169 protein-coding genes (2 of these 169 cut by a window edge) are annotated in these 230,686 nt (G+C 45.1%); 74 read left to right on the top strand and 95 right to left on the bottom strand.

The window, feature by feature from the left end; translation table 11 throughout:
* A protein-coding gene (locus OCU74_RS19615; RefSeq protein WP_087482124.1) for a hypothetical protein crosses the window boundary here: on the top strand, window positions 1-503 show its 3' portion. Its footprint begins 184 nt before the window's first position; only the last 503 of its 687 coding nucleotides appear in the window; the start codon falls outside the window, past its left edge; its stop codon occupies window positions 501-503.
* 279 nt (window positions 504-782) lie between these two features.
* Window positions 783-1,112, top strand: a complete 330-nt coding sequence (locus OCU74_RS19620) for a hypothetical protein (protein ID WP_234993616.1) — start codon at window positions 783-785, stop codon at window positions 1,110-1,112.
* Window positions 1,113-1,298: 186 nt separating this feature from the next.
* Here OCU74_RS19620 and OCU74_RS19625 read toward each other — a convergent pair whose 3' ends face one another.
* Both OCU74_RS19625 and cra read right to left on the bottom strand, forming a co-directional pair.
* Complete coding sequence (locus OCU74_RS19625; RefSeq protein ID WP_087482125.1) at window positions 1,299-3,263, bottom strand: methyl-accepting chemotaxis protein; 1,965 nt, start codon at window positions 3,261-3,263, stop codon at window positions 1,299-1,301.
* A 304-nt stretch (window positions 3,264-3,567) separates the two neighbouring features.
* On the bottom strand, window positions 3,568-4,563 hold the full coding sequence (cra, locus tag OCU74_RS19630; RefSeq protein ID WP_087482126.1) for a catabolite repressor/activator: 996 nt from the start codon (window positions 4,561-4,563) through the stop codon (window positions 3,568-3,570).
* A gap of 347 nt (window positions 4,564-4,910) precedes the next feature.
* Here cra and fruB point away from each other — a divergent pair, with 347 nt between their 5' ends.
* The 3 genes from fruB to fruA are packed head-to-tail and all read left to right on the top strand — an operon-like array spanning window position 4,911 to window position 8,787.
* Window positions 4,911-6,050, top strand: a complete 1,140-nt coding sequence (gene fruB / locus OCU74_RS19635; RefSeq protein ID WP_087482127.1) for a fused PTS fructose transporter subunit IIA/HPr protein — start codon at window positions 4,911-4,913, stop codon at window positions 6,048-6,050.
* A gap of 24 nt (window positions 6,051-6,074) precedes the next feature.
* Window positions 6,075-7,028 carry a 1-phosphofructokinase gene (gene pfkB / locus OCU74_RS19640; RefSeq protein ID WP_087482128.1) on the top strand — a complete coding sequence of 318 codons (954 nt, stop codon included), beginning with the start codon at window positions 6,075-6,077 and terminating at the stop codon, window positions 7,026-7,028.
* Window positions 7,029-7,050: 22 nt separating this feature from the next.
* Window positions 7,051-8,787: a PTS fructose transporter subunit IIBC gene (gene fruA / locus OCU74_RS19645; protein WP_087482129.1), complete on the top strand. Its 1,737-nt coding sequence runs from the start codon at window positions 7,051-7,053 to the stop codon at window positions 8,785-8,787.
* A 228-nt stretch (window positions 8,788-9,015) separates the two neighbouring features.
* Here fruA and OCU74_RS19650 read toward each other — a convergent pair whose 3' ends face one another.
* The 4 genes from OCU74_RS19650 to OCU74_RS19665 all read right to left on the bottom strand — a co-directional run bounded on the left by OCU74_RS19650 (window position 9,016) and on the right by OCU74_RS19665 (window position 19,288).
* Window positions 9,016-10,821 carry an endo-1,4-beta-xylanase gene (locus OCU74_RS19650; RefSeq protein WP_087482130.1) on the bottom strand — a complete coding sequence of 602 codons (1,806 nt, stop codon included), beginning with the start codon at window positions 10,819-10,821 and terminating at the stop codon, window positions 9,016-9,018.
* Window positions 10,822-11,164: 343 nt separating this feature from the next.
* Window positions 11,165-12,118, bottom strand: coding sequence for a putative ATP-dependent zinc protease (locus OCU74_RS19655; protein ID WP_087482131.1), 954 nt, complete (start codon window positions 12,116-12,118; stop codon window positions 11,165-11,167).
* Between the two features lie 201 nt (window positions 12,119-12,319).
* A complete protein-coding gene (gene pbpC / locus OCU74_RS19660; RefSeq protein WP_087482132.1) occupies window positions 12,320-14,476 on the bottom strand; it encodes a penicillin-binding protein 1C in 2,157 nt (718 codons plus the stop codon).
* A 3-nt stretch (window positions 14,477-14,479) separates the two neighbouring features.
* Entirely contained in the window at window positions 14,480-19,288 is a 4,809-nt protein-coding gene (locus tag OCU74_RS19665) for an alpha-2-macroglobulin family protein (RefSeq protein ID WP_087482133.1), read from the bottom strand.
* Window positions 19,289-19,787: 499 nt separating this feature from the next.
* Between OCU74_RS19665 and cspE the strand changes: the two genes are divergently transcribed.
* A complete protein-coding gene (gene cspE / locus OCU74_RS19670; RefSeq protein ID WP_087482231.1) occupies window positions 19,788-20,000 on the top strand; it encodes a transcription antiterminator/RNA stability regulator CspE in 213 nt (70 codons plus the stop codon).
* A 62-nt stretch (window positions 20,001-20,062) separates the two neighbouring features.
* Window positions 20,063-20,266: a hypothetical protein gene (locus tag OCU74_RS19675; RefSeq protein ID WP_087482134.1), complete on the top strand. Its 204-nt coding sequence runs from the start codon at window positions 20,063-20,065 to the stop codon at window positions 20,264-20,266.
* A gap of 175 nt (window positions 20,267-20,441) precedes the next feature.
* Here the strand turns inward: OCU74_RS19675 and OCU74_RS19680 are convergent, their stop codons facing one another.
* Window positions 20,442-20,636 carry a hypothetical protein gene (locus tag OCU74_RS19680; RefSeq protein ID WP_087482135.1) on the bottom strand — a complete coding sequence of 65 codons (195 nt, stop codon included), beginning with the start codon at window positions 20,634-20,636 and terminating at the stop codon, window positions 20,442-20,444.
* A gap of 356 nt (window positions 20,637-20,992) precedes the next feature.
* On the opposite strand from OCU74_RS19680, the gene OCU74_RS19685 reads away from it, so the two are divergent.
* The 3 genes from OCU74_RS19685 to OCU74_RS19695 all read left to right on the top strand — a co-directional run bounded on the left by OCU74_RS19685 (window position 20,993) and on the right by OCU74_RS19695 (window position 23,537).
* A complete protein-coding gene (locus tag OCU74_RS19685; protein ID WP_087482136.1) occupies window positions 20,993-21,457 on the top strand; it encodes an acyltransferase in 465 nt (154 codons plus the stop codon).
* A gap of 87 nt (window positions 21,458-21,544) precedes the next feature.
* Window positions 21,545-22,408, top strand: coding sequence for an MBL fold metallo-hydrolase (locus OCU74_RS19690; protein ID WP_200807769.1), 864 nt, complete (start codon window positions 21,545-21,547; stop codon window positions 22,406-22,408).
* A 289-nt stretch (window positions 22,409-22,697) separates the two neighbouring features.
* On the top strand, window positions 22,698-23,537 hold the full coding sequence (locus OCU74_RS19695; protein ID WP_087482137.1) for a class I SAM-dependent methyltransferase: 840 nt from the start codon (window positions 22,698-22,700) through the stop codon (window positions 23,535-23,537).
* A gap of 48 nt (window positions 23,538-23,585) precedes the next feature.
* On the opposite strand, the gene OCU74_RS19700 is transcribed toward OCU74_RS19695, so the two are convergent.
* Together OCU74_RS19700 and OCU74_RS19705 are read right to left on the bottom strand one after the other, a co-directional pair.
* A complete protein-coding gene (locus OCU74_RS19700) occupies window positions 23,586-24,095 on the bottom strand; it encodes a DUF2301 domain-containing membrane protein (RefSeq protein WP_087482138.1) in 510 nt (169 codons plus the stop codon).
* A gap of 190 nt (window positions 24,096-24,285) precedes the next feature.
* Window positions 24,286-25,194 carry a LysR family transcriptional regulator gene (locus OCU74_RS19705; RefSeq protein WP_087482139.1) on the bottom strand — a complete coding sequence of 303 codons (909 nt, stop codon included), beginning with the start codon at window positions 25,192-25,194 and terminating at the stop codon, window positions 24,286-24,288.
* Between the two features lie 121 nt (window positions 25,195-25,315).
* Between OCU74_RS19705 and OCU74_RS19710 the strand changes: the two genes are divergently transcribed.
* Window positions 25,316-26,071: an SDR family NAD(P)-dependent oxidoreductase gene (locus OCU74_RS19710; RefSeq protein ID WP_087482140.1), complete on the top strand. Its 756-nt coding sequence runs from the start codon at window positions 25,316-25,318 to the stop codon at window positions 26,069-26,071.
* A gap of 478 nt (window positions 26,072-26,549) precedes the next feature.
* Here the strand turns inward: OCU74_RS19710 and OCU74_RS19715 are convergent, their stop codons facing one another.
* From OCU74_RS19715 to OCU74_RS19730, 4 genes are all read right to left on the bottom strand, one after another.
* Window positions 26,550-27,356, bottom strand: coding sequence for a hypothetical protein (locus tag OCU74_RS19715; RefSeq protein WP_087482141.1), 807 nt, complete (start codon window positions 27,354-27,356; stop codon window positions 26,550-26,552).
* Window positions 27,328-28,551 carry a HEPN domain-containing protein gene (locus OCU74_RS19720; protein WP_087482142.1) on the bottom strand — a complete coding sequence of 408 codons (1,224 nt, stop codon included), beginning with the start codon at window positions 28,549-28,551 and terminating at the stop codon, window positions 27,328-27,330. The genes OCU74_RS19715 and OCU74_RS19720 overlap by 29 nt, the downstream gene beginning before the upstream one ends.
* 201 nt (window positions 28,552-28,752) lie before the next feature.
* Window positions 28,753-29,508, bottom strand: a complete 756-nt coding sequence (locus OCU74_RS19725) for a DUF3307 domain-containing protein (RefSeq protein WP_087482143.1) — start codon at window positions 29,506-29,508, stop codon at window positions 28,753-28,755.
* The gene (locus OCU74_RS19730; protein ID WP_087482144.1) at window positions 29,501-30,151 is read right to left on the bottom strand and encodes a helix-turn-helix transcriptional regulator; all 651 of its coding nucleotides are present in this window, start codon (window positions 30,149-30,151) and stop codon (window positions 29,501-29,503) included. The genes OCU74_RS19725 and OCU74_RS19730 overlap by 8 nt, the downstream gene beginning before the upstream one ends.
* Window positions 30,152-30,408: 257 nt before the next feature.
* Between OCU74_RS19730 and OCU74_RS19735 the strand changes: the two genes are divergently transcribed.
* Complete coding sequence (locus OCU74_RS19735; protein WP_087482145.1) at window positions 30,409-31,638, top strand: pentapeptide repeat-containing protein; 1,230 nt, start codon at window positions 30,409-30,411, stop codon at window positions 31,636-31,638.
* Here OCU74_RS19735 and OCU74_RS19740 read toward each other — a convergent pair.
* Window positions 31,629-32,786, bottom strand: a complete 1,158-nt coding sequence (locus OCU74_RS19740) for a glycerate kinase (protein WP_087482146.1) — start codon at window positions 32,784-32,786, stop codon at window positions 31,629-31,631. The two genes, OCU74_RS19735 and OCU74_RS19740, sit on opposite strands and share 10 nt — an antisense overlap.
* A 386-nt stretch (window positions 32,787-33,172) precedes the next feature.
* Between OCU74_RS19740 and OCU74_RS19745 the strand changes: the two genes are divergently transcribed.
* The 3 genes from OCU74_RS19745 (at window position 33,173) to OCU74_RS19755 (ending at window position 35,635) form a co-directional block, all read left to right on the top strand.
* Window positions 33,173-33,370 carry a hypothetical protein gene (locus tag OCU74_RS19745; protein ID WP_087482147.1) on the top strand — a complete coding sequence of 66 codons (198 nt, stop codon included), beginning with the start codon at window positions 33,173-33,175 and terminating at the stop codon, window positions 33,368-33,370.
* 1,025 nt (window positions 33,371-34,395) lie between these two features.
* Window positions 34,396-34,821 (top strand): hypothetical protein, encoded by a 426-nt coding sequence (locus OCU74_RS19750; protein ID WP_087482149.1) that lies wholly within the window; start codon window positions 34,396-34,398, stop codon window positions 34,819-34,821.
* Window positions 34,822-34,906: 85 nt separating this feature from the next.
* On the top strand, window positions 34,907-35,635 hold the full coding sequence (locus OCU74_RS19755; protein ID WP_087482150.1) for a carbon-nitrogen hydrolase family protein: 729 nt from the start codon (window positions 34,907-34,909) through the stop codon (window positions 35,633-35,635).
* 106 nt (window positions 35,636-35,741) lie between these two features.
* On the opposite strand, the gene OCU74_RS19760 is transcribed toward OCU74_RS19755, so the two are convergent.
* Window positions 35,742-36,449: a TetR/AcrR family transcriptional regulator gene (locus OCU74_RS19760; protein ID WP_200807770.1), complete on the bottom strand. Its 708-nt coding sequence runs from the start codon at window positions 36,447-36,449 to the stop codon at window positions 35,742-35,744.
* On the opposite strand from OCU74_RS19760, the gene OCU74_RS19765 reads away from it, so the two are divergent.
* From OCU74_RS19765 to OCU74_RS19775, 3 genes are all read left to right on the top strand, one after another.
* Window positions 36,440-38,470: an NADPH-dependent 2,4-dienoyl-CoA reductase gene (locus OCU74_RS19765; RefSeq protein WP_087482151.1), complete on the top strand. Its 2,031-nt coding sequence runs from the start codon at window positions 36,440-36,442 to the stop codon at window positions 38,468-38,470. The two genes, OCU74_RS19760 and OCU74_RS19765, sit on opposite strands and share 10 nt — an antisense overlap.
* 135 nt (window positions 38,471-38,605) lie before the next feature.
* On the top strand, window positions 38,606-39,577 hold the full coding sequence (locus OCU74_RS19770) for a M91 family zinc metallopeptidase (protein WP_087482152.1): 972 nt from the start codon (window positions 38,606-38,608) through the stop codon (window positions 39,575-39,577).
* Between the two features lie 75 nt (window positions 39,578-39,652).
* A complete protein-coding gene (locus OCU74_RS19775) occupies window positions 39,653-40,177 on the top strand; it encodes a CesT family type III secretion system chaperone (RefSeq protein WP_087482153.1) in 525 nt (174 codons plus the stop codon).
* Between the two features lie 30 nt (window positions 40,178-40,207).
* On the opposite strand, the gene OCU74_RS19780 is transcribed toward OCU74_RS19775, so the two are convergent.
* The 5 genes from OCU74_RS19780 to OCU74_RS19800 form a co-directional block, all read right to left on the bottom strand.
* Entirely contained in the window at window positions 40,208-41,848 is a 1,641-nt protein-coding gene (locus OCU74_RS19780) for a right-handed parallel beta-helix repeat-containing protein (protein WP_087482154.1), read from the bottom strand.
* Window positions 41,849-42,150: 302 nt separating this feature from the next.
* Window positions 42,151-42,480, bottom strand: coding sequence for a hypothetical protein (locus OCU74_RS19785; RefSeq protein WP_087482155.1), 330 nt, complete (start codon window positions 42,478-42,480; stop codon window positions 42,151-42,153).
* A gap of 61 nt (window positions 42,481-42,541) precedes the next feature.
* Window positions 42,542-43,522, bottom strand: coding sequence for a hypothetical protein (locus OCU74_RS19790; protein ID WP_087482156.1), 981 nt, complete (start codon window positions 43,520-43,522; stop codon window positions 42,542-42,544).
* A gap of 32 nt (window positions 43,523-43,554) precedes the next feature.
* A complete protein-coding gene (locus OCU74_RS19795; RefSeq protein ID WP_087482157.1) occupies window positions 43,555-44,652 on the bottom strand; it encodes a DUF6765 family protein in 1,098 nt (365 codons plus the stop codon).
* A gap of 365 nt (window positions 44,653-45,017) precedes the next feature.
* Window positions 45,018-45,980, bottom strand: a complete 963-nt coding sequence (locus tag OCU74_RS19800) for an alpha/beta hydrolase family protein (RefSeq protein WP_087482158.1) — start codon at window positions 45,978-45,980, stop codon at window positions 45,018-45,020.
* Window positions 45,981-46,507: 527 nt separating this feature from the next.
* Between OCU74_RS19800 and OCU74_RS19805 the strand changes: the two genes are divergently transcribed.
* From OCU74_RS19805 to OCU74_RS19815, 3 genes are all read left to right on the top strand, one after another.
* The gene (locus OCU74_RS19805; RefSeq protein WP_087482159.1) at window positions 46,508-46,954 is read left to right on the top strand and encodes a DUF1353 domain-containing protein; all 447 of its coding nucleotides are present in this window, start codon (window positions 46,508-46,510) and stop codon (window positions 46,952-46,954) included.
* 513 nt (window positions 46,955-47,467) lie between these two features.
* Window positions 47,468-48,751 carry a cellulase family glycosylhydrolase gene (locus OCU74_RS19810; protein ID WP_087482160.1) on the top strand — a complete coding sequence of 428 codons (1,284 nt, stop codon included), beginning with the start codon at window positions 47,468-47,470 and terminating at the stop codon, window positions 48,749-48,751.
* Window positions 48,752-49,071: 320 nt separating this feature from the next.
* On the top strand, window positions 49,072-50,463 hold the full coding sequence (locus OCU74_RS19815) for a peptide MFS transporter (protein ID WP_087482161.1): 1,392 nt from the start codon (window positions 49,072-49,074) through the stop codon (window positions 50,461-50,463).
* 139 nt (window positions 50,464-50,602) lie between these two features.
* Here OCU74_RS19815 and xylB read toward each other — a convergent pair whose 3' ends face one another.
* Window positions 50,603-52,114 carry a xylulokinase gene (gene xylB, locus OCU74_RS19820; RefSeq protein WP_087482162.1) on the bottom strand — a complete coding sequence of 504 codons (1,512 nt, stop codon included), beginning with the start codon at window positions 52,112-52,114 and terminating at the stop codon, window positions 50,603-50,605.
* Between the two features lie 247 nt (window positions 52,115-52,361).
* Between xylB and OCU74_RS19825 the strand changes: the two genes are divergently transcribed.
* Window positions 52,362-53,630, top strand: a complete 1,269-nt coding sequence (locus OCU74_RS19825) for a XylR family transcriptional regulator (RefSeq protein ID WP_234993617.1) — start codon at window positions 52,362-52,364, stop codon at window positions 53,628-53,630.
* Between the two features lie 141 nt (window positions 53,631-53,771).
* Here the strand turns inward: OCU74_RS19825 and OCU74_RS19830 are convergent, their stop codons facing one another.
* The 3 genes from OCU74_RS19830 to OCU74_RS19840 form a co-directional block, all read right to left on the bottom strand.
* A complete protein-coding gene (locus tag OCU74_RS19830) occupies window positions 53,772-55,772 on the bottom strand; it encodes a carbamoyltransferase family protein (protein ID WP_087482163.1) in 2,001 nt (666 codons plus the stop codon).
* Window positions 55,773-55,929: 157 nt separating this feature from the next.
* Window positions 55,930-56,913 carry a phosphotransferase enzyme family protein gene (locus OCU74_RS19835; RefSeq protein ID WP_087482164.1) on the bottom strand — a complete coding sequence of 328 codons (984 nt, stop codon included), beginning with the start codon at window positions 56,911-56,913 and terminating at the stop codon, window positions 55,930-55,932.
* Between the two features lie 66 nt (window positions 56,914-56,979).
* On the bottom strand, window positions 56,980-58,173 hold the full coding sequence (locus OCU74_RS19840) for a CehA/McbA family metallohydrolase domain-containing protein (RefSeq protein WP_143693277.1): 1,194 nt from the start codon (window positions 58,171-58,173) through the stop codon (window positions 56,980-56,982).
* A gap of 172 nt (window positions 58,174-58,345) precedes the next feature.
* Between OCU74_RS19840 and OCU74_RS19845 the strand changes: the two genes are divergently transcribed.
* Together OCU74_RS19845 and OCU74_RS19850 are read left to right on the top strand one after the other, a co-directional pair.
* The gene (locus OCU74_RS19845; RefSeq protein ID WP_087482166.1) at window positions 58,346-59,512 is read left to right on the top strand and encodes an AAA family ATPase; all 1,167 of its coding nucleotides are present in this window, start codon (window positions 58,346-58,348) and stop codon (window positions 59,510-59,512) included.
* 125 nt (window positions 59,513-59,637) lie between these two features.
* The gene (locus OCU74_RS19850; RefSeq protein WP_087482167.1) at window positions 59,638-60,873 is read left to right on the top strand and encodes a MupA/Atu3671 family FMN-dependent luciferase-like monooxygenase; all 1,236 of its coding nucleotides are present in this window, start codon (window positions 59,638-59,640) and stop codon (window positions 60,871-60,873) included.
* A 37-nt stretch (window positions 60,874-60,910) separates the two neighbouring features.
* Here the strand turns inward: OCU74_RS19850 and OCU74_RS19855 are convergent, their stop codons facing one another.
* The 8 genes from OCU74_RS19855 to OCU74_RS19890 form a co-directional block, all read right to left on the bottom strand.
* The gene (locus OCU74_RS19855) at window positions 60,911-62,521 is read right to left on the bottom strand and encodes an MBL fold metallo-hydrolase (RefSeq protein WP_087482168.1); all 1,611 of its coding nucleotides are present in this window, start codon (window positions 62,519-62,521) and stop codon (window positions 60,911-60,913) included.
* 47 nt (window positions 62,522-62,568) lie between these two features.
* The gene (locus OCU74_RS19860) at window positions 62,569-70,326 is read right to left on the bottom strand and encodes a non-ribosomal peptide synthetase (protein ID WP_143693279.1); all 7,758 of its coding nucleotides are present in this window, start codon (window positions 70,324-70,326) and stop codon (window positions 62,569-62,571) included.
* An 83-nt stretch (window positions 70,327-70,409) separates the two neighbouring features.
* Window positions 70,410-71,366 (bottom strand): hypothetical protein, encoded by a 957-nt coding sequence (locus OCU74_RS19865; protein WP_087482170.1) that lies wholly within the window; start codon window positions 71,364-71,366, stop codon window positions 70,410-70,412.
* A 1-nt stretch (window position 71,367) separates the two neighbouring features.
* Window positions 71,368-75,942: a beta-ketoacyl synthase N-terminal-like domain-containing protein gene (locus OCU74_RS19870; RefSeq protein ID WP_087482171.1), complete on the bottom strand. Its 4,575-nt coding sequence runs from the start codon at window positions 75,940-75,942 to the stop codon at window positions 71,368-71,370.
* A gap of 56 nt (window positions 75,943-75,998) precedes the next feature.
* Entirely contained in the window at window positions 75,999-84,176 is an 8,178-nt protein-coding gene (locus OCU74_RS19875; protein WP_087482172.1) for a non-ribosomal peptide synthetase, read from the bottom strand.
* A 2-nt stretch (window positions 84,177-84,178) separates the two neighbouring features.
* Window positions 84,179-89,923, bottom strand: a complete 5,745-nt coding sequence (locus OCU74_RS19880; RefSeq protein ID WP_087482173.1) for an HAD-IIIC family phosphatase — start codon at window positions 89,921-89,923, stop codon at window positions 84,179-84,181.
* An 84-nt stretch (window positions 89,924-90,007) separates the two neighbouring features.
* Window positions 90,008-91,624, bottom strand: coding sequence for a B12-binding domain-containing radical SAM protein (locus OCU74_RS19885; protein WP_087482174.1), 1,617 nt, complete (start codon window positions 91,622-91,624; stop codon window positions 90,008-90,010).
* 79 nt (window positions 91,625-91,703) lie between these two features.
* On the bottom strand, window positions 91,704-93,164 hold the full coding sequence (locus OCU74_RS19890; protein ID WP_087482175.1) for a condensation domain-containing protein: 1,461 nt from the start codon (window positions 93,162-93,164) through the stop codon (window positions 91,704-91,706).
* A gap of 298 nt (window positions 93,165-93,462) precedes the next feature.
* Here OCU74_RS19890 and OCU74_RS19895 point away from each other — a divergent pair, with 298 nt between their 5' ends.
* Complete coding sequence (locus OCU74_RS19895; protein WP_087482176.1) at window positions 93,463-93,975, top strand: SET domain-containing protein-lysine N-methyltransferase; 513 nt, start codon at window positions 93,463-93,465, stop codon at window positions 93,973-93,975.
* 50 nt (window positions 93,976-94,025) lie between these two features.
* On the opposite strand, the gene OCU74_RS19900 is transcribed toward OCU74_RS19895, so the two are convergent.
* The 3 genes from OCU74_RS19900 to xylE form a co-directional block, all read right to left on the bottom strand.
* Window positions 94,026-95,747 (bottom strand): cyclic peptide export ABC transporter, encoded by a 1,722-nt coding sequence (locus tag OCU74_RS19900; RefSeq protein ID WP_159457459.1) that lies wholly within the window; start codon window positions 95,745-95,747, stop codon window positions 94,026-94,028.
* Window position 95,748: 1 nt separating this feature from the next.
* Window positions 95,749-98,112: a penicillin acylase family protein gene (locus tag OCU74_RS19905; RefSeq protein WP_159457460.1), complete on the bottom strand. Its 2,364-nt coding sequence runs from the start codon at window positions 98,110-98,112 to the stop codon at window positions 95,749-95,751.
* Between the two features lie 357 nt (window positions 98,113-98,469).
* Window positions 98,470-99,873 carry a D-xylose transporter XylE gene (gene xylE / locus OCU74_RS19910; RefSeq protein WP_087482179.1) on the bottom strand — a complete coding sequence of 468 codons (1,404 nt, stop codon included), beginning with the start codon at window positions 99,871-99,873 and terminating at the stop codon, window positions 98,470-98,472.
* Between the two features lie 321 nt (window positions 99,874-100,194).
* Here xylE and xylA point away from each other — a divergent pair, with 321 nt between their 5' ends.
* Window positions 100,195-101,514, top strand: coding sequence for a xylose isomerase (xylA, locus tag OCU74_RS19915; protein WP_087482180.1), 1,320 nt, complete (start codon window positions 100,195-100,197; stop codon window positions 101,512-101,514).
* Between the two features lie 92 nt (window positions 101,515-101,606).
* On the opposite strand, the gene OCU74_RS19920 is transcribed toward xylA, so the two are convergent.
* From OCU74_RS19920 to OCU74_RS19940, 5 genes are read right to left on the bottom strand one after another with little or no spacing between them, the layout of a single operon-like run.
* The gene (locus OCU74_RS19920; RefSeq protein WP_087482181.1) at window positions 101,607-102,389 is read right to left on the bottom strand and encodes a slipin family protein; all 783 of its coding nucleotides are present in this window, start codon (window positions 102,387-102,389) and stop codon (window positions 101,607-101,609) included.
* Window positions 102,386-103,828 carry an NfeD family protein gene (locus OCU74_RS19925; RefSeq protein ID WP_087482182.1) on the bottom strand — a complete coding sequence of 481 codons (1,443 nt, stop codon included), beginning with the start codon at window positions 103,826-103,828 and terminating at the stop codon, window positions 102,386-102,388. The genes OCU74_RS19920 and OCU74_RS19925 overlap by 4 nt, the downstream gene beginning before the upstream one ends.
* A gap of 58 nt (window positions 103,829-103,886) precedes the next feature.
* On the bottom strand, window positions 103,887-104,861 hold the full coding sequence (zntB, locus tag OCU74_RS19930) for a zinc transporter ZntB (protein WP_087482183.1): 975 nt from the start codon (window positions 104,859-104,861) through the stop codon (window positions 103,887-103,889).
* A gap of 30 nt (window positions 104,862-104,891) precedes the next feature.
* On the bottom strand, window positions 104,892-105,245 hold the full coding sequence (locus tag OCU74_RS19935; protein ID WP_087482184.1) for a hypothetical protein: 354 nt from the start codon (window positions 105,243-105,245) through the stop codon (window positions 104,892-104,894).
* 53 nt (window positions 105,246-105,298) lie between these two features.
* On the bottom strand, window positions 105,299-105,517 hold the full coding sequence (locus OCU74_RS19940) for a DUF6500 family protein (RefSeq protein WP_087482185.1): 219 nt from the start codon (window positions 105,515-105,517) through the stop codon (window positions 105,299-105,301).
* 125 nt (window positions 105,518-105,642) lie between these two features.
* Here OCU74_RS19940 and OCU74_RS19945 point away from each other — a divergent pair, with 125 nt between their 5' ends.
* Window positions 105,643-106,701, top strand: a complete 1,059-nt coding sequence (locus tag OCU74_RS19945) for a hypothetical protein (RefSeq protein ID WP_143693281.1) — start codon at window positions 105,643-105,645, stop codon at window positions 106,699-106,701.
* Window positions 106,702-106,859: 158 nt separating this feature from the next.
* Here the strand turns inward: OCU74_RS19945 and OCU74_RS19950 are convergent, their stop codons facing one another.
* From OCU74_RS19950 to OCU74_RS20000, 11 genes are all read right to left on the bottom strand, one after another.
* Complete coding sequence (locus OCU74_RS19950) at window positions 106,860-108,125, bottom strand: allantoate amidohydrolase (RefSeq protein WP_234993618.1); 1,266 nt, start codon at window positions 108,123-108,125, stop codon at window positions 106,860-106,862.
* A 21-nt stretch (window positions 108,126-108,146) separates the two neighbouring features.
* Window positions 108,147-109,379, bottom strand: coding sequence for a pyridoxal-phosphate-dependent aminotransferase family protein (locus tag OCU74_RS19955; protein WP_087482188.1), 1,233 nt, complete (start codon window positions 109,377-109,379; stop codon window positions 108,147-108,149).
* Window positions 109,380-109,415: 36 nt separating this feature from the next.
* Window positions 109,416-110,984 carry a gamma-glutamyltransferase family protein gene (locus OCU74_RS19960; RefSeq protein WP_087482189.1) on the bottom strand — a complete coding sequence of 523 codons (1,569 nt, stop codon included), beginning with the start codon at window positions 110,982-110,984 and terminating at the stop codon, window positions 109,416-109,418.
* Window positions 110,981-112,186, bottom strand: coding sequence for an amidase (locus OCU74_RS19965; RefSeq protein WP_087482190.1), 1,206 nt, complete (start codon window positions 112,184-112,186; stop codon window positions 110,981-110,983). The genes OCU74_RS19960 and OCU74_RS19965 overlap by 4 nt, the downstream gene beginning before the upstream one ends.
* A gap of 14 nt (window positions 112,187-112,200) precedes the next feature.
* Entirely contained in the window at window positions 112,201-113,205 is a 1,005-nt protein-coding gene (locus OCU74_RS19970; RefSeq protein WP_087482191.1) for a bile acid:sodium symporter family protein, read from the bottom strand.
* Between the two features lie 54 nt (window positions 113,206-113,259).
* Complete coding sequence (locus OCU74_RS19975; RefSeq protein ID WP_087482192.1) at window positions 113,260-114,135, bottom strand: MurR/RpiR family transcriptional regulator; 876 nt, start codon at window positions 114,133-114,135, stop codon at window positions 113,260-113,262.
* A gap of 44 nt (window positions 114,136-114,179) precedes the next feature.
* On the bottom strand, window positions 114,180-114,908 hold the full coding sequence (locus OCU74_RS19980) for an amino acid ABC transporter ATP-binding protein (RefSeq protein WP_087482193.1): 729 nt from the start codon (window positions 114,906-114,908) through the stop codon (window positions 114,180-114,182).
* A gap of 42 nt (window positions 114,909-114,950) precedes the next feature.
* Window positions 114,951-115,607 (bottom strand): amino acid ABC transporter permease, encoded by a 657-nt coding sequence (locus tag OCU74_RS19985; protein ID WP_087482194.1) that lies wholly within the window; start codon window positions 115,605-115,607, stop codon window positions 114,951-114,953.
* A 12-nt stretch (window positions 115,608-115,619) separates the two neighbouring features.
* Window positions 115,620-116,288: an amino acid ABC transporter permease gene (locus OCU74_RS19990; protein ID WP_087482195.1), complete on the bottom strand. Its 669-nt coding sequence runs from the start codon at window positions 116,286-116,288 to the stop codon at window positions 115,620-115,622.
* A gap of 16 nt (window positions 116,289-116,304) precedes the next feature.
* Window positions 116,305-117,096, bottom strand: a complete 792-nt coding sequence (locus tag OCU74_RS19995) for a transporter substrate-binding domain-containing protein (RefSeq protein ID WP_087482196.1) — start codon at window positions 117,094-117,096, stop codon at window positions 116,305-116,307.
* A gap of 296 nt (window positions 117,097-117,392) precedes the next feature.
* Complete coding sequence (locus OCU74_RS20000) at window positions 117,393-117,629, bottom strand: hypothetical protein (RefSeq protein WP_087482197.1); 237 nt, start codon at window positions 117,627-117,629, stop codon at window positions 117,393-117,395.
* Window positions 117,630-117,913: 284 nt separating this feature from the next.
* Between OCU74_RS20000 and OCU74_RS20005 the strand changes: the two genes are divergently transcribed.
* Window positions 117,914-118,972 (top strand): phosphodiester glycosidase family protein, encoded by a 1,059-nt coding sequence (locus OCU74_RS20005; RefSeq protein WP_087482198.1) that lies wholly within the window; start codon window positions 117,914-117,916, stop codon window positions 118,970-118,972.
* Between the two features lie 69 nt (window positions 118,973-119,041).
* Here OCU74_RS20005 and OCU74_RS20010 read toward each other — a convergent pair whose 3' ends face one another.
* Complete coding sequence (locus tag OCU74_RS20010; RefSeq protein WP_234993619.1) at window positions 119,042-120,487, bottom strand: NCS1 family nucleobase:cation symporter-1; 1,446 nt, start codon at window positions 120,485-120,487, stop codon at window positions 119,042-119,044.
* A 336-nt stretch (window positions 120,488-120,823) separates the two neighbouring features.
* On the opposite strand from OCU74_RS20010, the gene OCU74_RS20015 reads away from it, so the two are divergent.
* The 4 genes from OCU74_RS20015 to OCU74_RS20030 all read left to right on the top strand — a co-directional run bounded on the left by OCU74_RS20015 (window position 120,824) and on the right by OCU74_RS20030 (window position 125,443).
* Window positions 120,824-121,498 (top strand): GntR family transcriptional regulator, encoded by a 675-nt coding sequence (locus OCU74_RS20015; protein ID WP_087482199.1) that lies wholly within the window; start codon window positions 120,824-120,826, stop codon window positions 121,496-121,498.
* A 25-nt stretch (window positions 121,499-121,523) separates the two neighbouring features.
* Window positions 121,524-122,441 carry an allantoinase PuuE gene (gene puuE, locus OCU74_RS20020; protein ID WP_087482200.1) on the top strand — a complete coding sequence of 306 codons (918 nt, stop codon included), beginning with the start codon at window positions 121,524-121,526 and terminating at the stop codon, window positions 122,439-122,441.
* Between the two features lie 322 nt (window positions 122,442-122,763).
* Entirely contained in the window at window positions 122,764-123,648 is an 885-nt protein-coding gene (locus OCU74_RS20025) for a LysR family transcriptional regulator (protein WP_087482201.1), read from the top strand.
* Window positions 123,649-123,790: 142 nt separating this feature from the next.
* On the top strand, window positions 123,791-125,443 hold the full coding sequence (locus OCU74_RS20030; protein WP_087482202.1) for a tannase/feruloyl esterase family alpha/beta hydrolase: 1,653 nt from the start codon (window positions 123,791-123,793) through the stop codon (window positions 125,441-125,443).
* Between the two features lie 125 nt (window positions 125,444-125,568).
* Here the strand turns inward: OCU74_RS20030 and OCU74_RS20035 are convergent, their stop codons facing one another.
* The 3 genes from OCU74_RS20035 to OCU74_RS20045 form a co-directional block, all read right to left on the bottom strand.
* Window positions 125,569-125,916, bottom strand: coding sequence for a hypothetical protein (locus OCU74_RS20035; protein ID WP_234993620.1), 348 nt, complete (start codon window positions 125,914-125,916; stop codon window positions 125,569-125,571).
* A gap of 231 nt (window positions 125,917-126,147) precedes the next feature.
* Window positions 126,148-127,833 carry an alkaline phosphatase D family protein gene (locus OCU74_RS20040; protein ID WP_159457461.1) on the bottom strand — a complete coding sequence of 562 codons (1,686 nt, stop codon included), beginning with the start codon at window positions 127,831-127,833 and terminating at the stop codon, window positions 126,148-126,150.
* A gap of 230 nt (window positions 127,834-128,063) precedes the next feature.
* A complete protein-coding gene (locus tag OCU74_RS20045) occupies window positions 128,064-128,816 on the bottom strand; it encodes an SDR family NAD(P)-dependent oxidoreductase (protein WP_087482204.1) in 753 nt (250 codons plus the stop codon).
* A 338-nt stretch (window positions 128,817-129,154) separates the two neighbouring features.
* Between OCU74_RS20045 and OCU74_RS20050 the strand changes: the two genes are divergently transcribed.
* Complete coding sequence (locus tag OCU74_RS20050; protein ID WP_087482205.1) at window positions 129,155-130,150, top strand: LLM class flavin-dependent oxidoreductase; 996 nt, start codon at window positions 129,155-129,157, stop codon at window positions 130,148-130,150.
* Window positions 130,151-130,246: 96 nt separating this feature from the next.
* Here the strand turns inward: OCU74_RS20050 and OCU74_RS20055 are convergent, their stop codons facing one another.
* Both OCU74_RS20055 and OCU74_RS20060 read right to left on the bottom strand, forming a co-directional pair.
* Window positions 130,247-130,570, bottom strand: a complete 324-nt coding sequence (locus tag OCU74_RS20055) for a hypothetical protein (protein ID WP_087482206.1) — start codon at window positions 130,568-130,570, stop codon at window positions 130,247-130,249.
* Window positions 130,571-130,638: 68 nt separating this feature from the next.
* Entirely contained in the window at window positions 130,639-131,121 is a 483-nt protein-coding gene (locus OCU74_RS20060) for a cupin domain-containing protein (RefSeq protein WP_087482207.1), read from the bottom strand.
* A 183-nt stretch (window positions 131,122-131,304) separates the two neighbouring features.
* Here OCU74_RS20060 and OCU74_RS20065 point away from each other — a divergent pair, with 183 nt between their 5' ends.
* Window positions 131,305-131,760, top strand: coding sequence for a DUF3069 domain-containing protein (locus OCU74_RS20065; RefSeq protein WP_087482208.1), 456 nt, complete (start codon window positions 131,305-131,307; stop codon window positions 131,758-131,760).
* 90 nt (window positions 131,761-131,850) lie between these two features.
* Here the strand turns inward: OCU74_RS20065 and OCU74_RS20070 are convergent, their stop codons facing one another.
* On the bottom strand, window positions 131,851-132,615 hold the full coding sequence (locus OCU74_RS20070; protein ID WP_087482209.1) for an EAL domain-containing protein: 765 nt from the start codon (window positions 132,613-132,615) through the stop codon (window positions 131,851-131,853).
* A 468-nt stretch (window positions 132,616-133,083) separates the two neighbouring features.
* Between OCU74_RS20070 and OCU74_RS20075 the strand changes: the two genes are divergently transcribed.
* Entirely contained in the window at window positions 133,084-134,334 is a 1,251-nt protein-coding gene (locus OCU74_RS20075; protein WP_087482210.1) for a dicarboxylate/amino acid:cation symporter, read from the top strand.
* Window positions 134,335-134,645: 311 nt separating this feature from the next.
* The gene (locus OCU74_RS22060) at window positions 134,646-135,950 is read left to right on the top strand and encodes a methyl-accepting chemotaxis protein (protein WP_087482211.1); all 1,305 of its coding nucleotides are present in this window, start codon (window positions 134,646-134,648) and stop codon (window positions 135,948-135,950) included.
* A gap of 76 nt (window positions 135,951-136,026) precedes the next feature.
* Here OCU74_RS22060 and OCU74_RS20090 read toward each other — a convergent pair whose 3' ends face one another.
* Window positions 136,027-136,653, bottom strand: coding sequence for a response regulator (locus OCU74_RS20090; RefSeq protein ID WP_087482212.1), 627 nt, complete (start codon window positions 136,651-136,653; stop codon window positions 136,027-136,029).
* A gap of 3 nt (window positions 136,654-136,656) precedes the next feature.
* Entirely contained in the window at window positions 136,657-138,402 is a 1,746-nt protein-coding gene (gene narQ, locus OCU74_RS20095) for a nitrate/nitrite two-component system sensor histidine kinase NarQ (protein WP_261856172.1), read from the bottom strand.
* A 365-nt stretch (window positions 138,403-138,767) separates the two neighbouring features.
* Between narQ and napF the strand changes: the two genes are divergently transcribed.
* The 9 genes from napF to OCU74_RS20140 all read left to right on the top strand — a co-directional run bounded on the left by napF (window position 138,768) and on the right by OCU74_RS20140 (window position 147,791).
* Window positions 138,768-139,274 carry a ferredoxin-type protein NapF gene (gene napF, locus OCU74_RS20100; protein ID WP_087482213.1) on the top strand — a complete coding sequence of 169 codons (507 nt, stop codon included), beginning with the start codon at window positions 138,768-138,770 and terminating at the stop codon, window positions 139,272-139,274.
* On the top strand, window positions 139,264-139,566 hold the full coding sequence (locus OCU74_RS20105; protein WP_087482214.1) for a chaperone NapD: 303 nt from the start codon (window positions 139,264-139,266) through the stop codon (window positions 139,564-139,566). The genes napF and OCU74_RS20105 overlap by 11 nt, the downstream gene beginning before the upstream one ends.
* The gene (gene napA / locus OCU74_RS20110) at window positions 139,563-142,052 is read left to right on the top strand and encodes a periplasmic nitrate reductase subunit alpha (RefSeq protein ID WP_087482215.1); all 2,490 of its coding nucleotides are present in this window, start codon (window positions 139,563-139,565) and stop codon (window positions 142,050-142,052) included. Before OCU74_RS20105 ends, napA begins: the two co-directional genes overlap by 4 nt.
* A gap of 53 nt (window positions 142,053-142,105) precedes the next feature.
* Window positions 142,106-142,561 (top strand): nitrate reductase cytochrome c-type subunit, encoded by a 456-nt coding sequence (locus tag OCU74_RS20115; protein WP_087482216.1) that lies wholly within the window; start codon window positions 142,106-142,108, stop codon window positions 142,559-142,561.
* A gap of 26 nt (window positions 142,562-142,587) precedes the next feature.
* Window positions 142,588-143,163, top strand: coding sequence for a NapC/NirT family cytochrome c (locus OCU74_RS20120; protein WP_087482217.1), 576 nt, complete (start codon window positions 142,588-142,590; stop codon window positions 143,161-143,163).
* Window positions 143,164-143,182: 19 nt separating this feature from the next.
* Complete coding sequence (locus OCU74_RS20125; RefSeq protein WP_087482218.1) at window positions 143,183-143,314, top strand: TIGR02808 family protein; 132 nt, start codon at window positions 143,183-143,185, stop codon at window positions 143,312-143,314.
* 293 nt (window positions 143,315-143,607) lie between these two features.
* Complete coding sequence (locus tag OCU74_RS20130) at window positions 143,608-145,461, top strand: beta-glucoside-specific PTS transporter subunit IIABC (protein WP_087482219.1); 1,854 nt, start codon at window positions 143,608-143,610, stop codon at window positions 145,459-145,461.
* Window positions 145,451-146,908: a glycoside hydrolase family 1 protein gene (locus tag OCU74_RS20135; protein WP_087482220.1), complete on the top strand. Its 1,458-nt coding sequence runs from the start codon at window positions 145,451-145,453 to the stop codon at window positions 146,906-146,908. The genes OCU74_RS20130 and OCU74_RS20135 overlap by 11 nt, the downstream gene beginning before the upstream one ends.
* A 43-nt stretch (window positions 146,909-146,951) precedes the next feature.
* Window positions 146,952-147,791 (top strand): PRD domain-containing protein, encoded by an 840-nt coding sequence (locus OCU74_RS20140; protein WP_200807771.1) that lies wholly within the window; start codon window positions 146,952-146,954, stop codon window positions 147,789-147,791.
* 24 nt (window positions 147,792-147,815) lie between these two features.
* Here OCU74_RS20140 and OCU74_RS20145 read toward each other — a convergent pair whose 3' ends face one another.
* The gene (locus tag OCU74_RS20145) at window positions 147,816-148,232 is read right to left on the bottom strand and encodes a hypothetical protein (protein ID WP_087482221.1); all 417 of its coding nucleotides are present in this window, start codon (window positions 148,230-148,232) and stop codon (window positions 147,816-147,818) included.
* Window positions 148,233-148,567: 335 nt separating this feature from the next.
* Here OCU74_RS20145 and OCU74_RS20150 point away from each other — a divergent pair, with 335 nt between their 5' ends.
* On the top strand, window positions 148,568-149,155 hold the full coding sequence (locus OCU74_RS20150) for an FMN-dependent NADH-azoreductase (protein ID WP_087482222.1): 588 nt from the start codon (window positions 148,568-148,570) through the stop codon (window positions 149,153-149,155).
* 87 nt (window positions 149,156-149,242) lie between these two features.
* Here OCU74_RS20150 and OCU74_RS20155 read toward each other — a convergent pair whose 3' ends face one another.
* From OCU74_RS20155 to OCU74_RS20195, 9 genes are all read right to left on the bottom strand, one after another.
* Window positions 149,243-150,142 (bottom strand): ankyrin repeat domain-containing protein, encoded by a 900-nt coding sequence (locus OCU74_RS20155; RefSeq protein WP_087482223.1) that lies wholly within the window; start codon window positions 150,140-150,142, stop codon window positions 149,243-149,245.
* A 234-nt stretch (window positions 150,143-150,376) separates the two neighbouring features.
* Window positions 150,377-151,378 carry a Gfo/Idh/MocA family protein gene (locus tag OCU74_RS20160; RefSeq protein WP_087482224.1) on the bottom strand — a complete coding sequence of 334 codons (1,002 nt, stop codon included), beginning with the start codon at window positions 151,376-151,378 and terminating at the stop codon, window positions 150,377-150,379.
* Window positions 151,379-151,389: 11 nt separating this feature from the next.
* A complete protein-coding gene (locus OCU74_RS20165; protein ID WP_087482225.1) occupies window positions 151,390-151,812 on the bottom strand; it encodes an NUDIX hydrolase in 423 nt (140 codons plus the stop codon).
* A gap of 167 nt (window positions 151,813-151,979) precedes the next feature.
* Window positions 151,980-153,386 carry a ricin-type beta-trefoil lectin domain protein gene (locus tag OCU74_RS20170; protein WP_200807772.1) on the bottom strand — a complete coding sequence of 469 codons (1,407 nt, stop codon included), beginning with the start codon at window positions 153,384-153,386 and terminating at the stop codon, window positions 151,980-151,982.
* A gap of 457 nt (window positions 153,387-153,843) precedes the next feature.
* On the bottom strand, window positions 153,844-155,430 hold the full coding sequence (locus OCU74_RS20175) for a phospholipase D-like domain-containing protein (RefSeq protein WP_261856173.1): 1,587 nt from the start codon (window positions 155,428-155,430) through the stop codon (window positions 153,844-153,846).
* A 511-nt stretch (window positions 155,431-155,941) separates the two neighbouring features.
* A protein-coding gene (locus OCU74_RS20180; protein WP_087483081.1) for an IS3 family transposase occupies window positions 155,942-157,092 on the bottom strand; the annotation gives its coding sequence in 2 pieces (ribosomal slippage) (window positions 155,942-156,855 and window positions 156,855-157,092; 1,152 coding nt in all).
* 135 nt (window positions 157,093-157,227) lie between these two features.
* Window positions 157,228-160,980 carry a hypothetical protein gene (locus OCU74_RS20185; RefSeq protein ID WP_087483050.1) on the bottom strand — a complete coding sequence of 1,251 codons (3,753 nt, stop codon included), beginning with the start codon at window positions 160,978-160,980 and terminating at the stop codon, window positions 157,228-157,230.
* Between the two features lie 476 nt (window positions 160,981-161,456).
* Window positions 161,457-162,488 carry an L-threonine 3-dehydrogenase gene (gene tdh / locus OCU74_RS20190; RefSeq protein ID WP_087483049.1) on the bottom strand — a complete coding sequence of 344 codons (1,032 nt, stop codon included), beginning with the start codon at window positions 162,486-162,488 and terminating at the stop codon, window positions 161,457-161,459.
* 119 nt (window positions 162,489-162,607) lie between these two features.
* Window positions 162,608-163,807: a glycine C-acetyltransferase gene (locus OCU74_RS20195; RefSeq protein ID WP_087483048.1), complete on the bottom strand. Its 1,200-nt coding sequence runs from the start codon at window positions 163,805-163,807 to the stop codon at window positions 162,608-162,610.
* Window positions 163,808-164,247: 440 nt separating this feature from the next.
* On the opposite strand from OCU74_RS20195, the gene OCU74_RS20200 reads away from it, so the two are divergent.
* The 3 genes from OCU74_RS20200 (at window position 164,248) to OCU74_RS20210 (ending at window position 168,925) form a co-directional block, all read left to right on the top strand.
* Window positions 164,248-165,690 carry a 6-phospho-beta-glucosidase gene (locus OCU74_RS20200; RefSeq protein WP_087483047.1) on the top strand — a complete coding sequence of 481 codons (1,443 nt, stop codon included), beginning with the start codon at window positions 164,248-164,250 and terminating at the stop codon, window positions 165,688-165,690.
* 257 nt (window positions 165,691-165,947) lie between these two features.
* Window positions 165,948-166,709, top strand: coding sequence for an alpha/beta fold hydrolase (locus OCU74_RS20205; protein ID WP_087483046.1), 762 nt, complete (start codon window positions 165,948-165,950; stop codon window positions 166,707-166,709).
* Between the two features lie 674 nt (window positions 166,710-167,383).
* A complete protein-coding gene (locus OCU74_RS20210; protein WP_087483045.1) occupies window positions 167,384-168,925 on the top strand; it encodes a methyl-accepting chemotaxis protein in 1,542 nt (513 codons plus the stop codon).
* 97 nt (window positions 168,926-169,022) lie between these two features.
* Here OCU74_RS20210 and OCU74_RS20215 read toward each other — a convergent pair whose 3' ends face one another.
* The 3 genes from OCU74_RS20215 to OCU74_RS20225 form a co-directional block, all read right to left on the bottom strand.
* Window positions 169,023-169,772 (bottom strand): copper homeostasis protein CutC, encoded by a 750-nt coding sequence (locus OCU74_RS20215; RefSeq protein WP_200807803.1) that lies wholly within the window; start codon window positions 169,770-169,772, stop codon window positions 169,023-169,025.
* Window positions 169,773-170,058: 286 nt separating this feature from the next.
* Window positions 170,059-170,421, bottom strand: coding sequence for a cytochrome b562 (locus OCU74_RS20220; protein ID WP_087483044.1), 363 nt, complete (start codon window positions 170,419-170,421; stop codon window positions 170,059-170,061).
* A 124-nt stretch (window positions 170,422-170,545) separates the two neighbouring features.
* Window positions 170,546-171,289, bottom strand: a complete 744-nt coding sequence (locus OCU74_RS20225) for a phosphatase (RefSeq protein ID WP_087483043.1) — start codon at window positions 171,287-171,289, stop codon at window positions 170,546-170,548.
* 261 nt (window positions 171,290-171,550) lie between these two features.
* Here OCU74_RS20225 and OCU74_RS20230 point away from each other — a divergent pair, with 261 nt between their 5' ends.
* The 5 genes from OCU74_RS20230 (at window position 171,551) to OCU74_RS20250 (ending at window position 178,664) form a co-directional block, all read left to right on the top strand.
* Window positions 171,551-174,436 (top strand): HD domain-containing phosphohydrolase, encoded by a 2,886-nt coding sequence (locus OCU74_RS20230; protein WP_087483042.1) that lies wholly within the window; start codon window positions 171,551-171,553, stop codon window positions 174,434-174,436.
* 249 nt (window positions 174,437-174,685) lie between these two features.
* Complete coding sequence (gene zwf, locus OCU74_RS20235) at window positions 174,686-176,188, top strand: glucose-6-phosphate dehydrogenase (RefSeq protein ID WP_200807804.1); 1,503 nt, start codon at window positions 174,686-174,688, stop codon at window positions 176,186-176,188.
* Window positions 176,185-176,901 (top strand): 6-phosphogluconolactonase, encoded by a 717-nt coding sequence (pgl, locus tag OCU74_RS20240; RefSeq protein ID WP_087483040.1) that lies wholly within the window; start codon window positions 176,185-176,187, stop codon window positions 176,899-176,901. Before zwf ends, pgl begins: the two co-directional genes overlap by 4 nt.
* A 13-nt stretch (window positions 176,902-176,914) precedes the next feature.
* Window positions 176,915-178,363, top strand: coding sequence for a decarboxylating NADP(+)-dependent phosphogluconate dehydrogenase (gene gnd / locus OCU74_RS20245; RefSeq protein WP_087483039.1), 1,449 nt, complete (start codon window positions 176,915-176,917; stop codon window positions 178,361-178,363).
* 133 nt (window positions 178,364-178,496) lie between these two features.
* Window positions 178,497-178,664 carry a hypothetical protein gene (locus OCU74_RS20250; RefSeq protein ID WP_159457485.1) on the top strand — a complete coding sequence of 56 codons (168 nt, stop codon included), beginning with the start codon at window positions 178,497-178,499 and terminating at the stop codon, window positions 178,662-178,664.
* A gap of 52 nt (window positions 178,665-178,716) precedes the next feature.
* Here the strand turns inward: OCU74_RS20250 and OCU74_RS20255 are convergent, their stop codons facing one another.
* Together OCU74_RS20255 and OCU74_RS20260 are read right to left on the bottom strand one after the other, a co-directional pair.
* Entirely contained in the window at window positions 178,717-179,217 is a 501-nt protein-coding gene (locus OCU74_RS20255; RefSeq protein WP_087483052.1) for a GNAT family N-acetyltransferase, read from the bottom strand.
* A 108-nt stretch (window positions 179,218-179,325) separates the two neighbouring features.
* Entirely contained in the window at window positions 179,326-180,444 is a 1,119-nt protein-coding gene (locus OCU74_RS20260) for a GNAT family N-acetyltransferase/peptidase C39 family protein (RefSeq protein WP_087483038.1), read from the bottom strand.
* A 98-nt stretch (window positions 180,445-180,542) separates the two neighbouring features.
* On the opposite strand from OCU74_RS20260, the gene OCU74_RS20265 reads away from it, so the two are divergent.
* The 6 genes from OCU74_RS20265 to OCU74_RS20290 all read left to right on the top strand — a co-directional run bounded on the left by OCU74_RS20265 (window position 180,543) and on the right by OCU74_RS20290 (window position 192,252).
* Window positions 180,543-181,994 (top strand): RimK family protein, encoded by a 1,452-nt coding sequence (locus OCU74_RS20265; RefSeq protein ID WP_087483037.1) that lies wholly within the window; start codon window positions 180,543-180,545, stop codon window positions 181,992-181,994.
* Window positions 181,995-182,189: 195 nt separating this feature from the next.
* Window positions 182,190-184,712 carry a bifunctional diguanylate cyclase/phosphodiesterase gene (locus OCU74_RS20270; RefSeq protein WP_087483036.1) on the top strand — a complete coding sequence of 841 codons (2,523 nt, stop codon included), beginning with the start codon at window positions 182,190-182,192 and terminating at the stop codon, window positions 184,710-184,712.
* Window positions 184,713-184,877: 165 nt separating this feature from the next.
* Window positions 184,878-186,074 carry an extracellular solute-binding protein gene (locus tag OCU74_RS20275; RefSeq protein WP_200807802.1) on the top strand — a complete coding sequence of 399 codons (1,197 nt, stop codon included), beginning with the start codon at window positions 184,878-184,880 and terminating at the stop codon, window positions 186,072-186,074.
* A 333-nt stretch (window positions 186,075-186,407) separates the two neighbouring features.
* Window positions 186,408-188,996 (top strand): ExeM/NucH family extracellular endonuclease, encoded by a 2,589-nt coding sequence (locus OCU74_RS20280; RefSeq protein ID WP_087483035.1) that lies wholly within the window; start codon window positions 186,408-186,410, stop codon window positions 188,994-188,996.
* Window positions 188,997-189,288: 292 nt separating this feature from the next.
* Window positions 189,289-190,509 (top strand): aldose 1-epimerase family protein, encoded by a 1,221-nt coding sequence (locus OCU74_RS20285; RefSeq protein ID WP_087483034.1) that lies wholly within the window; start codon window positions 189,289-189,291, stop codon window positions 190,507-190,509.
* 592 nt (window positions 190,510-191,101) lie between these two features.
* Window positions 191,102-192,252 (top strand): IS3 family transposase gene (locus tag OCU74_RS20290; protein ID WP_087483081.1). Its coding sequence is split into 2 segments (ribosomal slippage): window positions 191,102-191,339 and window positions 191,339-192,252, totalling 1,152 coding nucleotides; the frame shifts between segments, so codons are not numbered across the junction.
* Here the strand turns inward: OCU74_RS20290 and OCU74_RS20295 are convergent.
* The 3 genes from OCU74_RS20295 to OCU74_RS20305 form a co-directional block, all read right to left on the bottom strand.
* Window positions 192,239-194,899, bottom strand: a complete 2,661-nt coding sequence (locus OCU74_RS20295) for a DEAD/DEAH box helicase (RefSeq protein ID WP_087482943.1) — start codon at window positions 194,897-194,899, stop codon at window positions 192,239-192,241. The two genes, OCU74_RS20290 and OCU74_RS20295, sit on opposite strands and share 14 nt — an antisense overlap.
* A gap of 264 nt (window positions 194,900-195,163) precedes the next feature.
* Window positions 195,164-195,553 (bottom strand): hypothetical protein, encoded by a 390-nt coding sequence (locus tag OCU74_RS20300; RefSeq protein WP_087482942.1) that lies wholly within the window; start codon window positions 195,551-195,553, stop codon window positions 195,164-195,166.
* A 159-nt stretch (window positions 195,554-195,712) separates the two neighbouring features.
* The gene (locus OCU74_RS20305; protein WP_087482941.1) at window positions 195,713-195,916 is read right to left on the bottom strand and encodes a cold-shock protein; all 204 of its coding nucleotides are present in this window, start codon (window positions 195,914-195,916) and stop codon (window positions 195,713-195,715) included.
* Between the two features lie 486 nt (window positions 195,917-196,402).
* Here OCU74_RS20305 and OCU74_RS20310 point away from each other — a divergent pair, with 486 nt between their 5' ends.
* The gene (locus tag OCU74_RS20310; RefSeq protein ID WP_087482940.1) at window positions 196,403-197,365 is read left to right on the top strand and encodes a transposase; all 963 of its coding nucleotides are present in this window, start codon (window positions 196,403-196,405) and stop codon (window positions 197,363-197,365) included.
* Window positions 197,366-197,706: 341 nt separating this feature from the next.
* Here OCU74_RS20310 and OCU74_RS20315 read toward each other — a convergent pair whose 3' ends face one another.
* The 3 genes from OCU74_RS20315 to OCU74_RS20325 are packed head-to-tail and all read right to left on the bottom strand — an operon-like array spanning window position 197,707 to window position 200,506.
* Window positions 197,707-199,005 (bottom strand): TRAP transporter large permease, encoded by a 1,299-nt coding sequence (locus OCU74_RS20315; RefSeq protein WP_087482939.1) that lies wholly within the window; start codon window positions 199,003-199,005, stop codon window positions 197,707-197,709.
* 1 nt (window position 199,006) lies between these two features.
* Window positions 199,007-199,510, bottom strand: coding sequence for a TRAP transporter small permease subunit (locus tag OCU74_RS20320; RefSeq protein WP_087482938.1), 504 nt, complete (start codon window positions 199,508-199,510; stop codon window positions 199,007-199,009).
* A gap of 9 nt (window positions 199,511-199,519) precedes the next feature.
* Complete coding sequence (locus OCU74_RS20325) at window positions 199,520-200,506, bottom strand: TRAP transporter substrate-binding protein (RefSeq protein WP_087482937.1); 987 nt, start codon at window positions 200,504-200,506, stop codon at window positions 199,520-199,522.
* A 455-nt stretch (window positions 200,507-200,961) separates the two neighbouring features.
* On the opposite strand from OCU74_RS20325, the gene OCU74_RS20330 reads away from it, so the two are divergent.
* The 3 genes from OCU74_RS20330 to OCU74_RS20340 all read left to right on the top strand — a co-directional run bounded on the left by OCU74_RS20330 (window position 200,962) and on the right by OCU74_RS20340 (window position 201,847).
* Window positions 200,962-201,138, top strand: a complete 177-nt coding sequence (locus OCU74_RS20330) for a hypothetical protein (RefSeq protein WP_159457482.1) — start codon at window positions 200,962-200,964, stop codon at window positions 201,136-201,138.
* Between the two features lie 183 nt (window positions 201,139-201,321).
* Window positions 201,322-201,570 (top strand): type II toxin-antitoxin system Phd/YefM family antitoxin, encoded by a 249-nt coding sequence (locus tag OCU74_RS20335; RefSeq protein ID WP_087482936.1) that lies wholly within the window; start codon window positions 201,322-201,324, stop codon window positions 201,568-201,570.
* Window positions 201,560-201,847, top strand: a complete 288-nt coding sequence (locus tag OCU74_RS20340) for a type II toxin-antitoxin system RelE family toxin (RefSeq protein WP_087482935.1) — start codon at window positions 201,560-201,562, stop codon at window positions 201,845-201,847. Before OCU74_RS20335 ends, OCU74_RS20340 begins: the two co-directional genes overlap by 11 nt.
* A gap of 54 nt (window positions 201,848-201,901) precedes the next feature.
* Here OCU74_RS20340 and OCU74_RS20345 read toward each other — a convergent pair whose 3' ends face one another.
* From OCU74_RS20345 to OCU74_RS20365, 5 genes are all read right to left on the bottom strand, one after another.
* Complete coding sequence (locus tag OCU74_RS20345; RefSeq protein ID WP_200807797.1) at window positions 201,902-202,636, bottom strand: Fic family protein; 735 nt, start codon at window positions 202,634-202,636, stop codon at window positions 201,902-201,904.
* Between the two features lie 177 nt (window positions 202,637-202,813).
* On the bottom strand, window positions 202,814-203,227 hold the full coding sequence (locus OCU74_RS20350) for a GNAT family N-acetyltransferase (RefSeq protein WP_087482934.1): 414 nt from the start codon (window positions 203,225-203,227) through the stop codon (window positions 202,814-202,816).
* Between the two features lie 101 nt (window positions 203,228-203,328).
* Complete coding sequence (locus OCU74_RS20355; protein WP_087482933.1) at window positions 203,329-204,081, bottom strand: EAL domain-containing protein; 753 nt, start codon at window positions 204,079-204,081, stop codon at window positions 203,329-203,331.
* 173 nt (window positions 204,082-204,254) lie between these two features.
* On the bottom strand, window positions 204,255-205,736 hold the full coding sequence (locus OCU74_RS20360) for a methyl-accepting chemotaxis protein (RefSeq protein WP_087482932.1): 1,482 nt from the start codon (window positions 205,734-205,736) through the stop codon (window positions 204,255-204,257).
* Between the two features lie 9 nt (window positions 205,737-205,745).
* Window positions 205,746-206,273, bottom strand: coding sequence for a PAS domain-containing protein (locus OCU74_RS20365; protein ID WP_087482931.1), 528 nt, complete (start codon window positions 206,271-206,273; stop codon window positions 205,746-205,748).
* A gap of 256 nt (window positions 206,274-206,529) precedes the next feature.
* Here OCU74_RS20365 and OCU74_RS20370 point away from each other — a divergent pair, with 256 nt between their 5' ends.
* From OCU74_RS20370 to OCU74_RS20380, 3 genes are all read left to right on the top strand, one after another.
* Window positions 206,530-207,441, top strand: coding sequence for a homocysteine S-methyltransferase family protein (locus OCU74_RS20370; protein ID WP_200807796.1), 912 nt, complete (start codon window positions 206,530-206,532; stop codon window positions 207,439-207,441).
* Window positions 207,442-207,450: 9 nt separating this feature from the next.
* Window positions 207,451-208,779 carry a basic amino acid/polyamine antiporter gene (locus tag OCU74_RS20375; protein WP_087482930.1) on the top strand — a complete coding sequence of 443 codons (1,329 nt, stop codon included), beginning with the start codon at window positions 207,451-207,453 and terminating at the stop codon, window positions 208,777-208,779.
* A gap of 296 nt (window positions 208,780-209,075) precedes the next feature.
* The gene (locus OCU74_RS20380) at window positions 209,076-211,109 is read left to right on the top strand and encodes a methyl-accepting chemotaxis protein (protein WP_087482929.1); all 2,034 of its coding nucleotides are present in this window, start codon (window positions 209,076-209,078) and stop codon (window positions 211,107-211,109) included.
* 74 nt (window positions 211,110-211,183) lie between these two features.
* Here OCU74_RS20380 and OCU74_RS20385 read toward each other — a convergent pair whose 3' ends face one another.
* Window positions 211,184-211,672, bottom strand: coding sequence for a TetR/AcrR family transcriptional regulator (locus OCU74_RS20385; protein WP_087482928.1), 489 nt, complete (start codon window positions 211,670-211,672; stop codon window positions 211,184-211,186).
* Between the two features lie 687 nt (window positions 211,673-212,359).
* Here OCU74_RS20385 and OCU74_RS20390 point away from each other — a divergent pair.
* Together OCU74_RS20390 and OCU74_RS20395 are read left to right on the top strand one after the other, a co-directional pair.
* Window positions 212,360-212,665 carry a YfcZ/YiiS family protein gene (locus OCU74_RS20390; RefSeq protein WP_087482927.1) on the top strand — a complete coding sequence of 102 codons (306 nt, stop codon included), beginning with the start codon at window positions 212,360-212,362 and terminating at the stop codon, window positions 212,663-212,665.
* A gap of 244 nt (window positions 212,666-212,909) precedes the next feature.
* On the top strand, window positions 212,910-213,515 hold the full coding sequence (locus OCU74_RS20395) for a hypothetical protein (protein WP_234993649.1): 606 nt from the start codon (window positions 212,910-212,912) through the stop codon (window positions 213,513-213,515).
* Between the two features lie 34 nt (window positions 213,516-213,549).
* Here the strand turns inward: OCU74_RS20395 and OCU74_RS20400 are convergent, their stop codons facing one another.
* Window positions 213,550-214,656: a 1-acyl-sn-glycerol-3-phosphate acyltransferase gene (locus tag OCU74_RS20400; protein ID WP_087482926.1), complete on the bottom strand. Its 1,107-nt coding sequence runs from the start codon at window positions 214,654-214,656 to the stop codon at window positions 213,550-213,552.
* A gap of 263 nt (window positions 214,657-214,919) precedes the next feature.
* Between OCU74_RS20400 and OCU74_RS20405 the strand changes: the two genes are divergently transcribed.
* The gene (locus tag OCU74_RS20405) at window positions 214,920-215,537 is read left to right on the top strand and encodes a hypothetical protein (RefSeq protein ID WP_087482925.1); all 618 of its coding nucleotides are present in this window, start codon (window positions 214,920-214,922) and stop codon (window positions 215,535-215,537) included.
* Between the two features lie 48 nt (window positions 215,538-215,585).
* Here the strand turns inward: OCU74_RS20405 and OCU74_RS20410 are convergent, their stop codons facing one another.
* Window positions 215,586-217,406, bottom strand: a complete 1,821-nt coding sequence (locus OCU74_RS20410) for a hybrid-cluster NAD(P)-dependent oxidoreductase (RefSeq protein ID WP_087482924.1) — start codon at window positions 217,404-217,406, stop codon at window positions 215,586-215,588.
* Between the two features lie 220 nt (window positions 217,407-217,626).
* On the opposite strand from OCU74_RS20410, the gene pyrC reads away from it, so the two are divergent.
* The gene (pyrC, locus tag OCU74_RS20415) at window positions 217,627-218,664 is read left to right on the top strand and encodes a dihydroorotase (protein WP_087482923.1); all 1,038 of its coding nucleotides are present in this window, start codon (window positions 217,627-217,629) and stop codon (window positions 218,662-218,664) included.
* A gap of 42 nt (window positions 218,665-218,706) precedes the next feature.
* Here pyrC and OCU74_RS20420 read toward each other — a convergent pair whose 3' ends face one another.
* Window positions 218,707-220,716 (bottom strand): ATP-binding protein, encoded by a 2,010-nt coding sequence (locus tag OCU74_RS20420; RefSeq protein ID WP_087482922.1) that lies wholly within the window; start codon window positions 220,714-220,716, stop codon window positions 218,707-218,709.
* A 9-nt stretch (window positions 220,717-220,725) separates the two neighbouring features.
* Window positions 220,726-222,951 (bottom strand): PAS domain S-box protein, encoded by a 2,226-nt coding sequence (locus OCU74_RS20425; RefSeq protein ID WP_087482921.1) that lies wholly within the window; start codon window positions 222,949-222,951, stop codon window positions 220,726-220,728.
* Between the two features lie 362 nt (window positions 222,952-223,313).
* Here OCU74_RS20425 and OCU74_RS20430 point away from each other — a divergent pair, with 362 nt between their 5' ends.
* Window positions 223,314-224,225 (top strand): GGDEF domain-containing response regulator, encoded by a 912-nt coding sequence (locus OCU74_RS20430; RefSeq protein WP_087482920.1) that lies wholly within the window; start codon window positions 223,314-223,316, stop codon window positions 224,223-224,225.
* Window positions 224,226-224,261: 36 nt separating this feature from the next.
* Here the strand turns inward: OCU74_RS20430 and OCU74_RS20435 are convergent, their stop codons facing one another.
* Window positions 224,262-225,185 carry a DUF808 domain-containing protein gene (locus OCU74_RS20435; RefSeq protein WP_087482919.1) on the bottom strand — a complete coding sequence of 308 codons (924 nt, stop codon included), beginning with the start codon at window positions 225,183-225,185 and terminating at the stop codon, window positions 224,262-224,264.
* A 216-nt stretch (window positions 225,186-225,401) separates the two neighbouring features.
* On the opposite strand from OCU74_RS20435, the gene OCU74_RS20440 reads away from it, so the two are divergent.
* Window positions 225,402-226,376: a M14 family metallopeptidase gene (locus tag OCU74_RS20440; RefSeq protein WP_087482918.1), complete on the top strand. Its 975-nt coding sequence runs from the start codon at window positions 225,402-225,404 to the stop codon at window positions 226,374-226,376.
* Here OCU74_RS20440 and OCU74_RS20445 read toward each other — a convergent pair.
* Together OCU74_RS20445 and OCU74_RS20450 are read right to left on the bottom strand one after the other, a co-directional pair.
* Window positions 226,309-227,118: an AraC family transcriptional regulator gene (locus tag OCU74_RS20445; protein WP_087482917.1), complete on the bottom strand. Its 810-nt coding sequence runs from the start codon at window positions 227,116-227,118 to the stop codon at window positions 226,309-226,311. The genes OCU74_RS20440 and OCU74_RS20445 overlap by 68 nt on opposite strands.
* Window positions 227,119-227,191: 73 nt before the next feature.
* Window positions 227,192-227,614, bottom strand: coding sequence for an OsmC family protein (locus OCU74_RS20450; RefSeq protein WP_087482949.1), 423 nt, complete (start codon window positions 227,612-227,614; stop codon window positions 227,192-227,194).
* A gap of 590 nt (window positions 227,615-228,204) precedes the next feature.
* On the opposite strand from OCU74_RS20450, the gene OCU74_RS20455 reads away from it, so the two are divergent.
* Window positions 228,205-228,672, top strand: a complete 468-nt coding sequence (locus OCU74_RS20455) for a dCMP deaminase family protein (protein WP_087482916.1) — start codon at window positions 228,205-228,207, stop codon at window positions 228,670-228,672.
* A 25-nt stretch (window positions 228,673-228,697) separates the two neighbouring features.
* Here OCU74_RS20455 and OCU74_RS20460 read toward each other — a convergent pair whose 3' ends face one another.
* On the bottom strand, window positions 228,698-230,686 hold the 3' portion of the coding sequence (locus OCU74_RS20460; protein ID WP_087482915.1) for a hybrid sensor histidine kinase/response regulator. The gene runs 666 nt beyond the window's last position; only the last 1,989 of its 2,655 coding nucleotides appear in the window; the start codon falls outside the window, past its right edge; it ends in the stop codon at window positions 228,698-228,700.

The raw sequence follows: 230,686 nt of genomic DNA on the forward strand, positions 1-230,686 counted from the left end.
GCTTCAAACCGTATATCACATCACTCCCGGCAGAGACATTCACAAAAATTGATGCAAATGTACTGTCTCTGGGAATGTTTGATTACTATTTCACGGTGTTTTTCGCACCGATCGTGCTGTTCATCAGCGCTATTTTTGCTTCAATTGTCGGCTTTTTATTGCTCAAAACAGCCGGGGCAGCCAATAGAGAAGTTATTCCTAAGCAAGATTACGATTTAATCAGTCAAATGCTGATTCATAAGAATGACAGAGGCATCGATAATTATGTCCGTCTGAGTAGTCTATCTGGTTTAACCGGTATATTTACTAAAATTGGTTTAACTGGCCTCCCACTAGCCACAATATTTCTCACGCTGTTCTTTACCGTACTTTCTATATGGGGAAGTCAATTTTTTGATTTAGCCAAATTAACACTTGGTGCATTTATTGGCTCATATGTGCAAAAACAGGCTACAGTGACAGAATCAAAACCGCCACCGCCGAGTGGACAGAATAGTGAATAAAGCAGTTTATAAGCTCTGCCAATGTTTTTTATCGGCCACATGATCCAATACTCCGGCTATCGCTGGAGTATTGCCCAACCGATCATTTCATCATTCTTTGATGAATTTGTTTTTTATATCACATAGGTGATTATCCTTTTTATTTTGCAATTTAGACGGGATAAACCATAATTAAATCCGTCCTTGTGTGATATGAACTAAAATTGTGGTTAATTTTTATTACATGAGAAAATAACGTAGTACAGATTATTAATTATCAAACTAATATATAAGGTTTTTATGAAAAAAATTATTTTTATCTTGAGCCTAATGCTTGTAAATATTAATTCATCATATGCTAATTATAATGATAATGTTACAGGAGAAGTAACATATGTTATGACATACACTAGTGGTCTGATATTGTTTCGTATAAATAATCAACCAACTTCTCATCCAACCTGTAAGAGTGACTATTTTGCAATTGCAACCGATGTGAAAGATGTCGCCGCAAGCAGAATGCTGTCCAGGTTGTTAGTCGCACATACAACCAGAGCTCCTGTGACCATTGGTTTTGATAATTCAGGAGGCTGTGGAAATGGTTATATACGTGTTTACCGGGTCGGTTAATCTTAGCCGCAAAAATTATGTAGATAGCATCAAAAAGCTCAATATATTAATAATAAAGTCTACATAAATATTAATATTATTTTCTTACTCCAAAAACACCGGGCACTGACATCAATGGTACTGAAATACTCAGTCCATTGATACCAGCGCCCGTTCTATTTGATTTCAGACAGTTGGAGACAAATACTAACTCTGACTCAGCTCATACAGCCGTTTTGCCTGCTCGATGGCAGACTGGCTGACGGTACGGAACTCTCTGGCATCGGTCGCATTCTGGTTAGAAATTTCCCGGATACGTTCAGCCAACTGTCCGACGTTTCCGGTCACGTTGGCCTGCTCTTCCGTGGCAACGGCAATATTGGCAGCCCGTTCCTTAATATCATGGAACGCTGTTACGATGTTTTCATATTGTGCCCGGGTGGTTTCAGAACGTTCGCTCACCACTTGTGAATATTCCCGGCACTGGGCAATGACACCAACGCCCTGCTCGGCAGCATTCTGCAACTGACTGATCATATTCTCAATCTCACCGGCAGACTGTTGAGTCCGGTGTGCCAGTGTTCTGACTTCATCGGCGACCACAGCAAACCCCCGGCCGGACTCTCCGGCACGGGCAGCTTCAATCGCAGCATTCAGAGCCAGTAAGTTGGTTTGCTCAGAAATATTCATAATCACATCAAGCACTTGCCCCACTTCCTGCGAATCCTGAGATAACTGATGCATTGCAGCAGAAGACTCGGTCAGTTTATCAAAGAGCTGACCGATCGAGGCCGCGTTTTCTTCGATAATCCGGAATCCGGAAGAAACCAAATCTGCCGAACTTTCGGTGATACTTGCCACAGTAACAACATCTTCAGAAACTGAAGCTGCCGTTGAGGACATTTCACTGATTGCCGTCGCCAGCGTATTGTTCTCTTCCATCAGCTCATTAGCTCTGCCGGTAGTATCACGACTGAGGTGATCCATCATTTCGGCGCTTTGCTTGATATGTTCGGCTTCCGCACGAACCTGAGCAAGAATCTGTACCAGATGGTCACCATAATCATTAACCGCAACACACATCTGACTCATTTCATCATCACCATCGACTTCCAGTTTGGTATCTGTCTTACCCTGAATCAGAGCACGGATTTGTGCCGTGGTTTTCTGAATCTGGTGAACCAGACGATTCCCGGAGAAGAGCAATGTAGCGATGAAAACCAGAATCAACGTCACCAGAGAAGCATATAAATAGAAGGTCAGCTTATCGACGGATTTGGATGCAATCTCTTCCGGCAGAATCACACCGGCGCGCCAGCCCTGTTTCGGTAGGGTAAAAGTAACCAGTACCGAAGCATCTCCGGGTACAACGCCCTCATCAAGTTCGGCAACCGACTCCCGGTTTTGCAGCGCTTTCACCAGCGGAGCCAGAGAATCATCTTTCTGAGCAAGTTCATCAACCGGCATCAATGTGAATGTTTTCTGACGTAAAGCAGGTAAAGAGATCAACTGATCGGTCTGATCGACGACGAAACTATAAATACCACTGTTGCGATATTGCTCCGTCAGTAACGTTTCAATATATGAGAGTTCGACATCAATGGTTGCTACTCCCCAGAAATGGCCGGCTCTCTGGATACCGACCGAGCAGGTGACCATCGGTACATTCGACACTGGATCGACATAAACTTCAGACCAGACACAACTACCGTGTGGAGCGCCTTTAACACTGGTGTACCAGCTTTCCTGCTGATACGGAGAACTATCCGGCTGGTTATAATCGTCTAACAGATCAAACTTCCCTTGCGGATTTTTGGCCCAGAACAGTGATGCTTTGTCCTGCCCGGAAACCAGTTGACCGGGTTCTGGCCAGATGCCACCACCGGCAATTCCGATACCGCTCTTGACCAGCGGTTCAATATGCTGAATAAAAGCCTGTTTGTCCTGTGGCAGATCTTCAGCCATCGCGGCAAGACTGCGGGTCAGAATGGCATTTTCAGCCAGCTTGCCGGACAAAACTTCACCGATCAGATTGGCTTGTAACTGGGCAAACTTAGTGGATTCCTGACGGATAACGGGGGCAACGACAAACTGAATAATTAAGAAAAGGACTAAAAGTGAAGTCACCAGCAGGACAACACTTCCTGCATACAACTTGCGTCTGATTAACATGGCACATCTCCCTTGCCAACAACAATAATAACTTCTATACCCAAATGACCTCAAGATGCAGTTTCAGTGAACTCGCCCTTCAGGAGCGCTTCAATCGCCGTCTTTCTGCGTCTTGAGGTTACTTGGGTATATTACTTTCCTTGAATCATCTGTGCAGATCAACAATTTTTATATATTGAACAAGGATTTGGTGCATCACGAGTGGGAGCGTGAACGGCTTAAAACAAGCCGAATCGTCTGAATATCAGTCATGATTGGCGCAATACTGTCCAGTTTCGCGCCAGAAGCGGAGATGATTATTTTTTTATGACTTTCCCGGATTCCGGCGCACCCGTAGTTTTCTCGGCACCAGCTCAATACCAGGCTGATATCGTTTTGCAGTGGCGTTCAGGGCCACGGCCAGAGCACTGTCGGCAATCAGTTCAAACTGCTGAGGCAGTGAATTGATTTTAAAGGGTAAAAAGTCCAGTAGCCGGTTATCACCAAAGGTTGCCAGCCGAAGATTTCCCATCAGATCCGGATGTTCCAGCAATACATCCAGAACACCTTCCAATAAAGTATATGAGGTTGAAACGATGGCATCCGGTACAGTACCTTTATTCACCCACCCACTGAAAATTTTCTTGCCTTCATCCCGGTTAAAGTGACCGCCATAGCCTTCCAGAATCTGAATCCCTTTATCCTTTACCGCAGTCTCAAAACCCAACTGACGATCTTTAGAAATACTCAGTTCCGGCAATGCACCAATCAATCCGATAGACTGAATCCCCTCATCCAGAACGGAACGAGTCAAATCCAGCGCAGCACTGTAATCTTCACTGACGACACAAGCGAAAAATTCATCATCCAATGGACGGTCAATTGCAATCACCGGCGTTCCGGCCTGCTGTAGTCCCTGATAAAACTCACTGGCATTCGGAATAGCGCTGGCAACGAACAAAGCATCGATCCGACGGGCGACTAACGTGTTGGCAACCGAAATTTCAGTGTCAGGATTATCATCAGAACAGGCGATCAGAATTTGATATCCGGCCTGTCGGGAGTTCTGTTCCAGCAATTTAGATAAGCGGGCATAACTGGTGTTTTCCAGATCGGGAATAATCAGACCGAATGACCGACTGTTCCCGGCTCGCAATGCTGAAGCCGTATGATCGGGGCGGTAATTATGAGCGTTAACCACTTCCATCACTTTCAGCTGTGTCTTTTCACTGATGCGATACTTTTGTGCCTTTCCGTTGATCACATAACTTGCCGTGGTTTTAGACACGCCGGCCAACTTTGCAATTTCATCTAGTGTCATATCGCTACTCTTGTTAGTGTGCGTCGGATCATATAAATAAAAATTAAGATCCTCAATCTCATTGCATTATATGCTGAATCGATTCACTATAAAAGCTGAAAGGATTCAGCAAAACTTAAAAATGATAGCGAAATCTAGTTTTTTGGACTATTCATTATATATCTTCAACACTATGAAAAATATGAAGTGATTTTTGCTGACTTTTTTTAACTGAATACTGAACCGATTCAGCTTACATTATTGATAGAACGATTGTGCAGACATCTACAACTGCTAAAACTCCATAGAGAGAAGATCAGGCAAGTCTGACACAGAAGCGCCGAATGACGGCAATAAAGGGGCCAAACATGCTGCAACTCACTCCTAATGACATCCATCTGGGACAATCTCAATCGAATAAACAAGATGCCATTCGCGCTATTGCTGCTCATCTGAGTGAAAAAGGACTCGTTGATGCCGGTTACGTTGAGGGAATGCTCAACCGGGAAGCACAGAATTCAACTTTCCTGGGTAACGGGATTGCGATTCCACACGGAACAACCGATACCCGTTCACTGGTCAAACAAACCGGTGTTGCCGTTCACCACTTCCCTCAAGGAGTTGACTGGGGTGACGGAAATACAGTTTATGTGGCGATCGGTATCGCTGCCAAATCCGATGAACACCTTGGCATTCTTAAACAGTTAACCAAAGTGCTGTCAGCAGACGGTGTAGAACAAAGACTGCAACAATCGACTCAGGCGCAGGAAATCATTGCCCTGCTCAATGGTGATGTTCAGTTTGAAGCTGATTTCGACGACACACTGATCCAGCTTCAGTTCCCGGCCAGCGACATGACTCAGCTTTCTGCGGTTGCCAGTGGTCTGCTTAAGAACAAAGGTTGCGTTGATGGTGAGTTTGTTGCCGATGTTATCGCAAAAGATGCAACGCCACTGGGGAATGGGCTATGGCTGACCAGTAGTCGTCAGGGCGTTTCCCGTACCGGTCTGGCATTGATTACTGCCAATGATGCTTTTGACTTGCAAGGACAGTCAGTGAAAGGACTGATTGTGGTTGCAGCCTGCAACGGTTCACATCAGCCGTTGATGCAAAAAGTCTCTGAAATTGTCTTCCAGAAAAATCAGCAAGCGCTGTTTGCAACAGATAAACAAGCAGTTCTGGCGGCATTTGGTTTAGCTGAATCAGCTCCGGCAGCCGGTGCAGACAGCAGCGCCAACACAGCAATCTTCCAGGTGAAAAATCCACATGGTCTGCATGCCCGTCCGGGAGCGATGCTGGTTGCTGAAGCGAAGAAATTTGAAGCCAGCATCAAAGTTGCCAACCTTGATGGTGACGGCAAAGCAGTGAATGCCAAGAGCCTGATGAAAGTCATTGCGCTGGGTGTGAAATGCGGACACAAACTTGAGTTTACCGCAGACGGCCCGGATGCAGGTCAGGCGCTTGAAGCACTGGGTGCTGCAATTGATGCAGGTTTAGGCGAACAGTAAGGGACCGTTATGACAGATTCAGTTATGACAAATAAAGTGGTCACGATTACGCTCAACCCGGCACTGGATCTGACCGGAAGCCTTGAGACCTTACAGGTCGGTTCGGTCAGCCTGGTCAGTCAGGGATCGCTTCATGCAGCCGGAAAAGGCGTCAACGTTGCTCAGGTACTCAGTGATCTCGGTGCTGAAGTCACGGTCACCGGTTTTCTGGGTAAAGATAATCAAGAGATGTTCTGTCAGTCATTCGACGCGATGGGTGCAACCGATGAGTTCATCCGCGTCGATGGCGCAACACGGATCAATGTCAAACTGGTTGAATCTTCCGGTGAAGTCAGCGATATCAACTTCCCCGGTGTGGAAGTTTCCCAACAGGCAATTGAAGACTTCGAGAAAACCTTGTTCCGTCTGGCAGCAAGTCACGAATACTTTGTGCTGGCAGGCAGTCTGCCGAAAGGTATTTCTCCCCAGCTTTGTGCTTCCTGGATCGAAAAACTGCATGAACTTGGCAAGAAAGTGCTGTTTGACAGCAGCCGTGATGCACTTGCCGCTGGTCTGGACGCACATCCCTGGTTGATTAAACCGAATGATGAAGAACTGTCACACTTCGTCGGCAGACCACTCAAGTCAGCTGCCGAATGTCAGCAAGCGGCCGGCGAGCTGGCAGCCAAACAGATTGAAAATATCGTCGTCTCTATGGGTGCAGATGGTGTGATGTGGCTGAACAATGATGAATGGCTACATGCAAAACCACCCCGGATGAATGTCGTCAGTACTGTTGGTGCCGGTGACACACTTGTTGCCGGACTCTGCTGGGGACACATGCAATCCATGAACAAGGAGGAACTGCTTACCTTTGCAACGGCTCTATCCGCGTTAGCAGTGAGTCAGGTGGGTGTCGGTGTTGCCGATATCCATGAGTTAAACACCCTACAACAGCAAATCCAATTACAACCGTATAGCCCTGAGGCTAGTAATTAAGGACAACAATAAGGTCGTAACTATGAAAATTGCCATTATTACCGCGTGCCCAAGTGGCGTCGCAAATAGCATCCTCGCGGCAGGATTATTAGAGCAGGCTGCAAAATCTCTGGACTGGTCAGCAACCGTTGAATGCCATTCTTCCGTTGTTGAAGGCTATACACTAACCAGTGCCGATATTGCCGAAGCAGAACTTGTTGTCATTGCTGCCAATACTCCTGTTGATACTACCCGTTTCGTTGGCAAGAAAGTTTATCAAAGCGATATTGCCGAATGTACTGCCGATCCGGTAGCTTATCTGAAAGTTGCTGCTGAAAAAGCACAGACACTTGAAAATGCCCGGCCAGTTGCAGCAGCACCGGCAGCATCTGCAAGTGCAGCGAAGAAAATTGTTGCAATTACAGCCTGCCCGACAGGTGTTGCACACACATTCATGGCAGCTGAAGCTCTGGAAAATACCGCGAAAACGATGGGACACGAAATCAAAGTGGAAACCCGTGGTTCTGTTGGTGCGAAAAACCAGCTGACGACAGAAGAAATCGCTGCGGCTGATCTGGTCATCATTGCTGCTGATATCGATGTTCCACTGGATCGTTTCAATGGAAAAATGCTCTACCGGACCAAAACCGGCCCGGCACTGAAGAAAACGAAAGAAGAGATTGAAAAAGCATTTGTTCAGGCAACTGTGTATCAGGGTTCTGGTTCAGGTTCTGCCGATACAGCTTCAGAAGAGAAGAAAGGTGTTTATAAACATCTGATGACAGGTGTATCACACATGCTGCCAGTGGTGGTTGCCGGTGGTTTGATCATCGCCCTGTCATTCGTATTCGGGATTGAAGCCTTTAAAGAAGAAGGCACTCTGGCCGCAGCACTGATGAAAATCGGTGGTGGTTCGGCATTTGCACTGATGATTCCGGTACTGGCGGGTTATATTGCATTCTCGATTGCAGACCGTCCGGGACTTGCACCCGGTTTAGTCGGCGGTATGCTGGCAAGCTCTATCGGCTCTGGTTTCCTTGGTGGTATTGTCGCCGGTTTCATCGCCGGTTATACAGCCAAACTGATTGCAGATAAAGTTCAGTTGCCTCAATCAATGGAAGCACTGAAACCGATTCTGATCATTCCATTCCTGGCGACACTGGTGACTGGTCTGATCATGATCTACGTGGTTGGTACTCCGGTTGCAAACATCATGGCTGGTATGACTTCATTCCTGGAAAATATGGGTTCAGGAAATGCAATTCTGCTGGGTATCATTCTGGGTGCAATGATGTGCTTTGACCTCGGTGGTCCGGTCAACAAAGCAGCGTACACATTTGGTGTTGGTCTGCTGGCTTCTCAGCAATATCTGCCAATGGCTGCCATCATGGCTGCCGGTATGGTTCCTGCGCTGGGTATGGGTCTTGCAACCTTTATCGCTAAAAACAAATTCGATGCAAGTGAACATGAAGCAGGTAAAGCCTCGTTTGTTCTGGGTCTGTGCTTCATTTCTGAAGGTGCAATTCCATTTGCTGCCAAAGATCCAATGCGCGTGATTCCATCATGTATGGCTGGTGGTGCTGTCACAGGTGCTCTGTCTATGCTGTTCGGTGCAAAACTGATGGCACCTCACGGTGGTCTGTTCGTACTGCTTATTCCAAACGCTATTTCACCAGTCGTGATGTACCTGGTTGCAATTGCTGTCGGTACTGCGATAACAGGTGTCGGTTATGCAATGATTAAAACCCGTACAGAAGCAATTGAAGAAACTGTAGAATAAGTAAACCTCAATCATAATGGAGCATGATACGCTCCGCTTCTTAGCCATTTGCCAGTGAGGCTTCCTCACTGGCTTTTTTTATTCTCTTCCCGGAAGCCAGCACAGGCTTAATCGGGTATAAAAAATACCCTCAAACATAATGCCTGAGGGTATTCAGAATCAGTGGCGGTTCACCGGATTGTTCCCTAACCTCACTGATAGTTGGTCAACAAACTACAACTCAACCGGTTAGCGGCCTAAGTAATTCATCAGCCACTGCATTGCCGGACGCTGCGTACCATCGTCGTAAATCAGTCCGGTACCGTCTCTCCAGGTTTTGCCGTCAACATATCCCCACAGGGTTATACCGGCAACTGCGTCAGAATTATAGAACAGCGGGAACTGAGCTTTCATCACATCCAGCTGAGCCTGATCATCGGTTTTCGCAACATCGTACTCTGAGATATAAATCGGTAATCCCAATGCAATGACTTTATCCAGATTTGCTTTCAGTCTGGATGTTGAGAAGTTTTCCAGACCGTGCGCCTGAAGACCAATTGCATCAACCACACCTGCTTGCACAGCCGGTTTCGCCATAGCAATGAATTCGTCCGTATTCCAGCTCAGCACGTTGTAATCATTCAGAACCAGCGTTGCATTCGGGCAGTATTTACGTGCCAGTCTGAACGATTGGGTTACCCAGTCATCCCCGAACGCATTTTTGGCAAACGCTGCCGGTGCATGGCCCGGTGTTGCTTCGTTCACTACATCGATAATATCGACATCCGGATAACGGGAACAGAAGTCATGAATCCACTCTTCGATTTCAGCGGCTTGTTCAGATGCACTGAGAGAAGTGATCCAGTTCGGATACTGACTGCCCCAGACAAAGGTATGCTGTTTAAACGGAATATTGTGCTGTTTGGCATAATTATAGGCCGCATCAACACCGCTCCAGTTATAGACATCCCGTGTTCTTTCGACAGAACCCCATTTTCCTTCATTTTCCGGTGTAATCTGATTCCAGTATTTGGAGAAGTCAGATCTCACCTGACCAGAGGTTGTAATATTACCGACGAATTTCTTACCACCGCTGGAAGAACCGCCATCAGAAGAACCACCGCCTGAATTATCAGCATCACCGGCTTCTTCCAGAGTGAAGTCATCGGCATAGTAGCTGACACTGCTGCTGTCAGATTCAATAATAAAGTGCTGGAACGGTGTACCTGTCTGGCTATATGAGCCTTTCAGTTCTGTCCACTGATAATCGGTCGCTTTGACAGTCGCAATCCGGACATATTCGTTGGTTGTTGAAGTATCAGCGTCGTCTGTCCGCTTTCCGGTCAGGATGATCGTTGTGTCAGACGTTCCCGGTGCCAGTTTGACCCATACGGATGCGTTATATTTTTTACCGTTGCTCAATGGATCAGGCTTAAAGGTAATCCCGTGCCAGGATGCGGTACGGTTGGAAATGAGCACACTGGCAGCGCCATTATGGCTATCCTGTGTTGTGCGGACAACATCACCCGAAGTAGATGACCAGTTGGTTAATCCATTCTCAACATCACCATTTTTTGCCAGACCAGCGGATGAACCGCCATCAGAAGGATCAGAACCTGATGAACCATCATCACCACCTGACGAACCATCATCACCGCCGTCAGCGGAGCGATTGGCACAGAAACCGATTTGTGAAGTGCTTTGCCCGGCCTGCAATGTTGTATACTGACCACTGCCGGAAACATGTGCGATATTGCCATCCTGTGTCCAGGCAGCATTCCAGAGTGACGTTACCGTTCCGCCGATGTTCACATCGACTTCCCAGTTGTTCACGGCAGAACCATTGTTATTTGTCACCGTCAGATTGGCACAATAGCCAACGCCCCAGTCACTGGCGATATCCACCTGATGACTGACACCCGCAGTCCCGGCAACTGCACTCATAAATGGTATGCTAAAGACAGCAAAAGCGGTTAAAACCGATCCGGAAGTCCGGCACTGAAGCGCACGCTTCGTTTTTAAGCCCAGCCACTGTCGTTGCGTTTTTTTCTTCATATTATCTCCTTTGAGTAAAACGCTGATATTTCTGTTGATCAGCTTCCCCTCATTCACGAAGGAACGATGAAAAGCAGACTAAGTATTGACTTGCATATAAATCAAGACGCATACCGAGAGTATCAGCTAAATGCCGAATTTAGGAGATATCAATCCGGCTTTTGCTATTCCGGTTCATATATTTCTGAAACAGAATTTCATTCCTGCGATCCTGTTCTTGAATTGACGATCTGAATACACACCAGGCATGACATTTTAAGATAACCCTACCCTATAAAAATGACCTCAGAATACGAGGATATTCTGAGGTCATTCAGGGGATTTCTCTTTAGAAACATGGCTGTCAGCGACCGATAAGTTGCTCCACATCGATCGGCCCCATGTCACGAAAGAAAGTCTGTCCGAGTAAAACCGGAGAACTCCGTTGTGGAGTATCGGTCAGCATAAATTCTGTCCGCTCTTTGATCTCCCGGCCAAATTCCACCCAGGTAATCACCACAGCATGTTGCACATTGGCAGACGGAACTTTCATCCAGCGCATCACCGGTAAACTGACGGAAGCACTCTTTTTCGCACCGGACAGGATACTGAACTGAACCCACTCTTTGCCATTGCGCCGGAAATAACTCATATCCGTGGTGTGTAGCTGTGAGATTGTTGCATCATGGTCAAACTGAACCGGAAATTTCTCATCGATTCCCGGCAGATATGCCCAATCTTTCTGATCGGATTCTTTTTGTTCAGGTGCTTTCTGTTCAGATACATTTAGCTCAGGTACTTTCTGTTCAGGTACTTTCTGTTCAGGCATCTTTTGTTCCGCTACGGATGTCTGAGGCGTTTTAATGACATTCGCCACCGCTTGTTTATTTGCTGAGGCTTTTGCATCTGCAACAGCAGCCTCCGGTAACTCAGGAGACACCGATGGCGAAGTGACGGGCGTTGTTACCGGTTCAGCCACTTCGGCCGTCTCTGCTTCAGCCTCTTTTGCCCCGGTCACTGCCACTGCACTAGCCTTCACATCTGTAGATTTGGCCTCAGCAGCCGGTTGCTCAGGCGGTACTCCGGCGTCATGGCCGGTACTCAGATTTGCTGCAACACCAACTGATGTTGAATCTGTACCAGGGTCAAATTCATACCCATAGGATTGATCGATCTGCTGCATGACATCTTTTGTGTCAGGATGTACTACATCATGCTGCATTGCCGAAGTTTCGACACCGACAGAGATTGTACTGCTACACCCAACCAATCCACCGAATAGCATTAATGTTATCCATGACTTCCATGGTCGTTTCATCCTATTCACCTATTTTTATTCTGCGACCTGAGATCGCATACTGGGTAATATCCGTTTTATTACTTATCAAATTGTGGCGCTTTATAGGTAATTTTCAAGATGTTAGGTGATATTTTGTCCTGCAAAGCACAAATTTCAGATCTTGCTCCACTGAGAAAAGCATCAGAACGAACAAAAATCAACCAATAGTAAAACAAAGATTTAGTGCGAAGCGATCCAAATTTCAATACTGTCACACTGAACGCTGCATGCCGTGAGACGGTGATGACCGTCGGAAAGGCCATCCAGTTCGAGAGCTGCGCGGGTAAGCGGCCGTTCATCCAGATACCACTCAGCCTGCACTTTGCTGGCAACCAGCGCAAGTGTCTGTCCCCGGTAAGGAAAAAGCTGTGCTCCCGAAGGCGGAGAAAGGATTTTGATCCCGGCCAAAGGTGCCTGTGCTGGTAAAGATTGCCCCGTCTTACGGAACCAGTCCTGAATCACCTGAGGCCATTGGTGCAAATGGGTGAAATCATGACTTTGCCTCAATGTCGGCGGCGTATGATGATCAATGGTGAATGCCTGATGGCGTAGCAGGCAGTCTGAAGTTCTGACCAACGCTGCGTCAATACCGCCCGGCCAGCAAATCACAGCTTCGGCCACCTGTGACGGACGAGGTCGCTGTAACCGATCTTTGGGCAGTAAATCAAATACATCAAACATCAGTGGCGCTGCCTGATTGGCACCGGTCTGTCCTACGAACGGTGCACCATCCGGCCTGCCGACCCAGACGCCGACCGTATAATCGTCACTGGTGCCAACGGCCCAGGCATCCCGGAATCCGTAACTGGTTCCGGTTTTCCAGGCAACCCGTCGTCCATGAGCAGGTTTCACCCGGTCCGGCGGCGCAATGTCCTGCAAAATATGGGTAATAATCCAACTCCCGGCAGGAGAAAGTAATCCGTGTGTCCGCACCGGTTCCTCAACGGATAAACGAGGGAAGATCAGCTCACCTTCACGGCTCAGTGCAGAAAACAGAGCAACCATATCCGTCAGGCGAACCCCAAGTCCGCCCAGTGCAATCGCCAGATTTGCATCAGCAACCCGGAGCTGAACACCACTGTTTTGCAGCCAGTGCAGAAAATTGCCAGGACCAACCTGACTGAGCACCTGAACTGCCGGAATATTTCTTGAGTGCTGAAGGGCGGTATCCAGCCGGATTGCACCTTCATAATGGTGGTCAAAATTCTGCGGACGGTAATCACCAAAAGCACGCGGTACATCTGTCAGCAGGCTGGCCGAGTGAACCAGTCGGCGTTCCAGTGCCAGACCATAAATAAACGGTTTCAACGCCGAGCCCGGAGAACGCCAGGCCTGAACCATGTCCACATAACCATAACGCCGTGCATCATATATGTCTGCCGAACCTTTATAGGCCAACACTTTCCCGCTGCGGTTTTCCATCACCATCACGGCTGCTGACAATGGCGTTGCCCATCCGGCGGTATGCTGCCGGAGCATGTTCTCAACACCATGCTGCAACGTGAAATTGATAAAGGTCTGAATGTCAGACTGCTGCGGAAACTGTTTCTGCAAATGACGGGCCAGTAACGGGGAGAACATCGGTGCAGGATGATGAGCTGCCCGCAGCGGAGACTGCTGCATCCGTAGCAACTCATCAGTTGACCATGAGAACACACCAGCGACCCGGCGCAACACTTTATTCCGCGCCTGCAATGCCGCCAGAGGAAAACGATCCGGACGGTAGAGACTCGGCCGTTGCGGCACGACCACCAGCATCGCCGCTTCGGTCGGAGACAATTCACTGGCGTGCTTACCGAAGTAACGCTGGCTGGCAGCTTCAACCCCTTCGATATTTCCGCCCATCGGTGCATAAGTCAGATACAGCGCCAGAATATCGGATTTACTGTAACGGAGTTCCAGTTGCAGGGCGCGAAATATCTGTTCAAGTTTACCCAAATAACTGCGTGGATGCGGATAGAACAGCCGGGCAACCTGCATGGTCAGTGTCGAACCGCCGGAGATAACCCGCCCGTAATAGAGCTGTTGCCCGAACGCCCGCAGCAGAGATAAAGGATTCACTCCCGGATGCGAGTAAAAGTGTCTGTCCTCATAAGCCAGCAATGCCCGCAGATACCAGGGAGAAACCTGCCCGGGAGAAACCGGAATGCGGTAGATACCGTTTTCATTAGCAAACTGACGCAACACATCCCCCTCAGCCGCGTAAACCGTAACCACATTGCGTCCCCGTCCTTCGGTTTCGAACGGATACAACTGATTCAGAACCGTAAATGTCACCGCAGCCAGCAGCAAAACCCCGCCAGTCGTCAGTCCGGCCAGACGCAGCCATTTCAGCACAGCTTACTTCGCCTCCCGAATCGTAAACTTCTTCAACGACGCCGGAGCATAAATAAAAGATTCCGGATGATACATATCTTCCAGATACAGATACGGCACAACCGACTGTCCCGGCGTCTCCGCCCGGATCACATAGCTGAGTGAATAACTCTGGTCAGGTTCAAGCTGCAGAGCTGCCATCAACCGGTCATTGCGGTATTCAATTGTTTCTGTCCGATCACTGCTATCCGGCAGTTTTGCCGCCCGGATCAGATCCTGACTGTTGGTTCTGTCGGGATGCTCCAGTACAAAACCGGTCGGCAGGTATTCGACCAGCATGGCATGCGTGACTGGCTCATCAGCGCTGTAGCTCACTGTCACCAGTAGTTTGTCGCCAATATCCAGCGGATCGCCCTGATAAGGCTGACCGTCAGGATAACGGTACTCTCTGGTAGCAACTTTGTAAGGTAATGTGGATTGAATTGTATCCGGCTCGGCAAGACCGGACGCCATGACCTGAACAAACAGCTCATGATCATTCGGATTGAACAGTTTATCTCCCGGCACAACCGACGCATAACCGATCCCGGTCGCACTCAGCTTACGCTGCTGATCACCGTGACCAACCACCAGATCTACCGGTTCCTGATTGATTTGATGTAAGGCAACTCCGGCTTTGACCAGAGCAATCTGTTCCTGAGTACTCAGATAGCGACGCTGTCTTGCCATATGAACGACTTCTTCCGCCAGCCGGTTCCGGAGTGACAGCATGTCATCGCTCAGCTTGATCACTTTATCCAGCGTTGTCAGAACCACAATCGTTCCGGCATAGTCACGCAAAGATGAACCGTAATCATAATCTTCACTATCTGAGTGGCGCTGAATCGATTCGATTTGTCTGAAATAAGCTTCCCCGTCACGCTGAGCGCCATGCAACAGTAACGCTCCGCCCAGATAAGCCGCAGAAAGCGGTGAGGTCATTTTTTCCGGTGGCGTTGTCTGTTTCAGCGCCCAGACCGAAGTATAGTCAACCCGGTTCGCTTTACTGCCAACCCAGGCAGCATAATAACGAGTGGCTGAGAGTTTTTTCTTCTGTGGATACTGAGACATATGCGTCAATGCTTTTTCCAGCATATCCTGCGGCACCAGTCCCGGATAGCGCTGCGCCGTATTCCAGAGAAACTCTGTTACATAAACACTCACCCAGGGTTCTTCAGTGCCGTACTTATTCCACAATGCAAAACTGCCGTTACCTTTTTGCATCGTAGCCAGCCGGAGCACCGCAGCCTTGAGAATATCGGTTTCACTTTTCTCTTCAGCGGCACTTTGCTTAAGAGATGTCAAAGCCGGATCATCCAGTAACCACGGTGCAGCTTTGCTGGTGGTCTGTTCCGCACAACCGTACGGATACCCGAATAAACCTCCGGCATATTCCAGCACCCCAATCTGCGGCGTCCGGGAATAGGTAATTTCGGCCGCCCCCCAACTGCTGGTCCGGATATCCTGCCAGAAGCGGGACAACAGAGTCACCGATGGCATGTAGGCTTCAGTTTTGCCGGTATTTCCCGGCAGGGTCACAATACTTTTCTGATGAATTACCGGTTCAGTGAGCCGGACCGGAACGGTCCAGCTCCGGTGTTGTTCATAGCGGGTGCGATCTGAACCGCTCGCCCGGATGTCGATATTCAGAGTCGCACTCTCCAGCCGGGAACGAATGTCTGCAATATCAAAAGATACCGCACCGGTGTCTCTTTCTCCCGGTTTCAGGTTGAATGAAAAGTGCGATTTCCCCTGCAACAGCAGATGATTCGACGCGGTCACCGTTGCCGTTACTTGCTGCACCACATCAGTCTGGTTAAAGACTTCAAGTAGTGTCTGACTGCTGTCACCCGGAGTAAGAAAACGGGGCACCGCCAGCTCGGCGACAATCGGAGCAGCAATATCCACCCGGCTGACAGCCTGACCATACTGGTCTTGATTAAACACCATCGCGACAACCTGCGCCTGCCCGTTGTAGTCCGGGATATCGACATGAATCGTCGCTTTTCCCTGAGCATTCAGACGCACCGGCCCGGACATGATGGTGATTGTTTTACTTTCAACTGTCTCGTCCAGATGAGCATTGGTACTCAATGCCATATCACCACCGTAACGGTGCTTCAGAAAAGAGTCCGGGCGCTGCTGGTAAATCCGCGAATAGAGATCAATCACATCACCGCTGTAGCGCCGTTGATCAAAAAACCAAGCAAACATCCCCGGCACCTGATAGCGCGAAAGATTAATAATTCCCTGATCTACAAGTGACAACGTCACCCAAGTTGGTTGCGTTACCGGCTTCTTCAACTGCACCACAATCTCAGCCTGTTCCAGCGGCAGTAGTTTTTTCGCATGTCGGATCTGTACATCCAACTGGCGGGATTCACGCTCAAACTTCACCGGCTCAATTGCAAACAGACGCCGGGGTTTACCCTGTTCGGTACTGATTAAGGTTGCGGTAAGATACAAGTCGTGGCGCTTCAGTTTATTCAGCGGCACAATTATCTGATGCTGACCTGCAATGATCTGATGTTCGATATGCCACTCAACCCGATCAGATTCCAGAGCCAGGTGCAGGCGACCGGCAACACCGGTACTGATCGTTGCCACCACTTCATCATCATCCAGGTAACGTTCCTTATTCAGGCTCATGGTCAGTTGATCCGGCTTCACCGGTTTCTGCCCGGAGGAATCGCCCCATCCGGCCCAGAACTGATATTGCGTGACCTGTTTTTGCGGTGTCAGCAGAGTCAGGCGGTAGCTGCCCCATTCCACATCCACATTCAAAGGAACGGCCTGACCTACTGTGGTCTGAATAACATCCGACTGCACCGGCTGCCACTGATTATCATGCCGGAGATCCCAGCCATCCGATTCGGTATAAACCCAGTAATAACCGCCCCGGTTTCGCTCCAGCAAATACTGAACTCGCCCCGATTCGAGCTGATTGCCCTGCCCGTTGAGCAAACCGACCTCAAACCGGGCCGTACTGTAAGAATCAACTTCTTCGGTCAGCGGACGAATTCCGGCCAGTGCGTTGCCAGTCCAGAGCATCACCTGTTTATTGCGCTGAATACTGGCTCCGCCGGTTTCGAGCAGTGCAAAATTAAACCGCGCGACCACCGGAGATTTGAGCAACTGCTGTTGAACCAAAGGCAGTTTCAGCTCATAAGTCCCCTGCTCATTCAGCGCAAACGGCTGCACATCCGGGACATCTTTCCAACTGCGGATCGTAAAGGGTTGCCCGACGTAAAACTCTGACAACTCGCCCTCGAAATGGTGGGTCGGCTGATAAAAAGCCGAGACTTTCACCTGATTTCCGGCAGCAGGAGCGCCGAACAGGTATTTCCCTTCCAGCCGGACAGGCAATGATTCAACCCCAGTTTGTAATCCCCTGGCGATATCGATATTCATATCCATGCGTTCGGGAACAAATTCACTGACATTGAAAGAGAACTGATTCAGCGGGCGTTCAGCATCCTGATGACTCTTCACGTATACCGTCCACCGTCCCAGTGGTGCGCTGGCCGGGATACTGAACTGATCCTGATAGAAACCGGGCACCTGCTTCTCAGCATCAAGCCAGCGATAACCAACCACATTGCCATCCGGTTTGCGGTATTCCACATACAGCCGTTGCTTCTCGGTCATCCGGCCATCCTGATCGCGCAACACGATATTCAGTGGCAAAGTTTCACCCGGTTTAAACAGATCCCGGTTGGAGTACACAAAAGCCTCAACCGGCTGCCATTCTCTGCCGCTAACCTGAAAATCAGACAGATCCAGCGGGACTTCTTTCAGCGGCAGAACGCTCATCTGTTTACCATAACGCACCGCCAGTACATCGCCTTCCTGAACCTGATAGTCAAAGCTCTGTTGCAGTCCGCTGATTTTGCCCAGCGGAATTGTCTGATTGTTCCGGTAGATAAAAACCCGGGCACGGTCGAAAGTATTTACCCGGCCGGAAAGGGAACTAACCAGCACATCCAGCTGATGACGGAACACCTTAGCCTGAATGCCGATGTCGGTCAGCAGGACATGGGCGATCACCGAACGACTGCTGTCATAATCCCCGGTCACTTTAATCAGTAACACATACCAGCCTTGCGCCAGTGATTTCGGCAGCCGGATCGCCGTACGAACATCCTGATTGACGGCCGCTTTCGGTACATCGAAACTCAGTGTCGTCACGGCACGATAACTTTTACGCAGCCGCCCCAGCGCCCAGGGGCTGGCATCTTCATCATAGTAAAGCCGGTTTAACAGCGTTGCCGGTTCATCAACCTGCAATACTTCCACTGTCAACTGTCCGGCATTGACGATACTTAATGGAATGGTGCGCTCACCATAAGACGGAACAACCGGCCCTTTCCCGATCAACCGGACCTGCGGCATCCGTTCATAGATCGTCACTTCCTGAGACTGTCCGACTTCACTGGCAATTTCAGGCAACAGCGTGACCCGATAACGCTGATTCACTTTAACCTGATCATAAATCACCGCGGTCCGGGCTGCATTCAACTGCCATGTTCCTTTCAGTAAAGTGGCCAGATCTTTTTTAGCAGTGGAATCGCCTTCGGCTCGTGTCAGTGCAAACACCTGCGCAACCTTTCTGGTCCGAACCGGGCTGTCAAACTGAATGATTAAGGCAGGTTTTCCGGCATGACTGTATGCACCGATAAAAGTCACTTTCGGCTGCGCCGTATTCACACCAGAAACCGCAGAATCCGGGTAAAAACCCAGTGACAGAAACACAATCAGAACAACATACCAGGCACCATATCGTTTGCGCATCATGACCTCAGTTCTCAACGTTGAAAAAGCCCGTGGCTAAAAACAGTTTCAAACTATGAGCATAGCATCAACAACGCCATGAAACCTATGGCACGAACGACATTTAGGCAAGGTCAGAAATGTTCATTTTCCTGCGCTCTCAACCTTACTCATCAGCTTTAGCCTTACATTGAAGATCCCTGCTGGTGGATTGCTGGACTCGTTTTCGTTCCCACAGGAAAGAGTTATGTATTCATCGTTCTGAACAACATAGCCCGTCCATAAGTTAACATTTAACCGATTGATTAAATTGATAAAAAAAATAAAAGAAGAAATATATATCTATTGTGTGTACATCGTGTATAGTGGCTCCGGCTCTAACGGTGAGCTATTGATAAAATATTTAGTTCAGGATTTTCTCAGTTTTTCGATTTCATTCGTCATATCTACTCTGCGATACCTTTTTCTTCATTCCTTATTTAGTAGCTCCCTTTTTAACTTCACCAAATCTATTGGGATATATATGTCAAATAAAACAACTGGCTTAGTAAAATGGTTTAACGAATTGAAAGGCTTCGGATTTATCACACCAGATAATGGTAGTGCGGATCTGTTTGTTCACTTCAGATCAATCGCCAGCGACGGCTTCAAAACATTAGCCGAAGGTCAAAAAGTCTCCTTTGACGTAGAGCAAAGTAGCAAAGGCCCGCAAGCAGCCAACGTTACAGTATTGTAAGTTCTTCTGTCAGAACAGAATGCGGGCAGAAAAACGATGGGATCTATAAAATTGAGGGCAATATGCGAAAACCGGTAAAAAAAGCGGGTAAGAAAATGCGAAAAAGCGACTTTGAAGAGCGATTCGCTCTTATGGTCGGAGAATACCATAAAGCTAAAGAAGTTCTTGATTCTATGACGGAAGATACTCCGGATTATATCAAGCAGAAAAAAAAGTGTGAGAGTCTGTTTGCCACTGCAGAACGCTTTATCAATGCAAATCAATAGAAACTGCTAAAGCTATCTATACTGGCTTTTCTTTCACACAGAAAAGCCTACCCTCATTTTACAAAAACCGCCCGCAAACAACTCAATGTCTTTTGATCTCTATCGATATCAATGACTCAGTCAATACATATTCAGTCATGCTCCGGTTGGATTTTCTACTGGTGATGATGAAAACCTAGACATCGGCTTCAAACGGCATTGCTGGAACCCCTGACTGATTATAAAGATTGACCTGATAGTAAGGTGTACAGGCAAACCGGATATTTAATTTTTGCTCAAAGGCACCATTTAAAATAAGTGTGTCATCACTGATTGATGACCAAATCAAATGGTACTGCATCACCATTTTCCCCGGTAATACACAGTACATTACAGTTTCAACAAACACTCGCAGACTTTACCGTAGCTGACTTACTCATGTTTAAGCAGAATGTTTAACCACAATCACATCTGCCTGCTGACACTTGTAATATGGATGGCAATAGCGTGACCAAATAAAGCGGTTGCTTGAAATAGCACGTTAAAGTCTCCTATTCTATTCCTTAGATGAATCATCAACTCACCTCATTAACGTTTCAATTCAACATTGCTATTCTAATGTGTTAACTTGTTTTGGTCAGTCGGACATTACTTATGAGCACACTGTACAGCGTATGTGTTCAAAAAATAGTGATAGACTTGCCTCCTTTACCCTGAGCATTTTTACAATTATAAAAAGGACTGAACATGGCAGAACCGAAAGTTATAAAAACAAAAATCGTGGATGTGAGTTGTGGTGAAAATGTCGTCATTATCGAGCCATCAAATATTTACGGTTGCAAACTTCACGATGGAGTCTTCGTTGGACCATTTGTTGAAATACAAAAGAACACGGTTGTCGGAGCCAGAACAAAAATTCAGTCGCATACTTTTATTTGTGAATATGTAAACATTGGTGAGGATTGTTTCATTGGTCATGGCGTGATGTTTGCCAATGATCTTTTCAAAAGTGGCAAGCCTGATCCAGATCCTCAGAGTTGGGGAAAAACCCGGATAGCTGATCACGTAACGATTGGTTCAAACGCTACGATACTTTCTGTAAGTATCTGCTCTGATGTTGTAATTGGTGCAGGTAGTGTTGTAACTAAAGATATTACTGAAAAAGGAATTTACGCAGGCAACCCAGCCCGAAAGCTAAGAGATTTACCCTAAAGATGCTGTAGAAACAGATAAGTAAAATAATACCGGGAAGAAGTAACCATAATAAAAACTGTTGAATGCAAAGTAAAAGGAACGCCAGTGGTAGCCACAAAAGGAATAATAAGAAATTGTTTATGGGTTTTGATTTTCATTTCATTGAGTTCATTTGCAACTGAGGTTGACGAGTTTATTCCAGAAAAAACAACTAAAAACGGCTACGTTGAGCCATTTCAGATGTTTGATGATGTATTCTACGTCGGAGATAAGTGGGTATCGTCGTATCTCATCAAAACCTCTGCCGGACTTGTTTTGGTCGATACGCTGGAAAGTCCCTATGGACGTTGGATTCCGGACAACATCAGAAGTCTTGGCTTAGATCCTAATGAGATTAAATACATTTTTATAACCCATGGGCATTCAGACCATGTTGGCAATGCTGAATACCTGCAAAGCAAATACGGCAGTAAAATAGTAATTTCCTATGAAGACTATCTTCTGGCAAAGGAGTTGTCGGCAAAAAGCAGCGGTCAGGCTTTGTTCAAAGTTCCTCATGTTGAAAGTTTTACGAAGGACGGAGATGAGATTGTTGTTGGGAATACTGCTTTTAAATTCTATCTGACTCCCGGTCATACGAAGGGTTGTCTTTCAATTGATTTCTTTGTAACAGAAAATGGTATCAGGCACAGAGCATTTATTGTGGGTGGAAATGGCACCAATTTTAGTGGGTCAGAGTTAGCTCATCGCTATGTAGAGAGTGTTGCGAGAATAAAAGCTATTTCACAGAGTGAGCCGGTTGTTGAGGTGAATTTAGCAAATCATCCGAGAATGAATCAGCTATTTGAAAGAAAGAACAGAGCTGTAAAAGGTGTTAACCCATTTATTGACTCAAAGGGCTTTCAGGATTTTGTCGCTACCCTTGAAGCACGGGGTGCTAAAAAGTTACAGGAAGAGCAAGCGCAATAATGCTAACAAGCGGTTCTGGGCAAACACTGTTCTGCTCTGAAGCTAGTTAGCAACTCAAATCGGGCACTCGCTTGATTAACGGCTCATTATTTATGTTTTAAGAGGTTGAAGATCATACTGTCCACTGTTAGAGTGCACATGCTTTTCAACCCATCACCAAGGAGGCTATTGCAATGACTATTTCTCAACAAGCGATTTGTTTTCAGCGTCCTTACTGCATTTCAGGGTAATTATTCCCCTGAGTCTTATGTAAGGACGACAAATTTAACCTATTGTCGGAATTACTAAAATGTTCAAAAAACTGACTAAAGCGACAGCAAAGCCTGCTGTGTGGTCTGCATATACGGCTGAAGTAATGTGGGCAGACAGCCACATTGCCAGACAGATGCTCGATTTCCATCTAAACCCTGACATTAATGTTGCGTCCAGAACGGCTGTGTTCATCAATGAATCAGTTGACTGGCTGACTTCAGAACTTCATCTTAATGAGGCTTCAAAAACCATCGATTTTGGTTGTGGCCCAGGTCTTTATACTCAACGCCTGAAAGCAAAGGGAATAGGAACAGTTGTCGGCTTAGATTTTTCTGAGAACTCACTTAACTACGCGGCTGAGCAGGCGACCCGGTTAAACCTTGCCATTGAGTATCATCCGGGAAATTATCTGAATTACACCGACTCTCGCCAGTTTGACCTCATCACATTAATAATGTGTGATTTGTGTGCTCTTAGTCCGTCTCAACGCTCATTGTTACTGGGTAAGTTTAAATCAATGCTGTCCCCGAATGGGGTAATTGCACTTGATGTTTATACGGCAACGCGTTTTGCTAAACAAAGTGAATCCGTGAGCCTGACTAAAAATGCGATGAATGGCTTTTGGAGTGCAGAAGATTATTGGTGCATTCAGTCTTCATTCAAATATGAAGACAATTCTGTAACGCTGGATAAGTATGTTATCAGCGAAGCAGGGAGAGAATGGATTGTGTATAACTGGCTGCAACATTTCACTATTGAAATACTCAGTCGTGAACTTGAAGCCCATGATTTAGAAATCAGAACGACTTATAGCGATCTACGAGGTACACCATATGCTGACGGTGATGAAATGGCAGTCGTTATTCGCCACAAATAACAAGATGTAATAATTAAAGGAGCGGTATTTATAACCCGGACACTTTCGTCAGACGTCATATTTCGTTTTATCACCGATGTCGAAGTGTCTTGGCATTCTCCATTTGTAAATACTGGTAATCAGAAAAAGAACAGCGGATATCGCGGCAAGTACCTTTGCTGCGATATCGGCATCAAACACCATACAAAACCATAGCGCCGCCAGAAGCAGTGGCTGTAATCGCAATCCCGGGACTTTGAAGCAGAAATACTCTTTGAAGCACAATCCGCCCAGAGTAATAAAAGCACCACCCATGCCTATTTCTGGTAGACCAAACACAAAGCATAACAGACCACCCCATGTGGCAAACTGTAGTAATAAGCGGAATGATTTCATATAGATATGCAGTGATGACGCACACATGACAGCACATAAAAACACCAGATTCTCCACCGGAAAACCGAGCTGCCAGGGAAGAAGAGCAATAACCGGGCATGCAAGGGTAAATCCCAAGCGGTATGTGATGACCATCAGATGGTCATATCGGTCCATTGGCGATTCGATATGTGGGTCAGCCATTGTGATTCCTTGTCTGGATTTATCGTTATAGGAACGTCCACGGTAATTTTAGCAAACAGTCTGAAATAGCAGAAAAGCCTTTGTCCGATAATGTGTCACCACAACCTCAGCAAACACGGTTTGGGACATAACAGTGATCATCGAGCTCCTTCTGACACATCACTGGGCATAGACGACTTAAGTGTATAATTTACTTTGCATTGTTATTTATCTGTTTGAATAAAACGACCAACCAGTTGATAAACTCACTCAGTCTTCTCGGCTGTTGGCTCCGCGACTCATAAAGAACGGATAAAGACATTGGCGCACAGGTAAATTCCGTTAATACTTCGATAAGCTCGCCTCTGGCTAACTGCTGTTTAACACCAGTTTTAGGGAGTTGAATAATTCCTAACCCGTTTAAACATGCTGATAGATAAGCATCGGTAGTTGCGACGGAAATAAGACTTGGTACAGGTACAAAGCAAGTCTGATTATTCCGATGATATTCAAAACCATTCTGCAACTGAGTATGAGCGGGGGAATAATCAACAACGTAATGATTTTTGAGATCGTCTAATGACACTGGTATACCGTAATGTTCCGCATAGCCGGGACTAATGCAATTGACCATATCCACGGCACCTAAAGATCGTCTTACTAAATTACTGTTTTCAAGCTCACCACCCCGAATTACGCAATCTACCCGCTCTTTGATCGGATCAATACGGTAATCAGCACCAAGCAGTTTAATCTGAGTTTTAGGATATTGTTGAAACCACTCCGGTAAATGAGGAGCAACAATGGCAGAAAAAAAACGACCGGGCATATCAACCTTAATGACACCATGGAGCTCCTGGCTTTCCCGTTGAAACTGGTTTTCTAATCCTTCCAGCTCATCAAGCAATCGTAAGCACTGAATATAATAACGTTCACCCGCTTCAGACAACGAAACTTGTCTGGTACTGCGGTAAAGCAAACGAGTTTGCAGATGTTCTTCCAGCTTAGAGATCGAAGTAGAAATCGCTGATTTAGGTACGTTTAACTGTTCTGAAGCACGAGTAAAGCTGCCGGTTTGAGCAACAGAAATAAAACGTTTCATCGCCTCAATTTTATCCATACAAACTCACATTGTTTGTTATCTATGAACAGTCTTATCTTATTATGCGTATTTTTCAAGATAATTCATTGCTGTAATTTATCCTCGATACCGTTAACCACCAAACACAAGAGGTAAGCACATGAACAAGGTAGCATTAATCACCGGAGGCAGTCGTGGAATAGGCCGGGATGCAGCACTGAAGCTGGCTGAACGTAATATCGACATCATTCTGACTTATCATCGCAATGAGAAAGCAGCTCTGGATGTGGTTGAAAAAATCAGGCAGAAAGGTCAGAAAGCATTTGCTTTGCAGTGTGATATTCGAAATATCTCTATGTTTGAGCACTTGGCAAAAACAGTTCATTCAGTGTTAAAAGAACAATTTGGTCGAGAGACATTTGATTACTTATTGAATAATGCCGGAACGGGTTTGCACATGAATATTGAAGAAACAAGTATCGATGATTTCGACGATATGCTGAACATTCATGTTAAAGGGCCGTTTTTCTTCACTCAAAAATTACTGCCACTGATTGGGCACGGTGGTCATATCGTCAATATATCGTCCGGTCTGACACGTTTCTCCTTCCCTGGTTCGGCTGCGTATGCAATGGCAAAAGGAGCAGTAGAAGTCATGACCCGTTACATGGCAAAAGAATTTTCTCCCCAAAGGATTCGTGTCAATACTCTCGCGCCCGGAGCTATCGCGACAGATTTTCGGGGCGGTGCAATACGCGACAATGAACAGGCTCGGGCGATGATCTCTTCTATCACCGCTCTGGGCCGGGTTGGCGAAGCTGAAGATATCGGCAAAGCGATAGCAGCGATTTTTAGCGAAGGGTTAGATTGGATAACAGGCCAGAGAATCGAAGCTTCCGGGGGAATGATGTTATAGGCTGCCAATATACAAATCCGCATCATTAATTTTCAGTAAGTAAATTGCCGGTGCGGATTTGTATTCGAGAGACTAACCATATTGAAAAGCAACTGCGTATACTGAAGTTAATGAAATTACTAGTGTTAATAATGATGTTTTTTTCACAATAAACCCTTTTTAAACGTTTTAACGCTATGTTAGGACATTGTTGTGGTCAATAAAATCCGGATACATTTTTAGCTAATTTTTCTGCTTTCGCAGGTGGCATTTCAGACTGTGATTTAATAAAAGTGTAAGTAACAATGGGGAATGGAATCATAGTCAGTAATTAAATTTCACTGTTCTTGCCATAAGGTTCTAATTTAGTTCCATTGATTTAATCAATAAAGCCATTAAAAACGACGTCTAAATTAGTGAATATTATATAGCTCTATCTAAGTCAACAGATAAATAATATTAAGCTACTATTTTTGTTCGACTAGTAAGTGGTTTGTAACTAAAAACCTTGTCTTTTTCTCACATATTCTGTTAGCTCATCTTTTACTTCAGCGCCCAAGTTTAACATCGCAATAGCTGCATCAAAATGATGAGCCTTGGGTTCTATTAATAAACTATCTGCTTCACCTCGAGCAAAGTCAAAAGCAATATCAACCAAGACTCTAATCTTAATTAATTGGTAAAGACAAGAGCGTTTATATTCAGTTCCCCCAGTACGAGTTTGACTAATTTGTCTCATACGAACATATTGTACTTGTAAGCTACTCAAAATATCAGCTAAGTAATTTGCATCATTTGGTTCTGCTGTTTTTATACATTCTTGAAACACTGGAATATGAGACTGGATTCTATCGGGCAATTTTGTTGTTAAAGCTCGATCGCTTGTTCTTGTATTTTTAGAGTTTTGATAAGCTTCTACTAATAATACTGCACATTCCTCAGTATAATGACATAGATCACTTAATGCTTGAGGCAACATAGCCTTAGCAGCAATAAATTCTCTTTCTCGCTGCCTACGTACATGATACCGAGATATATTAAAAGCGATAATACTAGATCCAAACGCTAACATCCCAACATTAAAAGCTTGCCATGAATACCAGACACCATGAACATATAACCAGCTAAAATCACCATCAAAGAACGGTTGTATGACCATTGAATATATATATATTAAAAATATAAAAATGACTAAGTAATTTACAGTTCCAATAATAAAGTCCCAATCTTTTAGTTTCAAAACCTTATTAACATACATTCTATATATAGCATTAAAATTACGAAAAAAACAATTCTTCATAGTCATCTTTAGTTAATCCTTTTTTTTCAATAATTTTTACTAAACAATCCCTCAAAATTGGGAAAGTTTCATCCATAATAATACTAGGTCTTAATTTCCCTCGACCGTTAACTTTGTAAGTATCTTTAAGAATCCCATCATGAACGGCAGAGGAACGTATACTGTATGCTGCATTTAATAAAGAAGATATTTCCTTCCGCTTGCTAAGTTCAGAAGAAGCCAGCTTTGAACCAATAATTTTTATTTGAAGAGTTAGCTCTCCATTAGTATCAGGTTTTGTTAATATCGACTCAAGAGCAATACCTAAGTCAATTGCTTTATTTACATCATTCCAGGTGTTCATAGCTTGACTACGACGCGCCAATGAAATATCTAAAGGCAATCTAAGATTCTCATTCATAGAAAAGTATTTTTCACATAAATGAGTAATTTGATTAGCGTCAATACCATTCCATGAATCATAATGTTTAGGCTTAATAACATCTAAGTACTGAGTTGAATGTGTGTCTATTATGCCAGAAAGAGGTGTGGCGTCTTCTAAAATACACCAACGTAATTCAATGCAAGGAGCGTGGTTCGAAGCAAATAAAGATAGAAAATTAGTAATTAAAAATTCGTTATTTACGTAACCTCTAATGGTATTGATATTGGCATTACTAAGATCATTCGAAAATAGTTTGCTTTCCATGGGTTGACATAGAAATGTGTAGGGCCGATGAATTCCACTACTAGATGAATAACTTGAAGATAATTCCATTAATTTGTTATTTACATTTTTCTTGATTGTATTAGGTAAATTTTCAAAATCACAAAAATAAATACCATCTATTAATTCTGCTTTCCCTTTAAAATCAACCCCACTAATCAGTGACAGATTATAAATCACAACATCTGATGAAGATTCAAGTTCGAGTAAATACGAATAAGCAAGTTCTGCCCCAACCGTAGAAGCCTCTAAAACTAACCATTTCGCCAAATACAATGCATTAATTTTTTCACCATGTCCGCCAGCACGAAATGTTGAAGAAGATAAACTAGGATGTTCCTCTTCAATAAGATTCGCTAATTTTATTGAATTACGTGACGCACCGAATGCCTTCGCATAATTACGCCAATCATCTTGGGCTATCCATAGAGTAAGTTGATGTATGTTTCCTTCTGCAACTGACGTATTTATCGCTTTAATTATTCGTTGATTCATACAATTACTATCCCTAGTGTCTTATTATTACTAGCGGATTTTAATTGTACACTCAACGACTTTAATTCCAATAACCACTTAGGCCTTATGTGATCGTTGAAAGTACCTCCGCAGTACATCAAGGGGCAAAAACAAGTCAGCGAAATCGGCTGCGAACCGTTGGATTGGTTTAATCCACAAAACAGCTAATTGCCCCACTGCTCACTTCATTTTTACACCTAAACCAAGCGAGACTAGAGTCCCGACCAGTATCGCGATCACCACCGATACCAGTGAACCAATCAGTACATACTCGGTCATGCTCCGGTCGTCTGATTTATTCAGTTCACCAAATCTGAATATGGACTTGGCGGTTAAGACAAAACCCACGGCAGCATAGCTTCCCACCAGCGTAAAAGTCAGGATTAATACCCGTTCTAAGTAGCCAATTAACTCACCACCGGCGACAAGGCCGTGGCTGCTATCTCGGTCTGAGCCGGATATCGGATACTTCCTTAAAACGTGACCAATCACCATCGAAGTCGGCTTAAGTACTAACAGATAAGCAAACACTACCATAACAGCATCCGGGAATTTCTTATGCTGGAGAATGGTATCGATCGTAACACCGTCAGCAATGTGAAAAGCAATTGCCGCCAGTACCAGTACATGTAATGTCTGGTCAATCGCAAAACAGGAAAATTGATCGCCCTTGCGTGTGCTTGCTTTCCATAGGTCGATAACAAAATGACTGACCGTGACAAGAGCAGCCAGACAAACAGTTGAGCTCCAGCCAATCCCTAATGCGATTGCAGGAATGCATAACACCATGCCATGCAACAGCGAGTGAAAGTACAGTTCGGGCGAACGATAAGTGCGCTCTTTCTTGGCTTCAATCCATCGCTTGGGCTGGAGGTAGAAGTCACAGATGATGTGCACCAGCAAAAACAGAGTCAGAACACCAAAAAAATCAGACATGTGTGAATCTCGCTACTTGATTGATAAACCGCTGGTTTAACTCACTGATGAGTGACCAGCCTGAAGCTTTCAGTGATTTACTGGCGGTGGCAATCGCAACCCCGAACTTTTCTGCCAGCTCACTAATCGACAAACCTTCGTTGGTGCGCAGCATCGGCAGGATCATTTCACATTGACGTGAGGTTAATTCGGTCAGTTGCCTGTCGAGATACTTCAGGAGCAAGTCAAAAGACTCTGTGAGTTCGGCGCAGTCAGAATCAAAAAACAACCTTTCCCCTTTCATGGCCTTTAATCCACGGCCGGACAGTACAAATGCCTGCCCCATCGATTCAGAAACCAGCTCACGCAAATCGGCATTTGAGGCAATGGCAAAGCTAATCCGACTGTCAAACGCCTTGCCGAGCGCTTTAATCCCAATCCGGTAAATCATGGTGTATCTCAGCGCGTTTTCAATATCATGCACAACAGTCTGAAACTCATCCCCACGTTCAATACTGTGCGTGTTTGCTGAATCACCTTCGGAGATCCATTGCTGAATCTCTTTGATTCGTTTCAGTAGTTGTTCGTACTGATCAGAGCTTAGTTTCGTCGAGTTCACGACATCACCGCTGATCACTGCGATAGGTTTACAGCCCTGCTCCACATTTAGACTCCTTTTTGCATCTTGGTATAAATTTAGCTATTTATGGCTAATAATGCAAATTTAGCTATTTATGGCTAATAATGTAAATTTAGCTAATTTAGGCTAATGGCTAATGGCTAATGGCTAATATTTAAAACCGCTGTAGTGAAGTCACCCACGCCGTCTTATCACAAGTCAGCGAAGCCGTACTGACTTTATAAAAGGCTTGTGCGATATTATGCACATAACTCAGCGTAAGATGGAATAAACTGCGAGATATGGATCGAAATAACATCCCGTACTTTCGCCGGAAGCAACAGGCTCAGGATGCAGCCTTATCCGGTGAGCTGAAAGATATCCGTTCTGAGAGTCCTCCGGCGACAACACTTTCCCGGCGCGTGTCTGTCTACCCTACTCTGAAAAAGTATCTCGTCACGACCATCCGGCTGTTAACCTGGCTATTGGTGTGTATCGGCGCATTAGCGTTTATCTACGACCGGACTGACAATGTTCATGCCCGGACCATGCAGGCTTTGCAGGTTTTATCTTCAACAACCAATTATGGCCCGGCAGAAGCGGAAGCACTCAAGTATCTGATCCGCAGTGATTGCCTGGGGTTCGAACAGTTTGACTGGTTTAACCCGCAGATGATCGGCAGAGACGATTCATGGCAGCAACATGTGCGTTCAGGTCTGAGAAAGTTACTTTGTGTCCGCACCAGACAACGGCTGTATGACCTGCATATCGGCAATCAGGATTTCACGACCCTTTTCGATTATGATACGTGGCTGTATCCATGGTTCGAACGATCATCATTTATCAATCCCATATTTTCCCGGATGGAAGTGCGTTATGGCTACTTTTACCATTCCAGTTTCAAGAATGCTAACTTTGAGTTTGTGAATTTCTTTGATACGAATCTGGCAAATACCAGCTTTGAAGAAGCCACACTTGTTGGGATCGACTTTATCTCTGATGTGCCGGTATTAAAGCAGTTTCGGGAGGAAAAGAAAGATACGAACGCCGAAAACATCCATTACGAACTCGATATGCTGCGGCTGAACAACACTGCTTTTACTCAAAGTCATCTGTCTTCGGTCAGATTTAAAAATGCCTATCTTGAGAGAAGTCGCTTCGCTGATTCTCAGCTCTGGGATGTTTCCTTTACTGACAGTGAGTTAACCAGCAGTCATTTCGATCATTCAGAACTCAATAATGTCCGCTTTCAAGACAGCAATCTCAGTTGGGCCTCTTTCCGGCAGAGTAAAATCACGGTCACCAACCGCAACGCAACCAAAATATTCGCCGGTACTGATCTGACCCATACCGATTTCACCCAAACAGACTGGGCTGCTGAGTTCTACCAATCAGATAAAGATTTGTATCTTTACGACACGATTCGTGAACACAATCAGGAAGCAATTGACTTAATTTGTCTGGCACTCAGACAGGGAAAGAACTGGCAGCAGTCTTTAAGAAATCAGATGTTCACCTGCTCTCAGCCCTGATCGCCAGAGAACAGTCTTGCGCCGGTTTGCAGCAGCCCGGCAACCTGAAGGGTTGTCTGGTGAAGATTGTTCCGGGCCTGACTGAGCGCATCTTCCAGCGTCACGATGGACTGAACCGTACCGAAAGCTGCATCAATACCGGCATCGTTGAGTTGTTGTCGGGTTGCTTTGACACTGCCGGCAATAGCAATCACCGGCTTGCCATACCGTTTTGCCACACGAGCAATGCCGACCGGAACTTTGCCATTCAGGCTTTGTGTATCAAGGCATCCTTCGCCGGTAATGACCAAATCACAGCAGGCAATTTCCTCTTCCAGCGCGACCGCTTCCATCACCAGCTCGATTCCCGGACATAACCGGGCATGAAGAAAAGCGATAAGCGCAGCACCAACGCCACCAGCCGCCCCGGCTCCGGGCTGTTCATCAACCGCTTTCCCCGACTGTGCCTGAATGACGTCGGCATAATGTGCCAATGCCAAATCCAGCGCTTGCACCATCGCCGGGGTTGCTCCTTTCTGCGGGCCGTACACCGCAGCAGCACCCGATGGTCCGGTTAGCGGATTGGTGACATCACAGGCCACTTCGATGCGACATGACTGCAAACGCGGATCCAGACCGGACAGATCAATCGCATCCAGCCGGGATAACGCTTCGCCACCGGCAGGCAGCTCACGTCCTGCGGCATCGAGAAATGAAGCGCCCAGCGCCTGCATCATACCCACGCCACCATCATTAGTCGCACTGCCGCCAATGCCCAGCACTAAATGACGAATGCCATCATCCAGTGCCGCTTTGATCAACTGTCCGGTGCCAAAACTGGTCGTCAGTAACGGATTGCGCTGCGCCGGAGCGATCAATGCCAGTCCACTGGCAGCGGCCATTTCAATAAACGCCATTTGGCGGTCAGCACTCATGCCCCACCCGGCATCGATTTCCTCTCCGAGCGGATTTTTCACCCTTGCCGTAACTTTCTGCCCCTGACGGGCAGTCACCAGCGCATCGACAAACCCTTCCCCGCCATCGGCGACCGGCTTCTGCACACAAGATGCTTCAGGGAAAACCTGCTTCCAGCTCTTTGCAATGATGTCAGCCACATCTACCGCACTCAGACTCTCTTTAAAGGAATCGGGGGCAATCACAATCTTCATCAGTTTTTCTCCGCAGGAAAGGCTGGCATCTCAAAGTATTCTACACAGACCAATGGCTTGCGGCAGAGGATTCTTTATGACCGATGCCCGAAATCTCATACTTTTTTCATACTTTTGCTTTTCTGCAATCTGATAACTTTCCTTTTGTACCGGCAAAATCCGGTACCGGGCGTAGGAACCCGTCGTATCTCACAGCATATATCATTGCCAACACTATGTTGGTTTCTTATTATGTACGGCCTCAGTGCATCTGAATTATGGTGGACTGGACAAGGCAGCCTTGGCTGGCCGTATCGTGAGTGCGGTATTCCTACACCTTGTTCTAGTTCACCACCCAGAGCGTAGGAACTTTGTGTGGTGATTTAAAATAACTCACGGAGTCTACTATGTTTGAAACCATCCACTATGATCACGAATTTGCGCAGAAAGCCCGCGAATACCTCCGCCAACTGGAAGAAATGTTTGAAGCCGAACAGCGGCAGAACAGTCAGGAGTTGCGGAATGTATTGCTGTATCTCAATAACCTGATCACTACGCATTATGTGCAGTATTACGATGTGACTGATGAGGAAAGCCTGATGTAAGTTTTTGATCGGTTTGTTTTCCGGGCTGCGGCTGTGTACCGCACAATAAAAAAAGCCAGTCACAAGAAGTGTGACTGGCTGTCAATATGAACAAAATTTGGTTCACTAACAACGTCAGTTGGCTAGGTGACCCTCGGCTTAATAAGGGTCATTGTATATAGAGCAGTATCCGTGCCAACTTTTTATAAAAAAATAACTCTTTGTTATATATGAATAAAATAATCACTCACGCCTAAACGATCCTAACATGCTTGCAATAAAGCCCATATTCAATTTGTAATATGAGAAGTTATTTTCATTTTGCAATGATGCATATTGCGAAGTGCAACTTCATGTTGTGATAAGTTATGATACTTTGTCGTAGCGAATTTCGTACTTTTCTTTGTCAGTAGCTCTGCAGAATAGTGACTTAAAGACTCTGTTTTATATTCCATTAAATACATAATTTCTGTAAAATCACACCCGGTGAAATTAAACAGAACTATGATGTCGCAGATTTTAGCGGTTAATCCAATCTTAAACATATTTCGGAACATTCGTTGATTACAATTAAACCAAACCGAATCATACAAATACTACTGATTACTAGTCCATTGATTGGTTTCATTCTTATATCAAGTCTTCTAGTTCAGACAGTTATTGATGCATTTCACCAGTTGGTCACTATTTTTCTGTTCATTAGCTGGGGTATCACCGGTCTGTTTTTCCGTTGCATTTTATTCCATGTATGGAACGCAAAAATAATATCCAGTTCACAAGGTGTAAAATTTGGTTATCAAAAATTAATACCTTGGCCTGAAATATCAAGAATTGAACCTACAGTAGGCTCTGGCCGTTATGCCGGTATCAGAGTGTATTTTAACCGAAACATATATCGTGAACTTCCATTTTGGAGAAGGCCGTTGGTTTCAAAGGAACAATACCACATAGACTATAACACAGGAATGCTTTTCTATAAGTCATCACATGATATCGTTAACGAAATAATCAAAGGTAAACAATAAATACTACAGCAAGGTACTCATATGAAATTACTGACATTATTATTTAGTCTTATTTTACTCTCACCATCAGTATTATCAAAGTCAACACCACAACGCCTGGTCGTTGATAAAGAGCATATACAAATGGGACAGCAGGGCCAAGTATATATAATTCAACCGAGTGATGAATTAATCATTGATGCAAGTAGATATGATTACACGTCATTTAGCTCAATGTTATCTGATACTCCCAATACAGCAAAAGTCATTATAGATGGAACTGAATTTTCATTTTATTGGGAAAAAGAGAAAAACGAATATTTATTAAACAAAGATAGTCTAGTTTCTCACAAAGATATATTTAAAGGATTCGAATCTGGAAAAGAAATCATGTTTGCACTCGGAAAATCAGAAAAAGGAATTGGTGCATTTTATGTATATTGGGTCGGTAAAGCCTTAGTTAAATAAATTGTACAATACTGATTATGCATTGCCATGAAGTTGTAGTAGGCTACAGCATAACCTATCCCTTCCAGAGCAAGCAGAGGTGCACATGAAAGTAGCAGCAGTCCAGTTTAAGCCAGTGATTGGTGATCTCGAGAACAATATTAATCGGCATGTGGCGCTGATTGAACTGGCCGTTCAGGAAGGTGCTGATTTAGTCTATTTCCCTGAGTTGTCTGTCACCGGGTATGAAGCACAGCTGGCAAAGTCATTTGCTCTGGAGTTAAAGGATAACGACTTCGGTATCTTTCAAAATCTCAGTGATACACACGGTGTCACGATTGGTGTCGGTGTTCCGCTTTTATCCGGAGATCAGGTACAGATCGGCATGATTTGGTTTGCAGCAGACAAACCTCAGGCGAGCTATAAAAAGCAGTTACTCCACTCGACTGAACTCTCCTTTTTTGTTCCCGGCACAGAACAGCTTATATTACACAACGGAAATGATCGGCTGGCACCGGCTATTTGCTACGAATCGCTGCGACCCGAGCATGCTGACAATGCCGCCAGTATGGGAACGAACGTGTATCTTGCCAGTGTTGCCGAATCTTCAACGGGCCTCGAAGGCGCAATGAAGCATTATTCAAAGATAGCGAAGCAACATCACATGTATGTTGTGCTGGCAAACTGCCTCGGCTCTTGTGGCAATTTTATGGGTACCGGACATTCTGCCTCATGGGATGCCAACGGTCACTTGCTGGCACAAATGGACGGTGAGTCTGAAGGGATCTTACTGGTTGATACCGAAAACCGTGACACGGATATTATCAGAATATAGTTCCACTGGCCGGCTCTCAGAAGCGAACCACTCTCATTCTTTTCAATTTTCATCTCAACCTTCGCCCGGTTTAACCGGGCAATATCGCAATGATTTACAGTCACTATTATTCCTCTTGTGCTGGCTGAACCAGCATCCGGATCGCGCAGTCACACATATCCTCGATATGCTGACTGTCGGCATAGACACCATCAATCACCAGCCGGGCTAAGCCGTGCATCGTACTCCAGATAACCTGAGCCAGCCGCAGGGTCGCTTCCTGTGAAGAGAAAAGCCCCTGCTGTTGCCAGCGGGCGGTAATATCGACCTGATACTGAAAACAGAGATAAGCAATTTCCTTGAGCGCCGGAGTCGCCTGCGCCTGTTTCCAGATCGCCCGGCCGAACATCAGATCATAAGTTTCCGGCGCTGCGGTTGCATCGTGAATATACTGGTAGAAAAAGCGGCGGAATGTCTCACGCTGATCAGCCTCAGCACATTCGATTAACTGGCTGGTGGACTGATACCAGTGATGAAACCCCTGCTCTGCCAGAGCGCAGAGTAACGCATTCTTATCCTGAAAATGGTGATACAACGCCGTGCGTGAAACCCCGACTTTATCAGCCAGTTTACGCAGTGACAGCGCTTCAATACCGGCTTCTCTCAGCATCGTACCGGCAGCCTGCAACAGGCTCCGGCGTAAATCACCATGATGGTAGTTTGATTTTTCGCTATTCATGATAGGTAAATTAGCACGAATCTTGACAGTGTCAAAATCATAGACAATATTGACACTGTCAAGATAAAAACGTGAGGACTTCATCCATGACTGCATCACCGGCTCATCCACACTATCCGCATCTTTTTCAGCCACTGGACTTAGGATTTACCACTCTGAAAAACCGGGTGCTGATGGGCTCAATGCATACCGGGCTTGAAGAAATTCCTTACGGCGAAAAACGCCTTGCGGCCTATTATGCCGAGCGGGCCAGAGGTGGTGTTGGCCTGATTGTCACCGGCGGCATCGGTCCCAATCCGGAAGGCGCGACACATATTCATAGTCCCGGTTTAGTGACGGCAGAACATATTCAGGCCCACCGGACTATCACTCAGGCGGTTCATGCCGAAGGCGGGAAAATCTGTCTGCAAATTCTGCATACCGGACGATACGCTTATAATCCAAATCTGGTGGCACCTTCCGCGATTCAGGCTCCGATCAATACCTTTAAACCTCATGCTCTCGATGATGAGGGCATTGAAAAACAGCTCGGCGATTTTGTGCATACAGCCCTCAATGCGCAGCAGGCAGGCTATGATGGAGTGGAAATTATGGGCTCTGAAGGTTACCTGCTCAATCAGTTTATTGCCGGACGTACCAATCAGCGTCACGACCAATGGGGCGGTAGCTATCACAACCGGATGCGCTTTCCGCTGGAAGTAGTACGCCGGGTCAGGGAAGCGGTCGGCGAACACTTTATTCTCATCTATCGCCTGTCGATGCTGGATCTGGTGGAAGGCGGCTCCAGTGCGGAGGAAATTATTGAACTCGGTCAGGCGATTGAAGCGGCCGGAGCGACGCTGATCAATACCGGCATCGGCTGGCATGAAGCCAGAATCCCCACGATTGCGACCTGTGTTCCCCGGGCTGCGTTTACCTGGGTGACTAAGCATTTCCGTCAGGCATTCACCATTCCGGTGATCACCACCAACCGGATCAATACCCCGGAAATGGCCGAAAGTGTGTTAGCCAGAGGCGATGCAGATATGGTTTCTATGGCCCGCCCTTTTCTGGCCGATCCTGATTTTGTTTATAAAGCACAACATAGCCGCAGCGATGAGATCAACACCTGTATCGGCTGTAATCAGGCCTGTCTCGATCATGTTTTTGCCGGGAAGCTGGCCAGTTGTCTGGTCAACCCGTTTGCCTGTCATGAAACTGAGCTGGTACTCAGCTCTGCCGCACAACATAAACAGGTTTACGTGATCGGTGCCGGCCCGGCCGGACTGGCCGCCGCAGTCACCGCCGCCCGGCGAGGTCACCGGGTCACATTATTTGATGCAGCAGAAGAGATCGGCGGGCAGTTTAATCTTGCCAGACAGATTCCGGGCAAATCAGAATTCAATGAAACCCTACGCTATTTCGGGCGCCAGCTGGAACGCTTACAGATCGATGTCCGGCTCAATACCAGAATAGATGCTGAACAGTTGAATCACTCCGATGCCGATGAAATTATTGTTGCTACGGGTGTCTGTCCCCGTAAGCCGGACATCGACGGCATCGATCATGCCAAGGTGCTGAGTTATCTGGATGTATTACGGGATAAGAAACCGGTCGGTAAGCAGGTCGCGATTATCGGAGCCGGCGGAATCGGATTTGATGTGGCAGAGTATCTGTCTCATCCGCCAATGCCAGTGTCTGTCCGGACATTTATGCAGGAATGGGGCATCGATATGACGCTGCACGCCCGTGGCGGTGTCGAAGGCATTCAACCCCAGCCACTGCCATCTCCCCGCCAGATTTATCTGCTCCAGCGCAAAAATACCAAAGTCGGGGCCGGACTGGGGAAAACCACCGGCTGGATACACCGCACCGAACTACAACACAGAGGTGTACAGATGATGTCAGGCTGTGAATATCTGCGCATTGATGATGAGGGTCTGTGGCTGCGGGTCAACGAGGAAGAACAGTGCCTGCCGGTTGATCATGTGGTGATTTGTGCCGGACAGGAACCGCTGCGGACACTGATTGACGGGCTCGACAAACCTTATCATCTGATCGGTGGTGCAGATGTCGCCGCAGAACTGGATGCCAAACGGGCCATTCATCAGGGAACTGTCACAGCGATGCAGATATAAGCGGCAACATCTGAAGATAAAGTCTTCCGGCGCAAATCGGCTAGCGCGATAAAAAATCGGGTTAAAAACGAACTAATGGCGGCAAATGTTCACTCATAGCAATAAGTTATGATTTTCCTGATGTAGGTGAAGCAGATGAGCCGCATTACAAATGACACGATTATTACGGTTGACCATACGCCACAGTCCGGGCAGGCTGGTGCTCAGCCACTTCGGCATGATGTGACACCCGGAACGCATATGCCAGTGACACCACCACATATGTCTGCCGGTAAAGAGATGCAACTCAGGCAACTGGGACAGCCGATGGCAAGCGGGCGTCATATCACCGCTGAAATGCTGGAAACACAGAAATCGGACCTTAAAATCACCAGCGTAGCCACAGTCCCCCATGCACAAAACTTAGCGATCTTACGCACACTCCCGAAGCAGTCTCAGAATGGAGAAGTTGCGCCAACACCATCAAAAAAAGAAGATTATCCGCAAAATGGTGCTCAGATGGCAGATTTTATTGCCGATACTCGCCAGCATTTAACCCGGCTGGCAACCACAAATTCCGGTCAGGAACTTCTTCATGCACTGGACAAAAATATGTTTGGCATGCCGATCCCACATAAAGTTGCAATTCAGGATCCCTGCCTTCAACAGGGGATTAAAGCCACTTCAACCACTTTCGATGCATTGAACGCAAGTTTTCAGCCACAGGCAGCCAATCAAATCATGCCGGGATATGGCAGCATCAGCCTCATCGATTATCAGACAGATATCATGCAACGTGCCGGAGATGGCAAACATACGGGAGGTACACCCCTGAAAGTAAAAGAAGAAGTACCTTTCCCTCCTGAGGTGGCACTCGGACATGAGCTGATCCATGCGGTCCACAATTCACAGGGCTTGCGTGAATCCCGGAACCGGATCGACGGACTCAGTGGTGAAGAAGCGAATACCGTGGGTCTGCCGACCGGAGAAAGAATTTTTGCCCACATTCCGACCGAAAATAATCTCAGAGCAGATTTAGACCGCCAGTATTACCAGGATCCGGAGCAGAATGGAGGACAGCTTGGTCCGATTCCTCCCAGACCTAAATATTCAGGTAAGACCGTGTAACGCAACCTGAATACTTACTTCTTCCACGCAGTGTTTATCACCTGTATTTGACCCACAAGAGCAGATTGACCGTTTATGCAAGACTTTACCAACAAAATCAATAAGTGGTTACAACAGTATCACAAGGATTTATCCCTGAATTCAGAGGGTTATTGCCTATTGAATGCCGGAGATTCACTCAGAATTGTCATCTCACTTTCAGCAGATAAACGGGCACTGATCCTTTATTGCCCGCTGCATACCGTCAAAGGAGACCAAGACTTTTCTCTGGTACTGGAAGCGTTGTCCCTGAACCTTTATCAGGATATCACGCTGAACGGAACCGTCGGTTACGACAACCGTTCTCAGGAAGTGGTTTACACATTTATGGTTGCAGATTCTTCATTTGCTCAGAATCATCAGGGAGATGCCCTGTTCCATCGTTTACTCAATGAATTTATCGAAAACAGTCAGAAAATCGTGACACGTTTGCAGCAGTCACAGCGCTCCGGCGATGCACCTCGGATACCCGCGTCTCCTCAGCTCGCATTAGGCATCGCTGGTCAAGCTCAGGTTGCTTCACTGCAAACGCCGCATCACAAACCAGTATACAGGTCGTGATGCGGGAAAATGGAAGATTAAAAAGTCTGATTATTGCAGCTCAATAGCACCGATATCCGGAGCCTGATCCCGTGGATTACCCATAAAATCGGTTTCCAGAGGCGGTAGTGCATTTTCTGTATAGCCGTTATCTACAGCAAGACTTCCCACTTCAAGTGCTCCGGGAATATGGCCTGCATCGAGATAATCCTGCAGTTTACCGTCAATTGTGACATAAGGAGGAATCGCAGTGGTATAGCCACGGCCTTCATCCAACACTTTTTCACTATTGTTCGGACTATAGTAAATATTCATATTGGCATTAATATTATCGCCACCACTGGTCCAGACCGCACCGGTATTCACGACAATATTATTATTGAAATAATAATCGGGCTGATGATCGAGAATTGCATGCCACCATGTCTGAATATAATAATCATCGGCTGCCGGGTTATTAAAAGTTTGTCCAAAATTGCGGCCCCAGACACTTTGCCATTGATCATTTGGTGTATAAAGAACGGTATTATGACGGAAAACTAAGCCATCAAATCCGGCTCCAAGAATAATCAGCGAACCATTCGATGGTGCGAATATATTATTTTCAATAAAGAAATTGCCATAGCCACCACCCAAATCCTTAATCCATTGGGGAGGACCACTGATCATAAAATCCATTGATTCTACGTGATAGAACAGATTTCCTCTGATGGTGACATTATCTAACCTTTTGGCATAGGATGTCCCGCCAACGTTAATAACATACACCTGGATACCATCCACATGCATATTCACGCCTTTGGTTTCATCATCACCATCGAACATGCCATCGTCCAGATCATGAACAATATTATTTTCGATCAGCCAGTTACTGCCGCCATGAAATTGCAGTCCGTCATGAGTCAGATGATGAAGATGATTCCCTTTCACCACTAAGTCATTGGTCATGGCCCAGATACCAACACCGGTATTTAAGATTTCGTTGTAAAGCACCTTCACATACCGGCCATTGAAAATATGTACGCCGGCATTCGCCATATAATCACTTTTTTCTTCCAGAGACATCGAAGCAAAATCGCCTTTCTGGGAAATCTGATTATTACGGATATCAACATACCGACTGCCACGAATAATGACGTTATCTGTAATTTTGAATCCATCAATTCTCAGACGCAGATCGCTGTTACCTTTCTGAGCAAAATCAATTCGGTACCATCCGCCGGCATCATGTGTCGTGCCCAAAGTAACGTTACCCAATACCGGATGCTGGCCGGGCATCGCTTTCAATGTCACCCAATCGGTAAACACTTCGTCGATCGGAGTCGACTTCGAACTATTTTCAAAGTAGTTCGCTCCGAATTTCAGATCGCCATAGTCACCATTCATGACGTAGATAACTTCTCCGCCGGTTGCCTGAGACAGTGCATAAAGGATGGTCGCGAAAGGTGCATTTTCTGAACCATCATTACTATCAGAGCCAGTTTCAGCGCTGACGTAATATGCTTTGTCTCCTAGCGTATAATCATATGCGGGATCCTGTTTATCAATAAGCAGGCTCTCCATCACATCATAATTATATGGATCGGACGGTGGGGTCGAAGCCGCATGACTGTATATTGCATATAGAGCAAATATACAAATTGCAATAATAATGATCATGCGGGAGAACAATTTGTCTTGTACAACTGACATAAGAACTCCTTATAAAATCATCTCAGATTTTATTTAAGAATCAGATATATTTATTAACTTAAGAATAAATAACCCAAATAAACTCTAGTGAGAATATTCATTAAGATGATAGTTAAGGTATCTATTGTATTTTTGAATCAATATCACACATTAGGCAATAATGAGCATAGCAACTGGTATCTATTGGTTTTGCCGTGAATTTATTATTCAGAAACATTTCGGGTGGCCAAACTTCAACAGAGAAGCAAAACCACCCGGATTAGAATCGAGCCCTCACACACGATTTCAGTAGTTATATGACATCAGGATAAAAGTCTGGTGACATGCTTCACCAATTTCTCTACTTTCTCAATTACATCTGCCGCTTTTTCGATAACTTTGTACATTTTTTCCAGATCTTTTTTTCCTTCAACCGCCAGAGAAGTCAAATCTTTCAGAGCACTCAAAGCATCCTTGTACTCTGCCGCACCAGCATCCAGAGTCGCCACTATCACCCGGTCCAGTTGCTGGAACAACGTCTTACACTGGATGCGGATCTCGTACTGCTGATCTTCATCCTCACAGACTTCCAGTAATTTGTTCATCTCATTCAGTGCATCGACGAGATTGGTACGAATCGTTTCATTTGACATCCTTTCCCCCTTGATTCACGGATACTTCAGTGCTCCCTTAGGCAGAGACCAACTGAAGAGATTATTTTGTATCCTCACAACTGAGAATTCCCTGATCATTTTTGGTAATTTTCTCACAGCTCAACAGGAGTGATTCAAAATCACGATAATGGTTACGCATCTCTTTCAGCTTACCAATCGTTGCCGCAACTTCTGAACTGCTGAACTCTTTTTCTTCAAGCGCTTTTGCCAGAACTGCATGAGATTTTTTAACCTGGCCAACGGACTTAATAGCCTGCTGGACTAATAGCCGGGAGCTTTGTACATCCTGAAGCAACCCATACAAACGCTTCATCTCCGTCCGTCGTTCGTCTAAAGTCATCGGCTCTTTTGCCCGACGCTGATAATCTGAAATCTCTTCGGTCAGAACATATTGCCGGGAAGCAATAATCGCATCATCCATACCGGCGGACTTAAGCTGTTCGATGATGACATCGCAAATCTGGCTCACCATCGGATCAGCCTGTGTCACAACCGTCCGCAATATTCTGGTCCGCTGATCTTCGATCAAGGCATGTTCTACAGCCGCAAATACACTGGAAAACAACGCAAAAGTTTCATCATCAAACAGCGCTTCATCATCACCCCGAATCGTTTCGTACCGATCATTCAATGTGACCATCGAACCATACAGATCCGCCGAAGCTAAATCGATATCAGCCTGACTTGCCGCCGTAGCAACTTCACTCAGCGCTTTCGCGTAAGCACCCAATCCCTGATTTGCCTGATAAATAGCAAAGGTCTTCTTCTGCCCCACCGAGACAGGCAGTGAAATATCCTGGAGCACTTCACTTGTCAGATCTTTCGCATGTTTTCCCCGGTAAATGGCTGCGTAATTGGTTAACTGACGCTCTAACGCAGCATGATTGTATTCATCAATCACCGCATCAACCTTGACGGTAATGTCACTGGTGACGGTTCCCAGCGTTGAAACCTGAGATGTCGGCGTGGTACTACAACCGGCCAGCAACAATAATCCCAATAAGTATCTCTTTTTCATCATCAACCCTTATTTTCATGTTGTTCCGGGAACCATCAGGCAACACAGATACCATATTCAGGCAGAATATCTCTGACTATTTCCAGACGGAACGTTTTCAGCGCATCATGGAAATATTTCCAGTCCGAATGCAGAAACTCTTCTCTGTATTTGTAGGCCACTAAGTCTTCCGAGCCAAAAATCGGAATGGCTTTCCCTCTTGCAGCTTGTTTCCAGCTGCCTTTTCCTTTGGCAATGAACTGGATCTTCTCCTCTCCGAAGCCAAACTTGTTCATCGCAATCCAATGCAGCCAATCTTTATGACGGTCTTCACCTTCTTCATGAATAATCGTTTCAAATGCCTGACGAATCACATTCATCTGAACACCGGGGATGTTGTCGTAATTCTCCAGTACCATTGTGTTATCTCCTGCCAGATAACAACGTATCGCTTTATACATCTGGTTGGCAGCATCAGAAAATATTTGCGGGTTGTCTCTGACCACAAGGTTGTCTTCACTATCCAGATAAGACCAATGGCAATAAGGGCGATCCGGAAATGACAGAGCAGGCCCGTGTCCCAGCGGAGCGACGGAAGAAAGACTGAAGTTGAGAAATTCATCTTTGACTCTGGCCCACAGGCCTTTGTCCTGAATATGCGGATGACCGACAGGTTCAATTTCTTCGACCTCATTGATCTCATGCGTAATTCCGGCAAATCCCTGATGAGCAAATGTATCCGCGTACACATGCATGGCGATCCCAAACATATGCAGCCCGAATGGCTGCTCACGATATTTCATCACCATCCGCAACATATCGCGTGAAATCGGACTGTCGGGAAAGCAGACTAGTCTTTTGGTAAAATGTCCCTGAGGAGACTCACCTGCGGGAAGTCCCTGATTACCGGGAAGAAAGTGGAAAGGGATCCAGGAAAGATGATTTGCCAGTTGGGAACTGTTCCTGTAATCAAGCATCTTATGCGCCGAAGCAATGCGATCATACATAGCGCCATTCTTGAATCTGACCGGGTTTGAATTGGTTGCCTCATCAACATACTGCGCACTGTAGGCCAGCTTCTCAGCCTGTTGTTTTTCCATGCCGGCGATTCTTGCCACGACATAAGTTAGAGCATGATGGCCGTCAATTTGCATAGGAATTCCTCCAAAAGTGTATCAACATTCAATTGGATTAAGTCCTGTCACTTCAGATAATATGCTTATCTGAAAGTACGACGATACAGGATAATCAGAGTATCTTCGCCAATGCTTTTCACCAGATTTATTGATATGACAACGATAATTTATCTGATTACAAATCAATGAATTTTCATCATCGTTCCGTCATATCTGATTATGGTTTTATCTCCTACAAGCATAGAAAATTATAGTCCACATCACTCATATAAAAGATATTCTCTGTGATGCATGTTTATAAATGTGATTATGGATAGAAAAATCAGTATGTCAGGCCATGATACCTGGGAGGCGTTGCAACGCATATGTGAGGGTATTTCTTGCTAATCATGATTCGGACTCACAGCCAAAGTTTCAGAAAGATACTTAACCACATCAGCGCCGAGTCTTTTCTGGAACTCAGCCCGATCAAACCCTTCAGGATCCTGAGCGACATCTCCGAGTTCTGACTTCAGATACTCGGGATATGACGTTAAAAACGAATAGTGCCCGGCATTTTTGATTATCTTATAAGTGAGCTGATTTTTATCTTTGATATTTTCTATAATGACTTCTGAGTTATATGGTTCAGTTAATTCTTTATCTTTTTCAGCTCTGAGAAGGAGTATGGGGATATGAATACGATCTAAAGAGCTTTTAGATCTAAATAAAATACCAACCGGGGCCATTAAAACCAATGCTTTGATTCGTGCATCCCCTGGGCTATTTATTAATTGAGGATAGATAGAATTTTCCCGAACCGGTAAACAGTAAGGGTCAGATAGTGATAGGTGACTTTCACATAACTTAATAATATGACTAGTATTAGCAATTCCACCAGCAGCGGCCAGAGCAGAATATCCTCCGACAGAGTGTCCAATTACTGCTATTTTTTCAGATTCAATATGGTTGTGTATATAAGGAGTCGATAAAAGATTATCTATGGCCAACGATATATGCTTGGGTCTGTTTATATAGTTACTTACTGAACCTGCCATTGAGTTATCTAAATAATTATTTCCCGGATGTAATGGCATAGCCACAATAAATCCATTCTGAACTAAAGAGATAGCGATATCCTTATATGACAAGCTGCTGCCACCTGAGCCATGAGACAAGACAACCAGAGGAAACTTCCCTTGAGCAACATCGCCACCAATCGAAACCCTTAATTTAAATGGTCCGAAATCGACTAATTTTGCTCCTGAGGTGGCTGGATATAAAACCGCCATAGGAAAGGCGTCATTTGCTTTCTGAAAGACGACCTGATGCTTGCGGTATCCGACTTCATACGCTTGGGTAAACATCGAAGTAAAAATCAAAGAAAAAAATAGTAAATGTAGATAATATCTAGTCATCTCAGAATACTTAAAATTTGTACAGTAGTGATAAAGCTACCACAAAGCATAGTCAGTAGATATATGATGACATGTACAGATGAATACAATGATACTCAGGTAACTTCAGAATACGGGATTCAGAGAGCCTTCATTCTATCTGCATTTTCCCCTAGGGTACGAGGATGCCGGTCATCTTCGCCAGTATGCGACAAAAACAAGTAATGCATAAATTTTGTATCAACACTGGCAGTTTTTCATCATTTCCCCGACGTTTGGGCACTATTTCCTGGAATATCCTCCTATTATCTCTCGGTTCTGTTCGCAAATCTGTTCGCAAACTGCCCTCCCAAGATGCTCATACACATGCATAATGTACTCCTGCTGATGCTTATCCCGCTTGCCACTACACAGTGGGAATTCGCGTGATAGCAACAACTTCCAGCAGTACAGGCGAAATCATACCTGTAAATATCATTTCTAATGTGGAGACTTCTATGAGTAATTTAACTTTATTTCCAATCGTCGAACCTCATGCCAGCAAACTTGATGAAGCATATGAAGTTGCTGAAGACTTCGGCGTTGTACATCAGGAACAAGCAATCTGGGTACCTAAATTCTTCCAGTATGACGGAGCCAGTATTCCCAGTGCAGCTTATGGCATTATCGGTACACCGTTTAATCCCCGGTTTATGAAAGCAGCCGTTGTCCATGACTGGCTCTATTACACCCATATGCTGAGCCGCTCAGATGCCGATCAACTATTCTATGAACTGCTGCGTGAGTCGGGCGTCAGAAAAATCAAGGCCGTTTTGATGAGAGAAGCCGTTGAAGGATTCGGGCATTTCTACTGGGATAATGATGAAGATGATACCGAGTACTTGTCTGAACTGGCAGGAATGATTCAGAATGATGGCAGAGAACCATCGAAGTATGGTCTGTAATTCCACAAATCAGTAAAGACAAAATTTTTACAATATTTCTTTTCAACCATTCAGGAACTGACTTATTGTCAGTTCCTTCACCATGAATACGCTAAACTCAGGTTCGGATCGGTGACTAAAATTCTCCGAAACAATTCCATTATCTTTTATGTGTAATAGCGTTATTCCGTTTTAAAAAAAATAAAACCCTTAATATTAATAACCCTAAAAAAATCTACTGAAAATATATCACTCCGACCGTCGAAAAATGAATTTCCTGTCATTATTTTTACCAAACAAAAACAGAAAAACATCAATACTGATACAAGAAGAAATATAAAATTCAAGTCTCTGGGATGTCATCACAACTTGTATATATTATGTGTGCACTCTCATATTTATAGCGTATATTTTAGGTGCAATATATTTGCTAACAACAATTTTATCATTCACACAATTTGGCTTACGACACGATTGCCGTCAGTTGTTCAATCAAAAGATTTACTGTAGGTCATGTTAAATCAGAGGTGCCTGATGTCATATTTACACCCCCGAACTCAACGTTCATCCATCAAGAAACACCGCTTCCCGGTCAAGAAATTAGCTGTTGCTTGTCTGGGTGGTCTCCTTATCGGCTTAAGTCAACAAGCATGGGCTGTCGAATCCCTGTCGGTTTCCGGTAATAAAATCTATGCAGGAAACACTATCAAAAGCTTCTCCGGCAACAGTCTGTTCTGGAGTAATAATGAATGGGGAGGAGAAAAGTTTTATACCGCCGAAACGGTCAAAATGCTCAGAGAAGAATGGAATTCAAGCATCGTCAGAGCTTCTATGGGTATTCAGGAAGAAGGTGGTTACCTTGAAGATCCGGCCGGCAACAAAGCAAAAGTTGAAACTGTTGTCGATGCTGCGATTGCCAACGATATGTATGTCATCATCGACTGGCATTCCCATCATGCTGAAGATAATGTCGATGAGGCTGTCAGCTTCTTCCGGGAAATGGCTCAAAAGTATGGTGACAAACCCAATGTCATCTATGAAATTTACAATGAGCCACTGCAAATTTCCTGGGATAACGTTATCAAACCCTATGCAGAAAAAGTCATCGCCGCCATCCGTGCAATCGATCCGGATAACCTGATCGTTGTCGGAACACCAACCTGGTCACAGGATGTGGATATAGCATCCTGGAATCCAATCAATGGCACGAATATCGCCTATACCCTGCACTTCTATGCTGGCACACATGGTCAATATTTAAGGGATAAAGCCAATACAGCAATGAACAATGGCATTGCTCTGTTTGTCACCGAATGGGGCACCGTCAATGCAGACGGAGACGGTAATGTGAATGAAGCAGAAACCGACACCTGGATTAACTTCCTGAAAGATCATGATCTCAGTAATGCCAACTGGGCACTCAACGATAAGAAGGAAGGCGCTTCGACCTTCTATCCGGACACCATGACACTGACACCATCCGGTACGAAAGTGAAATCGATCATTGCAAACTGGCCTCATCATCTCGACGACGCTCCGGATACTCCAGACAACCCGGATACTCCGGACAATCCAGATACTCCGGACAACCCAGACAACCCGGGTGATAATTCCGATCCATCTCAAACCGGCGACTGTTCCGGGGTAAATATCTATCCGAACTGGACCAGCAAAGATTGGGAAGGCGGCGGTTACACCCATAATAACGCCGGTGATTATATGGTTTATCAGGATAAACTTTATCAGGCAAACTGGTATACCTCTTCAATGCCCGGCAGCGATGGCTCCTGGACACTGGTTGGGAATTGTACAAATTAAACCATCATCCCTGACTTGCTTATTTATATAGCCAGCATCAATTGCTGGCTTTTTTATCTCCATATGATGTAAGTATCACATTTCTTTTATTTCGACTATTTCTCTCTGCATCAGATATGCAACCCGTTGTTGCATAAATGAAAACTTAGTTCGCTGCTTATATCTTATTTTTCTATTGAAATTAAAAATCAATTTATTTTCAATTACTTAAATCGATTACATTATAAAATATGATAATTATACAAATTATTAGATCATTTACCCACCATGTAACAATAAAGTAAAATAAAAAGCTAAAAATCAACCAAAATATAGAAAATATGAACAATAATCATCAATTTTTTGGTCATCCTCGTGGCCTGTTCCTTTTGTTTGGTACTGAATTGTGGGAACGTTTTTCTTACTACGCAATGCGGGCAATCCTGGTTTTATACCTCACAGATACAACATTAAACGGAGGCATGGGCTGGACGACCAAAGAGGCATTGGATCTCTATGGTATCTATACCGGGCTGGTCTACATTACTCCCTTAGTTGGTGGCTGGTTTGCCGATAACTATTTCGGTCAGCGCCGTTCAATTCTGGCTGGTGGTGCATTCATGGCCATGGGTCAATTTACACTGGCAATACCTCATCAATTGCTCGGATTAGATGCAGCACACGGTTTCTATCTTGGTCTGACACTCCTGATCATCGGTAATGGTCTGTTTAAACCAAATATCTCCACTATGGTGGGCGATTTGTATGAAGAAGGTGATCACCGCCGGGACGGTGCATTCACCATTTTTTATATGGGAATCAATCTGGGTGCATTACTGGCTGGAATTATCTCCGGAATTGCCACCAACAACTTTGGCTGGAAAGCTGGCTTTGTTGCTGCGGGAATCGGGATGCTCATCAGTCTGGTGACTCAAATGCTGCTCGCGCAACGCTGGCTGGGAGACATCGGCCGCAAACCTGCCGCTGTCCGTGATTTACAACAGAAAAATTCGACTTCCGGTAAAAAAGAACCGCTGACGAAAGAAGAAATTGATCGGATGAAAGTCATCCTCATCATGGGCCTTTTTGTGATTGTCTTCTGGGCTGGTTTTGAGCAGGCCGGTGGCCTGATGAATCTGTATACCCAACAATATACAGACCGGATGATCGGTAGTTTTGAAGTCCCTGCGGCATGGTTTCAGTCACTGAATCCATTTTTCATTATTGTCTGCGCTCCACTAATCGCAGCCTTATGGGTGAAACTAGGCCGGCGTGAACCCAATTCACCGGTAAAATTTGCATTCGGGCTGTTTTTCCTGGCGATCGGTTTCCTGTGTATGATTGGTGCCGTACTCGAACAGGGAGGAGATACCACCGTCAAAACATCCATGTTATGGCTGGTTGGTGCTTTCTTCTTCCATACTATCGGGGAACTGTGTCTATCTCCGATTGGTTTGTCCATGACAACCAAACTGGCTCCGCTTCGTCTTGCTTCGCTGATGATGGGTGTCTGGTTTGGATTTAACGCCATTGCCAACTATGTTGCCGGTCTGATCGGTGCGCACGTCGGAGACTTTGGTGCTCTGACTATTTTCGGTGGAATTGCTGTCACAGCAACAATTTCCGGCCTCCTCTTACTACTCTTTTCCAATCAGCTGGTTCTGTGGATGCATGGTGCAGAGCAAGTTACCCATCTCAATAAAACACCAGAAGAAGCGACACAAACAGCATAATTGCTACTTGTTCACTAAGTCATATCATCAACAGAGAGCCGTTCAGGCTCTCTGTATACTTTCAACTATAGCATGACGATAACTCAAATCTCTGCCTTGCCTCTAATCCTGTGATTCTTGCTGAAACCGTATCTTGAGATCATTTGGGGATATTGTTTCCTTTCGCTGAATCTGCCACAGCAAATACCGGCTGTAACTGACGGTATAATTGCTGATAGGTTGTCCGTTTTTGCCGGTAAGTTTCTCTCTTCTGCATATCCGGAACATGTCTTTCAATCAGTGCCGGGGAAGGACAGACATCCCGGGGCGTCAGCTCTGACGTCACTGCCAGCATTGCCAGCCGAGCAGCACCTAGAGCCGGGCCGACATCACCACCCTGACGATACACCAACGGTAATTGCACAATATCTGCTAGCATCTGACGCCAGTAACGGCTACGCGCACCACCACCAATCAACGCCACCTCTTCAGGAATCAATCCAGTCTGATGCAACGCATCGAAACCATCAGCAAAAGCAAAGCCAACCCCTTCCAGTACAGCCACAACCAAATCGTATTTCGAAGTACTGTGAGTCATCCCGAAAAACACGCCCTTAGCATGAGGATCATTATGCGGTGTCCGTTCACCGGACAGATAAGGAAGAAAAACAACTTCCGTACCGGGATCAACCGAATGCGCCCTTTTGCTAAACTCTGTTTCCGTTTCACTGAGCATTTGTTCGACATCAGAAAATCCGGTCAGTTGGCATACCCAGTTCAAGCAGGAAGCCGCACTCAGAATGACTGACATCGTGTGCCAGGTATCCGGTAATGCGTGACAAAAGCTGTGTAATGCCGAATCCGGATTAGCAAGGAAGCCGTCGCTGACTGCAAAATAAACCCCGGATGTTCCCAGTGACAACATGGCCTGACCGGGTTCGATAATCCCGACACCCACAGCACCTGCTGCATTATCTCCGCCTCCGGCAATGACCGGCACCTGCGGCATTCCCCATGCCTGAGCCAGTGCAGGACTGAGTGTTCCGGTAATGGCATTCCCTTCAAACAGCTCCGGCATCTGATGCCGGGTCAATCCGGTTGCCGCGAGCAGTTCATCGCTCCAGTCCCGTCTGGCAACATCAAGCCACATAGTTCCGGCAGCGTCCGACATGTCCGAGGCATAGGTTCCGGTCATCCGGTAACGCAGATAATCTTTCGGCAACAGCACTTTATCTACACGGGCAAAAATATCCGGCTCATGCTCAGCCACCCAAAGTAGCTTCGGTGCAGTAAATCCGGGCATCATCATATTTCCCGTGATCTGACGGCTAGCCGGAACCCGACGTTCAAGCTCTGCACATTCTGCTTTACAGCGTCCGTCGTTCCACAGAATCGCCGGACGCAAAATCTCGCCCTGCCAATCCAGCAGAACCGCACCATGCATCTGTCCGGATAGACCGATAGCTTTAACTGCAGCAAGATCATACTGTTTGCCTAATTCCTGAACTGCCTGACATGTTGCCTGCCACCAGCTGTGCGGATCCTGTTCAGACCACAGCGGAAACGGACGGGAAATGTCCAGTGGTACAACCTGACTTCCCAGCACTTCTCCACTTGCAGAAACCACAATAACTTTGACACCTGATGTTCCTAAATCGATTCCAACATACATAAGCTACCCTTTCACTTTCCGGTAAATATACCCAGGCCACCCAAGATGCCGGATTCATTCAGGCATATCCACGGTTTAGCCCTATTTTATATTCCTGAACATCATCATAATTCGCAGCTCCCAAGACACAATTACGATTTTTCGTAGCCAGATTCATGGATTTAACGACTGAGTGAAGGATCACATTTAGCCCAATACCCGCCTGTTAGACTTGAAATTTATGGTCAAAATATAATCAAAATTATTTATGAATAAACAGCCACTAATTACCTCTCTGAAAGCTTTCCCACACCATCAATACCGCAATCTCATGGAACGCCGCTACCGGATTACACTCTTGTTTAATGCCAACAAAGTCTATGACCGGGAAGTGATGGAAGGTATCGGAGAATATTTGCAAGCGTCCCAATGCAACTGGGATATTTATCTGGAAGAAGAGTTCACCACCCATCTGGAAAACTTCCACACCTGGCGGGGCGATGGTGTCATTGCCGATTTTGATAATCCGGATATCAGAGCACTGCTCGAAGAGACATCGCTTCCGGTTGTTGCAATCGGAGGCTCTTATGAGCAGGCATCAGATTATCCGGATGTTCCCTATGTTGCCACTGATAATCAGGCATTGATTGAACTGGCTTTTCAGCATCTCAAAGGGAAAGGAATTGAAAATTTTGCTTTCTACGGCATGCCGAAGGAGTCATGGCGACGCTGGTCCCATGAACGGGAGCAAGCCTTTATTCACCTCTTACGGCGGGAAGGATACACCGGCTCGGTTTATCGGGGGAACGAAGTCAGCCCACAAACCTGGCAGTATGATATGAACCGCCTCGCTGACTGGTTACAGCAATTACCGACACCGGTCGGGATCATCGCCGTAACCGATGCCAGAGCCCGGCATCTGCTTCAGGTATGTGACCATCTGAAACTGATGGTTCCGGACAAAATTTCAGTAATTGGTATTGATAATGAAGAACTGACCCGCTATCTGAGCCGGGTTTCCTTATCATCCGTTGCTCAGGGCTGTAAAGAGATGGGTTATCAGGCGGCCAAACTACTGCACCGGCTGCTCAACACCGATCCTCAGGACAACGGGCAGTTAGCCAGCCTGAGACAAACCCGCCGTCTGGTTCCTCCGACTCAGGTTCATGCCAGACAAAGTACCGACTATCAGGCTCTCAAAGATCCCTACGTCATTCAGGCAATGCACTTTATTCGCCATCACGCCTGTAAAGGAATAAAAGTCGAGCAGGTGCTCGATTATGTCGGGATCTCCCGCTCTAATATGGAAGTCCGTTTTAAAGAAGAATGTGGTCACTCCATTCATCAGGAGATCCATCACTCCAAACTGAAACAAGCCCGCCATCTGCTGGCAACAACAGCATTACCCGTGGCAGAAATTGCTGAGTTATGCGGTTATCCATCACTACAATACATGTACAGTGTGTTCAAAAAGCATCAGCGATGTACGCCGAAAGAATTCCGGAGACAACAGTCCCGGGAACAGCATCACTCCTGAAACTACTAACACACAAAAATCATCTATAAGTCTCCACCGTACCTTCTATGGTCACGGTGGACTGACTTATTGATATCTATCTGGCATCTGAAATTAGAACTGCTTTCAAGAACCTTGAATGAGCTTCAGAACTGACAGATATTACGAGTTAGGTGCTATTTCGATCAGACGTTCAAACCATAACATTTTTAAAATACTTATCGATTCCGAATTCAGTGCCCCCGTAAGTGAACCGATCGGATTTGCACCAGCCTGACATTGATTGAGTAAATGATAAATTTCTTCAGAAACCGGATAATCCACATATTTGGTTTTATGCGTTAAATAAAACTTTCTCTGCATGTTGCCTTTCTCTACTTCATCATAACTTTGAGTAAGGCGGATATAAGACGGAATAGTGACAGATAACTGTAGTAACTGGTGCTCATCAATTTCTTTTTTCCGGACAATAAAATCAGCAACAACCAATACATCCAGATCGCAGGTCAGAAAATTAACTACCGCATCAGTCACTGTGGTAACAATAGGTTCAGCATGATTGTTAAACGATGTGTTTAATAAAACCGGACAATCGGTTTGTTTACGGAATTCGTCGATCAAATGCCAGTATTTTGGATTATCTTCACGGGTAACCGTCTGAATCCGGGCGGAGTTATCTGCGTGAGTGACACTCGCCAGCCACTCACGATAAGGCTCTTTTACTGGTACAACATGTGTCATAAAATCCAGTTGGCAAATTGTTTCCGGGATTTCAAAAATTTCATTTGCATATTCGGCCAAAACAGATGGCGCGAAAGGACGAAAATCTTCGCGATGTTTTACAATACGATTAATCCGGGAGCGATTTTCAACTGGACGAGGATCGGCCAGAATACTCCGGTTTCCTAACGCCCGGGGACCATATTCTGCTCTTCCCTGACACCAACCGACAATACAGTTATCAGCCAACAGACGAGCAACTTCGGTTGCAATATCACCTGAATGAGTAATCTCAAGTAATGGCATCCATTTTTCCAGTGCTGAGCGTATTTCAGGTTCATCCCCCAGATCCGGGCCAAGAAATGGATTGAATTTAATTGGACGCGGTATCTTCACTGCTGCATCTTCTGTAGCCAATATTGCAGCCCCCAGCGCGCATCCCCCATCATGACTAACCGGAGAAACAAAGATTTCATCAAATAATCCGGCACTTAATAGCCGACCATTTGCAGCTGAGTTTTGAGCAACGCCTCCAGACATAATCAGAGAATCAGTCAGTGTTTCTTTCTGCCAGAACCCAACAATATCAAGAATAATGTCCTCAACAACCAATTGTAGTGATGCAGCCAGATCCTTGTGTGTCTGAGTGATTTCTGCATTTTTCGCTCGCGGTTCAACATGCCGGGCTAATATGCTATAGATTTCCGGAGCAGACAAAAACTCATATCGATGCGGCCCGTTTTGTCTATACAAAGACTGCACTAATGGTTTGAATTTATGAGGATCACCATATGAACTTAACCCCATTACCTTGTACTCGTCCTGATAAGAGAAACCGAGAAATCGAGTCACATTGAGATAAAAAATTCCGATAGACTGGACTCTGGAAAGAACATCCAGCATTTGAAACTCACCATCGGGATAAATACAACCAATTAATCCGGAAACTTCTTCACCGATGCCATCGGTCACAAACACAAGAGATTTCTCTGCGCCACCATATGGAAGTGCACTTTTTGCATGGCACAAGTGATGGTCATAAAATTTTAGCTTCGCAGCAATTTGGTGAAGCTCTTCATGGCAGCTAAACCCCTGAAGCCTTCGTGCAATCATGGTTCGGAGGTCCATATCTCGTTGAGGACGCCCAAGCTCGATTTGACGTATGACTGCTCCTGCGGTTAAAAACATTTCATTCAGATAAATCGCAATAACATCAATGTCATCAAGCGTGATATTCGCCTGCTGTAATACATATTTTATTGCATTTTCTGGAAATAAATTTGTGTGTTTAATACGGTTCAAGCGCTCTTCTTCTACAGCAGCGATCACTTTCCCATCAATAACCAAAGCTGCCGCACTGTCATGGGAAAGTGTCTCTGCCCACAACTGAAAGTCGTTTGAAAATAGTGTATCAATTCCCCCGGAAAGGCCTAATACTTTCATCAGTTTTCCTATTCATGTTGTCTATACTCAAATGAGTTCAAAGCATTATTCTGCAAACGTCTCAGCTGCTAAAGTGATCATTTCTCTCGCAGCTATTTAACTCAACGGTGAAAGAAGAGCGTGAGAGAATTACGTCTTCTTTCACTTGAACCACAGTTCATTTAATTGTTTCCATCAAATACTTGAGAAAACCTATATGATGGGAAAAATATTCCGTAGAAAAATATCCGCAGCCAACAATATTCTGTCGTTCCAATTCATATCCCAAAAACCAGAGCTGGCGCAATATTACAAATTCTTTTAGCAAGTCAATCGATTGAGGCGGTAAATTCCCCTGGGTTAAATAACCCTGTAAAAAAGCTTGCCGACATTCTTCCGGTTGCCAACGCAGCATACTCGCCCAACAATAAGTAGCGAGATCATATAACCGCCATCCTGGCCCACAAAAATCAAAATCGAAAAAGAATAGCTGTTCCCCGGAGATTCTCGCATTCCCTGCATGTGCATCTCCATGACATAATCCCCATGACAATGAAGAAAGAGCCTGATGTGTTAACCGCAGTTTTAAAAGTTGTTCAACCTGCTCCAATACTTGTTTGTTATCAGGAGTAATACTCTTCTGCGACATCAATTTTTCCATCGGCTGACGAAAGAGCACATCGAGATCTATCGGTTTACGTGTCTCAGTCATGGGTAACAAGTCAAAAGACTGATGTAGCTTAGCCATGTTCACACCAAAAGTTTCTGCCTGCTGGCTACTGGCATAATCCGGCGGATGCCCTGCTACCCATTCAAACAAAATCGCGTACCGTTTTCCTTCAGGTGCTTCAAATGTGATAATCGGGTCTTTTGATTCAGGTATCACCGGACTTGCAACAATCTCTGCAATCAGCCCCAATTGTTCGAGTAATTTAAGTTCTGACCGAATCTCCGCGAGGCTACGCCAACCATATCGATAAACTCGCAAAGCATAATGATGTCCGATAGTTTTAAGACGATAGGTATCATTACATCCACGAAAGAAGAACTCACAGCCGTTATATGCCGGAAGGTTAAAATACCCTGCAACAGTTGGACCTATTACATTTCCGTTAAGGCGACTCTCTATCACCGCAGATTCATTGTGCCGGGCAGTATTCACTGTATACCTCTCTTAAAACACCAGAGCTGATGCTGAAAAAATTCTGTATCAGAGCATCAAAAGAACTCATTTGAGCCAAATTGGGCTTGTAATCGTTGTTCGTTGCAAATGGAGATTATCATCAACCTCAGTTCCGATAATATGAACCCATACCGGCCCTGATGGAATATCCTGAGCTGGAATCCGGAATAAACCAATCGCATTGTCACCTTTCCAAGACCGGATAGTCTCGCCAGGCCGGTTCAGTTGCATTTCTTCAACCGACCCGGAATCAGCGTCAAGTTTGATAGATAGCATTTTCGATTTATCAACCGTATCGCCAAACATTGCCGAACCAGAATATAGTTCGACATTAAACGGCATCATATATGCCGCTAATGTTCTTCTCGCACGAAGAGCTTCCATAATTCCCTGATGTGAGCGTTCTTTGGCAAAAACAACCGTTGTTCTCAAACCAAATGGAATAAAATCAAAATGCCGGTCTGATGATGAAATAGCTGCCAGCCATTTACCGTTTGCCAAAGCATCTTCCCACTCGGGAACCGTAACCGTCTGAGTATCAAGACGCAGTTTTGGTTGTTCGCAAATCGGAGATAACGCCCATTGACCACTGATTGAGTAAAAATCAGGGCCAACCTCAGCCCCGATCCATACATCATCCTGACCATTTCCACGGTAATCAAAATAGTTCCGGGATAAAAAAGCAGGAAGACTATCACGTTTCTGCTCATTAAATTTTGGATCAACAATCAACGTTCGCCAAGGATGGGCAGTAATACCGACAGCCCCGACTTTCGCCATAAACCGCGCCAGTTCATCTGGTGTACGACATTGATCAGCAAGACAATAACGTGATTCACCCGGTGGTAAAATCACAACTCTATGCCCGTAATCTTTTTTATCTGCATCCAGCCAATAACAGCTTTGCATGGAACTACCCCACTCGTAGCCGTAAAATGTTATCATGTCCTCAGGACGATATCGTTGTGCTGATGCAATGACCTTGTGCCATTGTTGCTCACTTGCTTTTTTATAAGGTGGCAGAGGATGTCTCAGGTGTTCAGTCACGGCGGCAAAGTCAAGACCGGCCTGATAGGCTTCTGTAAACTGTTCCGATGCGGAGAATGAACGACAGCCCGGTGAGAGACATATGGAATCAAAGCTAGCTGTTTTTGAGTGAATGTGAAGATCTCCTCTCAGTTTAAACAACCGAGAATAAGGAGAGATACTGTTCTCTTGCGCTGAAACGACTACAGGCACAAATACCAGGTAAAAGGCAGAAACAGACAAAAAAAATAACTTCCGGAGTTGCCAGACAGACTTCAAAAAAATGATTTTCAACCTCACAGTCATCATTGATAATGGCATGGCCACATGGTATCAACGTCTTGTTTTGCAATCAATTAGATAAGCAGGGGATAATTTCGGTAACATGCTTTCGACAATCTCAATTAATAACTATCGCTCGGTTCGGGACTTAAGTTTTTCTCTGGAACAACTTAATTTGATTACCGGCGCAAATAGTAGTGGAAAGTCTAACTTATACCGTGCTTTAAAATTATTATCAGAAACAGCACAGCATGGTGTTGTCAACTCCCTTGCTGCCGAAGGTGGCCTTAGTTCGGCTTTCTGGGCCGGGCCGGAAAACTTCTCACAAGCCATGTATACCGATGAACAACCGGTTCAGGGCATTGCCTCAAAAACTGTAAAAAGACTAAAACTGGGATTTGCAACCGAACACCTGAGCTATGCAATTTCACTGGGATTACCAATACCATCTCATTCAGCTTTTGTTCTGGATCCCGAAATCAAGCATGAAGCAATTTGGTATGGAGAGCGTTATCGTCCTAGCACCATTCTGGCTGAAAGAAAAGGCCCACTACTTCGGATAAAAGATAAATCCAAGTGGCAAGTAATATCCCAACATGTCCACAGTTCAGTTAGCTTATTTGATCAAATCAACAACCCCGCGATCGCTCCCGACATTTTTTTATTAAGAGAATTTATTAGAAGCTGGCGTTTCTATGGCGATTTCCGTACAGATCAGAATGCACCGTCAAGACAACCCCAAATTGGCACCCGAACTCCGGTATTGCATCATGAAGGAAATAATCTGGCAGCAGCGTTGCAGACCATCCGCGAGCAAGGGGATGAACAGATGCTCGACACAACAATTGAAGATGCATTTCCAAGATCCCGGCTAGAAATATCCCGGTTAGATGATGGTCGCTTCGGGATTCATTTTCACCAGTACGGTTTACTCCGCCCACTCTCCGGTGCCGAACTGTCTGATGGGACGTTACGTTTTCTGTTATGGATAGCGGTCTTGTTATCACCATCGCCGCCACCTCTTATGGTATTGAATGAGCCGGAAACAAGTCTGCACCCAGATTTATTTCCGGCACTTGCACGGCTGATTATTCAGGCCTCAAAGAGGACTCAGGTGTGGGTTATATCTCATAGTCACGAACTGATTGAGTCCATTGAAACGCTTGTTCCGCATTCAAGAATTCAACTGGAGAAACGACTCGGAGAAACCTTAATTACTTCTCAGAATCAATTGAATATACCTCCTTGGTCATGGCCGGATCATCGCTAAACATGAATTGATTCTACTGGACTATTGCTCCAATACAGCACCATATTTAAAGTAAGGATATCAGAGATACCCAAAAATAATGTTGAATCCTACCCTTCGGAAATATTCATTTAAGACAAAACAATATGAACAATGACAATAACTATATTCGATTAAAACAGAGATATCAGGCACTGACTCAGGATCAAAAAACAACTTTTCTGGAGCAATTACAGCAGCAAGGGCTATCTATAGATTTCGACCAGCTCCACCAAGATACGACTTCTGATGATTCATCAGTCCATGCAACAACACGCCAGATTGATATCAGTTTATGTTATTTCTCTGCCGGGCAGAATGAGCATTCCTCAACACAATACCAATTTATTCTTGAAACAGCACGTGATGCGGATAAAGCAGGATTTCACGCGATCTGGCTACCGGAACGGCACTTTGCTAATTTTGGCGGATTGCACCCTAATCCTGCGGTACTGGCTGCGGCAATTGCCACCCAGACTCAAAAAATAGCAATCCGCTCCGGAAGTGTCGTACTTCCTTTACACAATCCATTACGGGTTGCCGAAGAATGGGCTCTTGTTGATCAACTTTCAGAAGGAAGAGCCGGTGTCGGTTTTGCCAGCGGCTGGCACAGCAATGACTTTGTTATGGCACCAGAACAATATACACAGAGAAAACAAGAGTTATTTTCCCGATTGGAGACCGTAATATCTTTATGGCGTGGGCAGCCCCGGATGTTACCAAATGGCGAGAACCAACTCACAGAGACACTCACCTATCCACGGCCTTATAGCAGTGAATCACTTCCTATCTGGCTGACAACCAATTCAGGAGACATGTTCGAGCGTGCAGGTCAGCTCGGCCTTCATGTATTAACATCCCTTATTACCAGCGATCTGGAATCTTGTGCCGAAAATATTCGTCGCTATAGAGCAGCTTTAAAGCAACACCATCCGGAGAAAAAAGGGAATGTCACATTATTGATGCATACCTTCCTGTTTCCCGAACATATCACATCAGATGAAACTAAAGCCATTACACAACAAATACGACAGTCATTATCAGACTATCTGAAGACTTTTTTAAGTATGAGTGAGCAATATATTGAAAACAATCTTGCCGACTCGCTGGACAACATATGGGATAATAACGCGCAGGCAGATGAGATATATCAGTATTTCTTGACCAACAAAACTCTCATTGGGTCGCAGTCCGTCTGCCAGAAAATGCTGAATCGTCTAAAACAAGCTGATGTCGACGAGGTTGCTTGTCTGATTGACTTTGGGCTTAGCAATGAATTAATCAGACAAAGCTTGTCGTCACTGTCCCAGCTTCAAAAGAAAAAAGAGAAGCAAGGACGGTAACTTGTTCAACAGGGTAAATAGAAGATTTTCAGATAAATTACAGCACCCGGCAGGTTCCTGACAGTAGTCTTACATCAATTCCCTGAGGTCCAAGGCTGTTGATGAACTGTTCTACCTGCTGAAGTTGTTTACTATCTTCAGTATGTGTTAATCCCATTAATGGTGATAACCATGGCTCCAGACCCAAAGCATAGATAAATACTTTTTCACATCCAAGATCTTTCACCATAGCCTCAGCCTGAATAGCATTACTTCCATTAAGCCTGCGTGATTCATTGGCACCTTTAGATAATTTATCCGCAAGAACAGGTTCATAGATCCAGTGCGTCGGTGCACCTTCACTTTCCATACCGACAAAAAGATAATCAACCTTTCCCGATAGCCTGAAAAAGTGCTGATAAAGTGCTGGTTCAACGTTACAAGTGTCGGCTGCAAACATTACTTTTTGTTCACCGATCGAAATCAAATAACAGCATTTCGCCTGAATATTCAGATCAGCATGTTCACCAAAAAAAGGAACGGCCTGTATAAATCCTTCAGCAAAAGTAATTAGCTCAGAGTTATCAAGTGCAACCACATGATTAAAACCACAGTTTTCTAACATGAGCTTCATAGATGGATCCTGAAGTTGCCCATTGGTAGTTGCAGGAACCACAACAGTACCAACCTTGTATCTGATTCTTAATAAAGTTTCCAGATTAAGGTGATCCATATGGCCATGAGTAATCAGTACATAATCAATATGTTCCGGTAAATCTCTGAAACAAAGCCGTTCCGGATCGGAATGGTCGTAATAACTAATCACCGGGTCAACAAGCAATGTCTTTCCCTGAGCTTCAACAAGCACACAGGCATGACCGAAGTAGTGACAACGTAGCGACCCTTGCTTATCCGGAAGCCCCATATCTGTACATTTTATCTCAGGAGATAAGAAACGTTGTTCATCAGTAAATAGCTTCCTGACTTGCTCTTCATCTTTTTCACTGACAGATAAAAGTGCTTTGATTTCAGACCATGTTAATGGCTCCAGCTCAGTCTGAAACAGTCGATCCACTCTTTTATCACGAAAAGCAACCGGCCAGTGATATCCCGAATCGGCAATTCTTGGTGTGCTCAATGTAAATGCACGCGCTTGGTGATCAATACTTAAAGAGAGGCTTTGTCGATCAGTCCGATAATATTCACTTTGATACAGTAATGCTTCCATCAACCGATAGCTCAGGTTATTGAACATATCGTAAGTCAGTTCAACATAACCTTTTAACGAAGCAGGAATATCAGAATATAACTCTGATAGGCTATGTTCAGACGGGTGATTCTGTAGCAGCCGATTTAAGTCAAGTAAGGCATCCGAGAGAACTTGCGCATCTTTCTGAGCAAGTAACTGATCCAACAAAACACAACATTCATCAAGATACTCGGGAGCCAAATCGACAAAATTGCCACCTTCCAATCGGGGAGAACGGGCTGCCATCGTATGTAATTTAGGCATTTTAATATAAGATTTCAGCAAAGGAATCTGCCGTTGAACCAAATATCTCGCAGCAGCTGCCGGAGATACGGTATATAACCAGGCATACCACTGATTGACGAGAGCTTCGACTCTGACCTCAGGCTTCAGAAAAAGCGCCGTTTCTGCCTTAAACATATTTCTAGTTTCCTTATTTTTGTTTATACAGTGATCAATTTGCTCAATTAGTAGATGTCAAATGCCAGATTTTCGAGAATTGACTCAAAATCATTCACCAGACTATCGAATACTGGTTGGGAAAAACGGCCAGAAGAAAACATTTGTTGATTTACTCTCAACTCCAATTGCTCTGCTTCTTCGCTCAGTCGTCTGAGTTGCAGATGTATCCCGGCTTCCAACTCGTTAGCAGTCATACCAAGCATGTTTGGAACGATGACATCCGAAGAAAAGGAGGCATCATAATGTATCGGTACAGCATCAGATGAAGGTGTAAACATATGATGACTCACCACATCCCTTAAGAAATACGCGCGATGGTAAGCTTCTAATGTCAATGAAACGAGTCTTTTATCTGTGACATGTGGTGCAAATTCGGCTTGTACTAAAAGTAAGTTTTCCATTGGGCCGAACATAATATCTGTACCGGACCAGTCTCGATGATCATTCAGCCAACCAACCGTTATCCGATGATTCGAAGATATTGAATCAACTGGTTTTCCACCCCGGTCATATATTTCTGAGACAGCATCAGCATGTTTTTGTAACAGTCTAAAATAAGCGGATAGGTAAATAATTTCTTTCGGGCATCCGACACTAGAAGCTAACTGTTCAATTTTCTGTTGTCGCTCAGGTGACAACGCGAATACATGACAATATGAATCAGGTTGATTATGAAAGATATACTCAGGTACCCACGCTCCGGGAGAGTTGACAATCGATACATCACTCCGGTCAAACCACCGGGTCAACAGTCGCTTCTGCTGCTGAGCAACAGGACCGCTTAACCACTTATCCATCCACTGAACAAAGTGTCTATACTGAAGCTGTGTTGGTTCTGGTCTTTTCCTGTAATTATCGCTTATCTGTTGTAGAACAAGTTCAAATGTTCGGTTATCACCGACAAGACCATGACCAACAACTTGTATTACATATCGCTCCACCACATTAACATCATTTATAATTTGTAACAGGAGCACCCGAATTAAAGCTTGATGATAGAGATCAAACTCTCTTTCCCGGTGATGCTGAAGTATCTTCGTGAGAGAATCATGGGCTAATTGATGACTCAGAATTTGGTGGCACGTGACCTCCGGCTCAATATGATCAAAAACGGACCACTCAAATGTTCCCTCACCTTTGTTGAGCAGACGGTACCGGAAAACTTCACTTTGTCTTAGCACCGATTTCACACGCTGAGATAACGTTTCCTGAGATGGCACATCGTAACCAATCTCAGAATCAACTGTAAACGAATAGCTCACGGCCCTGTTGTAATAAGATGTGGGAACAGAAGAACTAACTATCTGTCTCATCAGATATTGTTGCCGTCCAGATAGTTCGACCCGGTTATCATAAATATCCGATGAGGGAGGCCTGATCGCTTCACTCTCCCGAAGAGTTTCAATACTGGCACAGAAATCTTTCAGTACCGGAGATTCAAATATAGTCCTCAGTGGCAGCCCCATATGAAATCCAAAGCGTATGATCGACATCATCTGCGGGATCATTAGGGAATTCCCCCCCAAATCAGAGAAAAAGTTATCCTCGGGGCGAATGTCATATGCTTCAATATTACCTAAAGTCTCAGCCCAAATCGTGCTGATAAAACTTTCCAGTGGGGTCTTACCGGAGACGTTTGAACGTCCGGAGGGGATTTGACTTAGTGTCAGGTAGTCGCTCAAGAGTGCATTCCGGTCAATCTTACCATGTACATTGTGCGGCAGAGTTTCGAGCTGAAGGATCGGATTTGGCAGCATATAGGCAGGTAAATAGCAAATCAGCTCTTTTCTTAACTGTGTAATATCAACATGCGTATTCGGCTTTCCCGTAACAAATGCCACGATCCGATTTGTAGGCCGGGGCTTATCTTGGGACAAGAAAACAACACAAGCCTGATCAACCGATTGACAACGCTCCAGATTTTTTTCAATGTCACTCAGTTCAATCCGATGTCCAGACAATTTAATCTGGGTATCTTTCCTCCCTAACAGATATAGTTTCCCATTCGCCCCTACGCGAGCTAAATCGCCAGTTCGATACATTCTTGCATTTACTATATGACTGAATGGATCAGGGATAAATTTCCCGGAATTCTGGCCTGACTGGCGGATATATCCTCGGGCAACTCCCATTCCACCGATATATAGCTCTCCGACAATACCATTACATAATGGTCGTTGCTGACGATCCAGAATATAGCAATTTGTCCCCGGCACCGGCTTACCGATACTAATATCCTGAGGATCACTAATTTCTGCAAAAGTTGACCAAATTGTTGTTTCTGTCGGTCCATACATATTGTAGAGGCGGACTCCGGTCTGAAGAAGAGACGCGGCAAGTTTTTCGGTTAATGCTTCACCGCCACACAACAAAGTTAATCGATTCGCAGGCACCCAGCTTTGGTTGACAAGCATATGGTATAGCGATGGAGTTGCCTGAATGTGAGAAGGGTGCTCGGTATCGATAATTTTAATCAGGTTTTCAGGATCTTTGACCTGCAAAGATGCAGCCAGATAGACCGCACCTCCGCTAAACAGCGGCATCAATAGCTCCAGCATAAAAATATCAAATCCGACTGAAGAACAAGAGAGCATTTTACACTGCTCAGTGAACTCTAATGTTTCAGCCAGAGCCAATAACAGAATACTGACTGACTGATGAGCAACTTCAACTCCTTTCGGCCATCCTTCAGTACCACTGGTATATAATATATAAGCGGTTTCTTCCCCCGACGGCATATTGTACGGAGGTTCGGCGGCATAGGGTAAATCAGCCTGCAATGCTGAGAATGAGATATGAGAGGGTACATTTTCAATGATCTCTTTCTCTGCTGTCTCATGATGAACCAACAGATCGATCCCCGCATCTTCGAGGATGTAGCAGATACGCTCACGAGGGTAATCCCAGCTTATCGGCACAACACATGCACCAACCCTGAAAATCGCCAGAATAGCCAGAGATGTTTCAAGCTTTTCAGGCAAAAATACCGCAACCCGCATACCCGAACGAATTCCATGTGAGATGAGTCCTGCTGCCATGTGATGAACCTGACGGGCAACTTCTCCGTATGTAAAACGGGCGGTTTCATCAATCAGACACAGGTTTGACGATGAAGTCTGTACCCATTTATCAAAGCATTGCATGACATGATCATCAGAAAGACGGTGCACAGTCTCTTGCATGAGTAGACCGTCGCTCCGTCGCATGCTTTGTTCCGGCAACATAGTGTAATCACCGATCAGAGCTAATGGGGATGACAAAATTTCACTGACCAGTCTCCCCCAGCGTTCCGATAACCGACTTATCGTTTCATGGCAATACAAGTCTGTATTGTATTCCCACGCACATTTGAGGGTATTTCCAGATTCGGTAAGAGAAAGCGATAAATCGAACTTAGCCCCGGAGATACCTGTCTCAAGTTCCTCAAGTTCCATATCGCCTATAACCACATGATCAAGTTCGGTATTAAAGTATGAGAACCAGATCTGAATAATGGGCGATCTCCCTAAATCCCGTTCCGGTTGGATATCTTCGACCAGTTTCTCAAATGGATAATCCTGATGAAGATAGGCTTCTAACAAATTAGTCCGAACTTGTTCGAGTAGTTGCTCAAATGTCAGACGCTCATCCAGTTGACTACAAATGACCAGCGTATTGGCAAAACTACCGATAACCTGCTCGTCTGACAGCCTGTGTCGGTTCGCAACCGGTGTACCAACAGAAAGATCATCCCGATCCGAATGTCGCCATAACAAAATCTTGAAGATAGTCAATAGCACCATAAATAGAGTGCAGTTTTTCCCGGCAGCCAACGTTTTCAATGCTGCCAGATTCTGGCTATCTAACAGAGTAAATAGAGTTTTTCCCCGGTGTCTGTTGGGGATAATTCTGGAAAAATCAGTGGGCAGCTCAAACGGACAAATCTCATTTAATTTACGCAGCCAGTACTGTTTTTGCTGTTTCGCTTCATCACTACCTAACCAGAGGTTCTGCCATGTACTATATGAAATATACTGATTTTTAGGGAGTACAGATAAATTAGTATCTCCGTTCATTCTTGCCTGATAGAAAGACCGGAATTCTTGTAACAGGATATTCAAAGACCACCCATCAGCAATAATATGGTGTAATGTAATCAGTAACAGATGCTGATTTTCCGCAATCTGAATAAGCATCGAACGATGTAATGGACCGACACTCAAATCAAATGGCTGGCGGATAAAATATTCAACATAGTGATCGATGATTTCAGTCTGACGCTGACGATCAAGATGCCTGATATTCAGATATTCCAGTGATTCACCAAATGCAGGAGCATCCGTCAACTGAATCAAATCATTTTCGTCATCCGCTACAATACGTGTCTTGAAAACCTGATGACGCTGACCAATTGCTCTCAGAGCATATTCTAAACAACCTTTATCTAATGTTCCTCGGATAGAGACCTGTAATGGCAGGTTGTAAACGGAACTTTCCGGATTCAATTGCTCTAAAAACCAATAACGTCTTTGAGTATAAGAAACCATTGGCTTAGCGTCTTCAAGCAGTTCATCAGTTGTAAATGCTTTATCTATATAAGTTGACAGTTGTTGGTTATTTTCCGGAGTCAAATGCCCAGACGTTTCAGCGGCAAGAAGATTCTCGTGCCGTTGCTGCCTGTTTCGGACAATATTCACTAAAGCCTCAAGCTTCGGATTCTGTAACAAATCAACAACTTTCAAATGACTTTGATAGATCTGGTTCAATCTAGAAATGATCTGTACCGCTTTCAGCGAATGTCCGCCAAGAGCAAAGAAAGACTCCTCAGAATTCAACGCTTCGTCACCAAGTACATCACACCAGACTCTTCCGACAACCTGCCGGATCGCGTCCGTCGCATCATTCCTGACAGCAGCTAAAGAGCGAATATCGAAAAGTTCTCCTGATAATTCAGTATCATGTAAAGCCGCATGATGACCGGACGACTTACTCCGATAGCCGATATGACTTTCCACCATGGTCTGGGCTTTCTGTTCAAGTGCTTTCCGATCCGTTTTTCCGGTGTGTCCTAACGGTAATTGTTCAAGAACTTTCACCCATTGGAGAGGCATCCACTGCCCCTGAAATAACTCCGCGATCCGGGTTTCTGCCTGGTTGATCAGCAACGAATCACGTATTGCCACATAAGGTCTATTCGCAAAAGCATGAAAAGAAAGATCAGATAGCCCGCCATTAATTAATGAATGGCGTCTTGCCGGCAGATGATCGGCTAAAAAGTCTAACTGATATTTTTCGTCGGAGGATTGCCAGAAAACAATATCAAACTGATGTTCATCTGCGCATCCCAGACAACTCAATTCAGTCACATAATTCAGTGTCTCTCCTAGTTGAATCAGATCTTCCGGTTCAACAGATAATGAGTTATCTATATACTGCTCATCAAAAGAGGCAATAACATCGATAAGCCTCTCGGTTTTATCTCCAGAATAATCTCTCAAATAAGACCATAAAGCCAAAGTTTGAGATTTCCTGTTATCCGGTACATTCATCAGGCATATATTTTGTCCAGGATAATGTACGAGACTTGATTTCAGGCATTCCAATGAATCAACATCTTTTCCCCACTGCAAATATTGTATCGGCCCACTTTTTTTGATCGGAGCCTGAATATGAAGTACAACATCATATCTAAATTGATTCAGTTCATTATCATGATGACCGGCTTTAGGCATGATCTGCACATAATTGACAGAATCAATCCTCTGTCCGAGCCAATAAAAATATTCAGGGGTAATTGAAAGCTCACTATTTTGTCGTTGACTATTTTCAACTTCTTCAATCATCTGCGCCACTGTCATATGTTGATACGAATTACACCGCCTCATTCGCTCAAATTGAAACGCAGACTGCAATTGGTGATGTTTTACATCACCAATAAAAATATTTCCCTGTTTAATATAACTACACAGTTTTTCAATAATCCGGGTCAAATAATCAAGGTTCGGAAAATACTGTACTGTCGAGTTTAAGATGATCGTGTCAAATTCCTGTGATTCGAAAATTGAAAAATCATGAGCCGGTTGATGTAAAGTGGTCACATTTTCGATCCAGGGTGGAACCGACAGACGCTTACATATTTGGTCAATCGCCTGCCCACTCAGATCAGATGCCCAGTATCCCTCACAGAAAGGTGCAATTTGAAACAATAATAATCCTGTTCCACAACCAATATCCAAAACATACCGAGGTTTAAGCTCTAAAATTCTCTTCGCTGCCTGATGAACCTGTTCCCGCATTTCAAAATCAGGGAGCGGCTGATTCCGATAACTACAATGCCAACCCGCAATATTAAACTCATCCTCATATCCCTGGTGATAATCAAGTTCATCAACCAATTTTTGCCAGTGATTCATATATTCCTGCTCAGCGTCTGCAAAGATGAAATCTGATTCTACTGACACAAATGCCGCGATATCTGTTTTATGATTCAGAGAAACAATTGCTGCATTTTCAACACCAGGCATATTCATGAGCTGCTGCTCAAGCAACTCACAGTTAACTCTGATTCCCCGGATCTTTATCTGCTCATCCCTGCGTCCGACAATAATCAGATTTCCATCCTGATCGTAACGGCCCAGATCACCCGTCCGAAACATCTTTTTATCAGGAGTACTGGAAAAGAGATCGGTAACAAAATGCTCTGCAGTAAGCTCGGGAGATCGATAATAGCCTAATGCAATACAATCACCACCAAGATAAACTTCTCCGATCTCATCCATGCCACAATGCTGCATATCTTCATTTAGTAAGTAACAGAATATATTTTTAATCGGCCGGCCCACCGGTACAGAACTGCACTCAGTGTTTATCGTCGATACTAAATAATGATGCGAATGAATTCCGGCTTCAGTAACCCCATAAGCATGATAAAAACGACACCGCTGCGACCACTGTTTTGCCAGCTCTGGTGAACAGGACTCTCCGACACAATAAACCGTCAGTTCAGGATTGACCCAATCCGTTTTAGGAGAAAATGTACGCAGAAAAGAGGTCACAACCACCATGAAATTTACACGATACTGCTTGATCAGTTCGAAAATATACTGTGGCTGAAGATTATCCCGATCCGGAAGAATCAACTGACCACCATTAAGCAATGCACTGAGCGACTCAACCCAGAAAGCATCAAATAGTGGAGATGCCAGTTGTAATACTGTTAGTTCTTTCTGATCTGCCGCAATCTGAATCAGGTTCAAAAGTCCATGATGATCATAAAGTACACCTTTCGATGCTCCGGTAGTTCCTGAAGTAAATAAAATTGCTGCCGGTGACTGGTGATGACTGTTAATCAATGCCGAATGTCGCTCAGGGTATACTTCACCAAGTTCCGCTAAATCACAGGATATTATCGGAAGTTCAACACATTTTCCGGTCAAGAATTGGTTCTCTCCGATAACCAATTCCGGCTCAGCATATGTCGAATAGTGTTGCTGTAAAGCACTATTACCCGGTGGCAAATACATAAAAATATGATTAGATTTCAGCACCGCCAGCAAACTGACAAACAACTCGAGTGAAGGAGGCAAGCAGACGGCTATCGGGCGCTCTGCATCAACCTGCTGCTGAATAATTCGCTGACATAGCCTATCCGAGAGATGATCAAGTACTCCATAAGTCAACTTTTTATCATTCGCGACCAATGCAACTTGTTCCGCATGGTCTTGGGCATAGTGGCTAATTAGCGCGTCAATACGCTCCGATACCTTAGATAATTTATTTTTCACAATGATATTTTTCTTCTTATTCAATAATATAACCAGAGAACATTGACCTTAGAACACTCCCGAGAAGTGAATTCATTCAGGCTTTACGACATATGACTATTGACAGTCCCTAATGGGGAAAAATGGAAATAGTCAGAAAGATTAATATCCGAGTAATCTTTTGGATAACCACTTTCAGGTAAGATAGGCTTCCATTCCATGACTTTATGCTGCTCTTGTTTAATATTACGAAGTAAATATGGATGCTCCGGAACGGGTTTACCTTGCTCTAACGCCTGTATTAATGCGAGGAAAGGTTCAAAATGGTGACCAATGACCAATGAATCAAGTTCGTCAGGTAAAAGTTGTTCAAATCCATGTCCTAACTTTAAATATTCGACTAATAATGGAGCTCCGACACACAAATGAATATCTGGCAATAATCGTTTAATCAAATGACAAAAAATCAAGCTCGGTAATAACTGTTCATTCGATATAATAGATAGGGTGATGAAATCTGGTTTTAAATTCTGAACCTGATCAAATAATACATGTGTGTAATAAAGCCGGAATAAATTCTCTTCCTCATTTTGACAATAGTTCCTTATTGCTTCCGGATTTTTTGGCAGTTCAAATTTAAGTCCACGGTAACTAAGATGCATAGGAGGAAAGAATATCGAAACAGATGTCAGATAATTTTCCCAAATTTCTAAGGCATGATTTCGCTGTCTTTCATCCTCAAATACCTCCTGCTTACGGAGATTAAAAATAGGGTCAAATGTTTGTTCAGGCTCACTTATCACTGTCTGAATATGTTCAGCAGCTTCACACTGTAATCTCGTCACCGCATTTGTCATCATGGTATGACTGACATGATTCTCCAATATCTTCAGAAAATCTTTCGATAACAACCAATGATAGAAGCGAACATTAGCATCTAAGGTTTTCACCTCTAACCCATGATGCGTAAAATAACCTTTAAACATTGGCAACACAGGAAATACCTGAAGCGGATTCCACTGCGGTAAAAGCAAGTTTAACACCGTCATTTTATTCTTCATCTTACAGCTCCTCCGCATCTAACCCCTCAATTTCCGCAAGAATACTTTCAATATGGTGTAGTTTGTCTTGATCGAACTGAAAATAAATGATCTGAGCCAATTCCTGAATAGTCGAGTTATTATAAAAATGTTCTATCGAAACCCGTTGTTGGAATATATCCTGAACCCGCCCCAATAATTGCAATGCGGTCAGAGATGTTCCTCCCAGATGGAAGAAACTGTCCGTTTCACTGACCTTTTCATTTCCTAATAATTCAGTCACCAGACCTTTCAATATTTCACAAACATCTTCCAGAGAATACTCAGAAACAATATCATCATGACGTTGTTCATCTTGCAGCAGATGTATTGATTGTTGCTCTGCATTCTGATCAGAAAAACTCCTTCTGCTATTATCTGAAAAATCCTGCCATTGCCGCATTCTCGATTCAAGGTCACCGGTTGCAATGATCATCTGCTGTGGCTGCTGAACTTTCAACACTTCATCAAAGCAAGCACAGATCTCTTCTTCGGACATCCAGTAGTGACTGATCGATTTGCCGGCAGCATGCGCTGACAATACAGACCCTAACGGAGCCCAACCTTCCCAGTTAATTGTCCGTAAAACAGTCGTGTGTTTTTGTGCCAGAGGTATATCGTCTGGCAATCGACTATTTCTCCATGACAAGTGCTGCTGCAAATGGTTTTGCAGCACGGACATGTCCATGAAACAGTGTGCAGCGGTATAAGCAGAGAGTCCCAATCCTCCCAGAAAAGGGGATAATGATGAGGTCAACAGACAGAATCCGGGTCTGAAGTGCTCAAGCGCCTGCATTAAATGCCTGATGCCATCGACTTTGCTGGAAAATATCTTTTCACTTCGCTCAGTAGTCGCCCGTTCTGCTGAAAAGTGCGTTTCAGGCCCGGTGACGCCTGCTGTATGAATCACACCGGTAATATCACCATGCTGTTTCACTAATTTATCGAACACCTGAAATAACGATGAAGCATCTTTACCCAATTCTGTCTGCACAAGCTCTAACTGGCATCCTGTTTCTTCTATTGCCTTTAGCCGACGAATTCTTGCAGCCGTCAGATCATCGTGTTCAGTCGTCTCTAGATATCCTTCCCACTGGCAACGCTCAGGGAAAGTCCCGCGATGAGCCAATACGACAGTTGCAGCGCCTTTTCCGGCCAGATATGCGGCAGCTATCAGTCCAAAACTACCCAATCCTCCCAGAATAAGGTAAGTCCCTCCATGTTCCGGTAACAATGATATTTGCTCCATAGAAGGTGTGAGCCGCTGGTATGTCGGTGTCCAGCGCATACCATTCCGGTAAGCAACAATTCTCTCATCAGTATCACGAATAATTTCTGTATAAATCAGCTCAAAGGTATCCGGTTGCAAAATATCTGATTCACTGTCGTCAATATCAATATTTCGGCAAATTAATCGATGATGTTCCTGCGGAATCACTCTGATGCATGCAGAGAGCATTGCCCGCTCCGCAGCCATTTGCTCTGTTCCATGAACCAGATGAGCATGATGAGATACAATGAAAAAACCTTCAGAATTTACCGAATGTTCCGCATGTACTGCAGCAAGCCATATCACACTGTAAAATGGGTTATACAGTCCGTACGACCGAGCGTTGCAATCTCCTAGATTTAACAAATGAATCACATTGTGCGGTGCAAGCCCCACCAGCGATAACTGTGTAAACAGTTGCCGAAAATCCATCTGACAACTCAGGTTAATTGAATAATGGTCTTCCCGATAACAACGGTAAGTCTCACCAGAAAAAACAGTCACCACCCGAATATCTTTCCGCGTCAATGCATCTTTCCAGGCTTCACATTGCTTTTCATTCGCTCCCAGAACTAACCAGACAGGATTTTCTTTGGTATCTGCCATGCGGGGAAAGGCAGTTTGCCGAGAGTCACGGACCCAACCCGGGGTATAAAACCATTGGCTGCGATCATCTATCTTATTCACAGGAGCACTGTCACTTTCCTGATGATTTTTATCAGCCTTGGGCGGTAGTTCCAGAGTTGATATTGTATATTCCCGCCGGCAAAACGGATAAGTCGGTAATACAATACGCCGAAAACGCTGATGACAGGGCGAAGAGAGCACCGGTCTTCTTGTCCATAAACGTAACTGGCATCTTTGCCAATATCGGTAACTATAACCAACCATTTTACGTTTTATTTCTGTTGCTTCGTTTATCCGGTACGGCTGACCCGATAGGTACCGGGTCAGCTGCTGCTCATATCCGGTTTCAACCACATCGACAACATCATAGCCCGACAATACAACACGCCACGCCTGTTCTTCTATGTTATGAGTCAACTGGGAAAACCAGAATGTCCCGGATATTCTTTCTTCATCTGTTTGCCGCCACCCGGTTTGATTAGAAACAAGCGGATATCGTGCTGTTCTGAACGTGATATCTTGTAATTTTGTCAGAAGCTGCTCTTTATCATCCCAATGCACCAATAACTGACAAGCATCGGCAATATCGATCACGCCGCTGATACAGGCAGCAGCCAGTATACCTATACCCGAACCAGCACATTCACTCGGATAGGAATGCCGCATAATCAGCATCCGAGCAAAAATATAATCGGCCATAAATGTACACAGCCTTTCCTGCGTAGAAAAATCGCGATACTTCCAATAGTCATCCCCGGTAACATTGTCTGAAGTACTGAGGACACGTCTTAGTTCAGCAAAGCCGCTAAACTCCCGACAGGCAATATTGATACAATGTTCAATTTCTTCTCTGCATTGCTGATCCGCCGTATAAAAGCTTTTCACACAGGCAATCGGGTTCTCATGTACACCGGAAAATAAAAGCAATAATCGGGGCTGATCCTGAACCTGCCCCAAAAATATCTCACCTTTATCATCAGCTAAATTTCCATGCAGACTTTCACTCTGATACGAATACTGGCCTAAACGTGACTGAGTCATCAAATCACGGCTTTTCCGTAGCCCCAGAATAAGCGAGTCACAATCATGACAGGTCACACCAAGACGACAAGAAAAATCCCGCCGTCCCTGTTCCAGGGTTCCTTCCAGATCGTTCAGGGTCAGAGTGTCTGAATAGTCACGACTCCCGTTCTGGTGTTCAGTTAGATAATTTTCGAGTTGTAAGACCCTTTCTCTCAGATCCCGCCAGTTTCTTGCTGACAAGCGGATATGATATGTATCTTCTTCAAAAGGCCGACCTTGCCCCGCTCGCTCTGAGCAGGGAAATTCCGGAGCCTGTTGCAAAATAACGTGTACATTGGTTCCCCCGACCCCAAAAGAGCTGACACCGGCATAGCGGGACTCACCGGATTGTGGAATCCAAGGAATGGGAGACGAGGCTAGCCGAAGCGGATAATTATGTCTGCTGAACTCTTCCCGGGGATTTTCTGCATAGAGACTCGGTGGAATGTGACAATATTTCAACGCTAAGACGGTTTTGATCAAACCGGCAATCCCGGATGCTGCATCCAAATGACCAATATTAGATTTAACAGAACCAATTAAAACCGGTGTATTACGTCTGTTTCTCTGGGTAAAGACTTTTTCTAGAGCGGTCAGTTCGATCAGATCGCCTAAATCAGTTCCCGTACCATGAGCTTCAATATAATCAATCTTATCTGGTGAGATTCCGGCATGTGCCAACGCTTCCTGAATGACAGCGACCTGACCTTCAACTGAAGGTGCGGTAAAAGAGCCTTTTGAGCGGCCATCATTATTACAGGCACTTCCTTTAATCACAGCAAGGATCATATCTCCATCATCAATTGCATCATGTAACCGCTTCACTGCGATGAGACCAGCGCCATGGCTGAACACTGTTCCCGTGGCCTGTGAGCTAAACGCTTTGCAATGCCCATCTTTAGCCAGAATACCGGATTCAAGATACTGGTAGGCTGTTTGCTGAGGTGTACGAATTGCTACGCCGCCAGCTAAAGCCATATCACACTCATAATCCAGCAGAGCCTGACAAGCCAGATGAACAGAAGCAAGTGAGGATGAGCAAGCAGTCCGAACCGTATAAGACGGTCCATTAAGATTCAACTGGTAAGAAATCTGACTACTGATATAGTCTGTGTTGTTCAAGACTCCCAACTGACCAGACCCGATATCTGGTAGTTCGGACAGTCGCTCGCGCAAATAATACCCATATGTATTGTTCGCGGCTCCCACATACACTCCAATACGACCCGGATATTTTTCAGCACAATACCCAGAACGTTCCAGAGTCTGCCAGGCCAACTCCAGCATCAGTCTCTGTTGAGGATCCGACAATTCTGCATCTTTACTGCTGTAGCCAAAAAATTCCGCGTCAAAATAGTTTGCATCGTCGATAATACCTGCCGCACCAACTAAATCTGCCGTAGACTTGCGGGGACGCGCAAACAGGCTGTTTTCCGACAGATCCGGATTATATCGGCTGATGGACTCTCTGGCTGAAATCAGGTTATCCCAAAATGCTTCTTCACTATCAGCGCCCGGAAATTTCAACCCTAATCCAATAATTGCAATATCAGTATCGCTGCCATCTTCAGTTTGTCCGTTATTTCTATCCACATCCATCAAAGCTACCTTTCATTATTTATTCTGGGTTTCATGGCACAAAAATGCTTCCACATTCAATTTGTATGATGTGTATGCCTATATCTTCGGTGAGCTGCTTTTCGCCTGATTTCTCCCCGGTTACGCGGATTCTTATCATCTCCGTCATGACGATCATCAGTGTAAGAAGAAGGCGTCAGGTAGGCAGAGAAAGTGCGAATACTCGGATACTGCAGTAAATCGGCCAGTTGAATATCTTGTGTAATTTTCTGCCTTAACAAACCATGTAACTGAATCAGGGATAGCGAGTTGCCGCCAAGCTCGAAAAATGTTTTATCTACATCAGCAATCTCTTTTTGTAACACCTGCTGCCATAATTGCTTCACCTGATCAAAGATGTTCACATCGCCGTCATCACCGATAAATTCTCGTTGTTTCATTTCCAACCGATGCTTAAGTACCTGATAATCAGTTTTACCACTGGCTAAAACAGGCCACTCATCCAGATAAATCCATTGGCTCGGCCACAAAGCACTCGCCAACTGACTATCTAGCAATTCCCGAAAAATCGACTCTGACAAAGGACTGGCATCAACTGACTGATAAAAGGCAATCAGATCGGGGTATTCCATAAACTCCCGTGGAATAACCGCTATTTTATGAATACGATGATCAGATATGAGAATTGTCTCGATTTCTTCTGGCTCCAGACGCAGACCTCGCAGTTTGAACTGCCGGTCACGGCGGCCGATAAATTCCAGTGTCCCATCAGGTAAACGACGTGCAAGATCACCAGTTCGATACATGCGTTCTCCGTCTCGTGGCAAACCCGATGTCCGGGGAAACGGATTATCAATAAATACGGTCTCAGTAAGTGATGAATCGTGAATATATCCACTTGCCAGATTTTTACCGGCAACATAGATCTCTCCGATGTCGCCAACCACCGTATGACATAAATTTTCATCCAACAAATAAACCTCATTCCCCGAAATCGCCCGCCCTATCGGAACACTCTCAGTCAGAAATGAATCACTTGAAGCATCAAAACAGCAGACATCAGCCATGACTTCAGTACAGCCATACAAATTGAGCACCGTCACATTCGGTAGCAATTGCTTTAACCTGCGATATAACGATGAGGGGAAGATTTCACCACTGACGATCCAACGATTTAAATACGTCAGCTTTTGAATTTTCTCAGGTGCCTGATCAATCAAAGTTTTAAGTAGCGATGGTACCAGAACAAGATGAGTGACTCTTTCCTGCTGTAAGATTTCTATCATGCGATATGGATCTTTTACCTGCTCAGCACTAAAAATAAATAGAGGAATTCCCTGCAATAACGGGCTAAATAATTCACAAATCGAATCAACAAAACTGAGAGATGTCTTCTGACAGCAGATATCTTGTACTGAATACGGAAAGCGATTCCACATCCATGTTAAACGGTTAATGATTGCCGAATGAGGTAGCAATACTCCTTTAGGCTGCCCCTGAGAACCAGACGTATATATCAGACAAGCATCTCTGTTGCGGGGAATATCCCGCCGGCACTGGAGACCAACTGACTCGAAACTATCCGCCATTCTTTTTTCATGAAGTATATTCTCGAAATCACGATACAAGATACAATGAACTTTATCAGTAATCTGGTTATTTTTCGGTAAATAATCAGAATCACAAAGCATCCGGTGACATCCGGCATGTTCAAGTATATAGTTTTGCCGTTTTATAGGCGCATTATGTTCGATCGGTAAATAAATACATCCCAATTTCAGAGTTGCAATAATACTGACAATGGCGTCCATTGAACGAGTCATATTAATAGCAACGACTTCTCCGGGAGTAACTCCGTATTCCAGCATGTAATTCGCCAGTGAATGAGCATAAGCATTTAATTGTGAAAAAGTCATCTGGCCAAGATCACTTTTGAGTGCCATGGCCGAGGGGGTTTTCCTGACCTGAGCATCGAATAACTCTATCAGGTTCATCGCATGATCATCGCCAATCACATCAGGATCCGGAGATTGGGAAAGCTGCAATAAATCATGACTCAGAGAAAGTTCATACTGAAAAAATTTGGACATATCATCATCAAACCCGGTCAATTGAATCAGAATTTGTTCAAAGTCCCGGCTCAATACTTCCACAATTTCTCCGGCTTGATCTGACTCAGAAAACAGATCGCGGTTATAAATGAAATCAAAAGATAAATACTGACCGTGTAAATCTTCCAGTACATGCCCCATCACTGCCAGAGGAAAATTCGTCTGCTCGTAAACTTCAATATCAAAGACTCTCGCCAGTTCATGCGCCTGACCTGATAGGTCAGCAACAGGATAGTTTTCAAAAACCAATACTGCATCAAACAACTCAGTCATCTGCCCGATGCCCGCCCATTGCTGAATGTCATGTAGCGAGTCTGCTTCATATCGTTGCAACTGACTCGTCGTCAAATGAACCTGTTGCAGATACGATGCAATGGTTTGCATCCTGTTCACCGAAATCCGAACAGGTAACATATTGATGAATAAACCGACGGCCTGAGCAGCCTGACCCGACATCAGATTTCTCCCGGAGAATACCTGCCCGAATACAACATCATTCATAGCATTCCGCTGACAGGATAAAATCCCCCACGCCCCCTGAATCACAGTATTGAGGGTTAACTGTTGATCTTGTGCTAATTGGATCAGAGAACGGGTTTGTTCATCTGAAAACCGGATTGTCCGACGCTGCCATTGTGAAGCTCGCCATGTATGATTATGACGAAGTGAAGAAGTTAACAGTCGGTTTGGTTGCAAAGGTTTTGCAAGATATGAACACCAGAAATCCTGAGAGCATACCTTATCCTGGCGATGTATCACCTGTTTAATAAAATCCGAGTAATCCGGAATGTCTGAGTCCGCATCAGCTTTAGACAAATTCCCATGCCACGGCTCACTCAAGCTCATTTGTCTAAGACGTCTGAGAACTTTATCGATCAGGATTGAGGTTGACCACCCATCTACCAGCAGGTGGTGAATACTCCACAAAACCTGACAAGTCTTTTCTGACAGACGAGCAATAAATAAATGTTGCAACGGTGGTCTAGATAAATCGAATCCTTGCTCCCGGACGGTAAAAGCAAATTTTTCCAGCCGCTGCCGTTGTACTACCGTTGGCAAATTCCGCCAGTCTTCTACCGTATATGGAACATCCCGTATCCCTGAATTGAATTGAAGCGGTTGACTCAGGTTTTCCCAGATAAAACCATTATGCAGATTAACGTATTCCGACATCACGCTCTGCCACACCCGAATCAATTGCTCTGGTAATAACGCCCCTTCAATCTTCCAGCCAATCTGATTGATATATATCCCAGAGTCAGGCATCAGCAATGATTGAAAAAGAATCCCACTTTGCATAGGAGACAACGGATAAAGATCGTCGATACGACCAACATTCTGCATCAGTTGGGGCAAAAAATTAGCAGATTGCTGTTCTACAACTGAAGCTGCTAAAGGGAAATCTTCAATACGGACCGTGAACGCCAGCTCTTCCTGATACTTTAATACTGTAAACTGCTTATGGATCGCCAGCTCCAGTTGACGGAGTTCCTGTACACTTAGCTGTAAGCCATCATACTTCACTAAAATTTCCAACTGCCCGGCACGAATATAACTGTCAAATGTCAACCAATATGGCAAAGGTTGCAATTCACTACCAACTAAATGAAATGATGATGACTGAAGATTAAATAATGTACTGTCTGAGAACTGTTGATCCGGCTCTCCCAGATAGTTGATTGCTACCTGAGCGGGAAGAGACTCTTTCTGATGATCAGGCATATGACTTAACTGTTTTTTAATCGTCATCAAACTCATATGTTTATCCGACTCAACCGATATTGTCTGCAACCGGGTAAACCATCCAACCGCATTCCCAACATTTACGTTAGTTCTTTCACTATACCGCCCCTGTTGCTCTACATGCACATCAAAGCATGATTCAGCGCGCAAACTATTCTGCAAAGCACCAATCAAAACGTAACTGATCAAAACCTGCCCAGAGACCTGATAACATTTTGACAGTTCAGACATTGAGATACCCGCAGCAGATAAGTCGATGGCCCAGATTTGCTGCATGGGTTCAGAGGCTGACTTCAGGCCTTTGTCTTGTTTCACCGCGACATTACCCGCTACATATGAGTGTTTGTTACCCTGTTTTTGTCGATCAACCTGCTGCGACCAATGCAGATAAGCCAGACGTTCTGTATTTGCAAGCCGCTCGCTATGTATGTCAGACAAACGAACATCGGATAAATGTCCGGCACACATTTGTTGATAGATCTGAGTAAAATCCTGTAACAGGATATCGATAGAAAGCAGGTCAACCGCCAGATGATGGATAATAAAAATGAGCTTTCCGGCACTACCCTTCTCATCTAAGACAATCAGCTGCAACAAGCGACCGGTGCGGATATCGAGATTAGCCGCAATATGCCGGATCTGTGCTTTTAGATCTTGGGCGTCTTCTGCACCAGAATATTCAATCAAATGGACATATTTGTAAGTGTCACTGTCAATTTCAGCGATAGAGCGCGGATACTGAGTCCAGTTTCCCTCTTCACAGCTAAATGCCGTCGATAAAGCAGCGTGGCGTTTACATAAAACTTTCACGATCACAGGAAGATGCTGAGTATCGAGAGGTTGCGTAAGATCGAGACTGACTTCCCAATAGTATGTATTTTCTTGTAGTGGATCCTGTTGGCTAGCACTTTGTTGTTGGTAAGGTTGTTGTTGGTAAGGTTGTTGTTGATAAGGCTGTTGTTGACAAAACTGTTGAAAAAACCATGCCTGAGCTGGTCCTACCGGGCCACTTTTTGCAAAGTCCGGGTGATGTAATGACAGCGGAACCGATTTGATCTTTGTGACAAGTTCTGCAATCGTCGGGCATTCAAAGAAATGTTCAGCCTGTAACTCTATATGATGTTCTTGTAATCGGGCAATCACCTGCAAAACCCGAATTGAATCGCCCCCCACCTGAAAGAAATTATCAGTCCGGCGAATCCGGTTAACTTTAAGTACTTTTTGCCAGACATCAGCTATCAGGGCTTCCTGCTCTGACTCAAATATAATCTCATCAGAAAGAGAAGCTGATAATTCAGAAACATATCCGCTGAACTGACTTTCCAGCCGGTTTCTATCGATTTTTCCACTACTCATCAACGGAAGATTTTCAATCCCGATGAAGATCTGGGGTAGCATAAAATGCGGGAGTCGACTGGCAAGAAAGCGGTGTAAAACATCACCGATATTTTCTTTCATTGTCAGAGTGCTGTCAGGCTTCAATTGTACAATAGCAAGCAGACGTGACACGGTCTGTTCAACACTTTTTTCAGCAATCACCGCACAATTTCGTATATCCGGGTGTTGTTTCAGAGACTGTTCAATTTCAGATAAATCCACCCGGAAACCCTTAAACTTCACCTGATGGTCGATACGTCCGACAATTTGAATCTGGCCATCTCTCTGATAGTAGGCAAGATCGCCAGTACGGTACATCTTACCTTCAGGAAAAGATGCCGCTTTCACGATTTGCGACTTTTCCCCGGAATTTCCTGACGCCTGATCTATGGCTAAAAACGGACTGTCTATGGCTAAAAACGGATTGTCTAAAAAGCGCAGTCCGGTTTGCTCAGGTTCATTCAGATATCCTCTCGCAATACCATATCCGGCAATGTAAAGTTCCCCGACAACCTCTTCGGGCAGCACTCGTAACTGTTCATCCAGAATATAAGTCTGAGTATTATCAATTGCCGTGCCAATCGGTACCCGATTCATATGAACGGGTAGAGGCTGACGTGGGTTACATTGAAATAAATGAGAGTAAACAGTATATTCTGTTGGCCCGTAAGCATTAATGAAATGCACTCTGTCACACCACTGTTTCGCCAGTTCGGTGGAACAAACTTCCCCCACACAGACAATTGTCAGGCCAGGGTGAACAGCCAACTCTTCCGGAGTAAAATTCGCAAGAAGCGAAGGAACCGTAACCATTACATCAATGCGATACTCTTTTACGGCGGTTAAAAGCGCGGTGCCATTCAGTTGTCCCCAGTCCATCATATAGAGGGTAGCGCCATGAAACAGTGCCATACATATTTCACCAACCGAGCCGTCAAAACTAATTGAAGACATTTGTGAAATATGATTGCCAGGACCGATCGAAAAATACCGCTGCTGCCAGCAGGCAAGATGATATAAATTGCGATGCTCGATCATTACACCTTTGGGTTCACCTGTTGTACCCGACGTATAGATGACATACGCCAGATCATCCGGTGAAATCTGCACATCTGGATTTATTGTGGACTGAACCGAAATTTCATCTTTGTCAGTGTCCAGATCGATATGAAATAATAATCCTGCCGGTAACTGATGAGACCATTGGCGGGATGAAATTACCAGATGAGTTTCTGAGCTATCAAGTAAACGCTCTATTCGTTTCTCCGGCAAAGTTGTCTCGATCGGAATATATGCACCTCCGGCTTTCAATATTGCCAGAATACAGATAATGAAGTCACTTCCCCGCTCCAGATGAATACCCACTGTAATATCTTTCTGGACACCCAGAGAAATTAAATAATGGCTTAACTGATTTGCTCTGGTATTTATTTCCCCATAACTGAGTTGTGTATCTGGTGTAACAAGCGCAATCTGTTCCGGCTGTTCTTCTGCATATTTTTCAAATAACTGGTTCACAGGAATCGGACAACCGATATCAACTTGTGTTTGATTATATTCAATGAGTAAACGTTGTCTTTCTGTTGCTGTTAATTGCTGATATTCAGACAAAGATTTTTCCGGTGCTTCGATAATCTGCCCGAGTAAATCATGATAGTGATTGATCATCTGCTCAATAGATTGTGCAGTAAATATGTCACAGCTGAACTCAACACTTCCCCGTAACTCTCCCGTGAACTCTTCAAAACTAAAAGCCAGATCAAACGGGCAGTAACCCGCATGATATGTCTTCAGTTTGACATCAAGATCGGCAAACTCAAAACCTTCTTCCGGCTGATGATACATCATGAATTTACTGCGGAATAAAGGGGATTGATATGGAGAACGCTGATCGGAGAATAATCTGATCAGACTTTCATATGGCATGGTCTGATAACGGTAGGCATCGGCAAGAGAGGATTGAAGCTGGTGTAAAAAAGTAGCAAAGTCATCACCCAACGCCAGTTCATGACGCATGACCAATTGATTTACGAAACATCCGATAAAATTTTCACTACCTGCTATATCTCGGTTTGTAACATCAATTCCAACCGTAATATCTTGCTGACGGCTATAGTGGAAAACAAGCAGATAATATGCGGAGAGCAATAATGTGTATAACGTTGTGTTCTGTTCACGTGCAAATGCAGTTAATTTTTTAACCAATAACGGTTCAAAATGGATATGACTGACTGAAGCCCGGAAACTATTCTTCTGTCGTTGATCCGGATTCAGCGGTAAACTTTGAGGAGGTACATCTTTCAACCGGTTGAGCCAGTATTCCCGCTCGTCGATTAAATTTTCTTCATTCGTCGCCCGATGTTGCTTTTCTCTCAATAAACGATATTCATCATCCCGAACAGATATTTCAGCCGGCTGCCCAGCGACACAGGCATTATAATAAGTACATAGATCACCCAGAAATAGGGACTGTGAATAACCATCAAAAATAATATGATGAACAGTAATATTCAGCCAATGCAAATGTTCATTGAATCGTAGTAGTTGTACCCGCCATAACGGAGCCAGATCCAGTTGAAACCCCTGACGCGCCTGTTGCTTTGCCAATTCTTCCGGGTCGTCTTCAGAATGAACAGTCAAAACCGATAAAGAAACTTTCCCCTGAGGCTCAATATACTGCGTAACAATCAGATCACCCTGCTCATCTGTAGAAGATTCAAATCGGCTTCTCAGTGCCGGTTGCTCGGCAACAATCTGTTCCAGAGCCAACTGAAGTGCTTCTAAATGCAAATGTCCCTTTAGCTCAAGTGTCATTGACTCATTATATGCAGAATCAGAATGGATACTTTCCTGAAGCCATAATCCCAATTCAGCAGAAGTCGCATTATTCAATTTATCATGACCAGAAGAAACAGAATTTCCTTGTGACTTTGCCTTTGCCATATTCTTCTGTTGTAATTTTAAAGTTAACAGGGCACGCTGCTGTTCGGTTAAGTGGCTCAACTTATCATTTTTTTTAGACATCTTTATTCGTCCTGATATAAAAGAGCATCAAGCTCATCGTCGCTCAATAAAGCAGCTTGTTCTAGCAACTGCTGATGTGTCTCGCTATCAGCCCATTGTTTTAATTTATTTTCAATATGTTGTGCTAACATAAATATCGTTGGGAACTCCAGAAGATCAGCCTGATTCATGGCAATTCCCGTCTGTTTTCTGATACGGGCAATCACACGAGTCGCTTCCAGAGAATTATATCCGGCGGCAAAAAAATTATCCTGAATCCCCGGAGACTCACATCCCAAAATATTCTGCCATATATCGGCCAACATTCTTTCCATATCGGTTTGCGGAGGCACATACTCTGACTGCCCAGAAGCAGGAAGAACAGCTGTCTGACTGAAAACCTCTTCTGCCAACAGTTCAGAAGATTGATATTTCACCGTAAATAACTGTGTTGCATCAGCCAGTGGAACAATCTCAGAAGTCGTCATTGGCCTGTATTTCAATGTGCTAATGTGTAAATCGTTTTGTTGCGTGATTTCACTATCAGATATCGCTGCCAGATCTGAACGAATTTCTTCAAGAGTCCGGCTTAGTTCAAACCGGGACAGTTCTCCGTTTTCGCATTCGCTGAACTCATCACTTTCACTCAAGCCAAAACTTTTACTCAAGCCAAAATAGCGGGCAGCAAATATTCTGGCGGGTTCATTCCGGGCTTTCCTCATCACCCTTAACGTCAGCGTTTCTAAACCTCGCTCTGTAGCAATCCGGAGTAAATCTTCCAGCATCGCAACTTCGACTGTTCTTCCCAAAGCCCGGCAACTCAGCAAAAATGACTCAATAATCAACTGCTGATTCTGTGGTCTGGCAATAAAGAAACCGACTTCTCCCATGTCTCCGAAACGATCAGAAACACAGACCTTTTTCAGAATATAGTGGGACGATTCAACCATTCTCTGTAACTGACTGATCGAAAAGCGTTGATAGCTGGTATTAAACTGATTCACTCGCAGACATAGCTGGTGAGGACGATGTACATCATCAACCTCAGAAATATCGATACGCTGCTCGATGTTATGCAGAAACTCATCGAGTCTCGCAACCTGATGGCGCAGGGTCATTCTTTGTCGATTATCGTGATATTGCTGGGTCCGGGATAGGTCACTCTCTCCCGATTGCTCTATACGATCAAATTCCCAGGAACCCAGAAGCTGTTCTGCAGCAATCTCGCCATTTTCCGGTAGTTCCAAAACAAAGACTTCCGGACAATTTTCCCGTACTAAGGTGCAATTTATGGCTGAGTCATCAATTAATATAAAAGAATCAATTCCCAAATTAAATTCATCGGCCAGAGATACTAAACCAGCAGATTTAGGTTGCCAGTCAATCCGCGTTGCAACAAAGTCATCCCATGACAACAACATCTCATGATGATGTTCGAACACCTGTTGAACATCACTGAACAGATTGTGGCTACAAATTGCCAGCAGATAACCTCGTTGCTTCATTTCAAGCAAGAAAGTCTGTATTCGCTTTCTCGCCGGGGTTATCCGGATATTTTCCCAACCATCTTCAGCACAACTCCCATCCCATAATGTGTTATCACAATCAACCACAATGACTTTACGCTGCACTTTTTGTTGCGCATAGACACTCCGGGCAATGACTTTACTGATATCTGCATAGCCGCTGTCCTTATAAGGAAACTCAGGCAAGCCATCATCAGATAGTCCGAATCCGGTATCACGCTCTATTGCTTCAGCAAACGCGGTTTTATCCAAATGAAGAGGAAGAAGATTCAACACAGAACAATGACTCAGTTGTGTCTGAATCCTGTGGATGTATTGCTGCCACTGATGATGACCGGAAAGCGAGTCAACGGTCGTCTCGCATAAACCGACATACACCGGTGCATGAACCATTTCAGCAAAGTCGGTCAATGCAGCAATCAACGATTGAATTATCACTACCGATTGTTCAACTAATGTCGATACATCGGATGTCAGTATCCGTTGTTTATCAAACCAATCTTCCGGCCTGAATAAAAAAACATGAATATCTTCCAGATTCTGAACTAACGAGTTCTGATGAGTCAGAACCTGATCAAACAGGAACGAAGAAGCGTGCAAATTAATCTTTGCACCCAGACCAATCTGACTGAATATATAAGGCAAGATCTTACCAATAGGCGCCGCATTGAAGCTGGAGAGTAACTGTACCGTCATTTCAGGTTGACTTTCTTTGGCCTGAAACGACATAAGACTATTGCCTTCAGAAGATTGAACCGGCTGGTCTTGTTGATCGATAAGCCGGTTCAGTAATGCAACATATGTAGCCGAAAGATTCTCAACCGTCTGAACTTTCAACCGCTGTGGAATATATTCAAATGTCAGGTCAAGCTCTTCGCCACGTTCAATTACAACAACTCTTAGATCCAGACTCGCAGAATCTGTCGGGAGCAGCTTTGAGTGACTATCAGGAAGTAGCGCCGGTACCGCGTAATCATGAAACCAAAAACCGACACTATAAACAGATAAACCGCCCTCCGAACCACTCATCTTATGATTAACTTGCTGAATATATTCATGCAATTTTTCATAGGGGTAAGCCTGATGTTCAATTGCGCCGACAACCGTAGAGTTAACTTTCGCCAACAGCTCATCCCATGTATCTGTCAGATGAATTTCAGTTCTCAGGGGCAGGAAATTAATGAAGCATCCAATCATGTCAGACAATTCTGCCTGATCTCTACCAGACACAGCGGTACCAATCACAACATCCTGTTGCCCACTCCGTAAAGAAACCAGTACTTTCAGAGCGGTGAGCATAAGAATAAATAAACTCATTTTACGCTCATGAGCAAGATCACTTAAACGACGACTTAAATCTACAGGTAACGTTATCGTAAATTCACTCCCTCGGGAAAATGGGCTTGCCTGAGTACTTCCGTGTTCCGAAATGGGAAAATCTGCAATATTCAGACGTTCGGGTAAAGGTTGTGCATAGCGAGTGTGCCAGTAATTTTCATGTTCCGACCAAAAATCAGTACATTCCATCATAAGCTGCTGCCACTGGACATAGTCACGATACTGAACCGGAAGTGGAACAAGATCTGGTAAGTCTCCAGAAAGATCTACCATTTCCGGACACCCGTCTGTTTGTTCCGTTTTTCCCCGTTTGATCAATAATTGTTGATAGAGAGATCTCAATTCCTGAAATAACAAACTCAACGCATAACCATCACAAACAAGATGGTGGGTAACCAGATATATTTTGTAGTGCGTTTTCGTGAGTGCAATAACAACAGCTCGAAACGCGTCCTCATTCGAAAAATCAAAAGGTTTTAATACCTGAGAATTGATAATATTTTTCAATCGGTCAGGCTGATTATCCGGAGAATCTTGATCAAGCCGGATAAAAGAACAATTGAATACCGCCTGTGATGAAAAGGACTGATGTGTGATACCGTTAAAGCTGTCAGATTCATCGTGAAATCTGGCTCTCAAAATTTCGTGCTTTTGCAGCAGTATTTGCCCAGCCTGATAAAAAGCCTGATAGTCCAGAGGTTGATTAAGTGTAGTTTCTGTCGCTGTAATATAGAATGGATTTCCAGGATGAAGCTGCTCCAGAATCCACATTCGTTTTTGTGCGAGAGAGAGTGGATAATGCTCATGCAGCTTTCTGTCGGTTGCCCGCTTTCGGGCCACATCCGTGATACATAATAATGTAGAAGAAGACGCCTGTTGCTGATACTGCCTTATCGATGCAATAAAATCACAAATTGAATCACTATGCAAAAGCCACTCAAGTCGAATCGGCTGATTTAATTTTTTTTCTAATTCAGCAACGGCCAGAGAAGCTTTTAGCGATGTTCCGCCCATTTCAAAGAAGTGTTGCTCATTCTCAATTGCGGGAAGATGGAGTATATGTTGCAGTACCTCATGGACACTCACGGTTACAGCGTCCATGGAGATTATCGGCTCTTTCTGAGATAAAGCAGGAGAATCAGGCAAAACCTCCCGGCTATCAGCTACCACCTTGAAAAGCTTCTGTTCGAGCCATTCCTGGCACTGCCAGCGTTTTACTTTTCCACTGGTCGTCACCGGAATTCCACCTTTGCAAGTCACAATGATTCTTTCGACGGTAAGCTCATACTGCATACCAATCACACGCTTCACCTGTGAAAACAGCGGGCCGACATCCAGCTTACGGGATGTTTCTATAATCACAGTCAGACCTGCGTCAATCTCTCCGGCAACATCTGAAGGCTCACACCAAACAACAGCACGATTCACAGTAGCTATCTGTTCAATAAGCGTATACTCAATATCCGCCGGATAATAATTCCGGCCATGAATAATCATTAAATCTTTCACTCTGCCGGTAATATACAACTCTCCGGCATAAACAAAACCCAGATCTCCAGTTCTGAGATATCCGTTCCTGTGATGCGGAAAAGTAATTCGATCTGTATCGATATTCCCCCAATATCCCTGAGTCACATTGTCCCCGGCAATCAATATTTCGCCGACTTCCAATTCACTGGCTGGTTTTGAAGTTCCCGGGATAACAATGCTCAGGTCAAGATGTTCACATACCGTCCCACAACTCACGACATAGTTCGATACAATATCTTCATCATTGATACCGCTATCTCTGCTTTCATGGTCACAGATAACAATCTGATTCTGTTGTAATGCCTCTCTATCAAGCTGTAATGTATGAAACGCGGAATCAGAAGCATCTATTGCAACCAGTAATGTTGCTTCGGCCATTCCATAGCAAGGAGCAAATGCAGCCTGCCGGAACCCCTGAGGGGACAAAAGTCGGGAAAACCGGGTCAACGTGTCATACCGCACAGGCTCTGCACCATTAAAGGCAATCCGCCAGCTTGATAAATCAAGTTGCTCAATTTGCCACGTCGGTAATGAAAGACACAGCCGATAGGCAAAATCGGGAGCGCCTGAAATTGAAGCCTGAAAACGAGAAATGGTCTGCAACCAGAGAAATGGCTGCTTACTGAAACTTTCCGGAGATAAGAGAATGCATGTGGCGCCGGCATACAAAGACTGGAAAACACACCCCATCAAACCCATATCGTGATGTAGCGGCAACCAGGATACAATTTTATCTTCTGGTAAAATTCTAAACTTTTGGGAAATCTGATACTGATTGACAGCAATATTCCGGTGCGTCAGCACAACACCTTTTTCAACATCAGTGGTTCCGGAACTATACTGAATGACCGCAGGCATATCCGGAGAAACATCCGGCAGAGTATCGGTGGTACATCTTGCCTGTGGTGTCTCCCCATAAGCTCGTAGTTGCTCGCAGGTTATTATCTGTACTGGCATAATTGCCGGATTTTGACGGCTCAACACCGACAAATGCGGTAACCATTTTTCCTCGGTGATAATTAAATCCGGCTGAGTATCTATTGCAATATTTTGCAAACGATGAAGCATTCGTTTTCCCACCGGTCGGGATAAAGGTACCGCTATCACACCAGCGAAGAGGCATGCCCATAACGCAACAATATATTCCCGTCCGGTTGGCAAGAGTAACAGAACCCGCTTTCGGGATTGAGTATGCTGACAAATCAATTGGGCTGAATTTATCGCCTGACTCTTCAGAGAAGCATATGTCAGATGTTCAATCTCTTCTCCGGACTCCGATAAAAAACGATATGCAATTTGATTTGGCCGCTCTTTAGCATGAAGTGTTAAACGCTGCCCGAGGGTCGGGAAATCATCCATGTCTGGATAGAACATATCACCACACCTTACAAAATCGGTTTACTCACCGCTGATCATGTACTCATTCACGAAATACATTTTAAATCAAAGGGTAATTTGTTAAACATTAAAACTGACAATATTTTTATCTGCCCACTTACGACCACTCGGCAAGGCTTTCCAACGACGGCTGGCAAAATGCCACTCATGCATCGTATATGGATTAGGAATTTCACATATGTTCATCGCTTGAACAAATCGTTCTAAACGATCAAATTTTTCAGGCAAAGAGAGTCCCTGCTCTAACTGATATGGCGACACGGCAAACAATTGATTCAGTTCATTACTAAAGCGATATTTATTCTTACTCATTTGCTGAAACTCTCCGGAACCGGCCAAACCTTCAGGATGGTATTGAAACAACCACGCATCCGACTGATAAATATAATTTTTGTTTTCACGGATAAACTTTAATGTCATGTCAAACTCATCATCAGTCTCACCCGGATATCCGACAATCCACAAAGTACTCGTCATGATGTCATTGGTTGCAAGAGACTGTAGACTCGCAGCCATCAGATCAACATTTGTCATTTTATTCATTTGATTGAGTAATCTTTGACTGGCTGATTCCATGCCTAACCGGGCACGGATCAATCCCCCTTCACGCCATTTACGTGTCCGACTGAAACTTGTACAGATTTTGTCAGCACGCAAATAACTATCGAGCCTGACATTCTCACCTAAACGACAGAGATCGGCTGTAAGTTGGCTGATAATGGGATTGGCAAGTGAATCACACAAATAAAATGAGTCTCTCTGATATTTAGATTTCAAAGTCAGAATTTGTTCTGTCAGTAACGATACATCAGCAAGCCGAAACTTATCCCAGAAGATCGTTTCTGCACAGAATGAGCATTCAAATGGGCACCCTCTTGAACCCGCAACTGACAGTTGCAAGTATTTATCTACACTGAGTCCCGAATAATCCGGCAGTGGCAGCTCAGACATCGCCAGTGGCTTCTCTCTGTTCATCAGCTCACTGGCAACCACAATACCACGCGGTAAATCAGGGTGATCTAGTATATGGGTTAAAGCAACCTCTCCCTCACCAATAATAAAATAATCGATAAAGTCATTTGCATTGATAAAATCAATAACTTCGGATTCTTTAGAGGTAATCCCCATCAAAGGGCCAGGCCCACCGACAACAGTTCGGGTCTCGGGAGAGATTTCCTTCACTGCCCGTAAAATAAACAGAGTGGCCGGCCAGGTTGAATTGTACAAAGAACATCCGACAACTTGTGGTTTCGATCTTGCTATTAATATTTCAACAAGTTGTCGGACACGCTTATAGAGTGTGGCAAAAATAGCATCAAAACGTTCTGTATTCAGACGATCCAAAACTTGACTGTGGGGTAAGCCGCTCAAATTGACGACTTCGGCAACAAGTTCCCGGTAGTTGCTGCGTCGCCCGGCAAAAAGATAGACCATCTGATGCTGTGCAAGCATTTCCGTGCCATTACGTTCAATGTTCCAGAGTTTCCACTCAGGAAACTGTTTTTTACCTTCATCAAAGTACTGACGTTGTGCATCAAATATGCCCGCAACGGTATTGAAATCAAACAAATCGACCTGATGACCATAAATTTCAGCCCAGGCTTTCAGTGAAGAAACACCCAAAGGGACACACACGGGATCCCAAAAGTGTGGAACCAATAATAATGCTTTTGTCATTATTCTCCCTTATCAGGACAAATATAATCACAACCCCGAACAGCAATCATCATGACGACTCGTCATCTTAACCACGGCTTTAACTTATATTATTCACAGAAACCAGAGACTGACGCAGAATATTCATCAGACTGTCTTCCATTGCTTTTACTTCATCATATTCAAAGAGGCTCCGATCATAATTTAACTCCAGTAACAGCGCCTCAGCAGACGCATCGTCACTAATGAATGTCAGTTCAAACTTTGCCTGAGTACTCGGTAGATCCATCCGGGTCATAACAGGTAACTGATCATGTCCCTTCTCTGACAGATTCAAATGAACTGTTTTCCTGTGCTGCTGATAATGCCCATGTCGATAATTATGATGTACGTGCATAAAACGAAACAGAGGTTGTCTTCCTCCGGACAGTCGCTCAACACCCAGTGCCTGAACCAGTAGATCAAAGGGAAACTCATCGTGCTCAAAGGCTTTTAGAATTTGTTGCCGAACGCTCCTGAGGCGCTGCCGGAAACTCATACTCTGCTCAAAAGAATGCCCGATAACGAGCGTATTCACAAAAAAACCGATCAATTCTTCAGTATCCGGATGGTTCCTTCCCGATACAGGAATACCTATATTAAAATGGGGCAGTTTAAAATGCTGATAAATAAACAGGCTGAATACGGTATGCAAAAACATAAACAGTGTACAGTTTTCTTCCTGACACATCGCATGTATCTGTTCTGTTGTCCCTTCATCCAGAGAAAACCTGAAAGAACATCCTGAGTAGCTGGTAGCCGGAGGAACAACTTTATTATCCGACTCTGTATGTCTCACAACACTTGTCCAGTAATCCGTTAATTGTTCAAGATATTCCCCAGTCAAACGAGTATTCTGCCACTGAGTATAATCCCGATACTGAATTGGCAACGGCCGCAAATCGGGTGTGCCTTTTTGAATCAAATTGACATAAATTGTCTGCAACTCATTCAGCAAAATTCGTAATGACCAGCCATCGAATACAATATGATGTGTCGAAACCAAAAGCAGGAAATGATGACGGGAACGGCAAATTAAGGTGACAAAAAACAAAGGTCCCCGAGATAAGTCAAATCGTCGGGACTCTTCTTCTTCCAGAATATCTTGGATAGTTTCTTCCTGTGCTGTTTCAGATAAGTGAGAGAGATCCTTAACAATAAAAGGAACAGGTTCTACCGACTTCACAATTGTGATGGGCTGACCGGCTATCGATGGAAAAGCCATACGCAAAACTTCATGCCGCTCAACAATAAAATCGATCGCCTGGCGTAATACTGACACCGATAACTCATTTTTAATATCAATCGCCAGTATGGGTTCGTTATAGTAATTGCTGGTCGGAGCAAGTTGTTGTTGATACCATATCCGTTTCTGGCTGTAGGATAACGGGACGGAGTCATTGTTGTCAGCCCGAGGTATTCTAACAAAGTCAAACTCAATACCTGCCGCCTTCATCTTCTGTTCAAAAAGCGCCCTTTTTTCCGGTGGCAGTTTTGCGATCCTTTCATTGATATTTTTCATTGAAATTTCCACCTATGTGTAGACTCCAGACAGCCTCAGAATACTCCCAAAGAGCAAGAAGCTGGTATCGACACTGAATCCTATCATGCCCAAAGAAATAATTTATTGACATAATCCTCTAATATACTGGAATTTAAATACTTTTATGAAGATTTTTTAGACCTGTACTCCCTAAATGCCGCTTCAGCAAGCGTTGATGCAAAAATGGTAGAGACAAAAATGACAATTGCTATTGAACATTGAAACTTATTGATATAAATACTACATATCCTTTCAGTCAGTGTGAATGAAAATGGTCATGACAGATAACGAAAATAATCCAATGAGTAAAAAAACACCTGATAATACACATTTCCGGAAAGATACATTTCATTTATCATCAGTAAGGATTTATCCGGAATATATCAGTAAAATAAATGGAGAAGCTAATAAAAATACATTTTCAGTGATGAATCATGAACAATTTGGTTATTGTATAATCGCTAACATCCACTTTCAGGCAGGTCAGAAAATTGCGCAACTACCAAGACTAAAAATATTTACAGAACCAGATTTACATACCGTCCAGTCAGGTTCAAACCAGCATATTTATGATCCATGGTTTGCGGGGTTAATTTCCCATTCATGTCGTCCAAACATTTATTTTGAACAAAGTGAGTTAGCTTTTTATGCAGTTGAACCTATAGCTCCCGGTAATATTATTACACAGGATTATGAACAAACAGAAGATATACTGTTCAGAGAATTTGATTGTTGCTGTGGACATTTTGAATGTCGGGGGAAAATAAGAGGTAAAAAATTTTCAAACTAAACAATATATTATACCCCTAAATAAGCATACTGTATTATTCTGACAAAATATTACGGGGTGGTAAGGCAGAAAATGTTCTGATTTTCTGGTTGTGAATTGCTTATTTGTACGATTTGACCATCCTCCATTTCGATCAATTGATCTGCCAACTCAAAATATCGGTCATCATGGCTGATAACAACAATTGCTTTATTCTGTTTTTTCAAATGCGGTAAAATCGAATGATAAAAAATCGATTTAAACGTAGGATCCTGATCCGCTGCCCACTCATCAAACAGATAAAACTGTTTATCATCAAGGTAAGAAACCAGCAAAGCAAGCCGCTTTCTTTGCCCATCAGATAGAGAAAGCGTACTGAATCGATTACCAGAAAGATGTACTTTCTCTGACAAACCAAAATCACGCATCAGTGACTCAACTTCTGATGAGTCCATTGTTCTATTGCCCAACAATCGGTTAAAGAGATAATAATCTGAATAAATTGCAGATATATTATTTCTGGCTGCATCCATATTCTGATGATTTATAAGCTCGCTCCCAAAAAAAATCTCACCGGAATCAGCCGAATAATGCAACGTCAGTAACTTCCCTATCGTAGATTTTCCTGAACCATTGCCGCCAACGATAAAGGTAACCTCTCCCTTCTTTATTGAAAAATTCAAAGGTCCGACCAAAAAACCATCGTCATGTTCTGACAAGTTAGACAAAGATAATTTGTACTGAAAGTAAACATCCCTAAAATGAATCGCATTCCATACAGGAATCTTTTCTATACTTCCTGCATTTTCATCAGGAAAATTCTGTAAAGAATCATTAATTTTCCTTAAGGATATTTTCGCCATTGCGAGCATAGGGACAGCATTCATGATCGTTCCAACAGGACTGGCAATATATAAAAGAATCATCGTCACACCAATTAATTCTGTCACTGTAATTGAAGTATAATTGACAAATATGAATGCAATACAACCAATAACAAATAAGCTAAATATCTCACCATAACTTGCTGCCACAATATGAATTGTTCTTGCTTTCCTATCGGCAAGAATAACTCGCTCTTCACTATCAATTAAATCGTTCTGTAAGAAATCCTGCCTTTTTTCTCTGTCTAGCTTTAACTCTTTTACACCATACACTAAGCTATTGATATTCATATATAATGAATCAGTTTCACTTCTGGATTTTCTTAAAAAGGCATTTCCGGCTAATGCAGGTAACTGATATGTGATAGCACCAATAATGACAGATGAGATAACAAACCAAAAAATATTTACATTCAGAAAAAATAAGAATATGAATGCTCCTGATAATGTCACAACACTGACAATCAGATCCGGCAACATTCTTGCTCCCATACATATATTTCCTATATCTGTTGAGAACATAGCAATTAACCGAGCACTACCAAATGATTCTATATTGGATAGCGAAGTATTTAATATACGATGATAAATATCTGTTCTGATTTTTTTCGCAATATTCAAAGAAACACGCATGAATATAACCTGTGAACAGATACGCATAATTAAAAAACATAGACATAGTAATAGAAATACCAGAGCCATCTTGATGTGTGCGATCTCAATATTCCATATAACGGTTTGCCCACTTGAAACGGTTTCCAGACTTAATGGATCCGGTGTATAAACCAGCAAAATAAGGGGAATTACAAGCGAATAAGCAAAACCAGCACCTAAGCCAGTAAGAACTGACAGGAAAATAGAATGAGGAGCATACTGGCTGAATAATGAAAGAAGTGATGTAAGCTTCATATTAGGGTTCTGGCTGCAATTGATAATGGCTGCGTACATGCTCAGGTTCAGCAGGTAAGCGATAATAGTCCACCGCATTAAACGGCTGAATCATGTCATCGTAATGGCGGCTGAAAACATTCCCTGATTGCCCGGTTGAATTCATATACAAGTGCTGAGTATTATCCGATCCAATCATCATTATCTGACGAAAGCTGGAACCAAATTTTTGTACTAACCCTTTAGACTTCACAAATGTTGAAGGTGCAATATTAATACTATTGCCACCACCACCATGAGCAGCTTCCCGGGTAAAAATCAGATCCAACAGACGAATCTGACTAAAAGGAATATGTTCAAACGAAGAGTGCAGCGCTTTCTCTAGACGCCACTGATGAATATCCCTTCCCAGCAACTTATCCAGTTTTTTCAGTGTGCGCTTAAAAGATTCGGCTAAAATCGCAGAGCAGCTTTCATGTTGAAGAGTTTCAATATTATCACACCAATCAGCCTGAGTTTCTCCACGAAGTATCTTTAACGTCAAAGTGTAAGGCATTGTTGGAAGCATTAAACGTAACTGTTCACTCTGCTTTGCCTGTAAGTAACTATGGCTAAATTCATCATCAAATAACATTTTATTTAATTCCGGAACCCATACAGCAATAAGCAGCGCAGCAACACTATTTGGGCGCATATTCCCATCCCAGTGTTTTAAAGCAGAAATAAGTTCTTTTTCTCTACGTGTATCCACTTCAATCTGGACCAGTGTATCTCTTAGCGCGTACAACCCACCATCATATAGATCTGCCTGAATTTCTTTATGAGATTTTATATCTATATATCCTTGCTTATGCAGAGTATCCGTCAATAGAGACTGAATTCGCTTAGCCCGGAGAGGTAAGGCCCATTCATTCGAAATATAATACGGATAATCTTCCGGACTCAGATCATTATTCGCTGAAACAATCATACCAGAAGCCGGATTAAACGCTCGGGGCATTTCTTGCGAAGGAATAAATCCTTTCCAACTATAGAGAGGATCCCATCCGGGTGCAGGCACCAAACCGTGGCCTTTCCCGCGAATAGGAATCATACCGGCACTGATATAACCGATATTTTCCCGATCAGCATACAATAAGTTGAGAGCCGGAGCTCTGAGCTTTGATACAGCCGTTTGAAACTGATTCCAGTTGCTGGCATGAGTAATTGAAAAAAAAGCCTCATAAGAGGTATCTTTCGGGAGTAAAGCCGTCCATTTAAAACTAAATGTTGTATCAATTGTTTTATCGAAATCACTAATGATCGGCCCGTTGTCAGTATAACGAATATCAACAGAAACAGGCTTCAGAGGTTCTCTCAACACCGCGGGAAATCTGGCTTTCACACGAATTTTTTTTGTCACAACTTGCACTTTCTTCCATGAGCCATCCTGAGACAGATATAAATTAGGGTTTTGTGGATGAATTTTTTCAATATATAAATCCTGAATATCTGCGGGCAGATTCGTCCCTCCCCAAAGAATATTTTCATTTTTTCCAAATATGATTAGAGGAAGACCAACCAGACTCATTCCTGAAGCCTGAAATCCAGGGGCTGATTGATGAACGACATACCACAAAGAAGGAATTTGTAATCCTAAATGAGGATCATTGACCAAAACAGGAAAGCCAGAACGAGATAATTTAGATGAAATGACCCAACCGTTACTGCCAACATTCATACCTCCATTTTTTAAAACCGACTCATTAAACCATTTTAAATCAAGAAATGACGGAAATAACTTCGCAACATCCTGATGATCAAAATCAATAGGAGCAACTTCAGCTGGTTCAGGATAAATGTCATTAAAATTTGCTGTGGGAAGTATAAATTTTGCGGCGGCACGGGTCAGTTCACTAAACATATTTCCTGACAGGTTAAGGGCAAACATCTTACTCCATGCCAGAGAGTCAATCGGAGTCCAGGGAGCAGGAGAATCCGGCAACGATAAGAATTCTACAGGTAATTGCTGCTGACTTGATAGCCAGGCATTCACCCCGGCACTATAAGCAACAAGCGATGCCTGTGCATCGTGAGATAAAGCTGTCCACGCACTTTGAGCAGCCTGTTCAAGGTCGAGAGTTTTCATCCATATATCCTGATGGAGAAATTCACTGCCAAAAACTTCGCTAAGTTCACCTTTAACAAGCAGACGTTGAATTTCCATCTGCCACATACGATCAGAAGCATGAGCGAAACCCATTGCAAAATAAAGATCCCGCTCCGACTGAGCTTTAATATAGGCAACACCATGTTCATCCCGGTTGATAGCAACATGACCTGACAGCGATGGAAAAGAAAGCGTCGCTTCTGCCTGCGGTAAACTACGTGCTAATTGCAAGTACAAAATGGAACCGATAATCATCAGGGGTAGGACGAAATAAATTATGATTCCGAAACTGATGGGAAAGCGATGAAATAATTTCATGATGCTCTGGTGAGATTTTGTATTAACGGATTTGAATGGAAAAACCGACCTCATACAATCCGAATAATTACTGATAAAACATGGTAGTAGTTTACACTACATCCGATATTTTTGAACACGTTTAATTTCCTAAAAGCAGATGTCAGTGATAAGTCATGATAAGAAAAATATAAGACTCTCACCTAGTTCCGAAACGGATTGGATACTGTCTCATCAAATATCCCCATGATCGGATAGCTCATGAGGATACAAAAAATTACCAAAAGCAAATTAGCCTTATGACAAATCGGCAGTTTTCAGGCGCTGTCCGCTCCGGGCAGAACCATGCTGCCAAAGCTTTTCCAGTTGCTCCAGAGACTTGCCTTTGGTCTCCGGCACCCAACGATAAACAAAATAGACGGTAAAAATACCCATCACGCCATACAGCCAGAATGGGAAACCACCGTGAAACTGCTGATAGATGAAACTCTCTTTTTCATTCATCATCGGGAAAGTCTGAGAAACCACAAAATTCGCAAACCACTGGGCAAACACAGCAATCGATAAAGCCCGGGAACGGACACTATTCGGGAAGATCTCTGCCAGCAACACCCAGGTGACAGGTCCGAGTGATAATGCGAAAGAAGCAATATATAACAGCATAAAAATCAACAGATAACCGCCGATAGCATTCAGGTATGCCGCAGTTCCGATCGCCAGCATACTGACTGCCATTAAACCGGCACCAATCATCATCAGCGGGCGGCGGCCCAGTTTGTCGACAGTAAAAATCGCCAACACGGTAAAGCTTAAATTGACGGCACCAACCAATATGGTTTGCAGCAGCGCGATATCGGTTGTGGAATCACTGAAGCCTTTCAGAATTGCCGGAGCGTAGTATAGAAAAACATTAATTCCCGTCACCTGCTGTAACACACTCAGCATAATGCCGATCAGTAATACACCGAACAAACCTGCCGCCACAATACCGGGACGCCGGGTTTGCACCAGTGATTGCTTGATCTCTTCCCATTGCGGTTCAACATTCTGGTGTGGATTAATCGCTTTGAGCAACGTATGCGCTTCGTTGTCCCGGCCTTTCAGTGCCAGCCAGCGCGGCGTTTCCGGGACGGTAAACAGCAATGCGAAAAACACAGTGGCCGGAATCACTTCTGAGGCAAACATATAGCGCCAGCCTACGACATTCAGCCAGTTATCATTGCCTAGTAAAGCAATCCCGTAGTTAACGAAATAGACCACCAGCATACCGAAGATAATGGCAAACTGGTTCCATGCAACCAGCCCGCCCCGCCGGGTTGGCGGTGCAACTTCAGCGATATACATAGGAGAAACCATCGAAGCAATACCAACCCCGACACCACCGATAATCCGGTAAATCACAAAGGTCCAGTACTGCTCCGGAATCGCAGAACCGATGGCAGAAATAAGAAAAAGTAATGCCGCGATAATCAGTGCACCACGCCGTCCATAACGGTTACTGACATAACCGGCCAGTGCGGCCCCGAGCACACAACCTATCAGGGCAGAAGAAGCGGCGAAACCAAGCTCTGCCGCCGTGAGCTGAAAATAGTTCTGCAACGCTTCAACAGCGCCGGAAATAACCGCCGTATCATAACCAAACAATAATCCACCTAACGCAACAACCAGGGTTAAATGGACAACATTCGTACCTGTTTTCATCTGAATGACCTCTTTTATCTTTGTAGGGTGTCTTTCTATCCATGCGACCTCAGGAAAATAATTCAGTCAGCCTTGAGATTGCCTAGATATATATGGTCAAACGATGTGGGTTTGCATATTACGGAATAATTCAACCGGATTATGATTTTTAACTTATGTGATCAGACTGACGGGCACATATTTTTAAAAAACAACCCAGATCAAATTTAAAAAAATGAGTAATAGCGATAAGAAAAAACACAATTGCCGCCTCCTGAATAATCCCTTCATGATGAATTGAATTTATTCACGCTGAATTGATTAACTCGCAGGAAAACCATCATGACTGAATTTTTTAAATCTATTGAACCGATTCAATTTGAAGGGACAGATTCAACCAATCCCTTAGCATTTCATCACTATGACCCAGACCGGATGATTCTCGGTAAATCAATGAAAGAACATCTGCGTTTCTCCGCCTGTTACTGGCACAACTTTGTCTGGCCGGGAGCCGATGTTTTCGGTGCCGGAACATTTGAACGTCCGTGGCATCAGCCCGGCAACGCGATGGAACTGGCCCAGTTGAAAGCCGACCTTGCTTTTGAGTTTTTTACCAAACTCAACGTTCCCTACTACTGCTTCCACGATACCGATGTCGCCCCGGAAGGCCAGTCGCTCAAAGAGTATGCCGACAATTTCTCCGCTATGGTTGATATGCTGGAGCGCAAACAGCAGGAAACAGGCGTCAGACTTTTGTGGGGCACGGCAAACGCCTTCTCTAACCCGCGTTATATGGCTGGTGCCGGAAGTAATCCGGATCCGAAAGTATTCGCTTATGCCGCGACTCAGATCTTTCATGCCATGGGAGCAACGCAACGGCTCGGTGGCGAAAACTATGTACTGTGGGGTGGCCGGGAAGGCTATGAAACATTGCTGAATACCGACTTACGTCAGGAACGGAAGCAACTGGGCCGCCTGATGCAGATGGTGGTTGAGCACAAACACAAAATCGGTTTTAACGGCACCATTCTCATCGAGCCCAAACCGCAGGAGCCAACCAAACACCAGTACGACTATGACTGTGCGACGGTATACGGATTCTTAAAACAGTTCGGCCTTGAGAATGAAATCAAAGTCAATATTGAAGCCAACCACGCGACACTGGCCGGACACAGCTTCCATCATGAAGTGGCAACGGCATTGTCACTTGGCATTTTCGGTTCAATCGATACCAATCGCGGTGATGCTCAACTCGGCTGGGATACCGATCAATTCCCGAACAGTGTGGAAGAAAATACACTGGTGATGTATGAAATTCTTAAGGCGGGTGGTTTCACGACCGGCGGACTGAATTTTGATGCCAAACTACGTCGTCCATCGATCGATGCTGCCGACCTGTTCTACGGTCATATCGGTGGAATGGATACGATGGCACTGGCACTGGAACGGGCTGCGGACATGATAGAAAATGACCAGCTTGCCAGACATATTGCGCAGCGTTATGCCGACTGGGGACAAGATCTCGGCAACGATATTCTGTCCGGGCATCATACACTGGCATCTCTGGCTCAGTATGCCGTTAATAATAATATCGCTCCGCAAAAAGTTTCCGGACAGCAGGAGTATCTGGAAAATCTGGTCAACCGATTTATTTACCGGTAAACCACATTTACGGGTGAACCACTGTCAGAACAGCTCAGGGAAATGATTCTCTGAGCTGTTTGTGGAACCCTCTATTTATTCAGATTCAGGTATTATTTCTTCGGTGGGTCCTGAGGTTTAAACAGTTGCTCCATCAGCGACATCGGGATCGGGAAAAGAATCGTCGAACTCTTTTCTCCGGCAATTTCTGTCAGAGTCTGTAAGTAACGCAGCATAATCGCATTCGGTTCCCGAGCCAGACTGTTAGCCGCTTCAACCAGTTTTTCAGATGCTTCCATTTCCCCTGAGGCATGAATAACTTTTGCCCGCCGGACTCTTTCTGCTTCTGCCTGCTTGGCAATCGCCCGGATCATAGCTTCATTCAGATCAACGTGTTTAATCTCTACATTAGAAACTTTGATTCCCCAACCTTCGGTACGGGCGTCCAGAATAGACTGAATATCGGCATTGAGCATATCCCGGTTAGCCAGCATCTCGTCCAGATCATGCTGCCCCAGAACCGACCGTAATGTCGTCTGAGCCAGTTGAGACGTTGCCTGTAGATAATTCTCAACATTGATAATCGCTTTCTGAGAATCAATCACCCGAAAATAAATCACCGCGTTGACCCGGACTGAAACATTATCCCGGCTGATCACATCCTGAGACGGCACATCCATAACGACGGTCCGTAAATCGACCCGGACCATTTGTTGAATGACCGGAACGACAATAATCATTCCCGGACCTTTCACTTTCTGAAACCGTCCCAGAAAGAAGATCACACCTCTTTCGTACTCACGTAAGATACGGAAGATGCGAACCACAATGACCACAATAAGAATCACAATCAAAATGGGGGTAAGCATCTCGCTATTCACTGGTAGATCGATCATTTTTCCGTCTCCCTGTTACTGTCCGGCCCGGCACCGTTCCGACCTGTAGCTTTTCCGACTTGTAGCACCAACCCTTTCACGGCCTGTATAACCACAGTTTCTCCCCGTTTCACCGGTTCGTCACTGACGGCAGCCCAACGTTCCCCTCTGACCTGAAGGAATCCGTGCGCGGCAAAACTTTCACTGGCTCTGATTTCACTCCCGACCAGAGAATCCAGACCACTGACAACTTGCTTTTTCCTCAGTTTCCAGACATTTTTCAGGACAAAAATCACCAGTGCTGCCGAAACCAGCGCAATCGAATAAATCAGATACAGTGACACGCTCAGCTCAGGCAAATCACTGTCGATCAGAAACACCGATCCCAGTGTAAAAACCACAATGCCACTGATCCCGAACAGCCCGAAACTGGGGACAAAGGATTCCGCAACCAACAGAGCAATTCCGACCGCCATCAGGCCCAGTCCGGCGTAGTTCACCGGTAATAGCTGGAATGCATACAGCGCAATCAGCAGTGCGACTGCTCCGGTAATCCCGGCGATGCCGAAACCCGGACTGTAGAATTCCAGTAACAGGCCGTAAACCCCAATCATCATCAGGATATAAGCAATGTTCGGATCGGTAATAGTGGCAAGAAACTGATTACGCATATCCGGCTCATGCAGCTCAAGAACAGCATTGGCAAAATGCATGGTCTGCTGCTGTTGATTGACCGTAATTTCCTGACCATCCAGAGCCTGTAACAACGACGCCGGGTCATCAGTAACCAGATTCACCACGTTCAGTTTCAGAGCTTCGGATGCAGAGAGGGTCGCTGCGTCTTTCACTGCTTTCTCTGCCCATTCCACATTCCTTCCCCGTAACTGAGCCAGTGAGCGAATATAGGCAATCGAATCATTGAGCACTTTCTTTTCCATTGCACTCGGCTCATGACTGCCGCCTTCATCTTTCTGTTCTCCGGAAGGCCCGCTGATATTGACAGGTGTGGCTGCACCCAGTGTGGTCGCCGGTGACATCGCGGCAATGTGGCAGGCATAGAGAATATATGTTCCGGCACTGGCTGCCCGGGCGCCCTGAGGATAAACCAGACAAAGGACCGGAATTTTTGAGGCAAGAATCTGTTGATTGATATCGCGCAACGTGGAGCTGAGTCCACCGGGAGTATCGAGTGTGATGATGATGGCGGAAACATCCGGCCTCTGATTCGCCTGCCGGATTCCTTTTGTCACATAGTCTCCTACAGCAGGACCAATTGCTCCGCTGATGGAGAGAACCGGGACTGTCTCAGACAACACCCTTTGTGACGAAGCACCGTTACCGTCAGAGACAGCATGATCTTCAACGACAGCAGAGCCTTCAGGTACAGTGACGTCAGCAACAGACAGGCCGGTAAAACCGATGAGACAGCCTAAAACTATCCCCAGAACCCGATGATACATCTGACTTTCCACACTATGTATATAATCAGAGTGTAGTTCAATATGATGACGGTGTTCTCTAAAACCAGCGTTTCAGTTTAAAGAATCCCAGGATTGCAACCATAACGGCAATTAACATACCGGAGAACCAGACAAACGCGCCGGGATTATCCGTGCCCGGAATGCCACCGATATTTACCCCCAGAAGTCCGGTCAGAAAACCGAGCGGTAGAAACAGTGCTGCGATCAGAGACATTACATACATCCGCTGGTTCATCTGGTCATTGACCTGACTGGCAAGCTCTTCCTGAGTCACCACGGCCCGTTCACGAATCGCATCCAGTTCCTCGACGGAGCGAATCAGCCGGTCGGTACTCTCCTGCAAATAAAGACGGTCATCAGCCAGTAGCCATGCTTTGCGTTCAGTGACCATTTTCAGCATTGCCTCACGCTGAGGTGCCAGATAACGCCGGAGCTGAATCGTCTGACGCCGGATCTCCATCAATGCTTTGCGCTCTCCGGCCGGATTCGACTGCTCAAGGACGTTTTCTTCAATCTGAGCCATCCGATCCTCAAAGGTTGCAATCACCGCATCAATTCGTAGTGTCAGGTAATGACATAATCTCACCAGAAAATCAGATGAATTTGCCGGGCCGTCTCCCTGATGCAGCGACTCGATTAAATCACTAACCGATAGCAGTTTGCGCCGCCGCGTCGAGATGATCCGTTGTGAGTCAATCACAATCCTCAGCGACACCATATCCTCCGGGCTTGCACCTTCACTCAGGTTCACTCCACGCAGGAAAATCAGAGATTGTTCGTTCAGATGGCTGATCCGGGGCCGGGTATCGTTGCTCAATAGAGCATCGGCAACCAATTCTCCGACACCGCTTTGTTGGGATAGCCACTCACATCCCCGTTCATTCGCACAGTCGATATGCACCCACAGCGTCCCCTGCTCCGGCCGCCAGGCATTCACCTGTTCGGGATCGAGCTCAGTCGCTCCGCCCTGACCATCAAATAATAATGCTGCAATAAACGTGCTCTGATTCATGCCGCCTCCGGGCTGCGTTCGACTGATAATTTAGGGCGTATTGATCTGCCGGGATAATTCCTGCTCAGATTCACTATCACTTTCCGAACAGGTCGTCTGATACTCAAGCCAGTGAATCGTGTTTCCCACTACCACAATACTGCCGGAAATAATCAGCGATGCCGATGAAATTACACCCCCCACAGTCAGACAGGCAAGCAGTTCTTCTTTGCTGTGAATCGAGTGACACACACCAACATCGTCCTTAACTATAGTTAACTGCAACTTTCTGGTGCTCATCTCACATGTCTGAGCGTAATCCTGCTCTTTAGCTGTTTCAGGCAGAACCACACAGGCACTAAGCAACAATATCAAAGGAACAGTAAACAACGATTTCAATTTCAATCACAACTTCCTACGACAACAAACGCCCGAATACGACCATTATATCAGTCAATTCACAGACCAGATTCAACCATCTGAATGATTTTCCTGGCTTTTTCAAAATGATCAAGCCGATGAGTCCGAATCCACCACGTCGCAGCTTCCATCAGTAGCTCGGGGTCATCATTTTTATTGGCAAAGAAAGCATAAAACGAAACCCCGACATTCTCCCCTTTTTGCCCGATTTTTTTGTGGCAGACCTGAATTACTTTTTCCCGTAGTGAATGACGCATTTTAATCCCAGTTAATTTTCATAAATAAAACTTGATTCATATCAAACCAAAATGAAATCGATTTCATTTTCTAAACAATATCATCTATACATAAATAATCATAATAACTATGGCTGGGTATATTTATGAAATACTTACGATTCTATTGCCTTATTTCTTTGTTATTAACCGCATGCGCGAACCAAACCAGTATCCATAGAGATTTGGATGTAGACAGTGGTAAAGGAGCATTTATCGATATTAAACAAAGAGCGGTCATTGTATCTCACCAAATCAGAGATAAAGGAAAAAGAACGATTGTTTGTGCAGAACCCAGCCCTGATTCGATGTCTGCCCTCGCAGGAGAAACGTCCATCAGTGTCCCGAATAAAATCAAACTTGCTAATGCATTCCAGGAAGGAGCTGCTTACACAGGCCTCAGAACACAAAGTATTCAAATTTTAAGAGATGGTATGTTCCGGCTCTGTGAGGCTTATATGAGCGGAGCAATCGATGAAAGTTCCTATGGATTACTTCTGCGACGGTATCAGAAAAATATGGTCGCCCTACTGGCTATTGAGCAATTAACAGCAACCATTAAAGCACCATCACCAACAATCAGTACTTCGGGTGCAGCAAGTGTCGCCCGTGATGTTTCTGAATTAAAAGAAATGCTTACAGAAACTAAATCACAAATCAAAGTGCTCGAAAATAATCAATCAAGAACAGAAGATGAAGAGAATCAACTCGCAGATCTCAAGGAACAGAAAGCCGTCTACGAGAGTGGTATCAAAAATGGTAACCAAATCGTTGCCAGTGGGCAGGCCACAGCTACGATCCTGAGTCAGTCAGGCGGTGAAATAGCGGAAGTCTCATCTGAAGTTACCAACGCGATAAAAGATATTGTGCTCAAAATTATTGATACCGATGATCTGCCAGCAATGTGCCTGAGTGCTATCATGCACTCCGATGATAAGCTAGCAGTATACAAGTCATGTGTGGACTTATTAAATAAAACGGCTCAGACCCATATTGCGGAACTAGAAGCGGATATCGCATATAATAAAGGAGTACAAACACAGGCTGAAAAAGCGACTTCATCTTCTGAGCTCAAGAAGGTACCTGCGCCTCGACACACCGAATCCATTAGGTCGTCTTCCGGAACTCTACTCTTCCAACTAGATATAAAGGCAAGAGATCAGTAATTATAGATGAATGCTCAATTAATATTGCAATAACATAGTATCAATCGAAGGAATGATCTGATCATTGAATGACTTTGATGGGTATTAGAGTTCACGCGAAAACAAAAAAACGCCCAAATGGCACAACGATTTGGGCGAAAGAAGGATCTTGGCTGTGGTTAACAAGTGCCGGTCTGATATGACGAAACAGACTGAATCATCCGGATAAGACAATCCAGTGCAACAGCGACATCCTGCGTCTGTACATTCTCTTTCGGATTATGGCTAATGCCTTTTTCACACCGAACGAACAACATGCCCATATCCGCAAGATTTGCCATCACCATCGCATCGTGACCAGCACCACTGGCAAGATAACAGACATCTTTCCCGGTAGCAGATTCGACCACCTGCGCCCACAGCTGTTGCAGACGATCACTACAAGGGACAGCCTGAGCCTGATAAATCTGCTCATGTACCACGTTCAGCCCCCGCTTTTCACCAATTGTCGCGAGCTGCTGCATCAGCAATTGTGTACAGCGGTCCAGCTTTTCCTGCGACTGACTGCGAATATCCAGCGAGAACTGCACCTGTCCGGGAATCACATTCACCGCAGCTGAGCGCACATCACATTTACCGACCGTCGCGACAATCTCATGTTCGGTTGCAAAAGCTTCAATCGTAGCAATCATCTGTGCAACACCACACAACGCGTCGTGCCGCAGTGGTAGCGGAACCGTTCCGGCATGTCCGGCAACCCCGGAAACATCGATCAGAAACCGTTTCGCTCCGGCAATCGCAGTAACTACACCGACTGGCAGATCCAGACTTTCCAGCAATGGTCCCTGCTCGATATGAACTTCTAGATAGGCCAGTGTTTCTTCCGGTTTCCGGGCAGCTTGTGCCACATTGTCCGGCTCAAGCCCGAAATGACGCATTGCTTCACCGATGCTGATACCTTCAGCATCCTGACGGTCCAGCAGTGCCGGATTCCACAGTCCGGCTACCGGACTCGAACCCAGCAATGTGGTCTGAAAACGGGTACCTTCTTCATCGGCAAATGCGACCACATCAACATGAAACGGGAGTTCAGTGTCTTGCAGCGCATCCAGCGCTTCGATGGCCAGCAGAATCCCCAACGGACCATCATAACCACCGGCATTGGCGACCGTATCGCTGTGAGAGCCGATAATCAGTGTCGGCAATTCAGGATTTGCCGCCACTTTCCGGCCCCACTGGTTACCGACTTCATCCTGCCAGGTTTCCAGACCGGCCTGTGTCATCCATCGAGCAAGCTGCTGGTGTGCCTGACGGTGCTCTTCAGTCAGATAAGCCCGCAGAATTCCGTCCTGCATTGCGCTGAATGAGGCTAATGTCTGAATTTTTTCCATCACCTGTGTTGCCCGGTGTTCTGCCGTCATATGCGCTCCTTCTAATTGACTCATGCCTGTGACTCTGCTCCGTCTTTATGCTCCAAAGATATCCATTGCCGCAGCAACCGCCTGCCCCGGAGCAACCGGTACTCCGGCTTTCAGCAATACAGCCTCCAGAGCGGCCAGCGTCATCAGTACACACTCCTGACGGGCGTTATAACCCATGGTTCCGATCCGCCAGATCTTTCCGTGTAGTGGTCCGAATGAGGTGCCGATTTCAATCCCGAAGCGGTTGAGCAATTCCTGACGGACTTTATCACCATCTGCCTGCTGTGGAATATAAACCCCAACGACATTGTTCATTTTGTACTGCTGGTTGCCGAACAGCTTCAGCCCCATGGCACTGAGCCCGGTCGCCATTGCCTGACCGGCCTGTTTATGGCGGGCAATCACCCGATCACCACCTTCTTCCAGATAAATCCGGGCACACTCACGGGCAGCATACAGCATACTGGTTGCTTCAGTATGGTGATTGAGCCGCTCCGGTCCCCAGTAATCCATAATCATGGCTAAGTCGAAATAGTTCGACAGGATCGGCGCATCTTCACCGTCCTGATGCTGATCGGTACGAATCCCTGCTTCAACATGTTTTCTGCGGTTAATGACTTCCACGCACCGCTCACTGAGCGTGACCGGCGCACTGCCCGACGGGCCACCCAGACATTTTTGCAGTCCGGCAGACACCGCATCGAGATGCCACTCATCGACTTTCAGGTCATTCCCGGCAATCGATGCTGTCGCGTCACAGTAGAACAGCACACCGTACCGCTGACAGATTTCGCCGAATTCAGCCAGTGGCTGGTTCATTGTGGTTGAAGTATCGCCCTGCACTGTCGCCAGCATTTTAGGCTGGAATTCACGAATGGCGGCTTCAACTTTTTCCGGCGGACAAACTTCGCCCCACTCAATATCGATTGTGCGGATAACCGCTCCGATACGCTGGGCGATTTCACACAGCAGATGCCCGAAACGGCCAATCACCGGGATCAGCACTTTATCTCCCGGTTGCAGCACTGAAACCAGTACGGCCTCAATCCCTGAACGGGCGGTTCCGTCAATCAGAAAAGTCTGCTGATTCTGAGTCTCGAATACACCGCGGTAAAGTGTCTGTACCTGATTCATGTATCCGGTCATCACCGGATCGTACTGACCGATCAATGCGGAAGAAATTGCCTGATGGACGCGGGGATACGCGTTAATCGGTCCCGGTCCCATCAGAATGCGCTGAGGTGGGTTCAGGGTTTCAAATAGCGGATTGGTTTCCATACATCTCTCCAATAAAATTTCGTTCAAATCGTCAGATCAACACTGACCGACAAAAGCCTGACCATCGCTGCGGGGATCCGTTGCACAAGTCGCCTGACCCTGCTCATTCAGCACAACAGCACCAGCGTGGCCCATTAATTCATTGTTATCTTTCACCTGAGTAATATCGTGTCCGCGGGCGCGTAACGCATCCTGATGGAGCTGGTATAAACTGTGCTCCAGACGAAGCTGGTGGGTATCGTCTCCCCAAGTCCGCCCAAGCAACCAGCGCGGCGTAGCAATGGCTTCATCCAGAGCGTAACCCTGATACACATAACGGCTGAACAGACACGCCTGTGTCTGAGGCTGACCTTCACCGCCCATTGTGCCGTATACCATACGCTGACCATCACTGAGTTCGGCATAAGCCGGATTCAGGGTGTGAAATGGTTTTTTACCCGGCTTCAGCACATTATGGTGCGTTGCATCGAGAGAGAAACTTTTTGCCCGGTTATTCCAGACAAATCCCAGATTCGGCAACACCGCACCAGAGCCAAACTCCCAGTAGACACTCTGAATAAAACTCACCATGGTGCCATATTGATCGGTCGCGCCCATCCAGACGGTGTCACCCGGTTTGGCAATGTGCGGCCATGGCTGTGCACCGGTCAGTGAAATCTGTTCTGCACACGATACTGCGGTTTCTTCTGTCAGCAGGTACTGAAGCGGTGCCGAGAGTTCCTCTTCATCAGTCACCAGTTCGTCACGGATGATGAACGCCTGCTTAGTTGCTTCAACCAGCAGGTGAATATGATCGATTTCTCCGTCGGCCTGCGCCGCCAGTTGATCATAAATCGCCAAAATCAGCAAAGACGCAACCCCCTGAGTCGGCGCTCCGAAGTTGTAAAGCGTCCCTTTGCTTGTTTCGACCGACAACGGCTCCATCACCCGCGCCTGATGACGGTGAAAATCTTCCAGTGTGAGCGGACTGCCCAGCGCCGCTAAGTCTGCGGCAGCCTGCTGCGCGATTTCGCCCCGGTAGAAATCATCCAGACCAGCAGATGCCAGCCGTTCAAATGTTGCAGCCAAAGCCGGATTGCACAATGTTTGTCCGACTTCCAGCACTTTTCCGTCAGGCAGATACTGCTGCGCAAAAGAAGGAATGGCAGCCAGCATAGATACGGTTTTCTCACTGGCATTGACCAGACTCTGAGTCACTTCAATCCCATCTCTGGCCGCCGAGATCGCCGGTTGCAATAACTGTTGCAGTGAATGCTCCCGGTGATTCAGTTCCAGCGCTTTATGCCAGCCGGAAATTGTACCGCCCATTGTAATCGCCGCACCGCCACCACTGGCGGGCAGCTCATTCCCCTGAACCCGGTAATGCTCAGGGTCGGCATTCAGCGCCGCAGCACCACAGGCATCGATTGCAACCGGTGTCTTGCCGGGATGACAAATTAGCCAGAAACTATCTCCGCCAATACTGTTCATATGCGGATACTGAACCGAAACCATAGCAGCCGCAGCAACCATCGCTTCACTGGCTGTGCCGCCTTCATCCAGAATCTTCTGTCCAACTTCTGCCGCCCGGAAATGCGGGGCGGTAAAGGCCGTCTGATATTTCATATGTTTTCCTCTCCGGCCATCAGTTGCGATGCAATCGCCAATAGTTGTGCTTCTTCATTAGGCAGACCCAGCAGAGAAATACCACAAGGTCCGTCACTCATGCCCTGAAACGGCATATGTAATTGCGGGAATCCGGCCAGCCCGGCAATCGCTGTCAGCCCCATTAGCTCCGAGCGATAAGCTGCCATTGCTTCCGGCGAGATATCCAGTGACGGCGGACCTGCCGGTGTTGTCGGTACAAGCCATACACCGCCGTGCTCATCCAGTTGTGCATAGAGCCACAGCCGGAATGCTTTCTGACGAATTTTTCCTTGCTCATAGGCTTCATCCGAGATGGTCCGGGCCCATTTCACCCGTTCCAGAATCGCCGGATCCAGTGTCATCTCGTTGTCTGTCAGCCAGCGGCCATGCTTCTGAATAATTTCATATCCCTGAATGGTCCGGAATAACAGACTCAGCTCATCCAGAGTCCAGTCAGACTGGGTAATAAAGTCTTTTTCTTCCAGAGCAATCCCGGCCCAGCGGCAACGATCATGCATTCGCTGATAACGGTCTTCACTCAGTTGCTGGGCAAGCAAACGGTCCAGATAAAGTGTGGGAATATTCCCGGCGAAGTCCGGCACTTTTTCCGCAGAAAGCTCACTGTAAACCGACTTCAGTACCGGCAAGTCGCGGGCAAAAAATCCTGCGGTATCAAAACTTTTAGCCAGTTCAAAGCAGTTAGACAGATCAAATTTCCCCAGCGTTGGCCGCAGGCCGAACAAACCGCAATAACTGGCCGGAATCCGGACCGAACCTCCGGTGTCTGTCCCGATAGAAAAATCAACATCGCCCTGCGCGACAGCGACCGCACTTCCGCTGGAAGATCCGCCGGGAATACAGCCGGGCGCCGCCGGATTTTCCGGAGTGCCGTAATGAATATTCTGTCCGTTCAGGCTATAAGCCAGCTCATCGGTCTGTACCCGGCCACGGCAAATCGCCCCGGCACTGAGTAATGCTTCAATCAGTGGTGACGTTGATTTTGCCGGCGGGTGACTTTCCAGCCATGCCGGGTTTCCTGCGCCGGTGGTATAACCGGCGACATCAAATAGATCTTTAAACACAAAGCTCAGACCGGACAATGCACCATCATCCGTTGCAGAAAGATAATCCGGCCCTTGCTGGCAGTAAATACGTCGGTCTCTGACCTGCTCCTGTTTCATCCCTGTATCTCCGCTTACGAGTTAGCAGCGGCCTCACCGACCGGCTGATAACGTTTGGCATACCGATTCGCAAGAATTGCACAATAGAAAATCTGAATCGGGTGATAAAGCATAATCGGTAGCAAAATCATGCCAAGGTTCGGGTCGGCGCCAAAGATCGCAGTTGCCATCGGCACACCGGCAGCCAGTGTTTTCTTCGTGCCGCAAAACACTGCCGCAACTTCATCCGCCAGGGCAAACTGACAGCGCCGGGCGCCCCATTGAATGGCATGAACCATCACCAGCAGCACGATACAACAGATCGCAATCGCAGCTGCCAGCATTCCCACAGAGAAATCATGCCAGATGCCATTTGCTACCGAGTCACAAAACGCATTATAGACAATCAGTAGAATAACGTACTTATCCACCTTGTTGACAACGGACTTATGCCGTTCGGTAAAACTCAGCAGCAGCGGTCTGGCAAGTTGTCCGACAATCATCGGAACCAATAGCAGTTTGGCGATTGAGATCACTGATCCCATCAGATCCAGTTCAACCCCTTCCATTCCCATGAAAAACTGAATAAATAATGGAGTAATAAAGACACCCAGAATGCTGGACAGAGAAGCATTAAAAATCGCACCCGGTACATTACCTTTACCAACACTGGTCATTGCAACCGAGGAAGAAATCGTACTGGGCAGCACAAACAGGTAACAGAAACCGAAAGCAAGCGATGCCGGCATCACTGCAACCATCCCGTCACCAAAAATCAGCCACAGTAGCGGATAAAACAGATACGTCGCCAGTTGAATATAGATATGGAGCTTCCAGTTACTGACCCCTGCTTTGATTTTTTCCGGAGAAAGCCCCAGACCATGTAAAAAGAAGACAATGGCAACACCGATTCCCGTCAGCTTATCCAGATGGATCAAGCCGCCGGAACGACCGACCTGCTCAGAAAAAGTCGCCAGTACGATGGCCACCACCATCCCAACCAGAAACCACTCTTTTTTTAGTTTATTTATGATACCCATTCTTGTTTATACCTATCATGTTCTTGTTTTTGCGTTAACTGCCAGCCCGACTGATTACTCCAGCTCACTGAGCTGAGAATAGTTGACACTGATTTTGCCACTCACCTGAGTAGCCTTGCTTTTTAAATGTAAAAAAGTTTGGTTCACCAGATGCGCGATCAGACTCATCGGAACTGAGTAGCTATCCAGCGGTAATTCGTTATTCATATAACAGATAAAATAGTGGGCAATACCCTGAGCATATTTCTGCCCGGACTGATCGGTAATCAGCAAACAGTCCCGCGGTGCCAGAAAGGACATAATTTTCTCAAAGTTCGCTACCCGGCGGCGGATACCGATCACGATGATAAAATCATCTGCATCAATCGAAGCCAGATCTTCCCCTATTGTCTGTCCGGGCAATGGCAACAGCTCAACCTGTGTACGGCACTGCATCAGTTGCTGGCGAAAATGCATCGCCAGCGGATAACTGTTCCGGTAGCCGATGATTTTGATGCGCTTCGCCGTCGCCAGTTTCTCAATTAATTCGTGATGATCCTGCTGTGTCAGCTGTGCCCAGAGCTTCTCCAGCGCTCTGACTTCATTGTTGAGCTCGGTATCATCCAATGCCGTTACCATGACCGGCTGACCTTTATCCCGCTCGGTCATCAGTTCCTGACGCAGTGCCAGATGATCTTCATAACCCAGCTTACGGATAAAGCGGCTGACACTGGTTTTGGAAACCTGACACGCTTCTGCAATCTCGCTGGTCGACAGCATCAGTACTTTTTCCGGATTCAGCTGCAGATAATCCGCCAGCCGCCGATTGTTTTCAGTCAGACTGGCATAATGCCGGGTAATACGTTCGCTCAGCGGGCAGGTTCCCGGTTGCGAAGAAATCCCAGGCTGTTGATAAGTACCTCTGCCGGACGGGCGGGTTCGGTCATTCATTTCCGGTTGAATCTCCTGATAAACAGTTCGCAGTTAATTACAAATCAAAGTACGGCCGAGAGAAAACTTCTCAGCTCTGGTGTCTGCGGGTTGGCAAAAACGGCCTCACTCGGCCCGGTTTCCCAGACTTTGCCTTCATTCATAAACACCACCCGATCACCGACATCCCGGGCGAAATTCATCTCGTGCGTCACCAGAATCAGTGTCATCCCTTCGGCCTTCAACTGTTCCAGCACTTTCAGCACCTCACCAACCAGTTCCGGATCGAGTGCCGAGGTAATCTCATCACACAACAGAACTTTCGGCGACATAGCCAGTGAACGGGCAATCGCAACCCTTTGCTGCTGTCCGCCGGAAAGATTGCCCGGATAAGCATCAAATTTATCGCCTAATCCGACTTTTTCCAGCAGTTCCTGTGCAATCTGCCGACACTCCGAGATGCTCTTTTTCAGCACCAGTTTCGGTGCCAGCATGACATTTTCTCCGACCGTCTTATGCGGGAACAGATTAAAGCTCTGAAACACCATCCCGACACTCCGGCTGAGCAGACGTAATTTATATTCATCGTCTTCCACTGCCTGACTATCGACAATAATGGCACCTTCCTGATAAGTTTCCAGACCGTTCATGCAGCGAAGCAAGGTACTTTTCCCGGAACCGCTACGCCCGATAATTGAAATCACTTCACCGGCTTTAATTCGCAGGTCAACACCTTTTAATACATGGTTTTCACCATAAAACTTATGAACCTGATCAACACTGATAAGTGGCATATTTCTTAGCCTCCGGCTTTTTTCGTGGCAAACTTTCTTGTTTTAAGCTTTCTTTGTTTTCAGCTTTTTTGTTTCGAGATAGCGAGCAAACATCGATAACGGAAAACAGATCGCAAAATAGAGCAATGCCACCATGGCAAAAACTTTAAATGGCTGGAAAGTGGCATTATTCAGCATGGTGCCGGCTTTCGTCAGCTCAACAAATCCGATAATCGACGCCAGTGCGGTACCTTTAACGATCTGTACGGAAAACCCGACCGTCGGTGCAATCGCAATCCGCAAGGCCTGAGGAAAAATGACATGCCGCATGGTTTGCAGATAAGTCAGTCCCAGAGTCCGGCAGGCTTCCCACTGCCCTTTCGGTAATGCTTCAATGCATCCGCGCCAGATATCGTGAAAATAGGCACTGCTGAATAAAGTTAATGCCAGAATCGCTGCCGACCAGGCACTGACTTCAATACCTATCAGCGACAGACCAAAAAAGGCCAGAAACAACTGCATCAGCAGCGGCGTTCCCTGAAACAGTTCCACATAGAGCTGAATCAGACGGGTAAAAAACGGGTTGCGCGTACTACGCAACAGCGTCAGACCAAGTCCGACAATTCCTCCACCGATAAATGCATACAGTGACAGCAACAATGTCCATCGTGCTGCCAGTAGCAGATTGCGGAGGATATCCCAGTCGGTAAACTGCATCATCTCCGACGTCTCCTATAGGGATGGATTTTTAAAAGCGGCCTGACGGAGATAAGCAAATCCCTGCCGCATGACAATAGCCAGAACCAGATAAATCACCGCAGTTAAGGTATAAGACTCAAAACTCAGAAAACTGCGGGACTGCACAAAGTTGGCAGCAAATGTCAGATCTTCAACTGAAATCTGCGACACCACGGCTGAACCCAGCATCACAATAATGCACTGACTGACCAGAGCCGGATACACCCGCTGGCAGGCCGGCGGCAAAATAATATGTATAAAAATCTGCCGTCGGGTCAGCCCCAGTGTTTTCCCGGCTTCCCACTGTCCTTTGGGAACAGCATCAATTCCGGCCCGGATAATTTCAGCACTGTAAGCACCCAGATTGAAGACCATTGCAATCACACCGGCTTCCCATGCCGTCAGTTTGCAACCCAAAGCAGGTAAACCGAAAAAGATAAAAAAGAGCTGAACAATAAACGGCGTATTCCGGGTCACCTCAATATAACTGGCACAAAGTAAACGTAACCATGCATGATGACCGGTCCGCCCGGCAGCGCATAGTGTCCCGACCAATAATCCCGCAACGGTGGAAATCACCGTCAGTTGGACTGTGGTCCAGACACCTGCCACAAACTGTGGCAGGTAAGGCGCTAATCCGGCATAGTCTAGCTGATAGCTCATGCTATTCTCCCGCTTATCAAGCGCCTAAATCTTTCGGAAACGGAGCTTTCAGCCATTTCTGTGAGAACTGCTCCAGAATACCGTCAGTTTTGGCTTTACTGATCAGACGGTTGACCTCATGCACCAGATCGCTTTCTCCCTTCATCACCCCAACATAGCAAGGTGAATTCTTGAGCAGAAATTTCGTTTGCGGCGCTTTCGCCGGATAACGGGTTGCAATCTCCGTCACCACCAGATTACCGGTTGCAATCAGGCTGATTTGTCCGGAAAGAAAAGCAGACAAGGTCGCATTATTATCTTCAAAACGTTTGATGGTTGCCGATGCAGGAGCCAGTTTGCTCAGCTCCAGATCTTCCACTGACCCACGAGTCACACCCACTGTTTTATCAGCCAGATCAGCAGCGGAAGTTACTTTTTCTCCGGCAGTGCCGAATACACCCAGATAGAAAGGCGCATAAGCCTCACTAAAGTCGATCGCTTTTTCACGGGCCGGATTTTTCCCCATGCTTGAAATCACCAGATCCACTTTCTGAGTTTGCAGATACGGAATCCGGTTGGCACTAGTAACCGGCACCAGTGTCAGTTTGACCTGCATCTGTTTGGCAATATAAGCCGCCATGTCAATATCATATCCCTGAGGCTGCATATCTGTCCCGACAGAGCCAAATGGCGGAAAATCCTGCGGCACTGCCACTCTCAATACACCACGTTTATGGATACTCTCCAGTTGATCCGCCGATGCAGTGAATGCATACCCCATCAACACTACCGAAGCCACTGCTGTAACAAACAATCGAAGTAATTTCATTTGAGTTCCCTATCCTGTCATGAAACGATTGAAACAATCAATATAATTTTTGCAACGATTGTGCCATAACAAAATTGATACTTTATTTAATTGATTCTATTGAAATTAATCAGAAATGGTGCAATAACAAGATAGGAGTTAGCACTCAATTGGATCAATCTGATACGAAGAGTGAACCAATACGGTGCACTCTGTACCACAGGGTAAGAAGGGATTGTCCCCGTGAATACAGGGAATATTTCGTATCGGCAGAACCGGGGCTGATTCCCACAGTCTGCACACTCCACTATCGGGAGCTACTCACCGTAATCGTACTCATCGTCAAAAACATAGGCAGGAATATTGTCGATGCATTGCCCGACACTCCATCCCATGATCTCTAACAATTCGTCCGGTGCTTCTTCCGGAACATAGAGATAGGAGCTGTAAGGCATATCGATTTGCGATTCGGCATTTTCTTCGACTTCCCAACTTTCAACATCTTCCCAGTATTCTTCGGGAACGTGTAGGTATTTAGCCAGTCTGCTCATCATGCAATCCTCTTGTCCACCCTAAATAAGTATTAGACATATCTCACAGAAATAGTGGGATCTATGGCATCAAACTGGATTGATTATTGCGGGTTCATCCCCGTGTGTACGGAACACAAAATAACCACAATGGAACCAAGGTTATCAATATGCCACCTATTACAAATAAAAATTACAACACAGGCGGCTCGACATTGCTTTATTGACGCAAAGATGCGGCCCTCTGAAAGTCATGACCTTCTGACTCTACATCACCTTTATATTCATCAGGTAATACAGGAGAAACCATGAAAGTATCCGCGTCCGGAGTTCATGCATACGCAGATTCAGACCATCACACATCGGTTCATCAAAGTCAGAACCGTACCACCGACTCAAAAATATTCAGTGCGACGCTGATCCAGAAATTTGTCCGGGGACATTTTGCCCGTCAGCAGGTCTCCGTCGGCACTGAAGCGCCGGGAATAACCCGGACAACCATTCAGTCGCCACAACAGAGTAGCAAATTGCTGGCCGAAGACGGGACACCGCTGAAATTAATTCAGGAAAATCTTAAGCCGGGAGCAACCTATAACCGCTTAACCATTCAAGACGGAGCCAGAACGCTTAATGTTCTGGGGACTCAGAATGGTGAATTACCGGTCAATCCGAAGGTTCAGGCTCAAAAAGCCTCTCTGAATTCTGCCATTATCAACGGTGGCTATTTTGTCCACGTTCCGAATAAAGAAACAGATAGCGGAGAAAAAATTCAGGGCATTGGCCGGACTGTCGGCCCGACCGGACACAGGGATGATCATACGCCGGTTCCCAATCCCTGGAAGCAAGACTACCGGACCATCAAAAGTGGCGACGATACTTTGCTCACCAGTGGCCCACTGTTATATCAGCCGGGAGAAGAAAAGCCGTCTTTTGACGATGACCGTTTTCGTTACCGGCTCAATACCGAACAGGGTGTGATCACCAATCCCCTGAATATCCGTGCCGGTGCCATGACCAGTGATAACAACGAACGGGCGGCTATTTCTCTCGAACCCAACGGAGACATTCGTATGCATACCGCGACTGCCGAAGGTAATAAAAAGCTAAGTCCGACCATTGAGCAATGGCAGTCCATCGCGATGCACGGCGCAGCACCTCAGTCTGCCATTCTGAATGTTGACGGTGGCGGCTCAGTCTTTATGGGTGTTCAGACTCCTGACGGGATTAAGCAGGTTTCCCGGGGCGGAAAACCAGATACGGAAATTCGCCCGATTCCAAATATTCTGACTTCACGGGTACCAACGCAGGCAGAAAAAGAAGATCCGGCATTATCCAGACCGGTCTATCTGGATAAAGTTTCTGACTAAACAATAACTCTACAGGTAAAAGCCTGCCGGATTATCTGGCAGGCTTGATAAATCAAGGAAGCAAATCAATTAAGACTTCTGTCTTGCCAGTTGCAGACTGACCATCCGCGAGCGCTCCGATTCCATCAGGAAACGATAGACGGATGCAGCAACACCACCACCGATAAACAGCGCATAATTCGCCAGTTCAGTGACCCAGAATGTTGCACAGACAGCAGCAAAACCGGCAATCACGAGAGCATAGATACTTTTTCTGTTCACGCCATTTTCGTACCAGTACTGGCCTTGCGGTGATTCAGTATACAACGAGGGAATATCAATCTGACTTTTCTTGATCAGGAAGTAATCGACCAGAATAATCCCGTATAAAGGCCCGATCATTGCCGCCAGAATATCCACGGTATAGTGAATCACTTCCGGATTGTTAAACAGGTTCCACGGCGTCAGCAGCACCGAACCGAACGCTGCGATAAATCCGCCGGCTTTAAAACTGATCTTCTGCGGAGAAACGTTCGAGAAATCAAATGCCGGAGCAACAAAGTTTGCGACAATATTGATTCCGACGGTGGCAAAGATAAATGTCAGTGCACCCAGAACCGTAATCATTCCGGAATCGAGTCGTTTCACGGTTTCAACCGGGTCGGTAATCATTTCACCAAATACCGGAATCGATGCGGAAACAATCACCACACTAAACAGAGAAAACAGGACAAAGTTCAGCGGAAGTCCCAGAATGTTACCGAGTTTCAGCTTCTGGTAACTACCACAATAACGGGAAAAGTCACTGAAGTTGAGTGTCGGTCCGGCGAAGTATCCGGCAACCAGAGCAATGGCAATCACCATCTGACTGATCGCATCCCATCCTCCCAGATTATGGCTACTCAGGTTAAAGCTGATGTTGTCCCATCCGGCCAGATCGATCATGTAGATACACAAAGCAAACATCGCGACATATATCGCCGGACCAGACCAGTCAATCACTTTGCGGATCATATCCATTCCGAACATAAAGACGATACCCTGCATCACCCACATTGCACTGAAGCCAATCCAGCCCAGATAAGATAATCCGAGGAAACTGTCTTGTGCCAGACTGCTCAGCTGCGGGAAAAAGTACAGCAGCAGAATAATGAATGAGCTGGACGCCAGATATGTCTGAATCCCATACCAGACGACCGCAATTAATCCTCGGATCACCGCAGGAATATTGGCACCGAAGACGCCAAATGACATCCGGGCAATCACCGGAAACGGCGCTCCTGCCTGCTGGCCCGGTTTTCCCATCAAATTGGCAAATACCATGACAATTGAAATCCCAGCCAGTAAGCTGATGAAGACCTGAATACCATTCAGTCCTAATGCAAACAGGCTTGCGGCAAAAACATAGCCACCAACACTATGTACATCAGACATCCAGAAAGCAAAAATGCTGTACCATCCCCATTTCTGTTCTGTATCCGGGGCGAGATCTGCATTACTCAACCGTGGGCTGACCGGTAGTTCCTTTTTCATCATCGACTCTCCATCGCCAAATTGTATACAATGATAAATACAATTTGTGTGCCAACCTGAAATATCGTGGAAAACCAGTATCATCACGGCTTTCACGTATAATTCGTGACTCGGATTGCACTTATTTTATGCATTTTTGCAACTTTATGGTGCATAAACGACCGAACCGATATGATTGGTTTCACCTAATATAAAATAAGCACTCTGGTCAGACAGAGCATCATGATCGACTGATACTATCCATGGTATATATATTGCTTGTATACACCTTACTGCAATAAACTGTATACAAAATGAGTCGATATAAAGAGTCTAAGAAACAAAAACGAGAAAGAAGCGATGTCGAATGATGAAAAAATCTATCAAAAAATGCTCAAAGCCATTGTCGAGCATCAGTTAGCTCCGGGAGTACGTCTGCCGGAGGATCGGCTCTCTGAAGCCTTCGGCGTCAGCCGGACAGGCATTCGTAAAGTCCTGCAACGTCTGGCTCTGGAACGTTTTGTTGTGATTGAGCCCAACAAAGGTGCCCATGTTAACCGCCCCACACTTCAGGAAGCCGAAGAAGTGTTAAGCAGCCGGATTCTGCTGGAACCCTTGCTCATTCCCGAACTGCTGAAAAACTGGGATGCCAGACAATCGGAACGCTTCACCCAGATGGTCAACGAAGAGAAAGAAGCTGAGCAGCATGGTCATCTGTCCGATTCGATTCAGCTCACCGCCCGCTTTCATTATGAACTAGCCAAACTCGCCGGGAATTCAGTTCTGGCCGATTTTATCGAGCAGCTTTGTTACCGTTCCTCACTGGTTATTGCAGCATTCGGTTCCCGTAATAGCGTCAGTTGCGACTGTGGCGATCACACTGAGCTGATTTCTCTGCTGAACCAACAGGATGCCGACGCAGCACAACAATGGATGACGCGTCACCTCAATCACATCCGGGCTTCACTGAAACTAGAGCAGGAACAGAAGACAACCATTGATTTCCAGCAGATTTTTGCCGGAACAGAAAAGTAATCTGAATATATAAAGGAAATAACCCATGGAAGAACACAATCCCCGCGATTATATCGGCTACGGACGTGATCAGGTGCCGGATGCCCAATGGCCGGGACAGGCGCGTGTTGCGCTCCAGTTTGTATTGAATTATGAAGAAGGCGGTGAGAACTGTGTACTGCACGGTGATGATCATGCCGAGACTTTTCTGTCTGAAATTTTCGGAGCAGAACCTTATCCCGAACGCCATATGAGTATGGAATCTCTCTATGAATACGGATCGCGAGTCGGTGTCTGGCGGATTCTGAATGAATTCCGCAAACGTGACCTGCCTCTGACGATTTTCGGGATTGCCACAGCGCTGCAACGAAACCCCGAAGTAACCAAAGCCATTGTTGAAGCTGATCATGAGATCGTCTGCCACGGTTTGAAGTGGATCCATTACCAGAACATGCATATCGATCAGGAACGTCAGCATATGCGGGATGCGCTGGACATTATCGAGAACCTGACCGGTAAACGCCCAATCGGCTGGTACACCGGACGCGACTCTCCGAATACCCGTCAGTTGGTTGCCGAACAGGAAGGACTGCTCTACGACTCCGACTATTACGGTGACGATCTGCCTTTCTGGACCCGGGTTGAAGGACAGGAAGAACCACATCTGGTGATCCCTTATACACTGGATACCAATGACATGCGCTTCGCCTCCCCTTATGGTTTCAGCCACGGAGACGAATTCTTCCAGTATCTGAAAGATCACTTCGATTGTTTATATGAGGAAGGAAAAGAGAAGCCCAAGATGATGTCCATCGGAATGCATTGCCGGGTTCTCGGTAAACCCAGCCGTTTTATGGCGCTGAAGAAGTTTCTTGATTACGTCCAGTCACATGAAAAAGTCTGGATTGCCAAACGGGAAGACATCGCCAGACACTGGATAGAAAAGCATCCGCCGACAATTTGATTTTCGTTTACCTCTCCTTAACCCAAATCAATTTTATGATATCGATAATACCAGCGGCTTCGGGGCTTCATCCGTGAAGAAGTGGGCGCTGGTGTTACTCTGGTGACCGTTAAATTCGACCTTGGGGTGTTGTCTTCAACGGTCACCTTTACTATCCAGCCAGCCGCACCACTTACATATTGGTATATCAAAACTCCATCTAAAGCTGCTCTGACTTCTGGCCTTTAATTGCCCGACTCTCATCGAAATATTGAATTGTTTTACTTTAAAGTTTACAAAAGCCGTTTTATAACAGGACATTCAACGATTCAGGAGCAGAGAAGTGTTTAAAACAACATTGGATCAATGGTTTGTTTTTAAAACCATCGTCGAAGAGAATGGATTCAGTGCCGCCGCAGAAGCATTGAACAGGAGTCAGTCCACAATTAGCTATTCCATGTCTAAGCTTCAGTCTCAACTGAATGTTCAGCTCATTAATATAGAAGGAAAACGTTGCGAGCTGACTCCCGCTGGGCGTAACCTGCTGCAAAGCGTTTATCCGCTGCTGGAAGATTTCGAGTATCTCGAAAAAACCGCACACTTTCTCGCCAATGGTGTCGAAGCAAGAATACTACTGAGTATCGACAACATATTTCCTAAAGATATTCTTTTTGAAGCAATTCGCCTTTTTAGTGAGAAGTTCCCCCTGACCGAAGTTCATATTGACGAACACCTGCGCTTTTTACCCAGTGACGATAATGCTTTTGATCTGGCTATTACCATCTCAGAAGACGGTCTGGTTCCGGGAACAAAACTCATCGAAGTAAACCTGATTCCGGTTGCCCATAAAGATCATCCGATGTTTCAGGAAGGACATGACACCTATTCTTTTGAGCAACTGGCATCCCACAAGATGATTTTCTATCAGAAATCTTTTCAGTCAGAAATGGAAAACGCTCCAACCATTCCCGGGAAAATCTGGTCAGTACGTTCGGTGGATTCCGCAATTTCAGCATTGAAGGCCAATCTATGCTATGGATGGCTACCGGAACACGCTATCACCGACTATCTTGAAAGCGGCCTGTTCAGAAGAATCAAAATCACCGAACTCCCAAAATGTGAGATTCCTTTATACTTAGTTGAAAAAAGCAGAAAGGCGAAAGGACCAGCTACATCTTATCTGGCGGAAATGCTCAAGCAATGCTGTGAGCGACATAACAGACCGTAGTTCAAACCAATAACCGGCTTAACTTTTCGAACATCACAATATTGATCTATCGATGAATTAGATTATTTTTACCAAATATTTGTATTATTGAATCGTGAAACAGAGTGGTAATGTATGCCTATCTAAATCAAAGGAAGCCTCTATGAATTTATTAGAAAATAAGGCGAAAATCAGTACTGCATTAGCATTTATCGGAACTCTGGCACATGCCAGTATCGCATTAGCCGATAATGTTGATCGCTGTGCACAACTCAAAGATCTGTCTATTCAGAATGGTACGGTTACCGAAACTCAGTATGTCGGGAAAGGATTATCACAACAGGATCCGAACCGGATGTTTACCGGGGCAAGTTCGACCCAGTTCGAACTGCCGGCTCACTGTCTGGTCCGTGGTGAAATCGATAAGCGTACCGGAGCTGACGGTAAAGAATACAAAATACGTTTCGAAGTTCGCCTGCCTACACCTGAACACTGGCAGAATCGCTTTATTTTTCAGGGTGGTGGCGGAACAGATGGTTTTCTTGCCAATGCACTGGGCACCATTCCTATTCATGGCTCTACAGCGTTGCCGGCATTAGCACGTGGTTATGCCGTCACATCGATGAACGGTGGTCACGATGGCATGGATCCTACTTTCGGCCTTGACCAGAAAGCCCGTCTTGATTATGCCTATGCGGCAATCGGAAAAGTCACTCAGGCGGCGAAGAACATTGTCAAAGCCTATTACGATGCCCGCCCTCAACATTCCTATTTTATGGGATGTTCAAATGGCGGTCGTGAAGCCATGATCGCAGCACAGCGTTATCCAACAGAATTTGATGGTGTCATTGCATCAAATCCAGGATTCCACCTCAGTCGTGCGGCTGTTGCAGAAACATGGGATACACAAACACTTTATAGCATTGCTCCTGCGGATAATCAGGGTCGTAAGGTCTTAGCCAATGCCTTAACCAATAATGACCTGAAACTGCTCACCGATGCAGTACTGGAAAAATGTGATGTAAGAGATGGTCTGAAAGATGGCATTGTTAACGACTATATCGGCTGTGATTTCGACCCAAGTGACATTCAGTGTAAAAACGGCGATAGCTCTGCCTGTTTGTCTTCCGAAAAAGTTACAGCAATTAAAGCGGTATTCGGTGGGCCGAAAGACAGCCAGGGTAAACCACTCTACAACAGCTGGCCATATGATACCGGTGTCTCGGCTCCGGGCTGGAGAATGTGGAAATTAGGTTTTTCTCAGGATGCAACCAAACCAGATGCATTTAACACCGTTCTGGGTGCCGGCTCTCTGCTGTTTTACTTTATGACACCGCCACAACCGGGCTTCAACCCGATGATGTTCGATTTTGATAAAGATGTTGATCAAGTCAGAGAAACAGGTTCACTGAATGATGCCACCATGACAATGATGAACAGCTATGTTTCCCGTGGCGGAAAAATGCTTATCATCCAGGGTGTTTCCGATCCGGTATTTTCTGCCGATGACATTCGTGACTGGTATCTGAAAACCGAACAGAATACCTCACACGGTGACAATACTGCGATGCGTAACTGGAACCGGTTGTTTATGATTCCGGGCATGAACCACTGTGGTGATGGGCCAGCGCTGGATGATGTTGATCCATTGACGGCAATGGAAAAATGGGTAGAAAAAAATCAGGCTCCTGAGTTTCTGGCAGCAAAAGGCAAAGCCTTCCCAGATAAACATCAACCGATCTGTGTTTATCCTAAGATTGCAAAATATCAGGGAAATGGCGATATCAATTCCATCGATTCATATAAATGTGAATAAGTTTTCCCCCTGGAGTACGCGTGACTCCATTATCCCGGTACCGGATTAGTGCCGGGATATTTTTTATGAATGACCTAACTGATATTGATACCAAAAGTATTGATACAAAAAGTTCTTTCTCCGGATCACTCGGAAATCTGGAATTCAATGATGTGGCACATGTGTCCCGCCGGTGTGTCGACCCCTTCGGTAACAACTTTTACTGTTTTCTTAGCCACGTATGCTGCCAGTAATGCAGACATCATCCCTTTACTGCCCGGATCATTTTCATTGATATATGACCAGGACGGATTCTTGGGACCATTGTGACAATGCCAGGCATTAGGGTTACTTGATATGACCCGAAAGTGGAAGTTAGTCGGGCCCGACATAAAAATAGAACTGATCTTGAATGCTCCCGGATATTCTGCAGCCTGAAGTACACCACTAACAGCAATTCCCATAACAACTAAACTTCGAAAAAAAGTCTTCATTTATGTTCCTAAATAATTAGAAAATGATGATCACTCATGAAAGTCTGAATAAAATTCTGTGAGTTATCGCTAAGAGCATAAATTGTATCAGTATGATAAAATGGTTCAATGATGCTGATATTTATACCAGAATATTTAATTCAGGATTTGGTGGGTACATCATGTTTTATTTCGGCTGAGATTATAATTACACCAATAATCATGCACCCACCAAATTATTCAATATCATCATTACTGCACGTGTACAATAAACTGATTTAAAGCCTCATCATTCGGTGCACCATAATAAATAGCAACCGACACTTTTGTCTGTGTTGTTTTAGTATTTACCCGAACGACTAAAAAATTATTCTCGCCTGTCAGACCAAATAATTTCTCACAACGGCCATTGGCATGTTTGTACAACGGTCCGGAATCCGCAATCAGATGATTGGAAACAGCCGGTGCCGGTTTTCTGGAAACGGCGCTGGAGGTTACATGAGTCAGATTGGCTCCGGGATGCTCACCCAGCGTGATCTTATATGCACTACAACTATGTACATCACCACTGAGAATGGTCACCGGAACTTGTCTTTCAGCGGAAAAACGTCCCAGTAAATCAAGCAACTGATCCCGTTCTTTCACATTACTTTTATGTCCCCACTCATCCCTAACGTCATCACCACCACCAAACAGATCGACCACGAAAGACATATTCTCCAACACTTCATCGTTCCAGTGTATAACCGGCACAGGGGAAACAATAAATACAGCTTTGAGTGATTGTGTAGACGGCAATTGTAGCCATTGCTGTAAACGGCTCATCTGCTCCCGGCCAAGAATGCGTTCCCCTTCAGCCCTTTCAATATCATGATGACCACGCATATCCAGCACATAAAAACCAACCTGCCCTTTCACAAAAGCGTAATCCCACTGACACTGAACCACATTCTGTGAGACCTGAGCGGCCGAATGAGTTGTCGGATTATGGCTGTGCTGATACTCCTGATACACCTCTGCTGCTGCCTGAAAAGTGAGTCTGGCTATTGTTGCATTCACCTCATCTTCATCATCCTGAAACAGGTGATTCAGCTTTTTAATCCTTTGCTCTTTGGTCAATGATCCCCAGCCATCCATAATTTCATGATCATCCCAAATCATATATTGAGGATACCGCCGGAAGACCGCCAGCATGGACGGTACATTCCAGTAGGTTCGATAATAAGAACGGTAAAGTTTTTTCAGGTATTCCACCACCCCCCGTTCATCCAGAGCACCACCATGCAGATATTTCTGATACAAAGCATTCTTGTAGGTTTTGAGCCACTTCCATAAATCAGTGATATAAGGCTTTCCTTCAGGATCTCTGGGCTGCTTGGCTTCACCATGAGTATCACAATACACCTGATCACCACCACCGATACAAAAACGCACATCGTTATGAACCAGATGATCGTTCATCACCGGCCATAATCCTTCAGAAAACGATTTATGTCCAAACGGGTCATGACAGCTGTAAAAGCCAAAAGCCAAATCCCTGATTTCATCATTGTCGGTCGTAAAGCAGCATTGATGCTGGCTGCCTAATTCAACTTTGCGTTCAATTTCATCAAACAGGTCACCACCGGCAATCAGATAGTAATAGTATGTTGTGTCCGGAGTCAGATCTCCGAATTCAAATACTGTCGTCAGACCATTTTCAGACTGAATATCTTCACTGCACAAATGGCAGTTCTGATGAATCGACTGATTGACCGATACCGCAGAAAACGGGTCAAAATCTAATGGTGTCGGGCTCAACACAAGACGCCATTCTCCAGGACGATAAGCCCTGACCCATATTTTGACAGATGTTGCGGTAACATGTCCGACAATTGCAGCTGTCGGCAATTTGTGCTGGCGGGATTCAAAGTTATCCGGATTCGGTAAAGCAGGCATAAAATTTCCTTTTCTATACAAGATTCGCTGAACACCAGTAGCAATCTCAGTGACCAGTGGTATGCAAGAAACCATCATCGTATTTATATGAAAAATAGAACGAATTCACAGTTCATATGAATACCATAGTATAGTCGTAGGAATTATAAATACAAAAATATCAGTGTCATCTTGTTGATGAGCACTGATATCAGATGATGATTTATACTGTAGTTTGAATGGATGGCAACCTATACCTGATAACCATCAACACCTTTAAATGATGAATAGCCATCATCAACCATTACGGTTGTCCCATTAATTGCACTAGCCTCAGGCAGAGACAGTAAATAAATAGAATTCGCAATTTCAATCGGTTCAATAATCCTGCCTTTCATATGTAACTTACTGCCAATTTCTTCAATCGGCTTGTCGATCATATCGGTTTTCACCCATCCCGGAGCAACGGAAACAACCCGGATACCATATGGAGAAAGCTCTCTCGCCATCGCCTGAGTGACCATTTTTACACCGCCTTTACTGGCGTGATAACCAATACTTTCAGTATTTGCCATAGCTCCGCAAATAGAACCGACATTGATAATGACACCCGACTTATTGTCAGCCATTGCTCTACTGACATAATGACCAATCTGAATCGTTCCCATTAAGTTGATTTGAATCGTATTCATTGTATCGGAGAGATCAGCTTCCAGAAACGGCTCCCTTTTCCCAACCACACCTGCCACATTGGCTAAGACATCGATCCGGCCAAATTTTTTCAGAGTCTGCGATACGACATATTCACAATCTTCTGCTTTTGCCAGATTACATTCAATGAACTCCACTTCCCCAATCTGACTTAATGTCTCCATGGCTTGAGTGATAATTTCTTCTTTATCAATGCTGGCAACAACAACCCGATCTCCCCGAGTGACGAATTTTTTCGCAGTTTCCAGCCCAATTCCCCGAGTGCCTCCGGTAACAATAACAACCCGACTCATAACATATTCCTCGTTTATAACGTAAAAAGTATTGATCTTATTCTGGTAATGAGAAAGCTGAACTGTTACCCACTATGGAATAATCCATCAATAATATAAAGCGACTCAAAATCTTAATGGTGTGGAAAATAATTCCACAATCTGTAGAAATTACTTTCTCTATATAATCAATTGGGAATACAAATATACTCGTCAGGATATACAAGCCAGAAATGAATTATTGTAGATATTTTGTCTACATGAAGTGGAACTAAAACGTGTTTATTCTTCTCTGTATATCAATAATAGTATGACCGACGCTAAACCTTATTTTTGCAAATTGACGCGAAGGCATATCTATGAGTAATCACATCACACCACTTTCAGTACTGGATCTGGCCCCGATAGCAGAAGGTTCAACCATCAGGGATGCAATCCAGAACAGTGTTCGTTTAGCACAGGCCGCAGAGAAAGCTGGTTATCAACGTTTTTGGGTCGCAGAACATCACAACATGAAAGATATCGCCAGTGCAGCGACAACGGTGATCCTCAGTCATATTGGTGCCAGAACCGAAACCATCCGCATCGGTTCCGGAGGTATCATGCTACCGAATCATGCCCCGCTGGTCGTTGCGGAACAATTTGGCACATTAGAAACAATGTATCCGGAAAGAGTGGATCTCGGTTTAGGGCGGGCACCCGGCACCGATTACGCGACCACAATGGCACTTCGCCGCGAGGAACGCTCTCAGGGGCTGGATTTCCCGGAGATGGTTACTGAACTGCAACATTATCTGGCTCCGCCACGTCAAGGGCAGAAAATCGTAGCAGTCCCCGGAGCTGGGTTAAACATTCCATTATGGTTACTGGGTTCCAGTACTTTCAGTGCCGGGCTGGCGGCCCGGAAAGGATTACCTCTGGCATTTGCTTCACACTTTGCTCCGGATGCCATGCATGATGCAATTCAGACATACCGGTCAGCTTTCCAGCCATCAGAGCAGTTATCTGCACCTTATGTGATGGTTTGTGTCAATATGGTGGCAGCAGAAACACAAGAAGCGGCAGAGTATCTGGCAACAACGGAATTGCAAAAGTTTCTCAACCTCGGACGTGGTGTCGAAGGTAAATTACCAAAACCGGTCGGGAATATGGACACCTTATGGCACCCGGCTGAAGCTCAGCGGGTATTGCACCAATTACGTGAATCAATATGGGGAACCCCGGAAAAAATAAGAAAGGGATTAGCCCGTTTGACTGAACGTACCGGTGCTGATGAAATTATGGTGAATTCGTGGATCCACGATGCAGATGCCCGAATTCGTTCTCATCAGCTCATCGCTGAAAGCTGGCTATAAAAGAGAAAACGGATACCGGGCTTATATTTTCTAATATATGGTTCTAAAATATATAGCTCGGTATCAATCAGTTTATACACAAAACATCAGACGAATTTACTGTAAATACAGATCCTGAATCTTAAACCATCCGCCTTCACATCCATTAATGGTCACAGTCAGTTTTTGCCCTGAAGTCTTTGCCGCGAGGATGACCGACTTAAATGCTCCGTCAGCATTTGACACTCCAGCCCAACCATTACTGCTGGGACACTGTCTGGAACTCACCGCATTGGGGTATCCTCCTTGTAACAATAAGGCAATCGACCCGGAAGGACTCACATAAACTTGACTCACAGAACCCGTATCCTGAGAATAACTTGCAGCATTCCCATAAGTGCTAAAAAACAGAGCACCAATCAATAAGACTTTTTTATACATGTAACTTCTGTCCTTACAATTAAATATAAACAATACATATGTCGGATAGATAAAATGAAATTATATCATCACACCTTTTTGCCTGCACTCGGTTCGGTAATATTCTCAATGTCGACCAGATTCCAGGGCATTCCTTCCTGACGGTAAATACGTTTATTCTGTCTGGGATAATCTCCGACATCGTGCGCCAAACGCTGGCCGACGACAATACATTTCAAAACTGTTGTCCCGTTATTGCGCAGCATATGTGCTTTACCTCCTGCGCGATAACCTAAAAAATCACCGGCTTTTACGGTGTATATATCATCACCAATGACTGCTTCTGCGGTTCCTTCGAGAATATAGACACATTCATCTTCATGATAATGTTTGTGAAACTCTGTAGATTCATATCCGGGACGGATTTCCACAAGATGAAATCCAAATCCGGTTAATCCGGTCAGATCGCCAAGTGATTTATTTACCCTTTGCGCATTCTCATTCAGAAAATGAGTTTTTGAAATCCCCTCATATTGCTCAATTTCTTCCTGGGTCATGAGATATTTATCCATGTTCTCTTTCCTTCTCCAGAATGAATAATGTGTACTCATCATAGCACTCTGACTTCAGAATAAGACGATGATCGCTCCAATCTGCTCAGAATACTGACAACTGTCTCATTCTTCATACAGAATGAATTGACAACAGAAAACTTCCTTTTAGCATGGGAGTTTTTAACCCGATGAGTGCCTTTTATGTCTGATACGACACAATCTCAAGAACCTCAGGTTCAGCTTGACGAACTTTCTCCGGAACTTCGCCAGGTAATTTTATTTGATGATGTACCTCAGGAAATGTTTACCATGATTGCTTCGATCCATGAGGTATCGGAAGAAGCCGTCAGAGAATCATGGAACAGTCTGCCAGCCAGCGCACAAAATATTTTAGACAATTTTGAGCAGTTCCATGCGCTGATCTCAGTCAGTCAGGCTTTCGCCGGGATTGAAACGATGGAAGAAATTGCCGGGATTGACTTACCAGAATCAATGGACGACAAAGCTAAAGAAGATTACCGGGCACAGATGCTGGACCAAGTGTTGTCTCAATGTGTGAAAGATATGGTAAAACAGCTGAAAAAAGCCCGGCGGGATCCCATTCTGAAACGTGAATTTACTGATGTGTTTCAGTCTCATGAAACTCAGCCTCAGTAACCAATATTAGTAGTAACCAATAGTAGTAGTAACCAATAGCAGTAATACGGCAGGAACCCATGTTGTCCTGCCGTGACACACGACTGAGAATCAGATGAAGACTTCAGAATCGACCAGAGGTAACCGGTTAATCTCCGGCTCAGCAAAATAGAATCCCTGCATAAACCGAATACCAGCCTGTTGTAGCCAGAGCATTTCTTCTTTCGATTCTATCCCCTCGGCAATCACATCAATATTCAGTTCGTTCATCATGCTCAGTGAATGTTTAAGAATACACTGTCTGATCGCGTCCTTATCAATCTCCCGAATCAACGACATGTCCAGTTTGACAATGTCGGTTTGTAAATCAGCAAGCAACCCCAATCCGGAATAGCCGGAACCGAAGTCATCGATCGCTGTTTTGAAGCCCATATCCCGATAGGTCCGGATAATTTCAAGCATACCTGAAATATCTTCAATCTCCTCAACTTCAGTAAACTCGAAAATAATATTCTCAGTCGGAAACTTAAACCGTCCGGCAACTTCCAGTGTCGCCTGCAAACACTGTTCAGGATGAACAATCGCATTCGGCAGAAAATTAATACTCAATAGTAAATCCAGACCGAGACGCGACGCATTCTCAATCGCCCTGACCCGGCACATTTGATCAAATGCGTAACGACTGTCGTTTTTTACCGAAGCAATGACAACATCGGCATCTTCATTATTCTGACCCCGAACAAGTGCTTCATAGCCAACGATTCTCTTTTCCTGACAATCAACAATCGGTTGAAATGCCGTTAAAAAGTGCCCCATGTTTTCCTCACTCTGACACGGTCCACTGTACAACTGATGTTCCGAGGACTTTGATTTCATAGATTATCGCCTCTGCGTCAAAAATATTGTCACACTAACCCTAGCCGCCTCTTATCACTTACACAAGTAACTTCATTCACACATATTTATAACCATCTGATAAGCATGATATATGCATACATTTTATGATCAATGAAATCACTTGTTTCATGAGAATGTGATTTAGATGTTGCTGAATCGTCAATATATTGACTGATAAAAATATTAAAACCGGGACACTCAGCGTCTCGTCGTACCGGATTGGGAGAGATGAGAATCTGAAGGAATTTTCAGGCTTAACCCGTATTTTTTATCTTTTATCTCCAAAAATACAAATCATTACATAGACATATACAGACAGCATTTTATAACAGAAATGCAATGATAATAAATATATCAATATACATCTTTACCCAAACATAGTTTTATTGTGTAATCCTGCGGCAACATTTTGTTGCCGGGTTTAACACAACATCAAATGGATAAAAAATGAACAATATCAATAACACAACAATGGCAGGTCCATGGTCAAGACTTGAACTATGGAAGAAAATCCTGCTCGGCATGATTTTAGGTGTCATTGTCGGCGCGTTCATGGGACCACAAGCCGAACTTTTGAAACCGATCGGAACTCTGTTTATTAACGCAATAAAAATGCTCATCGTTCCTCTGGTCTTCTGCTCTCTGGTTGTCGGGATCACATCAATGAAAGATACCCGCAAAATGGGACGGATCGGATTCAAGTCAATTGTATTGTATTTAGGGACAACCGCCGTCGCGATTTCAATCGGTTTGGTACTGGCAGCAATCGTTGCCCCGGGAGAAGGATTGCATATGGTTGCTTCTAACCCGGATGCTATCGGTAAAGACGCACCGCCGCTAATTCAGACACTGCTGAACATTATCCCGAAAAACCCTGTTGGCGCCCTTGCTGCCGGTAACATTCTGCAAATCATCATTTTCGCACTGGGGCTTGGGGTTTCACTGGCAATGATCGGAGAAAAAGGGGAACCGGCAGTAAAAGTCTTCGAAAGCCTGGCTGAAGCCATGTATAAACTGACGGCACTCATCATGAAGTTTGCACCTTACGGCGTATTCGGCCTGATGGCCTGGGTTGCCGGGGTTTACGGGATCGACGTCCTGCTGCCGTTGATCAAAGTGATTGCTACCGTTTATGTCGGTGCATTACTGCATGTCCTGATCTTCTACACGGGCACGCTCGCGATTCTGGGACGTCTGAATCCGATCCGTTATCTGAAAAGCCTGACCAATCCGGCGGCAGTTGCTTTCACAACCACCAGCAGCTCCGGTACTCTGCCTGCAACAATCAAAGCATCTCAGGAAGAACTCGGCGTTTCAAAAAGTGTTTCCAGTTTTGTCCTGCCGCTGGGTGCAACAATTAACATGGATGGTACAGCACTTTATCAGGGCGTTTGTGCGTTGTTCATTGCTCAGGCATTCGGTATCGACCTGACAAGCGCGGACTATCTGACAATTATCCTGACAGCAACACTGGCATCGGTAGGAACCGCCGGAGTCCCGGGTGCAGGATTAATCATGCTTTCTCTGGTTCTGACCACCGTCGGTCTGCCAATTGAAGGTCTGGCAATTGTTGCAGGTATTGACCGCATTCTGGATATGGCCCGTACAACGATTAATGTTTGCGGTGACATGATGGTTGCTGTTCTGGTCGCAAAGAGTGAAAACGAACTGGATACCGAAATTTATTCAAGATCTTAATCTCTTCCCAATTGACAATACCCCGGACACTTCCGGGGTATTTTTTCTGATGTTTCCTGAAAATCAGCTTTTTCCCTGAACATAGACTGTAATCATTATTTAATGCTTTACATATCTGTACATATCATTTACATAATTTTAATATTGCAATCGGATGCATCTACATCTGAACACATATTCGAAATATAATTTTTCAATTTTGTGAGATATCTATTGGCGGACTTCTATAATTATTTATATCAGCAAGAAACTCAGATGCTGATGTCATTGGTGCGTGTTATTAACCATATTAATATTAAGGGTTTTTTCTTATGTTTACGAGCCGACAGTTAAAATCTGATTTACAAAAAACACAACAACAATTACATACTTTACAGGGAACGGCAGAATCTGTTGAGAGACATGTTGCTGTCATTGAGTTCAATGTTGACGGCACCATTGTGAATATCAATGATATTCTCCTGAATACATTAGGATATAAAAAAGAAGAAATCCTCGGTCATCACCACTCCATGCTCTGTTTTGATGATTACAGTCGCAGTAGCGAGTACTCCCAGTTCTGGAAAAGTATCGCAGCAGGCCATTCACAACACGGGACATTCAGACGAAAAAATAAAAGCGGTCAGGACGTCTGGCTAGAAGCAACCTACTTTCCGATCACCATTGACAACAAGGTGGTCCGGGTAATGAAAATTGCCAATGACGTCACTGATAAGTATGAACTTAGTCAGTCCAGAGAGAGCATTCTGGACGCGTTGAATCGTTCTCTGGCTATCATCGAGTTTCAACCCGACGGACACATCATCAGTGCCAATAAAAACTTTCTGCATACCATGGGATACACTCAGGAACAGCTCAAGGGAAAACATCATCGTATGTTCTGTGATGAAGCATTTATCCGGAATAACCCAAATTTCTGGCAGGAATTGAGTCAGGGCCAGTTTAAGTCCGGAAAGTTTCTGCGCATAGCAAGCCACGGTGAACATGTCTGGCTGGAAGCAACCTATAACCCGATTATGGATGCCAAAGGTAAAGTCACAAAAGTGATTAAATTCGCTTCTGATATTACCCAGCAGGAAAGACGTAACATCGCAATTGCCGAATCGACCGATTTAGCCTTCAGCACAGCGGTAGAAACATCTCAAATCGCTAAACAGGGTGCAGACCAGCTTGATGAGGCTGTCGAAGTATCGAAAAGAATTACTCATCAGGTTCAGGAAACTTCAGAGAAAATCCAGTCTCTGAATGATAAATCGAAAAGTATCGAAGAGATTGTCGATACCATTCGCGGAATTGCTGAACAAACCAACCTTCTCGCCCTCAATGCAGCAATTGAGGCCGCTCGTGCCGGAGAACAGGGACGCGGCTTTGCCGTCGTTGCCGATGAAGTTCGTAAACTGGCTTCCCGGACAGCACAATCGACGGAAGAAATAGCCAATGTCGTGCATGAAACCCATCAACTGATGCTGTCTGCAACTTCAGCCATGTCTGAAGTAAATCAGATTGCCGGAGAAGGTATGAATAAAATATCCCAGGTCGCAACTGTCATCGATGAAATTTATCGGGGAGCAGAGAACATTTCCCGTTCCGTCAGTGAGTTAAACGAAAAACTTTAACCTGTGTATAAATTCGGTTCTTCAGGATGTACCTTCTGTCACCTCCACTTAGGGAGGTGACATTCCTCCGGAGAATCTATTTCAGTTCACCGTATCTCTCCAGAAACAGAACCGTCGCTGCCGTTCGGGAAGGAACACAGAGTTTTCTCAGCAAACTTTTCATATGAACCTTAACTGTCGACTCCGAAATAAAAAGACGATCAGCAATCTGCTTATTACGAAACCCTTTCGCAACTTCTCCCAGAATCTGAAGCTCACGCTCTGTCAGCATATCAAACCGATTGACCTGATCCTTATTCTCCCGCAGATGCCTGACCACAAAATCACTGTAGACTTTATTCCCCCGGACAGCTTCCTTCATCAGTTCTACCAGTTCATCCGGCTCGGTGTCTTTCAGTAAATAACCATCGGCACCAGCTTTGACCAGCGCTTCAATATCCGCGGCACTGTCAGAGACAGTCAGAATCACAATGATTGCCTGAGACTCATCGGCTCTGAGCGCTTTGAGGGTGTCTAGTCCGGACATCCCTTTCATATTCAGATCCAGCAGAATCAAATCTGGTTCAAGCTCATGTGCCAAAGCCACCGCCTCAGTTCCGTTACCGGCTTCGCCAATTACCTCGAATTCTTCCTCAAAACTTAATAATTGCGCGATCCCTTTACGCATCAGCGGGTGATCATCAACCAAGATTACTTTATACATTGCTTATGATAGTTCCTGTGTTTTTTGATAAACCAGAGTCACCGTACAACCGGCGTCTGGTGTAGATTCGACCGACAATTCTCCACCCAATCGGGACGCCCGCTCCCGCATAATTGTCATGCCGTAATGGTTCAGCTCAGCTTCCTGACGGTTAAAACCAATACCATCATCACTGACAGTCACAACAATCTGTGTCTCATTTTCACGGCAAAGAATTTCGATTCTGCTGGCCTGAGCATGTTTGATCGCATTGAGTGTTGCCTCCCGGATCAGCTGCAACAGGTGAACCTGCTGATGCGCATCCAGAGCCAGAGACGAAAGGACGTTCTCCAGAGAAATAGTGACTTCTGTGTGTTCTCCCAGTTGCTGTACCATACCTTCCAGCGCCTGTGCAAAATTACCTTCTTTAATTGTAAGACGAAAAGTAGTCAGAAGTTCCCGCAACTGTGTATAAGCACTGCTCAGGGCATTATCGATATCGGTAATGACAGCCTCAACCTGAGCCGTCGCCTGCTGCTCAATATTTTGTTTTAAAATACATTGGGCCAAAGTTCTCTTTAACAGGACAACCTGAATCTTCAGATAAGAGAGTGACTGAGCCAACGAATCATGTAGCTCACGGGCAATTGTCGCCCGTTCTTCCATCAACAGCAGTTGCTCGGCCTGTCGCTGAGAGCGATTGAAAAAAACAGCCCGGGCAAGTATCTGAGAGAAATTTTCCACCAGCGTCTGATCCGGACTGGGCAAGGTATATTCCAGATATAAGCAACCAAGGTGCTGCTGATCAAGCTCCATTGGCAACATGTGCAGGTTTTCTTGTCCGATACTGCCTTCCTGAAGCGTCCAGCTGATTTCATCTTCCCCTCCGACTTCCAGGCGGACAGCTTTGATTCCGTCAATACTTTTGATATGTTTTAAAATCGCCTGAAAATTTTCTCGGGTGATTCTGGAAGCCGTCAGCTCCTGTGAAGAATCATAAAGCACCTTCAAAGAGTGATTCGCATACTGAAGTTTTCGGGTTTTTTCATCAACAGCCTGTTCTAATCCCCGGTAGAGTTTCCCCAAATCCTGAGCCATATGATTGAATGTCCGGGTCAGAATTCCCATTTCACTCTGACTGCCGGAACTCAGCACGACGTCGAAATTGCGGTTCTGAATCCGGCGACTTGCAACCAGCAACGCTTTCAATGGCTTCACGACTTCCCTGCGGATAAAGCGCACCACATAAACCGAAATCAGCAGAATACCGCCTAATCCGAGAGCACCAACCCAGGCCAGATCGATCAGTTTCCGTTCAGAGTAACGTTGCAGAAGAAAGACGAAATGATCAATCTGTGCGACAAAACTTGCGACCTGATTCAGATATTCTTCAGCATGATCGGACTGAAGAATCGCTTTCAGCGTTTGCCAGCGTAAAATAATCTGTTGGTAACTATGCTGAATTTCTTCCGGAACAAACCGACTGCGTAACGCCGACATCGATGGTGCATGAATCGATGCTTCAAAATTTTCAATATGTTGCACGTACTGTCCTGAATGACTCTGAATATCATAAGCCAGACGGTAACTTTGCATCCGCATCGAGCCCGAAACATTCACCGCCTCAGCATCATTCAGCGACCAGGCTAATGTCACAATAGCAATGCTGGTCGTCACCACAGAAAGCAGCAGGATAAGCAACATGGCTTTTGCTATGGTTCCGGTAACTGATCCTGCTCCGGTAACTGATTTTTCCGCGTGATTGACCAACCTGACTTCCTCCGTGTCGTATCTATTTGATCATGTTCAACAAAGTTGTAATTGCTATTTATTAAGAATACATCATTTCGGATAAATATAACGAATTAGCCCAACAGCGCCCGGATAATGTCTTTCTCTATATCGTCCATACGCCACAAATAATAAACTTATAAATAAGGATTAGTTACACCCAGAACATGAAGCAACTCACAACTCCCGTGAATGACTAGTTGATCTAAAACAAGATTCCCCCCCATTTACCCCCTTGGTAGTATTTCAGTCCGCAGCCCGACACCTACAATTGATGGAAATAATAATTTCCGAATATTTCCAGCTTGCTGTGAATCAATGCTGAGCATTAATGGGTGGTACGAGTGATCGATCGGACAAGACGACATTTATTTCATCGGACGACACCACAGGAGCAACCACCTGCCTTGCCCTGGATTCAGGATTTAACCGCATTTTTCGAACACTGCGTCCGTTGCAGTCAGTGTATTGATGCCTGTGAAACTCAGATTATTGTTCATGGTGACGGTGGCTTTCCTCAGGTCGACTTCCACACCGGAGAATGTACGTTTTGCTATCAATGTGCAGCAGCCTGCCCGGAGAAGTTATTTCTCCCGGAAACCGCCTCTCCCTGGAATGCCAAAGCCACTGTCAGTGCCAAGTGTCTGGCACAACAAAATGTTGAGTGCAGAAGTTGCCATGACAGCTGTGAACCGGCTGCGATTCAGTTCCGGCTTCAGCCGGGTAAAGTCGCCCAGCCGCAAATCAATCCGGAATTATGTAACGGATGTGGTGCCTGTGTTGCCGGGTGCCCGACTCAGGCGATCACCGTCTGCCACCAAACACAGGATGTCATTCAGGATGCAATGTAACGAGGTCCATATTTCAAGTCTGGTTGTGCATGCCGTCCCGGATGCACTGCCAACGATTAAGCCACAGATTACCGTACTTCCCGGAGCTGAAATCTACGGGGAGAGCGAAGAAGGAAAGCTGGTGGTCGTGCTGGAAAGCACCCATCAGGGATTTATTACTGACACCATTGATGTCATTCACCAGATGCATGGCGTCTTGGGTGTGGCATTGGTTTACCACCAAATTGATTCGGAAGATGCCGACGAAACAGACACGGGCGTTTCCATTCATGAGACTGAGGGCGATGTATGAGCATTACAAGAAGAGCATTTTTAAAGGCCAATGCAGCAGCCTCGGCAGCCGCCGTTGCCGGAGTAACACTGCCGACATCGGCAACCAATCTGATTGCAAGTTCAGATCAAAGCAAAATTCACTGGGATAAAGCCCCGTGTCGCTTCTGTGGTACAGGCTGTTCGGTACTGGTCGGCACTCAGGATGATCGGATTGTTGCGACTCAGGGTGATCCGCTGGCTCCGGTCAATAAAGGTCTCAACTGTATCAAGGGATATTTCCTGTCAAAAATCATGTACGGTCAGGATCGTCTGACTCAACCGTTACTCAGAATGAAAGACGGGCAATTTCACAAAGACGGAGAATTCACGCCGGTCTCCTGGGACACCGCTTTTGATGTCATGGCCGAGAAGTGGAAAGCGGCTTTGAAAAAACGCGGACCAACTTCAGTCGGGATGTTTGGCTCAGGCCAGTGGACTGTGATGGAAGGTTACGCTGCCGTAAAACTGATGAAAGCCGGTTTCCGTTCCAATAACATCGATCCAAACGCCCGTCACTGTATGGCGTCTGCTGTCGGTGGATTCATGCGGACCTTCGGGATTGATGAACCGATGGGTTGTTATGATGATTTTGAAAATGCCGATGTGTTTGTCCTGTGGGGTTCGAACATGGCAGAAATGCACCCGGTATTGTGGACCCGGGTCACTGACCGTCGGCTGAGTTTCCCTCATGTAAAAGTAAACGTCCTCTCAACTTATCAGCACCGCTGCTTCGAGCTGGCAGACCACGGTTATATTTTCCATCCGCAAACCGATCTGGCAATTGCCAACTTTATTGCCAACTACATTATCCAAAACGATGCGGTGAACTGGGATTTCGTGAAGAAACACACCCACTTCATGCAAGCCACCACAGATATCGGCTATGGTCTGCGTGACGATAATCCGATCCAGAAAAAAGCCAAAAATCCGAACTCAGGTAAGATGACACCGATTGACTTTGAAGCATACAAAGCCTCGGTTGCCCCATACACTCTGGAAAAGACTGAGGAACTTTCCGGAGTTCCGGCTGAAAAACTCCTCATCCTTGCGAAGCAGTACGCCGATCCAAATGTGAAAATTATGTCACTCTGGACTATGGGAATGAACCAGCATACCCGGGGCGTGTGGATGAACAGTCTCATCTATAATCTACATCTTCTGACCGGGAAAATAGCCACTCCCGGTAACAGTCCCTTCTCCCTGACCGGTCAGCCATCGGCCTGCGGAACCGCCCGTGAAGTCGGTACATTTGCCCATCGTCTGCCTGCGGATATGGTGGTTGCCAACCCGAAACACCGAGCCATTGCAGAAAAAATCTGGAAACTGCCGGAAGGAACGATTCCGCCTAAACCCGGTTTTCATGCCGTGCTTCAGGATCGTATGCTCAAAGACGGCAAACTGAATGCCTACTGGCTGCAATGTAACAACAACATGCAGGCCGGACCGAACCTGAATACCGAGCGCCTGCCCGGTTTCCGTAATCCGGAGAATTTCATTGTGGTCTCCGACCCTTATCCGACAGTGTCCGCACAAGCCGCTGATCTGATTCTGCCGACAGCGATGTGGGTTGAAAAAGAAGGGGCTTACGGAAATGCAGAAAGACGGACTCAGGCCTGGTATCAGCAAGTCACGCCGGTTGGCGATGCCAAATCTGATTCCTGGCAGGTGATGGAGTTTTCCAAACGCTTCAAAATGGAAGAAGTCTGGCCGGAAGAACTACTGGCAAAAATGCCGGAGTACCGCGGAAAAACGTTGTTTGAAGTCCTGTTCAAAAATGGGCAGGTCGATCAGTTCCCGCTCTCCGAAGCTAAAGAACTCAACGATGATGCACACCACTTCGGTTTCTACGTCCAGAAAGGTTTATTCGAAGAATATGCCAGCTTTGGCCGGGGACACGGTCACGATCTGGCACCCTATGACACCTATCATCAGGTCCGTGGCCTGAGATGGCCGGTGGTGAACGGTAAAGAAACCCTGTGGCGCTTTAAAGAAGGTTCAGACCCTTATGCCAAACCAGGCACTGACTGGGATTTCTATGGCAAACCGGATGGCAAGGCGCTGATTATTTCTGCACCTTACGAAGCGCCACCGGAAATGCCGGATAAAGAGTTTGATATGTGGCTGTGTAGTGGCCGGGTTCTTGAGCACTGGCACACCGGCACTATGACCCGTCGGGTTCCTGAACTTTACAAAGCCGTTCCGGATGCACTCTGCTTTATCCATCCGGCAGATGCGAAAGCTCGTGGATTACGCCGCGGCGATGAAGTCGTGATTGCCAACAAACGCGGAGAAATCAGAGCCAGAGTTGAGACCAGAGGCCGCAACAAACCACCTCAGGGACTGGTGTTTGTCCCATTTTTTGACGCACGCATTCTGGTGAACAAGTTGATTCTCGATGCGACAGATCCGCTATCCAAACAGACAGATTTCAAAAAATGTCCGGTCAAAATCACCAAAGCGGTATGAGAACACAGCGAGCAGATGCAAAAGCCAGCAGCAGTTTATGTCGGAGAATAATGATGAGCAAAAAAATAATCACCCTAGTTGCAGCCGGTCTCTTACTCAGTGGGATCGTCTATGCAAAATTTGACAACCCCGGCGGTATCGGAGGTTTAGAGTCTCTGAGAGGCATCACCGAAATTGAAGATACCCGTCCGGCGGATGAAATGAAAAAGTACCCGAAAGAGCAGGTACTCGGTAGTGACTATATTTATCAGCCACCACTGATTCCACACAGTATTCGTAACTATGAGGTGTCACTGAACGCCAACAAATGCCTGTCCTGCCATAGCTGGAAAAACGCAGAAGAAATGAAAGCGACTAAAATCAGCGTCACCCATTTCGTCAACCGGGAAGATGCAGTACTGGCTGATGTTTCGCCACGGCGTTATTTCTGTCTCCAGTGTCACGTTCCTCAGGCCAGTGCAGAAGCACTCGTCGAAAATGAGTTTAAACGTGTGGATTCTCTCCGTTAGTGCCAGGGCCGGAAATGAGGTTAATTATGAAACTACTAAAAGCCTTTTGGCAGCGACTGGCTTCTCCAAGTAAAGCAGCCGTCGGCGTTGTTCTGTTCATGGGGTTCATCGGTGGATTGCTCTTCTGGGGTGCATTCAATACAGGCATGGAGGCGACTAACACTGAAGAGTTCTGTGCCGGATGCCACGCGCCAATCGTGGCAGAGATTCAGGACACGATCCATTATTCAAACCGTTCCGGCGTACGGGCAATCTGTTCAGATTGTCATGTTCCGCACGCATGGACCGATAAAATCGTCCGGAAAGTACAGGCATCGAAAGAGCTGTTGTTCCACTTTATGGGAACGATCGATACGCCTGAAAAGTTTCAGGCCCGAAGGGCACATCTGGCCGAACGGGAGTGGGCACGACTTCAGAAAAACGATTCGCTCGAATGCCGGAACTGTCACCAGTTCGAATACATGGACTTTTCTGAACAAAGTTCGATCAGCGCCCGGCAACACTCGACTGCTCTGGCATCCGGAGAAAAAACCTGTGTGGACTGCCATAAAGGGATCGCTCATAAACTGCCGGACATGAAAGGTGTCGAAGGCTGGCAATGATCAAAAGAAGGAATAGACCATGAGTACACTAGAATCCATCATCTGGCATATTCTGGGCTACAGCGCCATGCCGGTGATTATTCTGTCCGGATTTATCGCTGTTGCCATCATCTCGGTTTGGGTGCTTTCAGTAACGAAGGACAAGCAATAAGCCACGTTCCCCTCAACTGATGCCTCCCCAGTCATCAGTAAACTTAAGGAGAGACATTCGTCTCTCCTTATCATTCATCACACCTACCTGCTTATCAAAAAACCTATGACCTACCCGACAATTTGCACTGCTCCTTATTGAGTCATTGCATTGACTGAGCTAAAACAGACGTAGATACAATTTGCTTACGGGCATGTAACTGGTAAAGCAGGCAGGACCCAGAGTGCTGAGTTTATAAATAAGCTCAGCACTCTGGGTCTTTTTGTTTTTAAAGAGATCACAGGTGGTATGCGATGGACTATCAAACAATTGCTGAGGATATCCTTCAATATATTGGAGGGAAAGAAAACATTTCCTTTCTGACCCATTGTTCAACCCGGCTCAGATTCACCTTAGTCGATAATCAGAAACCCGATTATTCACAGATAGAAAAAATCCCCGGAGTCATTGGACTACGGCGGACCGGACAGTGTCAGATCATTATCGGGAATGAGGTGATCGAAGTTTACAATGCATTAAGCGTATTGATTGGGGAACTGCCGGAAAGCAGAGATGAACCAGCTCAGCAACGCTGGTCGGCCCGGTTGATCGATTTTATCATCGGAATATTTCAGCCATTGATCCCGGCAGTTGCCGGCGGCGGGATATTAAAATCACTACTTCTGCTTTTAATCACGCTGGGCTGGCTGGAAAAAGGCTCAACGGTTCATGTCATTTTTGATGCGATCGGTAGCGCTCCACTCTATTTCCTGCCGATCTTAGTCGCAATTACAACCGCCAATAAACTCAGAGTCAATGTCTTAGTTGCCGTTTCCGCCGTCGGCGCGTTACTCATTCCGGGAATGACTAAGATTCTTGCCGATGGAGCCGTTGTCTTTGAGCTCTCACTGAAAAATATTCCCTATGCTTATCAGGTCTTCCCTGCCATTCTGACGGTGCTGTTTTACTCCCGGATGGAGCACTGGATTACCCGTTACGCTCCGAAATCTGTCCGGGTATTCTTTGTTCCGCTGGTCTGTCTGACTGTCACCGTACCGGTCACATTACTGGTTCTCGGTCCGTTGGGATATAACCTGGGAATTGGTATGTCTGCCGTGATACTAACTATTTTTAATCAGTTAGGTTTTGTCGCTTTGGGACTACTGGCGGCGATTCTGCCGTTTATGATTGCAACCGGAATGCACAAAGCCATGATTCCCTATGCGGTAAATGCGATGACCCAGTTCGGAAAAGAAGTCCTCTATTTACCGGCATCACTGGCGCATAATATTGCTGAATCCGGCGCCAGCTTTGCCGTTGCACTGAAAACCAAAGATATCGGACTGCGTTCAACCGCAATATCAGCTGGTATTTCAGCCCTGTTCGGCATCACAGAACCCGCAATTTACGGCGTAACCCTGCTCCATAAGCCGGTACTATACAGTGTAATGCTTGGTGGCGCGGTCGGAGGCGCATTTATCGGTCTTTGTGCTATCGAGAGTTTTGCGTTGGTTGGTCCCGGCTTAGCCAGTATTACGATGTTCGCCTCTCCCGAAAACCCGATGAATCTGGTCTACGCACTGATTGCAATTCCGGTTTCATTCTTTACCGCATTTATTGCTGTGCTCATTTTATGGCGTGAACAACAATCACCGTCGGCTACACAGACCATCACACCAAGAGACAATGGGGAACATAAATCCTTCCCGGTGCATGCCCCGGTTTCAGGAAAAATCATTCCGCTTGAATCCGTTAATGATGATGTTTTCTCCGCCAAACTGATCGGTGACGGAATCGCCGTGATTCCGGATGATAATGTCTTGTATGCCCCCGTCAGTGGTGAAATTGTCAGTGTCTATAACACCGGGCATGCAATCAGTATGGTGGCCGAGAACGGCCTCGAACTGATGTTCCACATCGGGATTGATACGGTGAAACTTGAAGGTAAACACTTCAAAGCACAGGTAAATACCGGTGATCAAGTTTACGCAGGACAGCCGCTGGTTATATTTGAGCGGGAAGCAATCGCTGAACAAGGCTTTGATACGGTGGTGGTGTGTATTATCGCGAATGCCCATCAGTATCAGATCCAGTCGATTGAGAACAACCAGCAGGTCAGACAGCAGGATATTATTATGATGATAGAGGAGTTGGCATATGAACAATGAACATGTATTTCCGGAAAACTTTCTCTGGGGAGGCGCACTGGCCGCTAATCAGGTGGAAGGAGCCTGGAATCAGGGAGGTAAAGGCCTTTCTGTGGCCGATGTTGCCGTGTATAAAAAAGATGTTGACGTCAAAGACTATGCCGCCCACGCGGCAATTACATCGGCGTCGGTTGAACAGGCCATGCAAGACCCTAGTGATACACACTATCCCAAGCGCCGGGGCATTGATTTTTACCATCGCTATGCAGAAGATATCGCACTCTTTGCAGAAATGGGATTTAAAGCTCTGCGGATTTCAATTGCCTGGTCCCGGCTGTTTCCGACCGGAGAAGAGCAGGAAGCCAATGAAGAAGGTGTACAATTCTACATCCGGGTCTTTGAAGAATTAAAAAAACATCACATTGAACCCATCGTGACGTTGTCTCACTATGAAATGCCGCTGGCATTATCACTCAAGTACAATGGCTGGGTGGAACGAACAGTGATCGATCATTTTGTCCGTTTCAGCCGGGTCTGTTTTGAACGGTTCAAACCTTATGTGAAATACTGGCTGACCTTCAATGAAATCGACAGTATTTTCCGCCACCCTTTTACAACCGCCGGTATCATTCCCGATCGTTGTCCGGAAAATCAACAGCAAACGATCTATCAGGCATTACACCATCAGTTTGTTGCGTCTGCGCTGGTCACTCGCGACTGCCACGACATTATTCCCGGCAGTCAGGTTGGTTGTATGCTGACCAAACTGACAACCTATCCTCACACCTGCCATCCGCAGGATGTTGAGAAGACACTGATAAAAAATCTGATGAATCTTTTCTATTCAGATGTTCAGGTATTCGGGGAATATCCAGCGCTGGTTCAGAAACAGTGGCAAAAAGAAAGTATCCACATTGAAATGCAGCCGCACGATCTGGATATTCTGAAGGCTCACACCGTCGATTTCATTTCGTTCAGTTACTATATGTCGCTGACGGAATCGGCCAGTGACGGAATGGAAATGGCTGCTGGTAACACCATTTTAGGCGTGAAAAACCCCTACTTGCCTTCAACAGACTGGGGATGGCAGATTGATCCGGTCGGTCTGAAAGTGTCATTACTCGAACTTTACGACCGTTACAAAAAACCATTAATGATTGTTGAAAATGGGATGGGTGCCAAAGATGAAGTAGTTGACGGAAAAATCCATGACCCATATCGTATCGATTACTTCAAAGCACATTTCGAGCAGATGAAGGCTGCGGTTGCACTGGGTGTTGATTTAATTGGCTACACCAGTTGGGGACCAATCGATCTGGTCAGTGCCGGTACTTCTCAGATGTCAAAACGCTATGGATTCATTTACGTTGATCAGGATGATGAAGGCCACGGCACACTGGAACGGATCAGGAAAGACTCGTTTTACTGGTATCAGGATATTATAAAAACCAACGGCGCATCTCTGTAGTAGATTAGTGAGGGATTTGGCTATTGATAAACAGGTGGAATCAGTGCTGACAATCACAAAGACTCTCAATTCGAGTGTCGTATTGGTCGAGCAAAACGGTCAACCGATGATCGTACTGGGAAAAGGCATTGGCTACGGCAAAAAACCGGGGACACGCATCCGGTACGATGATGTCAGTCAGGTATTTATGCCGGTCGATAACCTTTATATCAGACAAATGCTCGATAGCATTGATTCCATTCCTGCACGCTATTTTGAACTGACGCAGGAGATCGTCTCACATGCCGAGCAAAAGATAGGGCAATCACTGAATCACACCATTTATTTTGCTTTGACCGATCATCTGCACTTTGCCGTTGAACGGTTTCAAAACGACATTACCCTGACCAACCGGGTTCTCTGGGAAATCAAAACATTTTACCGGACTGAGTTCGAAATCGGTGAATTCGCTCTTGCCTTACTGGAAGAACATCTTGGAGTTCTCCTGCCAGAGCAGGAAGCGGCCAATGTAGCTTTCCACCTGATCAATGCACAAAGCAGTGACAGTAACGAAACCGACGGCGCAAAATATGCCCATCTGGTCGGAAAAATTATCAATATCGTCCGCTATACGATCGGCAACGACATTGCAACAGACGACATTCACTACACCCGGTTTATCACTCATGTGAAGTTCTTCGTCGCCCGCTTTTTCTCCGGGAAAATGCTACCGGACGATGAAGACTCATTATTTGAGCACTTTCAGCGCAAATACCCCAAGGCTATCAGTTGTGCACAAAAAATCCGTACATACATCAGAGAAACCTATCAGCAGGAAATATCTGACGAAGAGATCACCTATCTCGCCGTACATATTTACCGGTTACTGCAAACGGAGACTTAGGGGCTGTGATACCAAGAATATCAATCAGTTCTTGGTGCGGTTGTAACCATACTTTCTCAACAGCTGATCAAATTCATCAGAATCGCTGGCTTGCAGCTTATCCAGAATATCGGTAGCTTTTTCTTTAATTCGCTGTTTTTTCGCCTGTTTAATCTCATCGATTCTCTTTTGCTGCTGTTCGAGTGCGTCCAGAGCATTCTCATAATTTTCCTGAGACTCTTCGTCTAATTCTGTTAATTCACCCATTTTTGCGAGAGAAAGGACAACTTTGGTAAGCAGGCTAAGCTGTGTTCCGTATGAACCCACTTTACTGAATATTTCCCGCTCAAGTTCGCTGTCACCACTTTCTGTATCGATGAATGTGAAGAAATCCGGCTCTACTTTCTGGTTAACATCCCCGCTCAACGGGAAATGGAAATTTGATTGTAACCAAGGGAACATGTCAGCCTCCTTATTTTCACATCATTCCTGTTTCCATCAACGTCTCATGTAAACGGCTTGATCACTGACAAGATCAGAATATTGACTTCTCATATAGATGGGCTTAAACCCATAAAAAAAGCGTAGTATAGGAATGACAATCACCACAATAAGAACACTTAATTATGAATCTCATATCATAAAATTCAGTAAATTCTCTGATAAACATCAAATACCATCACAATATCAGTTCAATTTTTTCGAATAGGTTCTGCAAAGTTTCCTACTTATCTATCTTTTTCACATCACTAGAATAGCCCCCGTCAACGCGATTCAATTACACAAGGAATTATTTTATGTCTCATGTTCTCGCTCTGAAATCCAGTATTCTTGGTGAATATTCTCAGTCAGGCAAACTGCTTGATGCGTACCTGGAAAAATTCAATGGTGCAGAGATAACTCTCCGTGATCTGGCTGCCAATCCACTGCCTGTACTCGATTTCTCGGTTGCCACAGCTCTGCGTTCTGCTGAAGGCCTGAGTGAAGAACAACAAGCCATTGTCAATCTTTCCGACCAGCTGATTGCTGAAATCAAAGCTGCCGATACCATTGTTATTGCAGCCCCGATGTACAACTTCACCATTCCGACTCAGTTGAAAAACTGGTTCGATCTGATTGCCCGTGCCGGTGTCACATTCCAGTACACCGAAGCTGGCGTTCAGGGCCTGATTGAAAACAAGAAAGTTATAGTAATCACAACACGCGGTGGCATTCATTTGGGTGGGGCAACCGACAACGTTACCCCATACCTGAAAACAATTCTGGGCTTTATCGGCATTACTGATGTTGAATTTGCTTATGCTGAAGCACTGAATATGGGTGATGAACCCGCAGCTCAGGGAATTGCAACGGCCAAAGGTCAACTGGAAGCTATTGCAGTTTAATCTCCCAGACGTTTATTTCCCGATAAACAAACAGCGCCAGCTTCACCGGCGCTGTTTGTTTGTCTGTTTATCAGAATCCCGGAAAACTCATTTTTCCGTCTGAAGTATCAGGCGGAGCGCTTGGGTATAATATTCCCCCTGAGAACCGGCCCGTTTGAGATACTCATTCAATTTAACTTTTGCTTCTTCAGGCTTATTGAGTTTCAGCAGGGTTTCGCCCCAAGAATAATAAAAGTCATCTTCCATTTCAATATTCAGCCCTTCCAGTAATCTGGCATAGAAAACTGCTTCCAGATAATTTTCGTTCTTCAAAGCATCCGAATAGGCAATCAGGTATTTGTCTCTTTTTAGCGATAAACCAAGCTCAGCATCACGATTTTCTGCGACTTCAAGCTTTTGCTCGGTTTCAGCAATCATCTGTTTTTGCAGATACTCATCCCGGTATTTCTGAATCATCTCCGGAGTAACCAGATTCTTTTGCATACGGGCAATATCGTAGGCATCCTGATCTTCACCGTTACGGTGATCCGGTGATAAACCGTAATCCAGTAACACGGTCACAACATTGGGTTTATTGCTCCAGATAGCCAGTAATAAAGCATTCCAGCCATAATTGTTGGTCTGTCCCAGATTAGCGCCAGAATCAACCAATAGCTGTATAGTTTCCATATCACCGTCATATCTTGCTGCTGCCAGCAACGGTGTCCAGCCATCACTGGAGGCCTGATCAACATCAGCTCCGGCCGCGATCAGCTTGGTTACCAGATCGTTGTATCCACCTTCCGCAGCATAATAAAGCGGTGTCCGCTGATAATTGTTTTTATCAGAGACATTCGGATCCGAACCTTTCTGTAACATCAGTTCTACCTTTTGGACGTCATGATGGCGGATCGCTGTAATCAGCTTCGGCTGCGTCGCACAACCGGCGAACATCAATGACAAGAGAATCAAACAGGGTCGAGAGAAATAAAAAGCGAGTTTATTCATAGTCCGAACCTTTAAAAGATTGCTGTTTCACTCAGTGGCTTAAGAAATAGCCAGACCCTTTAATATTAGCAGATGATTCAGACTCGTTACGCTACAGTCTCAGTTAGAAAGTACAGTCTCAGGTAGGTAGAAAGAAAGTGGAAGAAGGAACATCCGGCAAAACCCGATCAGGATTAGCCGGAATCAGTCCAGGGCAGCCGGACATGCCAAGAGTCCGCGAACAAAATAAAGGAACTAAGCAGGATAAACCAGATGACCAAAGCCATTTTCTGTCAGCGCAGTTTCCATCATGGCAATCACCTGACGGCTGGTTTCAGCACGCAACACATCAGAGCATCGTTTGCCATCCAGAATCAGCGCCGAAACGTGTTCAGTCTCATACTCAAATCCCCCGCCTCCCGCAGGTGTGGTGATTTGAGAGGTTTTCCCCTGATAAACAATATCGATCGTTTTCGGATTCCACCACTTATCATGAATCACAATCTCAAGTTCCGGCCCCAGAATAGTGGCTTCCCGTTGTAGATCCCGACTAATCGAGGCGGCAATCTTTCCTTCGAGAGCTCCGGTAAAATGGAATTCGACATGATCATCCACTTTGGACTCAGCGTAATCCTGAATATATTTCACCGCAGGTTTGTGCAGTGGTGTCTGGGTTAACTGACATAGATCCGCGTATAACCATAATGCGTATACGCCAACATCCAGCGTTGCTCCGCCGGATAAATCCGGATCGAAGATACGCAGCCGGGAATCAAACCCATGTCGGCCACCGAAAGCCGCTTCAACCGAATGGATCGTAACCTGATTCTGTTGGATAAACTGCCGCAACACCTGATACGCAGGAAACGCAACCGACTTCATTGCTTCCACTAACAAAACCCCCTGCTGTCTGGCAAGTGAAGTCATTTCATCCCAGTCCCGAAGGTTGGTAAAAGCAGGCTTTTCAACCAGTACATGTTTGCCGTGACGGAGAAACAACTCGGTCATATGACGATGAAACGGATGAAGTGTGGCGATATACACCGCATCAACATTCGGGTCAGCAGCCAGTGCCTGATATGAGTCGTAATAATGCGGACAGGCGTATTCTCCGGCAAATTGAGCCGCACGTGGTAAATCTCTTGCTGCCACGGCATACAACTCACCATTTTGCACATAATGCGTCAAATCCGCAGCAAAGCGATGGGCGATGTTTCCCAGTCCGGCAATCCCCCAGCGTACTTTATGATTTTCCATGTTGTGTTCCACTATAACATGTCGGTAATACCATCAGGATAAAACGGGATATTACCATTAAGGAGATCATCTTCATCAAACCAGCGGACAATAAATCGTTCCCCATTGACCTCGATTCCGGGGATTTCATCCTGCTGATAAAAAGACTCATCTTTTAATTCGGCTTCATAGACAAAAACAATTTCGTGGCCGGCAGTTCCGCTGAACGTAAAAATATTTTCACTGATTCCCAGTAATCGCAGATTACCGATTTCCGCACCAATTTCTTCGAAGGTTTCTCTCCGGGCGGCATCGGTTGACTTCTCACCGAATTCAATCCCGCCACCAACCGGAATCACATATTTCTCATCTTTGATCGGATCGTATCCTTCCGCTAACAAAATTCGGTGATCACGTCGGAACAGGCAGACAGCTTTAGCTCGGATATGCGGCATAAGAAAGTTCTCATATAACAGAAGCAGTTACACAAAAGCCTATTCAATCCGGCGCAGAGAATCAACTTTTATTCCCTGAATAAAAAAACAAAAAGCGCCCCACCCAGGGCACTTTTGATTGACTAAAGTTTTATGGCTGACCTGCTATGCAAATCAAGTAATTACCGTTAGAAAGAACTCTGTCCCCAGTCAGCAACCGGCTCAAGATAAAAAATCTGATTATCGTTCTGGCTATTGCATGGCCAGATCTGCCACTGATTACCCGAAGCAGTGGAACCATCGGAAACATCCATACAGTAGGCATAGTTTTTATCCCTATTCAGGAACTGACCTGACGAGGAAACCGCCCACTTTTCAGAGTTTCCACCATCGCAATCCCACAGATGCATTTTATCACCGGCATCGGCAGAACCCGTATTAAAATCCACACAATACTTATTATTTCCTTTCGGTCTTAACTGCCCCTCAGCCGTATAAACAAACTGTTGGTTATCCTGATCCGTACAGAGTTCCTGACGAAGATCGCTACCATTATTATATCGGGAGCCTTCTACAGCCAGACACTGATCCTGATCAACGGCTATTTTCGGATGAATTTTAAAGTAACCGGGTAAACTTCTTCTTTCACCAACCAACAGTATCTGCGGCTGTTTACCTTTGGTCCAGTCCGGTGTTTGCGCAACGTTGTCAATATCCCAGCCAATAGCAGATACACCATGAGCCAAAGCAATCCAGGTCGCCGCATAATCGGTGTTTTTAAAATCTCCGGCAGTACTCCATAAATGCATCAACTGCTTATACTCATTCGCCCGATTGGCTGTGATTTGGTAGTGATCACCCGCAGCAACATTGCCACAGAAGAAACGTTTCGAGTGTTCATCTGAAATCGAATCGATCGCTCCGGAGAACTCATTGGGATCTGCTGCATCAATATCAGGACACAGAAAAGTACTCTGAGTAGAACCCATTAATGTCATTGCCGTTTCCATACGGTCATTAACATCACCGACATGTCCGCCTGTCAGCACAATAATCGCTTTCCCTTTCATCGATGCTACATTCGGCCAGCCTACTGCTTTCAACCGGGCCCGATAGTCCGGTGAATAATTAGTACCTAAATGTGCCAGTAAATCCTGATAAGTGAAAAAACGACTGCCTAATTTGTTAGTCAGATAATTAGAAATAAACTGATCTAACAGCACAACTTCATCAGACTTCCATGCATTTAGCGGATCCCAGCTTGATTTCATATCGACGAAAATAACTAATGGCAAATCATCCGTATGTACGTTCATCCAATTAACGATATCATCCAGACAATCTCCCAGACGATCATTATCAGGAGCACTACAGTTGACATTGCCCGGATTCATATCATGGCTTACAGAAGGACCTTTGGCGTTATTCTCCCAATTTCCCCGGTCAATCACATCCAGCTCCACAGAACGATACCCGGCATCAAGCCAGCCGATGAGAGAATCCCCATGCTGGTAGGTATTATGCGGCTGAATATAATACAGTTGATCAAATCTCAGACTATCCTGAGGTAAGCCAGCCTTAAATATAGGTTTCATAATCACTGCATAGGCAGAATTCATCTGCAAACCGAGAAGCACCGAAGATAAACAGAATAACCACTTACAAATAATACTAATACTTTTCATATTAAAAATCACTATATTGTCATTTGTAGAATTATTTATATTTCATAAAAACTGTTTTTTCAAAAAATATTTATATTTAAAATTAGCCGTGAGAAATAAAACAAAAACCAATTAAAATACAAATAGATATATTATTTAATATTGTTATTAAAATTAATAAGAATATAATTCACTATATAAATAAATATTATGTGAAATCCATACTTTTCTTGAATATATTTATTGATACTGGGTATACACAGCTTAGAATCCTAAGCAAATAACCAGCATCAAAAAGCAAGACACGTTCAGATAAATCCTTTGACATCAGTGTAAGTCAAAGAGTGTTATTCGTTTCGGAATAACACTCTTTGAGAATGAACTTCTACTACAAAATGTTTTTAGGGACAATTCGCCGGATTTTAACGCCAAAACGCTTAGATAAATTCACAGTATGATCAGGGTTAAAGTCCTCACTGATTCGCCAGGCATTGTCTGGCTCCATTTCCAGAAGGATATTTGCTTTAACTTGTTGGGTTATCTGAGGTGAATAAATGACGGTAATACATTCGGTATTCAGGTTTTTACTGCGTGGGTCAAAGTTATAAGAACCGATTACTGTAATTTTATCGTCTACCGTCATTGTCTTCGCATGTAAGCCAAAAATAGGAACAATGGGCAATTTCTTAAACATATGATCCGTCATCACACGATGTCGTATTTTTGCATCGGGTTTGAATTCATAGATATTAACCCCAGTGCTTAATAACGCATTCCTGTCTCTCTGGTAACCACTGAAAGCTTCAAGATTGTCATTAGATGCAAGGCTGTTGGTCAATATATTAATTTCAACACCTCTATCCACCAAAGATTTTAAAAATGCCCGGTCAGATGCCGTTGTAACCAGATAAGGTGTCTGAATAGTGATAGATTTCTGAGCAGCATCGGCTAATTCGACTAACTTATCCTGTGTCATACCGCCACCACCTAAAAAGTGTTGGCCGTCATTTTTCCCGGGCTTATCGGAAACATACTCAACCTTATCCAGCCACAAAAAGCTCCCTTCCTGAGCAAGGTGTTCAAACGTTTCCGGCACTTTTTCAATTTCAGCCCGTATTTCCTGATTAAAGTTTTGAGGGTCACAGGCATATGAATGTAATCTTGTGAACTCCGGGTTATGATCGTAAGGATTATCCTCAAGTAATTCTTCTACAGGGACACTCAGATCACTTTGCCAGAACTCTTTAAATGAAGAAGTGATGTCTGAGACCACTTTCCCTGCTAGAAAAACATCCCGGTCACGAAAATTATAGGTGTGGTCGAAACCAAAATATTCATCGGCTATATTCCGCCCACCGGTAATTGCAAGCTGGTTGTCAACAATAAAAACCTTATTGTGCATTCTTTGATTCAATTTATGAAAATTAAACACAACCGTGGCAAATTTATCAATGATGTTTTTGCCGATATTCGCATTAGGGTTATATATCTTAATATCAATATTATCATGAGCAGCTAACATCAGTAATTCATCACCTTTAGCCTGCACCATAATATCATCGACCAACACTCTGACTTTAACACCACGTTCAGCAGCCCGGACAAGATAATCAGTTGCGATTAAGCCAATGTTATCTACTGAGAAAATAAAATATTGAATATCAATCGATTTTTCTGCTCTTTCAGCCAGCCATGCACGAGACATCATTGCTTCAGCACCCTGCTCCAACACATATGTTCCCGTCTGATGCTTCATCTTCTCACGGTATGGCTTAAGGTATTCGGTTAACGTTTCAGTCTTAACATGAGAGGTATTCAAACAATAATTTGCATCCGATAGCGGTACGCTATCCGGAGTTGAACTACAGCCGATAGTTAAAAGCAAAAAAATTAGCAACGTTGTTTTTATCGCAAAAGTATTGATGGTATTCATGTTGAGAGTGTCTGATACAGAACAGATTGATATCAGTAACATACAAAAAACACCATACGATGTCACGTTGTTAAACCACATTATCAACCAATCCCAGCCAATGAGAATGAGATCTTCCGTATTGGTATCGATTGCCGTGATCACCTGATCGATTTCAAAAAATTCTCCATTACTGTCCATAACAACAGGTTACGTACTTCATCGGCGACGACAATAAAGTAAATAAATGCTCTAAGTTGAAAAACTAGATGTTATTGATAGATGAATTAAATGCTGGAGGGTTATTTCATGTGAATCACATATTACCCACTGAAAATCATTACTGGTGGCGTATTCGCAGCATCATGATCGCATGATCGGCCCCGTATCTTTCCAATGGCGCCGTCACCTGATTATTTTGTATTGCACAGATCTGTACATCATTAACATGCCCATTAGGAACCAGTGCATAATCCAAGCAACTTGTATTTCGGGTATATTTATATAACACATTATTAAAATTGCTTCGCAATGCGAGAATAGAATGTGTCCCTTGGATTGAATAGCCACCGAGTCAGTAGACACTAGTTAGTCTTCTCTCATATTGCTTCTCATACTCTACAGGTGACAATTGATTATTGGAACCATGCCTGCGCTTCACGTTGTAGAACATCTCTATGTATTCAAAGATATCCATGCGAGCATCTCCCCGTGTGGAGTAGATTTTGCGTTTGATTCTTTCTCTTTTCAGTAGCTGGAAAAAGCTTTCTGCCACAGCATTATCGTGACAATTACCTCGACGGCTCATACTGGCTTCTAGTCCATGTTGCTTTAAGAACTTGTTCCAGTCGTGACTTGTATACTGGCTACCTTGATCGGAATGTACAAGTACCTTTTGGATTGGAGAACGTCGCCATATAGCCATTAAAAGCGCATCCAAAACCAACTCTTTAGTTATTCGACTTTTCATCGACCAGCCAATCACTCTTCTAGAAAAAAGATCAACAACAACGGCAAGATACAACCAACCTTCATGTGTTTTTATATAGGTAATATCGGTTACCCATGATTGATTTGGAGCCGTTGGATTGAACTCTCTGGCTAATTTGTTTGCCGAAATGACATGCTCAGTACCCGCTTTAGCTCTGGGTTTACGATATCCGCGTTGTGACTGTAAGCCTTCTCGCTTCATCAAGCGATACACTTGATTGATCCCACAGGATTCACCTTCATCTCGTAGGTCACTGTATATCTTTCGATAGCCATAAACCCCGCCTGATTCCAACCAAAACTGTTTGATAAGCCCGAGAAGATATTTACGCCGTTTCTCTTGTTTGCTGTCAGGGTGTTTTAACCAGGCATAATAACCACTGGGATGAACCCCAAGGATTTTACACATCCGTCGAACAGGCCAAATAGACTGATTGGCTTTGATGAAGGCGTACCTCAGTCGGACTGGCTTGCGAAGTACACCGCGGCTTTTTTTAGTATATCCCGCTCTTCGGTGACTCTTTGCAGTTCTTTTCGAAGCCTGCGAATTTCGGCACTTTCATCAGATTGAGCTTGGTGTTGGGAGGAGTCGGGACCGTAGCGCTTCACCCAAGCATAAAGGCTGTGGGTAGTCGTCCCTAAGCGGTTGGCAACATCAGCCACACTATGACCTTTTTCCGTGACCTGTTTTACCGCTTCAATTTTAAATTCTTCTGGATATCTTTTGCTGCTCATAAGCACCTCTCTGTTAGTCATTTTGTCTAACTAAAAGGTGTCTATCAAGTCGGTGGCTATTCAGTCATATGTCATTCCTGTTTTCTATATTTTACTGAAATGACATAGATTCCTGAACACTACCGTTAATTTTTATTATTTGGTGATTAAAGGATTTCCAAATAACGTCATTGCTAACCCTCTACCAGCAAAATAACTATTTTCTTCCATTATAGTTTTGTTGGCATAGAAACATGCGTCTAGAGCACAAGATCCAGAGTCCCATTCATTTATAAATGCTTCAAGCCATCTATGTATAAAGAATGAGTCTAGTGGCCAAGGTGAAGCGATAACTGTTTCACAACTATTCTCTAGGAGTAACTTGGGTAACCCAAAAGTTGTTTCAGAATAGGGAGATTGATCTAACTTCCCGCCACTACAAACAAACAAAACAATAACTCCACAGTTTTTTATGCTTGACGCAAGAGTTGCAGGACTAAAGTAAAATTCTTGTTCATCTGCGATTTTTTTAAAATAGCCATTGTCGCTTGCTATTCCTCCATGAGCAGTTATAACGGCTAATTGAGAGTTTGAACAATGAAAAGGTATTTTACTCTCAGTTGAAACCTCAAATTGATACTCCTCAAACACAGGTGTTAAGCGACTATGGGCTATTTCCAACGTGCCTAAACTATCTTGAGAAATTGAAATCCACGCAGACCTTTTATTTCTCTTCACTTTATTCCGTTCAGTTAATTGTTTAAGCCAACTTATAGACGGAACATAACAACATGAAGTTTTTTGTCCCAAAAAATCTCTGTTTATTTGCAAAATATTTAATGGTATTTGTTGTAAATTTGGTTCAGCACAGACGATTAAGCGTTCAGTGTTAGGAATGGATATTTCCAGTTCTGACATAGTTTCATAAAATACATTATTGCCTTCTTGCTCTCGAATATCTCCGTATTTATGAGGGTATGACTTTTGCCAAGTTAATAGGTTCTCTTTAAAAGCTTTTGTTTCCACTAGAGACTCAAAAATCCCATTTTTAATTATCGTCCCTCGCAAATCACCATTTTGGTTTAAGGCAATTTGAAGAACAGTAAACCCTTGTGAGGAAAGGCTTGTGGCATAATCAAATAGCTCATATCTATCTGATTCATTTTGTGGTGCTTTTGAATTAGTTGCACTATCACTCAATAATTCCAGTAAGTTAAACAAATCTTTTTTGTCATAGTTTGAAGAATCATGACTTAAGTTTCTCCTAGCCAAGAGCTTAACCATCTTTAAATCTTCAGGCCGATCTTGTGAAAAATCGCCAATCTGTATACTGTCGTTAAGCGAAAAAATGTCGTGAATTTCTGGTGTGAGACTACTCATAACCCTAATTTTTTCTAGGGTGCTTATCGGCAACCTGTTACTAATTTCTTTGAGCACTTCAATAGTGTCTTTTTGTAGTTTTAAGCCATCGTGTTTAGCTTTTTCTACAGCTTGGTAAAGAAGGATTGCCGTGGGAAGAATTTCTTCACCTTTTTCTATTACTTGCTTTGAAAGAGAAGTTAACTCATCAATCAAAGAAGACGCTTCTTGACTTTTCCATGATGTTATTTCGAGCAGTTTAATTCCGGCATTTAAGTTTTGAAGCCTTAAACCTGCTTGAATTCCTATATCGTAATTGTCGACTAATTGTGAAGCGTTAGCAGTAATTTGTAGGGAAATATCCGATAGGTGTAAGTCACGAGTAATTTTTGCTAACAAAAATATAATCTCAAAGGCGTGTTTAGGTTCAATTGCCTCATCGATAGAAAAACAACAACAACATGCAATCAATGCATCTAAAGGCTTTGCTTGGCGTAAGTAGATATCTGAGTAACAACTCCAAGCAATTAACTTCCTTGTAGCATCATTAAGAGAAACATCTATGATCTGTTCAGCTAAATTCCTAGCTAGCTGAGGATTGTTCTGTGACCAGAAATGGTTTGCAAGTAGTTTCAATGCGAATAAATCTTCGGCTATTAACTTATCAGCGTGTGGTGCTAAAAGGCTAATTACATATGCTAATTGTTCCGTAATATCCAGATCTTCACGTCCATCTTGAACTCCATAGTTTAGGAGATTTTTAAGTGAAACGAGGTGACCATCAACATCTTCAGGAATTAGTCGCTCCGGCAAGGAAGAGACTCCCAGTTCAATTACGCTTTCCTTATCTAGCCAATCGAAAACTTTCCTGATAAAATCTGTAACTTGTTCATTCGATACACTTTCTTTTTCTGCATTTCTAACTTTATTTATTCTAAGTCCACGACTAGCCAACTTTAAAGCTAAAGAGGCTAAGGCTGGTAATCCATATTTACCAAAATTTGCAATAGATACTAATGAGAAAAGCTTTGTTCTTAAGTGTGTTAAGTCTGGATTAACAGCTACGTACTCTATTATTTCATTTAGAGTTACCTTGATTAGTTTTTCGTTTTTAGATATGTCGAATCCTAAAAGGATTAGTTGCTCTAGACAATAGATGATTTTATAGACTGAATGGAGTTTGTATAAAGAGGATGAGTTAACTTTTATAGATAATTTTAGAGACGCCATATAGTCTTTAGATTTAGCTGCTTTTATGGCATTGGTGATGTAGATTAGTGAAAACTTCTCTTGATTCTGACTTGTTTGAATTAGCTCATTAGATTCTTCAACAAGATCTGTAGTTCTTATTGTTAGTAACTCGACTTCGTCAAAACCAAATATGCGACTGTTTAAATCCTCTGGGTTTTCATCTGACACTAATTCTAGTAAACGAAGGCATTTATTTTCTTTTAAAACAGCAGAGGTTTCGAAAAGGCCTTGTAATCGATGATATGCTTCTTTGGCAAAATCATATCTTTTTAAATCTGTACTGACTAAAAGCACAAGTTCTAACTCTTGTTGTGTAAATAGTTTATTTATCTGCCCATCAATTAGCCTAGCTGCCAACTCTCTTTCCCCTGCTTGTAGGGCAATGCGGGAATAATTTATTGATGCTTCAGGAGACACAATCGAATTACGGTCTGACATTTCTCTTATTATGTCGGAGGCTTGCCCTAATCTGTCACCTTTATGTAGCAGCTGAATTTTAATTTGTTTTATTATAGATGAATTCAAATCACTGTTTTCTAATTCAAATAAAGCTTTTTCAACTTTCCCCTGCAAGCATAAAGCTGACCATTTCATTATTTTAGGTTGGAGGTCGCTGGCTCCCATTTCTCCTTTAGAGTAATCCCCCATCCAAACTGGATACAATCCATCTACTGTGACTATTTTTTCTTGGTTTTCTGCTTGAATAGGTGGAAGTTCTCTATCTGTTAATACTATGAAATTTTTATTTTTTTTAGCTTCATAAATCAGTCCTTCAGATAACTCAACTAGATTATTAACCCAATTGGATTCATAGCTACCAGATAATAGTCTTTTTCCTCGATTTGTTTTCGTTGTATGACTGCTTTTGTACTTGCAACATAGCGGTAGCAAAATGACAGATTTTTCGCGGGCCTTTTTTGCGACTTCTACAACGGATTCAATACTCATATCTTTTACATGATGTACTTGTAATATTTTCTTTAAAAATTCAATATTCCGTGCTGTTGGTGGCGTTCCATAAAGATCTTTAAATGCGTTTAAAACGCTATCAAAAATGGAATCAAAACTGTAAATATTTGCTTGTTCAGGGGGAGAAATAAAACAAAGCTCTGAAATAAAACGTTCATTAGTACTCTGATTGACAATGTTCAGAAGAAAAATGCTCATTCCAGATATAATTTTTGAGCATTCCATATCTCCAATAAATAGCTCAGCTTCACCATATTGGGGAAGAGATTTCCCGTTATATAGTGGCCTAGCGTCAAACGTTTTTGTGATATCTATTTTTATATCTTTCATGAGAAATTATCCATTTTCATTTTCGCATCTGTTCTTATCGAGCTTTTATTGGGTTAAGTTTCAGTTCTCTATACTGTTTCTAGATTAAAAATGTCGGGGCTGTTATTGTATTGTACAACTCAAGTTTTAACTATTCATTAGCTTGTCCGGTGCTAGCGAACGTTACTGATTGAGAACACCGTATATGCTCGGTTCTGGGAGGTTCCTACCACAGCTTCGATGCTGCTAAAGTACTGTGACTTCAGTAGCACGTTCTACCACTGAGTAAATGCGCTAACAAACTTAGGGGCAAAAGTATGTTAGTGCTAACAAAGCTTCTTGGGGCTTTTTCGGAATATTCATTGAAGGGGAATCTTCATTTTGGGGCTAAATTGGGGCTTTTTTTGGGGCTAAATTGGGCTTTATCTTCCACTTTACTGTTTATACACCCAGTAGTAACACATACACAAAGCGCCCCTTTCAGAGCGCTCTCAATCTTACTGCCAGTCGAGGATAACTTTCCCGGAAGCCCCGCTACGCATGACGTCGAAGCCTTTCTGGAAATCATCAATCTTGTAATGATGCGTGATGATTGGGGTCAGATCGAGACCGGATTGGATCAAGCTTGCCATCTTGTACCAGGTTTCGAACATTTCCCGGCCATAAATACCTTTGATAACCAAGCCTTTGAAAATTACCTGAGTCCAGTCGATACCCATGTCAGAAGGTGGAATTCCCAGCAGAGCGATTCGTCCCCCGTGGTTCATGGCTTCCAGCATGGTGCGGAATGCAACCGGAACACCGGACATTTCCAGTCCGACATCGAATCCTTCGGTCATACCGAGTTCAGCCATGACATCATTCAGGTTTTCTTCGGCAACATTAACCGTCCGGGTCACACCCATTTTTTCAGCCAGTTGCAGACGATAAGGATTAACGTCGGTGATAACCACATGACGGGCACCGACATGTCTGGCAACGGCGGCGGCCATGATCCCGATCGGACCGGCACCAGTGATCAGTACATCTTCCCCGACCATATCAAATGAAAGCGCGGTATGAACTGCGTTTCCGAACGGATCGAAAATCGCCGCCAGATCATCGGAGATTTCATCCGGGATTTTAAATGCATTGTATGCAGGAATCACCAGATATTCGGCAAATGCGCCGGTCCGGTTCACCCCGACACCAATCGTATTCCGGCACAGATGTGTCCGTCCGCCACGACAGTTACGACAATGCCCGCAGGTAATATGCCCTTCACCGGAAACCCGGTCTCCGATAGAAAAGCCACGGACTTCCTGCCCGATACCGACGACTTGCCCGACATATTCATGTCCGACAACCATCGGTACCGGAATGGTTTTCTGCGACCACTCATCCCAGTTATAAATATGTACATCTGTACCGCAGATGGCGGTCTTCTTAATTTTAATCAGCAAATCATTGTGACCCAGTTCCGGCATATCCACCGAAGTCATCCAGATCCCCTGCTCGGGTTTCAGCTTTGATAATGCTTTAATTTTCATAAGACCGCCTCTGTAGCAACCATCTTAAAGTAACAATCATCTTTGTTTGAAGTAACGATCATTTTGAACTCTCATGTGGTGTGCTCTAAGCTGCAAAACATCTCAGAGCACCATTCACTTTAACCGTTGATAATACCCATCTCGCGACCAACCTGAATAAATACGTCGATTGCTTTATCGAGTTGCTGTTTTGAATGAGCCGCGGACATTTGCGTCCGGATTCTGGCCTGCCCTTTCGGCACGACCGGATAAGAGAATCCAACCACGTAGATCCCATGAGCCAGAGCCCGTTCAGCAAATTCGGCAGCAGCTTTGGCATCGCCCAGCATAATTGGAATAATGGCATGATCTGCGCCGGCTAGCGTGAAACCGGCTTCTGTCATGCGTAGACGGAAATGAGCAGCGTTTTCCCACAAACGAGCTCTTAATTCACCACTTTCGGCCAGAAGATCCAATACCCGGATAGATGCGGCAACAATTGCCGGAGCAACCGAGTTCGAAAACAGATAAGGTCTGGAACGCTGGCGCAACCAGTCGATAACTTCTTTCTTCCCGGCTGTATAACCGCCGGAAGCTCCGCCCATTGCTTTCCCCAAAGTTCCGGTAATAATATCAACGCGATCCATAACATGATGATATTCATGAGTTCCCCGTCCATTTTCACCCATAAAACCAACCGCATGAGAGTCATCGACCATGACCAGCGCATCATATTTTTCTGCCAAATCACAAATAGCAGGCAGGTTAGCAACCACACCGTCCATAGAAAACACACCATCGGTCACAATCATTTTATGCCGGGCTCCGGCCTGATCTGCGGCAATCAGTTGTTGCTCCAGTTCAGCCATATTGTTATTGCTGTAACGGAAACGCATCGCTTTACACAGACGGACACCATCGATAATTGATGCATGGTTAAGCGCATCAGAAATGATGGCATCTTCTTTATCCAGCAGCGTTTCGAACAATCCGCCATTGGCATCAAAACAAGAGGTATACAAAATTGTGTCTTCTTTCCCCAGAAAGTCTGACAGCTTCTGTTCCAGCGTTTTATGAATGTCCTGCGTTCCACAGATAAAACGAACAGACGCCATCCCAAAACCGTGGCTATCCATACCCGCTTTTGCCGCTTTAATCAGTTCAGGATGATCAGCCAGACCAAGATAGTTATTGGCACAGAAGTTCAGGACTTCATCTCCGGTATTGATATGCACTGCCGCCTGCTGAGCCGATGTAATTACCCGCTCCGATTTATACAGCCCTTCTTCTTTAGTCGATTCGATCTGATGTTGGATGTGTTCGTAGAATGCAGAGGACATAGCTATTTCCTTGATATTTATTGAATTACCCTAGTCGGTGATTTCAAACGATTACAGTATTTACAGTGTAAAAAACACGTTATTTATACCCAAATAACCTCACGATACTGTTTCAGCGAGAATCACAGGGCACAGAGACAAGGCCGAGATTTGGATACCATTGACATTACTTAGGTATAAGTTTAATCCATGTGGAGAAAAGCAATTATCCCTCACAGGGGAAAATCATTATTGAATTAAATTCACAAATCATCTTTATTGTGGCTTTAGAGAAAACGAAGTAACCAGACACCAGAGGAAAACAATAGAAGGATGAAAACGATATAATGAGATAAGCAACACGCTTTACCTGCCGATGCATTGCTCATCATTTCATACGGACGTTACTATCAGAACGTTTATACCCTTACAGCACGTCGCTATCACATCGGAGGAACATAATGAACCCAAAATTTCCGGAGAATTTTTTATGGGGTGGTGCGGTTGCCGCTCACCAGCTTGAAGGTGGCTGGGACAGCGATGGTAAAGGGATGAGTATTATTGATGTCGTCACCGCTGGTGCTTACGGAAAACAGCGCAAAATTACTGACGGTATTCTCCCTGATGAATTTTATCCCAATCATGAAGCCATCGATTTTCACGGACGCTATAAAAAAGACATCAAACTCTTTGCTGAAATGGGATTCAAATGTTTCAGAACCAGTATCGCCTGGACGCGGATTTTTCCGACCGGAGAAGAGGAAACACCCTGTGAAGCCGGATTACAGTTCTACGATAATATGTTCGATGAACTGCTTAAATACGGTATTGAACCGGTCATTACACTCAGCCATTTCGAAATGCCCTATCACCTCGCCCGGAAATATGATGGCTGGATGAGCCGGAAAGTCATTGATCTGTTTGTTAAATATGCGATGACAGTGATTGAACGCTATCAGCATAAAGTAAAATACTGGATGACGTTCAATGAAATCAATAACCAGAAAAACGTCGCACTGGATATCTTCGGCTGGACATGCTCCGGCGTAAAATTTACCCAGAAAGAAAAACCGGAAGAAGCCATGTATCAGGCTGCTCATCATCAGTTTGTCGCCAGTGCCAAAGTGGTTGCCAAAGCGCACCAGCTGAATCCGGATCTGAAGATTGGCTGTATGGTTGCGATGGTGCCGTTTTACCCATATTCCTCTCATCCGGATGATGTCATGCTGGCAGAGATCGCAATGCGGGACCGTTTTATCTTTGCCGATGTCATGGTGAAAGGCCACTACCCGAATTACGCCCGTAAAGACTGGGAAAACAAGGGATACGCCATTGAAATGGCAGAAGAAGACGAAGCAATTCTACGCGCTGGGGCTGTCGACTACATTGGTTTTAGCTACTACATGTCAAGCACAGTGAATTCTCAGGCAACACAAAGCAATCAGGAAGAACTGGTTGACGGCAGCCGTAAACAGTCTGTCCGCAATCCATACCTGAAAGCAAGTGACTGGGGATGGCAAATTGATCCGGTTGGTCTGCGTTATAGCCTGACAACACTCTATGAACGCTATGAGAAGCCACTATTTATCGTCGAAAATGGGTTTGGTGCCGTTGACAAAGTTGAAGAAAACGGTGAAATCAACGATGACTACCGGATCGATTATCTGCGTGCCCACATTCAGGAAATGGCGAAAGCAATTCATGTCGATGGTGTAGATCTAATGGGATATACACCATGGGGATGTATTGATCTGGTCTCGTTTACAACCGGAGAAATGAAAAAACGTTACGGCTTTATTTATGTGGATAAACATGATGACAATACAGGGACGCTGCAACGTTCACGTAAAAAGTCCTTCTTCTGGTATAAAGATGTGATTGCTTCCAACGGTTCTAAACTCTGAGCACATAAGATCCATTCTCAGGTAGTTTTCCCCTGCAATCAAAAGCGCCTCCGATAGCGGAGGTGCGATAACTTTATAAATAATCTGAGAAAATGACTGGCATCCAATCCTGACGGGAATGATCACTGCATATCCCACTCAAGTTTCACTATTGACAAAAACTGACACCAGGCTGGGTTATTCTATTCTACGTATGAAATCTATTTTTATTCATATATAACATTCAGAGACATTTCCAGAAAGTCAGCGAGAAAAAGATGAGCACAAAAAACGGTAGAATCAGCACAGATAGTGCAGAAATATATTACGAACTATCAGGTAATACTGCAGGTAAACCACTCCTGTTGTTACACGGAGGTCTGGGATCAATGGATGAGTTTCACGGAGTGCATGAGTTTCTGTCACCAGACCATTTCATAGTCAGCATTGATTTCAGAGGACATGGTAAATCGACGCTTGGCGACTTACCTCTGAGCTATGCACAGTATCAGCAAGATGTCGAAACTATATTGAAGTATCTGGAGATCGATCACTATTCCATCTTTGGGTTTAGTGATGGCGGTATCGTCGGTTATCGTCTGGCTGCAAGTCATCCGGGGCAAGTTGAAAAGCTGATCACATTGGGAGCTCAGTGGCACTTAGTCGCTGACAGTCAGGTCACAAAAATCCTGCAAAGTGTCACTGCTGAATTCTGGACACAGCGCTTTTCTCAGGATGTTGAAAAATATAACACAACCAACCCTCACCCAGATATTCCGAAACTGGTAGAAGCGGTCAGAACAGTCTGGCTAGACATGACAGAAAATGGCTATCCGGGCCAGTCTGTAGGAAGAATAACCTGTCCAACGCTTATCATGCGAGGAGACAATGACTTCTTATTCCTGATGCAAGAAGCGCTTGAGTTAAAACAGCAAATCAAAGGCTCATCTTTTGCCAATATCCCATTGACGGCTCACGCATCCCATCAGGAATCTCCTGAGATTATCGGCAAAATCGTTCATCAGTTTTTATCGCAGTGATACTTCAGACGAACAGCAACAGGCAAGAATAGTAAGGACAGGCACCTGATATTTCACAGTGTCAGTCCTTTCAATAATCCGTCCTTTCAGCAATCCGTCCTTTCAGCAATCCGTCCTTTCAGCAATCCGTCCTTTCAACAATGCTTACCGGGCATATATTTTCCAATGCCGGTTCCCTAAAAACTACTATTATTGATGTGAAATTCATTTACAGATACGGCCAGCCATTCAGCGTCCTCAGCCTTTTTAAATAATCATTTTCTTCTCTTAAGGCTATCTTAAGTTAAGTTTTTTAAGCTCTCTCAAATACCTTCAAAGAAAGGTAACTTGTGCTGTCGATCTTATGCATCATAATGTCAAATATACAGCATATTATTTAAGGTCTCATCGGTGTCTCACCAGTCAAACCCACTGTAACCATTGACACAAGAAATATATGAGACTAATCCAATAACAGACAATTTCCTGAGATCATTAGACCACTCACTAAACCAGCATTGATTACTATACCTAAATGACCTCAAGATACAGTTTCAGCCTTAGCAAAGATATTTGTATAAGGGTCTGCCACTGTCTTGAAGTTACCGGGTATATGATTCTCCATTTATATACAACGAAAATGAAGTATCACTCCCTAGATAATAAAAATAAGTCGTCTCAAAAAGGAAATAACAATGAATCAACCCAGACATCACGAAAGTGAGGTCACTTTCGGACCTGATGAATTATTAGTCTCAACAACTGATTTGGATAGTTACATTACTTATGCGAATGATGAATTTTGCAAAGTGTCAGGCTTTAGTGCTGAAGAACTTGTGGGTCAGCCTCATAACATGGTTCGCCATCCGGATATGCCAAAAGCTGCGTTTAAAGACATGTGGACTCGCCTTCAGCAGGGGCATAGCTGGCATGGCATGGTAAAAAACCGCTGCAAAGACGGCCGGTTTTATTGGGTCAATGCCTTTGTCACCCCGCTGTATGAAGGTGATAAAATAGTCGGCTATCAGTCTGTAAGGCGCAGCCCCCAGCGTGAAGATATCAAAGCGGCTGAAGCGCTTTATTCACGAATCAATCAGGGAAAATCAGAACGATCAGTTCGGGAAAACAGCGCTATTAAATCACTGTTCTCGGTCATTTTCGGACTGGGATTGATTATCGGAACATTCCTTCTTTCCGGTATTTTTTCCGCAGCGGTGTTATGTCTCTGTCTGCTGACATATATTTATCTGTATTATGATGAACTTATCAACCTACCGAAATATCTCAAACGTCGGGAGTCGGTCATGAATAGCCCTTCGCGCCTTGTTTTCGGTGGTCGCGGACTCATTGGTAAACTCAGTTACGACGTTGCATTTCAGAATGCAAAAATAAAAACGATACTCGGCAGAAGTGCTGATAATGGTGATCATTTAATGGCTTTATCCAAAGAGATGAAAAATCTCAGCCGGCATTCACTCAATAGTATTGAAGCTGAAACAGGCGAGCTGACCCAACTGGCAACTGCGGCCACTCAAGTGACTCAGACAATCAATGATGTCAATGTCAACCTGATATCCGCCCATGATCACGTTCAGCAAGTGAAAGATGAATGTAACCATGCCGTACATACACTTCATACGAACGGCCAATCTCTCGACAAGTTACATCAGGAAATCGGTGAAGCCGCCGAAACGTTGTTGAAACTTACAGAAGATGCCAACAATATTTCTGAAGTGATGGCAGAAATTCAGGGAGTCGCGGATCAGACCAACTTGCTGGCGCTCAACGCGGCCATAGAAGCAGCAAGAGCTGGTGAACAGGGCAGAGGATTTGCTGTGGTCGCGGATGAAGTCCGCAGCCTTGCCGGCAGAACTCAGAATGCGACTCAGAGCATCCAGCAGTCAGTCGTCGATTTGCAGATATCAATGGCTGACTGGCAAAAAACAATGCTACAGAATCAGGAAATGGCCGCCCAGTGCAATCTTGAATCACAAACCGTGCAACAGGTCATGAGTTCGGTCAAAGAACAGATATCTGTTCTGGAAGAGAAATCAGCGCAGATTGCTGCGGCAATGGAAGAGCAAGGAACCGTCATTGCCGACATGACTCAGAATATGAATGATGCCCGGCGACATGCGGTAGAAAACTACGAACTGGTTACTCAAGTCAGTAAGTATGCAACTCAAACAGATGAACAGGCGATTTCCATCGGTCAGTTGAGTAGTACATTCCGATAATAGATACCGGAAAATGAAAATGCTTTGATCGTAGACCGTCACCGGAAATATTTATCGGTGTACGGTCTGCTCTACAGGCTTTCGCCAGCCTGCCTTTCTACAGCCGATCAATTGCCAGCCGTTCAATAACCGCACGAATCGTCGGCTCATCAGCAACATCAATAGCATGATCGTGTGCAGAATCCTTTCCCATCACCGCGGCACATACCCGCTTCATCTGGCTTGGTCTGGACTTTTTTCCTGATAAATGAATTTCTGTCGCGCCGGTGGACTCAATGATCTGTCTGGCATTGGCCGGATTCACACCACATCCCGGCATTACAATAATACGGTTACCCGCCTGCTGTACCAAATTATGCAGACACGCAATACCGGCAACAGCTGTTGCCTGAAGTCCGGAGGTCAGTACCCGATGACAACCCAAGTCAATTAACTGTTCCAAAGATGATGAGGGATCTTCAACCCAGTCAAATGCACGGTGAAATGTCACTTCCATTCCCTTCGCACTGCCGACCCACTGTCTGACAGCCTGTAGATTGATTGTTGCATCCTGCATCAACGCACCGATAACAATGCCGTCAACTCCCATATCATGTAGAAACTGAATCTCGTCATTGACCAATGCAACTTCGTCATTCGAAAACAAAAAATCCCCGCTTCGGGGACGAATCATGGCGTAAACCGGGATCGGTGCATTCCTGACTGCAAAACGAATCAAACCAGCCGTCGGAGTAATACCACCCAACTGGAGTGAACTACATAACTCAATTCTGTCAGCTCCTGCGTTCACCGCATTTTTTACTGACTCAATATTATCAACACAAACTTCGACTTTGATGTGATTCATCCGCAGAGGCCTTGTCAGACAGTAACTGAAACATGAATAATCAATTTACCGGGCAAAGTAATTTACTGCCATATACAAAATATAAATCATGAAGCCTTTTCTGACCCTCAGATATCCACCAGAATATGATGAATCAGGCAATGCCATCATTATTAATTATTTCTATATCCCCACATTTAAAGAAGTTTATAACCCTCTCTAAAAGTACATGGATATCTTCAGGCAGCCAAATAGCTCCGATGATTGTCTTTAAGCGGTCACCGGAGCTAACATGTTCCTGAGATAATTAATCTTTCACTTTATGGTGATACTCAGATCTCAGCCCATCAACCTTTTTCAGTTCATCTTTGGCGCCTTGTAAATTGCCCTGATCAAGTTGAGATTCAACCTGAGCAATTGCCACAGAGAGTTTCTGGATTCCTTCCTTGTATACTGCTGCCTGATCACCATCATATTCCCCCTGATCGAGGCTACCCACAATTTGATCAAGCCGGGTCATAGCGCCTTTCATTTCTTCGACATTAGAAGATTCAGCAGCATCTCTGAAAGCCTTCTTCATCTGCTTCATTGATGACTTGAGTCCATCAGCATGAGCTAAAACTGAAGAAAAACATATAACCATTAGTGCCGTTGTAACTTTTTTTAACATTGGATTGCTTCCTTAATTGTTGTTTTCTGACTGTATAAATATACCCAAACAACCTCAAGAAAAACTCCCTTACAGAACAATTGCCCTTCAGGTCACCACTTGAGGTAACTTGGGTATATATAGATTACATTGAACTGAAATCGGCAATAGCTTTATGACCCCGTAATTCTAAAAACTGTAAAAACTGACGGCTGCTGTGTGTGATAACCTGTTCTGTAGGAATTTCAAGTGTCTCAAGCAGTTCCCGGACCAGACTCAACTCACCCACTGCATGACAAAAGTGGGCATCACTTCCGGTCGTGATCGGCGCACCATACAGTTTCGCAATTCGCCCGATTTCGTAGCATCGTTCAATACTACCAACCCGGCTATGGCCCAGTAATGTACTGTTGTTGATCTCAATAGCAACGTGGTTTTCCGCCGCACACTGAATCACTGGCTCAAAATCAAAGTCAAATCTTGGATTCCCCAAGTGCCCCAAAGCATCCACTTCACCACGTTCGATCACATTTATCAGAGCCTGAGTGTGTGTCCTTTTATCAGCAGGCACAAATACCGGCTCATGAAAACTACCGATAACCCAGTCCAGTTGTGAAAGCACATGCGGCTGAACATCAATCTCCCCCTGAACGGTCAGGATATTTGCCTCTACGCCCCGGATAATCGCAACTCCCTCTAAAAATCTTGGTATTACTTTCTGATTGGCAAAAAACCAGGGGTGCGGCGCTCCGGGCATTCGCTCGGCATGATCAGTGGTACATAATATTTCCAACCCGTTTGTTTTGGCGATACTGACATTCTCAAGCAAAGTGCTATAAGCATGACCGCTCGCATAAGTGTGCGTGTGCGTATCAACAACAATATTCATAAAATCTCCTGCTCCTCTCCCGGTAAAACTATATAGAGATTTTCGCCATAGAATAGCTATGACTCAAATCTCTGCCTTGCCTCTGTGCCAATGATTCTCGCTGAAACTGCATTTTGAGATGCATTGGGGTATATCAACGCACTTTGTGACTTACTATCATCAATTTCAACGGTTTTTTTGCAACCTGCCCACATTCGACAATACTTATAGCCAAGTAACGGATACTTCTTTCTGAGTAAGGCTCGATTTACGGACAAATTTATGAAATTACGTCGCTACTCTCTTAGCATTCATATTGGCAGTTTATTTCTGATTTTAACTTCGATTGTTGGTGCCGTGTTAATTCTGATTAGTTACAACCATGCTCAGGCACTACTTACTGAGACAGCGAAACAATTAAGTTATGAAAATAGCCGCAAAATCGAGACTGAATATAAACAAAGTATCGGGCCGATATTAACCACACTGGATTTTCTGGCATTCAGTACATTCGTCGAAAAAGAACACTCACCGATAGATGATAAGCGCTGGCTGGCATCCATCGCTTTGGTGTTTCAGAAAAATACCAATTTAGTTGCCCTCTATTTTGCCGATGACAACGGCGACTTCACAATTATGCGTCCTCTTCTGGATGTACAGGAGAAAAGACGTTTCGATGCTCCGCCAAATGCGGTTCTTTATGCCCAGCAGACGCAACCTAACGGCCAGAATGACATTTTCTTTCTTGACGAACAATTTCAGCAAATCAGTCACCACCAGTCTCTTGATAACCAGTTCGATCCCCGTGTACGTCCCTGGTTTGTTTCCGCCCAGTTTGATGGGAAGATCCGGCTGACCGAACCATACTTTTTCTATTTTCTGAAAACACATGGAGTCACACTGTCACGAAGATCTCCTGATGGACATAAAGTTGTGGGAGCAGATTTCACACTGGACTCACTTTCCAGACAAATCAATGGCATTGGTTTTTCCGACCATACAAAGCTGATTCTTTTTGATCAGCAATACAATGTGTTGGCACAACATAATGCGAATATATCGGTAACAGACACGCCAGCCCAAAACCGGAACAAACTGAACAACTCATTATTTGCTCCAATTCTCAACCGTACGAGTAGTCAGGTGATCTATGAAGCCGTCAATGACGGGGAAAGAGACTGGTCTTTAACGCTGACTCCCGTCACATTGAATCCCTATGTAACTCTGATGCTGGCTGAAGCAATGCCCCATGATGACCTGCTGTCGAATCTGCTATCGATGCGCAATCAACAGGTAAAAACTGCAATCATTCTGTTGATTGTCTGCTTTCTCATTGTCGCCGTCGTTGCCTCAAGGCTGGCAAAACCACTTAAAACACTCGTCCAGCTTTCAGACAATATCACCCGGTTTGAATTCAGAAAAACACGTTATCCCAAATCGATGATCAAAGAAGTCACAAATCTATCCCAGTCATTGCAGCTCATGGAGCATACACTGCATGACCTGCTCAAATTATTGCGCAATACCGCCAGTAATCATGATTTCAATACACTGGCCAAAACGATCACTCAGCAAAGTTACCAAATCACCCGGGCAGAAACGATTATTCTCTATATGTATTCGGCTGAAAAAGAGTCTTTCACAACGCTGGCAAACCACGCGATCATTCCTTTCAGAATCGACATCAATGAACTACTCAATGAAACCCCCTGGTTAAAATCACAGCTTCAGAAAGGAGAGCTCGTTCACATCAGTAAACAGGATAACGTCACTAAAAAATACCGGGATCAACTCTTTAACTCGGACATTTATCTGTTTCCTCTTCTCAACCGGCACCGTCAGCTCATCGGTATTCTGAACCTGGGCTACGAGCGTCCTATTACTCAGGAACAGACCGACAAGCACGCTTTCTTGCGCGAATTACTGGGCTTCGCTCAAATTGCAAAAGACAATATCGATACGTTGCAACAGCAAAAAGAGATGTTCTACGCTTTTATCGAGCTGATCGCTTCCGCCATCGATACCAAATCACCTCATACCAAAGGGCATTTCCAACGGGTTCCAACGCTGGTGCAATGGCTGACAGAAGCCGCAACTGCTGATACCCGTTATTACCCGTATTTCAAAATGACGGATTCACAATGGGAAGAGTTAAATATTGCGGCCTGGTTACATGACTGCGGGAAAATTACCACGCCGGAGTACATCTTTGACAAAACCACGAAACTAGAAACCGTTTATGATCGCATCCATGAGATCCGCATGCGCTTTGAGCTATTGAAACTTCAGGCAGAAACTGATTACTGGAAGGGATTAACTGAGGGCAAAGATCAAACGGTTCTGCTGGCAGAACTGGAAGAAACTCACCGGACACTGGATGAAGAATTCGCATTTGTTGCCCACTGCAATACCGGCAGCGAACCGATGACCAATGAAAAAATAGAAACACTACACCGCATTGCACAACGTAGCTGGAAGCGAACGCTGGATGACCAATCAGGTGTTTCCCTGCTTGAAAAACAACGAGCCGGAAAAGCGGCCGCACTCCCCGTGATGGAAAAATTACTGGATGATAAGGCCGCTCACTGCATTTCCTGGGAAGAAGGAAACTATCCTCAGGATATGTGGCAAGAGGATTTTTCACTCAAACCCGGACCGTTATTATACAACCGGGGAGAACTGCACAACCTCTCTGTCCGTCACGGCACACTCACCGAAGAAGAGCGTTTCATTCTTAATGATCATATTGTTCAGACCATCATGCTGCTGAACAAACTTCCCTACCCTGAACATTTGAAAAATATTCCGGATATCGCCGGAAGCCACCATGAACGCATGGACGGTCAGGGTTTCCCCCGAGGCTTAAAAGCTGAAGAACTTTCCGTTCAGGCCAGAGTTATGGCTATTGCCGATGTCTTTGAATCCCTGACATCCAGAGACCGTCCGTATAAGAAAGTGAATACCCTTTCAGAAGTCATCCAACACATGACAGAGATGGCTGTCACCGGTCATCTGGATCCCCGTATTTATCTGCTATTTCTGGAAAACGAACTGTACTTGCGTTATGCACAGGAGTTTCTGGAAGAGTCACAGATAACTCCGATTGATAAAAACATACATATTAAACAGGTAAAACAATATCTCAGAACAATGACCCATGAGATGTAATCCCAAAAAAAGCGAGCTAAAACAATCCGGTCTTTCTTATGCCCAAATAAGTTGATCAAATCGACACTTTTGGTTGATGTAAATCAAATTGTCGTAGAGAATAGAGGTCCGTTTTTTTCGCTCTTTCATGATCGGTGTCATGGATATCGGTAACACCTATCATTGTTATAGAAAGGGCCGATTTTCTATTTTGGTATTGTGCTGCTACCGTTAGCACATGCTAAATACCTCGTTTTTAAGGGAAAGATGATGGTAATACCTGAAAACAGCAGCATCGTAATTTTTGGTGCTTCCGGCGATCTCACTTACCGCAAGCTTATTCCTGCCTTATATCATCTATATGCAAACAATCAGCTTCCAGAATCATTTGCAATTTTAGGTGTGAGTCGAACGGAATATAGTGATGATTCCTACCGGGAAAGATTGAAAAAAACTCTTCAGGAACTGGAGAAAACCGTCCCTGAAACGCTTGAGTCCTTCTGTCAGCATCTTCACTATCAGGCAATTGATACTTCGGACGTCAATGACTATCACAAATTGGCTGAACGGCTGGAAGGACTGGCTGAACAATATCAGTTTGAACAACGTAATACGCTGTTCTATCTGGCAACTCCGCCAAGCCTGTATGGTGTTATCCCCGGCTGCCTGGCAGCTCACGGCCTGAATGAAGAAAGTCAGGGCTGGAAACGTCTGATTATTGAGAAACCATTCGGTTATGATCTCCAGTCCGCTCAGGATCTGGATGTTGAAATTCACCGTCATTTCCAGGAACACCAGATCTACCGGATCGACCACTATCTGGGTAAAGAAACCGTACAGAACCTGCTGGTTTTCCGCTTTGCTAACGGAATGTTCGAACCACTCTGGAACCGGAATTTCATTGATTACGTTGAAATTACCGGCGCAGAATTCCTCGGTGTTGAAGAGCGCGGAGGTTACTACGATGGCTCCGGAGCTGTCCGGGATATGTTCCAGAACCACCTGCTTCAGGTATTGGCTATGGTAGCCATGGAACCACCGGCTGCGATCAACGCTGACTCAATCCGTAACGAAGTCAATAAAGCACTGCAAAGTCTGCAACCGCTCAGCGATACTGACCTGCGGCAGAATCTGGTACTCGGACAGTACACCGAATCTGAAGTCCGGGGGCAATTCCTGCCGGGATATCGTGATGAACATGGCGTTGCGGAAGATTCACGCACCGAAACCTATGTTGCGCTGAAGATGTTTATCAATAACTGGCGCTGGAATGGTGTGCCTTTCTATGTGCGCAGCGGAAAGAGACTTCCGACCCGGGTGACCGAAGTGGTCATTCATTTCAAACGGACTCCGCATCCGGTCTTCGGCCTGAATGCGCCGGAAAATAAACTTGTCATCCGGATTCAGCCTGATGAAGGCATTCTGATGTGCTTCGGTCTGAAAGAACCGGGAGCCGGCTTCCGGGCGAAAGAAGCATCAATGGAATTCCGCTATGCTTCGCTGGAAGAAACGCAAATGTTGACTGCTTATGAACGTTTGTTGTTGGATGCCTTAAACGGAGATGCAACTCTGTTTGCCCGCACAGACGCGGTTGAAGCATGCTGGAAATTTGTTCAGCCTATTCTGGACTATAAACAAGATCCTACTTCTCTGTATGGATACGCCTGTGGAACCTGGGGCCCTAAAGAATCGGACGAACTGCTGCAAAAAGACGGCAGAGAATGGCGATTCCCCTGTAAAAATTTAACGAATACGGACTATTGCGAATTATGATTAACCACAAAATTTTTCAAACTGCCGATGAAGTCGTTCACTCTCTTGCAGATGACTTAAAAACTTATAGTGAGCTGGGCCGTCCGGTTCATATTTCCCTGTCAGGCGGAAGTACGCCTAAAATGTTGTTCAAGCTGCTGGCTTCTGCACCTTATGCAACCTCAATCCAGTGGCAGAACCTGCATTTCTGGTGGGGTGATGAACGTTGTGTTGCTCCGGATGATGCAGAGAGCAACTACGGCGAAGCAAACGCACTTCTGTTCAGTCAGATTCAGATCCCGGCAGAAAATATCCACCGGATTCTGGGTGAGAACGATCCAGCATCTGAAGCAGAACGTTTTGCTCAGGAGATGTCAGATCTGATCCCGGCTCAGGACGGTACACCAGTGTTTGACTGGATTTTACTGGGTGTGGGTGCCGATGGACATACAGCTTCTCTTTTCCCTGGCGCAACAAATTATCAGGAACCAGCACTGGCGCTTGTCGCATCTCATCCTGAATCAGGACAGTTACGGGTTTCAAAAAGTGCCAAAGTGCTTCAGGCAGCCAAACGAATCAGTTACCTGGTACTGGGCGCAGGCAAAGCGGACATCGTCCACGAAATTCACACCACTGCTGCAGAAGCATTGCCATACCCTGCAGCTAAAGTTCAGTCATCTCAGGGAGAGACTGAGTGGTATTTAGATAAAGACGCAGCAGCAAAGATTGCGTGAGGAGATAAATTCAATGAAAGGCGATATAGGTGTTATTGGCCTTGCGGTCATGGGACAAAACCTGATTCTCAACATGAACGACCATGGTTTTAAAGTGGTTGCCCATAACCGGACCACATCCAAAGTTGATGAATTTCTGGAAGGGCCAGCAAAAGGAACCAACATTATCGGTGCTTACTCCATGGAAGATCTGGTTGAAAAACTGGAGAAACCACGCAAAGTTATGCTGATGGTCCGTGCCGGTTCAGTTGTTGATGCATTTATTGATCAACTGGTTCCTCTGCTGGATGCCGGTGACATTATCATCGATGGCGGAAATACCAACTATCCGGATACAAACCGCCGTGTTGCTGCCCTGAAAGAAAAAGGGATTCACTTTATCGGAACTGGTGTATCAGGCGGTGAAGAGGGCGCTCGTTTCGGACCGTCAATCATGCCGGGTGGAGCTCCGGAAGCCTGGGCTGCGGTGAAGCCTATCTTCCAGGCAATTTCTGCCAAAACTGACGCTGGTGAACCCTGCTGTGACTGGGTTGGTAACGATGGTGCAGGTCACTTCGTGAAAATGGTTCACAACGGCATCGAATATGGTGACATGCAGCTAATCAGTGAAGCTTATCAGTTCATGAAAGACGGTCTGGGTCTGAGCCATGAAGAAATGCAACAGACTTTCAGCGACTGGAACAAAACTGAGCTGGATAGCTATCTGATTGAAATCACGGCAGAAATCCTGGGTTACAAAGATGAAGACGGTAGCCCGCTGGTTGAAAAGATTCTTGATACAGCAGGCCAGAAAGGCACCGGTAAATGGACCGGTATTAATGCGCTGGATCTGGGCATTCCACTGACACTGATCAGTGAATCTGTCTTTGCCCGTTGTGTATCAGCACTGAAAGATCAGCGTGTTGCTGCCGAAGCTCTGTTCGGAAAAAGCATCGCGAAGGTTGATGGTGACAAACAGGAATGGGTTGATGCGCTACGTCAGGCATTGCTGGCTTCAAAAATCATCTCTTACGCACAAGGCTTTATGCTGATGCGCGAAGCTTCTGATGAAAACGGCTGGGAACTCAACTACGGAAATGTGGCACTCATGTGGAGAGGCGGCTGTATTATCCGTTCAGCTTTCCTTGGCAATATCAGAGACGCATATGACGCCAATCCTGAACTGGCATTCCTGGGTTCAGATCCTTATTTCAAAGGTATTCTGGATCAGTGTCTTGCTGCATGGCGTAAAGTTGCTGCGAAATCTCTGGAAACCGGAATTCCGATGCCTTGTACCACGTCGGCACTGACATTCCTTGACGGCTACACAACAGCGCGTCTGCCAGCGAACCTGCTTCAGGCTCAGCGGGATTACTTCGGTGCACACACTTATGAGCGCATCGACCGTCCACGTGGAGAATTCTTCCACACCAACTGGACCGGAACCGGCGGTGATACAGCCTCCACGACTTACGATGTCTGAAAATACAAAATTAGATCGCAAATAATGGTCGATTATTAACACATTTGTGATTATAATTTGTGCTTTCTTCAGATGCTGCCTGAGCTCAGGCAGCATCTTCTTTCATAATCAACACAACAAGAGAGATTAAGAAATGTTCAATAAACACCATGTCTTCGTACCAGCAGAACTTGAAATCGAAACGTTTCGCTCATCCGCACAAACCGAAACCGTAGAAACAGAAAGAGAACGTCTGGTTCGTCAGGCTCAGGAACTTGGTATGCAAGAATCTTCTGCCGTTGAATATAAAAAGTGCGCATAATGGAAGCGAAACATAAAAATCTCATTGACCTGACACGTCATGGACGTTCGTGTTAGGCGATATTCAGTTCAAGCTGCCAGTAGCCGACAGAAACCGGCCGGTTGAATTTAAAGCCAATCTCCTTAAACTCCCCGACTTTCATAAATCCCAGCTTCTCGTGTAACCCGACACTTCGCTCATTTGGTAAAGCAACCACACCCATCACATGACGAATCCCCCGCTGTTGCAGCCATGTCAGTAAACTCCGGTAAAGTGTACTTCCCACACCTTTCCCTCGGGTATCCTTCGCCAGATAAACGGAACTTTCTACCGTAAAGCGATAAGCACTTCTTTCCTTCCACAGTGATGCATAAGCATAGCCAAGTACAACGCCATCTTCCGATTCCGCCACCAGCCAGGGCAAACCCGCCTGTTGAATCTTACGGATGCGTTGCGCAATCACATCTGCTGCTACCGGCTCCTCTTCAAAGGTAATCACCGTATTGTCGATATAATGGTTGTAGATCTCTGCAATCGCAGCCGCATCATCTGAGCAAACGTCTCTGATATTCATTTCTTCTCCTGATCCTTGTGGAATAAATAAAAGAAAATATTCGGTTAACATATCATTTTTCATTGGCATGTATGTTATGCGCACCAGTTTATCAATCTCCCCAAACCACTAACCCCGAATCACCACACAAGAAGTCTGTTTCTGTTTGCCATAGCCGATAATCTGGCTCAGTACGGCTTTACCGACCGGGATGTAGGGCGCAGTAACGACGTCAGACTCATCATCAACATGAGGATCGTGGATAAAGAAAAAGTGTTCGCTCATGCCGCTGAGTAAAATCCAGTGTGGTTCTTTATTGCCGGTAAAGCGATAGGTGCTGATCAACAGCAAGACACATGCGCCCTGCTCTAGCCATGTTTCAAACTGGGCTTGGGTCGGTGGCGAGTCAATGACCGTGACATTCTGTTTTTCTGCAAGCTGTTGGCAAAAGTCCTGATGCACCAGTTCAATCACTGACTTCTTATTCGGATCTCTGACACCATCAATAAACGGTACTGTCGGAGAACGGCTCCACAGTTCGACATTGAACCCCCGCCGGGCAGCAGCCAGAGCCAGTCCGTGTCCGCTACAGCCACCGTGCCCGGAAGTCATATAAATTGTGGTCGCTTCACGCCATAGCTGCAATTCATGTGTACGACTTAACTCGGTATCCGGCTGAAAACGGGCGAAGCTCATTAAAAGGCAAGCAGCACCACAGGTAAACGGTGTGGTTTGTACATATAACGGAATCGGAATTTCCAGCCGTGGCTCATGCGGATCAAGCCGTTTCTGCATCCGGATACCGTCACATTGGTCATCGTAATAATGGACCAGAATTCTGAGCCGTTTATAGCCCATTTTTTCATATAATTTTAATGCTGCCCTATTGTCATCACGCACTTCTAGCCGTAATGTACAGGCACCTTGATCAAGAGCTGCACGCTCACATTGCTCCATAAGTTGCCGGGCAATGCCACGTCCTCTGAAGTCGGGGTTTACGGCAATCGAATATAACCTTGATAGCTGTGTACCTTGGTGAAACAGAAGTAAAGCATAGCCAGCCAGTTGTGTTCCGGATTCGGTAACCGCGGATTCAGCAGTACCGGATTCAGCCACAAAAATGGCGGCGTGCTCCGATTTCAGGAAACGCCGCATTTGACGCGGTGAAATCCTGTCTCCGGAAAAAAGCTGTTGCTCTAGTGCATTTAGCGCAGAAAGATCAGTGTGGGTCGCATGACGGATGTTCATACGATACCTCAAAAGGTTAAAAGGATTGCGATGCAATATTATGTCGATACGCAGATCTCTACAAGAGACTTGATATCATGCAACCGGAAATATAGCACATGGCAAATCTTTTCATTGTGACCGATCATACTGATGACTGGCACCAGTATTTTCCTTCCGATCAGGTCATCAGTGTCCAAAACTATCTCGACACGAACTGGAAACCGACCCATAAATCCATTCAGGTCGTCAACTTATGCCGCAGTTATGATTATATGACCAGCGGTTACTACTGCTCCCTCATGGCCGAAGCAAGAGGACACAGAGTCATTCCCCGGGTGATGGCGATTAATGACATTCATCAGCCTTTTCTGCATTCTTCAAATCTGCTGAAACTGAATAAACTGTGTCCTTCAGAACACCAACTTCAGTGCAAAATTTATTTTGGCCGTACACCGCAGAAAGGGCTGGAGAAACTGGCCCGCCATCTGTTTGAGCAGTTTATGATCCCGGTGATTCATATTGAACTGTCCAAACATAATCACCAATGGCATATCAAAGCCATTCGACCATTTCCGTTTCAGGATCTGACCGACCCCGAACAGGATTTTTTCATCGAATCACTGGAAAAATTCTCAAGAAAGGTCTGGAAAAGCCCAAAACAGAATAAAGCTTCCCGCTATGACCTCGCGATGATGGTTGATCCGGAAGAGAAAATGCCCCCTTCAGATAAAGCCGCACTGAAACGCTTTCAGAAAGCCGCTCAGCGTTTGGGAATGAATCTGGAAACCATCACGGCAGAGCATCTCTCCCGCCTGGGAGAATTTGATGGCCTGTTTATCCGGGCAACCACCAATATCAGCAACGAAACTTATCGTTTTGCGAAAACAGCGGAAAAAATGGGGCTGGTGGTCATGGATGATTCTGAGTCCATTATGAAATGTACCAATAAGGTATTTCTGACCGAGCTGCTGCAACGTAACCACATCCCGGCCCCTAAAAGTGTTATCGTGCAAAGCTTTGATCCCGGCTGGCAGGAGAAACTGTTAGCAGAACTGTCATTTCCGATGGTATTGAAAATTCCCGATGGTGCATTTTCGCGTGGCGTTATCAAAGTCAGTAATATTGATGAGCTCAATAAAGAAGCAGCTTCCCTGTTTGAGAAAAGTGCACTGATTTTGGCTCAGGCATTTATGCCAACCGACTTCGACTGGCGTATCGGCATACTCAACCGACAAGCCATTTTCGCCTGTAAATACATGATGAGCCGTGGCCACTGGCAAATTTATCATCACCATAATAACGGCCGGACAACTTCCGGTAGTTTCGAAACCCTGGATCTGAAACAGGTTCCCAAAAATGTGATTGATACAGCCCTGAAGGCCGCGAACCTCATCGGCAGTGGCCTGTATGGAGTTGATTTAAAAGAAATAGATGGTCAGGTCTATGTGATTGAGGTCAATGATAACCCCAGTATTGATCATCATGTCGAAGATGCTTTTCTGGGAGACTTACTCTATGACCGGATTATGACTGAGTTCCTGCGTCGCATTCAGATGCGGGGATTCTGACCGGGTCAGTCACACCTCTCATATTTTTCAGAAGCCTGCAATGTTGCAGGCTTTTTTGTTGATAGATCACTCAAAAAAGAAACAAAACCGGTTCCGTAAGGATGAAATCATCTCACATCCTTAGTGTCCCGCACCGGACCGTTTTATCCCTGTTCTATACTCAAAATGAAGTCCATGTTGTAAACACTGACATTAATGCTAAAACTCGATAATAAAAAACTATTACATATTATTCGTTATGCCCCAGTTATCGTTGTCACCCTATTTGCAATCGCCGTTAATATCATTGCGATTGAAGACAACCAATCGATGGCTCAGTACAGCATTGAAAATTTGCGGGCAGAACTTCTCAACACGCAGCGTGAAAAAATTCGCGAACAGGTTCGTTATGTCATCAGAAAAGTCCGGACTGAGCGTTTTTTATCAGAAGCAAAGCTAAAAGATCACGCTAAACAGCGAGTCTATGAGGCCTATCATGTTGCGCACTACATCTACAATAGCAACCAGGGAAAACCTAAAGCGGAAATAGTCCATCTGATTACCGATGCCCTGCGCCCTCTCCACTTCTTCAACGAACGAGGCTACTTTTTCATCTTTACCCAGCAGGGTATCAGTGTGATGAACGGCTTAAGACCAGAGCTTGAAGGGACGTCGATCCTTGATCTTCAGGATAGCCGGGGAACTTACTTTATCCGCAACTTCATCAAAAAGTTTGAACATTCACAGGAAGGATTCTACCAGTGGTGGTTTCAAAAACCGGGTCAGTCAAACCAGCAGGACTTTCAGAAAATCGGTTTTGCCAAAACATTTGAACCTTATCACTGGTACATCGGTACCGGTGAATATGTGACTGCTTTTGAGAATGCTCTGAAAAAAGAAATTCTTGAGTGGATCTCTGAATATGAGTACGGAGAAGGCGGATACTTCTTTATCATCGACAAACAAGGCACATTACTTGCCCATCACTACAATGACTTTTTAGGCCCGGAACTTACTGTCGGAAAAAAAATTGATGACTCGTTACGACAGCAGATTCTGGCACAGGTTCGTAACGGTGGCGGTTATATCCGCTATCAGAAACCACTGACGGTCGATGGAAAAATTTCGCTGGAACAAGTCAGTTATGTCACTGAAATCAAAGGCTGGGACTGGATTGTCGGAACCGGATTTTACTCTCAGGTCTACGAGAAATACCTCAGCTCACAGGCACATCAGCTCTCACAGTATAAAAAGCAGAGTCTGGCTAAACTGAGTACTCTCGGTATCGTCTCCATCCTTTTGCTGATCGTTGTTTCCCTGTATGTCAGCCACCTGATCGCCCGCCGGTTCAATACTTTTCAGCAACGTATCGTTGACGATGTAAATGAACTGGAAAACAGCAAAGATAAAATGGAATTCATGGCGCTACATGATGCCCTGACAGGATTACCAAATCGTCTGTCCCTCCAGAAAAAAATTCAGGAAAGTATCAACTTATCAAAGAAACACGGCACCCACGCCGCCATTATGTTTGTCGATCTGGATGATTTCAAACATATCAATGATCTACACGGACATGCGACGGGAGATCAGCTTCTGTGTTCAATCAGCCGCCAGTTCGAATCCGTACTGGAAGAAACAGATCTCGTGGCCCGTTTTGGCGGTGACGAGTTCATTTTCTGCTGTGCGGATTTACAAGGTACCGATGAAGCCAGAGAAAAAGCTGAAATCATCCGCCGCCTGTTTGATGAACAATTTGTAATCGGCGGAAAAATTTTATCCGTGGGCTGTAGTATCGGTATCAGTATGTATCCGGATGATAGTGATGATCCGGCTGCGCTGATTCGCAAAGCCGACATCGTTCTTTACCATTCCAAAGCAATCAAAAAGGGACAGATTCTATTTTACGATCAACATATTAATGAGCAGGTGCAACTCGATCTGAACATTCATCATGAGCTGCAACGGGCACTGATTAATCAGGAATTCAGCGTCTGTTACCAACCCCAGATAGAAGCCAACAGACACCGGCTGGTAAGCGTTGAAGCATTGATACGCTGGAATAATCCACGTCTGGGCAATGTTCCGCCGGCAAAATTCATTGAAACAGCAGAAGAAACCGGGCTCATCCATGATATTGGCTTATTCGTTTTCCGCCGCGCCTGTGAGGAAATTTACCGCTTATCTCCCAACGGTCATAATGCCGTACAGCTATCGGTCAATGTATCACCCACTCAGTTAGTGACACCCCACTTCCCGGAACAACTGGCGGAAATATGTAGTGAGATCGGGATTCATACTCATCGCATTACGCTGGAAATTACCGAAAATATCTTAATTAACAAACTGGAAACTGCGATACCGATTCTGAATCAGCTTCGGGTACACGGATTCGGAATCTCACTGGACGACTTTGGCACAGGTTATTCTTCTCTGAGTTATATCAATAACCTGCCGTTAACAGAAATTAAGATTGATCGCTGTTTTATCGACCGGATGCTGAACAATCAGCAAAGCAATATGCTGGTTAAAATGATCATTGGTATCGGCAAATTCAGCGGTATGACGGTAGTAGCTGAAGGTGTTGAAACACAAGAACAGTATGAACAGCTCATCGAATATCACTGCGATTTAGTTCAGGGATTCTATTTTGACCGCCCACTCACATTTGAGCAGCTCACACACCGTTATAAAAATTATTACAGCGCTTACGTCAACAACTTTCCATACTCGTACTAGCCTGGTGTGCAAGTATGCTGTTTAACCGGGATCAGCCATAAGGAAGCAGAGAAAATGGGAAATGGTATGCAATACGCCAGCAGAGGGTCTAAATACAGATTATACAGTGCCATCCTATTATGGGGATGTTCTGCGGTGTCCGTGGCAGCCCCGACAGAGATCACAATGTGGCGCCATTTAGCCAATATTCGGGAAATGAAGGCTTCTGCAATGGCTGTTGAGCGGTTCAATCAATCGCAGCATCGATGGAAAATTGTTCAGGAGAACATCCCGGAAGCCTCCTATACCCAACTCATCACTGCGGCAGCAAAAGCAGAACAACTCCCTTGCGTCATCGACCTCGATCAACCACTGGTGCCCAACTTTGCCTGGAATCAGTTTCTGCGTCCGCTGGACGGCCTGATCGATGCCCGAATTCTCGACGCATTGAATTCATCAGGCAAGGGAACCTATCAGGGAAAAACCTATTCTGTCGGACAATTTGACGCTGCTCTGGCACTGTTTACCCGCAAGTCGCTGCTCAAAAAAATTGGGGTTCGCACACCAACCCTGACACATCCATGGAGCAAAGACGAATTCATGGAAGTTCTGGATAAAATCAAAGCCACCAGAACCTATCAATATCCATTCGATATCCGGAGTAACGACATGACTGAATGGCTTCCGTATGCTTTATCGCCAATGATGCTGTCCTGGGGAGCCGATCTCATCAACCGTAATAACTATGTTGAAGTCAACGGTATTCTCAACTCACCCAAAGCAATTGAATTCGGTCACTGGCTCTATTCACTGGTTACGAATCACTACATTGAGCGTCATCCAGCCGATGATAAAGGGCTGCTCACCGGCAGAGTTGCGATTCAGTATCATGGTTCCTGGGCTGTCGGAGAATTCGAGCGGGTATTAGGTGATGATCTCGCGATTCTGCCCGTGCCGGATTTTGGTCATGGCCCAGTCATCGGTGGTGGTTCCTGGCAATGGGCAGTCACAACAGACTGCCCGTATCCCGAAGGAGCAAAAGCTTTCCTGACCCATATGGTTTCCACCAAAGAAATAGCCACTGTCTCGATTTCAGCAAATGCTATTCCGACACTTCCTGCTGCTACTTCGTTGACTCAGGATTTTGCCCCGAATGGGAAATGGCGTATTTTCTACGAATTCTCGGCCCGTTTTGCCAAAGTCAGACCGGAAACTCCTGCCTATGCGGTGATTTCCTCCAGTTACAAAAAAGCAATCAACGCCATACTGGACGGCGAAGACCCTCAGATTGCTCTGGATTATGCCGTCGATAATATTGAAGCAGCTATAGAGCACAACAAAGGTTACGGGTTTCCACTACCAGTGAAATCATCAACACCATGACATCTCTTTCTTGATTCCCTCCGATAGAAAGCATTTTTTGTTGCATATAAAACGTGACTAATATCAACTTATTGATGCTAGTTATGCGACATAAATCTCAAATTCATTGAAATGTATTTTTAGTTTCATATTAAAAAGTAAAACTAAGCCACGGAATAGTTATCTGATAAATAAATAGCTATCTGTTAAATAAATAGTTATCTGTTTAATAAATTAGCTATCGGTTTGATAAGTAATCGTCAGTTCCGATAAATCATTGCCGGTTCTGACCATTTATCAATCTGTTTTATAAATCTCATATGACAATGGAAGGCAACGTCAGGTGGTCACAAAATGAAATTAAAATCTTCGTTATCATATCTTTCGATAGTCATCGGAAGCACACTTTCACTATCGGCACATGCCGATATTATTCTTTCACAATATGTTGAAGGCTCAGGATTAAACAAAGCTATCGAGATTGCCAATACCGGAGATGCATCGGTTTCTCTGGACGGCTATGCTCTGGCAAAATCAACCAACGGCAGCGGAGCGTGGGAAAACCAGCTTCCTCTTGATGGGCGGACAATTCCGGCTCACGGCGTATTTGTGATTGCCAATAGTCAGGCCAGTAGTGAAATTCTGGCCCTGAGCAATGAAACCGACAATACCGTCGTGAACTTTAACGGTAACGATCCGATTGCTCTGCTGTTAAACGGTTCCGAACATGACGTGATCGGTGCAATGGGCGGCAGTTATTTTGCCAAAGATGTGACCTTATCCCGGCTGGCTGACAGCCTCACGCCGTCATCCACCTATATTGCTGCGCAATGGACAACCGCTGCGGCCAATAATATTGACGGGCTCGGTTCTCTGGACAGTACGGTTTCAACATTTACCTGTGAAGGTGAATCCTTTACACCGATTCAGGAAATTCAGGGCGAAGGCAGCCGTTCTCCGCTTCTCAGCGGCTCAGCCAATACAACCGACGGCGAATACGCGGTTCAGGGTGTCGTCAGCGCAGTCACAACCGGGCTGACCAAAGGATTCTACCTTCAGGCGCTGGAGAATGACTACAACGACAATACATCTGAAGGTCTCTTTATTTATACTGGTCAGTCAGCTTCTGACTTACAGCCCGGAGATGTCGTCTGTGCCAAAGGAAAAGTCAGTGAATATTATAATCTGACCGAACTGCTGGCCGACAACCGTCAATGGGTTAAGCTCGGAGAGCAGGCTGCGCCACAGGCAACCGACATTGTCCCTCTCGAGTCTGATGACAATTTTGCCCAGACGCTGGAACGCTACGAAGGCATGCTGGTCAATCTGCCACAGAATCTGGATATGCGGGTCACCCGGACATTCAGTTACGACTATGACGCCAGACGCAACAATATGGTACTGGCTCAGGGCCGCCTGAATACCCAGCCGAACCAGAATTTTGCCGCAGGTTCCGAACAGGCCAGACAGCAAAGTGAAGAAAACGCACAGCACCGTCTGTTTATTGAGTCGGACCAAGTCGCAGATAATGGTGCCATCCCTTACTATCCTCAATTCGGCCGCAGCGACATTGATCAGGATGGTTCTACCGAAGATTATATCCGGGTCAATGACACTCTCAGCGGTGCCGAAGGTGTTCTGACCTACAGTTACGGTGATTATCGTCTGATTATGACCAACACTCTGACTCAGGATAACTTTGTTCACAACTCACCCCGCCAGTCAGCACCACAATTACAGCAAGGTAACCTGCGTATTGCGACCTTTAACGTGCTGAACTATTTCAATTCACCGTTTGGTGGCGATGCAAATCCTTATGGAAGTAATCGTGGTGCCAAAAGTGACGCTGAGTTTGAAATCCAGCAGGAAAAAATTGTACGTGCCATCCTGAAACTGGATGCCGACATTATTGGTCTGATGGAAATTGAAAATAACGGCTTCGGTGATGGCGGCGCGATTCATCAGTTGGTTGAACAGCTCAACCTGAATATTGCCGAACCGGAAAACCGCTACCACTATGTTGCCATCGATAGCAATCAGGATGGTGAAATCGATGCCCGTGATACCGTTGGCACCGATGCAATTACCACCGGCATCATCTATCGTAGTCAGGCTGTCACACTGGCAACGCCACGTGTTATTCACATGCCATCCCAGCAGGCACCGGAAGTGTTTGATAAAGACGGCAATATGATTGAAGACGGTAAGAACTACCAGCGGGAAACACTGGCACCGACCTTTAAAGTCCGCGCCAACTCAGGAAAAGAGCAAGAGCTTACTGTTGCTGTGAACCACTTTAAATCCAAAGGCTCAACCTGCTGGGAAGATGCTGCCGCTGTTGCAGATGGCGGACAAGGCCAGCAGGATGCGGATTTCCAGGGATCATGTGAAAACTTCCGGGTCGCTGCTGCCGTAGCTTTGGGAGAAGCGTTAAAAGAGATCCCCGGACATCAGGTTATCCTCGGCGATCTGAATGCCTATGGTAAAGAAGATCCACTGTTGGTTCTGACCGACTACACACCGGAGAAATACGGAAAAACCATCCATGCGGCAAGAAACACCGTCATCAACGGAGAAACTCAGTTTGGTGATCAGGGTGCCGACATCACGCACGGATATGGTTATCTCAGTGCTCTGAATATGATCCATCCGGACAACTGGAGCTACTCGTACAATGATGAGGTTGGTTCTTTAGACCATATTCTGATTAGCCCGAGCCTGAAAACGTATGTTGTCGATGCAACAGACTGGCATATCAACGCGGCTGAATCACCGCTGTTTGACTACACAAACAAATATAAAGGTGATCTGCCCAGATACCACGATCAATATCGTGCTTCAGACCACGATCCAGCCGTACTGGAACTGGAAATGGGTGGTTCTGTCGGCGGTATGTTGCTGGTTTCCTTATTCGGACTACTGGCAATCAGACGTAAAGCATAATCACACCGAAAATCAGGGGACAATCAGTCCCCTGATACTGCAAACCGACTCACTCTCTTTCCCCCAAACCGCACAATTATTCCTCAATTGCTGAACGTGATTCATCAATCAGAAATTGGTCAGCATTCTGTCAAACATAAGAATTTGGTCACACCTTCACTGATTTGCATTTGATCCTGAATTCTGAGTTTGTATGTTATTAGCTGAATCGATTCAGTAAACCATAACTCAGTAACAATAAGCTGTAGTTCAACACAATAACAATGAAACCAATAACCAAGGATCAAACGTCATGAAGATTAAACCACTCGTCGCCGCCCTCATCATCGCTGCCCCCGGTCTGGTTAATGCCGCAGAATTCGTGCTGACCGATGCCACAACCAATATTGATGTCGGTGCGTGGAAAGTCACCAATAAAGATCTGGGTATTCAACAACCGTTCTCTATCGAAAAACGTCAGTTACACGGTGGTAAGCAAGCCGGAGTCGAAACACTGATCATCAATAACGGAGAGCTGGAAATTACCTTAGTTCCGACCCGTGGCATGGGAATATTTAATGTCAAAAGAGACGGGAAACGGATTCTCGGCTGGGATTCTCCGGTCAAAGAAATCGTCAATCCGGCCTTTATCGATCTGGAAAGCCGCAACGGTCTGGGCTGGCTGGATGGTTTCAATGAGATGATGGTTCGCTGTGGTTATGAATGGACCGGACACCCGGGTGTCGATGATAACGGGCAACTGCTCAGTCTGCATGGCCGTCTTCAGAATACCCCGGCTTCAACAGTCAAAATCACCATTGATGATAAGGAACCTTATACCATTACGGTTCAAGGTGAAGTCTCTGAAAGAACCTTTAAAAAAGCAGAACTGGTCACGCTTACTTCGTTTTCAGTCACTCCCGGCAGCAATCAGTTTGCCGTCCATGACACGTTAACCAACAAAGCCGATTACGAAGACGAGTATCAAATCATTTATCACTCCAATTTTGGTCGTCCGATACTGGAAAAAGGCGCAAAAATTACCGCCGCAGCCAGCGAAATTTCACCGTTTAACGATTACGCGAAAAAAGGTCTGCAAGACTGGCAAACTTATCTCGGCCCGACCAAGGGATATGATGAGATGGTTTATAACCTGAAACCGATCGGAGACAAACAGGGCAATACGCTCGCCGTCCTACATAACCAAGCCGGTAATCAGGGCGTTTCCGTCGGCTATAACATCAAACAACTACCGGTACTGACCATCTGGAAAAACACCGACACGCTGCAACAGGGTTATGTCACTGGTATCGAACCGGGAACCAGCTACGCCTACAACACCAAGTATCAACACCCACTGGGACTGGTACCAAAAATCGAACCCGGCGCTTCCAGACATTTTGACGTCACTTACACAGTGCTGCGCAATATCAAAGAAGTGAATCAGGCACTGGCAACCGTGGCCGACATTCAGGGCAACACGCCCGTCAAGCAGGTTAAAAAACCACTGGTTGATTTAACGAAAGTTCACTAAAAGCGGGATCTTGCTTGTCCCCTCAATCGTATGGTGTTTGTGTGGATTGAGGGGACGAGCTGGAGAAATGTGGTATTCATACAAGGAAAATCCACCTGCGTGCAAAACTGGAATCTGACGCTGTCTCAGCTCAGTATCCACTTTGAAGGCCGACTCACCCCATACCTGGATTTATAAAAGTGGGCGTGACACAGAATAATAAACAGTCTCGCTAAAAATGTATCCGGATTTTATTGACCACTACACTAATTACTATAATCCCTGAATGGAATATCATCAGTTAACGCCTGACCGGGTGTGGTTAACCATTGCCACAACTGTTCTTGCGTTAAAACCCCCATTCCCACACGAAGCAGTGCTTCACCTAAATCATGGCTTTCTACAACACTTAGTCGTCCACAAGCAATAATTACCGACGGTACACTAGGATCTACGCCTGGGTGACATAATGTAGAGCAAAAGGTATGCCCGTAACCGTGAATTTCAGAAGCAGCCAAAACCTCGGTCGAGCTATTATAATCAACCAGTTTGAATAGCCACCGACTTGATAGACACCTTTTAGTTAGACAAAATGACTAACAGAGAGGTGCTTATGAGCAGCAAAAGATATCCAGAAGAATTTAAAATTGAAGCGGTAAAACAGGTCACGGAAAAAGGTCATAGTGTGGCTGATGTTGCCAACCGCTTAGGGACGACTACCCACAGCCTTTATGCTTGGGTGAAGCGCTACGGTCCCGACTCCTCCCAACACCAAGCTCAATCTGATGAAAGTGCCGAAATTCGCAGGCTTCGAAAAGAACTGCAAAGAGTCACCGAAGAGCGGGATATACTAAAAAAAGCCGCGGTGTACTTCGCAAGCCAGTCCGACTGAGGTACGCCTTCATCAAAGCCAATCAGTCTATTTGGCCTGTTCGACGGATGTGTAAAATCCTTGGGGTTCATCCCAGTGGTTATTATGCCTGGTTAAAACACCCTGACAGCAAACAAGAGAAACGGCGTAAATATCTTCTCGGGCTTATCAAACAGTTTTGGTTGGAATCAGGCGGGGTTTATGGCTATCGAAAGATATACAGTGACCTACGAGATGAAGGTGAATCCTGTGGGATCAATCAAGTGTATCGCTTGATGAAGCGAGAAGGCTTACAGTCACAACGCGGATATCGTAAACCCAGAGCTAAAGCAGGTACTGAGCATGTCATTTCGGCAAACAAATTAGCCAGAGAGTTCAATCCAACGGCTCCAAATCAATCATGGGTAACCGATATTACCTATATAAAAACACATGAAGGTTGGTTGTATCTTGCCGTTGTTGTTGATCTTTTTTCTAGAAGAGTGATTGGCTGGTCGATGAAAAGTCGAATAACTAAAGAGTTGGTTTTGGATGCGCTTTTAATGGCTATATGGCGACGTTCTCCAATCCAAAAGGTACTTGTACATTCCGATCAAGGTAGCCAGTATACAAGTCACGACTGGAACAAGTTCTTAAAGCAACATGGACTAGAAGCCAGTATGAGCCGTCGAGGTAATTGTCACGATAATGCTGTGGCAGAAAGCTTTTTCCAGCTACTGAAAAGAGAAAGAATCAAACGCAAAATCTACTCCACACGGGGAGATGCTCGCATGGATATCTTTGAATACATAGAGATGTTCTACAACGTGAAGCGCAGGCATGGTTCCAATAATCAATTGTCACCTGTAGAGTATGAGAAGCAATATGAGAGAAGACTAACTAGTGTCTACTGACTCGGTGGCTATTCATTTTATCGCCTTGTTTTGACTTCAATTCCAAAACAATTTCTGGAGAATTAAGTAATTTCAAGAGGTAATCAGGCGCACCAGTCTTGGTTTTGTCGTCCAGCTTTTCAAACTGAATGCCAAGAGTTGTTAACAACTCTTCGAACGCAACCTCAAACTCACCGCCCCTTTTGTCATAATAATTATGAAATAGCTGATTTAATGAATACCGGCTTGCTCTTTCAATTTGTCTTTCGGATGCCTTTTGTCTTTGGCTTACCTTCCAATCACGACACGCATCTCGCAACCAATTCGCCTTATTATGTGGGGTTGGCTTTACTTTTTGAAATGCCGTTAAACGAGCTAGATCGGCTTCTGGCGTTCCAAGCATTAATTGCTCAGGCGAATGATAGCCAAGATTTCGTAAGGCAAGTATTTCTATACGACTTAATCTAAAATTTTGTACATTTTCAATTTTAGATAAAGATGTCATCCAAAGAATATCGTCAGGCAACCCTTCGCTAATTCTGTAACTTAATCGGCGAATTGCCCTTGGTAATTGACGTAATTGGTTTAAAAGTTGTTCGTCATTCCTAAGAGCTAGCGGTCTGTTAAGAACGGGTACTCTAGAATCTGTTGCTGACATTATAATTGATGAAAGCCCTTGCATAGCCCAGACTAAATTCCTAAACATTTCGTTTAGCATTCCGGCGGTTAAACTAGGCAAACTGCCTTCTAAGGCTCTCAATTCTGTACCAGAAATCCAGTCTAGTGTTAACTTTGCACCATTTGTTGGGGACACATCGGCCTGCCACATACTCTCATATAAATCACCAACATGAGCAGAAGGATCAATGATGGCTTGCTTTCCCAAAGGCCACGGTAAAAACCGAGTAGGCTGCTGACCATTAAAAGCCTTAAATTCCGGGCTGGCAAAACAAGAAGATGCAATTAAAAACGCAAATTTATCATCATCCCTACTTTGCTCATCATTAGATAAGCAAGTAGTGAGAACTTGAACTTTTTGAATGCAATAGTTTAATAAATTAATACCAGTGTCAGGCAATAATCCACTGAATGCTATTGCTTTTCCAAGAGGGGTCACAATTAAATTGCCGCCAGATGTTTCAAGCAAAAGTCCTTTTTGGTACAACGAACTAACCCCAATTTTCAGAGTTTCAGGCCAAGTAGAAAAGTTTGCGTTATTGTTATCTTGCTCCCTTAATCCGCTTAACGTAGAGCAGATTAAGTGGATTAAACTATCTCTAGAGGTGCAAAGCCCAGAAGCAATTAATTGTAAGGATAATTGCTCAAATCTTGATGGTGTAATTCTGCTTTCTAAAGAAAGTAGCTTCCCTAAATTCAAATACTGTCTAGCGGCAAAAGTATCCCCCGGGCTTCGGGAAAAAAATATCACTCGACCCACTTCATGCTCAAACCCCATCCTACCAACACGGCCGGACATATTGTGAAACTCTGCTTGGTCTATAGGAACATATTGGCGCATATTAGCGTTCCACCGTTTCCAGTCCGCAAAAACAGCTGCACCGAGTGGAAAATTAACACCTGCTGCTAATGTTGACGTAGCAAAAACAACATCTAACTTATTTTCTATTAAGCGACGTTCTACAACTTCTCTCTCTTCATCGGTTAAATCAGCACTATGAGAACCTACGTGGTGTTCGATAACTTGTGAAAGAAATTGGTTTGCAGATGTTTCAGGAAGATCTTCAAATGCTAATGAAAGTTGTCCTTGAGGTGGATTCAAGTAATTATCTACAAATGACTTCGCTAAATCATATGTATCCTGTTTTTTCATACAAAAAACTATTATGGGGACAGGCGGGGAAGGTTCTTTGAGTAACGTAGCAACCGCCGATAGTGGTGATAAATCAGCCCCTACCGGTAGCGGAATGTTCTCAATTATTTCATCCGGGTTGGCTGTATTACAGACCCCCATTCCATTGGAGTTCCAACACTCGTAACTTAGGTGTTTTTCTCTTGTATGTGACACTACTAGCGATACATCTAACCAGTTGGCTAACATAGCAGAGTCTTTTTCTTCCAAAACAGCAGATAACCCTACAAATTGCTTCCATCCCGCGTTTTTAAGTAGCGTGAGCAATACCTCAACGCTTTGCCCCCTGTGTAAGTCGCCTAATAATTGAATTTCATCGCAAACAACTACAGTGTTTCTCATATCTGTTGGAATACCAGATGCAGAAAGTAAGGCTAGATATTTTTCGTAAGTTGCCACTAATACTCGTGAACTTAAGGGGTCTCTAGGCAGATTTCCTTCGGCATCCTCCACATAGTCCCCTGTAGCTATAACAAGTGACGATTTATCACCTTCCAGTAAAGTAGGTAGTAAGAGAGACTTAAAATCTTCAAACTTTTGTTTTGCCAGAGCCCTATGAGTTACCAAATATACAGTAAAGCACCCCGTTTCAACCCCATTAGCCAAACCCCAAAGTGCAATTTGCGTCTTCCCGGTTGATGTTGGCGATACTGTTAAAACACTTTCTCCACGCCCTACACCTGCTTCTAATGCTGCAAATTGCGCATCACTGAGCGAATACTGTTCATCTTCTTTAAAAACCAAGTGTTCCAACGCAAGATCTGATAAACCATGCTCTTCAGGCAGTTCAAACTTCATTGTTATATTCTCTTTGTTATCTTGTACTGAAATTCAAAAAGGCGTTCAAGGAAGTATCTAGGGTCTTTGTAAGCTTTCACATAATTTACGAACTTCCGCTTAGGGCCTTTGAATAATCAATCAGTTGATGTCCGTTGGGGCGACAGCGCATACTCGGGTGGTACCGTATAACGTGTAGTCCAATTGCCGACTACTGGCGATAATTTGGGGAACCAAAATTCGTGACAGTACGAGGTCAATTGGAACGCCCTGTTAGCTTTCATTTCACACAGCCCACACATCTAACCTAACTATATTAAAAGCGATATATTCACCTATTAAACTTTCATCGCTTATCTCAAATGGCTCATTTATTTGAACGCTACCGCACGAAACAACAACCGGATCAACGGACTTTATGAATCCATAGGCTTTGTAACTCCATCCGCCAGTACAAGACAATTCTTCTATACAATCTGGATTGCCATCAAATATCTGCTCAAAAGTTTCATCTTCATCATCAATCCCAACTGAAAGCTCAACATCAATAATCTCACCCTCAGTCACAGCCTTTTGATACCCGATACAATCCATAGCCTCATATACTTTACCTTCGATTTCGAGGTATGTTGGCAACCCTTCTTCATCCGCTACTTTTATTATCTTTGCTATCATATGTAGAAATTACCACCTGAAAGCTAACGCCTTGCTCATCGGGCCACCGAAGCAGAGCATTTTTTGTGATAAAGTGATCGTAGCGAGCCACAAAAAATGCGGAACGAAGGTGGGTCCGGTGCAGCAATTTGTTATGTGCGTGGCTGTAGACCAAACCTCTTAAAGTGGCTTAACGTTAGTAGCACAAGGACCTTTTTGACCTTGCCCCACTACATATTCAACTTTCTGACCATCCCTAAGTGATTTACGACCGCTAGCCTGTATTTCTGAGTGATGAACAAACAAATCTTTGCTGCCATCATCAGGTGTAATAAATCCGAATCCTTTATCGTCATTGAACCACTTAACTGTACCTTTACTCATGCTCTCTATATTCTCTATTTGGGTGAGTTTTAAATTACCAGTATCGCTATCACCATTACGAAACTAGTATTTTGAATCGATCGCCATAGTTCTCGGACACATAACAGTATCTTTTAATCAGATACTGTCTGCATAAGTCTGGCAGAAAACACCGAATTCAGGCCCATATCAATTTGTTTTATCTCACAAAACCATATGAAAAAAGTGACAATTACAGACCGTGTCTATCTAACTCTTCATACAAAACTAAATACATAGTCGACCATGAATCACAATAGATCAACAAATGATAAGAGAAACGCATCCAAAACCTATAGAACTAAAATAAGGACACCCGCCCTAATCAATCTCTCATCATCATGCAATCAGTCTGACCATTGATGACCAACAAAGTTGAACTCACTCGGAATAAGCTGTTGAATCGGTTTCCTATCTCGCCTCAGTCCACCACGATAAGACGCACGTTTCATCATCCCGAGAGTATCCATGACAACTGCCCGCTCACAACTGATTTGCCCCGAGGTCACGCCCTACTATCACATCGTCTCCCGCTGTGTCCGCCGCTCATTTTTATGTGGTTACGATAGTTATAGTGGTAAATCCTATGAGCATCGCCGTGACTGGGTGGAATCGCGTATATTCACATTAGCTTCTATTTACTGTATTGGAATCTGCTCTCATGCAGTGATGAGTAACCATTACCATATGGTCGTCTATATCGATAAAAAGAAAGCTATCTCTCTTTCTGACCATGAGGTCATTGAACGATGGGGACAAGAGCATCAACTCCCCCGGCTCATTCAGCGTCTTCTCGCCGGCCAGCTGATTTCTCAAGCTGAACGTGATTCCTGCACCGAACTCATTGATACCTGGCGTCACCGCCTGTATTCCCTCAGTTGTTTTATGCAAGAGCTCAATTACGAGATTGCCGTCCGCGCTAACAAAGAAGACCAGTGCAAAGGGCGATTCTGGGAAGGACGGTTTAAATCTCAGGCTTTACTCGATGAGAAGGCCCTGTTAGCAGCAATGGCCTATGTTGACCTCAATCCGGTCAGGGCGAACATGGCTGACACACCCGAGCAGTCTGAGTACACTTCGATTAAAGCCCGACTGACCTCACTGGAGCAAGGAAAAACCGAAACCCACGGTTTAGTGAATTTCATCGGCTACGAACATCAGGATAAACCCCAAGGCATTCCTTTCCGGCTGATGGATTATATCGAATTGGTCGACTGGGTCGGGCGGCAAATCAGGGAAGATAAACGGGGCTATATTAACCAACGCCTGCCCAATATTCTCATGCGGTTGTCCCTACCTCAGCAGGAATGCCTCAAACTCTGCACCGAGCTGGAAAAGAAACCCAGGCTCTGGATTGGCTCAGCTAAACGGCTTAATCTCGCGAAACAACAGCTCAAAAAGCAGAGAATCCTCGGGATTCATATTTCCTGAACAATACTGTTCAATATCAATTCACTTTCTGACATTCGTCATCCATTCAAACCGATGATTCATCTTTATCGGCCCGCAAAACTGCTCTTAATCATTTAATAACCCGACATAAAATCGAGCAAAAAAATAGCTCACCTCAAGAGCTAGCTTAGAAAAAACAGAACGACTTCAACCTCTGAACGAATCTACTCCTAAGGTGCGTGTCCTGTTTCTCCTCTGAACAAACCCACTCCTGAGGTGCGTGTCCTGTTTCTGTTTCTCTTTCTCTGTTTCTCTTTCTGTTTCTCTTCTTTCTTGACCGCTACACAGTAATTTTTAAGTTAGCAGCTTCGGGTTTCACATTAAGCCAGGTTTGGTAGCCATAAAGCGATCTCTGGCGCTATACAGATAATTAGTGCTGCCATGCACATTAACAGAAAGAACGGAAATGAAGCTTTCGCAACCTGACCTATTTTTTCACCAGTGAGTCCCTGTAAAACAAATAAATTAAAACCTACGGGCGGAGTAATTTGCCCCAGCTCCACCATAATCACTAAAAAGACACCAAACCATAAAGGATCAAAGCCAGCCTGAATAACGATCGGAAGCGTAATCGGTAAGCTCATAACCGTAATAGATATTCCATCTAAAAACAGGCCTAACACGATATAAAACAAAGCCAATGCAATCAGTAACATTGCCGGAGTAAACTGCTTTTCTGCAATCCAACTTGCTAGTTCTGACGGTAAATGTAAGTATCCCATTGCTGTTGAAAGCATCGCGGCACTCACCATAATACTGCACACCATTGTGGAACTCTGAATGGTCGCTATCAGTGAGGACACAATGACGTTTTTATCTAATTGTTTTTCTATTAATAACAGTAACAACGTTGCAAACACACCTACAGCCGCAGCTTCAGACGGTGTAGCGATGCCAGAATAAATTGCGCCAAGTACAACAACGATTAATAGGAATATAGGGAATAGATAACCTAAGCTTTGATAAATAGTAATATCACAAGTTGTTTCTTTAGGTGCCAGATGAGGCCGAATAGAAGCACATATCATCAAGTATCCGGAGTACAGAAAAGCAATTAAAAACCCCGGTAAAATGCCAGCCATAAATAACTTGCTAATAGAAACTTCAGCCTGAATACCATAAACAATCATGACGATTGACGGTGGTATCAACAGCCCCAAACTACCAGCCCCAGCCAAAGAACCAATCGACAGTTGGCGATCATAGCCACGTTGTTTCAGCTCTGAAGTTGTAATTTTACCAATCGTTGCCGTTGTTGCCGAACTTGAACCACTTACCGCAGCGAACAATGCACAGCCCACAACATTTGTGTGTAAAATTCCTCCGGGAATAATACGAGTCCATGGTTCCAGTCCTTTAAACAAGCGATTCGAGATGTCAGAGCGGAAAATCAGTTCTCCCATAAATATAAACAACGGAATTGCAGATAGTTCCCAGGAATTGCCTGCCCGAAACAAAATTCGACTTAGAATTAACCCAACTCGTTCTATAGGCATACCGGCAAAAACAACCAATGATGAAAACGCAACAATGGCCAATCCTGCAAAAACCCAAAGACCTGAACCTAAAACAACAAATAAAATAGCTATCACACCTAAAGACGTAAAGAGTATATCCATATTAACGTTCTCCATAGCTATTGGGTTTGTGATACATAAACAGAGAGATTGATCGTGCTATTAGAGTGAGACAAAGAACAAAGATACCGATTAAGACAAGCCCTTGTGGAATCCAAAGAGGGGTAGCTGCAAGTGATTGGCTAGTGGTGCCTCTAATAAAATTTCGTGATACCGTCGTCCACCAAATAAAACCTACCCAACTAAAGAAAACCGCGGCAATGGCTGATGTAACAAAATCCAACAACCAACGTTTACGTTCCGGAATACGATCTATGATCGCGTTCACACGAATTAGAGAACCTTGCTCTAGACTGTAACCCAGAGCAAGAAAAGTCATCGTGGCAACCGCATAACCAACAAATTCATCCAATACATATGTCGACATACCAAACAAGCGTAAAACAATCTCCAGTAGGATATGACATAAAATATAAATAATCAGAAATGCAGCAATACCAAGAGAAATTTTATTTATCCATTGAGATGTACGAATTAATAAGTTCATTACATTCTCCTATTCTTTACGTCGATTAAATTCCTCGATAATGGACTGTCCCCGCTCCCCTGTTTCATCAAGCCATGAGCTTAAAGTTGGTTTAGCTGCTTCTTGTAAATACGACAAAAAACTGTCCGGTAATTTCTGAAGTATGGTTACTTTATTTGACTCAAGCTGCGCATAATTATCCTTAACCCGGCTACGAACGGTTTTCCAGTTGTGTTCGTCGGTTATTTTAGCTGCAGACAATAATGCATCCTGATCTTCTTTACTAAGGGCATCAAATTCATCTTTATTCATGTGAACCATATTTAAAGGAATCGCATATTGAATGGCACTGTAAGAATTGAGATGCTCCCAAAAACGTGCACTTGCCCCTGCATCCGCTGAAGTGAGAACGGCATTTATACCACCTGTGGAAAGCTGAGGTACAACATCCGCCCAAGACAAATTAACGGGTGCGGCTTTGGCATTCCTAAATGTCAATGTCCCATTTTTGTCATATGTGCGAATTTTTAACCCATTCAGTGCGGATGAACTATCGACCGGTGCCGTGGACCAAATACCACTTGCAGGCCAGGGAGAAGCGTACAACAATATTTCATTGCTCTTCTCAAATACCTCTTGGTAATAAGGCTTTGCAATATGGTATAGCAGCTCTGCCTGGTCTTCATTGGTAACTAAAAAAGGTAGAGAAGATAGTAAGAACAAAGGATCTATACCAGCCATACTACCTGCCAGAGTATCAGCCAGAGGGACTGCATTGTCTGAGACGGCATAAAAATGGTCAATAGATTTAAATCCTAAAGAGCCGCCAGTATGTAATGTAATATTAACATCGCCTTTTGTTAGTTTGTTAACTTGATCTATAAAAAACATATCACCCTGAGCGTGAATCGATTGAGTATTATATTCATTTGAAAAATCGAGATTAACTTTTGCATGAGCAGGTGAACTAATGGCATATAACAGTACTAATACTGAAGTAAGGTTCTTTAATAACATCCGTGTTTTCCTTCCTTAATGTGATCTTCATCAACCAGTATAAAAAGAGATCTAGACACTGATAGTCTGATAACGACATGGTATTCATATAAAACGACGGTATTCGTTCTAGCACTCGTACTCACTAAGATCACGGACGCGCTCGTGACTTCTTCTTCAGCAAATAGCTCACGGATTGTAGAAAGAAGCGGATTAACCACCGCAGGACATTTTCTTATGGTCTTCCACAACATCAAATACGCCACCAAAATCAACCAGTGACCTCACTCGCAAAACAACTGCTTCACAAGTATTAGAAAAGTATGAGATTTCACCAGACCACTCGCGCTTTACGGCGCTGTCACTCGCCAGCAAACCAGACACCACTTACTCTGCACTGGCACCGACAGAATTCGGTGCCGGGATTGGAACACCGTTAAAACCACAGACGCAAACCCGCTAATCAGGAGGAAACGATGTCCAAACCCCTTAATCTTGGTCTACACCTGACCGCCCGTGAATATCTTACTCATTTACTGATCACCAATACTGATGCAGATGAAAATGAGCTACGGGAAATATTGCTTTATCTCAATAACTTGCTCACGCTGGATGAAATTAATTTGCGTAGAGATGGTGTTGGAGAAATATAGAAAACTGTCCATAGGAGAGAATGATTTCTCTCCTTATTTTTATGAGTCATTCTGTTGGCAGGTAGACATAAATTTTCTTTTGTCTTTCTCGAAAAACAGTATGAGGTCAGTTGCTGCGACTTGTTATACCGCTCCATCCCAGCTAAAATGACCTCATAAAAGACCATTTAAAGGACCATTAAAATGACCACTAGAATCCTAGCTGATGTTGCTGCAAGCATTACTGAATTAAAAGCTAATCCAATGAAAGTTGCGGCCAGTGCCTATGGTCAACCTGTCGCTGTTCTTAACCGTAATGAACCAGCTTTTTATTGTGTTCCTGCTGAAACTTATGAAATGATGATGGATAAGCTTGAAGATCTAGAACTACTAAATATCGCAAGAGAACGCGAATCAGAAGAAAGTATTTCGGTAAACCTTGATGATTTATAAGCTAAATTTTAAAAAATCTGCCCTTAAAGAATGGAAGAAACTCGGTTCTACTTTACAGGAGCAATTTAAGAAAAAATTAGCAGAGAGATTAACTAACCCTCATGTGCCAGCTTCAAAGTTATCCGGAGCTGACAACATGTACAAAATCAAACTCCGCCAATCAGGTTATCGCTTAGTTTACAAAGTCGAAGACGACATCATCGTAGTTACCGTTTTAGCTGTAGGAAAACGTGAACGAAGCGATACTTATCATAAGGCAATGAAACGCTTGGATTGATTGACTGCGGTATAACACCTAATTCAATGGTGCATAAACACTGATATTACAACCTCAACTACTCTGTTTCTGTCCCGTTGAGCCGCCGATTTTTAAGTCGAGTTGGAAGTTCTTAATTATTCTTTCGTCTATACAACTACGCAAAAACTTGTTCATTGGTTCCATGTCATTACTTGCATAAAAATCTAACATTAAGGTGTTAAATTCTTGCTGACGCTTAGCCGGAACATTAATAATTGGGAAACCACAGGAAAGCAGAATTCCATTCATCATAAAACGACCGGTTCGTTTATTTACATCCCAGAAAAACTGAACTCTCGCCATTTGTAGAAATGCAGTAATTGCCCGATCATAGATATCTTCATATGACTCAACTAAAGACTGGACTTCATCCCACTTTTCATCCAGTTCTTGTGGTGCCGGAGGTTCGTACTCCGATCCGGTAATTGATACATAACCTGAACGAAATTTCCCCCACTCTAAAGCTTCCTCTTCACCTGCAATATTGTGTAATAACAGAGCGGTTTCTTTATTAAAAAAGAACTCACCTGAATCGACTAACTCAAAAATTCGCATCCAGGTTTTAGCTTGATTCATCGCCATATTTTGATCGCTGATACGATGTCCACCCACCGTGATTCCGTCCAAAATAGTCTGAACTTCAGGGAGTGTCATCGCCACCCCTTCTAAGTTAACGGCATCATAAACTAACGCCGGTACATCTCTTTTAGCTAACTGTTTTGCGAGAGGAATATTCGGTTTCATTCCCCATTTGGATTCAGTGAACATATTTGACTAACTCGCTCATACAATATGCTCAAAAGTATACACCTTTTAATAAATCACTGGAAAACTCAAATTCAGGATAAATCGTCTAACGAATGATAGGATTCCCGTTCTAAACCACCTCGTGCCATACGTTACATTCATCCATTGAAGTTTCTTGTTATAAGCAAGATACCAATGTTACAACATCTCTTCTTCACCAGACATCAACCATGCACTGTTATGCTGCTTAAAACCAATTTTTGGATAATATTCAGTTGCTTGTGGTGCTGATAGCAAAATCAGATTACAACCTTTCTTTAGACTAGCAAAAGTCTGTCGGATCAATTCTTTGCCAATTCCTTTTGACTGAATCTGCTCTGATACTGCCAGATCAGATAAGTAACAGCAGTAATGAAAATCTGTCACTGAACGAGCAATACCGACAAGTCGCTCGCCAATCCAAGCTGAAACAAGCAAATCAGCATGTGTCAGCATCCCGCTGATATATTCGTGATTATCCGTCGGGCGTCTTGCTCCAAGTGTTGTCTGATTTAACAGTTCAACGAACTGTTCAGTCGTAATTGGACGATTGACAAAATACTCAACTTCCATTTTTATTTTCCTTTAGAGCCCAAAGTTCAACTTGATTATAACTTTCACTCAAATGGCGGTACACAGTGTCGTCCAGTTTTAAGTTTTGTTATATAACTGTTTTACAAAATGCTGAAATCAACTTCAGGTAGCGATTCAAAACCTGGCTTAGCGAAGAAATAGCCCTGCATCAAATCTATGCCAATATCTCGTAAACAACACATCTCTTCTCTCGTTTCGATGCCTTCAGCGAGAGGCGTTATTTTTAGTTCTCTGAACATAGTGATAATGTTTTTAACGATGATTTGGCGTACCGGATCTTTATCTATGTTACGAATCAACTCCATATCTAACTTCGCAATGTCAGTTTGAAAATCAGCGAGCAGATTCAGGCCTGAGTATCCTGAACCAAAATCATCAATAGCAGTTTTGAATCCTAGGTTTCTATAATATTCAACAATATTTTTAATATGTTGATTATCATTGACTTTCTCAACCTCAGTAAATTCAAACATGATTTGATGAATTGGAAAATTATATTCTCTGGCTGCTGCTAAGGTTGTTCTGATGCAGCGGTCAGGGCGATAAACAGCATTCGGTAGAAAATTAATACTAACCATTGTTTGAATGTTCAGTCTCGACGCCAGAGCAATCGCTTTGACCCGACATAATTGGTCAAAGCGATATCGGTTATCGTTATTCATCTGTGAGATAACAGAATATGCAGATTCATTATTAAGGCCTCGAACTAATGCTTCATAGCCAAAAATAGTTTTAGAAGAACATTGGATGATTGGCTGAAATGCCATAGAAAAATCAAACCCAAGATCTACGGATTCTAGACATTGTTTACATGACGATCCTGATTTATCCATTGGCGCTCACGATGCTTAATTGATGTAGTATCTATCTGAATTTATAGGATAGTTGTTGACCAACGGTCAAGCAAACTGCGCAAGAGAATTATCTGAGGCAGATACAGTTTACTTTATTTAGTAGCAGAAAAGCCCGTCAGGGCTTTTCTTTATCCGGTGAAAAACACGGACAACTATTTTCCATGTTTCTCCGCAACCATGTCAGTAATACAGGTAATCACATGGTTACTGGCTTTTTCAGCGTCGCCGACCACACTCACCAGATTTTTCAGCACACCATCATCTGCGAGCCAGTCCTGATTCACCAGCTCCATGGCCTGATGGATATTCTGATGAACAATTTTGTGATAGCTTTCCAGACGACGATAAGATGGCAGATGGTTAAAGGATGTATAGCCTTCACCTTCATAATACCATTTGCCCAGCCGACAGTTATGATGGTCAACCCGGGCCGCTTCCGCTTCATTGCCTTCACCCTGACTTTCCAGCGCAATGTAACCATTTTGCATGTAAATCACATGATCCAGTTTGATCAGAGAAGCGAAAGAAAAGTCCTTCGCCTGATTCATCAGAGAAATCGTCTGTTGTGATGCATTGGCAACCCGATCAAAGTTGGTATGGAAATTCACCACTTCATCACCGACACCTTTCATCTGTTTTCCTACTTCCAGTGTCTGCGAGACCATTTCTTCAATCGGGCCGGTCAGTGAATTGATAATGTCACTGATATCTGCCGTTGACGTTCGGGTGCGATCCGCCAGCGAGCGGACTTCGTCAGCAACCACGGCAAAACCGCGTCCGACATCACCGGCGCGGGCTGCCTCAATTGCAGCGTTCAGCGCCAGCAGGTTGGTCTGCTCGGCAATATCGGTAATCACCTTGATCGTATCCGCAATCCGTACACTCTCTTTGCCCAGAATCTGAGCCGTTTCTTCCATACTGGACATCCGGACATTGACATCATCCAGTGCCTGACGAATTTCCCGGACCACTTCCCGGCTCTGCTCGGCTCCGTCACGGCTTTCTGTGGCAATGCCAAGCACATCATCCATCTTATGCGACAGCGTCACCAGCTCTTGCTGATTATTACGCAGATTGACAATCAGATTTGAAGTATTCAGATGGTGTAATTCACTTTTTAAGCGATTCTGCCGCGAGAAAACATGCGCCTTCTGCATCGAATCGATCGCTTCATTAATATTACGCATCGTTTCGGCAAACTCACCGGGAAGTCCGTCGACCAGCCCCCGACGGTGGAACTCTCCTTTACTGGTGCGCTGAAAGCTGTTCGACAACTCTTTAAAATTGGTTTCGACAATATCCAGAAAGTCGTTCAGTGCCCATGCCACATGACCGATTTCTCCCAGTCCTTTGGTATTGGTAATCCGGATATGGACATTCCCCTTTCTGGCTTCTTCCAGCGCTCCGCGGATCCGTTCCAGCACCGCCAGCGGCTGAAGATGATCCCAGTAGGCGTAGCTGGCAAAAACGATGGTAAACAAAGGTAAGACGGTATTGAAAAAATTGAATCCGTGATCATAAATATTGGCGACCGACAGCCCGAATATAACCAGCACAAATACCGAACAGATGATCAGAAATTTCTGGCGCAGAAACAGAATATTTCTGCTGACCTGACTGGTACTATCCATCATACACTCCTTTTAATCTGAACGATGTTTCTGGTAGAGGTCGATAATGTACTCTTCGTAACTCACCTGATAATCCTTATCAACCTGCTCAGTCAGCCATGTCCAGGATGCTTCCGGCGCACGTTGCCGTTCTGTACTCTGCTCCAGCTCACGCATTTTCTGATAGATGCCTTCAATGACCTGAACCGCGCCCTTCGGAGCAACCCGGCGTACTGAGTAGTAACCGAGAGTGTTACCGTTAAACCGATCCGGGGTGACATTGGCAAACACCCAATAGTAATTTTTATCCGATGTATAGTTCTTCACAAAGCCAAAGAACTCTTCTCCCGACTTCAGAGAATGCCATAAACCGTAGAAAACGCCCCGGGGCATAGTAGGATGACGAATGATACTGTGGTTCTGACCGAGAAGCCCGGCTTCTGCATAATTGGCAACTCGCATGAATGTCCGATTTGCATAAGTAATTTTCCCCTGCAAATCTGTTTTGGTAATGATGAGCTCACTCTTGTCGAATGATACTTCCCTTTCTGCTGCAGCCATACCTCTCCCTGAACAATTGATAAGTATCTCTAAGAAACTATATGCTATGGGTGAAATATGGCAAAACTGATCTCTTGATATATATCACCTTTTTGCGATTCATCTCCTCTGTACCAAAACAGGAAAATAACCGGAGCAGGAAAATAAACCGTGCCTATTGCATCCCGGACCGATTGCGATAAACTGCCACGGACATCTACACTGCCAGACGTGTATTTCGATTTGTCCTAATTATCAATCAGAACAGAGGTATCCCATGTCAGAAAATCAAATCACCATCCTCGACGGCGGCATGAGCCGGGAACTGGAACGTCTCGGCGCACCTTTCCGTCAACCCGAATGGTCTGCCCTTGCCTTGATTGAAACTCCGGAAATTGTCCGTCAGGCACATGAGTTATTTATTCGTAACGGCTCAGAAGTGATTACCACCAACAGCTACGCGCTGGTCCCATTCCATATCGGTGAGACACGCTTTAAAAATGAAGCGCTGCCTTTGGCACACAAGGCCGGAGAAATGGCCCGTCAGGCTGTTGAAGCAACTCAGACCGGTGCTCAGGTGGCCGGTTCTCTTCCGCCCCTGTTCGGCTCTTACCGCCCGGATTTATATCAGGCGGATCAGGTCGATGAAATTGCAGCCCCGCTCATTCAGGGACTTGCACCTTCGGTTGATCTCTGGCTGATCGAAACACAAAGCCTGATTGCTGAAGCCACGGCAATTAAAAGCGCGATTGATCGCTTTACCGACCAGCCGAAACCGGTCTGGGTTTCTTTCACACTGGAAGATTCAGAGCCCGTTTCGCAACCGTCTATCCGTTCAGGAGAAACTGTAAAAGAAGCGGTTCAGGCAATGGCCGAACAAAATGTTCAGGCTATTCTGTTCAACTGCTGTCAGCCGGAAACCATCGAAGATGCACTCCACGTTGCCCGCACTACGCTGGCAGAACTGGGTAAAGATGACATCCGGCTCGGAGCTTATGCCAATGCGTTTGCTCCGCAGAAAAAAGATGCCGCAGCCAATGAAGAGATTGATGAAGTCAGAGCTGATCTGACACCACCGGCTTATGTCGCATGGGCTGAGAAGTGGCGCAGTCAGGGAGCTTCGCTGATTGGCGGCTGCTGTGGTATCGGTGCGGAACATATTGCCGAACTCAGTCAGCACCTGAAGTAGCAGGCAAATATGACAGACAACGGAAAAATCGGACTGGGAGCTCTCACCGCGCTGGTGTTCAGCTCCATGGTCGGGGCAGGTATTTTCAGTTTACCGCAGAATATGGCGGAGGTTGCCGGCGTCGATGCCATCATCACCGGTTGGTTGATCACTGGTGTCGGCATCTTACTTTTAGCCGGTTGTTTCCTTCATCTTTCCCGGCTGGTTCCGGAAATGGATGGTGGTATTTACACATACGCCCGGGCTGGATTTGGCGATCTGTTTGGTTTTCTGTCTGCCTGGGGATATTGGTTGTGTGCAACGATTGGTGTGGTCGGGTATCTGGTGGTGGCCTTCGCTGCTATCGGCGCATTTACCGATTCGCCGGAGCAGATATGGTTTGGTGACGGCAACACGCTGGCAGCCTTCGTTGGTGAATCTGTGATTCTATGGCTGGTACATGCGCTGGTTCTGCGGGGCGTCAAACAAGCAGCGTTAATCAATCTGCTGGGAACACTGGCAAAAAGCCTGCCTCTGTTACTGTTTATTGCTCTGGCTTACTGGTACTTTGATCCTCAGATATTTGCGACGAACCGGACTACCCAATCTTTACCGACACCTTTCATGGAGCAGGTCAAAAATACCATGCTTATTACTTTGTGGGTTTTCACCGGTATTGAAGGAGCAATTATTCTTTCCGTCCGGGCCAGAAAACGGCATGACATTGGTAAAGCAACCTGTCTCGGAGTGATTTTTGCGCTGGTGCTGTACGTTGCCATCACACTCCTTTCTCTGGGAATCATGGTCCGGCCCGATGTTGCGGCACTGCCGAATCCATCGATGTCTGGCCTGATGGCACACATGACCGGTATGCCCGGAAAAGTCATCATGAGCTGCGGACTGATTATCTCCGTACTGGCATCTTATCTGAGCTGGATTCTCTATTCTGCCGAGGTTCCGTGTACAGCTGCCGAATACGGCGCATTTCCACAGGTTTTCCGGGTCAAAAACCGTCACGGCACTTCACAGGCTTCCCTGTTGATGACCAGTATCACGGTACAACTGTGTCTGGTGCTGATCCTGTGGACCGGAAAAAGCTATAACACGCTGGTTCTCATCTCAACGTCAATGATTCTGATCCCTTACTTTCTGGTGGCTGCCTACCTGGTCAAACTCGCTTATCAGACTCAAGCCTCACTTGCGATTAAGCTGACTGGCATCGGTGCCAGTATTTACGGATTGTGGCTAATCTATGCTGCCGGAATAGAATCCCTGTTGCTGTCGACCACACTTTATATTCCCGGTTTGCTAATCTATTTTACAACCCGAAAACGTCAGACCAGAACCTACGCTTCATAATGGATTCAGCGCCTGTGCGCTGAATCTGTTCTTCTTCCTACTTTTCTGTATTCTTCTGCTCTCTTCCCGTGCTCTTGATGCATCAAGTCTATAAAACGATCAATCATGCACGAACAGGCTGCGATATCATGCGATCATGCAGAATCATCTTTATTTCAGTCAAACGACAATAATTATTAATCCATATCAATGTTCCGCCCAAGTGAATCACGCAATATTGAGCACTCTATAAGTTACATAACCAGAAAATGACACTCAGTAGACGTTAGTTCATCCCTTTCAACGATAGGACGCCTATGTTTCGTTACTATAAAAATAAGAGTATCAACACCCAGCTTCGGGTGATTATGCTCCTTTGCTTAATGATTTCTTTTTCAGCAATTGCATTACTCGTTTACAGAAATGCTGCGGGTATTCTTTTGAACTCAACACTCACAGAGCACCACTCAAAAGTGGAGGGCATCGCCAAATCTATATCACAGCAATTTTTTACTTATCTCGAAACTGGCAAAACACTGGAATCGACCTTTCAGCACAGTTATCTGAAAGGATTGACGTGGCATAACCAGTCCGTTGATTTCCGGGGAAATGCGGTTGCAGATGTCACAATCAACGGACAGAGCCTGATCGGCTCAACTGAAATCGTCGATCAGTTCACTCGGGATACGGGAGCTGTCGCAACATTGTTCCTACCCTCAGGCAATGACTGGCTACGGGTTTCTACATCTCTGAAAAATGCACAGGGTGAAAGAGCTGTTGGTACAATGCTGGGCCTGTCTCATCCGGGATATGATCAGCTGAGCCGTGGAGAGCCTTATTACGATCAGGTGAAACTATTCGGAACCCGCTACCTCACCTACTACAATCCGATCAAAAATAACCGTCAGCAGGTGGTTGCCATTTCATTTATCGGTGTACCAGTTGAAGAAGCTACCGCGACACTATTACGCAATCTGAATAGCGTAACGTGGGGGAAAACCGGAACCACGATGGTTGTCGATGATCATAAAAGTTCCCAGGGGAAATACCTGCTTGGTGGCGAAAATAGTCAGGCAGACTCCATTCTTGAAGAAAAAGATGCTGCCGGAAACTCAGTCTTTCACGATATTTTCCAGAATAATGATGGTTTGATCCGCTACCGCCAACAAAGTGATGACAACGCCCGTGAACGATATCTCGTTTATACAGAAGTACCGGGCTGGAAATGGAAATTGCTTGGAGGAACCTACATTGATGAAATCACTCAGGAAAGTCAGGAACTGTTAAAACTGATTGTGCTGATTTCATCTCTGGTTGGCGGTGCCACATTTGTTGTGATTGCCCTGTTTCTGAACTACACCATCAAGCCTTTGATCAATTTAAGCGATATTATGGAACGGTTGGGACAAGGGGAAATCAGCCTGAAGGTTGAATCCGGCACGAAGGAAACCCGCAATGAAATGGTCCGCCTGTCCAACAGTGTTGCAGCTATGCTGGCTAAGTTGAATCATCTGGTGGGAAACATCCGTTCAACCAGCGATCAGGTTCAGCATCAGTCTGCCAGCGTACTGAGCGATGCCAATACGGGACTAACCCAGTCTGAACGCCAGCATGAGCAGGTCGATCAGGTTGTCACTGCAATTGAAGAGATGGCGACCTCCGCCAAGGATGTCGCAATGCAGGTTGAGGCTATTGCAGATAACGTCCGGGAAGCCAATCAGAACACACAGTCAGGTCTGAGTCTGGTTGAAAGTGTCTGTGTAGACGTTGCCCAGCTTAATGATCAATTGGTACAGTCCTCTCAGGCAATTGTTCAGGTCAGAACCGACAGCGAAAGCATTCAGTCCGTGACTGAAATGATCGATGCCATTGCTGAACAAACCAATCTGCTGGCACTGAATGCCGCGATTGAAGCGGCCCGGGCCGGAGAACAGGGACGCGGCTTTGCCGTGGTCGCCGATGAAGTCCGGACTCTGGCTCACCGGACACAGACATCAGTGCAGGATGTTGTCACCATTATCGATAAACTCCGGGATTCAACCCAGAATGCTGTCCAGTTGATGCAGCATAGTCAGCATTATGCTGACGATATGCTCAGCAAATCTCAGGAAGCCGGTGCGTCACTTGAAACTATCGCTGATCAGATCCATTCCATCGCATCTCAGGCCGAAACGATTGCAACGACAGCGGAACAGCAGGCACAGGTATCCGAAGATGTTGCACAAAGTGCTTCACAAATCAGCCAGTTGAATCAACAAGGACAACAAACCAATGCCAAGACAGCTGAGAGTGCTTCATCTCTGCAAGATCTGGCAAATCATCTGAAAACTCAGGTTGATTTCTTTCATTAACATGAAGCCATCTGTTGTTATAAGTGCATAATACCGACCGTCAGGGCTGCACATGCAGCCCTGACTTCCATTCACTAAACTGCTTCAGCCTCAAGAATTTCATGATTACTCATGGCCACCAATGATTTTCCGAGCAGCCATTCCAGCTCTTTGTCTGCGTCTGTACCCAGTTTTTCTTCAATCAGTTGGTACATCCGTTCTAATCCCTGACGAGACACTTCTGTAGCGCGTTCAGCCGAAACAATATGGTGGAAGAGAAACCGTAGAATCGCAACAAACTGGTTATGCTCCAATGCATTAATCCAGCTTTTACGGAACGCACCCACACCGTTTTCCAGCTCCAGATAAGATGTGAACAGAAGGAATATTTGCCCATTCAGGGCGGCAGCAAAATCTGTTTTTTTCGGGAAGTGATGACTGATTCCCGTACGGGAAATTCCGGTCTGCTGGCTAAGTGTCGTATATGACATACGGTCATAGCCAAGATTCAGAACCTGATCGACTACGGCATCTAAAATTGTCTGAATAGTAACTTCTGTTTCTTCTCTGCTACGCTTGGGCATAATGTGACTCTCTTAAAATCAGGCGAGTCTCCACCTTCCCTTCAATCACTTCATTTCAAGGTAAGAGTACTTCACCATCATGATAAATTTGAAAAATATGGGAGGCTGATAAATTGCTTATACCGTGACACTTATATCGTGACAATACAGGCCACCTCCATGTCTCCCGTGGTTCAATCAAAAACATATAAACACCATGACATCAGTCCTGCCATCAAGCCGCAAAGATGATCAAACCAGAATCCTCACCGCCTGATTCTTTCCGCTCTGGTAAACTGGCTGAGATCGTGTCATGGGTTCATTCAGGCGTGATTGCATCACCACACCTAAATATACAACACATCATCTCAAATCCATTCATAGGAACAATGACATCTCATAAATTCTGTTACCCTCTTGGCATGGCTCCTGACGATTATGAGAACCAAGTCACATATAAATATTCATAAGCATGATGACATAATACAGTTGCACAAAATTAACGTGCTACTAATCAATAGGATAGCTCACTGGCTATTTATACCCAACTCAGGCTAAAATTAACGATAATATCCAGATATATACCCAAGTCGTCTCAGCATGTAATTCAGAATCTCATGAGACCATTCGGGTATATACCAGGTGACTGAGTGCATTCTATCTCACGAGATCACTTGATTATCAGTTCCTGACAAACGGGGTAATTTTATGAACACAAATGACAATACAGAAAACGAAATCTGCGAAGCCTGTGGAACATTCGGAGAAATTGGCTACATCATCAAAGAAGGTGATGATGTAGCCGAAGTCACCGTACTGGCAAATGGTGCTGCCGCACTTCAGGCAGAACTGGATAAATATATTGCACTGGCAAAACAGGTCAGCGCCAATGTGAAATACGAGGCAACGCCAATAAATGAAGACGCACAAGAGCTTCATGCCCGTTTTCAGTTTGAAGTCAGTGCCGAAAAACTCATTTTCGAACTCAAATCCCGCTCTCTGGTTCGGGGATAAATATTCAGCATAACGACATCTTCTAACAACAGAGTCAGGGTTAAATATGGCTCTGTTGTTATATTTCCGAATCTAAAAATACCTTAAGTGTATCGTCAACTTTTCACTTTTATCCCATCCGGCATCCCGTACTACAATAAATCATTATCTCGATGCTCATCCTCCGGCAGCACCTTTCAGGATTGCAAGCCACCGGGCAATCCGCCATACTGCCTTTATCAACGGTTTAGTTTTCAGGTATCCGGTGCGTTCATTTCTGATCTTATTCATTAGCTTACTGATTTGCGTTTCGCAGACGGCTTCAGCGAAGGCGCTGAATCACTATCAGCTCCTGAATTATCTGGATAATTACGGAAATCTGGATCTCAGTGGTAAACCCTTTAGTGAGTTACCATCGGGGCTCGTCGTCAAACGGGATCTGGACATCTCACGAACTCCTATGCGCGCACTTCCGCGCGGCATCAATATTCAGGGAGGGCTGATTGCAACAAACTGTCAGCTGGAAACTGTACCTCCCGGAACCATCATTAAAGGCTATGCAAATCTGCTCGGCTCCCAGATTAAAAACTGGCCCCGTGGCATCCGGGCTGGTGGCTATCTGAATTTTACCGATACACCTCTGGAAAAATTACCGGCCAGATTAAGAGTCAAAGGTGATCTGAGTGTTATCCGGACGCCTTTAACCGAGCTGCCCGAAGGTCTGATTGTTGAAGGAAATCTGTATATCGGCGGTTCAGGAATTCATGAATTTCCGGAAACCATGACGGTGCAGGGAAATATTTATCTGGGCGGAAATGCTATTCAGAAATGGCCGAAGAATCTCACACTGGGAGGAGCTGTAGCAAGATGAGTCACATCTTGCTACATCAGAACATTTTCAGTCGCTATGGTTTGTTTTTCACCGGATTTGCATAACTGGCCAGCAGATACTCATGTGCACCCTCCGGCAGACAAGCGAGTTTTTCCTGAAGTAAATCCCGTATCGTTTGTGTCACCTCATCGCCTTCACAACCGGCGGCAAGCTGGTTAATCGGAAATAGCTTATAGTGCTGATGAATCTGTCGGTCAATTTCGTCGGCCAGCGCTTCAGGCGTCTCGAAATCCTGTTCAATCACATCTCCGAATGCAACGTGAATACGGCCTTTCTCTCCGACAATACCCTGAATGATACTCTCAATATCTTCAAATTCACTTTTCTCATATGTGCCCAGTGTTGCTTTCTCATAAAGCTCTCTGGCTTTTGCGATATCACAGGGATCATTTTCGTAAGCGATTGCAACCGGCACAATTTTCAGCGATTTTGCATAAGTTGCAAAATCGATCTTTTGCTGGCGGCCTTCGACATGGAACATTTTCAGAATCGCCGGATCGGTAAAATCATTCCCATCTTTAGCTCTCCCTTCACGTTGGGCTATCCAGATAGAGTGACCGGTGTCCAGCGAGTTTTTGATATAACCGGACAGTGTCGCCAGCGCTTTCATCATTTCCCGCGGGCCTTTAGCCGAACGCTTAACAATGAAGCTTTTATTGAGCTTCATCAGCTCAGTAGCACAAGGCTTGCGCAACAGGTTATCACCAATCGCAATTCTGACCGTCTGATGTCCGGTGATATGCAGACCATAATTGACCAGAGCAGGATCCATCGCGATATCACGATGGTTTGAAACAAACAGATAAGCCTGATTTTTATCCAGCTTATCCAGACCGGAATAGGTTACACCACCACTGGTAGTTGCTAATGTTTGTTCCAGATACTTTTTCACTTCAAGCTGGATTGCTTCAACAGAAGTCAGTTTCCGCCATTTCAGCTTCAGATAAATTTTTACCCATGGGCTGATCAGTGTCTGTAACCATTCAGCATGGTGTTTAAACCGGTGCTGAACGATCGCGTGAATAAATTCATCATCCTGAATCAAACGATGAATAGCGGCAGGAATTTCCGCATCTTCATAAGGGCGAATTTCTGCATAGGGGTCTGTTATTGATGTCATTGTAATACTATATTCGAAAAAAACTGGCTCATTCTACGCGGACTTTCCCCTGATCGCAGCTATTGTTAGAAAACAAAGAAACTGGTCTGACCAGAAGAAGTAACAATGGAGAATTATTCGGGTTCGGTGATGAAAATCATTCGTGCAGTTTAAACAGGAATCATCCGGAGCCACAAATACAATAGGTTGAATATAGTTTAGTCCATTTGGCTTTTTATGACGGACAAGTTAACCTATGCGCGTTTAAGCAAGAGAGAATATCCATGCATTACGCTATTCAGGCTGAGTCAGTCACAACAGATTATCTGCAAATGACGTCCCGGAAAAGATCACTGAAACATGTCTTTCTGCTCGTCAGACAAGGGATGGTTTTATTCAAACTGGGCAAATATGAATATGCAGCAGAGGCAGGACAAGCCATCTGGATTCCTTTTCAGTGTCTTCATGCACTAACGATATTTCCGGGAACTCAACTGACACGCATCGAATTTTCAGCCCGCCTGAACTACGATTTCCCGCAACAGGCCGGTTATGTCGAGCCGGGAACATTATGTCAGGCTCTGTTGGAACGCCTGCAACAATGTACTCGTCAGACAGCCGTCTACCCTCACCTGCTTGGGGTACTCACCGATGAAGTGCTGCGCTTTCGTCCCGAACTCCGTGAAAACAGCTTCACCCGACTACTGCAACAGTGGCAGACACAACATCCGGCACCGGTTGACGGCATACCGCCGGAGATACATCTGACTCTGCTCCTACGGGAAGCGCAGAAAAAAATGCAGTCCGGCGCGAAAGCAGCCCAGATCGCCGACCAGCTTTTTGATGGTCAACTGGCGCATTTTCAACAGCTGCGCCAAAGTCTGCTTGGTCTGACATCCTGAATCGCTAACAGGAAGCTGTACGATCGGGCTGCCAGTCATTCACCTTAGTTAGTAACTTACTTCAAGATCCGTATCCGGAACGCAGCAACACGCCAGCGCCATCCCGGCTTGCCGGTCTTTGTCACCTAATGCCGGAACATCGGGCTGGGAAACCTGCCCTTGTGTCACTTTTACCCGACAAGAACCGCATAATCCGGCCCGGCAGCTATTACTGATAGCAATGCCCTGATCTTCAGCCTGTTCCAGCAAAGTTTGCTGATTATTTCCGGTAATTGTCTGCCCGTTAATCGTCAGTGTTACCGTCTGATGTGGACGTTCAGCAACCTTCTGCGCTCCAAAGGCTTCCTGATGGTAATAATTTGCAGGTAATCCGGCTTTCATCAGCAGATTTCTGGCCTTTTGCATGAAACCATCCGGGCCACAGACAAAGACCTGGCGTCGTTCAACATCTTTCACTTGGCGCAAATGCGACAAAGAAAACCGGCCTTTCAGCCCAAACCAGTCTATCGGTGGCTGAGTCAGAGAAATGATCACTTTGAGCCCGGAATACTGGCTGTTCAGTTGCTCTAACTCTTCCCGGCATGGAATGTCATCCACTGAACGGCACTGGTGATAAAACACCACATCATTGACCTGCTGGTGATCCGCCAGATAACGCAGCATCGAGAGCATGGGTGTCACGCCACTCCCGGCTGAAAGCAGGAGCAACGGATGATGACTTGAATCGGATTGCAGATGAAACTGACCGTTCGGATCCAGTGCCTGAAGTACATCACCAATCTGAAAATTATCCAGCAGCCAGTTCGAAACCTGACCACCACTCATCCGCTTGACAGAAATTGCCAGCCTGCCGGGACGGGAAGGGCTGGAGGAAAGCGTATAATGCCGGGCAACCTCTTCTCCGTCCACGATCAATTCGATCGGTAAATGCTGCCCCGGCTGATAGACCGGAATCTGGCCGTGTTGTGGCTCCAGCCAGAAAGTAACAAAGTCCCGGGCGATCTCTTCCCGCTCAACACAAGTCATGGTCTGCCGCTTCGGCTGATTATCCGGATAGTGCTCTTTTTCTTTGTATTCAAGGACCTCAACCACATCACCAGCCTGAATCATTCCTGCTTTGCGGACCGCCAGATTCTGCCCGAAGAATGTGTCGCCAGAGGCATCGCTCCGAAACTGAGACAGTGTTTTCAACGGCTCTTTGGTCGGTTTCAACTGACCGGTTTTCACATCGACCGTCGTCAGAATACAACGGCTGCACGGCTTCACGATTTCAAATTCTGCTTCACCTATCCGAATACGCTTCCAGCTATCTTCTGCGAAGGGTTCGGTGCCAGAGACAACAAGATTGGTCCGAAACTGCTCCATCAAATGGTGTTCGGGGCTGCGCCGGTTGAGTTCATCCAAAGAACCCTGACTAATCACCAGCAACGGATAGCCGTCGGCAAAACCGACCGTATTACCGACCGACTCCCGGTAGCGGTGCGAATGTTCCCCGGTAAACAGCAACTTCACCGGCCGGCCAATAATGTGACTGAACCAGTCATTGGCCTCATTCGTTGTCGTATAAGCTGCAAATGTGTCTTTCCAGACCGTGGTCGAGACTTCTTCCATACTGAAGTCCTGATAACGAATTCGCAGCGGTTCACAATCCTGTGCCTGAAATACCAGTCCGTCGGGCATCACTGCCGAACGGACTTTCACCATCTGAGGAAACTTTCTTGCGGTGACCATGCCACCATCGGTAAACGCCAGCATGAACCGCCGGTCAAATGCCAGTCCTTCTGTATCAGCCCAACTCTGTGAAACTGAAATACCACCAACCGATTTAACCGGGTAAATATTAATCTGAGCAATTGTTGCTGACGTCATTGTCCTTCCTTTGGCTTTTTATCTATGGTTGTTATTTTCAGACGTATCATGATAAATCAATCAACCGGCAGTGACGACTGCATTTTTCGGAACGGCCCGGAATTAATGGGTGAAATCCATTACTTTTTCTTCTATGATTCACACGCATTCGCGTCATGTTCACCGATCCGATCAGTGGTGGACTGACATTTAACATCAGAGACAAAGGTGGAAATGTTTCATGACAACACTTACGTTGACCCGCCCCGACGACTGGCATGTACACCTCCGTGATGGAGAAGTTCTGGAAGACACAGTGCGTGATATCAGTCGCTATAATGGCCGTGCACTCATCATGCCCAATACCGTTCCACCAACCACGACAACGGCAATGGCTCAGGCTTACCGGCAAAGAATTATGGATGCTCAGCCACGTGCGGGTTTCTCTCCGCTGATGTCTCTTTATCTGACGGACAAAACCAGTCCCGAAGAGATTAAGCAGGCCAAGTCATCCGGGCTGGTTGTTGCGGCCAAGCTCTATCCAGCCGGAGCCACAACCAATTCCGATTCCGGCGTTACTTCCGTCAAAAATATCTACCCGGTGCTGAAAGCCATGCAGGATGTCGGTATGTTGCTGTTAATCCACGGCGAAGTCACCACGAACGATGTGGATATTTTTGACCGGGAAGCCACGTTTCTGAAACAGGTTCTCGCCCCTATCGTTCAGGATTTCCCTGAGCTCAAAATCGTGGTGGAACATATTACTACCGCAGATGCGGTCGAGTTCGTGACTCAGGCCGGAGCAAATGTTGCTGCGACAATCACAGCACACCACTTATTGTATAACCGTAATCATATGCTGGTTGGCGGCATTAAACCGCACTATTACTGTCTGCCGATTCTGAAGCGTAATACCCACCAGCAGGCACTGATTCAGGCAGCGACATCCGGAAATCCCAAATTCTTCCTCGGAACCGATTCCGCTCCTCATGCCAAAGGAAACAAAGAAAATGCCTGTGGCTGTGCCGGATCTTATACAGCTCATGCAGCCATCGAACTGTATGCCGAAGTTTTTGAGCAGGCAGGTAAACTGGAGTTTCTGGAAGGATTTGCCAGTCATCACGGACCAGACTTCTATGGTCTGCCCCGCAACACTGAAACCATTACGCTGGTCAAAGAACCCTGGCAGGTTCCCGAAGTTATGCCGTTTGGTTCCGAAACCGTCGTTCCGATCCGGGCCGGTGAAACCATTGCATGGCAGGTGACATCCGATCACTGATTCAGGCCAAGGCTGAATCACGCTCTACATTGGCAAAGTCCGTCAGGACTCTGCCAATGTGATGGAATCTCCATTATCGGGCTGTGTCGACTCAGGTTGTTGTCTGGAAATAACATCATCGATCGCATCGGATAGTTTACCTAAGTCTAATGGTTTGGTCAGCACCATACTCATCCCGGCATCCAGACAACTTTGTCGGTCCTGTGCCATCACATTAGCGGTCATCCCTATCACTTCAACCCGATCACCCAACTGATCCTTAATAATTTTAGTCGCTTCAATCCCATCCATGACCGGCATCTGCATATCCATAAAGATAATATCATAGGAAGATTTCAGAGCGGCTTCGACAGCTTCTGCACCATTCGTAACGTGCTCTGCTTCGTAACCCAGTTGCTGAAGGAATGCCTCAGCGACCAGACGATTCACTTCATTATCTTCAACCAGCAGAATTGAAAGCGGTATACGGTTCGCTGACTTTTTATCTGCGATCCGGTGCGCTTCATAGTCCGGTGTTACGCTATCGGCTTCAACAACCGGAAGCGGTATAGTGAACTGAAATTCAGCGCCGGTTCCCGGTTCACTGGTTACCGAAATATGTCCCTGCATCGCACTCACCAGCCGATAACAGATTGCCAGCCCCAATCCGGTTCCGCCAAAACGCCGGGAGATCGATGCATCTGCCTGAGAGAAAGGCTGAAACAGTTTTTTCTGATCGGTAGCCGAAATACCAATCCCCTGATCCCGGACGCGGACATTCAGCGCATAACGATCCAAGTCGGTGAATTCACCACCGACGATAACATCCACAGAGCCCCGCTCACTGAATTTAATCGCATTACTTAAAAGATTCAGCAAAATCTGCCGGATGCGGGTACTGTCACCCCGGCAGGCAAGCGGCAGTTGCTCGTCCAGATACAATGTCAGGTTTAACCCTTTCTCTGACGCTTTGCTCTGCATCAAATCCACAACATTCTGAATCACCTGAGGCAATTCAAAAGGTGCCTCATCAAGATAAACTTCACCTGACTCAATTTTCGACAGATCAAGAATATCATTGATTACACTGAGTAAAATATCGGAGCAACTGCGGATAATCGCCAGCTTATGCTTTTCATCCTGCCCCAGAGAAGATCTTTCAAGCAATGTCAGCATCCCCAGAATACCATTCATTGGTGTTCTGATTTCGTGTGACATGTTAGCCAGAAATTCACCTTTGGCCTGATTTGCCCGTTCCCGCTCCTGAATCTCCAGTTGAATGGTATGACTCATCTGATTGAATCCATCAGCCAGCGTGGAAAATTCATCCCCCGGATGAATCAGAACATGATAGTTATAATCGCCATTACGGATATGCCGGGTTGCATCCAGTAACTGCTGAATCTTTTTCGAAATATCTCTGGAGAGCCGTAATGAATACAACCCCATAACTAAAAACACGATCAGCGGCAGCACAATGGCCGTGATATAAGTAATCTGCTCCCACAGAGCTGCCTGTCGCAGGCGCTTTTCTAATAACTGTTCTTCTGCCCGGATAAAATCGTCTTTGACCTGACGCATTTCATCCACCAGCTTTTTTCCCTGTTTCTGAGACATATGCTCCCGGATATGCTTAAACCGCTTAAGTGGAGGAAGCTGCTCGTCCATCATCTGGAGCTGATGTCCGGCAACCTGATGTGTCCACTGGTGATAAAGCGCTTCAATCCGTTCCAGTTTACTGAGCTGTAACGGCGTATTCCGGGACAGAATTTTCAGTTGATGGATCTGATTACGCCAGCGTTGACCGGCATTGTAATAAGGTTCCAGAAAATCATCATCGCCGGAGAGCATATAACCCCGCAGCCCGGTTTCCTGATCAATAATCAACATCATCACCTGATTTGCCCCGGCAATGGTGTGATTTGCCTGTTCCACCCATTCGGCAGTCTGTTGCTCTTTATGTAAGGTATAAATAATCAGTAGGCTGATTGTCAGCAACATGACCAGATGCAGGCTATAGCTCAGCCGGATTTTCTTCCCGAATGGCATACTCCCCGAAAGCAGACCTTTCATAAGCACTCCTTACGATGAAGAATGATCAGCAGTCTGACCATGAACGTAGCCTGTCATTTCTGAAAGCAACTGCTTATAAGCATCACTAAAACGCTCATATAAGGCCAGCAAATCAGCATGATCGGTATTCAGCGCGCCCTGCTCAATCTCGCCAAGATACTCTGCGACAATCTCTGCCCCAATATCAGCTGCCAGCCCTTTCATCGCATGGCTCTGTCTGCGTACCGCTTCCTGATCATGCTTGTGAACATAGTGTTGCAGTAACTCCTGCTTCTCTTGTGCGCTTTCCAGATACATCTGGGTAATCTGCTCCAGAAGTGCCTCATTATTCATCATCCGACTAAGCGCCCCACTCCGGTTCCAGCAAATCAGCTCCGGCGGTTCCCCGCTATCTTGCTGAGGGATATTTTCAGTTGTCCCGTTGCTGCCGACCTGTATTTTACTGGCAGAGCTTTCCATCAGTATCTCCTCTGGCTCAGATGCTTCGCTCGCGGATAAACACAGCAGATCATGTACAAACTGAGTTAGTGTTTGCGAATATTGTCCGAGCTTATCCAGCAAGCGTTGCTGGCGTGGTGTCGAAGCCTCTTGATGACATAAACCTAACGTTTCCTGAACATCATCAAGCCGGAGCTTCATCTCATTCCCCAGATAAGTGACGGTTTTCTGCTGCTGTTTCAGAGCCTCAACTTCTTGCTTATATTCTTGCGTCAGAACCCGGCTTCTTTCTGTGACCCGCTCTTCCAACCCCTGAATCAGCTTCAGCAACTCTGCCTGATAAGCTTTATACTGCCCGATATCCCGGACCATACAGGCGATACCGACGGCGTAACCTTTATCCATCACGATAGGCGAAAAGCTCACCGAAACCGGGATCAGCATTCCGGTCTTCGTCACTGCCTGAAGTTCTTCTGTCATCGGTTGCAAGTCGGCTTTCATCCGCAGCCAGAATTGCAGATAATCAAAATCTTCAAACAATGTCAGTTGGCTGGCTTTCGTTCCCAGAACTTTACTGGCCGGATAACCGAATAACTTTTCTGCAGCTTCATTCCAGATAGAAAAACGTCCGGCCATGTCCAGCCCAATCACTGCATCGACAGAACCACTGATAATTGCCCGGTTTTGCTCTTCCAGATACCCCAGCCGCATCCGGATACGGAAGGTAAATGCAGCAATTGCAATCAGGACAAGAACCGAGATGGTCGCGCCTGCAATGGTTGCCCGGCTAAAATTATCTCTCTCCAACAATTCGGCATGATGGAATTGCTCCGAGAGAAGCATATGAATAACAATCCTGCTGGAGTGGATACGAAACTGATGACTGGGAATTCCCAATGGAACCGACTCAGAGGTGACCAGATAACGATCTCCTGTTTGTGTATCGGTATACCAATACACATCCGGATAAATATCACCTAAAGGAGAATCTTTCTGATAATCATGTTCCCAGCTATGAGAAGAGTGCAGTTCACGCCCAAACTGGCGGATCTGATCCGCGTGATAAATAAAACTGCCGGATTCAGTCGTCAGTATAGGAATCAAACGCTTTCTTAATGCGGAAGTCACGCTCTGTACCAGTTGTTGAGCATCAAAATCAACCACAAGCTGTCCATACTGGTGCTGTTCGTCAGCGTGATAGATCGGCATGCCGACCCGGATAACCGGCTGATAGGGCAAACGAATATGACCGGCTTCCCGGCTTAAACCGATCTCAGAAAAGTACATATCACCCTGAGCCAGTTGACTGATTTCCCGAAAATAATCCTGATTCGACTGATTCATTGAGTCTTCTGCGGTAGCCAGCTGAACCTGCCCACCCTTTTTAGTAACAGTAATGATTTCCTGCCCGTCGGCCAGAATCACTCTCATTCGGGTGACAAAATTATACTGTTGCATCATCGAGATAAAGATGGTCTGCAGCCGCTGCTGCCATTGAGGAAATTCAGTTCCGTCAAGCGGATCGGTACCACCATGCTCAGAAGCACGGACTAAACCGCTAACCGGAGGTGTGCCATACAGAAAACGTACCAGCCGCTGCTGCTCACCGCTGACATCAGAAATAATGCGTTCAGCGACCCGGACACCAGCCTTCAGATCGCCATGGGAAGCGTCTTCCACATTTGCAACAACCTGGGTGTGCTGGTATCGGCTGAGTAAAAAAATGACAGAAATCCCTGCCACCACCAAGAGAGAGAAAAAACTGACAACACGCCAGTATTGTGCCAATTTCAGCATGAAAAGTCCTTCTTTCGCAAATTCACGAAACAAATCCCCAGCCTTTCATACTCATGAAACAAAGACGTGACTTTTATCATTTACTGCGAAGGGTAGTGATCCCGAAAGCAGCATTTATTATGCTTTGAATAAAATGTAGACACGGTTGCCCTATAAATCTACTTCTCTCTCTCATCCCTGTGAATAATCTCAATAAAAATACTGATACCGCATGAGTACACGTTATCAAAACTAGACTATAGTTACCCTGAAAGGGGATACATCACTGATAACACACACCGCAGTGTCTGACCGGACTTCCAGTGACTCTGCGGATAAAGAGTGATATCTGCCTTAATGGCAATACAGGATAAGGGGAGCATGTGGAAACAAAGCATAAATCACTTTCCGAGTGCCAGGTACTCGTAGTCGATGATGAACCCGGGTGCAGAGTATTACTCTGTTCTCTGATCGAACAATATATTCCATGTGACTGTGTGGCAACCGGGGAAGAAGCCATTGACTACTGTCTGGAACATCAGCCGGATCTTGTGGTTCTGGATATGGAAATGCCGGGGATGAATGGCCTTGAAGTCTGTCAGGCACTCAGGGATAACCCGCTCACAGCCCTGATTCCGGTTATCTTTGTCACCGCATCAATGGAAGATGAAATACAGAACCTGTGCTGGGAAGTCAGGGGGGACGATTTTATCCGCAAGCCGGTCAATGCGACGACATTACTGTACCGGATTAAACACCATATTCGTTATAAACTTCAGTTTGAGCTGATGGAAAAACTGACTTTCCGGGATCAACTGACCGGCCTGTATAACCGGACATACCTGTCTGAAGAGGTGCCGTCAATCTTACGCCAGTGTATCCGGGAACAACAACCGCTGGCAGTGATTATGCTTGATGTTGATGATTTCAAAATCTTAAACGATTCATACGGTCATCTTTTCGGTGATGTGGTTCTTGAAAAAGTCGCACTTGAAATTGCCCAACAGCTATTCCGGCCAACCGATATTGCTATCCGGTATGGTGGTGAAGAATATCTGGTCATTCTGCCGGATACCGATATTAAAGGTGGAATTTATGTGGCAGACCGGATACTCAACAGTGTCAGAGAAATTAACATCAAGAACAATGTTTCCTATTCTGATGTATTAACACTCAGCGCCGGTATCGCGGCATCTTCTCAACTGATGGTCGATGATCTGACGCCGCTGCTGAAAGTAGCCGATGAGAACCTCTATCTGGCAAAAAATTCCGGGAAAGCACGTTACATTGCATGAAACACGCAGGTAGCTTCCTAAAATAGCAGACTGATCTTATTCGGCAGTTTGGGAACGGCTAAACAGCCGTTTTCCCCATGTCCACACGACGGCTAAAATCAGACCTGCCACCAGCCCGGCTATACTCTGAGCAACAATCAAGCCCAGCGACTGCATCATGTACATATCAGGCAGCAAATGAACGAGTGATTCAATTCCGTGATGGAGGAACGTCACCTGATGGGCAATAATGCTGCCACCAACGAGAAACATTGCCAGTGTTCCAACCACGGTCAGCAGTTTCATAAACCGGGGCGCAGCGTGAATCAGCATTTTACCGAGCACCGACAAAATCCCCTGATTCCGGGAACGCCGCTCAAGATAGAAGCCGAGGTCATCGAGTTTGACGATTCCGGCGACCAGACCATAAACCCCGGCGGTCATTAACACGGCAACAAAACTCATCACCAGAATCTGATCAAGGGCGGACTGTCCCTGCACCGTTCCCAGAGCAATGACAATAATCTCTGCCGACAGAATAAAATCCGTCCGGATCGCTCCGGCAACTTTGCGTTTCTCATACGCCTCCAGAGAAAGAGATTCATCGGCAGCCTCATGTTCATCATCCCCGGCGTGATGAGGCGCATGACTACATTTCTCAATTACCTTTTCCGCACCTTCAAAGCAGAGATACAAACCACCGATCAACAGTAATGGCATAATCAGCCAGGGTGCCACCTGACTCAATCCCCAGGCAATTGGTACCAGAATCACTTTATTGCGTAACGAGCCTTTTGCTACAGCCCAGACAACCGGAATTTCCCGCTCTGCCGCCACACCGGATACCTGCTGGGCATTCAGTGCAAGATCATCGCCCAGAACCCCAGCCGTTTTCTTCGCCGCCACCTTAGACATTACCGCAATATCATCCAGTAGCGTCGCAATATCATCAAGAAGAGTTAATAAACTTGCTCCGGCCATGACAGATTCTCTCATCAGATAAAAACGCAAAATTTATCATGACCTGATTCACTTTGTAAGACAAGCACATAAACCGGGTACAACAACAAACCTTAATCAGCCGATTTGCAGCATTTACATTCTGATCTTAAGCTTGAATATACCCTTGAACATATACCTAGGTGATCTCAGATAAGTACACCCAATAAAACAACGACTCAGAAGGCTGAAATTGACATGATCACAGAAAAATTCTATCCGATTGGCACGCCCGGTAAAGCGTGGGGAGAAGCGGAACGACTGGAATGGAAAAATAAAGCCAGGATCCGTCGCAGCTATGAGGATGATGTGGTCAAACGTATTACCGCCCTCAAAGACCGATTTCGTGTCTCTATTTACGGCATGCTCTCTTTTAATCCGGATCGTTATCCATTGTATTATCTGAGAAACCAGAACTGGCGGCCTGAGCGCCCTGTGATTTTAATTACCGGTGGTGTTCACGGTTACGAAACCAGTGGCGTCATCGGTGCATTGCAATTTCTCGAAGACGAAGCTGACAGTTATCTGGAACATTTCAATATCCTGTCGATTCCCTGTGTCAGTCCCTGGGGTTATGAAACCCGTAACCGCTGGAATCCCTGTGCCATCGATCCAAACCGGTCATTCTATACCCTCAGCCGTTGTGAAGAAGCTTCTCACCTAATCCAACTCCTTTCATCTTATATGACCCGGGCACACATTCTGGCGCATTTTGATTTACACGAAACAACCATTGAAGATGAATCAGAATTCCGTCCGGCTCTGGCAGCAAGAGAAGGTCTTGAATATGTTCCGGGCAGCATTCCGGATGGATTTTACACCGTCGGTCACACCGAAAACCCCCAGCTACCATTTCAGAAAGCCGTCATTCAATCCGTTCGTCAGGTCACTCATATTGCGCCGAGTGACAGTAACGGAAAAATCATTGGCTCACCGGCAGTACAGGATGGTGTCATTCTTTACGCAATGAAAGCTTTGGGGTTGTGTGGCGGCATCACCAACTGCCGCTATCACACCACGACAGAAGTTTTCCCAAATAGTCCGCGAATCACCCGGCAACAATGTAACGACGCACAGGTGGCAGCCATTACCGGCGGATTAGACTTTATCGTTCGTCAAGAGCTGGAAAGCGGTGTTTGTACTGCTCAGGTGTCACACCTGCGTACTTTTTAAACATATTAATAAAAGGGCTAGCCTGACGATAGCCAAGCGTATACGCTACCTCTTTGACGGATCGCCCATGGCGTAACAGTTCCATGGAGTGAAGGTAACGAACCCGCATCCGCCACTCGGTAAAACTCATACCCAGTTCGCTCTGACAGCAGCGCGCCAGTGTCCGTTCTGTGGTATGAACCCGTTCAGCCCAAAGTTTCAGGCTGGTATCATCTGCCGGATTGTCTTCAACCGCAGCCAGCACCGGAGCCAGATATTTATGTGTGGATGATGGTAAGAAGTGAAGTTCTGTTTCCTGAGCCGAAAGCTGGTCCAGCAACACTTCTATCAGGCGGTGATCAGCCTGACACTGTGCGACACTCACCTGACGCTGGCGAAAGTCTTCAATAATGGCCTGAACAATCGGAGTGATTTTTATCAGACTGGTCTTTTCAGGAAACGCAGCCGTCAGAGACTGATCGATATTCAACGAACAATACTCGATCGGCCTACGATTATAGCTACGGTGTACAACCCCGGCGGGAACCCAGATCGCCAGTTGAGGAGGCGCCAGAAAACGGGTATCTTCTGCTTCCATTTCCAGAATGCCTCCGGAGATCAACTGTACCTGTCCCCAGGGATGACTATGAACCCGCGTTTCGGTATTGGAAACAAACGCTTCAAAGTTCATGAACACATCTGAAGGAGCCTGCTTTACGGCAAACTGCGGATGAAGCCGCCAGGCCGATCTGTTTTTTTTCATCAGCGGACTTTCTTAAAAAATAGCTTAACAAACCAGATTAGCAAATGTACTTAACGAATTGAATCAATTCGCTTTAGGATGCATCTGCCACATCATCCGCAACGATTTCCCAGCTGTGACTCATCTCTATCCCCTTACCGAGCATCAGGCAGACAGAACAGTATTTTTCCAGCGAGTCAGCCGTTACTTTCGCAACAATGGCCGGATCCAATGCATCACCGGAAACCTGAAAATGAATATGAATTTGAGTAAATAGCCGTGGAGCCGTCTCACGACGTTCAGTGGTCAGTTTAGTCCGGCAGTCTGTTACACGCTGTCCGGCCGATTTCAGGCCATCCACAACATCGACAGAACTGCATCCTCCGGCAGCCATCAGAACCATTTCCATCGGACTCGGTGCTGTTTTTCCGCCACTCCCATCCATAACGACCGAATGGCCTGACGCCGAGTGACCCACAAATTTCAACCCATCAACCCAAGTGACTTCAGCATGCATATGCTCAACCTTCATCTATTCACAGAAAACGCAGCTTATCCTACACACAGCAAACCGGAATGCAAATAGAAAACCCCACCAAGCTATGCCTGGTGGGGTTTCTGTTCTGCTCGCAGCAATCCGGCTACTAAAGGTGCTCCCTGCATCTATTCCCTGATAGTCTGCTGAATCCTTCAGCTCATTCCATTACATCGCCGTCTTGGCGTGTGTCCCTTTGCGATCCATGCCGATGAATCATCCTGAATCATCGAATCTTCTTCCTGAAGATGACCAGTCCCTGGGCCTTTCCTGTTCCGTGTCAGCATCCTACCGACAAGTTCAGAATACGCGAATTCCTTTTTTGTGCAAACAATCATCCCGAAAATAATAGAGAACGATGAAGTTCACAAAACAAACAAATCAATTTAAATCAATCAGTTAAAAAATAATAACAGTATAATACTGACAGAGAAGCAGCAATCGCTCACAGATTTTGTAAGAGATCTCTTACAAAACAAATCATAAATAACACCCATGTTTTCTCCGCGTCCAATTCAATATAAACTTCTATACCACTGTTACAGACACAAACCACATGAGGTTGTCAGCCAATGATGTCAAAATGGGTACACCGCTTCTACCAAATGGCCGAACTGGTCTCGTCCTGGAGTAAAGATCCTTCGACTCAGGTCGGTGCCGTAATTGCCAAACAAAATCGCATCATCTCTGTCGGATTCAATGGATATCCTCATGGAATCTCTGATAGCGTCGATGTCGATGACCGGGATATGAAATATCTCAAAACTCTGCACGCCGAAGAAAATGCAATCCTCTTTGCCAAACGGGATCTGGACGGGTGCGATATTTATGTCACCCACTTTCCATGCCCCAATTGTGCAGCAAAAATCATTCAGACCGGTATCACAACAGTATATTGTCCGGAACAGAATGAAGATTTTCTCTCTCGCTGGAGTGATAAAATTCAGGTGAGTCAGGATATGTTTAATCAGGCCGGTGTCCGGGTTTTCTGGATCCCACTCAACGAACTGAAAAACCGTACCGATATCAATACCCGTTAGGCGAGGTTACCACTCAGAGAACCCACTACGATGAAACCTGAAGGGAATTAAACACTTCCAGCAACTGTTCAGCTTTGTAAGGTTTAGGCAGGTATGCATCCATGCCTGCTTCGTAGCATTTGGTAATGTCTTCGTCCAGAACACTGGCTGTCAGGGCGATAATAGGAACGTGCCCGCATTGATTCTCAATTTCCCAGTGGCGGATTTTCCGGGTCGCGGTGAAACCATCCATCACCGGCATCATGCAATCCATCAGCACCGCGGTATATTGTCCGCCCTGAGTGATGACGTCTAATGCCTCCTGACCATTATTAACAACGGTATAGTCAAAATCAGCCTTATCCAGAAAGAAACTGGCGATTTTCTGGTTCATCAGATTATCTTCAACCACCAGAATCCGTTTACCGGGACGTGGGCCTGCCACTTTGCTTTTTGCCCGGGTCGTCGCCAGACTCGCCGCCGGTTGCATTTCCCGGAATGCCGATTCCAGCCGCGCACCGAGAAACGGCAGGGTGATATTGGCATCGGCCAGACTCACCAGTGCCCGGTTTAAGAACAAGTGATGCTGGCAAGTGATGATTTTTACCGACGGGAAAAGCTGCCGTAGTTTTTCAATATCATTACTGGCGTTGCGGGTCAGACAGGGACAGTAGAGAATAATATCCAGCGATTCATCCAGACTCTGACCAATCTCATCCAGCGATTCGATTCTGATCAGCTCGCCGCCCAACCGGTTACACTCCTGCCGGATTTGAGCACTGTAGACCGAACTGTTAGAAATCAGCATCGCATGAAATGACAGATGCTCCGGTTTCGGTTGCTCAGCAGGAAGCTTGACCGGAATTCTGAACTCGAAACAGCTTCCTTTCCCCTTGGTCGACTCAACAGTAAGAGAACCATCCATCAGCTCCAGTAACTGTTTACAGATTGGCAGTCCCAGTCCGGTTCCGCCATAACGACGTGTGATGCTGTCATCCTCCTGACTGAACGGTTCAAAGATCTTATCCACTTTCTCCATATCGATGCCAATCCCGGTATCTTTTACCCGGCAGATCAGCATCGGTTCCGATTCCTGAAAAATAACTTCCGTTCGAATCTTACCTTCCTGTGTAAATTTCACCGCATTGGACAGAAAGTTCATCAGAATCTGTCTGAGGCGAAATTCATCGGCAACGATCTGCGTCGGTAATTTCGGATCCAGTGAGATTTGCAGCTCATTGAACTGTGCTACAGCTTTGGAGTTCAACATGTTGACGGCATCATAAACCAGCTCTTTAATGTTGAAATTGTGTGGAGAAATCGTCAGTCTGCCGGACTCAATTTTAGACAGGTCTAAAATATCGTTGATCAATATCAGTAGCGTTTGTGAAGAGACTTCGATATCCGCAATCACTTCTTTTTGTGCTGCGGTCAGGCCGTTCATGGTCAGCATTTCCGTTAAGCCGATAATCCCGTTTAGCGGCGTCCGGATCTCATGAGACATATTGGCGAGAAAAGCACTCTTGGCGCGGTTGGCAGAGACAGCCTCCTCTTTTGCCTGAACCAGACGTGCTTTATGCTCGGTCAGATTCTGCATAATATCGTTCATGCCAAGAGCAAAACGAGAAAATTCATCATTACCGTCAACCGGAATTTTTTCGACACGACATTGCAGTGACTTCTCATTAATCTGTGCCATGGCATGTAGAATCCGGCTCAGTTTTGAAGAAATACGATATGACGTACTAATACTGAGCAGAATCAGACCGCATAATGTCAGAGCCACAAAAATAATCGCCGTGTGGATAAACTGTTCGTCCTGAGTGACCCGTGTCTGAATCTTCTGTGACAGCGTCTCTGCATATCCGAGAAAGAGATGATGCAATGCATCCTGCTTGCGTTCCAGATTATTGATGTATTCATCCAGTAACTGAGGCTCGATCCGATCGTGAAGCACTTTTTCTCTCAGCATACTGGCGTGCTGAAATTCCTGCTGCGATAAAAACTTGGTGATCTGATTCAACTGAGTATCGCT

This window comes from Vibrio mangrovi (assembly GCF_024346955.1).
Taxonomy (GTDB): Bacteria; Pseudomonadota; Gammaproteobacteria; order Enterobacterales; family Vibrionaceae; genus Vibrio; species Vibrio mangrovi.

Excerpts from the sequence above, each read along its gene's own strand:
- OCU74_RS19945 (WP_143693281.1), top strand. The coding sequence starts at position 105,643 with ATGAAATACTTACGATTCTATTGCCTTATTTCTTTGTTATTAACCGCA.
- OCU74_RS20050 (WP_087482205.1), top strand. The coding sequence starts at position 129,155 with ATGAGTAATCACATCACACCACTTTCAGTACTGGATCTGGCCCCGATA.
- OCU74_RS20390 (WP_087482927.1), top strand. The coding sequence starts at position 212,360 with ATGAACACAAATGACAATACAGAAAACGAAATCTGCGAAGCCTGTGGA.
- OCU74_RS19770 (WP_087482152.1), top strand. The coding sequence starts at position 38,606 with ATGAGCCGCATTACAAATGACACGATTATTACGGTTGACCATACGCCA.
- OCU74_RS20230 (WP_087483042.1), top strand. The coding sequence starts at position 171,551 with ATGAAATTACGTCGCTACTCTCTTAGCATTCATATTGGCAGTTTATTT.
- OCU74_RS19980 (WP_087482193.1), bottom strand. The coding sequence starts at position 114,908 with ATGCCACTTATCAGTGTTGATCAGGTTCATAAGTTTTATGGTGAAAAC.
- OCU74_RS20355 (WP_087482933.1), bottom strand. The coding sequence starts at position 204,081 with ATGGATAAATCAGGATCGTCATGTAAACAATGTCTAGAATCCGTAGAT.
- OCU74_RS19825 (WP_234993617.1), top strand. The coding sequence starts at position 52,362 with ATGAATAAACAGCCACTAATTACCTCTCTGAAAGCTTTCCCACACCAT.
- OCU74_RS20305 (WP_087482941.1), bottom strand. The coding sequence starts at position 195,916 with ATGAGTAAAGGTACAGTTAAGTGGTTCAATGACGATAAAGGATTCGGA.
- OCU74_RS20250 (WP_159457485.1), top strand. The coding sequence starts at position 178,497 with ATGTTCAATAAACACCATGTCTTCGTACCAGCAGAACTTGAAATCGAA.
- OCU74_RS19655 (WP_087482131.1), bottom strand. The coding sequence starts at position 12,118 with ATGAAACGACCATGGAAGTCATGGATAACATTAATGCTATTCGGTGGA.
- OCU74_RS19675 (WP_087482134.1), top strand. The coding sequence starts at position 20,063 with ATGCGAAAACCGGTAAAAAAAGCGGGTAAGAAAATGCGAAAAAGCGAC.
- OCU74_RS19800 (WP_087482158.1), bottom strand. The coding sequence starts at position 45,980 with ATGTTTACCCAAGCGTATGAAGTCGGATACCGCAAGCATCAGGTCGTC.
- OCU74_RS20000 (WP_087482197.1), bottom strand. The coding sequence starts at position 117,629 with ATGATGAGCAGACTGGCTAAATACCTACACGTTCCCGAAGAATACTGG.
- OCU74_RS20175 (WP_261856173.1), bottom strand. The coding sequence starts at position 155,430 with ATGTTACTGATATCAATCTGTTCTGTATCAGACACTCTCAACATGAAT.
- OCU74_RS19875 (WP_087482172.1), bottom strand. The coding sequence starts at position 84,176 with ATGTCTAAAAAAAATGATAAGTTGAGCCACTTAACCGAACAGCAGCGT.
- OCU74_RS19855 (WP_087482168.1), bottom strand. The coding sequence starts at position 62,521 with ATGTTTAAGGCAGAAACGGCGCTTTTTCTGAAGCCTGAGGTCAGAGTC.
- OCU74_RS19890 (WP_087482175.1), bottom strand. The coding sequence starts at position 93,164 with ATGAAAAATATCAATGAAAGGATCGCAAAACTGCCACCGGAAAAAAGG.
- OCU74_RS20405 (WP_087482925.1), top strand. The coding sequence starts at position 214,920 with ATGCATTACGCTATTCAGGCTGAGTCAGTCACAACAGATTATCTGCAA.
- OCU74_RS20450 (WP_087482949.1), bottom strand. The coding sequence starts at position 227,614 with ATGCATGCTGAAGTCACTTGGGTTGATGGGTTGAAATTTGTGGGTCAC.
- pfkB (WP_087482128.1), top strand. The coding sequence starts at position 6,075 with ATGACAAATAAAGTGGTCACGATTACGCTCAACCCGGCACTGGATCTG.
- OCU74_RS20215 (WP_200807803.1), bottom strand. The coding sequence starts at position 169,772 with ATGAATCACATCAAAGTCGAAGTTTGTGTTGATAATATTGAGTCAGTA.
- OCU74_RS19775 (WP_087482153.1), top strand. The coding sequence starts at position 39,653 with ATGCAAGACTTTACCAACAAAATCAATAAGTGGTTACAACAGTATCAC.
- OCU74_RS20070 (WP_087482209.1), bottom strand. The coding sequence starts at position 132,615 with ATGAAATCAAAGTCCTCGGAACATCAGTTGTACAGTGGACCGTGTCAG.
- OCU74_RS19665 (WP_087482133.1), bottom strand. The coding sequence starts at position 19,288 with ATGATGCGCAAACGATATGGTGCCTGGTATGTTGTTCTGATTGTGTTT.
- OCU74_RS20370 (WP_200807796.1), top strand. The coding sequence starts at position 206,530 with ATGTCAGAAAATCAAATCACCATCCTCGACGGCGGCATGAGCCGGGAA.
- pyrC (WP_087482923.1), top strand. The coding sequence starts at position 217,627 with ATGACAACACTTACGTTGACCCGCCCCGACGACTGGCATGTACACCTC.
- OCU74_RS20040 (WP_159457461.1), bottom strand. The coding sequence starts at position 127,833 with ATGCCTGCTTTACCGAATCCGGATAACTTTGAATCCCGCCAGCACAAA.
- pgl (WP_087483040.1), top strand. The coding sequence starts at position 176,185 with ATGATTAACCACAAAATTTTTCAAACTGCCGATGAAGTCGTTCACTCT.
- OCU74_RS20295 (WP_087482943.1), bottom strand. The coding sequence starts at position 194,899 with ATGAAGTTTGAACTGCCTGAAGAGCATGGTTTATCAGATCTTGCGTTG.
- napA (WP_087482215.1), top strand. The coding sequence starts at position 139,563 with ATGAGCATTACAAGAAGAGCATTTTTAAAGGCCAATGCAGCAGCCTCG.
- OCU74_RS20195 (WP_087483048.1), bottom strand. The coding sequence starts at position 163,807 with ATGTCCTCTGCATTCTACGAACACATCCAACATCAGATCGAATCGACT.
- OCU74_RS19780 (WP_087482154.1), bottom strand. The coding sequence starts at position 41,848 with ATGTCAGTTGTACAAGACAAATTGTTCTCCCGCATGATCATTATTATT.
- OCU74_RS20375 (WP_087482930.1), top strand. The coding sequence starts at position 207,451 with ATGACAGACAACGGAAAAATCGGACTGGGAGCTCTCACCGCGCTGGTG.
- OCU74_RS20345 (WP_200807797.1), bottom strand. The coding sequence starts at position 202,636 with ATGTTCACTGAATCCAAATGGGGAATGAAACCGAATATTCCTCTCGCA.
- OCU74_RS20205 (WP_087483046.1), top strand. The coding sequence starts at position 165,948 with ATGAGCACAAAAAACGGTAGAATCAGCACAGATAGTGCAGAAATATAT.
- OCU74_RS19925 (WP_087482182.1), bottom strand. The coding sequence starts at position 103,828 with ATGTATCATCGGGTTCTGGGGATAGTTTTAGGCTGTCTCATCGGTTTT.
- OCU74_RS20340 (WP_087482935.1), top strand. The coding sequence starts at position 201,560 with ATGATTTATAAGCTAAATTTTAAAAAATCTGCCCTTAAAGAATGGAAG.
- OCU74_RS20125 (WP_087482218.1), top strand. The coding sequence starts at position 143,183 with ATGAGTACACTAGAATCCATCATCTGGCATATTCTGGGCTACAGCGCC.
- OCU74_RS19625 (WP_087482125.1), bottom strand. The coding sequence starts at position 3,263 with ATGTTAATCAGACGCAAGTTGTATGCAGGAAGTGTTGTCCTGCTGGTG.
- fruA (WP_087482129.1), top strand. The coding sequence starts at position 7,051 with ATGAAAATTGCCATTATTACCGCGTGCCCAAGTGGCGTCGCAAATAGC.
- OCU74_RS19705 (WP_087482139.1), bottom strand. The coding sequence starts at position 25,194 with ATGGATAAAATTGAGGCGATGAAACGTTTTATTTCTGTTGCTCAAACC.
- OCU74_RS19720 (WP_087482142.1), bottom strand. The coding sequence starts at position 28,551 with ATGAATCAACGAATAATTAAAGCGATAAATACGTCAGTTGCAGAAGGA.
- OCU74_RS19710 (WP_087482140.1), top strand. The coding sequence starts at position 25,316 with ATGAACAAGGTAGCATTAATCACCGGAGGCAGTCGTGGAATAGGCCGG.
- OCU74_RS19680 (WP_087482135.1), bottom strand. The coding sequence starts at position 20,636 with ATGTACTGTGTATTACCGGGGAAAATGGTGATGCAGTACCATTTGATT.
- OCU74_RS19975 (WP_087482192.1), bottom strand. The coding sequence starts at position 114,135 with ATGAATGACCGAACCCGCCCGTCCGGCAGAGGTACTTATCAACAGCCT.
- OCU74_RS19865 (WP_087482170.1), bottom strand. The coding sequence starts at position 71,366 with ATGAAGAATAAAATGACGGTGTTAAACTTGCTTTTACCGCAGTGGAAT.
- OCU74_RS20285 (WP_087483034.1), top strand. The coding sequence starts at position 189,289 with ATGAAGATTAAACCACTCGTCGCCGCCCTCATCATCGCTGCCCCCGGT.
- OCU74_RS20335 (WP_087482936.1), top strand. The coding sequence starts at position 201,322 with ATGACCACTAGAATCCTAGCTGATGTTGCTGCAAGCATTACTGAATTA.
- xylE (WP_087482179.1), bottom strand. The coding sequence starts at position 99,873 with ATGAAAACAGGTACGAATGTTGTCCATTTAACCCTGGTTGTTGCGTTA.
- OCU74_RS20090 (WP_087482212.1), bottom strand. The coding sequence starts at position 136,653 with ATGTATAAAGTAATCTTGGTTGATGATCACCCGCTGATGCGTAAAGGG.
- OCU74_RS20220 (WP_087483044.1), bottom strand. The coding sequence starts at position 170,421 with ATGTTAAAAAAAGTTACAACGGCACTAATGGTTATATGTTTTTCTTCA.
- xylB (WP_087482162.1), bottom strand. The coding sequence starts at position 52,114 with ATGTATGTTGGAATCGATTTAGGAACATCAGGTGTCAAAGTTATTGTG.
- OCU74_RS19900 (WP_159457459.1), bottom strand. The coding sequence starts at position 95,747 with ATGAAGCTTACATCACTTCTTTCATTATTCAGCCAGTATGCTCCTCAT.
- OCU74_RS19740 (WP_087482146.1), bottom strand. The coding sequence starts at position 32,786 with ATGAAGATTGTGATTGCCCCCGATTCCTTTAAAGAGAGTCTGAGTGCG.
- OCU74_RS20135 (WP_087482220.1), top strand. The coding sequence starts at position 145,451 with ATGAACAATGAACATGTATTTCCGGAAAACTTTCTCTGGGGAGGCGCA.
- OCU74_RS19965 (WP_087482190.1), bottom strand. The coding sequence starts at position 112,186 with ATGAAACAGGAGCAGGTCAGAGACCGACGTATTTACTGCCAGCAAGGG.
- OCU74_RS20120 (WP_087482217.1), top strand. The coding sequence starts at position 142,588 with ATGAAACTACTAAAAGCCTTTTGGCAGCGACTGGCTTCTCCAAGTAAA.
- OCU74_RS19715 (WP_087482141.1), bottom strand. The coding sequence starts at position 27,356 with ATGACTATGAAGAATTGTTTTTTTCGTAATTTTAATGCTATATATAGA.
- OCU74_RS19955 (WP_087482188.1), bottom strand. The coding sequence starts at position 109,379 with ATGGAAACCAATCCGCTATTTGAAACCCTGAACCCACCTCAGCGCATT.
- OCU74_RS20385 (WP_087482928.1), bottom strand. The coding sequence starts at position 211,672 with ATGCCCAAGCGTAGCAGAGAAGAAACAGAAGTTACTATTCAGACAATT.
- OCU74_RS19650 (WP_087482130.1), bottom strand. The coding sequence starts at position 10,821 with ATGAAGAAAAAAACGCAACGACAGTGGCTGGGCTTAAAAACGAAGCGT.
- OCU74_RS19790 (WP_087482156.1), bottom strand. The coding sequence starts at position 43,522 with ATGATGAAAAAGAGATACTTATTGGGATTATTGTTGCTGGCCGGTTGT.
- OCU74_RS20440 (WP_087482918.1), top strand. The coding sequence starts at position 225,402 with ATGATCACAGAAAAATTCTATCCGATTGGCACGCCCGGTAAAGCGTGG.
- OCU74_RS20380 (WP_087482929.1), top strand. The coding sequence starts at position 209,076 with ATGTTTCGTTACTATAAAAATAAGAGTATCAACACCCAGCTTCGGGTG.
- OCU74_RS20075 (WP_087482210.1), top strand. The coding sequence starts at position 133,084 with ATGAACAATATCAATAACACAACAATGGCAGGTCCATGGTCAAGACTT.
- OCU74_RS19920 (WP_087482181.1), bottom strand. The coding sequence starts at position 102,389 with ATGATCGATCTACCAGTGAATAGCGAGATGCTTACCCCCATTTTGATT.
- OCU74_RS20030 (WP_087482202.1), top strand. The coding sequence starts at position 123,791 with ATGAATTTATTAGAAAATAAGGCGAAAATCAGTACTGCATTAGCATTT.
- OCU74_RS19685 (WP_087482136.1), top strand. The coding sequence starts at position 20,993 with ATGGCAGAACCGAAAGTTATAAAAACAAAAATCGTGGATGTGAGTTGT.
- OCU74_RS20410 (WP_087482924.1), bottom strand. The coding sequence starts at position 217,406 with ATGACGTCAGCAACAATTGCTCAGATTAATATTTACCCGGTTAAATCG.
- OCU74_RS20225 (WP_087483043.1), bottom strand. The coding sequence starts at position 171,289 with ATGAATATTGTTGTTGATACGCACACGCACACTTATGCGAGCGGTCAT.
- OCU74_RS20360 (WP_087482932.1), bottom strand. The coding sequence starts at position 205,736 with ATGATGGATAGTACCAGTCAGGTCAGCAGAAATATTCTGTTTCTGCGC.
- OCU74_RS19785 (WP_087482155.1), bottom strand. The coding sequence starts at position 42,480 with ATGTCAAATGAAACGATTCGTACCAATCTCGTCGATGCACTGAATGAG.
- OCU74_RS20310 (WP_087482940.1), top strand. The coding sequence starts at position 196,403 with ATGACAACTGCCCGCTCACAACTGATTTGCCCCGAGGTCACGCCCTAC.
- OCU74_RS20270 (WP_087483036.1), top strand. The coding sequence starts at position 182,190 with ATGCTAAAACTCGATAATAAAAAACTATTACATATTATTCGTTATGCC.
- OCU74_RS20115 (WP_087482216.1), top strand. The coding sequence starts at position 142,106 with ATGAGCAAAAAAATAATCACCCTAGTTGCAGCCGGTCTCTTACTCAGT.
- OCU74_RS19830 (WP_087482163.1), bottom strand. The coding sequence starts at position 55,772 with ATGAAAGTATTAGGCCTTTCCGGGGGAATTGATACACTATTTTCAAAC.
- OCU74_RS20010 (WP_234993619.1), bottom strand. The coding sequence starts at position 120,487 with ATGATGAAAAAGGAACTACCGGTCAGCCCACGGTTGAGTAATGCAGAT.
- OCU74_RS19990 (WP_087482195.1), bottom strand. The coding sequence starts at position 116,288 with ATGAGCTATCAGCTAGACTATGCCGGATTAGCGCCTTACCTGCCACAG.
- OCU74_RS20065 (WP_087482208.1), top strand. The coding sequence starts at position 131,305 with ATGTCTGATACGACACAATCTCAAGAACCTCAGGTTCAGCTTGACGAA.
- tdh (WP_087483049.1), bottom strand. The coding sequence starts at position 162,488 with ATGAAAATTAAAGCATTATCAAAGCTGAAACCCGAGCAGGGGATCTGG.
- OCU74_RS19760 (WP_200807770.1), bottom strand. The coding sequence starts at position 36,449 with ATGCAGTCATGGATGAAGTCCTCACGTTTTTATCTTGACAGTGTCAAT.
- OCU74_RS20265 (WP_087483037.1), top strand. The coding sequence starts at position 180,543 with ATGGCAAATCTTTTCATTGTGACCGATCATACTGATGACTGGCACCAG.
- OCU74_RS19620 (WP_234993616.1), top strand. The coding sequence starts at position 783 with ATGAAAAAAATTATTTTTATCTTGAGCCTAATGCTTGTAAATATTAAT.
- OCU74_RS20275 (WP_200807802.1), top strand. The coding sequence starts at position 184,878 with ATGTGGCGCCATTTAGCCAATATTCGGGAAATGAAGGCTTCTGCAATG.
- OCU74_RS19895 (WP_087482176.1), top strand. The coding sequence starts at position 93,463 with ATGACAGATAACGAAAATAATCCAATGAGTAAAAAAACACCTGATAAT.
- OCU74_RS19880 (WP_087482173.1), bottom strand. The coding sequence starts at position 89,923 with ATGTTCTATCCAGACATGGATGATTTCCCGACCCTCGGGCAGCGTTTA.
- OCU74_RS19940 (WP_087482185.1), bottom strand. The coding sequence starts at position 105,517 with ATGCGTCATTCACTACGGGAAAAAGTAATTCAGGTCTGCCACAAAAAA.
- OCU74_RS19745 (WP_087482147.1), top strand. The coding sequence starts at position 33,173 with ATGTTTGAAACCATCCACTATGATCACGAATTTGCGCAGAAAGCCCGC.
- OCU74_RS20420 (WP_087482922.1), bottom strand. The coding sequence starts at position 220,716 with ATGAAAGGTCTGCTTTCGGGGAGTATGCCATTCGGGAAGAAAATCCGG.
- OCU74_RS19755 (WP_087482150.1), top strand. The coding sequence starts at position 34,907 with ATGAAAGTAGCAGCAGTCCAGTTTAAGCCAGTGATTGGTGATCTCGAG.
- OCU74_RS20055 (WP_087482206.1), bottom strand. The coding sequence starts at position 130,570 with ATGTATAAAAAAGTCTTATTGATTGGTGCTCTGTTTTTTAGCACTTAT.
- OCU74_RS20165 (WP_087482225.1), bottom strand. The coding sequence starts at position 151,812 with ATGCCGCATATCCGAGCTAAAGCTGTCTGCCTGTTCCGACGTGATCAC.
- OCU74_RS19845 (WP_087482166.1), top strand. The coding sequence starts at position 58,346 with ATGCTTTCGACAATCTCAATTAATAACTATCGCTCGGTTCGGGACTTA.
- OCU74_RS19885 (WP_087482174.1), bottom strand. The coding sequence starts at position 91,624 with ATGACAAAAGCATTATTATTGGTTCCACACTTTTGGGATCCCGTGTGT.
- OCU74_RS22060 (WP_087482211.1), top strand. The coding sequence starts at position 134,646 with ATGTTTACGAGCCGACAGTTAAAATCTGATTTACAAAAAACACAACAA.
- OCU74_RS20210 (WP_087483045.1), top strand. The coding sequence starts at position 167,384 with ATGAATCAACCCAGACATCACGAAAGTGAGGTCACTTTCGGACCTGAT.
- OCU74_RS20150 (WP_087482222.1), top strand. The coding sequence starts at position 148,568 with ATGTCTCATGTTCTCGCTCTGAAATCCAGTATTCTTGGTGAATATTCT.
- cra (WP_087482126.1), bottom strand. The coding sequence starts at position 4,563 with ATGACACTAGATGAAATTGCAAAGTTGGCCGGCGTGTCTAAAACCACG.
- OCU74_RS20320 (WP_087482938.1), bottom strand. The coding sequence starts at position 199,510 with ATGAACTTATTAATTCGTACATCTCAATGGATAAATAAAATTTCTCTT.
- OCU74_RS19805 (WP_087482159.1), top strand. The coding sequence starts at position 46,508 with ATGAGTAATTTAACTTTATTTCCAATCGTCGAACCTCATGCCAGCAAA.
- OCU74_RS20435 (WP_087482919.1), bottom strand. The coding sequence starts at position 225,185 with ATGGCCGGAGCAAGTTTATTAACTCTTCTTGATGATATTGCGACGCTA.
- OCU74_RS20155 (WP_087482223.1), bottom strand. The coding sequence starts at position 150,142 with ATGAATAAACTCGCTTTTTATTTCTCTCGACCCTGTTTGATTCTCTTG.
- OCU74_RS20315 (WP_087482939.1), bottom strand. The coding sequence starts at position 199,005 with ATGGATATACTCTTTACGTCTTTAGGTGTGATAGCTATTTTATTTGTT.
- OCU74_RS20160 (WP_087482224.1), bottom strand. The coding sequence starts at position 151,378 with ATGGAAAATCATAAAGTACGCTGGGGGATTGCCGGACTGGGAAACATC.
- OCU74_RS20400 (WP_087482926.1), bottom strand. The coding sequence starts at position 214,656 with ATGACATCAATAACAGACCCCTATGCAGAAATTCGCCCTTATGAAGAT.
- puuE (WP_087482200.1), top strand. The coding sequence starts at position 121,524 with ATGGAAGAACACAATCCCCGCGATTATATCGGCTACGGACGTGATCAG.
- cspE (WP_087482231.1), top strand. The coding sequence starts at position 19,788 with ATGTCAAATAAAACAACTGGCTTAGTAAAATGGTTTAACGAATTGAAA.
- OCU74_RS20300 (WP_087482942.1), bottom strand. The coding sequence starts at position 195,553 with ATGATAGCAAAGATAATAAAAGTAGCGGATGAAGAAGGGTTGCCAACA.
- zntB (WP_087482183.1), bottom strand. The coding sequence starts at position 104,861 with ATGAATCAGAGCACGTTTATTGCAGCATTATTATTTGATGGTCAGGGC.
- OCU74_RS20455 (WP_087482916.1), top strand. The coding sequence starts at position 228,205 with ATGATGTCAAAATGGGTACACCGCTTCTACCAAATGGCCGAACTGGTC.
- OCU74_RS19950 (WP_234993618.1), bottom strand. The coding sequence starts at position 108,125 with ATGAGTCAATTAGAAGGAGCGCATATGACGGCAGAACACCGGGCAACA.
- OCU74_RS19870 (WP_087482171.1), bottom strand. The coding sequence starts at position 75,942 with ATGGATGTGGATAGAAATAACGGACAAACTGAAGATGGCAGCGATACT.
- OCU74_RS20325 (WP_087482937.1), bottom strand. The coding sequence starts at position 200,506 with ATGTTATTAAAGAACCTTACTTCAGTATTAGTACTGTTATATGCCATT.
- OCU74_RS20350 (WP_087482934.1), bottom strand. The coding sequence starts at position 203,227 with ATGGAAGTTGAGTATTTTGTCAATCGTCCAATTACGACTGAACAGTTC.
- OCU74_RS20425 (WP_087482921.1), bottom strand. The coding sequence starts at position 222,951 with ATGCTGAAATTGGCACAATACTGGCGTGTTGTCAGTTTTTTCTCTCTC.
- OCU74_RS20015 (WP_087482199.1), top strand. The coding sequence starts at position 120,824 with ATGTCGAATGATGAAAAAATCTATCAAAAAATGCTCAAAGCCATTGTC.
- OCU74_RS19850 (WP_087482167.1), top strand. The coding sequence starts at position 59,638 with ATGAACAATGACAATAACTATATTCGATTAAAACAGAGATATCAGGCA.
- OCU74_RS19815 (WP_087482161.1), top strand. The coding sequence starts at position 49,072 with ATGAACAATAATCATCAATTTTTTGGTCATCCTCGTGGCCTGTTCCTT.
- OCU74_RS20170 (WP_200807772.1), bottom strand. The coding sequence starts at position 153,386 with ATGAAACCTATATTTAAGGCTGGCTTACCTCAGGATAGTCTGAGATTT.
- OCU74_RS20260 (WP_087483038.1), bottom strand. The coding sequence starts at position 180,444 with ATGAACATCCGTCATGCGACCCACACTGATCTTTCTGCGCTAAATGCA.
- OCU74_RS20005 (WP_087482198.1), top strand. The coding sequence starts at position 117,914 with ATGAAAGTATCCGCGTCCGGAGTTCATGCATACGCAGATTCAGACCAT.
- OCU74_RS20200 (WP_087483047.1), top strand. The coding sequence starts at position 164,248 with ATGAACCCAAAATTTCCGGAGAATTTTTTATGGGGTGGTGCGGTTGCC.
- OCU74_RS20060 (WP_087482207.1), bottom strand. The coding sequence starts at position 131,121 with ATGGATAAATATCTCATGACCCAGGAAGAAATTGAGCAATATGAGGGG.
- fruB (WP_087482127.1), top strand. The coding sequence starts at position 4,911 with ATGCTGCAACTCACTCCTAATGACATCCATCTGGGACAATCTCAATCG.
- OCU74_RS19700 (WP_087482138.1), bottom strand. The coding sequence starts at position 24,095 with ATGGCTGACCCACATATCGAATCGCCAATGGACCGATATGACCATCTG.
- OCU74_RS20445 (WP_087482917.1), bottom strand. The coding sequence starts at position 227,118 with ATGAAAAAAAACAGATCGGCCTGGCGGCTTCATCCGCAGTTTGCCGTA.
- OCU74_RS20185 (WP_087483050.1), bottom strand. The coding sequence starts at position 160,980 with ATGAAAGATATAAAAATAGATATCACAAAAACGTTTGACGCTAGGCCA.
- gnd (WP_087483039.1), top strand. The coding sequence starts at position 176,915 with ATGAAAGGCGATATAGGTGTTATTGGCCTTGCGGTCATGGGACAAAAC.
- xylA (WP_087482180.1), top strand. The coding sequence starts at position 100,195 with ATGACTGAATTTTTTAAATCTATTGAACCGATTCAATTTGAAGGGACA.
- OCU74_RS19765 (WP_087482151.1), top strand. The coding sequence starts at position 36,440 with ATGACTGCATCACCGGCTCATCCACACTATCCGCATCTTTTTCAGCCA.
- OCU74_RS19960 (WP_087482189.1), bottom strand. The coding sequence starts at position 110,984 with ATGAAATATCAGACGGCCTTTACCGCCCCGCATTTCCGGGCGGCAGAA.
- OCU74_RS20145 (WP_087482221.1), bottom strand. The coding sequence starts at position 148,232 with ATGTTCCCTTGGTTACAATCAAATTTCCATTTCCCGTTGAGCGGGGAT.
- OCU74_RS20365 (WP_087482931.1), bottom strand. The coding sequence starts at position 206,273 with ATGGCTGCAGCAGAAAGGGAAGTATCATTCGACAAGAGTGAGCTCATC.
- zwf (WP_200807804.1), top strand. The coding sequence starts at position 174,686 with ATGGTAATACCTGAAAACAGCAGCATCGTAATTTTTGGTGCTTCCGGC.
- OCU74_RS19970 (WP_087482191.1), bottom strand. The coding sequence starts at position 113,205 with ATGGGTATCATAAATAAACTAAAAAAAGAGTGGTTTCTGGTTGGGATG.
- OCU74_RS19810 (WP_087482160.1), top strand. The coding sequence starts at position 47,468 with ATGTCATATTTACACCCCCGAACTCAACGTTCATCCATCAAGAAACAC.
- OCU74_RS20330 (WP_159457482.1), top strand. The coding sequence starts at position 200,962 with ATGTCCAAACCCCTTAATCTTGGTCTACACCTGACCGCCCGTGAATAT.
- OCU74_RS19985 (WP_087482194.1), bottom strand. The coding sequence starts at position 115,607 with ATGATGCAGTTTACCGACTGGGATATCCTCCGCAATCTGCTACTGGCA.
- OCU74_RS19795 (WP_087482157.1), bottom strand. The coding sequence starts at position 44,652 with ATGCAAATTGACGGCCATCATGCTCTAACTTATGTCGTGGCAAGAATC.
- OCU74_RS20255 (WP_087483052.1), bottom strand. The coding sequence starts at position 179,217 with ATGAATATCAGAGACGTTTGCTCAGATGATGCGGCTGCGATTGCAGAG.
- OCU74_RS19725 (WP_087482143.1), bottom strand. The coding sequence starts at position 29,508 with ATGTCTGATTTTTTTGGTGTTCTGACTCTGTTTTTGCTGGTGCACATC.
- OCU74_RS19995 (WP_087482196.1), bottom strand. The coding sequence starts at position 117,096 with ATGAAATTACTTCGATTGTTTGTTACAGCAGTGGCTTCGGTAGTGTTG.
- OCU74_RS20045 (WP_087482204.1), bottom strand. The coding sequence starts at position 128,816 with ATGAGTCGGGTTGTTATTGTTACCGGAGGCACTCGGGGAATTGGGCTG.
- OCU74_RS19735 (WP_087482145.1), top strand. The coding sequence starts at position 30,409 with ATGGATCGAAATAACATCCCGTACTTTCGCCGGAAGCAACAGGCTCAG.
- OCU74_RS20130 (WP_087482219.1), top strand. The coding sequence starts at position 143,608 with ATGGACTATCAAACAATTGCTGAGGATATCCTTCAATATATTGGAGGG.
- OCU74_RS19695 (WP_087482137.1), top strand. The coding sequence starts at position 22,698 with ATGTTCAAAAAACTGACTAAAGCGACAGCAAAGCCTGCTGTGTGGTCT.
- OCU74_RS20280 (WP_087483035.1), top strand. The coding sequence starts at position 186,408 with ATGAAATTAAAATCTTCGTTATCATATCTTTCGATAGTCATCGGAAGC.
- OCU74_RS20035 (WP_234993620.1), bottom strand. The coding sequence starts at position 125,916 with ATGAAGACTTTTTTTCGAAGTTTAGTTGTTATGGGAATTGCTGTTAGT.
- OCU74_RS19750 (WP_087482149.1), top strand. The coding sequence starts at position 34,396 with ATGAAATTACTGACATTATTATTTAGTCTTATTTTACTCTCACCATCA.
- OCU74_RS20105 (WP_087482214.1), top strand. The coding sequence starts at position 139,264 with ATGCAATGTAACGAGGTCCATATTTCAAGTCTGGTTGTGCATGCCGTC.